The 230,686-nt window shown below is 66.1% G+C and carries 194 protein-coding genes, 2 tRNA genes and 1 pseudogene (1 of these 197 cut by a window edge); 103 read left to right on the forward strand and 94 right to left on the reverse strand.

Annotation, left to right across the window (positions count from 1 at the left end):
• Positions 1 to 375 precede the first annotated feature (375 nt).
• The 3 genes from istA to RW112_RS15600 all read left to right on the forward strand — a co-directional run bounded on the left by istA (position 376) and on the right by RW112_RS15600 (position 3,983).
• Positions 376 to 1,905, forward strand: a complete 1,530-nt coding sequence (istA, locus tag RW112_RS15590) for an IS21 family transposase (protein ID WP_317782658.1) — start codon at positions 376 to 378, stop codon at positions 1,903 to 1,905.
• Positions 1,902 to 2,690: an IS21-like element helper ATPase IstB gene (gene istB / locus RW112_RS15595; RefSeq protein WP_317782659.1), complete on the forward strand. Its 789-nt coding sequence runs from the start codon at positions 1,902 to 1,904 to the stop codon at positions 2,688 to 2,690. The genes istA and istB overlap by 4 nt, the downstream gene beginning before the upstream one ends.
• A gap of 381 nt (positions 2,691 to 3,071) precedes the next feature.
• Positions 3,072 to 3,983: an SDR family NAD(P)-dependent oxidoreductase gene (locus tag RW112_RS15600; RefSeq protein WP_317782660.1), complete on the forward strand. Its 912-nt coding sequence runs from the start codon at positions 3,072 to 3,074 to the stop codon at positions 3,981 to 3,983.
• Here the strand turns inward: RW112_RS15600 and RW112_RS15605 are convergent.
• From RW112_RS15605 to RW112_RS15635, 7 genes are all read right to left on the reverse strand, one after another.
• On the reverse strand, positions 3,881 to 6,025 hold the full coding sequence (locus RW112_RS15605) for a putative bifunctional diguanylate cyclase/phosphodiesterase (protein WP_317782661.1): 2,145 nt from the start codon (positions 6,023 to 6,025) through the stop codon (positions 3,881 to 3,883). The genes RW112_RS15600 and RW112_RS15605 overlap by 103 nt on opposite strands.
• Before the next feature lie 92 nt (positions 6,026 to 6,117).
• The gene (locus RW112_RS15610; protein WP_317782662.1) at positions 6,118 to 6,696 is read right to left on the reverse strand and encodes an isochorismatase family cysteine hydrolase; all 579 of its coding nucleotides are present in this window, start codon (positions 6,694 to 6,696) and stop codon (positions 6,118 to 6,120) included.
• 72 nt (positions 6,697 to 6,768) lie between these two features.
• Positions 6,769 to 7,038, reverse strand: coding sequence for a hypothetical protein (locus RW112_RS15615; protein ID WP_317782663.1), 270 nt, complete (start codon positions 7,036 to 7,038; stop codon positions 6,769 to 6,771).
• 205 nt (positions 7,039 to 7,243) lie between these two features.
• The gene (locus RW112_RS15620) at positions 7,244 to 8,614 is read right to left on the reverse strand and encodes a UDP-glucose/GDP-mannose dehydrogenase family protein (protein WP_317782664.1); all 1,371 of its coding nucleotides are present in this window, start codon (positions 8,612 to 8,614) and stop codon (positions 7,244 to 7,246) included.
• Positions 8,611 to 9,768, reverse strand: coding sequence for a glycosyltransferase family 1 protein (locus RW112_RS15625; protein ID WP_317782665.1), 1,158 nt, complete (start codon positions 9,766 to 9,768; stop codon positions 8,611 to 8,613). Before RW112_RS15625 ends, RW112_RS15620 begins: the two co-directional genes overlap by 4 nt.
• Before the next feature lie 236 nt (positions 9,769 to 10,004).
• Positions 10,005 to 10,160, reverse strand: coding sequence for a hypothetical protein (locus RW112_RS15630; RefSeq protein WP_317782666.1), 156 nt, complete (start codon positions 10,158 to 10,160; stop codon positions 10,005 to 10,007).
• A gap of 86 nt (positions 10,161 to 10,246) precedes the next feature.
• Positions 10,247 to 11,281: a hypothetical protein gene (locus tag RW112_RS15635; RefSeq protein WP_317782667.1), complete on the reverse strand. Its 1,035-nt coding sequence runs from the start codon at positions 11,279 to 11,281 to the stop codon at positions 10,247 to 10,249.
• 188 nt (positions 11,282 to 11,469) lie between these two features.
• Here RW112_RS15635 and RW112_RS15640 point away from each other — a divergent pair, with 188 nt between their 5' ends.
• Both RW112_RS15640 and RW112_RS15645 read left to right on the forward strand, forming a co-directional pair.
• A complete protein-coding gene (locus RW112_RS15640) occupies positions 11,470 to 11,649 on the forward strand; it encodes a hypothetical protein (RefSeq protein ID WP_317782668.1) in 180 nt (59 codons plus the stop codon).
• Between the two features lie 76 nt (positions 11,650 to 11,725).
• A complete protein-coding gene (locus RW112_RS15645; protein ID WP_317782669.1) occupies positions 11,726 to 12,517 on the forward strand; it encodes a zinc permease in 792 nt (263 codons plus the stop codon).
• Positions 12,518 to 12,536: 19 nt separating this feature from the next.
• On the opposite strand, the gene RW112_RS15650 is transcribed toward RW112_RS15645, so the two are convergent.
• Complete coding sequence (locus tag RW112_RS15650; RefSeq protein WP_317782670.1) at positions 12,537 to 12,785, reverse strand: hypothetical protein; 249 nt, start codon at positions 12,783 to 12,785, stop codon at positions 12,537 to 12,539.
• Between the two features lie 8 nt (positions 12,786 to 12,793).
• Positions 12,794 to 14,227 (reverse strand): flotillin family protein, encoded by a 1,434-nt coding sequence (locus tag RW112_RS15655; RefSeq protein WP_317782671.1) that lies wholly within the window; start codon positions 14,225 to 14,227, stop codon positions 12,794 to 12,796.
• A gap of 240 nt (positions 14,228 to 14,467) precedes the next feature.
• Between RW112_RS15655 and RW112_RS15660 the strand changes: the two genes are divergently transcribed.
• Complete coding sequence (locus RW112_RS15660) at positions 14,468 to 15,853, forward strand: phenylacetate--CoA ligase family protein (protein ID WP_317782672.1); 1,386 nt, start codon at positions 14,468 to 14,470, stop codon at positions 15,851 to 15,853.
• 139 nt (positions 15,854 to 15,992) lie between these two features.
• Here RW112_RS15660 and fdxA read toward each other — a convergent pair whose 3' ends face one another.
• The 10 genes from fdxA to RW112_RS15710 form a co-directional block, all read right to left on the reverse strand.
• Positions 15,993 to 16,319: a ferredoxin gene (gene fdxA, locus RW112_RS15665; protein WP_317782673.1), complete on the reverse strand. Its 327-nt coding sequence runs from the start codon at positions 16,317 to 16,319 to the stop codon at positions 15,993 to 15,995.
• Between the two features lie 6 nt (positions 16,320 to 16,325).
• Positions 16,326 to 17,816: an aldehyde dehydrogenase family protein gene (locus tag RW112_RS15670; RefSeq protein ID WP_317782674.1), complete on the reverse strand. Its 1,491-nt coding sequence runs from the start codon at positions 17,814 to 17,816 to the stop codon at positions 16,326 to 16,328.
• Positions 17,817 to 17,845: 29 nt separating this feature from the next.
• Positions 17,846 to 18,634: an SDR family oxidoreductase gene (locus RW112_RS15675; RefSeq protein ID WP_317782675.1), complete on the reverse strand. Its 789-nt coding sequence runs from the start codon at positions 18,632 to 18,634 to the stop codon at positions 17,846 to 17,848.
• The gene (locus tag RW112_RS15680) at positions 18,634 to 19,593 is read right to left on the reverse strand and encodes a dihydrodipicolinate synthase family protein (protein ID WP_317782934.1); all 960 of its coding nucleotides are present in this window, start codon (positions 19,591 to 19,593) and stop codon (positions 18,634 to 18,636) included. The genes RW112_RS15675 and RW112_RS15680 overlap by 1 nt, the downstream gene beginning before the upstream one ends.
• A 32-nt stretch (positions 19,594 to 19,625) precedes the next feature.
• Positions 19,626 to 20,456 carry an enoyl-CoA hydratase-related protein gene (locus tag RW112_RS15685; protein ID WP_317782676.1) on the reverse strand — a complete coding sequence of 277 codons (831 nt, stop codon included), beginning with the start codon at positions 20,454 to 20,456 and terminating at the stop codon, positions 19,626 to 19,628.
• Complete coding sequence (locus tag RW112_RS15690; RefSeq protein ID WP_317782677.1) at positions 20,453 to 21,718, reverse strand: CaiB/BaiF CoA-transferase family protein; 1,266 nt, start codon at positions 21,716 to 21,718, stop codon at positions 20,453 to 20,455. Before RW112_RS15690 ends, RW112_RS15685 begins: the two co-directional genes overlap by 4 nt.
• Positions 21,715 to 23,127 (reverse strand): FAD-dependent oxidoreductase, encoded by a 1,413-nt coding sequence (locus tag RW112_RS15695; RefSeq protein WP_317782678.1) that lies wholly within the window; start codon positions 23,125 to 23,127, stop codon positions 21,715 to 21,717. Before RW112_RS15695 ends, RW112_RS15690 begins: the two co-directional genes overlap by 4 nt.
• A 12-nt stretch (positions 23,128 to 23,139) precedes the next feature.
• On the reverse strand, positions 23,140 to 24,495 hold the full coding sequence (locus RW112_RS15700; protein ID WP_317782679.1) for an MFS transporter: 1,356 nt from the start codon (positions 24,493 to 24,495) through the stop codon (positions 23,140 to 23,142).
• A gap of 163 nt (positions 24,496 to 24,658) precedes the next feature.
• On the reverse strand, positions 24,659 to 25,264 hold the full coding sequence (locus RW112_RS15705; protein ID WP_317782680.1) for an XRE family transcriptional regulator: 606 nt from the start codon (positions 25,262 to 25,264) through the stop codon (positions 24,659 to 24,661).
• A 252-nt stretch (positions 25,265 to 25,516) separates the two neighbouring features.
• Positions 25,517 to 25,978 (reverse strand): DUF4383 domain-containing protein, encoded by a 462-nt coding sequence (locus tag RW112_RS15710; RefSeq protein WP_317782681.1) that lies wholly within the window; start codon positions 25,976 to 25,978, stop codon positions 25,517 to 25,519.
• 121 nt (positions 25,979 to 26,099) lie between these two features.
• Between RW112_RS15710 and RW112_RS15715 the strand changes: the two genes are divergently transcribed.
• Positions 26,100 to 27,416 carry a DUF6350 family protein gene (locus RW112_RS15715; RefSeq protein ID WP_317782682.1) on the forward strand — a complete coding sequence of 439 codons (1,317 nt, stop codon included), beginning with the start codon at positions 26,100 to 26,102 and terminating at the stop codon, positions 27,414 to 27,416.
• Between the two features lie 77 nt (positions 27,417 to 27,493).
• Here RW112_RS15715 and RW112_RS15720 read toward each other — a convergent pair whose 3' ends face one another.
• A complete protein-coding gene (locus tag RW112_RS15720) occupies positions 27,494 to 27,925 on the reverse strand; it encodes a hypothetical protein (protein WP_305940100.1) in 432 nt (143 codons plus the stop codon).
• Positions 27,926 to 27,964: 39 nt separating this feature from the next.
• Between RW112_RS15720 and purN the strand changes: the two genes are divergently transcribed.
• Positions 27,965 to 28,528, forward strand: a complete 564-nt coding sequence (gene purN, locus RW112_RS15725) for a phosphoribosylglycinamide formyltransferase (RefSeq protein WP_317782683.1) — start codon at positions 27,965 to 27,967, stop codon at positions 28,526 to 28,528.
• A gap of 515 nt (positions 28,529 to 29,043) precedes the next feature.
• The gene (locus RW112_RS15730; protein WP_317782684.1) at positions 29,044 to 29,598 is read left to right on the forward strand and encodes a hypothetical protein; all 555 of its coding nucleotides are present in this window, start codon (positions 29,044 to 29,046) and stop codon (positions 29,596 to 29,598) included.
• A 76-nt stretch (positions 29,599 to 29,674) separates the two neighbouring features.
• Here the strand turns inward: RW112_RS15730 and RW112_RS15735 are convergent, their stop codons facing one another.
• Positions 29,675 to 31,027, reverse strand: coding sequence for an MFS transporter (locus RW112_RS15735; protein WP_317782685.1), 1,353 nt, complete (start codon positions 31,025 to 31,027; stop codon positions 29,675 to 29,677).
• Between the two features lie 163 nt (positions 31,028 to 31,190).
• Here RW112_RS15735 and purH point away from each other — a divergent pair, with 163 nt between their 5' ends.
• The gene (gene purH, locus RW112_RS15740; protein ID WP_305940104.1) at positions 31,191 to 32,861 is read left to right on the forward strand and encodes a bifunctional phosphoribosylaminoimidazolecarboxamide formyltransferase/IMP cyclohydrolase; all 1,671 of its coding nucleotides are present in this window, start codon (positions 31,191 to 31,193) and stop codon (positions 32,859 to 32,861) included.
• Between the two features lie 85 nt (positions 32,862 to 32,946).
• Here purH and RW112_RS15745 read toward each other — a convergent pair whose 3' ends face one another.
• Positions 32,947 to 33,192: a hypothetical protein gene (locus tag RW112_RS15745; protein WP_317782686.1), complete on the reverse strand. Its 246-nt coding sequence runs from the start codon at positions 33,190 to 33,192 to the stop codon at positions 32,947 to 32,949.
• A pseudogene (locus RW112_RS15750) lies at positions 33,173 to 34,147 on the reverse strand (trypsin-like serine peptidase). The gene RW112_RS15745 and the pseudogene RW112_RS15750 overlap by 20 nt, the downstream one beginning before the upstream one ends.
• Positions 34,148 to 34,437: 290 nt before the next feature.
• Here RW112_RS15750 and RW112_RS15755 point away from each other — a divergent pair.
• On the forward strand, positions 34,438 to 36,660 hold the full coding sequence (locus RW112_RS15755) for an NADP-dependent isocitrate dehydrogenase (protein ID WP_317782687.1): 2,223 nt from the start codon (positions 34,438 to 34,440) through the stop codon (positions 36,658 to 36,660).
• An 80-nt stretch (positions 36,661 to 36,740) separates the two neighbouring features.
• On the opposite strand, the gene RW112_RS15760 is transcribed toward RW112_RS15755, so the two are convergent.
• The gene (locus RW112_RS15760; RefSeq protein WP_317782688.1) at positions 36,741 to 37,319 is read right to left on the reverse strand and encodes an SRPBCC family protein; all 579 of its coding nucleotides are present in this window, start codon (positions 37,317 to 37,319) and stop codon (positions 36,741 to 36,743) included.
• Positions 37,320 to 37,578: 259 nt separating this feature from the next.
• On the opposite strand from RW112_RS15760, the gene RW112_RS15765 reads away from it, so the two are divergent.
• Positions 37,579 to 39,795 (forward strand): catalase, encoded by a 2,217-nt coding sequence (locus RW112_RS15765; RefSeq protein WP_317782689.1) that lies wholly within the window; start codon positions 37,579 to 37,581, stop codon positions 39,793 to 39,795.
• Between the two features lie 49 nt (positions 39,796 to 39,844).
• Here RW112_RS15765 and RW112_RS15770 read toward each other — a convergent pair whose 3' ends face one another.
• From RW112_RS15770 to RW112_RS15820, 11 genes are all read right to left on the reverse strand, one after another.
• Positions 39,845 to 40,357, reverse strand: a complete 513-nt coding sequence (locus tag RW112_RS15770; RefSeq protein ID WP_317782690.1) for a mucin-associated surface protein — start codon at positions 40,355 to 40,357, stop codon at positions 39,845 to 39,847.
• Positions 40,354 to 41,571, reverse strand: a complete 1,218-nt coding sequence (locus RW112_RS15775; RefSeq protein ID WP_411709930.1) for a serine/threonine-protein kinase — start codon at positions 41,569 to 41,571, stop codon at positions 40,354 to 40,356. The genes RW112_RS15770 and RW112_RS15775 overlap by 4 nt, the downstream gene beginning before the upstream one ends.
• A gap of 178 nt (positions 41,572 to 41,749) precedes the next feature.
• Positions 41,750 to 43,279, reverse strand: coding sequence for a hypothetical protein (locus tag RW112_RS15780; protein WP_317782692.1), 1,530 nt, complete (start codon positions 43,277 to 43,279; stop codon positions 41,750 to 41,752).
• Positions 43,280 to 43,365: 86 nt separating this feature from the next.
• Complete coding sequence (locus tag RW112_RS15785; RefSeq protein ID WP_317782693.1) at positions 43,366 to 44,181, reverse strand: hypothetical protein; 816 nt, start codon at positions 44,179 to 44,181, stop codon at positions 43,366 to 43,368.
• 261 nt (positions 44,182 to 44,442) lie between these two features.
• Positions 44,443 to 45,513, reverse strand: a complete 1,071-nt coding sequence (locus RW112_RS15790) for a Gfo/Idh/MocA family oxidoreductase (protein ID WP_317782694.1) — start codon at positions 45,511 to 45,513, stop codon at positions 44,443 to 44,445.
• A 232-nt stretch (positions 45,514 to 45,745) separates the two neighbouring features.
• A complete protein-coding gene (locus RW112_RS15795; protein WP_317782695.1) occupies positions 45,746 to 46,453 on the reverse strand; it encodes an ABC transporter ATP-binding protein in 708 nt (235 codons plus the stop codon).
• Between the two features lie 2 nt (positions 46,454 to 46,455).
• Positions 46,456 to 47,907, reverse strand: coding sequence for an ABC transporter permease (locus RW112_RS15800; RefSeq protein ID WP_317782696.1), 1,452 nt, complete (start codon positions 47,905 to 47,907; stop codon positions 46,456 to 46,458).
• A 209-nt stretch (positions 47,908 to 48,116) separates the two neighbouring features.
• Positions 48,117 to 49,217, reverse strand: coding sequence for a sugar-binding protein (locus tag RW112_RS15805; protein ID WP_317782697.1), 1,101 nt, complete (start codon positions 49,215 to 49,217; stop codon positions 48,117 to 48,119).
• Between the two features lie 50 nt (positions 49,218 to 49,267).
• A complete protein-coding gene (gene mmsB / locus RW112_RS15810; protein WP_317782698.1) occupies positions 49,268 to 50,539 on the reverse strand; it encodes a multiple monosaccharide ABC transporter permease in 1,272 nt (423 codons plus the stop codon).
• A 45-nt stretch (positions 50,540 to 50,584) separates the two neighbouring features.
• A complete protein-coding gene (gene mmsA / locus RW112_RS15815) occupies positions 50,585 to 52,144 on the reverse strand; it encodes a multiple monosaccharide ABC transporter ATP-binding protein (protein WP_317782699.1) in 1,560 nt (519 codons plus the stop codon).
• Positions 52,145 to 52,275: 131 nt separating this feature from the next.
• On the reverse strand, positions 52,276 to 53,466 hold the full coding sequence (locus RW112_RS15820; RefSeq protein ID WP_317782700.1) for an ROK family transcriptional regulator: 1,191 nt from the start codon (positions 53,464 to 53,466) through the stop codon (positions 52,276 to 52,278).
• Between the two features lie 225 nt (positions 53,467 to 53,691).
• Here RW112_RS15820 and RW112_RS15825 point away from each other — a divergent pair, with 225 nt between their 5' ends.
• Positions 53,692 to 54,498: a nitrilase-related carbon-nitrogen hydrolase gene (locus tag RW112_RS15825; protein WP_317782701.1), complete on the forward strand. Its 807-nt coding sequence runs from the start codon at positions 53,692 to 53,694 to the stop codon at positions 54,496 to 54,498.
• Here RW112_RS15825 and RW112_RS15830 read toward each other — a convergent pair.
• The gene (locus RW112_RS15830) at positions 54,468 to 56,072 is read right to left on the reverse strand and encodes a PucR family transcriptional regulator (RefSeq protein WP_317782935.1); all 1,605 of its coding nucleotides are present in this window, start codon (positions 56,070 to 56,072) and stop codon (positions 54,468 to 54,470) included. The two genes, RW112_RS15825 and RW112_RS15830, sit on opposite strands and share 31 nt — an antisense overlap.
• Positions 56,062 to 57,270 carry an alanine racemase gene (alr, locus tag RW112_RS15835; RefSeq protein WP_317782702.1) on the reverse strand — a complete coding sequence of 403 codons (1,209 nt, stop codon included), beginning with the start codon at positions 57,268 to 57,270 and terminating at the stop codon, positions 56,062 to 56,064. The genes RW112_RS15830 and alr overlap by 11 nt, the downstream gene beginning before the upstream one ends.
• A gap of 102 nt (positions 57,271 to 57,372) precedes the next feature.
• Here alr and RW112_RS15840 point away from each other — a divergent pair, with 102 nt between their 5' ends.
• Entirely contained in the window at positions 57,373 to 58,908 is a 1,536-nt protein-coding gene (locus RW112_RS15840; protein ID WP_317782703.1) for an amino acid permease, read from the forward strand.
• Positions 58,905 to 60,635 (forward strand): flavin monoamine oxidase family protein, encoded by a 1,731-nt coding sequence (locus RW112_RS15845; protein ID WP_317782704.1) that lies wholly within the window; start codon positions 58,905 to 58,907, stop codon positions 60,633 to 60,635. Before RW112_RS15840 ends, RW112_RS15845 begins: the two co-directional genes overlap by 4 nt.
• 8 nt (positions 60,636 to 60,643) lie before the next feature.
• Here the strand turns inward: RW112_RS15845 and RW112_RS15850 are convergent, their stop codons facing one another.
• A complete protein-coding gene (locus RW112_RS15850) occupies positions 60,644 to 61,165 on the reverse strand; it encodes a gamma carbonic anhydrase family protein (protein ID WP_317782705.1) in 522 nt (173 codons plus the stop codon).
• Positions 61,166 to 61,287: 122 nt separating this feature from the next.
• Here RW112_RS15850 and RW112_RS15855 point away from each other — a divergent pair, with 122 nt between their 5' ends.
• Positions 61,288 to 61,674: a DUF2231 domain-containing protein gene (locus RW112_RS15855; protein WP_411709931.1), complete on the forward strand. Its 387-nt coding sequence runs from the start codon at positions 61,288 to 61,290 to the stop codon at positions 61,672 to 61,674.
• A gap of 37 nt (positions 61,675 to 61,711) precedes the next feature.
• Here RW112_RS15855 and RW112_RS15860 read toward each other — a convergent pair whose 3' ends face one another.
• Entirely contained in the window at positions 61,712 to 62,377 is a 666-nt protein-coding gene (locus RW112_RS15860) for a class I SAM-dependent methyltransferase (RefSeq protein WP_317782707.1), read from the reverse strand.
• Positions 62,378 to 62,386: 9 nt separating this feature from the next.
• Complete coding sequence (gene purU, locus RW112_RS15865) at positions 62,387 to 63,247, reverse strand: formyltetrahydrofolate deformylase (protein WP_305940125.1); 861 nt, start codon at positions 63,245 to 63,247, stop codon at positions 62,387 to 62,389.
• A gap of 316 nt (positions 63,248 to 63,563) precedes the next feature.
• Between purU and glyA the strand changes: the two genes are divergently transcribed.
• The 10 genes from glyA (at position 63,564) to RW112_RS15915 (ending at position 73,024) form a co-directional block, all read left to right on the forward strand.
• Positions 63,564 to 64,871: a serine hydroxymethyltransferase gene (gene glyA, locus RW112_RS15870; protein ID WP_317782708.1), complete on the forward strand. Its 1,308-nt coding sequence runs from the start codon at positions 63,564 to 63,566 to the stop codon at positions 64,869 to 64,871.
• Between the two features lie 8 nt (positions 64,872 to 64,879).
• Positions 64,880 to 65,785 (forward strand): bifunctional methylenetetrahydrofolate dehydrogenase/methenyltetrahydrofolate cyclohydrolase, encoded by a 906-nt coding sequence (locus RW112_RS15875; protein ID WP_317782709.1) that lies wholly within the window; start codon positions 64,880 to 64,882, stop codon positions 65,783 to 65,785.
• A gap of 255 nt (positions 65,786 to 66,040) precedes the next feature.
• Complete coding sequence (locus tag RW112_RS15880) at positions 66,041 to 66,964, forward strand: ABC transporter ATP-binding protein (protein ID WP_305943561.1); 924 nt, start codon at positions 66,041 to 66,043, stop codon at positions 66,962 to 66,964.
• Positions 66,957 to 67,841 carry an ABC transporter permease gene (locus RW112_RS15885; protein WP_317782710.1) on the forward strand — a complete coding sequence of 295 codons (885 nt, stop codon included), beginning with the start codon at positions 66,957 to 66,959 and terminating at the stop codon, positions 67,839 to 67,841. The genes RW112_RS15880 and RW112_RS15885 overlap by 8 nt, the downstream gene beginning before the upstream one ends.
• A complete protein-coding gene (locus RW112_RS15890; RefSeq protein ID WP_317782711.1) occupies positions 67,838 to 68,671 on the forward strand; it encodes an ABC transporter permease in 834 nt (277 codons plus the stop codon). The genes RW112_RS15885 and RW112_RS15890 overlap by 4 nt, the downstream gene beginning before the upstream one ends.
• 58 nt (positions 68,672 to 68,729) lie before the next feature.
• Complete coding sequence (locus RW112_RS15895; RefSeq protein ID WP_317782712.1) at positions 68,730 to 69,293, forward strand: hypothetical protein; 564 nt, start codon at positions 68,730 to 68,732, stop codon at positions 69,291 to 69,293.
• A 10-nt stretch (positions 69,294 to 69,303) separates the two neighbouring features.
• Complete coding sequence (locus RW112_RS15900; RefSeq protein ID WP_317782713.1) at positions 69,304 to 70,137, forward strand: exodeoxyribonuclease III; 834 nt, start codon at positions 69,304 to 69,306, stop codon at positions 70,135 to 70,137.
• Positions 70,138 to 70,157: 20 nt separating this feature from the next.
• A complete protein-coding gene (gene trpS / locus RW112_RS15905) occupies positions 70,158 to 71,201 on the forward strand; it encodes a tryptophan--tRNA ligase (protein ID WP_317782714.1) in 1,044 nt (347 codons plus the stop codon).
• A 142-nt stretch (positions 71,202 to 71,343) separates the two neighbouring features.
• Complete coding sequence (locus RW112_RS15910) at positions 71,344 to 71,877, forward strand: 2'-5' RNA ligase family protein (protein WP_305943562.1); 534 nt, start codon at positions 71,344 to 71,346, stop codon at positions 71,875 to 71,877.
• The gene (locus RW112_RS15915) at positions 71,837 to 73,024 is read left to right on the forward strand and encodes a YihY/virulence factor BrkB family protein (RefSeq protein WP_317782715.1); all 1,188 of its coding nucleotides are present in this window, start codon (positions 71,837 to 71,839) and stop codon (positions 73,022 to 73,024) included. Before RW112_RS15910 ends, RW112_RS15915 begins: the two co-directional genes overlap by 41 nt.
• Here RW112_RS15915 and RW112_RS15920 read toward each other — a convergent pair.
• From RW112_RS15920 to sdhC, 5 genes are all read right to left on the reverse strand, one after another.
• On the reverse strand, positions 72,981 to 73,751 hold the full coding sequence (locus RW112_RS15920) for an alpha/beta hydrolase family protein (RefSeq protein ID WP_317782716.1): 771 nt from the start codon (positions 73,749 to 73,751) through the stop codon (positions 72,981 to 72,983). The genes RW112_RS15915 and RW112_RS15920 overlap by 44 nt on opposite strands.
• A gap of 101 nt (positions 73,752 to 73,852) precedes the next feature.
• The gene (locus RW112_RS15925; RefSeq protein WP_028270493.1) at positions 73,853 to 74,635 is read right to left on the reverse strand and encodes a succinate dehydrogenase iron-sulfur subunit; all 783 of its coding nucleotides are present in this window, start codon (positions 74,633 to 74,635) and stop codon (positions 73,853 to 73,855) included.
• A gap of 1 nt (position 74,636) precedes the next feature.
• A complete protein-coding gene (sdhA, locus tag RW112_RS15930) occupies positions 74,637 to 76,436 on the reverse strand; it encodes a succinate dehydrogenase flavoprotein subunit (RefSeq protein WP_305940135.1) in 1,800 nt (599 codons plus the stop codon).
• A 122-nt stretch (positions 76,437 to 76,558) separates the two neighbouring features.
• Positions 76,559 to 77,053, reverse strand: a complete 495-nt coding sequence (locus tag RW112_RS15935) for a succinate dehydrogenase hydrophobic membrane anchor subunit (RefSeq protein WP_209746651.1) — start codon at positions 77,051 to 77,053, stop codon at positions 76,559 to 76,561.
• Between the two features lie 3 nt (positions 77,054 to 77,056).
• Entirely contained in the window at positions 77,057 to 77,437 is a 381-nt protein-coding gene (gene sdhC, locus RW112_RS15940) for a succinate dehydrogenase, cytochrome b556 subunit (RefSeq protein ID WP_317782717.1), read from the reverse strand.
• 293 nt (positions 77,438 to 77,730) lie between these two features.
• Between sdhC and RW112_RS15945 the strand changes: the two genes are divergently transcribed.
• The 24 genes from RW112_RS15945 to RW112_RS16060 all read left to right on the forward strand — a co-directional run bounded on the left by RW112_RS15945 (position 77,731) and on the right by RW112_RS16060 (position 103,181).
• The gene (locus RW112_RS15945) at positions 77,731 to 78,864 is read left to right on the forward strand and encodes a mannose-1-phosphate guanylyltransferase (protein WP_317782718.1); all 1,134 of its coding nucleotides are present in this window, start codon (positions 77,731 to 77,733) and stop codon (positions 78,862 to 78,864) included.
• Positions 78,865 to 79,026: 162 nt separating this feature from the next.
• Positions 79,027 to 80,226: an amidohydrolase gene (locus RW112_RS15950; protein WP_317782719.1), complete on the forward strand. Its 1,200-nt coding sequence runs from the start codon at positions 79,027 to 79,029 to the stop codon at positions 80,224 to 80,226.
• A gap of 186 nt (positions 80,227 to 80,412) precedes the next feature.
• A complete protein-coding gene (locus RW112_RS15955; protein ID WP_317782720.1) occupies positions 80,413 to 80,847 on the forward strand; it encodes a MarR family transcriptional regulator in 435 nt (144 codons plus the stop codon).
• Between the two features lie 33 nt (positions 80,848 to 80,880).
• Positions 80,881 to 81,312: an organic hydroperoxide resistance protein gene (locus RW112_RS15960; protein ID WP_317782721.1), complete on the forward strand. Its 432-nt coding sequence runs from the start codon at positions 80,881 to 80,883 to the stop codon at positions 81,310 to 81,312.
• On the forward strand, positions 81,309 to 82,334 hold the full coding sequence (locus tag RW112_RS15965) for an NADP-dependent oxidoreductase (protein WP_317782722.1): 1,026 nt from the start codon (positions 81,309 to 81,311) through the stop codon (positions 82,332 to 82,334). The genes RW112_RS15960 and RW112_RS15965 overlap by 4 nt, the downstream gene beginning before the upstream one ends.
• Before the next feature lie 240 nt (positions 82,335 to 82,574).
• Positions 82,575 to 83,684, forward strand: a complete 1,110-nt coding sequence (locus RW112_RS15970; protein ID WP_411709922.1) for a BMP family lipoprotein — start codon at positions 82,575 to 82,577, stop codon at positions 83,682 to 83,684.
• Between the two features lie 185 nt (positions 83,685 to 83,869).
• Entirely contained in the window at positions 83,870 to 85,492 is a 1,623-nt protein-coding gene (locus RW112_RS15975) for an ABC transporter ATP-binding protein (RefSeq protein ID WP_317782723.1), read from the forward strand.
• Positions 85,485 to 86,897: an ABC transporter permease gene (locus RW112_RS15980; protein ID WP_317782724.1), complete on the forward strand. Its 1,413-nt coding sequence runs from the start codon at positions 85,485 to 85,487 to the stop codon at positions 86,895 to 86,897. Before RW112_RS15975 ends, RW112_RS15980 begins: the two co-directional genes overlap by 8 nt.
• Positions 86,894 to 88,234 (forward strand): ABC transporter permease, encoded by a 1,341-nt coding sequence (locus RW112_RS15985; RefSeq protein WP_317782725.1) that lies wholly within the window; start codon positions 86,894 to 86,896, stop codon positions 88,232 to 88,234. The genes RW112_RS15980 and RW112_RS15985 overlap by 4 nt, the downstream gene beginning before the upstream one ends.
• A 17-nt stretch (positions 88,235 to 88,251) precedes the next feature.
• Complete coding sequence (locus RW112_RS15990) at positions 88,252 to 88,689, forward strand: cytidine deaminase (protein ID WP_317782937.1); 438 nt, start codon at positions 88,252 to 88,254, stop codon at positions 88,687 to 88,689.
• Entirely contained in the window at positions 88,686 to 90,008 is a 1,323-nt protein-coding gene (locus tag RW112_RS15995) for a thymidine phosphorylase (protein WP_317782726.1), read from the forward strand. Before RW112_RS15990 ends, RW112_RS15995 begins: the two co-directional genes overlap by 4 nt.
• A gap of 97 nt (positions 90,009 to 90,105) precedes the next feature.
• Positions 90,106 to 90,732, forward strand: coding sequence for a DedA family protein (locus RW112_RS16000; RefSeq protein WP_317782727.1), 627 nt, complete (start codon positions 90,106 to 90,108; stop codon positions 90,730 to 90,732).
• Positions 90,733 to 90,832: 100 nt separating this feature from the next.
• A complete protein-coding gene (locus tag RW112_RS16005) occupies positions 90,833 to 91,603 on the forward strand; it encodes a DedA family protein (RefSeq protein ID WP_317782728.1) in 771 nt (256 codons plus the stop codon).
• A gap of 57 nt (positions 91,604 to 91,660) precedes the next feature.
• Positions 91,661 to 92,821, forward strand: a complete 1,161-nt coding sequence (locus RW112_RS16010; protein WP_317782729.1) for an adenosine deaminase — start codon at positions 91,661 to 91,663, stop codon at positions 92,819 to 92,821.
• A 67-nt stretch (positions 92,822 to 92,888) separates the two neighbouring features.
• Positions 92,889 to 93,506, forward strand: coding sequence for a MazG nucleotide pyrophosphohydrolase domain-containing protein (locus RW112_RS16015; RefSeq protein WP_317782938.1), 618 nt, complete (start codon positions 92,889 to 92,891; stop codon positions 93,504 to 93,506).
• A 122-nt stretch (positions 93,507 to 93,628) separates the two neighbouring features.
• Positions 93,629 to 94,909, forward strand: a complete 1,281-nt coding sequence (eno, locus tag RW112_RS16020; RefSeq protein WP_305940148.1) for a phosphopyruvate hydratase — start codon at positions 93,629 to 93,631, stop codon at positions 94,907 to 94,909.
• 85 nt (positions 94,910 to 94,994) lie between these two features.
• The gene (locus RW112_RS16025) at positions 94,995 to 95,726 is read left to right on the forward strand and encodes a septum formation initiator family protein (RefSeq protein WP_317782730.1); all 732 of its coding nucleotides are present in this window, start codon (positions 94,995 to 94,997) and stop codon (positions 95,724 to 95,726) included.
• A 109-nt stretch (positions 95,727 to 95,835) separates the two neighbouring features.
• A complete protein-coding gene (locus RW112_RS16030; protein WP_317782939.1) occupies positions 95,836 to 96,558 on the forward strand; it encodes a DUF501 domain-containing protein in 723 nt (240 codons plus the stop codon).
• The gene (locus tag RW112_RS16035) at positions 96,555 to 97,502 is read left to right on the forward strand and encodes a Ppx/GppA phosphatase family protein (RefSeq protein WP_317782731.1); all 948 of its coding nucleotides are present in this window, start codon (positions 96,555 to 96,557) and stop codon (positions 97,500 to 97,502) included. The genes RW112_RS16030 and RW112_RS16035 overlap by 4 nt, the downstream gene beginning before the upstream one ends.
• A gap of 49 nt (positions 97,503 to 97,551) precedes the next feature.
• Positions 97,552 to 98,931 (forward strand): S8 family serine peptidase, encoded by a 1,380-nt coding sequence (locus RW112_RS16040; RefSeq protein WP_317782732.1) that lies wholly within the window; start codon positions 97,552 to 97,554, stop codon positions 98,929 to 98,931.
• Positions 98,932 to 98,983: 52 nt separating this feature from the next.
• Entirely contained in the window at positions 98,984 to 100,453 is a 1,470-nt protein-coding gene (locus RW112_RS16045; protein ID WP_317782733.1) for an NAD(P)/FAD-dependent oxidoreductase, read from the forward strand.
• 83 nt (positions 100,454 to 100,536) lie between these two features.
• The gene (locus RW112_RS16050) at positions 100,537 to 101,481 is read left to right on the forward strand and encodes an N-acetyltransferase (protein ID WP_317782734.1); all 945 of its coding nucleotides are present in this window, start codon (positions 100,537 to 100,539) and stop codon (positions 101,479 to 101,481) included.
• A gap of 20 nt (positions 101,482 to 101,501) precedes the next feature.
• Positions 101,502 to 101,575 (forward strand) — tRNA-Leu (locus RW112_RS16055).
• Positions 101,576 to 101,831: 256 nt separating this feature from the next.
• Entirely contained in the window at positions 101,832 to 103,181 is a 1,350-nt protein-coding gene (locus RW112_RS16060) for an ABC transporter substrate-binding protein (RefSeq protein WP_317782735.1), read from the forward strand.
• A 221-nt stretch (positions 103,182 to 103,402) separates the two neighbouring features.
• Here RW112_RS16060 and RW112_RS16065 read toward each other — a convergent pair whose 3' ends face one another.
• The 4 genes from RW112_RS16065 to RW112_RS16080 form a co-directional block, all read right to left on the reverse strand.
• Positions 103,403 to 104,173, reverse strand: coding sequence for an ABC transporter ATP-binding protein (locus RW112_RS16065; RefSeq protein WP_317782736.1), 771 nt, complete (start codon positions 104,171 to 104,173; stop codon positions 103,403 to 103,405).
• Positions 104,170 to 105,156, reverse strand: a complete 987-nt coding sequence (locus RW112_RS16070; RefSeq protein ID WP_305940156.1) for an ABC transporter ATP-binding protein — start codon at positions 105,154 to 105,156, stop codon at positions 104,170 to 104,172. Before RW112_RS16070 ends, RW112_RS16065 begins: the two co-directional genes overlap by 4 nt.
• Positions 105,157 to 105,224: 68 nt before the next feature.
• The gene (locus RW112_RS16075) at positions 105,225 to 106,193 is read right to left on the reverse strand and encodes a branched-chain amino acid ABC transporter permease (protein WP_028270465.1); all 969 of its coding nucleotides are present in this window, start codon (positions 106,191 to 106,193) and stop codon (positions 105,225 to 105,227) included.
• Between the two features lie 9 nt (positions 106,194 to 106,202).
• The gene (locus tag RW112_RS16080; RefSeq protein WP_305940158.1) at positions 106,203 to 107,486 is read right to left on the reverse strand and encodes a branched-chain amino acid ABC transporter permease; all 1,284 of its coding nucleotides are present in this window, start codon (positions 107,484 to 107,486) and stop codon (positions 106,203 to 106,205) included.
• Between the two features lie 508 nt (positions 107,487 to 107,994).
• Here RW112_RS16080 and RW112_RS16085 point away from each other — a divergent pair.
• Entirely contained in the window at positions 107,995 to 108,936 is a 942-nt protein-coding gene (locus tag RW112_RS16085; protein WP_317782737.1) for a Bax inhibitor-1/YccA family membrane protein, read from the forward strand.
• 94 nt (positions 108,937 to 109,030) lie between these two features.
• Here the strand turns inward: RW112_RS16085 and RW112_RS16090 are convergent, their stop codons facing one another.
• From RW112_RS16090 to galT, 3 genes are read right to left on the reverse strand one after another with little or no spacing between them, the layout of a single operon-like run.
• On the reverse strand, positions 109,031 to 110,269 hold the full coding sequence (locus RW112_RS16090; RefSeq protein WP_317782738.1) for an acetyl-CoA C-acetyltransferase: 1,239 nt from the start codon (positions 110,267 to 110,269) through the stop codon (positions 109,031 to 109,033).
• 20 nt (positions 110,270 to 110,289) lie between these two features.
• A complete protein-coding gene (gene galK, locus RW112_RS16095) occupies positions 110,290 to 111,465 on the reverse strand; it encodes a galactokinase (RefSeq protein WP_317782739.1) in 1,176 nt (391 codons plus the stop codon).
• Positions 111,462 to 112,652, reverse strand: coding sequence for a galactose-1-phosphate uridylyltransferase (galT, locus tag RW112_RS16100; RefSeq protein WP_317782740.1), 1,191 nt, complete (start codon positions 112,650 to 112,652; stop codon positions 111,462 to 111,464). The genes galK and galT overlap by 4 nt, the downstream gene beginning before the upstream one ends.
• 180 nt (positions 112,653 to 112,832) lie before the next feature.
• Here galT and RW112_RS16105 point away from each other — a divergent pair, with 180 nt between their 5' ends.
• Genes RW112_RS16105 through RW112_RS16120 form a run of 4 tightly spaced genes read left to right on the forward strand, consistent with a single transcriptional unit; the run spans position 112,833 to position 117,074 of the window.
• Positions 112,833 to 113,810 (forward strand): aldose 1-epimerase family protein, encoded by a 978-nt coding sequence (locus tag RW112_RS16105; RefSeq protein WP_317782741.1) that lies wholly within the window; start codon positions 112,833 to 112,835, stop codon positions 113,808 to 113,810.
• A gap of 46 nt (positions 113,811 to 113,856) precedes the next feature.
• The gene (locus tag RW112_RS16110) at positions 113,857 to 115,218 is read left to right on the forward strand and encodes an AI-2E family transporter (protein ID WP_317782742.1); all 1,362 of its coding nucleotides are present in this window, start codon (positions 113,857 to 113,859) and stop codon (positions 115,216 to 115,218) included.
• A gap of 3 nt (positions 115,219 to 115,221) precedes the next feature.
• Positions 115,222 to 116,460 carry a threonine ammonia-lyase gene (ilvA, locus tag RW112_RS16115; RefSeq protein WP_317782743.1) on the forward strand — a complete coding sequence of 413 codons (1,239 nt, stop codon included), beginning with the start codon at positions 115,222 to 115,224 and terminating at the stop codon, positions 116,458 to 116,460.
• A 5-nt stretch (positions 116,461 to 116,465) separates the two neighbouring features.
• Entirely contained in the window at positions 116,466 to 117,074 is a 609-nt protein-coding gene (locus tag RW112_RS16120) for a rhomboid family intramembrane serine protease (protein WP_317782744.1), read from the forward strand.
• Positions 117,075 to 117,172: 98 nt separating this feature from the next.
• Here RW112_RS16120 and greA read toward each other — a convergent pair whose 3' ends face one another.
• Together greA and RW112_RS16130 are read right to left on the reverse strand one after the other, a co-directional pair.
• On the reverse strand, positions 117,173 to 117,667 hold the full coding sequence (gene greA, locus RW112_RS16125; RefSeq protein ID WP_305940167.1) for a transcription elongation factor GreA: 495 nt from the start codon (positions 117,665 to 117,667) through the stop codon (positions 117,173 to 117,175).
• Positions 117,668 to 117,869: 202 nt separating this feature from the next.
• A complete protein-coding gene (locus tag RW112_RS16130; RefSeq protein WP_305940168.1) occupies positions 117,870 to 118,328 on the reverse strand; it encodes a DUF4307 domain-containing protein in 459 nt (152 codons plus the stop codon).
• 94 nt (positions 118,329 to 118,422) lie between these two features.
• Between RW112_RS16130 and mca the strand changes: the two genes are divergently transcribed.
• The 4 genes from mca (at position 118,423) to RW112_RS16150 (ending at position 122,742) form a co-directional block, all read left to right on the forward strand.
• Entirely contained in the window at positions 118,423 to 119,328 is a 906-nt protein-coding gene (gene mca, locus RW112_RS16135; protein WP_317782745.1) for a mycothiol conjugate amidase Mca, read from the forward strand.
• Between the two features lie 66 nt (positions 119,329 to 119,394).
• The gene (locus RW112_RS16140; RefSeq protein WP_317782746.1) at positions 119,395 to 119,811 is read left to right on the forward strand and encodes a hypothetical protein; all 417 of its coding nucleotides are present in this window, start codon (positions 119,395 to 119,397) and stop codon (positions 119,809 to 119,811) included.
• Positions 119,789 to 122,053, forward strand: a complete 2,265-nt coding sequence (locus tag RW112_RS16145) for a thioredoxin domain-containing protein (RefSeq protein ID WP_317782940.1) — start codon at positions 119,789 to 119,791, stop codon at positions 122,051 to 122,053. The genes RW112_RS16140 and RW112_RS16145 overlap by 23 nt, the downstream gene beginning before the upstream one ends.
• Positions 122,053 to 122,742, forward strand: coding sequence for an HAD family hydrolase (locus tag RW112_RS16150; RefSeq protein WP_317782747.1), 690 nt, complete (start codon positions 122,053 to 122,055; stop codon positions 122,740 to 122,742). Before RW112_RS16145 ends, RW112_RS16150 begins: the two co-directional genes overlap by 1 nt.
• Here the strand turns inward: RW112_RS16150 and trhA are convergent.
• The gene (gene trhA / locus RW112_RS16155) at positions 122,739 to 123,410 is read right to left on the reverse strand and encodes a PAQR family membrane homeostasis protein TrhA (RefSeq protein WP_317782941.1); all 672 of its coding nucleotides are present in this window, start codon (positions 123,408 to 123,410) and stop codon (positions 122,739 to 122,741) included. The two genes, RW112_RS16150 and trhA, sit on opposite strands and share 4 nt — an antisense overlap.
• 212 nt (positions 123,411 to 123,622) lie before the next feature.
• On the opposite strand from trhA, the gene RW112_RS16160 reads away from it, so the two are divergent.
• A complete protein-coding gene (locus RW112_RS16160) occupies positions 123,623 to 124,384 on the forward strand; it encodes an isoprenyl transferase (RefSeq protein WP_317782942.1) in 762 nt (253 codons plus the stop codon).
• Positions 124,385 to 124,621: 237 nt separating this feature from the next.
• Entirely contained in the window at positions 124,622 to 126,064 is a 1,443-nt protein-coding gene (locus RW112_RS16165) for a PhoH family protein (RefSeq protein ID WP_317782748.1), read from the forward strand.
• Positions 126,065 to 126,126: 62 nt separating this feature from the next.
• Here the strand turns inward: RW112_RS16165 and RW112_RS16170 are convergent, their stop codons facing one another.
• Both RW112_RS16170 and RW112_RS16175 read right to left on the reverse strand, forming a co-directional pair.
• Positions 126,127 to 126,771: a GNAT family protein gene (locus RW112_RS16170; protein ID WP_317782749.1), complete on the reverse strand. Its 645-nt coding sequence runs from the start codon at positions 126,769 to 126,771 to the stop codon at positions 126,127 to 126,129.
• 36 nt (positions 126,772 to 126,807) lie between these two features.
• Positions 126,808 to 127,611 carry a hypothetical protein gene (locus RW112_RS16175; RefSeq protein WP_317782750.1) on the reverse strand — a complete coding sequence of 268 codons (804 nt, stop codon included), beginning with the start codon at positions 127,609 to 127,611 and terminating at the stop codon, positions 126,808 to 126,810.
• Between the two features lie 59 nt (positions 127,612 to 127,670).
• Between RW112_RS16175 and RW112_RS16180 the strand changes: the two genes are divergently transcribed.
• Positions 127,671 to 128,231, forward strand: coding sequence for an A24 family peptidase (locus tag RW112_RS16180; RefSeq protein WP_317782751.1), 561 nt, complete (start codon positions 127,671 to 127,673; stop codon positions 128,229 to 128,231).
• A gap of 62 nt (positions 128,232 to 128,293) precedes the next feature.
• On the forward strand, positions 128,294 to 128,764 hold the full coding sequence (locus tag RW112_RS16185; RefSeq protein WP_317782752.1) for an NUDIX domain-containing protein: 471 nt from the start codon (positions 128,294 to 128,296) through the stop codon (positions 128,762 to 128,764).
• 37 nt (positions 128,765 to 128,801) lie between these two features.
• Here the strand turns inward: RW112_RS16185 and RW112_RS16190 are convergent, their stop codons facing one another.
• The 5 genes from RW112_RS16190 to RW112_RS16210 all read right to left on the reverse strand — a co-directional run bounded on the left by RW112_RS16190 (position 128,802) and on the right by RW112_RS16210 (position 134,129).
• Positions 128,802 to 130,415: an MDR family MFS transporter gene (locus RW112_RS16190; protein WP_317782753.1), complete on the reverse strand. Its 1,614-nt coding sequence runs from the start codon at positions 130,413 to 130,415 to the stop codon at positions 128,802 to 128,804.
• The gene (locus tag RW112_RS16195) at positions 130,412 to 131,083 is read right to left on the reverse strand and encodes a TetR/AcrR family transcriptional regulator (protein ID WP_317782754.1); all 672 of its coding nucleotides are present in this window, start codon (positions 131,081 to 131,083) and stop codon (positions 130,412 to 130,414) included. The genes RW112_RS16190 and RW112_RS16195 overlap by 4 nt, the downstream gene beginning before the upstream one ends.
• 206 nt (positions 131,084 to 131,289) lie before the next feature.
• Positions 131,290 to 132,711 (reverse strand): class II fumarate hydratase, encoded by a 1,422-nt coding sequence (locus RW112_RS16200; RefSeq protein WP_305940178.1) that lies wholly within the window; start codon positions 132,709 to 132,711, stop codon positions 131,290 to 131,292.
• A gap of 86 nt (positions 132,712 to 132,797) precedes the next feature.
• Positions 132,798 to 133,412 carry a carbonic anhydrase gene (locus RW112_RS16205; protein WP_305940179.1) on the reverse strand — a complete coding sequence of 205 codons (615 nt, stop codon included), beginning with the start codon at positions 133,410 to 133,412 and terminating at the stop codon, positions 132,798 to 132,800.
• Positions 133,413 to 133,421: 9 nt separating this feature from the next.
• Positions 133,422 to 134,129 (reverse strand): DUF4245 domain-containing protein, encoded by a 708-nt coding sequence (locus RW112_RS16210; protein ID WP_317782755.1) that lies wholly within the window; start codon positions 134,127 to 134,129, stop codon positions 133,422 to 133,424.
• Positions 134,130 to 134,323: 194 nt separating this feature from the next.
• Here RW112_RS16210 and glpX point away from each other — a divergent pair, with 194 nt between their 5' ends.
• Positions 134,324 to 135,346, forward strand: coding sequence for a class II fructose-bisphosphatase (gene glpX, locus RW112_RS16215; protein ID WP_175417425.1), 1,023 nt, complete (start codon positions 134,324 to 134,326; stop codon positions 135,344 to 135,346).
• Between the two features lie 50 nt (positions 135,347 to 135,396).
• On the opposite strand, the gene RW112_RS16220 is transcribed toward glpX, so the two are convergent.
• The 6 genes from RW112_RS16220 to RW112_RS16245 form a co-directional block, all read right to left on the reverse strand.
• Positions 135,397 to 136,095, reverse strand: coding sequence for a hypothetical protein (locus tag RW112_RS16220; protein ID WP_317782756.1), 699 nt, complete (start codon positions 136,093 to 136,095; stop codon positions 135,397 to 135,399).
• Positions 136,096 to 136,521: 426 nt separating this feature from the next.
• Positions 136,522 to 137,469, reverse strand: coding sequence for a lipid II:glycine glycyltransferase FemX (locus RW112_RS16225; RefSeq protein ID WP_317782757.1), 948 nt, complete (start codon positions 137,467 to 137,469; stop codon positions 136,522 to 136,524).
• A gap of 4 nt (positions 137,470 to 137,473) precedes the next feature.
• Positions 137,474 to 138,724 carry a mannose-6-phosphate isomerase, class I gene (gene manA, locus RW112_RS16230; RefSeq protein WP_317782758.1) on the reverse strand — a complete coding sequence of 417 codons (1,251 nt, stop codon included), beginning with the start codon at positions 138,722 to 138,724 and terminating at the stop codon, positions 137,474 to 137,476.
• A 96-nt stretch (positions 138,725 to 138,820) separates the two neighbouring features.
• Positions 138,821 to 140,470 (reverse strand): LCP family protein, encoded by a 1,650-nt coding sequence (locus tag RW112_RS16235; RefSeq protein ID WP_317782759.1) that lies wholly within the window; start codon positions 140,468 to 140,470, stop codon positions 138,821 to 138,823.
• Between the two features lie 10 nt (positions 140,471 to 140,480).
• Complete coding sequence (purE, locus tag RW112_RS16240; RefSeq protein ID WP_317782760.1) at positions 140,481 to 141,074, reverse strand: 5-(carboxyamino)imidazole ribonucleotide mutase; 594 nt, start codon at positions 141,072 to 141,074, stop codon at positions 140,481 to 140,483.
• On the reverse strand, positions 141,071 to 142,219 hold the full coding sequence (locus tag RW112_RS16245) for a 5-(carboxyamino)imidazole ribonucleotide synthase (protein ID WP_317782943.1): 1,149 nt from the start codon (positions 142,217 to 142,219) through the stop codon (positions 141,071 to 141,073). The genes purE and RW112_RS16245 overlap by 4 nt, the downstream gene beginning before the upstream one ends.
• A gap of 230 nt (positions 142,220 to 142,449) precedes the next feature.
• Here RW112_RS16245 and RW112_RS16250 point away from each other — a divergent pair, with 230 nt between their 5' ends.
• Positions 142,450 to 143,046 (forward strand): GtrA family protein, encoded by a 597-nt coding sequence (locus RW112_RS16250; RefSeq protein WP_317782761.1) that lies wholly within the window; start codon positions 142,450 to 142,452, stop codon positions 143,044 to 143,046.
• Positions 143,047 to 143,061: 15 nt separating this feature from the next.
• Here RW112_RS16250 and RW112_RS16255 read toward each other — a convergent pair whose 3' ends face one another.
• A complete protein-coding gene (locus RW112_RS16255; RefSeq protein WP_317782762.1) occupies positions 143,062 to 143,766 on the reverse strand; it encodes a TIGR03089 family protein in 705 nt (234 codons plus the stop codon).
• A 418-nt stretch (positions 143,767 to 144,184) separates the two neighbouring features.
• Here RW112_RS16255 and RW112_RS16260 point away from each other — a divergent pair, with 418 nt between their 5' ends.
• The 3 genes from RW112_RS16260 to RW112_RS16270 are packed head-to-tail and all read left to right on the forward strand — an operon-like array spanning position 144,185 to position 149,833.
• Positions 144,185 to 144,730 carry a WhiB family transcriptional regulator gene (locus RW112_RS16260; protein WP_317782763.1) on the forward strand — a complete coding sequence of 182 codons (546 nt, stop codon included), beginning with the start codon at positions 144,185 to 144,187 and terminating at the stop codon, positions 144,728 to 144,730.
• 29 nt (positions 144,731 to 144,759) lie between these two features.
• Positions 144,760 to 148,104: a glycosyltransferase gene (locus tag RW112_RS16265; RefSeq protein ID WP_411709923.1), complete on the forward strand. Its 3,345-nt coding sequence runs from the start codon at positions 144,760 to 144,762 to the stop codon at positions 148,102 to 148,104.
• On the forward strand, positions 148,097 to 149,833 hold the full coding sequence (locus RW112_RS16270; protein WP_317782764.1) for a DUF5719 family protein: 1,737 nt from the start codon (positions 148,097 to 148,099) through the stop codon (positions 149,831 to 149,833). The genes RW112_RS16265 and RW112_RS16270 overlap by 8 nt, the downstream gene beginning before the upstream one ends.
• A gap of 7 nt (positions 149,834 to 149,840) precedes the next feature.
• Here the strand turns inward: RW112_RS16270 and RW112_RS16275 are convergent, their stop codons facing one another.
• A complete protein-coding gene (locus RW112_RS16275) occupies positions 149,841 to 150,368 on the reverse strand; it encodes a metallopeptidase family protein (RefSeq protein WP_317782765.1) in 528 nt (175 codons plus the stop codon).
• A 154-nt stretch (positions 150,369 to 150,522) separates the two neighbouring features.
• Here RW112_RS16275 and RW112_RS16280 point away from each other — a divergent pair, with 154 nt between their 5' ends.
• The 4 genes from RW112_RS16280 (at position 150,523) to RW112_RS16295 (ending at position 154,178) form a co-directional block, all read left to right on the forward strand.
• Positions 150,523 to 150,912: a DUF3499 domain-containing protein gene (locus tag RW112_RS16280; protein ID WP_317782766.1), complete on the forward strand. Its 390-nt coding sequence runs from the start codon at positions 150,523 to 150,525 to the stop codon at positions 150,910 to 150,912.
• A gap of 91 nt (positions 150,913 to 151,003) precedes the next feature.
• Positions 151,004 to 151,255: a Trm112 family protein gene (locus tag RW112_RS16285; RefSeq protein WP_305940193.1), complete on the forward strand. Its 252-nt coding sequence runs from the start codon at positions 151,004 to 151,006 to the stop codon at positions 151,253 to 151,255.
• A gap of 112 nt (positions 151,256 to 151,367) precedes the next feature.
• The gene (gene ahcY, locus RW112_RS16290; protein ID WP_317782767.1) at positions 151,368 to 152,846 is read left to right on the forward strand and encodes an adenosylhomocysteinase; all 1,479 of its coding nucleotides are present in this window, start codon (positions 151,368 to 151,370) and stop codon (positions 152,844 to 152,846) included.
• A gap of 99 nt (positions 152,847 to 152,945) precedes the next feature.
• Positions 152,946 to 154,178, forward strand: coding sequence for an Ig-like domain-containing protein (locus tag RW112_RS16295; RefSeq protein ID WP_317782768.1), 1,233 nt, complete (start codon positions 152,946 to 152,948; stop codon positions 154,176 to 154,178).
• A 10-nt stretch (positions 154,179 to 154,188) separates the two neighbouring features.
• Here RW112_RS16295 and RW112_RS16300 read toward each other — a convergent pair whose 3' ends face one another.
• Complete coding sequence (locus tag RW112_RS16300) at positions 154,189 to 154,998, reverse strand: RDD family protein (RefSeq protein ID WP_317782769.1); 810 nt, start codon at positions 154,996 to 154,998, stop codon at positions 154,189 to 154,191.
• Between the two features lie 71 nt (positions 154,999 to 155,069).
• Between RW112_RS16300 and RW112_RS16305 the strand changes: the two genes are divergently transcribed.
• Positions 155,070 to 156,062 (forward strand): stage II sporulation protein M, encoded by a 993-nt coding sequence (locus tag RW112_RS16305; RefSeq protein ID WP_317782770.1) that lies wholly within the window; start codon positions 155,070 to 155,072, stop codon positions 156,060 to 156,062.
• A 121-nt stretch (positions 156,063 to 156,183) separates the two neighbouring features.
• Positions 156,184 to 157,440: a TIGR01906 family membrane protein gene (locus RW112_RS16310; RefSeq protein ID WP_317782771.1), complete on the forward strand. Its 1,257-nt coding sequence runs from the start codon at positions 156,184 to 156,186 to the stop codon at positions 157,438 to 157,440.
• Here RW112_RS16310 and RW112_RS16315 read toward each other — a convergent pair.
• Positions 157,437 to 159,266 (reverse strand): AMP-dependent synthetase/ligase, encoded by a 1,830-nt coding sequence (locus RW112_RS16315; protein ID WP_317782772.1) that lies wholly within the window; start codon positions 159,264 to 159,266, stop codon positions 157,437 to 157,439. The two genes, RW112_RS16310 and RW112_RS16315, sit on opposite strands and share 4 nt — an antisense overlap.
• Positions 159,267 to 159,357: 91 nt before the next feature.
• Complete coding sequence (locus tag RW112_RS16320; RefSeq protein ID WP_317782773.1) at positions 159,358 to 161,064, reverse strand: dolichyl-phosphate-mannose--protein mannosyltransferase; 1,707 nt, start codon at positions 161,062 to 161,064, stop codon at positions 159,358 to 159,360.
• A 189-nt stretch (positions 161,065 to 161,253) separates the two neighbouring features.
• Here RW112_RS16320 and rsmI point away from each other — a divergent pair, with 189 nt between their 5' ends.
• The gene (gene rsmI, locus RW112_RS16325; protein WP_317782945.1) at positions 161,254 to 162,096 is read left to right on the forward strand and encodes a 16S rRNA (cytidine(1402)-2'-O)-methyltransferase; all 843 of its coding nucleotides are present in this window, start codon (positions 161,254 to 161,256) and stop codon (positions 162,094 to 162,096) included.
• A 155-nt stretch (positions 162,097 to 162,251) separates the two neighbouring features.
• Positions 162,252 to 163,751, forward strand: a complete 1,500-nt coding sequence (locus RW112_RS16330) for an NAD-dependent succinate-semialdehyde dehydrogenase (protein WP_317782774.1) — start codon at positions 162,252 to 162,254, stop codon at positions 163,749 to 163,751.
• On the opposite strand, the gene RW112_RS16335 is transcribed toward RW112_RS16330, so the two are convergent.
• Genes RW112_RS16335 through RW112_RS16345 form a run of 3 tightly spaced genes read right to left on the reverse strand, consistent with a single transcriptional unit; the run spans position 163,748 to position 168,788 of the window.
• Positions 163,748 to 166,258 (reverse strand): transglutaminaseTgpA domain-containing protein, encoded by a 2,511-nt coding sequence (locus RW112_RS16335; RefSeq protein ID WP_317782775.1) that lies wholly within the window; start codon positions 166,256 to 166,258, stop codon positions 163,748 to 163,750. The two genes, RW112_RS16330 and RW112_RS16335, sit on opposite strands and share 4 nt — an antisense overlap.
• Positions 166,255 to 167,655: a DUF58 domain-containing protein gene (locus RW112_RS16340; protein ID WP_317782776.1), complete on the reverse strand. Its 1,401-nt coding sequence runs from the start codon at positions 167,653 to 167,655 to the stop codon at positions 166,255 to 166,257. The genes RW112_RS16335 and RW112_RS16340 overlap by 4 nt, the downstream gene beginning before the upstream one ends.
• A gap of 14 nt (positions 167,656 to 167,669) precedes the next feature.
• On the reverse strand, positions 167,670 to 168,788 hold the full coding sequence (locus RW112_RS16345; protein ID WP_317782777.1) for a MoxR family ATPase: 1,119 nt from the start codon (positions 168,786 to 168,788) through the stop codon (positions 167,670 to 167,672).
• 188 nt (positions 168,789 to 168,976) lie between these two features.
• On the opposite strand from RW112_RS16345, the gene RW112_RS16350 reads away from it, so the two are divergent.
• The 5 genes from RW112_RS16350 to RW112_RS16370 all read left to right on the forward strand — a co-directional run bounded on the left by RW112_RS16350 (position 168,977) and on the right by RW112_RS16370 (position 175,332).
• Positions 168,977 to 169,864, forward strand: coding sequence for a TatD family hydrolase (locus tag RW112_RS16350; RefSeq protein WP_317782778.1), 888 nt, complete (start codon positions 168,977 to 168,979; stop codon positions 169,862 to 169,864).
• A gap of 294 nt (positions 169,865 to 170,158) precedes the next feature.
• Positions 170,159 to 171,313: a ubiquitin-like domain-containing protein gene (locus RW112_RS16355; protein ID WP_317782779.1), complete on the forward strand. Its 1,155-nt coding sequence runs from the start codon at positions 170,159 to 170,161 to the stop codon at positions 171,311 to 171,313.
• A 197-nt stretch (positions 171,314 to 171,510) separates the two neighbouring features.
• Positions 171,511 to 172,398 carry a 16S rRNA (adenine(1518)-N(6)/adenine(1519)-N(6))-dimethyltransferase RsmA gene (gene rsmA / locus RW112_RS16360; RefSeq protein WP_317782780.1) on the forward strand — a complete coding sequence of 296 codons (888 nt, stop codon included), beginning with the start codon at positions 171,511 to 171,513 and terminating at the stop codon, positions 172,396 to 172,398.
• Positions 172,399 to 172,480: 82 nt separating this feature from the next.
• Entirely contained in the window at positions 172,481 to 173,443 is a 963-nt protein-coding gene (locus RW112_RS16365; protein ID WP_305940208.1) for a 4-(cytidine 5'-diphospho)-2-C-methyl-D-erythritol kinase, read from the forward strand.
• Between the two features lie 62 nt (positions 173,444 to 173,505).
• On the forward strand, positions 173,506 to 175,332 hold the full coding sequence (locus RW112_RS16370; protein WP_317782781.1) for an ABC-F family ATP-binding cassette domain-containing protein: 1,827 nt from the start codon (positions 173,506 to 173,508) through the stop codon (positions 175,330 to 175,332).
• Positions 175,333 to 175,487: 155 nt separating this feature from the next.
• On the opposite strand, the gene RW112_RS16375 is transcribed toward RW112_RS16370, so the two are convergent.
• The gene (locus tag RW112_RS16375; protein WP_305943572.1) at positions 175,488 to 176,087 is read right to left on the reverse strand and encodes a TetR/AcrR family transcriptional regulator; all 600 of its coding nucleotides are present in this window, start codon (positions 176,085 to 176,087) and stop codon (positions 175,488 to 175,490) included.
• Positions 176,088 to 176,287: 200 nt separating this feature from the next.
• Here RW112_RS16375 and RW112_RS16380 point away from each other — a divergent pair.
• The 13 genes from RW112_RS16380 (at position 176,288) to RW112_RS16440 (ending at position 197,876) form a co-directional block, all read left to right on the forward strand.
• Positions 176,288 to 176,359 (forward strand) — tRNA-Gln (locus RW112_RS16380).
• Between the two features lie 92 nt (positions 176,360 to 176,451).
• Positions 176,452 to 177,978, forward strand: a complete 1,527-nt coding sequence (glmU, locus tag RW112_RS16385) for a bifunctional UDP-N-acetylglucosamine diphosphorylase/glucosamine-1-phosphate N-acetyltransferase GlmU (RefSeq protein ID WP_317782782.1) — start codon at positions 176,452 to 176,454, stop codon at positions 177,976 to 177,978.
• Positions 177,975 to 178,955: a ribose-phosphate diphosphokinase gene (locus RW112_RS16390; RefSeq protein WP_305940211.1), complete on the forward strand. Its 981-nt coding sequence runs from the start codon at positions 177,975 to 177,977 to the stop codon at positions 178,953 to 178,955. Before glmU ends, RW112_RS16390 begins: the two co-directional genes overlap by 4 nt.
• A gap of 222 nt (positions 178,956 to 179,177) precedes the next feature.
• Positions 179,178 to 179,777, forward strand: a complete 600-nt coding sequence (locus RW112_RS16395) for a 50S ribosomal protein L25/general stress protein Ctc (RefSeq protein ID WP_317782783.1) — start codon at positions 179,178 to 179,180, stop codon at positions 179,775 to 179,777.
• A gap of 92 nt (positions 179,778 to 179,869) precedes the next feature.
• The gene (gene pth, locus RW112_RS16400) at positions 179,870 to 180,454 is read left to right on the forward strand and encodes an aminoacyl-tRNA hydrolase (protein WP_317782784.1); all 585 of its coding nucleotides are present in this window, start codon (positions 179,870 to 179,872) and stop codon (positions 180,452 to 180,454) included.
• Between the two features lie 292 nt (positions 180,455 to 180,746).
• Entirely contained in the window at positions 180,747 to 183,422 is a 2,676-nt protein-coding gene (locus RW112_RS16405) for a helix-turn-helix transcriptional regulator (protein ID WP_317782785.1), read from the forward strand.
• Complete coding sequence (locus RW112_RS16410) at positions 183,400 to 186,180, forward strand: helix-turn-helix transcriptional regulator (protein WP_317782786.1); 2,781 nt, start codon at positions 183,400 to 183,402, stop codon at positions 186,178 to 186,180. Before RW112_RS16405 ends, RW112_RS16410 begins: the two co-directional genes overlap by 23 nt.
• Before the next feature lie 277 nt (positions 186,181 to 186,457).
• Positions 186,458 to 189,181 (forward strand): helix-turn-helix transcriptional regulator, encoded by a 2,724-nt coding sequence (locus RW112_RS16415; RefSeq protein ID WP_317782787.1) that lies wholly within the window; start codon positions 186,458 to 186,460, stop codon positions 189,179 to 189,181.
• A 2-nt stretch (positions 189,182 to 189,183) separates the two neighbouring features.
• Positions 189,184 to 191,883, forward strand: a complete 2,700-nt coding sequence (locus RW112_RS16420) for a helix-turn-helix transcriptional regulator (RefSeq protein ID WP_317782788.1) — start codon at positions 189,184 to 189,186, stop codon at positions 191,881 to 191,883.
• A gap of 534 nt (positions 191,884 to 192,417) precedes the next feature.
• The gene (locus RW112_RS16425; RefSeq protein WP_317782789.1) at positions 192,418 to 193,848 is read left to right on the forward strand and encodes a nucleotide sugar dehydrogenase; all 1,431 of its coding nucleotides are present in this window, start codon (positions 192,418 to 192,420) and stop codon (positions 193,846 to 193,848) included.
• A 65-nt stretch (positions 193,849 to 193,913) separates the two neighbouring features.
• A complete protein-coding gene (locus RW112_RS16430; RefSeq protein WP_317782790.1) occupies positions 193,914 to 194,921 on the forward strand; it encodes a dTDP-glucose 4,6-dehydratase in 1,008 nt (335 codons plus the stop codon).
• Positions 194,922 to 195,001: 80 nt separating this feature from the next.
• Positions 195,002 to 196,978 carry an S-layer homology domain-containing protein gene (locus RW112_RS16435; RefSeq protein ID WP_317782791.1) on the forward strand — a complete coding sequence of 659 codons (1,977 nt, stop codon included), beginning with the start codon at positions 195,002 to 195,004 and terminating at the stop codon, positions 196,976 to 196,978.
• Positions 196,979 to 197,111: 133 nt separating this feature from the next.
• Positions 197,112 to 197,876 carry a hypothetical protein gene (locus RW112_RS16440; protein ID WP_317782792.1) on the forward strand — a complete coding sequence of 255 codons (765 nt, stop codon included), beginning with the start codon at positions 197,112 to 197,114 and terminating at the stop codon, positions 197,874 to 197,876.
• 10 nt (positions 197,877 to 197,886) lie between these two features.
• Here RW112_RS16440 and RW112_RS16445 read toward each other — a convergent pair whose 3' ends face one another.
• Positions 197,887 to 198,930: a chitinase gene (locus RW112_RS16445; RefSeq protein ID WP_317782793.1), complete on the reverse strand. Its 1,044-nt coding sequence runs from the start codon at positions 198,928 to 198,930 to the stop codon at positions 197,887 to 197,889.
• A 784-nt stretch (positions 198,931 to 199,714) separates the two neighbouring features.
• Between RW112_RS16445 and RW112_RS16450 the strand changes: the two genes are divergently transcribed.
• The 3 genes from RW112_RS16450 (at position 199,715) to RW112_RS16460 (ending at position 204,569) form a co-directional block, all read left to right on the forward strand.
• Positions 199,715 to 201,163, forward strand: a complete 1,449-nt coding sequence (locus RW112_RS16450; protein WP_317782794.1) for a polysaccharide deacetylase family protein — start codon at positions 199,715 to 199,717, stop codon at positions 201,161 to 201,163.
• Between the two features lie 158 nt (positions 201,164 to 201,321).
• A complete protein-coding gene (locus RW112_RS16455) occupies positions 201,322 to 203,127 on the forward strand; it encodes a polysaccharide deacetylase family protein (RefSeq protein WP_317782795.1) in 1,806 nt (601 codons plus the stop codon).
• Positions 203,124 to 204,569 (forward strand): glycosyltransferase family 2 protein, encoded by a 1,446-nt coding sequence (locus RW112_RS16460; protein WP_317782796.1) that lies wholly within the window; start codon positions 203,124 to 203,126, stop codon positions 204,567 to 204,569. The genes RW112_RS16455 and RW112_RS16460 overlap by 4 nt, the downstream gene beginning before the upstream one ends.
• Before the next feature lie 77 nt (positions 204,570 to 204,646).
• On the opposite strand, the gene RW112_RS16465 is transcribed toward RW112_RS16460, so the two are convergent.
• The gene (locus RW112_RS16465; protein WP_317782797.1) at positions 204,647 to 205,696 is read right to left on the reverse strand and encodes a hypothetical protein; all 1,050 of its coding nucleotides are present in this window, start codon (positions 205,694 to 205,696) and stop codon (positions 204,647 to 204,649) included.
• A gap of 444 nt (positions 205,697 to 206,140) precedes the next feature.
• On the opposite strand from RW112_RS16465, the gene RW112_RS16470 reads away from it, so the two are divergent.
• The 3 genes from RW112_RS16470 (at position 206,141) to sufU (ending at position 210,640) form a co-directional block, all read left to right on the forward strand.
• On the forward strand, positions 206,141 to 208,732 hold the full coding sequence (locus RW112_RS16470) for a helix-turn-helix transcriptional regulator (protein WP_317782798.1): 2,592 nt from the start codon (positions 206,141 to 206,143) through the stop codon (positions 208,730 to 208,732).
• A gap of 94 nt (positions 208,733 to 208,826) precedes the next feature.
• Positions 208,827 to 210,158, forward strand: coding sequence for a SufS family cysteine desulfurase (locus tag RW112_RS16475; RefSeq protein ID WP_317782799.1), 1,332 nt, complete (start codon positions 208,827 to 208,829; stop codon positions 210,156 to 210,158).
• A 14-nt stretch (positions 210,159 to 210,172) separates the two neighbouring features.
• Positions 210,173 to 210,640 (forward strand): Fe-S cluster assembly sulfur transfer protein SufU, encoded by a 468-nt coding sequence (gene sufU / locus RW112_RS16480; protein WP_305943573.1) that lies wholly within the window; start codon positions 210,173 to 210,175, stop codon positions 210,638 to 210,640.
• Here sufU and RW112_RS16485 read toward each other — a convergent pair.
• Positions 210,637 to 210,861 (reverse strand): helix-turn-helix domain-containing protein, encoded by a 225-nt coding sequence (locus RW112_RS16485; protein ID WP_305940228.1) that lies wholly within the window; start codon positions 210,859 to 210,861, stop codon positions 210,637 to 210,639. The genes sufU and RW112_RS16485 overlap by 4 nt on opposite strands.
• Before the next feature lie 197 nt (positions 210,862 to 211,058).
• Between RW112_RS16485 and RW112_RS16490 the strand changes: the two genes are divergently transcribed.
• A complete protein-coding gene (locus RW112_RS16490; protein WP_305940229.1) occupies positions 211,059 to 211,196 on the forward strand; it encodes a hypothetical protein in 138 nt (45 codons plus the stop codon).
• 354 nt (positions 211,197 to 211,550) lie between these two features.
• Here RW112_RS16490 and RW112_RS16495 read toward each other — a convergent pair whose 3' ends face one another.
• The 3 genes from RW112_RS16495 to RW112_RS16505 are packed head-to-tail and all read right to left on the reverse strand — an operon-like array spanning position 211,551 to position 213,824.
• On the reverse strand, positions 211,551 to 211,772 hold the full coding sequence (locus tag RW112_RS16495) for an SCO4848 family membrane protein (protein WP_317782800.1): 222 nt from the start codon (positions 211,770 to 211,772) through the stop codon (positions 211,551 to 211,553).
• Between the two features lie 3 nt (positions 211,773 to 211,775).
• The gene (locus RW112_RS16500) at positions 211,776 to 212,273 is read right to left on the reverse strand and encodes a DUF2505 domain-containing protein (protein WP_317782801.1); all 498 of its coding nucleotides are present in this window, start codon (positions 212,271 to 212,273) and stop codon (positions 211,776 to 211,778) included.
• A 54-nt stretch (positions 212,274 to 212,327) separates the two neighbouring features.
• The gene (locus RW112_RS16505) at positions 212,328 to 213,824 is read right to left on the reverse strand and encodes an SDR family oxidoreductase (RefSeq protein ID WP_317782802.1); all 1,497 of its coding nucleotides are present in this window, start codon (positions 213,822 to 213,824) and stop codon (positions 212,328 to 212,330) included.
• Between the two features lie 220 nt (positions 213,825 to 214,044).
• Between RW112_RS16505 and mfd the strand changes: the two genes are divergently transcribed.
• On the forward strand, positions 214,045 to 217,704 hold the full coding sequence (gene mfd, locus RW112_RS16510; RefSeq protein WP_317782803.1) for a transcription-repair coupling factor: 3,660 nt from the start codon (positions 214,045 to 214,047) through the stop codon (positions 217,702 to 217,704).
• A gap of 6 nt (positions 217,705 to 217,710) precedes the next feature.
• Positions 217,711 to 218,544: a metal-dependent hydrolase gene (locus RW112_RS16515; RefSeq protein ID WP_317782804.1), complete on the forward strand. Its 834-nt coding sequence runs from the start codon at positions 217,711 to 217,713 to the stop codon at positions 218,542 to 218,544.
• Positions 218,545 to 218,619: 75 nt separating this feature from the next.
• Here RW112_RS16515 and RW112_RS16520 read toward each other — a convergent pair whose 3' ends face one another.
• The 11 genes from RW112_RS16520 to RW112_RS16570 form a co-directional block, all read right to left on the reverse strand.
• Entirely contained in the window at positions 218,620 to 218,850 is a 231-nt protein-coding gene (locus RW112_RS16520; RefSeq protein WP_305940235.1) for a hypothetical protein, read from the reverse strand.
• 72 nt (positions 218,851 to 218,922) lie between these two features.
• Complete coding sequence (gene deoC / locus RW112_RS16525) at positions 218,923 to 219,642, reverse strand: deoxyribose-phosphate aldolase (RefSeq protein ID WP_317782805.1); 720 nt, start codon at positions 219,640 to 219,642, stop codon at positions 218,923 to 218,925.
• A gap of 92 nt (positions 219,643 to 219,734) precedes the next feature.
• Positions 219,735 to 220,613, reverse strand: a complete 879-nt coding sequence (locus RW112_RS16530) for an FAD-dependent oxidoreductase (RefSeq protein ID WP_317782806.1) — start codon at positions 220,611 to 220,613, stop codon at positions 219,735 to 219,737.
• Positions 220,614 to 220,796: 183 nt separating this feature from the next.
• Entirely contained in the window at positions 220,797 to 222,173 is a 1,377-nt protein-coding gene (locus tag RW112_RS16535) for a patatin-like phospholipase family protein (protein WP_317782807.1), read from the reverse strand.
• The gene (locus RW112_RS16540; RefSeq protein WP_317782808.1) at positions 222,170 to 222,658 is read right to left on the reverse strand and encodes a hypothetical protein; all 489 of its coding nucleotides are present in this window, start codon (positions 222,656 to 222,658) and stop codon (positions 222,170 to 222,172) included. Before RW112_RS16540 ends, RW112_RS16535 begins: the two co-directional genes overlap by 4 nt.
• Positions 222,655 to 223,137 (reverse strand): hypothetical protein, encoded by a 483-nt coding sequence (locus RW112_RS16545; protein ID WP_317782809.1) that lies wholly within the window; start codon positions 223,135 to 223,137, stop codon positions 222,655 to 222,657. The genes RW112_RS16540 and RW112_RS16545 overlap by 4 nt, the downstream gene beginning before the upstream one ends.
• Positions 223,134 to 224,120, reverse strand: a complete 987-nt coding sequence (locus RW112_RS16550) for an acetoacetate decarboxylase family protein (RefSeq protein ID WP_317782810.1) — start codon at positions 224,118 to 224,120, stop codon at positions 223,134 to 223,136. The genes RW112_RS16545 and RW112_RS16550 overlap by 4 nt, the downstream gene beginning before the upstream one ends.
• On the reverse strand, positions 224,117 to 225,181 hold the full coding sequence (locus RW112_RS16555) for an alpha/beta fold hydrolase (RefSeq protein ID WP_317782811.1): 1,065 nt from the start codon (positions 225,179 to 225,181) through the stop codon (positions 224,117 to 224,119). Before RW112_RS16555 ends, RW112_RS16550 begins: the two co-directional genes overlap by 4 nt.
• The gene (locus tag RW112_RS16560; protein WP_317782812.1) at positions 225,178 to 227,142 is read right to left on the reverse strand and encodes a hypothetical protein; all 1,965 of its coding nucleotides are present in this window, start codon (positions 227,140 to 227,142) and stop codon (positions 225,178 to 225,180) included. The genes RW112_RS16555 and RW112_RS16560 overlap by 4 nt, the downstream gene beginning before the upstream one ends.
• A 28-nt stretch (positions 227,143 to 227,170) precedes the next feature.
• A complete protein-coding gene (locus RW112_RS16565) occupies positions 227,171 to 229,864 on the reverse strand; it encodes a GMC family oxidoreductase (protein ID WP_317782813.1) in 2,694 nt (897 codons plus the stop codon).
• Between the two features lie 178 nt (positions 229,865 to 230,042).
• Positions 230,043 to 230,686, reverse strand: the 3' portion of a protein-coding gene (locus tag RW112_RS16570; RefSeq protein ID WP_411709932.1) for a uroporphyrinogen-III synthase. The gene runs 505 nt beyond the window's last position; only the last 644 of its 1,149 coding nucleotides appear in the window; its start codon lies beyond the right edge, outside the window; it ends in the stop codon at positions 230,043 to 230,045.

Here is a 230,686-nt window from a genome sequence, read left to right on the forward strand (position 1 = left end):
AGCCATTTAACACCCGCTCCCGGGACCCTCTCTCACATCCTGCAACGAATCCCGGGACCCTCTCTCACATCCTGCAACGAATCCCGGGACCCTCTCCCAGTACCCGCACCACTCCAGGGACCCTCTCGCAGTACCCGCACCACTCCAGGGACCCTCTCCCACCCGGACCGGAACACGGCTGTTAGCGGCCATGAAAAACTGCCCGTAGGCGGCCACGAGAGTGCCCGCTGGCGGCCAGCAGAACTGCCCGCCGGTGGCCATGAGATCTGCCCACTTCCTTACTGAACCGACCGCGTCTTAAGCGGTGGGGGCCTCTCCCTGGGGTTTGATGACGGTGTCTAAGCGCACCAAAAGCGAACCAGGAAGAGGCCCTGTATGAAGTCTGACGGAGAAATCATGGAAATTCTTGCTGCCTACGATCTGACCGGGTCGTTGCGCGCCACCGCGGAGCTCACGGGCTGCTCGCACCACACCGTTGCCAAACACGTTCAGGCCAGGGACGCGGGCCGGCCGATCGGGGAACCGGCGGCCCGGGGCCGGGTCACGGACGCGTTCCTGCCCAAGATTGAGGAATGGATCGAGACCTCCAAGGGCCGGATCCGGGCGGATAGGGCTCACGAGAAGCTCCTCGCCCTGGGCTACGAGGGTTCGGAACGGTCCACTCGACGGGCGATCGCGCAGGTGAAGGCAGCGTGGCGGCTGGGCCATACCCGTGTTCACCGGCCCTGGATCACCGAGCCGGGCATGTGGCTGCAGTACGACTTCGGCGACGGGCCCAGGATCGGCGGGGTGAAGACGATCCTGTTCGTGGCCTGGCTGGCGTTCTCCCGCTTCCGGATCGTGATCCCGCTCAGGGACCGGACCGCGCCGAGTGTCTTCGCGGCCCTGGACCGGTGCTTCCGGATTCTGGGCGGGGCCCCGACGTATGTGCTGACCGATAACGAAAAGACGGTGACCACGGCCCATGTTGCCGGGGTCCCGGTCCGGAATCAGCAGACCCTGGACTTCGGCCGGCACTACGGGATCACGGTGCTGACCTGCCAGCCGGCAGACCCGGCCACCAAGGGCGGGGTTGAAGCGTCGGTGAAACTCGCCAAGGCCGACATCGTGCCCAAGGACACCAACCTCCGCGGCGAGTACGCCTCCTTCGCGGAACTCGAGGCCGCCTGCGCGGCGTTCATGGAGGACGTAAATAGCCGTGAGCACCGGGTGACGCGGCGCAAACCCGCGGCGATGCTCGCCGAGGAAGCCCCGCGGTTGCACCGGATCCCGGATGCCGCCCACACGGTTGCGTTCGGGCTGGCCCGCACGGTCCCGGAAAACACCCCGATGGTCACGTTCGAAAACGCCCAGTACTCGGTCCCCGCGCATTTGCTGGGGTCCCGGGTGTTCGTGCGCACCCACGGCACCGGATCGGACGAGCAGGTCATCATCGTCCACCATGGCGCCGCCGGGCCCGTCGAGGTCGCCCGCCACGGTCGGGCGCGGCCCGGCAGCCCCGCCATCAACGATGACCACTTTCCGGGAGCCAGGGCAAAGGTCCCGGGCGATTATGAGGTCAGGGCCCGCAGCGCGGACGAGGCTGCGTTCCTGGCCATCGGCGAAGGTGCCCGGACCTGGCTGCTGGAAGCTGCCGCGGCCGGGACGGCGCGGATGAACGTGAAAATGGCCGAAGCCGTCACGCTGGCCAAAATCGCCGGCACCGACCAAGTCGACCGCGCGCTGGGCGACGCCGCCCTGCATGGCCGTTTCGCGCACCCGGACCTCGCCTCGATCCTAAACGCCAACATCCGCCGCACCACCACGCACGCCGCCAACGAGTTGACTTCGCTGACCCAGGGAACTGGCGCCTGGGCCGCGATCGGTAACCCGGCCCTGAACACCACGCCGGAGGACGCCCGATGAGTCCCGTCACCACGACCAACACCGCGGCCCCGCCGCTGCCGGCGGACCTCGAGGCCCTGATGCGGTCCCTGAAAATGCCCCACGCGCGGGCGCTGGCACCGGACCTGATCGCGACCGCCCGCGCGCAACGCTGGGAACCGGTCGAGATCATCAAAGCCCTCTTCACCGAAGAGGCCGCCGGACGGGCCCGGTCCATGCTCGCCTCCCGCCGCAAGGCCGCTGGCTTCCCGACCGGGAAAACCTTCGACGCCTGGGACCCGGCAGCGTCCTCTATCCCGGCACCGACACAGCAGGCGCTTCGGACCCTGGAATGGATCACCCGCAGGGAGAACCTGGTCCTCTGCGGGCCCTCCGGCACTGGGAAGACCTTCTTCCTCGAAGCCCTTGGACAGCAGGCCGTCGAAGCCGGGATGCGCGTGGCCTGGTTTCGGCTCGAAGACCTCGGCGTCCTGATCCGGGCGCACCGCACCGATGACAGCGTCACCCGCGCCGTGACCCGGATCCTCCGCGCGGAGCTCGTGGTCATCGATGACATCGGCCTCTTACCGGTGGCCACCGACGCCGCCGAAGGGCTCTACCGGGTCGTCGACGCAGCCTATGAAAAGCGGTCCGTCGCGATCAGCTCCAACCTTCACCCGGCCGGGTTCGATGAGCTCATGCCCAAAACTCTCGCGACAGCGACCGTTGACCGGCTGCTGCACCATGCTCACGTCTGCCAGACCAGCGGCGATTCCGTCCGCCTCACCCAGGCCCTCGCCGGAAAAGGAGTCACCCAACTGAACTAACCACCCCAAGAATGGCCAACCCCGCCGAACCAATCAGTGGGCAGATCTGTTGGCCATCACCGGGCAGTTTTACTGGCCACCAGCGGGCACATCAACTGACCGCCCGTGGGCAGAACGTAATGGCCATTGACACACGGCACAACCCACCCGGCCCGCCCGCCGTCGAACACCGGCAGGAACTGAGAGAACGTCCGGGGAAACCCGGCAGGAACTGAGAGAACGTCCGGGGATACCCGGCAGGAAGTGAGAGAGCGTCCGGCGGATACCCGACAGGAAGTGAGATAGCGTCGCAGGAGAGGGAACGCTGGACGTCCCGGCATCGTTGGAGTTCCGTAGGCCCGTCACGAGGCCCGCTCATCGCACCCGCGCAAAGGACTCTTCATGGCTGAACGAACCATTGTCATCACCGGAGCAAGTGACGGCATCGGAGCTTCCGCCGCGCGGACGCTGGCCAGGGCAGGGGAGCGGGTGGCCGTCGTCGGGCGTTCAGGCGAGAAAACACGGGCGGTGGCGGAGGAGATCGGTGCTGACTACTTTGTCAGCGACTTCGCGGACCTGACGCAGGTGCGGACGCTCGCCGCGCAGCTGAAGGCGAGGTACCCGCGGATCGACGTCCTGGTGAACAACGCCGGCGGGATCATGGGCAAACGCGAGCTGACGGTGGACGGCCACGAAAAGACCTTCCAGGTGAACCACCTGGCGCCGTTCCTGCTGACCAACGAGCTGCTGGACGTTCTCACGGCCAGCAAGGCGACGGTTATCAACACGTCGAGCGCGGCGAACGCATTCGGACACGTTGATATCGATGACCTCGATGCTGCCGGCAAGTACTCCACCAACCGGGCCTATGGCACTGCCAAGCTGGAGAACATCCTGTTCACCACCGAGCTGCACCACCGCTTCAACGCCGACGGGATTTCCACGGCCGCGTTTCACCCGGGCGGGGTGGCCACCAACTTCGCGGCAGAGTCGACCAGCTGGTTCCGGTTCGCCTACAAGACGTTCATCAAACGGTTCATGCTCACCCCGGAGCAAGGATCAGACACCCTTGTGTGGCTCGCGACCACAGAACCGGGGCAGGACTGGGTCTCCGGCGCGTACTATGCCAAACGGGCACTGGCCAAAGCCAACAAGCAGGCCTACGACGCCGGGCTGGCGCAGCAACTGTGGGACCGCAGCGAAGCACTGGGTCAGCCCTCGAGGCGAACGCCGTGGATCTCGTCAATCGCATCCGCTGAGCGCAACAGTGCGATCTCCAGCCCGGATTCAGGTTCCGGGTGGGAGAACAGATAACCCTGCAGGGAGTCGCAGTTAAGGTTGGTCAGGTAGGTTGCCTGGGCCGCGGTCTCGATTCCCTCTGCCGTCACCGTCAGGCCCAGATTGTGTGCCATGTTGATCATGGAGTTCAGGATGGGCAGCTTCTCTGCTCCGGTACGCACCATGGAGACGAAGGAACGGTCGATCTTCACCGCGTCCACGGGTAGTTCCTGCAGCCGCCCCAGTGAGGAGTATCCGGTGCCGAAATCGTCGAGCGCTACACGCACACCGGCGTCGCGGAGCAGGTCGAGTTGCCGGATCACGTGCGCATCAGGATCAAAGAAGACGCTCTCCGTCACTTCGAGCACCAGCTGGCGCGGATCAGTGGCGCAGGAGGCGGCGAGCCGCAAAACACTCTCGGCGAATGTGCAGTCCTTGAGCTGCACTCCCGAAACGTTGACGGCAACTGACCGCGTTGCGTCGGCGGCGAGCCACGGGCGCAGCTCGGTGAAACTGTGCCGCATGACCTGCAGCCCGATGGCAGAGATCAGGCCGCTGCGCTCCGCCGTCGGAATGAACTGCCCGGGCGGCACCATTTCCCCGTCCCGCTTCCATCGGGCCAGGGCCTCGAACTGAACCACTTCGCCAAGCTTTGGGGAAATCACCGGCTGGTAGTGGACCATGATTTGCCCGGCGTCGACAGCGTGCCTGAGGCCGGCCTCCATGTCCGTCCGCTGCACCAGGGCTGTCATCATGTTCGGCTCGAACCGCATATACCGGTTCTTTCCCGCAGCCTTGGCGGCATACATGGCGACGTCCGCCTGGCGCAGCAGTTCGGAGCCCGCCACCGGATCCTCGCCCGCGGAAGCCAGGCCCAGGCTGAGGCTGGGACGGAGCATGGTGCCGTCGATCCACATCGGCACATTCAGCGATGACACGATGCATTCGGCCACTGCATCGGGTTGAGGGGAAGCCGTCAGCAGCACCGCGAACTCATCGCCGCCCAGACGGGCCACCGTGTCGTCGGGACGGACGCAGGACCGCAGCCTGCGCGCTACTTCCGTGAGCATCTCGTCCCCGGCATGATGGCCCAGGATGTCGTTGACTTCCTTGAAATCATCCAGGTCAAGAAGCAGGACGTCGACGCTGGAGTCGAAGTCGACGCGCAGCGACTCCGCCAACTGGTCATGGAACAGCTTCCGGTTCGCCAGCCCGGTCAGGGGGTCCTGGAACGCCAGGGCCTTCAGCTGTGCCGCCTGCTCGGCAAGATCGGCCATGGCCCGTTTCGCCTGGTCCTGGGCTGCCAGGCGCGGGGTGACGTCACGGAAGCTCCAGACCCGGCCCACCACCTTGTCCGCCACCTTCTGGGGGCGCGAGTATCGTTCGAAGGTCCGGCCGTCGAGGAATTCCAGAATGTCATTGCTCTCCGCCAGCGGGTTGGCGTAGAGCTCGTGGACCTTGGCCAGGAAGTTTCCGGGATCCTTCAGGAGCCCGAGCACGAAGTCAATCACCGCTTCATCGTCGTGCGTGGTCAGCAGCCCGCGCGGGATGCCCCACATGGACACGAACTGCTCGTTGACACCGGCGATCTGGCCGTCCGTACCCACCACCAGGATGCCGTCCGCCGTCGACTCGAGCGTGGCGCTCAGCAGGGATAAGGCTTCGCGGAGTCCGTCCTCGGCCTCCTCCCGCGGGCGGGTGGCGCGCACCGTCACCGTCATGGCCACGTCGGCTCCCGAACGGAGCAAGGCGCACGCCACCTCGCCGTGGATTTCGGAGCCGTCGCGCCGGAGGCCGTAGGCTTCAAACGGAGGGCTGTCTGCTGTGTCCCCGTGGCGGCGCAGACCGTTGAACAGCCGCTGGAACCCCTCGCGGAAGCCCTCGGCGAGGATTGTCCGGTGATCCCGGCCCACAAGTTCGGTCCGGGGATAGCCGAACATCCGCTCCGCTGCGGTATTCATGAAAGTGATCGTGCCGGATTCCCCGACGACGAACAGGGCATCAGGCAGCGAATCGATGATGGCCTGGTAATCGGGCACCGCAAGCGCACCCGGTTCCTGGCTTCCCGGCAGCGCCATCACAGCACCCTAGAGACAAAATGAGACCGTACCTGCTTCATGTAATGTCCTCCCCTCCGCACATCATAAAGGCCGCCGGGAAGAAGCGCTTGTCACATGGCAACCTCGGATTGCTTCAGCCGCCTGTCGAGGAGGTCTTCTATTTGGGCCAGACTGAGTTTCTCCTGCCGGTACTCGCGGGAAAGGATGGAAAGGAGCGCGTCCGCGGACGCCTGATCCTCCGAGGCGATGGCCTCCGCCGCATACACCACCCGAAAGTTGTGCCCGAACGCATCCGCCGCGGTCTGGGCCACGCAGTTGTGCGTGGACACGCCGGCAAGCACGATGGTGCTGGCCTCCCAGTTGCGCAGGCGCCACAAGAGGTCGGTACCCAGAAAGGCGCTGTCGCGGGTCTTCACCAGTTGCGGCAGGTCGGACGTGATGAGCCCCGGGACGAAGGCCGCCTGCTCCGAGCCGCGGAAAATGAAGCCCTGGTTGTCGTCAAGCATGTTCAGGGTCCAGGTGGATTTGTCCCTTTCGTGTTCCGTCTTCACCAAGAGGACACGGGCGTTCCTGCGGCGGGCGGCACTCATGAGCGCGTTGCAGGCCCTGACAAGTTCGTCGCGGTGACGTCCGAGGGCAGGATCCTCAAAGTAGGCGTTCTGCATGTCGATAACCAGGACTGCGATCACGCTCGCTCCTCTCGATGTGAGTTATGCACGCTGTCAGTCGGCCCGGCGGTGCCACGGTATCAAGCCATGGTCTCAATGCGAGTGGAGGCGGCGGCCGCCATGGCGCGTGCGAGGCCCGTCCCTTGATTTTCTGACTGCATGGACCAAGCTGCGGATCAGCCCGGCGCTGTAACAGTAGGTACCTGTGGCCACTGCCTGTATTCCCAACGCCAGGAGCTGCAACACCCCGGCCGCCACCAGCAGCAGGAGGATCGGAATCAGCACGGGCAGCAGGATCAAGAAAGCCACGATGAGCGCCGCAATGTAGCCGACGGCGTAACTGACGACTGCCGCCTGTTCCACCTGTCCTCGCCCCCAAACCTGCCCGCCGTGCCGGCGCCGGCTAGTGAACCCCCCGCGTGCCCGCAGGCAGCCTCGTCGCTGCCTGCGGACCCGCGAGTCTCCTAGGCAACATGATAAGCATACTTACGAGTAGGGTCCAGAGTCAGCGTGAAAATACGTGCCGGCCTCGCCCGCGATTCCGGTAGCTCCTACCCGAAAAGAACAGCTACAGCCCGACGGCGGGGACAGCCACAGTGCCTGCCCCTGTTCCCAGCCCGCGAACCGTCCAGCCGTCAGCCTGCCACGTGGCGGCGTCCAACACGTTGCGTGCGTCCAGCACCGTCCGCCGTCGTACGAGCGCGCCCGCACCCGCCGGAGACAGCGAGCGGTACTCGTCCCATTCGGTCAGCAGCATCACCAGTTCGGCGCCCTCGAGCGCCCGGTCCGTGCGCGCCTCGAAGCGCAGCTGCGGGTACCGCATCCAGGCGTTGTTGATCGCCTTCGGATCCGTCACGGTCACGTGTGCCCCTGCCGCTGCCAGCTGCAAGGCGACATCCAGTGCGGGGGAGTCGCGGATGTCATCCGTGTCCGGCTTGAAGGCCGCGCCCAGCACCGTCACCGTCCGGCCGGCAAGATTGCCGCCGCAGAGTTCGCGGGCGATCTCCACTGTCCGGGACCGCTGGCCGAGGTTGATGCCGTCCACCAGGCCCATCCAGGCATCTACCGATCCCACATCGAGAGCCGCCGCCTGCGTCCGGAAGCTGCGGATGTCCTTGGGCAGGCAGCCGCCGCCGAAGCCCAGCCCGGCATGCAGGTACCGGCTGCCGATCCGCGGATCCAGCCCCATCGCCTCGCCCAGTTCGGTGACGTCCGCGCCGGACGCATCGCACAGCTCGGCCATCGCATTGATGAAGCTGACCTTCGTGGCCAGGTACGCGTTCGACGCCGACTTGATCAGTTCCGCCGTGGCGAAGTTGCACGCCAGCCGCGGAATCCCGGCGCTCAGCAGCGGCTCGTAGACGGCGTCCAAGGCCGCGGTCACGCCGCGGCCGGCACCAGTATCAGGATCGAGTGCGGCTGCCTTGCCGCCCGGTACGCCGTAAACCAAACGGTCCGGCACCAGCGAATCCTTGACGGCCGTGCCCTGCCGCAGGAACTCCGGATTCCAGCCAAGCAGCACATCCGGGCGCCCCGACAGGACGCCCTCAAGCATCTCAACGGTCCCCACGGGGACCGTTGATTTACCCACGACGGCGGAGTGCCGGTCCAAGTGCGGAAGGAGGCTTTCGGTGGCGGTGAGCAGGTAGCTGAGGTCGGCGCCGTCGGACGTCTTGGACTGCGGGGTACCCACGCAGAGGAAGTGCACCCGGGCGCCGGCCGCGGCCGCGAAATCCGTGGAGAACGAGAGGCGTCCGGTGGCCCGGCCGTCCTGCAGGAGCTCGTCCAGGCCGGGTTCAAAGAAGGGCGCCAACCCGCGGCCAAGCTGTTCCACTTTGGCGGCGTCGACGTCGATGCCCACCACGGTGTGGCCCATGGACGCAAGGGTGGCTGCATGCACGGCACCAAGGTACCCGCAGCCGATCACGGAAATCTTCACAGTGTTGCTCCTCTTGTGGTTTCGACGGGATCAACCACCGCATGGCCGGCGATCACCGCCCGGTAATGGCGCACGAGCTCCGCGCTGAGCGCCGGCCACGTCCGCCCCTGCACCGACGCGTGGGCCGCCGCGGCGAACGCGCGGCGCTTGGCGTCGTCGCCCATCAGGTCCATGACGTGGGCGCGCAGCCCGGAAAGGTCGCCCGGCTTGTACAGCCAGCCCGTGCGCGAATTCTCCACCAGGTCCAATGGGCCACCGCGGCCTGTGGCCACCACGGGCACGCCTGATGCCATGGCCTCCTGGATGGTCTGGCAGAAGGTCTCAAACTCGCCCGGATGCACGAACAGGTCGAAGGACGCCACCGCCTTGGCCAGTTCCTCACCGCCCAGGAACCCCGCAAACACCGCGTTCGGCAGGGCTTCCTGCAGCGCCTCGCGCTGCGGGCCGTCGCCGACGATCACCAGGCGCGTGCCCGGCACATCGGCCAGTACGGCGAGGTCCTCCACCTGCTTTTCAACGGCCAGCCGGCCCACATAGCCGATGATCCGCTCGCCGCTGGGCGCCACGGATGCCCGCCACCCGTCGTCGCGCTTTCCCGGTGCAAACCGCGCGGTATCCACACCGCGCCGCCACATGTCCACCCGCAGAACGCCGCGGCCGCGCAACTGGTTCAGCGCGAAAGTGGACGGCACCAGCGTCCGGGAAGCCAGGAGGTGGATGTTCTCCACCCGGTTCCAGGCCCAGTTCTCCATGAACGGGACGCCGTAGCGCGCCGCGTAGCTGGGGACCTCGGTCTGGTAGATGGCCACCGTGGGAATGCCCAGCTGGTGTGCCGCCTGCACCGCCCGCCAGCCGAGCACGAACGGGGACGCGAGGTGGACAACGTCCGGTGCGTAATCGGCAAGGATTCTCTTGACCCGGTTCACACCGCCCAACGCCACCCGCACGTTCGTGTACCCGGCCAGCGGCACCGACGGAAGCCGGTGCACGAAGGCGCCATGCACCACGTCCAGGACCTCTGTGTCCTGGGTGGACGGGGCGATCACCATGACGTCATCGCCCCTCTCCTGCAGATGCTCAAGCACCCGAAGGATGGAGTGCGTAACCCCGTTCATCAGTGGCAGGAATGATTCAGCAACAATTGCGATCCTCACCCCTCCACGGTGCGGGCGGCGCGTTGCGCCGAGGGGGAGCGGGCATGACGGGCAAGGGAAGGTTGGGTTAACAGCGGGGCTGCCGTGAAGCACGACGACGGCGGCGTCCGCCACCGGGGGCCAACGCCGCGTGTGGCGCGTGTCGCCCGTGTGGTGCGTGTCGGATCAAAGGGCCCGGACGCCGCCCCTTGCCACCCCCAGGGAGGCAAGGGACAGCATCCGGACCGGCCTTGGGGTCAGCGGCCGGCTGCAGAACCCGCGCGGCCCGTGACGTCGGGCCACCAGCCGATGCGGGCCTGCATGGGGTCGGGCCAGTTGCCGATGCGGGCTTTCATGGGGTCGGGCCAGTTGCCGATTGCGGTGGCGCTGGAGAGCTGGGTGTTGACGGACATGACTTTCTCCTGACTGAGTTTGATTCCGTACGCCGACGGCGTCGGTGGGGCCGTGCTCTGCCTGAAAAAGCGCAGAGATGACCTGCTCAGTCGGGGGAAGACCCCGGATCAAAGGCCGGGCCGGCAGTCAGGACCAGCGCTGCGTCCGGCACCAGGAAGCGCCCGGCGTCGTGCAACTGGTTCCAGAAGCTGTCGACGTCCCCCGCTTCGGCTCCGGCGCTGCCTGCTCCTGCCGACGACGGTCCCGTCTGGTTCTGCAAGCCCGGGAAAGTGAGCGCCGCTCCGGGTTCGCTTTGCGGTGCGGGGGCTGCGGACACAACGTAGCCGATGGTTGCAGCCAGCGCCCGGACGGCCTGGGTATTGGCCAGGAACTCCAGCGGCGAAACCGGGCGGCTGGCCTGCTGCGGAGCGGCGGTGACCTCGGCGGGCCGGGCGGTGTCAGCGAAGAATGGCGCCTCCACGCCCAGGGCAGCTGACACCGGTTGGGTGTGAACGCCCGACGACGGCGCTACCGTCGCCGATGGACGCGCGGGGAGTGCCTTCTCCGGCGCTTTCACCGGAACCTCCGGCCGCGGAATCTCCGGCTGCGGAATTGAAGGTACGGGAACGGTCGGAACACTGATTACCGGCAGCACCGGTGCCAATGAATCCACGACGGACACGACACCGTCGACCGCGCCCGTCACCGCATCCGTCACGGTTTCAAGGAGCGGCGTGTCCGTGACCGTGTCGGTGATCGTGTCCGTGAGCAGCGGGGCGGCGCCGTCCACCGTGCCGGTGACAGCTCCGGCTGTCCCGCCGAGCACGGGCGCGGTGGTCACGCCATCGACGACATCAGCGACGGTTGCCGCCGTGCCGGCAAGCGGCGGCACAGCGGCGACCGGAACGGGAGCGTCCTGGACTGCCGGGTCAGCGATGCTGCCAACTTGCGGGACAGTTTCGTTGACAGTCTTTTGAAGCAGCGAATCAGCTGCCTGCGCGACAGTGCCCAGCGGGTTCGGTTTGTCAGCCGCGGCGCTCGCGGGCCCGGCGGCCAGCACAAGCCAGGTAACGGCCACAAGGGCAGCGAGCAGGAACGCGCGCACGGCAGTCCGGCAACGACCGCACAGTGTTGCGCCCATCCAGATCACCCCCCAGTGGCAATGGAAAATCAGGATACGCCCGCGCTGGCGGACCGTCCAGACCTTCGTGCTTGCCGGGGCGGAACGCGGATGAACAGGCGCCATCACGTCCAGGCGGGGACAGCGGGTCCTGGACCTCGGCAGCCGGACCAGGGCGCCGTAAAATGGGTATCAGAGGTGCTCCAGAAATGTCCGGGCCAATCGTCGTCGTCCTGATTTTCCTTGCCGTTGTAACCCTGCTGGGGGTGATCGGAACGGTAGTGGTGGTGGTGCGCGACGGGCGCGGAGCCCTTCCCCGTGAGGCGTCGGACCGGCCGTGGATGGCCGGGAACCTGCCCAGTGTTCCCTACTCCGTCTGGCGGTTCTGATCCGGTAGCGCCCGGCCGTCCGCGCGCGGGGCCGCAGCTCTGTTGCAGGCCGCTGCCCCGCTCCTATACTGACGGTGTGTCGGCGTCGCTCATATTTGGGGTTGTGGCGTCCAGCGCGCTGGTGCTGGGTGCGTTTATCGGTGCCCGCTTCGAACTGCCCAAACGCCTTCTGGCCATCTTCCTGTCCTTCGCCGCAGGGGCGCTCATTACAGCCTTGACTTTCGAGCTTTTCGAGGATGCCTACGAGCGCGGCGGGATCATCCTGGCCGCCGTCGGCCTCATGGTGGGTGCCATCGTGTTCACCGCGTTGAGCGCGCTCCTCGACCGCTGGGCGCAGCCCGGTTCGCAGGCGACGCCGGCCGATGAGTTCAGGGGCAGCGCCAAGCTGGACACGGACGCAGCCGCCGCCGACCGCCCTTCCAGCCCGGTATCCACCCGGGGTGCAGCCGGGATGGCGCTGCTCGCCGCGGTCACGCTGGACGGCATTCCCGAGAACATAGCCCTCGGCGTTTCGCTGGGTGAAGGCACGGGAGGGCTGGCCCTGCTCGCCGCAATCTTCGTCTCGAACCTCCCTGAAGCGCTGGTGGGAGCCTCGTCGATGCGCAGCCAGGGCAAGTCCGCGGGCGCCATCATGGGACTGTGGTCGGTGTGTGCCGTCCTGCTGGTGGTTGCCGTGGTGATTGGCGCCGGGCCGTTGTCCGGCAGCGACCCGAAAACCATCTCGCTGCCCTTGGCGTTCGCCGCCGGTGCCGTCATTGCCTCGCTGGCCGACACCCTGATGCCCGAGGCGTTCGAGCACGGCGGTCCGGCCGTAGCGCTCAGCACCGCCGCCGGTTTTGTCCTGTCCTTCGTTCTCTCGCTCGCGTAAGCATGCCTGAAAACGCGGCCTACCGCCCGCCGTCGTGCCTTAGGACGTCCGGGAGTTCATCCACATAGACCGTTTGCGGCGGATCAAAATAGATCACCAGCACTTCCTCGCCCACCGCAAACACGCTGGCCTTGTCGAAAGGATGGGCGTGGAACGCCATGGTGCCGCCGAGGTACGGCAGCATGACCTCGCCGATGGTGCCAGGCCCGATGCGCCCGGTCACCCGTCCGATCTTGCCGGTGAGGCTGCGGTCAACGTCTTTACGCATCGGGGTCCTCAGGCATCGGGGGCTTTGGCCGGGCGCTTGCCTTCCCGGCTGTTTCTCAGCGCCGAGGAGAGGGCGGGCAGGTAGTCGCCCACCTGGGCGAGGATGCCGCCGAGCATCTTGTTGACCCCTTCGCCGCCGTTGAGCACCGTCATCTGTCCCACATGCGAGAACGGCTCCGCTGCTGCCGCGATGATCGCCGGCATGTTCTCGGCCAGTTGCTGCGAAATGACCGCGTCCTGGTTGGTCCCGAGGGCTTCCGCACGGGCCTTGATGCCATCCGCCTCAGCCAGTGCCTTCGCCTTGATGGCCGAGGCGGCAGCCTCGCCGCGTGCCCTGGTGGCTGCAGCCTCCGCCTCGCCGGTGACCTTCGTGGCGCCGGCCGCGGCTGCGGCTGCCGTGGCATTTGCCTGGGCCTGGAGTTCGGTCCGGCGGGCGTTCACCTGGGCTTCGAGTTCGGTGCGGCGGGCCAGGGCTTCGGCCGCGCTGATGTCGGCCGCCTTCTGGCCTTCGGCGTCCGTGCGCTTGGCATAGGCCTTGGCGTCGGCGGGCTTGCGGATGGTGGTCTGGAGCTTCTGCTCCTCGCGGTCCGCCTCAAGCTTGGCCACTTCGGTTTCCTGGACCACCACCTGTTGGCGGGCCGTCGCGTCAGCCAGCGGACCGGCCTGGGCGGCGTTCGCCTTGGCCCGTTCGGCGTTTGCCTGCGCCACCGACTGCCTGATCGCGGAGACGCTCTGGGCGTCGGCGATGAGTGCCGCGGCCTCCGCTTCCTTTTCTGCCGCCTCGCGGTTCCTCGTCGCCTCGGCAATGCGGGCTTCCATCTTCACCTGGGCAATGTGCGGTTTGGCGATGTTCTGGATGTACCCGGTGGGATCCTGCAGGTCCTTGATCTGGAGAGAATCCACCACCAGGCCCAGCTTCTCCATTTCCACGCCGCTGGCGCTGCGGACCTGGGACCCGAGCTTGTCCCGTTCGCGGATGATTTCCTCCACCGTCATACTGCCGATAATGGACCTCAGGTGTCCTTCAAAGACGTTGTACACCTGGCTTTCCATTTTGGGCTGCTGACCCAGGAAGCGCCGGGCCGCATTTGCAATGAAGGGCGGGGCATCGCCGATTTTGTAAATCACCACACCTTCCACAATGACCTGGATGCCCTGCGAGGTAACACAGGAAACTTTGAGCTCGGTTTCATTCAGGGTGAGGGACAACGTCCGCACGGTCTGCAGCCCGGGAAATACCAGCGCCCCCTTGCCGGTGACGATCTTGAAGTCCATTCCGGCCCGTGTTTCCAAGGTTCCGCGGGTCAGGCCGGAGATGATGAGGGCCTCGTTTGGCTCAGCAACCTTCCACATCAGTTTTATTGCCACCCAGATAAAGCCAATGACCACAATCGCCCCGATGAGGGCGGCAATGAGCGGGAAGAATGCTGACAAGTCCGGCATGACCCACGTCCTTTCACGGTTATGGAACGGGTATCGCGGTAAAGCCCCGATAAATGCCAGCTGCCGGTTAAATGCACGTAATTCCGGCCTGCCGGGCCAGCTGTTGTAGACAGTCTGGTTGGACCCCGGCGGGAAGTCCAGCAATTCGGAGGCAGGGGGAAGAAAGCCCCTGTTGCGGTCCCCGCCGCGGTGGAATGGTTGGGCATGTGGCAGCGGTTTGATCCGGAGGGGAGATGCGCGATGCTTGGCCTGGCCGGACGGACATTCGGAGCCGCGTGGCGAACCTGGCGGGCTGAGCGCGGAGGCCCGGAGGCGATCCGCTGCCTGCAGCAGGCACGCCTTGCGGAGCTCGTGGAGTTTGCCCGCTCCGCCTCGCCCTACTACCGGCGCCTGTACAGGGACGTGCCGGAGAAGGTTACGGATCCGCGGCAGCTTCCCCCTGTGGGCAAACGGGACCTGATGGCGAACTTCGACGACTGGGTGACGGACCCGCACATCACGCTGGCCAAGCTGAAGTCGGAGATGCTCTCCGACCTGTCGCAGCTGGGGACCCTCTTCCGCGGTCGGTACCTGGTGGTGACCACGTCCGGCAGCACGGGGGAACCGGCCGTGCTGATCCACGACCGCTACTCGTGGGTGGTGGTGAACGTGTTGGTGAGGGTCCGGGAGCGCCGGACCCTGGTCAAAGCTTCGGAAGTACGGGACTTTCTGTGCCGCGGCCTGCGGGCGGCAGCCCTTGTGGCGGGTGGCGGGCACTTCGCGGGCGTTGTCTTAACCGAAAACGCCCGACGGCGTGCCCCGGCCATTGCCCGCCGCCTCCGCGTGTTTTCGGTGCTAAGGCCGCTCCCGGAGCTGGTGGCTGAACTCAACACCTTCAAGCCAACGTTGCTTTTCGGGTATCCGAGCGCCATGATCCAGCTGGCGGCGGAGCAGGACGCCGCGCGTTTACGGATCCGGCCCGTCTTGGCGATCAGCTCCGGTGAGAACCTGTCCGCGGCCGGACGTGCCTTCATCGAAGCGGCGTTCAGCTGCCGGGTCACCGAACGCTATCTGTCATCGGAAGTCCCCGCGCTGACCAGCCAGTGCCGGCTTGGGGCGTTCCACGTCAACACGGACTGGTACATCCTTGAACCGGTGGACGCGGACTACCGTCCGGTTCCGGCCGGCACCACCTCCCATACCGCGCTCGTGACCAACCTGGCCAACCGGGTGCAGCCGCTGATCCGGTACGACCTCGGAGACCGGGTAACGCTCGCAGCAGAACCCTGCCCGTGCGGCAGTCCGTTTCCTGCCGTGACGATCGACGGCCGCAAGGGGGACCTGCTTTCCTTTGCGGCGCCTGACGGCGGCATCGTCACCGTCCTGCCGCTGGCACTTGGCACCGTGATCGAGGAGACCCCCGGCGTGCGCAGGTTTCAGGCCGTCCGGACGGGGCCCGGCAACCTGACAGTGCGGCTCGAGGCCTGGCCGGATGCCGCCGTGGCCGAGGTGCGCCAGGCGGTGACGGAACGGCTGGAGGGCTATTTCGCCGCGCTTGGCGCCGGGCCGGTCGCGATCGAGCACACGGATGAGCTGCCCCGGCCCGACCGCAGCGGCAAATTCCGGCAGGTCTGGTCCGCGGGGTGAGGTGACTGCGGCTTATGCGCGAACGGACAGTTGAGGCCCCAAACGGCGGGGCCTTAACTGTCCGTTCGCGCTGGGGCTGTGGGCCTCAACTGTCCGTTCGCGCTGGGGCTGTGGGCCTTAACTGTCCGTTCGCGCTGACTTAGCGGGCGGGCTCGGTCACCGGCTGGGCCGCCACCACGGGGTGGTCGCGGCCCAGGTTGCCCAGCGCGGAGGCCCCCTGCGGCGACCCCAGCTCCTCGAAGAACTCCACATTGGCCCGGATGTAGTCGGCCCACTCGTCGGGAACATCGTCCAAGTAGTAGATCGCCTCCACCGGGCACACCGGATCGCACGCGCCGCAGTCCACGCATTCTGACGGGTGGATGTACAGCGAGCGTTCGCCCTCGTAGATGCAGTCCACCGGGCATTCCTCGATGCAGGCCTTGTCCTTCACGTCCACGCACGGCTGCGCGATCACGTATGTCACGGCGCGCTACACACCCGTGTAGACGGTCTTGCCCCAGGTGAAGAAGTCCAGCGCGGACTTCCCCTGCTCGCGGAAGGTGTTCGTGGAGGAGTCCTTCACGCCGCCGAACGGCACGTTCAGGTCCAGTCCCGCCGTCGGCCTGTTGACCTTGACCACGCCGGCCTGGGCCCGTGCGGCGAAGTCCGTGGCGCGTGCCAGCGAATCCGTGCAAATGCCGGCAGTGAGGCCGTAGCGGGAATCGTTGATCGCGGCGAGCCCGGCCTCATAGTCGGGGACCTCGAGCACAGCCACCACCGGCCCGAAGATCTCTTCCGTCACGGCGGCGTCGTCGAACGGCAGGTCCGTGAGCACGGCCGCGGGGAAGAACAGCGGACGGTCCGCGTCGCCGTCGTACGTTTCGTCCAGGATTCCGGTGCCGGAGAGCAGCGTGGCGCCCCGTTCGACGGCGGAACGCACCGCCGCGGTGTTCTGCCCGAACTGCTGGCTGCTCACCACAGCTCCCATCGGTGAGTCCATGCCGTCACCGGGTGTGTAGGCCGCAGCTTCCTCAGTCAGCGCCCTGAGGAATGCGGAGCGGATGCCCGGAGTGACGTAGACGCGGGACGTGGCGGTGCAGGCCTGGCCGGTAAGCCCGAACGCGCCGGCGGCCACCACCCGGGCGGCTTTGCGGGCATCGGCGTCGTCCAGGACCAGGACGCCGTTCTTGCCGCCCATCTCCAGCTGCACGCGGGCGCGCCGTGCGTTCAGGATCTCCTGCAGGCCCAGCCCCACGTTGGTGGACCCCGTGAAGGACAGACCGGCGATGCGCGGATCGCGGGCCAAGGCGTCACCCACCACGCGGCCCTTGCCGTGTACCACGTTGAACACGCCCGCGGGGAGCCCGGCATCCTGCAGCGCGCGGGCCAGGTGGGTGGCGGAGAGCGGGGTGAGCTCGGCCGGCTTGATGACTACGGCGTTGCCGCTGATCAGCGCCGGGGCGGCCTTCCACGCCGGAATGGCGATGGGGAAGTTCCACGGGGTGATGAGCCCGACGACGCCGAGCGGCTCACGGCGGGTGGTGATGGTGGTGTCCGGCAGGCCGCTGGGCAACACCTCGCCGGTGGCCGCCCAGCCGAGGGAGCCGAAGAAGCGCAGCACGTCGGAGGCGCGCTTGACCTCGCCCTTGGCCTCGGCGAGGGTCTTGCCTTCTTCCCGGACCAGGTCCTCGGCGATGACTGTCTGGCGCTCGATCAGCAGGTTGCCGGCGGTGATGAGGATGGCGCCGCGGGACGGTGCGGGCAGGGCTGCCCAGCCGGGCTGCGCTGCTGCGGCGGCGGTGATGGCGGCGTCGACGTCCGCGGCGGTGCCACTGGGGGAGAGGGCCGCGACTTCGCCGGGGCGGGCGGGATTCGTTCGTTCGGTGTCGGCCTCGCCGAGCCATTCGCCGTTGATGAGGTGCCGGGCGGTGATGAGCTCGAGATCCGTTGTGGTGGAGGCATGGGTGGCGGTGGAAGTCATGGGGTTTCCTTCGGGAAGTGGGAGGGGAGCTAGAGGCTGCGGATCAGGCCGCCGTCGCAGCGGAGCGCGACGCCGGTGACGTACGACGCCGGCGCGCTGCAGAGGAAGGCGGCTGCGGCGCCGAACTCCTCCGGTTCGCCGTAGCGGCGGGCGGGAATGGTCTTGCGGGACTCCAGCTGGATTTCCTCGACGGTGGTGCCGCGTCGTTTGGCGGCGGCCTGGTCCAGTTCGGCCACGCGGTCCGTGGCGATGCGGCCGGGCAGCAGCATGTTGACGGTCACCGAATCCAGGGCAACTTCGGCCGCGAGGGTCTTGAGGTAGCCTGCCAGTGCGGCCCGCCCGGTGTTGGAGACGGCCAGGTTGGGCAGCGGTGCCGCCACCCCGCTGGAGCCGACTGCGAGGATGCGGCCCCAGCGCCGTTTCCGCATGCCCGGCAGCACCTGGGAGATGAGGGCGTGGTGCGGCTTGACGAGAAGTTCGAAGGCCGCGGCGATGTCCTCGGAGCTGAGCGTTGCCGCGGCGCCGGGTTTGGGGCCGGGACCGTTCAGCACCAGGATGTCGACGGGGCCGAGGTCCGCCACGGTCTGCTCGACGGCGGACTCGATGCCTTCCGGTGTGGTCAGGTCCGCCTCGATGGCGATGGCGCCTGTTCCGTATGCGGTGTGCAGGTCCGCGGCGATCTCCTTCGCCCGGTCGCGGCGGCGGCCGGTGACGGCCACGCGCACGCCCTCAGCGGACAAGGCACGGGCCACTGCCAGGCCGAGGCCGCCGGTGGAGGCGGCCACGAGTGCGGTTTTGCCGGCGATTCCTAGGTCCATCAGAAACTCCCTACAGAGGTGTGGTGGTGTGTTGCGTGGGCTTGGGCAGCAATGGAATCCTTGGCCGATTCCAGCGCCGCAGCAGCCTCGCGCAGGTGCGTGAGCATGCTGTAGCGCAGGTTCTCGGGAAACGCCGCGGCGGGGGACCGGACGCCGGATTCCTTGATGAGCCCGCGCTTCCGGAGGCATTCCTTGCGGACCGCGAGCGCGATTCGGGCCTGTTGCTCGAAGTTGACCAAGGGCAGGTACGGCAGGAGCTGGTCGCGTGCTGCCTCGTAGCCGTCGCGCTGCCAGGCCCGGACACAGGCGATCAGGGCCTCCGGGTAGGAGAACCCGGTCATGGCGCCCGCTGCGCCGGCCATGAGTTCGTCCAGCAGCCCCTGCCCGCCGAGGCCGCCGAAGACGGAAATGTCGACGGCGGCCGTCAGCTCCGCAATGGCCGCGCTCGTGGGCGGCGCCTCGGCCTTCACTGCCACCACGAAGCTGCACCACGTCACCACGGAAATGAGCGCCGCAGTGGTGATGTTCACGCCGCTGGCCATTGGATAGTCCTGCAGGACCACGTTGGCGCCGGTGGCACGGTGGATGGCGTCCAGGTGCGCGATGACCACCTCCGGCCGGGCCGAGTTGGCCTGCACCATCACGGCCGCCAAACGCTGGCCGGCAACTGCCTGCGCTGCCGTGATTTCGTCGATGGCGGGCCGGGTGGCCAGTGCCGTGATGCCCACCACCAGGGGGAGGTCCGTGCATTCGACGGCGATTTCGAGGACCTGGCGGCGTTCCTCGGCGGTCAGGGCCGCGGCCTCGCCGAACACGCCGAGTACGGTCAGGCCTGTGGCGCCGATGGCTTCGTAGTGCTCCACAAGTTCGGACAGGCTGTCCAGGTCGACGTCCAGGGTGCTGCCCTGGAACGGTGTTGCCACCACGCCCCAGACGCCGGGTGTCAGTGACTCCCGCATCGGATTCTCCTTCACTGGTTGTTCCTGCATCATCAGCGGCCCGGCCACACCGGCGGCCGCTTTTCCTGGAAGGCGCGGACGCCTTCTGCCGAGTCCTCGCTGTCCAGCGCGGCCATCAGGGCCGGCAGCCGCAGGCCGCGGGCTTCCTGGGCCGTCAGGTGGCCGGTCTGCGTGACCATCTGCTTCACGGCGCGGACCGAGGTGGGTGCGCAGGCCAGGATCTGGTCCACCCAGCGCTGCACGGCGGCGTCGAGCTCTTCTGCCGGGACCACCTCGTTGACCAGGCCCATGGACTGCATCTCCGCGGCGTCCGCCTTCCGTCCGGTGAGCAGCATGCCCATCGCCTGGGTGTGGGGGATGCGGCGCACCAGCTGGTGGATGCCGCCGTCGAGCGCCAGACGTCCCACCCGAGGTTCCGTCAGCCCGAACTTGGCGCTCTCCACTGCGACCACAATGTCCGCGCCGAGCACTATCTCCATGCCGCCGCCAAGCGCATAGCCGTTGACCCGGGCGATCACCGGGATGTCCAGCGTCGTGCGCAGGCTCAGGCCGCCGAAGCCATTCGGGTCCAGGCCGGCCCAGTACTCGAGGCCCGTCTTGTCCACCGCAGAGGAGGACATGTCCGCCCCGACGCAGAACGCCCGGGTGCCGGCGCCGGTGATGACCACCGCGCGCACGGAGGGGTCCTGCTCCAGCTGCTCCCAGATCTCGTTGAGCCGGGCCTGGGCGGTGCCGTCGACGGCGTTGAGGACGTGCTGCCGGTCGATGACCACAGTGGCCACGTGGTTTTCGATCGTCAGGGTGACCTGATCCACTGTGTTCGAGGCTGCGAGGGTCGCGGGGGCCTCCGAAACAGCCGTCACCGGAGCACCCCCAGCTGCTGCAGGCGTTCGATGGTTTCCTCGTCGAAGCCGTTCTCCAGCAGGACCTCCACGTTGTGCTCGCCCAGCCGCGGCGCCACGCGCCGGACGGTGGGCGGGGTGGCGGAGAGCCGGATGGGCGCGTTGAGCATGCGCACGGTGCCCACGCCGGGGTGTTCGGCTTCCACGATCATGCCGTTGGCCTCTGTCTGGGCGTCGGCCAAGGCCTGCTCCAGCGTGTGAACCGGGGCGTTGAGCAGCCCCTGGTCCTCGAGCCGGCCGGTCCAGTACTCGGTGGTGTTGGTGGCCATGCGCTCGCGGAAGATGGCCTGCAGCGCCGGCTTGTGCTTGAACTGCTGCTCCAGGTTGGCGAACTCGGGCCGCAGCGTGAGGTCCTCGTCCAGGCCAAGTGCTTCCGAGATGCGGGCCAGCGGATCCGGGGTGAAGCCGCCCACCATGCAGACGGCGCCGTCGGTTGTTTCAAACACGCCGCTCAGCGGCATGGCGCCCCAGTTGACCTCGTAGCCGCGGTTGAGCTGCATGCAGGCCTCCTGCATCTGCAGGTGCAGCATGGAGTCGTACATGGTCACCTCCACCTTCTGGCCGACGCCGGAGGTTTCGCGGGTGCGCAGGGCCAGGAGGATGCCCTGCATGAGGTGCATGCCGGTGATGTAGTCGCACAGCGTGGTGGGGTAGATGGACGGCTTCTGGTCGCCCGATTCCCGCCGCCACATCACGCCGGAGTAGGCCTGGGCGATCGCGTCCTGGCCGCCCTTGTGCGAGTACGGTCCCGCGGGACCGAAGCCGGTGCCGGAGGCCCAGATGATGCCGGGGTTCTCCGCCTTGAGTTCCTCGTAGCCGAAGCCCATCCGTTCCATCACGCCGGAGCGGAAGTTGCTGACCACCACGTCCGCGTCCGCCATGATGGCGTGCAGGACGTTCCGGCCTTCCTCGGTGCGCGTATCGATGGAGACACTGCGCTTGTTCCGGTTGATGGACAGGAAGATCGGGTTGTCCTGGCCGTCTTTGTCCGGGAACGAATTCCGCGAGATGTCCCCGGCGCCCGGGCGCTCCACCTTGATGATGTCCGCGCCATAGTCGCCCAGCAACTGGGTGCAGGACGGCCCCATGAAAACCTGGGTGAAGTCCACGATCTTGATGCCGGCCAGGGGCAGCGGGGTGGCCGCTTCCCCGGCGGCGGGCCGGGCGTCGGCGGCGGGCGCCGCCGTCGTGCGTTCTACGAGTTCGTCAACAGCGGTGCTCATGCCGGCACCGCCGCATCGGCGTCGACGGTGGCGTTCGACGACGGGACGTCGCCAGGGTCGGCGCCGTGCCGGCGCATCCCCTGCTGGATGTCCAGCGCGGAGACGTCGCGGACCAGGAGGCCGTTCTCGACGGCGAGGGCTGCTGCGACGCCCACGGCCTGGCCCATGGCCATGCAGGGCGGGATCTCGCGCGACATCTTCTGCGCTTCCGGGGTGGCGGAGTAGTGGCGGCCGGCCACCAGCAGCTGGTCCACTTCCTTGGGCAGCAGGGAGCGGTACGGGTAGTAGTAGTCGCGGCCGCGGGCCACGGTATCGGCGAAGTGCCGGCGCTGCGTGACGTCGTCCTTGGTCATGACGTACTCGCCCTGCAGCAGGCGGGTCTGGCGAACGCCCATCTGCGAGGCAACGTCCAGCATGTAGCAGTTTTCGAAGCCGGGGAGGTTGGCGCGGACGTAGTCCACGGCCTCGGAGATCCGGTCGCGGGCGGCGAACTCGGCGGCAGTCATGTCCGCCGGGTCCGTGCCGTCGAAACCGGACATGTGCGGGGCGTTGCACCAGACCACGCCGTCGATGGGGGTCTTGAGCCACCACAGTTCCCAGGCGCCGCCGAGGAGGCGCTTGATCCTGCGGTTGATGGCGCGGGCCTCCTTGGGGCTGGCCTGCTCGAAGGCTTCGGCGGCGTTGGTGTCCACATTGCCCAGCCGGAAGACGAGGGTGGTGATGTAGTTGTCCTTGGCGTAGCTGGCGCCGGCCCGGGAGGCGACGTCGATGTCGCCGGTGGTGTCGATGACCACGTCCGCCATAAACGCCTGCGGGCCCTGTTTGGTCTCGCAGATCACGCCCTTGATCACGCCGTTGTCCACGATGGGGCGGGAGAACCAGGAGTGCAGGCGCAGGTCCACGCCGGCCTCGCGGACCAGGTCGTTGGAGACGCGCTTCCAGCCGTCCGGGTCGAACGCGGCGGCGTAGCAGATGGGCTTGGGCGTGGTGTGGGAGTGGAAGTCGAAGGTGCCATAGCGGCCCCACTTGTTCCAGAGTTCCTCGGAGGTCTTGCGGTCATCGGCCGGCGGGACGATCGCCAGGCCCAGCTTCTGCAGCCGTTCGACGTATTCGGAGACGATGCCGGTGACGGTGATTTCCTGGCCGTTGATCATGTCGTCCAGCACCAGGACCATACCGCCGGAGGCGAGTCCGCCCAGGGATGAGTAGCGTTCCAGCAGTGTGACCTTGGCGCCGGACCGGGCGGCGGTGACGGCGGCGGTCACACCCGCGGGGCCGCCGCCCACTACCAGGACGTTGGAACGGGAGATGACCGGGGCGGTGAGCTCCGCCGTCGTGCTGGCGAGCTCCAGGGAGCCGGAGAAGGTGTTTTCGGGCGCGGCAAAGCCGGCCGGGTGAAGTGTGTTCATGGGGGAGGTTCCTTAGTTTCCGACGAAGAGGCCGTTGGTGCGGCGGGCGGCGAGGTAGAAGACGATGCTGAGGATGGACAGGACAGCCACGTATACGGGGAAGACCCAGCTGAGGTTCACGGACTGGAGCCAGACGAGCAGGTAGGAGGCGGTGCCGCCGAACAGGGCGACGCCGATTCCGTAGCCAAGCGCCACGCCCGTGCCGCGGCAGTTCTTGGGCATCAGGGATGTGCTGACCACGTTGTACAGGGTCATGTTCAGGACCAGGACCAGGGAACCGCCGAGGAGGACTGCCGCGAAGCCGCCGATTCCGGGCTGGACGTACATCAGCATGAGGAAAACGGAGGGGATGGCCAGGATGCGGGTAATGAGGAACCAGCGGGACATGGACCTGCCGTCGGCGAGTTTGCCGATGATCCAGCTGCCCGCCACCAGGATGACGCCGAGGACGGTGGTGAGGGCGAACACGGCGGTGGGATCTTCCTTGAACCCGCTGCGCGCTGCACTGGGAAGGCCAACGTTCCAGGCGTAGTTGTAGGCCTGGGCGGCGCCCACCACGAAGATGATGGCCAGCACGGACAGCCAGTGCTTTCGGACTCCGGTCCACACGGCCTTCGGGGTGTTGGTGACCATTTCCTCGGGCTTCATGGTTTCCGGCAGGGCGCGGCGGAGGTACAGGACCACGAAGCCGAACAGTGCGCCGATGATGAAGGGCACGCGCCAGCCCCATTCGCCCATGACGGCTGCGCCCAGGGTGAGGCTGCAGAGGAAGCTGACCAGTGAGGCCAGCAGGATGCCGATGTTCACGTAGAAGGACATGATGCCGGCCACGTAGCCTTCGCGGCCCGCCGGCACCAGTTCAACGGCATGGGAGGTGGACAGCGGGGCCTCGATGCCGGTGGAGATGCCCTGCAGGATGCGGCACACGAGCAGGATGATGCCGGCCCAGGCGCCGATCTGCTGGTAGCTCGGCGTGACGGCGATGATCAGCGTGGTGCCGGCCATGAGCATGATGGAGAGGAGCATGATGCGGCGGCGGCCGACGCGGTCTGCGAGCGTGCCCAGGAGGACGCCGCCCAGCGGACGGAAGGCAAAGCCGACGGCGAACACGGCCAGGGCGTTCAGCGTGGCGGAGAGCGGATCGGTGTTGGGGAAGAAGTTGGGGCCGATGAAGGCTGAGAGGAGGCCGAAGACCATCCAGTCGTACCATTCGAGGGCGTTGCCGAGGCCCAGGCCCAGCAGTCCCTTGCGGACCTCGGGGGTGAACTTCTCGGATGAGCGGGAGCGGGCGGGGGATGAGTGCTTGGTGCCTGGGGACGTGACAGCGTTGTCCGTCCCCTGGGGGTCCGTCGTTTGTGTATCGAGCATGGAAGTGTCCTTACGCTGACGCCGGCAAGGGCGTGGGAGGGTATGACGCATCAACGTCCCGGGAGCAGGACGGAAGATGCGAAGGATGCAAGGACTGTCGGCGGGCACGGTTATGGCCCGGACAGTGGGGAAAAACGGTAAAGGCCGGTTGGGGTCGGCGGATTTACCACGCGTGCGGTGCGTTAACCCAGATCGCTACGCATACCTCTTCGTAGCTGTTCTTGTACCAGTGCGGGATTTCCGAGGAATAGGTAATCGAATCGCCCTCGCCCAGGCTGTGGCAGACGCCGTCAAGGTAGACGTCCTTCCGGCCCGAGACGATGTAGCAGAACTCCTCGCCGCTGTGGCTGAAGGGATTGGAGCTGGTGTCATGGCCGGGCGGTGTCATGATCCACTGGGCTTCGATGCCGCCGTTGAGGCCCGGCGTAAGCAGTTCATGCACTGCCTCGCCGACGGACTCGCGGGTGACGCCCTTGAGATTGCGCCGCTCGGATTTGCGGACCACGGGGGATTTCGAGGCTTCCTGGCCGATGAAGAATTTCCCCACCGGGATATCAAGGCCGTGGGCCAGTTGCGCCAGGGTGGTGAAGGAAGGGTTGGCCATGCCGCGCTCGATCTGGCTGACAATGGCCTGGCTGAGGCCGGTGATCTCCGAGAGGGCCGCGAGGGTCATGCCTTTTTCCTTGCGCATGGCGCGGACCTTGTTACCGACAGTAGCCAGCAGCGCGCTTGTGGCGGGCGGGGCACCATTCGTCGTCTCGGTGGTCATTGGGTTTCCTTCATTGAGTGACCTGACTCACACAACTATAGTGAAGATTTTTAGCGAGTCAACGGGTTGGGCCTCATTAAATTGAAAATCTTCACAGGAGTGCGGATTTCGCGGAGGCCCCTCCAGACAAAAAGCTGGTGCAGCCGCCTGCGACTACGCAGGGCAACTGCACCAACCGGTGGTTAAAACATTCAGATTGCTATGAAGCGTTCCTCATTAGCGGCTCCTTATGTCCCGGCTACGCGATCCGGGTTACCTGCGGTCCTCGGCCAGATGCCTAGAAAGGATCCAGCCGGCGCCAATCATCAGCACGCCCAGCACCATGTGGGTCCAGTTATCCAGCGTGTTCAGCGACAGGAAATTGGCCGCCGAATCCACTCCGACACTGAGCCCGAAGATGCTGAGGACGATGTACAGCGCACCAAAGCCCATGAGGAAGTTCCGGGCGCCCATTCCACTGCGGGACATTGCCCAGCCTGTTGCACCGATGACCAGCTGCACAATGTTCAGCAGCATGGAGACCTGGAACAGGCCAAGGAACATGGCGTGCGAATCAGGCCCAAGGAACCTCAGTTCGCTGTACTGCTGGGTAATGCCCGGGATGAACCCCAGGACACCCACCAACATCAGGACAATACCTACACCCATGCCGACGTTCTGGACATCCGTACGTCCAAAGTGAACGCCGTGTGCATGTGGGGATGCGGTAGTCATTTTTCTGCCTCCAACCACTGATTGCGGACAATCCAATTTTACGGCTGAGTAACGAAAAAAGCGCTGGCGGGCGGGCACTTCTGCGGCCCCCGGGGTCCCTCCCGTGACACCATGGAACACGATGAAACTGCGCGCTGATCAGACCGGAGACCGTGGCATTCCCATGCCCTTGTGGCTGCAGGGAGCGCTCGAGTCGGCGCAGGCGGCGGTCATTTCCGCGCTGGTGGTGCTGGCGCCCATTGTCGCCGTCTGGGCCACTGCGGGGTTCCAGAACAACAACTTCGACGCCCTCGCCCGGCTCGGCGGCCAAGCGTGGCTGCTGATCCACGGTGTGCCGCTGCACCTGACAACGGTGGCCGGGGAGGCTGCGGCGCAACCCGAGTCCGGCACGCTGTCGCTGATTCCGCTGGGCCTCACGCTCATCCCGTTCCTGCTAGCGTGGCGGGCGGGCCGGCGCTTGGCCCGGGCCTCGTACACGGACCAGCTCTGGCAGGCGCTCCTCGGTTCCTGGCTGGTGTATGCCGGGTTCGGCATGGCTACGGGATTCGTGTGCCGGACGGACGACGTCGCCATTTTCCTGTGGTTTGCCGGGCTGATGCCGCTGGTGCCGTTCGGCCTGGGGATGGTGGTGGGTGCCCGCCGCGAAGCCGGATCGTGGAGCCGGCTCATCGGCGTCGACGCCGTGGACTGGATTGCCCGGACCAGCCAGCATTCCCGCTGGGCCGGCTCCTACCTGGGCTCCGCCATCAAAGCCGGCTTCGTGGCCCTGATGGCAGCCTTCTCCATGTCCGCGGCGCTGCTCGCGGTGGACCTCCTGATTCACTGGGACCTGGTGATCGCCGTGTATGAAGGGCTCGACGCCGGCGCCATGGGCGGTGCCGTCCTCACTATCGCGCAGCTCGGCTTCCTGCCCAACCTGGCTGTTTTTGCGCTCGCCTGGACGTCCGGCTCCGGCTTCGCCCTGGGCGTGGGCTCGCAGGCCGGTCCGCTGGGAACCGCTGTTGGCCCGCTGCCGTCCATTCCGGTGTTCGCCGCCCTGCCCGCCGGCCCGCTGGACTACGCCTTCGTAGCGCTGGTGGTTCCGGTCCTGGCCGGTGCGCTGGCTGGCTGGTGGTTCCTTCGCGAGGGCGAAAACCACTTTGACGAATGGCTGTCCATCAAGGTCCGTGCCCGCTGGTTTACGGCGTCGGCCTCAACACTCGTCCTCGGCGCCATCATCGGTGTGGCGGCCGGCCTGATGGCCGGAGGGCTGGCCTGGATGGCGCGGGGATCGGCCGGGATCGGCCGCCTCACGGACATCGGACCGGATCCGTTGAGCACCTCGCTGTGGGTAGCCGCGGAAGTGGCAATCGGCGTCGTCATTGGTTACGCGGCCGGCCCGTGGCTGGAACGCCAGCAGAAGCTGCGCGAAGCGGACCTGGACGCGGCCAAGCCGTAGGAGGTCCCGCCGTCGGGCGTTATTTCTGTTGACCAGACGGCTTTTGACCAGACAGCGGGTCGGCGGAGCTGTCCGGACTAGCGGAGCTGGGCGGGGAGGGACTTTTCCAGCTGAGTCTGGCACTGGGTCATGGCCTGCTGGGTGAGCGCCGTGCGGGAGCACTGCTGGAAATCCCGGACCTGATTGAAGAACACCGCGGCGACCAGGATCAGAAGCACCATCACCGCTGAGACCACCAATCCCGAAATCGTCCCGAAGAGCACCAGCTTGGATTCCTTCAGCTTGACGGCCCTGACAAGCACCATGATGCCGAGCACGATGCTCACGGCCGTCAGGATGGAGCTCAGCCACAGATGGGTGATGTCCAGCTGGTAGACGAAGAACGCCCCCAGGACGGCAACGATAAAGGCGCGGAACAGGTTGTGCGTCTTCAGCAGTGACGTCTTCGCGGCCTCGCTGAGGGGTTGCTTGGCCGGCTGGGGACGTGCGGAGTCCTTCGGGGGGTTCATGTTTTCCAGCCTACGCGAGCAGCCCCATAAGCTAGAGCCATGCGCATCGTTGTCCTCGTGTCCGGTACCGGTTCCAACCTCCAGGCTGTCATCGACGCCGTCAAGGCGGGCGAGCTGGACGTGGAAATCGCCGCCGTCGGTGCCGACCGGCCGGGGACCTACGGAGTGGAACGTTCGGCGGCTGCCGGAATCCCGACGTTCGTGGTGGACTTCAAGGCCTACGCCGACCGTGCCGACTGGAACGCTGCACTGACCGAAGCTGTGGCCGCATACCAGCCGGATGTGGTGGTGTCCTCAGGCTTTATGCGCATTGTGAGCCCGGAGTTCATCGACGCGTTCGACGGAAAATACCTCAACACGCACCCCGCCCTGCTGCCGGCCTTCCCCGGTGCCCACGGCGTCCGCGATGCCATGGCCTACGGCGTGAAGGTCACCGGCTGCACCGTTCACTGGGCCGACGCCGGCGTGGATACCGGCCCCATTATCGCCCAGGAAGTCGTGGCCATCGAGGAGTCCGACACCGAGGAGTCCCTGCACGAACGCATCAAGGTGGTGGAGCGCAGGCTCCTGGTCTCGACCCTGGCGCAGCTCGCCGCCGCCTGATTCCTACCCAACTAGGTAGCAGTTAACGTCGCGAAACGCGGTTTTGAGGACGTTAACTGCGAGTCAGTTGGGTGAACGCATGCAGATCTGTGGATAACTTCCGGGCGCCCGCCCGGGATTTGAAATCATGAGGAATGCGAGATCCGAGCCCTCTGCCCGCAGCGCTGGGCGGAGCACCCTTCACTGTCCGTGAAGCGGCCGACGCCGGGGTGAGTCCCGGGCGTCTTAGGTTCCGCGGGCTGCACGTGCCCAGCCGCGGCGTCCGTATCCCGAGCACCGACGCGCCGCTGGACCGACTCAACGTGGTCAGGCCGTACACGATAGTCACCCCGTTCTCGGCAGCTTCGCACGCCACCGCTTTTGCGCTGTGGAACTTTCCGGGGTTTCTTCCAAACCAGGATGATGAACATATACACATCTCGCGGCCTGACGTCATGGCTATCCCGCGTCGCCGAGGCGTAGTGGGACATGTCGGGCAGTTTTTTTCGGACGAGGTGGTCAGCCACGGTGGGCTGTTGATCACTAGCCGTGCACGGACCTGGCTGGACTGCTCGCGGAAGATGAGTATCAACGAGCTCACGGTCGTGGCAGACCACCTGCTGAGGCTTCCGCGGCCCGAACTCGAGGGCAGGACGGAGCCGCACGCCACGCTGGAGGAACTGGCGGACATGTTGGACCGGCACAAAGGAACCCCCGGCATTCGAAAAGCCCGGCTGGCCCTGGAGCAGGCGCGCGTCGGTGCAGACTCCGCACCGGAAACGCGGCTGCGGCTGGCACTGGAGAACGCCGGCCTGCCCGAACCGCAACTGAACGTACCCACGGAGCTGAGCCCCGGCGTCGTGCGTCAACCGGACCTGGCCTATCCGGAGCACCGCGTGGCGGTGGAGTACGAAGGCGAGGGCCATTCCGAGGCGGCGCAGATCATCCGGGACATCGCCCGCGAGGAGGATTTCAGCCGCGCAGGGTGGGAGCTGGTCCGGATCTCCAAGCGGCACATGGTGAATGATGCCCGGCTGGCGGTGGCGAAGGTCCGCGCGGCACTCGTCAGCCGCGGCTGGTTGCCCAAGTGACTGGCAGTTAACGTCGTGAAAAGCTCGTTTCGCGACGTTAAATGCGAGTCAGTTGGGGGAGGGGAGGGGAGGGGGCCTACGTCAGGGTGCGCTGCTTCGTCTCGGGCGAGAAGAACGCCATCCACAGCACGGACAGCAGCACCAGCCCGCCGGCCAGTGCGAAAGACGTCGCCAGGCCCAGCTGCGGCCACAGGACCGAGGCGAAAACCAGGGGGCCGAAGCCTGCACCGAGCCGCGAGAACGTGGACGCCCAGCCGAAGCCGGTGCCGCGCAGGTCCGTGGGGTACAGCTCGGAGACGTACGTGTAGAGCACCGGGATGGCCACCTGGACGATGAAGCCGAACACCAGCAGCCAGAACACCGCGGCCGACGGGATGTCCACCACAAACGCCACGATCACCAGGGTCAGTGCGGACAGCGGGCCGGTGATCGCCAGGATCCACTTGCGGCCCACCCGCTCCACCAGCACAGCGGCCACCACCACGCCGAGAAGCCCGACGGCGGCCATGGACGCCGTCGTGAGGAAGGCCTTGTAGTCCTGGAAGCCCGCGCCGATCAGGATCCGCGGCATCCACGTCAGCGACAGGTAGTACACCAGCAGGATGCTGAAGAACAGGGACCAGGCAGCCGCCGTGATCTTCCAGTTGAAGCGCCAGACGCGGACCAGCTGGACCCAGGCACTGCCGGCGGAGAGCCGGGGGGCATCCTGCGCATCCGGGAGGCTGTACGCGCGCGGCTCGGCGCCGGTGGCCTTGACCAGGTCGTCGATCACTTTGGCGGCCTCGTCGCGGCGGCCCTTGCGGATCAGGAACAGCGGCGATTCCGGCACGCTGCGCCGCACCCAGAACACCAGCAGGGCCGGAAGCACCATCACCAGCATCGTCAGCCGCCAGTCGCCGAAAGCGGCCACCAGCCCTGCCGAGACGAACCCGGCAAGGGCAGCACCCACCGGCCACCAGCCGTCCATGGCGGTGAGGACCTTGCCGCGTTGCTTCCGCGGAGTGAACTCGCCCACCAGGGCATAGTCCACCGGGATGCACCCGCCCAGGCCGAAGCCCGCCATGAACCGGAACACGCAGAACCAGAGGAAATCGGGGGAGAACGCACCCAGCACCGTGAAGAGGGAGAAGATCAGCAACGTGGCCGTGAAAGCTTTCTTGCGGCCGATGGTGTCCGCGATGGTGCCCCACACAAAGGCTCCGAGCGCCATGCCGATCAGGTTGGACGTGCCCACCCACGCAACCTCGCCGGGCGACAGCGCCCAGTGCGTGGACAGCAACGGAATCAGGATCCCGTTGAGCGTCACATCCCAGGCATCGAACATAAACCCCAGGCCGCCGATCAGGAAGATCCGGCCCTGAACCTTCCAGCGCCACGGCAGTTCCTGGACCACCTGTTCGCCGCTGGGCACAGTGGTGTAAGTATTCATCTCGGCCTCCTGGGAAAACTCTACGTTGCATGCGGGGTCGGCGCGGAGCCCACAGGCGGACTTCACACTCCGGCTCGCAGGGAGGGCATCCCGGCGGACGCGATAAACTTGCCACATCCCCACCAACCGCGGCTTTGATCCGCGAGATAAGACGGAGACCTTTGTGAGCTTTACGCAGCTAGACCGTGTTCCCATCCGCCGAGCCCTGATCTCGGTCTACGACAAGACCGGTCTGGAGGAGCTCGCGAAGGGCCTGCACGAAGCAGGCGTCAAGATCGTCTCCACCGGGTCCACCGCGAAGAAGATCGCAGCCGCTGGCATCCCGGTCCAGGAAGTTGAGGAAGTCACCGGTTCCCCGGAGATGCTGGACGGCCGAGTCAAGACGCTGCACCCCCGCGTCCACGGCGGCATCCTGGCGGACCGCCGTGTGCCCGCCCACATGGAAACGCTGGCCAGCATGGAGATCGAGGCGTTCGACCTCGTGGTGGTGAACCTTTACCCGTTCGTGGAGACCGTCAAGTCCGGCGCCGCGCAGGACGACGTCGTGGAGCAGATCGACATCGGAGGCCCGGCCATGGTGCGCTCCGCCGCGAAGAACCACGCCGCCGTCACGATCGTCACGGACCCCGGCTTCTACGGCGATGTTGTCCGCGCCGCCGCTGAAGGCGGCTTCGACCTGAAGACCCGCCAGCGCCTGGCCGCCAAGGCCTTCGCCCACACGGCCACGTACGACAACGCTGTGGCCACCTGGACCGCCAGCCAGTTCCTCGACGAGGACGGCGACGGCGTGATCGACTGGCCCGCCTACGCCGGCCTGGCGCTGGAGCGCTCCGAGGTCCTCCGCTACGGCGAAAACCCGCACCAGCAGGCCGCCCTTTACGTGGACAAGGCCGCTCCCGCCGGCATCGCCCAGGCGGACCAGATCCACGGCAAGGCCATGAGCTACAACAACTTCGTGGACGCCGACGCCGCCCTCCGTGCCGCGTTCGACTTCGCCGAGCCCGCCGTGGCCATCATCAAGCACGCCAACCCGTGCGGCGTGGCCGTGGGTTCCGCGGATGCAGCGGACCCCATCGCCGACGCCCATGCCAAGGCCCACGCCTGCGACCCCGTCTCCGCATTCGGCGGCGTCATCGCGGCCAACCGCACCGTCACTGCCGGCATGGCGCAGACCGTGGCCGGCATCTTCACCGAAGTGGTCATCGCGCCCGGGTTCGAGCCGGAAGCCGTGGAGATCCTGTCCAAGAAGAAGAACATCCGCCTCCTGTCCCTGCCTGAGGGCTACGGCCGGTATCCGGCCGAAATCCGCCAGGTCTCCGGCGGCGTGCTCGTCCAGATCTCGGACAAGGTGGACGCCGAAGGCGACAACCCCGCCAACTGGACCCTCGCAGCGGGGGAAGCCGCGGACGACGCAACGCTGGCAGACCTCGCGTTCGCCTGGACCGCCTGCCGCGCCGCCAAGTCCAACGCCATCCTGCTCGCCGACCACGGTGCCGCCGTCGGCATCGGCATGGGCCAGGTCAACCGGCTCGATTCCTGCAAGCTGGCCGTGGAACGCGCCAACACGCTCGGCGTGACCGTGGAGTCCGCGGTTGAGGGTGCCGGCGGTGCTTCGAATGCCGACTCCAGCGGTGCCCCGCAGCGTGCCCGCGGTGCCGTGGCTGCGTCCGACGCGTTCTTCCCGTTCGCCGACGGCCTGCAGATCCTGATCGACGCCGGCGTCCGCGCCGTGGTCCAGCCCGGCGGCTCCGTCCGGGACGACGAAGTCATCGCCGCGGCCAACGCCGCCGGCATCACCATGTACTTCACGGGCGCGCGCCACTTCTTCCACTAGGACCTGGGGTCCACCAGGACCTGCCCGCCACGTACGACGGCGACCGCCCCCGCGAAGGGGACGGTCGCCGTCGTCGTTAATTCAGTTAGTCCTCGCCAGTTCCAGCATCAGCTTCGGCGTCAGTGCGCCCCGCAGGTTCCGGAAGCCGGACCTCCCGCGGTGTCGCTTCGGCCATCCGCTCCGGAGTCCAGTACGCGATGATATCTTCCGGGGCCTGGCTGATGTCGCTGCGGCTCACGGCGCCGTAACCGGACGGACGGTCCTCGGCGGCGCCGTCGTCCGAGGGGCCGTCGTCCGAGGGGCCCGCGTTGTCAGTTCGCGGAGGAAGCACTCGAGTACGCCTGCTGGATGACGGAACCCCAGTACGGTCCGTACATGATCTCGGACCGGCTGCCGTAGCCGTAGCTGTTAACGGAGTTCTGGTAACCGCTCGAGCTGGTGCCGATGAACCACGGACCGCCCGAGGACCCGCCGGTCATGTCGCAGGGGATGCCCTGGGACTGGAACTGCGGGTTGTAGGGATCGTTGCCGGCGGGGCCGGTGCAGCTGACAAGTGAGGAGCCGTCGAACGGGGCCGCGGCGGGGTAGCCGAAGGCCTTGTAGGTCAGGCCGCGGGCGGCGTTGAACTGGACGCCGGATGCGCCCACAACATCGGCCAGGTTCTGGCCGTTGAGCTGCGAGACGACGGCGAAGCCTGTGTCGTACTGCATGTCGCCGGCCGAGCTCCACTGGGTGGGGGCGTACAGGGCCTTGGCTGCCCATTTGCCGTACGGCGCGGCACCGTCCAGGTAGGCGGGGACGAAGATGAAATTGGTGGCGAAGGCGCCGGGGCCCTCATTGAGGCAGTGGCCGGCTGTGGAAACGGTGCTCTTGTTGTTGGACGCCACGGAGTTACCGGAGCAGACATAGTTGCTGCCGCCCAGGGTGAAGAATACTTTGCCAATGTGGGACACCGGGTTCTCGTCGGTGTGAAGGGGTGCGGGCTTGCCGTTGCCTGCCTTGCCGGCGATCTTGGTGCTTGAACCCTTTTCCACCGCCGCGGCAGGGGAGGTGTTGCCGCGCTGGAGAGCCTTGCTTGCCAGCACATCGCCGGGCACCGCCGCACGCATGCGCTAGGCCGTCCAATAGCTGGCGGCGTTCGTGGCATCCACTGCCTGGCTGGCAACCTGCCCGCCGTCCTGCGGCGAGGCGGGCGCGGCACTGGCGCCGCCGGCTGCACACACAGCCAGCAGTGCTGCGGCGGACAGGCTCAGCAGGCTGGTGGCCAGAGTCTTCGATTTTGTCATGGTTGTCCTAACCAGTCGTGATGCGCCGGCCTCAGATGGTGGCCGCCGCTGGTGGAGATCAACCTACCCACTGTGACAATTGTTGTAAATAGATACACGAGTCTCGTATTGTGCGTGATGTGACCAAGGCCTGGTCTCTCCGCGACTCGGACAGTTACGGCGGCCGGGGGCATGCTACGCGTCGCTGGACGCCCCGATGGGCGCCGACGCGCCCTGCTCGGGTAAGTTAAGAATGTTGAAATAACGCCAGAGTTCCAGATGTATGTATACCTTCAGGAGACGCCCAACCAATGGCCAAGATTATTTACACCCACACTGACGAAGCGCCCATGCTGGCCACCTACTCGTTCTTGCCGATTATCGAGGCCTACGCGTCGACTGCCGGTGTGGAAGTGGAGACCCGCGACATCTCCCTCTCTGGCCGCATCATCTCCGTGTTCGGTGACTACCTCACCGAAGAGCAGCGGATCAGCGATGCCCTGGCCGAACTGGGTGACCTGGCAAAGAAGCCGGAAGCCAACATCATCAAGCTGCCCAATATCAGCGCCTCGATTCCCCAGCTGAAGGCGGCCATCGCCGAGCTCCAGTCCCAGGGGTACGACCTCCCGGACTACCCGGACAACCCGTCCTCCGACACCGAGACGGACATCCGCTCGCGTTACGACAAGATCAAGGGTTCGGCCGTTAACCCGGTCCTCCGCGAAGGCAACTCGGACCGCCGCGCGCCCCTGTCGGTGAAGAACTATGCCCGCCAGAACCCGCACTCCATGGGGGCATGGACTTCGGAGTCGAAGACCAACGTTGCCACCATGGATGCCGAAGACTTCCGCTCCAACGAGAAGTCCGTGGTCATCGAAGCCGATGACACCCTCAAGATCCAGCTGGTCAAGGAAGACGGCACGGTCAAGGTCCTGAAGCGCGGGTTCCCCGTTCTGGCCGGTGAAGTGCTGGACGGCACCGTGATGCGTGCCGCCGCCCTGGATGAATTCCTGGCTGCCCAGGTGGCCCGCGCCAAGGAAGAGGGCGTGCTGTTCTCCGCCCACCTGAAGGCCACCATGATGAAGGTCTCGGACCCCATCATCTTCGGCCACGTGGTCAAGGCCTACTTCGCCGAACTGTTCGACACGTACGGCGAACAGCTCGCCGCCGCCGGACTGAGCCCCAACAACGGACTCGCATCCATCCTGGGCGGACTCGAGGAACTTCCGGAAGATGTCCGCGAAGGTGTCCAGGCCGCCATCAAGAAGGGCCTCGAAGAAGGCCCCGCACTGGCGATGGTGGATTCGGACAAGGGCATCACCAACCTGCACGTTCCTTCCGACGTCATCGTGGACGCCTCCATGCCCGCCATGATCCGCTCCTCCGGCCACATGTGGGGCCCGGACGGCAAGGAAGCCGACACGCTCGCCGTCCTCCCGGACAGCAGCTACGCCGGCATCTACCAGGTTGTCATCGACGACTGCCGCGCCAACGGCGCCTTCGATCCCACCACCATGGGCACTGTGCCGAACGTTGGACTCATGGCCCAGGCCGCCGAAGAATACGGCAGCCATGACAAGACCTTCGAGATCCAGTCCGCCGGCACGGTCCAGCTCGTGGACAGCAAGGGCGCCGTCCTGATTGAACACCAGGTGGCACCGGGCGACATCTGGCGCGCCTGCCAGGCCAAGGACGTGCCGATCCGCGACTGGGTCAAGCTGGCCGTCACCCGCGCCCGCGCCTCCGAGACCCCCGCCGTGTTCTGGCTGGACGAAGAGCGCGCCCACGACGCCAACCTGATCGCCAAGGTCAAGGAATACCTCAAGGAACACGACACCGAGGGCCTCCAGATCGAAATCATGTCCCCGGTCAAGGCCACCGCCTTCACGCTCGAGCGCATCCGCAAGGGCGAGGACACCATCTCGGTGACCGGCAACGTGCTCCGCGACTACCTCACGGACCTCTTCCCGATCCTGGAACTGGGCACCAGCGCCAAGATGCTCTCCGTGGTTCCGCTGATCAACGGTGGCGGCCTCTTCGAGACCGGCGCCGGCGGGTCCGCCCCGAAGCACGTCCAGCAGCTGCTGAAGGAAAACCACCTCCGCTGGGACAGCCTGGGTGAATTCCTGGCCCTCGCCGTCAGCTTTGAGCACCTCGCGACCACCACGGGCAACAAGCGCGCCCAGGTTCTCGCGGACACCCTGGACCGGGCCACCGGCACGTTCCTGCTCGAGAACAAGTCCCCGCGCCGCAGCGTCGGGGAACTCGACAACCGCGGAAGCCACTTCTACCTCGCCAAGTTCTGGGCGCAGGAGCTCGCCAAGCAGACCGACGACGCCGAGCTGGCCGCCGACTTCGCCGCTGTTTCCGAGGCGCTGACCGCCAACGAGGACACCATCGTTGCCGAGCTGCTCGCAGTGCAGGGCTCCCCGGTAGACATCGGCGGTTACTACCACCCCGACGTCGCCAAGGTCGCCTCCGTGATGCGTCCCTCCGCGAAGTTCACCGAAGTACTGTCCGGTCTGGCCAAGTAGCCGGACCCGCGCACGCAAAACGCCCCGCCTCCCATCACGGGAGGCGGGGCGTTTTTGTCTGCGGCTGTTGCCTGCTGGCCTTAGCGCTGGACGTGCTTGCCGAACGGAGGCTCCGTGGCCATGTCCGGATCCGTGTTCACGGGCCGCTCCGTGGGAACGGCGTCGTACCCCACTTCTTCTTCGAGGGGGACGGCGGTGGTGGCAGCGCCCTCGCTCACGCGCTCGCGCCAGGCACCGGTCTCCACTTCGCGCTCCTCGATGAATTTCTTGAAGCGTTTGAGGTCCGAAGCCACCTGGCGGGAATCGAGCCCGACTGCGGCTCCCACCTTCTCGACGGCGGAGTCAGGCTCCCAGGCGAGTTCCACACTGACCTTGGTTTCGGTCGGATTGAGTGCTTCGAACCACACTGTTCCGGCGTTGCGCGGTTCGTCGAGGCTTTCCCAGGTGACGCGCTGGTCCGGCTGCTGGACGGTGATCCGGGCGTCGTATTCCCGCTTGACACCGGCGATGCTGGTTTGGAAGTGCACTGTGGTGTCATCGAGCTGCCGGACGGAGTCGACGCCACTCATGAAGTGCGGAAAGTCCTCGAACTGGGTCCACTGGTTGTAGGCCTGGCTCAGCGGGACGCTTACGTTGATGGATTCCTGGACAGTTGCCATGCGTACATCACTCCTTCAGCTGGCGGGCCGCTGGCCCGCGGTTCTGATCTCGTTGCGGGCTTCGTGGGCGCGCTTAAACCAACTTAGCGAGATTCCCGGCAAATAGTAAGTTTGCTGATGAAAGTTCGGCAGGTCCATTGTGATCAACCGCCAATTTCCCTAGAGTACTAAGCAGACTTAGTTTCTGGCCGGATGGCCGCCTGCGGCCAAGGACCGGACACCAGCGGCTAAGGACCGCACATCAGAGGGGAACAAAACCATGTCAGCAGACAGCAACGTCCACATTCCCGGCGCCACATCGAGCGAGCCACCCAGTGTTGCCGAGCCGACGCAACCGCGGGAACCTCTGCCGCCCAAAGCGGACCAGCAAGGACCCGAAGCGGTGTCACCCACCGGAACGCCCACAGGTGCCCCGGCCCATTCGCGGGCCCAGTCAGGGGCCTACCTCACCACGGCCCAGGGGCTCAGGCTCCAGGACACCGACCATTCGTTGAAGGCAGGACGGCGCGGTCCGGTGCTGCTCCAGGACCACCACCTGCGCGAAAAGATCACCCACTTCGACCACGAACGCATCCCGGAACGTGTAGTGCATGCCCGCGGCGCGGGGGCCCACGGCACCTTCCGGGCCTACGGCTCCGCGGCGAATATCAGCCGCGCGGGCTTCCTGGCCAAAGATGTTGAAACCCCCGTCTTTGTCCGGTTCTCCACGGTCCTGGGATCCCGAGGCTCCGCCGACACCGTCCGTGACACCCGTGGTTTCGCGACCAAGTTCTACACCGACGAGGGCACTTTCGACCTCGTCGGCAACAACATCCCTGTCTTTTTCATCCAGGACGGCATCAAGTTCCCGGACATCATCCACGCCGGCAAGCCGCACCCGGACCGCGAAATCCCGCAGGCCCAGAGCGCGCACGACACCTTCTGGGATTTTGTGTCGCTGCACACCGAGGCGCAGGCACACACCATGTGGAACATGTCCGACCGTGCCCTGCCGCGCTCCTACCGAACCATGGAGGGAATCGGTGTCCACACCTTCCGCCTGGTGAACGCCGCGGGGGACACTGTGCTGGTCAAATTCCACTGGAAGCCCAAGCAGGGTGTGCACTCGCTTGTCTGGGAGGAAGCCCAGCTCATCAACGGCATGGACCCGGACTTCCACCGGCGTGACCTTGCCGACGCCATCGAGGCAGGGGCTTACCCGGAATGGGAGCTGGGAGTGCAGGTGTTCCCGGACACCGAAGAGGAATTCTTCGAGGGAATCGACCTGCTGGACCCCACGAAGTTCGTCCCCGAAGAACTCGCGCCGGTGCAACCCATCGGACTGATGACGCTCAATGCCAACCCGGTGAACTACTTCGCCGAAACCGAGCAGGTTGCTTTCCACCCCGGGCACCTGGTGCCGGGCATCGACGTCACTAACGATCCGCTGCTGCAGGTTCGGCTCTTCTCCTACATCGACACCCAGATCTCCAGGCTGGGTGGCCCCAACTTCGGGCAGATCCCCATCAACCGGCCGCAGGCGCCCGTCAACGACATGCTCCGCGACGGCATGCACCAGCAGGCGGTGCACGGGGGAGCGGCACCGTACCACCCGAATTCGCTCGACGGCGGCTGCCCCTTCCTCGCAGGGGCCGATCTCAGTGCGTTCGTGGACGTTCCCGAGCAGTTGGCGGCGGCGGTCAAGGAACGGAAGTCCCCGGCGTCGTTCGATGACCACTTCAGCCAGGTCCGGCTCTTCTTCCGCAGCCTGAGCCCGGTGGAGCAGGACCACGTGATCCAGGCTTACACTTTTGAGCTCGGCAAATGCCGCGAGGAAGCCATCCGGGAACGCCAGCTTCAGAACTTGGCCAATGTCGATAGCAGGCTGTGTGCGGCCGTTGCCAACGGCCTCGGCATGCCGGCGCCGGCAGCTACGGTGGACGTGGCAGATACGGACCCTAGCCCAGCGCTGTCCCAGATCGGCGGTACCTGGCCGGTGAAGGGCCGCGTGGTGGGGATCGTGGCCGACGCGGGCAGCGACCTGGATGCGGTGCGTGCCGCGCGCACCGCGTTGGACGCCGCGGGAATCGTGCCGCTGGTCATCGCGCCGTCCGGAGGCTACTTGGGGGCGGAGGCCGACGGCGGGATCCCGGTTCAGAGGACATACCTCACCGCGCGATCCACAGAGTTCGACGCCGTGCTGGTTGCCGGTTCGGCCGACCCGGCCCCCGACGCCGAGCAGGGCTTGGACGCCAAGGCCGGCGAGCCCGGGGCATCCCTGGATCCGAGGGTGATTCTGCTGCTTTCCGAGAGTTTCCGCCACGCAAAGGCGATCGGGGGCTGGGGCGGAGGTGCCGCCGTCGTGGATGCTGCAAGCATTCCGCAGGATGCTCCCGGAGTAGCCGTGAGCGAAGGTGCGGACGGAGCGGTGTCGCGCATCCAGGAGCTGCTGGCAGCGCACCGGTCCTGGGAGCGTTTCCCGGCCTCAACCTCCTGACGGAAGGCTGAGGCCGGGGCGGACTGGATCCGGGGGCGATGACCCGGATTCAGTCGTCGCTCTTGCCTTTGCCTTTGTTTCCCGATCCTGAGTTGTCCTGGGCCGGGGGAAGCACGGGAGCGGGGGCCTGCTTCGCGGCTTCCTCGGCGGCCGCTTTGGCAGCAGCGGCATCCGCTTCCGCCTTCGCTGCTGCCGCCGCCTCCTTTGCAGCCGCTGCGTCCGCTTCCGCTTGGACCATGGCGGCGGTCAGGTCCGCCCGCACTGCCTCGATGGCCTTCGTAATGCTCTGGTGGCGCTTGAACGAGACGCTGCCCTCGGCGGCAGAGGCGTCCAGTTCCGCCACCAGCTCGTCGAGGGATTTGAGGGCGCCGGCATGATCGTTGCCGGCGGCTGATTGTGAAACAGTCAGCACCTTGGCTTGGAGTTTCTGAGCGGCATCCGTATCGAGGTCCGGGGCGGTGGAGCTGCAGCCGGCGAGGGCAGCGGCCAACAATGCGGCCGCGACCACCGCCCGCCACCGCTGCGGTGACCAGCGTCCGCGATTGACTGGCAATGACGTCATGGTTCCACGCTCTTCTGCAGTTGTTCCAGGTGTTCTCCCAGGGTGCCGGTGACCGCAGGGTACTGGACAGGCTCCGGGGTTGTGGGAGTGTTGGCGGACAGGAAGATTGTGGCGCTTACCGCGAGCACCGCGAATGCAGCCGCGACAGCTGCCAGCTTGCCGCGGTTGGCAGAGCGGAGGCGTTGGGCGACGCCGGTGCGCGGCGGACCGTTTTCGCCGCTTTCGCCGGGCCGCAGCTCAGCTGTGGTGCGGCCACCGGACCTCGCTTCGGTTGTCCGCATGCTTTCCGGGACAACCAGGGGAGGACGCGACGGCGGCGCAGGAAGAATGCGCGTGGGCTCGTCGGCCACGCTTCCGGGCACTGACTCGGGTGAGACCAGGGCCTGCCGAAGGGCGGTCTCAAGATCTGCCGCCGTCGGTCGGTCCATGGGGTCCAGTGCAGTCATGGAGCGGATGAGGTTTGCCCACTCCGCTGGAACGTCAGCGGGGATTTCCGGGGCGCGGTGCAGGCGCGCCACCGCCGATTCAATGGCGCTTCCCGGATATTCCACTGCTCCCTTGATGCATTCGAGCAGCACAAGGCCCAGGGAATAGATGTCGCTGGCGGGACCCAGATCGGCTCCCCGTGCCTGTTCGGGGCTCAGGTATGCGGCGGTCCCCACCATGGTCCCGGTGGCCGTCAGCCGTGTGCCGTCGACAATCCGGGCAATTCCGAAGTCTGTCAGTTTGGGGCGCAACGGTTCGCCGGGGCGGACCTGAACCAGCAGGATGTTGGCCGGCTTGATGTCACGGTGGATGATGCCCAGGTTGTGGACGTAGGCCAGGGCGTCGGCGACTCCGGCTCCGATCACCGCCACTTCATCCAGCGGGACTGTGCTGTGCCGGATCCTGCTCCGGAGGTCCTGCCCCTCAATCAGTTCCATGGTGAGGAACGGCCGGGGCTCTTCGGGGACACGCGAGTCGATCCCGGCGTCGAACAAGGTCACCAGGCTGGGGTGGTTCAGGGTGGCGAGCAGTTGAATCTCAGCTTCCTGGCGCTTCAATTCGTCCGCGTCTGCCGACTGCGGAGCAAAGAGCTTCAATGCCACGTCGCGGCCCAGGTTCTCGTCCCTGGCCGTGTAGACCGATGCCATGCCGCCGCGTCCGATGACCTCGCCAAGACGGTATCGGCCGTCCAGGACCTCAGCCGTTTCACTGGGCGAACTCTCCACGATGTCCCCATCCTTTTTAGCGTTCCCTCAGAACGCACTCTAAGAATAATACGGGGACGGGTATGCATTTTCATAAGGATGCTTGGTAGTTGAGCCTCCGGGATCGGATCTGGCGGTGGATGGAGGTGGGGCCGGGGAAGCCCTGAGCGGCTTCCCCGGCCGGCCTATTCCGCCAGCGGGCCTAAGCCTTCTTACGCCGTGCCAGCACCAGCATGATGATCATGCCACCGGCGAGGAGGAGAAGGGCTGCAATCACCACCTCAAGGTTGGCCCCCGTGGCGGCGAGCCCCGGTGACTTGCTGGCTGCCGCGGCACTGGCACTCGTGGCAACCTGCGATGCGGCCGACGGGTTCAAGCCGTATCCGGCAGCGGCACCGCCCGGGCTGGTGACAACGGGGACGCTGACGCCCGGCATGGTGCCGGTGGCGGGACCACCCGGGGTAATGACTCCGGTTGCGGGTCCGCCGGTTGACGGGACTTCAGTCGACGGTCCGCCGGTTGACGGGACGCCGGTCGTAGGGCCCCCGGTTGCGGGGCCGCCAATACCCAGATCCACGCCGAGGTCAATTCCCGTGTCGGTTCCGGTGTTGGTGCCGGTGTCGCTCGAACCGCCGACGCCGAGGTCGATTGCGGTGTCGGTTCCGGCATTCGTGCCGGCGTCAGCCGTACCCAGGTTGAGGTCGACGGCGGCGGCGAGGTCGGCGGTGGTGGTGTCCGTTCCTGCCGTGCCCGTGTCAGCGGCACCCAGGTTGAGGTCGACGGCGGCGGCGAGGTCGGCGGTGGTGGTGTCCGATCCTGCCGTCCCCGTGTCAGCGGCACCCAGGTTGAGGTCGACGGCGGCGGCGAGGTCGGCGGTGGTGGTGTCCGTTCCTGCCGTGCCCGTGTCAGCGGCACCCAGGTTGAGGTCGACGGCGGCGGCGAGGTCGGCGGTGGTGGTGTCCGTTCCTGCCGTCCCCGTGTCTGCCGTACCCAGGTTGACGTCGACGGCGGCGGCGAGGTCGCCGGTTGTGGTGTCCGTTCCTGCCGTCCCCGTGTCAGCGGCACCCAGGTTGACGTCGACGAGAGCGGCGAGGTCGGCGGTGGTGGTGTCCGATCCTGCCGTCCCCGTGTCTGCTGCACCCAGGTTGACGTCGACGAGAGCGGCGAGGTCGCCGGTGGTGGTGTCGGACCCTGCCGTGCCCGTGTCTGCTGCACCCAGGTTGATGTCGACGAGAGCGGCGAGGTCGGTGGTGCCCGTGTCTGCCGTACCCAGGTTGACGTCGACAAGGGCGGCGAGGTCGGCGGTGGTGGTGTCCGATCCTGCCGTCCCCGTGTCAGCGGCACCCAGGTTGACGTCGACAAGGGCGGCGAGGTCGCCGGTGGTGGTGTCCGATCCTGCCGTCCCCGTGTCAGCGGCACCCAGGTTGACGTCGACAAGGGCGCCGAGGTCGGCGGTGGTGGTGTCCGATCCTGCCGTCCCCGTGTCTGCCGTACCCAGGTTGAGGTCGACGGCGGCGTTGAGGTCAGTCGTGCTGTTTTCCGGCGTTGAGTCACCCAGTAGGCCCAACGACGAGTTCGCGGCTACAGCCGCTGAGACCGTGGCGGTAGTGCCGGATGTGAGACCATCCGACCCGCTTGTTGTGTCCGCGGCGCTTGCAGCGGTGCTGCCGAGGGCTATGAGTCCTCCGGCAAAGAGGGTGCTGAGCAGCCCCCTGCGCATATTTGTATGCATGGTGAAATCTCCTGAAAGTTGTGGTGGGGCGCCTTAAGGCAGCCCGGATGGCCGTTTTCCCGCGCAGAAGCGCAGGCAAGGCCTATCTAGTCAGGAGATGAACCGGGGTCGAAAGACACCGGCGCAGGGGCGTTCTGCAAGGGGCCGCTGACGGGGAATACGCCGGTCAGCGGAACGTCAAGATGGAAAGTCGAAAGCCAGGCTGTGCCGCCTGCGCCGCCGCTTGAAGACTGGCTGCTACCCGAACCGGAGCCCGGAACAGCAGGTAATTCGGATGGACCCGGGCTTCCCCCATGGGGGCCGGGTGACTCGAGGCTTCCGGCCTGAGCCGGAGCAGGCCTCAGCGTGCCTGAGACAGCGGCCGAGAATGGCGCCACTGCCTTTGCCGTGACGTCGGCGGCCGCAGGTCTGCCAGCTCGCTCAGTGTCCGCAAGAAGGGGCAATGCCACAGCCGGTGTGTTGCTTGCTGCACCCGCGGCGTCCGGCACAGTGAGGACCGGCGCTGCGATGTTGTCCGGAAGCGAATCAACGCCATCCAGCAGATTGCTGACCGGTTCCACGACGGGCTCAAGAACGGGCAGGGTATCGCCTGCCGCTGGCAGGACTTCCTGGGCGATCCCGGCGACAATGCCGTCGGCTGCGTCGATCACCGGTGCCGTGACGGCACCTACACTGCCGGTTGGGACGATCTGGTTCACCACCGGGACAGCTGCAATCACATGGTCCACGGCGCCGGTGAGGGGCTGGACAAGTCCGGCAGGTTCAGTGGAGCTTGGCTCGGCGGGCAGTACCGTGACGTCGGCCGGGGCTGCGACCGGAGTAGGGGATGAAGCCGCGCCGGCCAGGATGTCCCCAACGGGGCTGGTAGCGGCCTCCCTGACCGAAGAAACTGAAGAGCTCACGCCGCTCAACAGTGATCCAGGGTCGGATGCTCCATCGGCGCTGGCTCCAGGGGCTGACAGTGTCAGCCAAGCTGTGGCTGCTGCGCCCGCAAGCAGCAACGGCCGGAGCGCGCGCCATGACAAAAGTTCCATGCGCAGCACCCCCCGGCTCCTCGAAATTTCGACGATTGCCTACAGCCTAAACACGACCGAGAGCAGGAGTCCAGACTTTTTTGCCAATAGTCCGGCGAATTGATTATTTTCCGACGCCGGCCGACCGGCTTAGTGTGCGTCGTTCGGGTAGGTCACGCCGAGCTGCGCACGCGCGCCGTCGAACAGCCTCATGACGTTCAGCGAATCCTCAAGCGGCATCACCGGGCTCTCTGTCAGACCCTGCTGGATGCATCGCGTGACCTCGCGGAGCTCGTAGGTGTAGCCGCGGCCCACTACGTCGAAGTGCTCAACCCGCGGTTCATCCATGCCGATTCTTACCCGCAGTTCCTTGGGGTTATTGATGGAACCTACCGACTGCAAATACCCCAGGTTCCCGGCGACGGTGGCTGTTCGCGGGCCGTAGGCCATGAGCGACGACGTCAGTTGGGCCTGCGCACCGTGGTGGTATCCGAGCGTCAACGCGTTCTGGGAATCCACGCCGTCGTCGTTGACAGTGCCCGTGGCACTGACGGACTGGGGCAAGCCCAACGTTCCCAGCGCCCACAACAGAGGGTAAACGGTCAGGTCAAGGAGTGCGCCGCCGCCGTCCTTGAGGGCCCAGATGCGGGCGGAGGGGGAGTAGGGCGCCGGGAAACCGAGATCGGCGGTCACCCACTGGATGGTGCCGAGTTCGCCGGACGCCGCGATGTCGAAGGCGCGCTGCATGCTGGGCAGGAACCTGCTCCACATGGCTTCCATCAGGAAAAGCTTCCGGGAACGTGCGAGGGCCACGAGCTCGGCGGCCTCCCGCGCGTTGATGGTCAGGGCCTTTTCGCAGAGCACGTGCTTGCCGGCACTAAGTGCCGCCAGCGCGACTTCATAGTGATGGGCGTGCGGAGTAGCCACGTAGATAACATCCACCGCGGGGTCCGCCAGCAGCCGCTGGTAGCCGATCCCGCTGTCACCTTCACCGTATGCCTTGGCAAAACCGTACTTGGCCGCGAACGCATCCGCCGTCGCCTGGTTCCGGGAGCTGACCGCGTAGAGTTCCGCATCGGCGAGGTGGACGAGGTCCTGCACCACGGACTGGGCAATGCCGCCGGTGGCCACCACTCCCCACCGCAGCGTACGTCCTGTAGCGGATCGGGGATCCTGGTCGGTCTGGCTGAACAGCCACGGCTTCGCAATGGGGGCACTCATTGTGCCATCCTCTCACCCGGCTGAGAGAGCGTTCGGGAAATCCGCGCAACGGCTGAGAGAGCATCCGAATGTTTCACGCGAAAAGTGCGAGAGGATCGGCGTAAGAGCGGCAGGAACTGAGAGAGCGTCGCCTTAAAGGCCGCAGGGGCTGGGAGAGCGTCGCCTTAAAGGCCGCAGGGGCTGAGAGAGCGTTGCACGTCCCCTCAGCCCCTGCGCCTGGTCGGCCGGCCAGCTACGCGGTGGCTGCCGCTGCCACCCGCGTGCGGGCGGGCTCCTCGGTGAGGCGCCCCTGCTGGAGCCGGAAGCGGCGGTCCGTCTTGTTGGCGAGCTGGCGGTCGTGCGTGACCACCAGGACGGTGGTGTTGTGGTCGCGGCTCAGCGAGCTGAGGAGCTCGAAGATGTGTTCACCGGTCTGCTCGTCAAGGTTGCCCGTGGGCTCGTCGGCGAGGATCAGCTTGGGCTCATTGGCCAGGGCGCGGGCAATCGCAACACGCTGCTGCTCGCCGCCGGACAGCCGGTTGATGCGGCGCACGTGCTTCTCCGGATCCAACTGCACCTGCTCCAGCAGTTCCTTGGCGCGGGCAAGCCGTACGGCTTTGCGGACCCCGGCGAATTCCATCGGCAGCATCACGTTGTCCACGGCGGACAGGTTGGGAATCAGGTTGAACTGCTGGAAGACGAAGCCGATGTCGCGGCGCCGGTACTCCGTCAGCTTGCCGTCCGGCATGCTCGCCAGGCTGACGCCGTTGACGACGACGTCTCCGCTGGTGGGCTTGTCCAGAGCCCCCAGCAGGGACAACAGGGTGCTCTTGCCGCTGCCGCTCTTGCCCACGATGGAGGCGAGCGTTCCCTGTTCCAGTTCAAAGCTGACGTCGTTGACGGGTTTGATGGTGCGGTCGCCGGACTTGAAGGTGCGGACGAGGTTCTTGACTTCGATCATGGCTACTCTCCTCGGAGGACTTCGATGGGACGGATGCGGGCTGTCAGGAGTGCCGGGACCAGCGCGCCGATGATGGCCACGCCGAACACTGCGGCGATGCCGGCGGCGATCACGCCGGGGGAGGCGCTCGCAGTGACGCTCGTCAGGAGCTGGGACGCTCCGCCGAACGGCCCGTTCTGGCCGACGGGGAGACCAGCGCCGCCGCCCGGGAAGCCGGCCGCCCCGCCGGGCATGCCGCGCCCCGTGGTTGCCGCCGTCGTCGTACTGGTGTTGGAGCTGATCAGTGCGGAGGCGATGCCTCCGCTGGCGAAGGAGGCGACGGCGGCACCCACCACGCTGCCGAGCGCCACCAGGACCAGCGCCTCCAGGACGAACTGGAGCCCGATGGTGCTGTTGGGGGCGCCGATCGCCTTGAGCACTCCGATTTCACGACGGCGCTCGCGGACCAGCATCACCATGATCAGCAGGATGATCAGGCCGGCCGTTCCCAGTGCCGCGACGAACGCGATGAACGAGATGTTCTTGACGCTGTCCAGCGAGCTGACGGCGGTTTCGAGGTTCTGGCCCTGGGTGACGTCGGCCTTGTCGGTGCCGAGTGCGTCCTGGAGGGCGGTCTTCGTCGCATCGACGTTTTCCAGGGTGTCCACCGTGACGATCATCGTGGACAGTTCGCCGGGAAGTTCCGCCAGTGTCTGGGCGGAAGGAAGCGTCACGTACAAGGCGTTGTTGCCGAACGTGGTGCCCGCGTCGAACAGGCCGGCAACGGTGTAGGTCTGGTCATTGATGGTGAACGTGGAGCCCACCGACAGGCCGTTCTTTTCGGCGAGCGTGGCGCCCAGGAGGGCATTGCTGGATTCCGCGGTGTAGTCGCCCAGGCCGGTGCCGTCGGTGATGTCAAGGGCCTTGCCCGTGCTGTCCACCTCGGCGCCGATTCCGGTGGCGGTGATCGGGAGACTGCGGACCGGCTGGGTGGCACCGGTGCTGCCGGTGGTCCCATCTGCCGCCTGGTTGCGGCCGCCGAGCGTTCCGGCGTCGACGGCGGCCGTGAGGCTGGTGGTCAGCGTGGTGGTGGCCTGCCCGCCGGGTCCGCCCTGGCCCCCGCCGGGACCTGCCGCCTGGGTTCCGGAGGCCTGTGCAGCCGCTTCAGTTGCGTTCCGAAGCCGGAGCGCTTTGGTGCCGACGACGCCGGTCACGTTGGGTACAGCGGCCGCGGTTGCGGCCTGCTCTGCGGTGAGCGGCTCGCCACCGCCTTCGAAGCCCTGGCCGCCCGCCGGATTGACAGTCAGGACGGTGCCCACGGATGCGTTCAGTTCAGTGACTTTGGCGGCAACCGCCTGGTTGGCCACCAGCATGGACAGGGCCAGGCCGATCGCCACGGCCAAAACCGCCACCACGGCCCCGGTTCGGACCTTGTTTCTGAAGGCATTGCCTACACTTCGGGCGAGGACGCTCACGGTACTCCTAGGATCTCTGGCCGGACGGACTGACCGGCTGCTGATCCAACAGTGGTGCGCGCGGCTGTGCGGAGGACGGGCCGAAGCTATGTTTGCGCTGTGAAGGCGGGTGTCCCTGCGGGAACGCAAGAGCCCCGGCCCACCCTCTCGGGTAGGCCGGGGCTCTTACTGCAGTCGGAGGCGCCGCAGCGCCGACTACCGGAGATCGGCTACTTGGTGATCGGGCCGAGTACCGGATCGTCCACGTAGGCGGTCTTGACGTTCTCCTTGGTCACGATGACCGGATCCAGCAGGTAGGCCGGGACGGTCTTGACCGTGTTGTTGTAGGACTTGTCATCGTTGATCTCAGGCGTCTTGCCGGCCTGGATGTCCTTGACCATGGTGATCGCGTGCTCAACGAGCTTGCGGGTGTCCTTGTTGATGGTGGAGTACTGCTCGCCGGCCATGATGGACTTGACGGACTCAACCTCGGAGTCCTGGCCGGTGATGACAGGAAGCGGCTTGCCGGCCGCCTTGACGGAGGTCAGCACCGCACGTGCCAGGGTGTCGTTCGGGGACAGGACGCCGTCCAGGGAAGCGGTGTTGTAGCTGCCGGTCAGCAGGGTGTCTGCCCGGCGCTGGGCGTTCTCAGCCTTCCAGCCCTGGGTCACAGCCTGTTCGAACGAGGTCTGGCCGGAGACAACCTTGAGCGTGCCGTCGTCGATCTTCGGCTTGAGGACGCTCATGGCGCCGTCGAAGAAGACCTTGGCGTTGGCGTCGTCCGGGGAACCGGCGAACAGTTCGATGTTGTACGGGCCGGAGGGCTTCTTGGCCTTCATGCCGTCCAGCAGGGCCTGGCCCTGGAGCTCACCGACCTTGAAGTTGTCGTAGGCCACGTAGTAGTCCACGTTGTCGGTGTTCAGGAGCAGGCGGTCGTAGGCGATGATGGTGGCGCCGGAGTCCTTGGCCTGCTTGAGCTGGGTGCCCAGCTGGGCGCCGTCGATGGCACCCACGATGATGACCTTTGCACCCTTGGTGACCATCGCGCTGATCTGGTTCTGCTGCTCGGAGACGCCGCCGTTGGCGAACTGCACGTCAGCCTTGAAACCGGCTCCGTTCAGCCCGTCGTTGAACAGCTTCTCGGCCAGCACCCAGTTTTCACTGGTCTTCTGGGGGAGCGCGACGCCGATCGAGGAGTTCTTGGGGAATGCCTCGCCGCCGCCCGTGCCACCGCCTGTGGTGCCGGTTTCAGAGCGGCCGCAGGCTGTCAGCGCCAGTGCCGCAATAGCAGCGATTGCTGCTGCCTTTCCTGCTTTACCAATCATTTGCATTGCTTGGTTCACTTTCTATAGATGGTGTGCGGAGATTCGTGGGGAAGCGCTCAGGCTTCCTTGCGGATGACGTCCTTGGTGGCTGTCGTCTCGTCCGGCTGGAGTTCGGTGCTCTTGCCGCCGAAGTTTTTCATCATCATGCCGATGATGGATTTCTTGCCCTGGGTCTTGTTGTAGACGTCGAAGGCGACGGCGATCAGGAGGACGAGGCCCTTGATGATCTGCGTGAGGTCCGCGCCGACGCCCAGGAGCTGCAGGCCGTTGTTCAGGACGGCCATGACCAGGCCTCCGACGATCGAGCCGATCACGGTGCCCACGCCGCCGGTCACTGCGGCGCCGCCGATGAACACGGCGGCGATGGCGTCCAGTTCCCAGCCGACGCCGTCGAACGGGCCGGAGGCGGTGGAGCGGCCCACGAAGATCATGCCGGCCAGGCCGGCGAGGATGGACATGTTCATCATGACCAGGAAGTTGACCTTCTTGGACTGCACCCCGGAGAGCTCAGCGGCGTGGCGGTTGCCGCCGACGGCGTAGATGTGGCGGCCCACGATGGTCTTGGAGGAGATGAAGCCGTAGATGATCACGAGGGCTGCCAGGATCAGGCCGGGAATCGGGAAGGACGTGCCCGGGCGGCCGGTGGCGAACAGGTACGTGGCGTAGAGGATGGCGCCGCAGATCAGGACCAGCTTGAGGATCATCACCCAGGCTTCGGGGACTTCAGCACCGAGGGCAATGGCCCGGCGGCGTGAACGCACTTCGCTGAAGATCACGAATGCGACAGCCAGGATGCCGAGGATCAGGGTCCAGTTGTTGTACCCCGTGTTCGGCCCGAATTCAGGAAGGTAGCCGGAACCGATCGTCTGGAAGTCCGCAGGCACGGGGATGGTGTTGGACTTGCCGACGTACTGGTTGAAGCCGCGGAAGAGCAGCATGCCGGCGAGGGTCACGATGAAGGCGGGTATGCCCACATAGGCCGTCCAGAACCCTTGCCACGCCCCGATCAGCGCCCCGAGGGCCAGGCCGAGGAGGACGCCGGCGTACCAGGGGATGCCCCAGTCACGGATCGCCAGGGCCACGGTGACGCCGACGAATGCTGCCACGGAACCCACGGAGAGGTCGATGTGGCCGGCGATGATGACCAGCACCATGCCGATGGCCAGGATCAGGATGTAGGAGTTGCCGTTGAAGAGGTTGATGACGTTGCCCGGGGTGAGCGTGCGGCCCTCGGTGAAAATCTGGAAAAAGACGATCAGTGCAACCAGGGCGAAGATCATGCCGAATTGGCGGGTGTTGCCGCCAAATAGCTTCTTGAGCGCGTTCATTGTTTCGGTCCTTGTGTCTGGAAGGTTCTGGAGTTATCCAGAAGGTCAGGCGGCGGTCTTGCGGGCGGATGTCATGAGCTTCATCAGGCTTTCCTGGCTGGCTTCATCCTTGTTCAGGACACCGGTGATGGCGCCTTCGAAGATGGTGTAGATGCGGTCGGAGAGGCCCAGCAGTTCCGGCAACTCGGAGGAGATCACGATCACTCCCTTGCCCTGGTTGGCCAGCTGCTGGATGATGCCGTAGATCTCGTACTTGGCGCCCACATCGATGCCGCGGGTGGGCTCATCCAGGATCAGCAGGTCCGGATCGGTGAACATCCATTTGGCGAGCACCACCTTCTGCTGGTTCCCGCCCGAGAGCTTGGCGACGCCTTCTTCCACTGAAGGTGTCTTGGTGCGCAGCGACTTCCGGTACTGCTCCGCGACCGTGAATTCCTTGTTGGGATCCACGACGTTGTGCCTGCTGATCTTCTTCAGGTTCGCCGCAACGGTGGTGGTCTTGATGTCATCCAGGAGGTTCAGTCCCAGCGACTTGCGGTCCTCGGTGACGTAGCCCAGGCCCGCATCGATCGCCTGGCGGACGGTGCGGAGCGTGAGCTCCTTGCCGTCCTTATAGATGTGCCCGGAAATGAACCGGCCGTAAGAGCGGCCGAACACGGAACGGGCCAGCTCGGTACGGCCGGCGCCCATGAGCCCGGCGAAACCGACAATCTCGCCGCGGCGGACGAAGAAGCTGGAATTCTTGCAGACCAGGCGGTCCTGGATCTGCGGGTGGCCCACGTTCCAGTCCTTGACCTCGAAGAACACCTCGCCGATCTTCGGCTCGTGGTCCGGGAAACGTGATTCGAGTGTGCGGCCCACCATGCCCTTGATGATGCGGTCCTCGTCCACTCCGTCGGCCTTCACGTCGAGGGTTTCGATGGACTTGCCGTCACGGATGATGGTGATGGAATCCGCGATCTGCTCGATCTCGTTGAGCTTGTGGGAAATGATGATGGACGTGATGCCGCGGCCCTTGAGCCCCAGCATGAGGTCCAGCAGGTGCTGGGAGTCGGACTCGTTCAGCGCCGCCGTGGGCTCGTCCAGGATCAGGAGCTTCACCGATTTGCTCAGCGCCTTGGCGATCTCCACGAGCTGCTGCTTGCCGACGCCGATTTCCTTGATGGCGGTATCCGGATCCTCGCGCAGGCCCACCCGGGCCAGCAGTTCGGTGGACCGCGTCCGGGCTTCGGCCCAGTCGATGATGCCGCGCTTGGTGGGTTCGTTGCCCAGGAAGATGTTCTCCATGATGGAGAGTTCCGGGATGAGCGCGAGTTCCTGGTGGATGATCACGATGCCGGCCTGCTCGCTGGCCCGGATGTCCCGGAACTGCTGGACCTCGTTCTGGTAAACGATGTCGCCGCTGTAGGTGCCATACGGGTACACGCCGGACAGGACCTTCATGAGGGTGGACTTGCCGGCGCCGTTCTCACCGCAGATGGCGTGGATCTCGCCGGCCTTCACCCGCAGGCTTACCTCGGACAAAGCTTTAACGCCGGGAAATTCCTTGGTGATGGACCGCATCTCAAGAAGGATCGGATCGCTGTTCGTGGTCTGGGACGTCATTTGCCCTTACGCCTCCAATGCATGACTTCGTTGTCCGCCCCGCAAACCGCAGGGCCGTCTGATGAAAAAGTAAACTGGATCACAGCCCTTGTCGTCAAGTCTTTAACGCAACAGCCGGATAACGAAAAGATTCAGGAGCGGCGGATTCCCGCATGCTGGAACACCAGGGCGGCCGCCCCGAGCGCCTCCGCCCGGTCCCCGAGGGAGGACATGGTGAGCGTTGTGGTTTCCCCGATGACGGGCACGGCGTGGCGCACAAGGCCCCGCCTGATGGGATCCAGGAGGAGGTCTCCGAGCCCGGCCAGCGGACCGCCCACCACAATTACTTCGGGGTTGATGAGGTTGGCCACATTGCCCAGTGCCCGGCCCACGGCCAGGCCGGCGTCGTCGATGACACGCAGGGTGGCGGAGTCCCGCTCCAGCGCTTTGCGGACGATGTCCTCCGCGCTGAGCGGCTTCTCCTCGCCCCGGCCGAGGAGCTCGATCATGGTGGTGGTGGAGGCGATGGTCTCCAGGCACCCGCGGTTCCCGCAGCGGCAGATCAGGCCGTGTTCGTGGATGGTGGCGTGGCCTATTTCGCCGGTGATCCCCACGTTGCCGTAGTACGGGGCGCCGTTGAGGATCAGTCCGGCGCCGATGCCCGAACCGATCTTCATGAACATCAGGTTGCTGATGCCGCTGTGGGGACCCCACGTCACCTCGGCCAAGGCGCCAAGATTGGCGTCGTTGTCAATAAAGACGGGGAAATTCAGGGTCTCTTCGAGGTACTGCAGGATGTTGATTCCCACCCACTCGGGCAGGATCGCCCCCTGCGCCACGGTGCCTGTCCGGCGGTCGATGGGGCCCGGGATTCCGACGCCGGCGCCGACGATCGCGCTGCGTTCCACGCCGCTTTCGGCCAGCAGTTTGGCCAGGAGTTCGACGGCGGCGCTAATGCCTTCGTCCGCGTGGTGGCCGAGCGGCAGCAGTACTGATTCCTCAGCGATGATGTGGTAGCTCAGCGTCGCGAGGACCACACGGAGGTGGCGGCGGCCGAAGTCGATCCCCACGGCCACGGCCCCGTTGCTGTTGAGCCGGACGTTCAGTGCCCGGCGGCCGGAACTGGTGGTCGGTTCCGTGGACGCCAGCCCGGCGTCCTGCATGATTTTGACGATGTTGGAGACCGTGGCCGTGGAAAGGCCGGTCTGCCGGGCGAGTTCAGCCTGGGTTGACGGGCCGTTCAGCAGGCACTCGATGATCCGTTGCTGGTTCAGGTGCCTCAAAGCGGACTGTGAACCAGGATTTTTGGTTCGGCTCCTCGTTGAGCGCGGTGATGAGGGCATGCAATGAAGCGTGCACCATCTGCACCGTTGTAGTCAAGAAGTTAACGCAAGGCACAAGTACAATGCCCGCGCCGCGCACGCGGACGTTCCGCACTGCAGGGCCCGTTTTCCGGGTGGAAATGCACCTACGGCCCAGTCTGCACCTTGGCTACGCTGGGAGGAAGAGGCTGCAACAAGAGGCGTTCCGTGCTTCCCGCGGCCGTCCCGGAGACTATAGAGGTGGTAATGGTGCTGCTGGCACTCCTGCAAGCGAACGCCGCGGTCCTTGATGTGGAAGCAAACTGCGGGACGGTCGACGACGCTGCGCGGACCGCCGCCGCGGCCGGAGCCCGGGTCCTGCTCACCCCGGAATTGTTCCCGGTGGGATATGCGCCGCGCCGGGTCCGGGCCGAACTGGATCCCGGCACGCTCCCGTCCATCCGCTCGACGCTGGCCGGCATCGCCCGGAGGAACGGGATTGCCCTGGTCTACAGCCTGCCCGCCGTTCGCCCGGACGGGCGGTGGCAGATCACCTCCACCCTGGTGGACCATGAGGGCGCGGAGCTGTTGAACTACGCCAAAGTGCACCTGTTCGGGGCGGAGGAACGTGGGGCGTTCAGCCCGGCGGCCGAACCTCCCGCCGTCGTCGACTTCCTGGGGATCAGGACGTCCATGGTGATCTGTTACGACGTCGAGTTCCCCGAAGCGGTGCGGGCCGCCGCCGTCCGCGGCGCCGAACTCCTGCTGGTTCCCACCGCCCTGTCCCGGGGGTTCGATTCCGTACCCCAGGTCCTGCTGCGCGCCCGGGCGCTGGAAAGCCAGCTGACCGTGGCCTATGCCAACCATGCGGGGGAGGAGGACGGCCTGGAGTTCCTGGGCGGCAGCGTCATTGCGGGTCCCGACGGCGCCCTGCTGGCCGCGGCCGGTCCGGCGCCGGAGCTGCTGTTCGCGGATGTGTCCGCAGCAAGCGCCCGCGACGCGCGAGAGGTGGTGCCGTACCTTCGGGAGCGCCGGCCGGACCTCTATGGCGCTTGGGAGTCGTCCACGTACTGAAGGGCAAACCAGAGTTCCGCGCGTACCTGGGCCAGGTTGAGATCCGTGTCCAGCAGCTCAGCAAGGGCGTTGACCTGGCGGCGGACACTGTTGCGGTGCAGGCCCAAAGCCTTGGCCGTGGCGTCCCAGCTCCCGTTCTCACCCAGCCAGGTCCGCAGCACCGCCAGCTGGGCGTCCCGCCGCTCGGGATCCTCCTGGCTGAGCACCGGTTCCAGCAGCCGGGCCGCCAGCATGGTTCCGGCCTCGCGGCCGAGAAGTCCCGCCACGGACCAGGTCACCTCGTCCACCCGGGCGCTCCGGCCGGTTGCCTCTACCCGCGCCCGCAGTGACGTCACCCGCCGGTAGGCGGACGCCAGTTCCTGGAACTCCGTGGCATCCCCGACCACCAGCCGCCAGCCAAGCGCTTCCGTCTCGGCGAGCAGGGCATCGTCCACCTTCAGGCGGGTAATGGCTGTGAAGCCGTAGTCGGTGATCTCCACCAGTTTGGTGTCGAACATCCGGCGCCACTGCAGCAGTTCCCGCACGGGACTGTCGCCGGGCCCGCCGGGCTCCGCCTTCACGCCCTGGACCACCCGCAGCGGGGCCGAGCGCGTGGAGGAAATGCTCTGTGCCAGGAGGTCCCGGAGCCCGTTGACGTGCTTCGTGCCGCCCGAGGTGGCGGTGTCCGGGTGCAGCAGGAGCGCCGTCGCCAGTTGGCTCGGCGCCAGCGAGCCGCTGGTCCGCTGCCGCACCAGCAGTTCCAGGAGCCCCACCACGGAGGACACCACACTGTTCTGCGCCGGCGTGAGGGGCCCGCCGGATCCCAGGACCAGCCCGCCGAGGTTGGCATCCCGGGTGCTGCGGAGGGGATGGCCGAACACCAGGGACGAACCCGGTTCCTCGAGGGACTCCATTTCCACCCTGGGGCCGCTGCCGGCCAGTAGTCGCTTCAGCAGCGGCTGCAGGGCCGAAAGTTCGACGGCGCCGGGCGGGCTGGCGCTTCCGGCGGCCGAAGACCGGGCGCGGACCCGGCCGTCGGCTCCGACGAGCAGTGCCCAGACCGGAACCCGTTGCGCCAGTGCCGCAAGGAGTTCGTGTTCCGGCCTGGCTGAAAGGACCGCCCGCATCAGCTGCCGGTTGGTGTCCGCCAATTGCCGGAACACCCGGGCGTTGTCCGATTCCAGCAGCTGCGAAAAAGCCAGTCCGATCGCCGCAAACGGGACAGTCCTGGGGAACTCCACCAGCGTCAGGTTGTGGCGCCGGCAGGCTGCGATTAGCGCCTCGGGAACAGCATCGAAGTACGGTTCCAGCCCGAACCCCAGGGCCCCCACGCCGGCGCCGACAAGCCGCTGCACGTACGCATCCACCTTCACCGGGCTGCCGCCGTCGCCGAGGAACGGCAGCCCGGCAGTGAGGATGAACTCGCCGTCTAGCAGGTAGGGCGTGGGGTCCTCCAGTTCGCTCGGCTCCACCCAGCGCAGCATGCCGGCACCGTTGCCGCCATCGTGCAGTATTTTCAGCTCCGGCGGCAGCGTCTGCAGGAACTGCTCCAGCGTGACGAAGCCGAGCCGTTCGGCAGCGGCCTCAGGCGCCAACGGGACCACCGGCCTCCTGGTAATCCGGGCACTCGTAGGCCCGCGGCAGGCGCGGGGCGATCCGATTGATGATCTCGTCGCCGTGACTGCCGATTGCCGCGCCCCAGTCATCGGCGCTCGCCGCCCCGGTGCTCGGGTCACCAAATAGCACAGCTGTGTCACCAACGGCCACGCCGCTGGAATCCGGGCCCAGGTCCACCATGAACTGGTCCATGCAGACCTTGCCGATCACCGGAACCCGGCGGCCCCCGAGGAGGATCAGGCTGCGGCCCGAGATGCCTTTGGGGATGCCGTCCGCGTAGCCCAGCGGGATCAGCCCCAGGTACCTCGGCTCGTGGGTGATGGCCTGGTGCTCGTAGCTGACGCCGGTTCCTGCCGGGACTTTCTTGACCAGCACCACGGGCGCAGTAACGGTGAGCGCGGGGCGCAGGCCGAAGTCGGCCGGGGCAAGGTGGTCCGCGGGGGCCAGTCCGTAGAAAGCCAGGCCGGCCCGCACCATGTCGAACGCGAACTCGGGCCGGTCCAGGATGTTGGCGGAACTCGAAACGTGCCGGAGGGCGGGGTCGAGGCCGGCAGCCCGGGCCGCGCGGACGGCCTTTTCGAAAGCATCCACAGCCGCCACATTGGCAGGGTGCGCGGGAACATCGGCCCAGGCCAGATGCGTCCAGACGCCCCGGACCAGGAGCGTGCCGTCGCGCTCCGCCGCCCGGGCAGCGGTGACAAGCTCCGCCCAGTCCTCCGTCCGCGCGCCGCCGCGGCTCAGTCCCGTGTCCAGTTCGAGGTGGACGACGGCGGGGCGGCCCAGCAGGCGGGCGATACCGGCCACGACGTCGAGCTGCGCGACGCTGCCCAGCGACACATCGACGTCGTACTCCAGCGCTTCCCTGATGGTCCCGCTGGAGGCGGCCGCGAGGTAAAGCCACGACAGCACCGGGGCGGTGATTCCTGCCCGGCGCAGCGCGATCGCCTCGTGAAGCTGCGCCGTCCCCAGCCAGTCCGCGCCCGCGGACAGGGCGGTACGGGCGACGTCCACGAGTCCGTGGCCGTAGGCGTTGCCCTTCACCACGGCCATGAAGTGGGGCGCCGCTGAGCGCTCGCGGAGCGTGCGGATGTTGTCTGAAATGGCCGAGAGGTCAACGCTGACCTGCCCGGTGAGCGCCGTATTCCGCGGGCTCTTACTGTGTGCATTAAGTCTCATGCCAGATCACTATAGGTCATTTTGCACAACCGTGAGAGGTGGCTCACAAACCTAAGCTGGACCAGGGGAAAGCCGATAACTACTCACGAACGGACGTCAATGATGACTGTGCCTACACTCACCGGCCGGCCGCCGGCTGCTGCCCGCCGTCCGGGCCTGGCTGCACAACTGCTGCGCCGCAAGCCGATCGGCCAGATGGTCAGCGAGGCCGAAACCGGCCATGGCGGCACCAGGCTGGTCCGCAGTTTCGGAGTCCTGCAGCTGACCATGATCAGCGTGGGCGCCACGCTGGGAACCGGCATCCTGGTGATCCTCGGCGAGTCCGTGCCGCTGGCCGGTCCCGCCATCTGGATTTCGTTCGCCATCGCCGGCCTGGCCGCCCTGCTCTCCGCCGTCTCCTACGCCGAAATGGCCGGACTGGTCCCGGTGGCAGGCTCCAGCTACTCCTACACCTACGCCACCATGGGCGAGGGCATGGCGTGGATCTGCGGCTGGTGCCTGGTGCTCGAGTATGCCGTGTCGGTGGCCGCCGTGGCCGTTGGTGCGGGCCAGTACGTCAACGAGACCCTGGCGGTCTTCGGGCAGGTCCTTCCGGACTCCGTGTCCCAGCCGCCCGGCGACGGCGGCATCATGAACATCCCGGCCATGGTCATTGTTGTCCTCGCCACGATCCTGCTGGTCCGCGGTGCCAGGGAAAGCGCCTGGATCAACACTGCGATCGTGGTGGTCAAAGTGGGCATTCTCATCTTCTTCTGCGCCGTGGCCTTCACAGCCTTCAATGCCGGCAACTTCGAACCGCTGCTGCCGATGGGCGCCGCCGGGGTCTCCGCCGCCGCCTCCACGGTGTTCTTTTCCTACATCGGGTTCGACGCCGCATCCACCGCCGGCGAGGAAGCCCGCAATCCCAAGCGGGACCTGCCGCGCGCCATCATGCTTTCCATGCTGATCGTCACCACCATCTACGTCCTGGTGGCTGTGGCCGCCATCGGCGCCCGCCCCTGGGGCTGGTTCGACGGCACCGAGGCCGCGCTCGTCAAAATCCTCGAAGAAACCACCGGCCAGCCGTGGATTGCACTGGTCTTCGCCGTCGGCGCCGTGCTTGCCATCGCCAGCATCGTGCTGACCGTCCTCTACGGGCAGACCCGCATCCTGCTGTCCATGGCCCGCGACGGCCTCATCCCGCGGATCTTTGGCCGCGTCTCCTCCCGCACAGGCACCCCGGTTGCCGGGACCGTGATCGTGGGCGTCCTCGTGGCCCTCACCGCCGGCCTGGTACCGCTAGGGGACCTTGCGGATGCCACCAGCATCGGCACCCTGTTCGCCTTTGCCCTGGTCAACGTGGCCGTCATCTACCTGCGCCGCAACCGGCCCGAACTCAAGCGCACCTTCCGGGTGCCGCTCTTCCCGCTCACCCCGATCCTCGGCGCGCTGATGTGTGCCTTCCTCATGGCCAACCTCGGCGCGGACACGTGGGCGGTCTTCGGCATCTGGATGCTGGTGGGACTCGCCGCCTACTTCGGCTACGGCCGCAAGCACTCCAGGGTGGCGGCACTGGGCCACGAGGAATACCGTGAACTGACCGGGCGCGAAACTTCAGCACTGTCCACCACCGAACCGACGAAGGCAGACCTTTCATGACCATCGCCACCGAACTGCCGGCCAACGACCCCGCTGCGGCCCCCGGCCTCCAGCCCGCCCCAGCTCGGGGCGCGGCAGCCGATGCCCCCATCACCATGCTGAACCCGGACTTCCCGTTCAGCTATGACCATTACCTGGCCCACCCGGACGGGCTCGGCTCCGTCCCGCCCGAGCTGTACGGGACCGAGGTGGCAGTTGTCGGCGCGGGCCTGTCCGGACTGGTCACGGCCTACGAACTGATGAAGCTGGGCCTCCGCCCCGTGGTGTATGAAGCCGACCAGATCGGCGGCCGGCTGCGGACCGCCAGCTTCCCGTCGGCCCCGGGCGTGGTGGCGGACCTCGGCGGCATGCGGTTCCCCGTGTCCGGCAAGGCGTTCTACCACTACGTGGACCTGCTGGGCCTGCAGACCCAGGAATTCCCCAACCCGCTGGCACCGGCCACCTCCAGCACCGTGATTGAGCTGGCCGGCCAGAAGCACTACGCCAGCACGCCGGCGGACCTGCCGCCGTTCTTCCGCGAGGTTGCGGATGCGTGGAAGGCCGCCGTGAACGACGGCGCCAAATTCAGTGAGATGCAGGATGCCATCCGGGCGCGGGACACGGCCCGGATCAAGGAGATCTGGAACGAACTCCTGCCGCTGATGGACGAACAGACGTTCTACGGCTTCATCGCGGCCAGCGAGTCCTTCAAGAAGGCGGGCTTTGCGCACCGTGAAGCATTCGGGCAGGTGGGCTTCGGCACGGGCGGCTGGGATACCGACTTCCCCAACTCCATCCTTGAAATCCTGCGCGTCGTCTACACCGATGCCGACGACCAGCACCGCCTCATTGCCGGGGGAGCGCAGCGGCTCCCCGAGGCGCTGTGGCAGCACACGCCGTCGGGCATGGCCCACTGGCCGGAAGGGACGTCGCTGGCGTCGCTGCATTCCGGCTCCCCTCGCGGCGCAGTGGACCGCATCAGCCGGGACACCAACGGCGATCTCCGCCTCCGCGAACGCTGGGGCCGGGAGGCGAGCTATCCCGCCGTCGTCACCACGTGCCAGTCCTGGCTGCTGTCCACCCGGATCCACACCGAGGAGGCGTTGTTCCCGGCGGAGCTGTGGACGGCGATCGAGCGCTCGCACTACATGCAGTCCTCCAAGACCTTCGTCATGGTGGACCGCCCGTTCTGGAAGGACACTGATCCGGCAACGGGCCGCGATGTCCTGTCCATGACGCTGACCGACCGGCTGAACCGTGCCACCTACCTGCTGGACGACGGGCCGGACAAGCCCGCGGTGATCCTTCTCTCCTACACGTGGAACGACGACGCCCTGAAATGGCTGGCGCTCGATGCGGACCAGCGCGTGGAGCTCATGCTGCACTCCCTCGAGCAGATCTACCCGGGAGTCGACATCGCCAGCCACATCATCGGCCAGCCCATCACCGTCAGCTGGGAGGCGGACCCCAACTTCATGGGTGCCTTCAAGGCGAACCTGCCCGGCCACTACCGTTACCAGCAGCGGCTGTTCACGCATTTCAAGCAGGACAAACTGCCCGAATCCCAGCGCGGCATCTTCCTGGCCGGCGACGACGTTTCGTTCACTGCCGGCTGGGCCGAAGGTGCGGTCACCACCGGCCTCAACGCGGTGTGGGGCGTGGTGAACCATCTCGGTGGCCGGTCAGCGGCAGGGAACCCGGGGCCGGGCGAACTGCTGGACGCGCTGGGGCCGATCAGCCTGGACTGACGTTCGGTTTAGCCGGCGTGCATTTCCCGGTGCGCCTGGGCGAGTTCGCGGTAGTGCGCGGCGTTGCGCTGCACGCCGTCGAACTCTTCATCGGTGAGTTCGCGGCGGACTTTGGCCGGGACACCGGCCACCAGGGACCGCGGCGGGACCACCGTGCCTTCGAGGACGACGGCGCCGGCCGCCACCAGCGAGCCGGCGCCGATCACCGCGCCGTTCAGGATGGTGGCGCTCATGCCGATGAGGCAGTCGTCCTCAACCGTGCAGCCGTGCACGACGGCGCTGTGCCCCACACTGACACGCGCGCCGACGCTGCAGGGGAAGCCCGGGTCCGCGTGCAGCACCACGTTGTCCTGCAGGTTGCTGCCAGCTCCCACGGTGATGGCGGCGGTGTCGGCCCGCACCGAGACGCCGTAAAAGGCGCTGGCGTCCTCGGCGAGGGTGGCGTTGCCGATCACGGACGCGCTGGGTGCCACGAAGACTGAAGGGTGGACGTCCGGGCTGGTGCCGGCAAAAGGATAAAGAGGAGCCATGAGCCCAGCCTAGGAGTTTTTGTCCAGATAACGGGACCAAAGAGGTCGTTTGGGGCGATTATCTGGACAAAAACTCCCGGCCAACCTAGTGACGCCGCTGACGCGGCTCAGTCCATGCGGTCCTGACCGACGTGCCCTTCGGAGCGTGGTTTATGGCCCCGTACCTCGACTTTTTTCCGGATCCCGGGACCCAGCGGGCGGCCACGCGGCTGGTGGGGCTCGGCGTCCTGGCGGCGGCGTCCACTGCGCTGGCCGGATGGGCCGAATGGGCGCTGGCAGGCAGGACGAAGCAGCGGGTCGGAGTCGTGCATGCCGGGCTGAACGCCGTGGCCGTGCTGATCATGCTCGGGTCATGGACGGCGCGAAGGCGGGGAAACCACCGGCTCGGAGTCCGGCTGGCACGGGCCGCGGCACGCTTTTTGATCGCGGGCGGTTTCCTGGGCGGCTACAAAGGAAGCGCCCGGCGGGAGCCTAGACCCTCCCCGCTTCCCCAACTGACTCGCATTTAACGTCGTCATTCGCCGATTTCGCGACGTTAAGTGCCAGTCAGTTGGGTTCGGGCGGGGGAGTGCGGAGGACCAGGAACTGGTAATGCTGCGTCCAGTGGCCCGCACCCGGTCCGGACTCCGCGCCCGTTCCTTCCGGCCACGTCATCAGTTCCTCTACATCGCCATGTCTGCCGAAGATCCGCCGGAGCGCCGCATCGCTGCGCCGGCTGAAGAAGCGGGGCGGCTGGATCACGTCTTCGGGGTTGAGTACTTCCACGTCGTCCCCGGACCAGAGCCCGACGGCGATCGGCGCGCCGGGCGCGGCCACGCGCACGAGCTCACGGACGACGTCGTCGATGTCGCTGTTGGGGATGTGCAGCAGTGTGCTCATGGTCCACACCGCCGGGAAGACGCCGTCGGCGAACGGCAGGTTCCGCGCACTGGCAACTGAGACGTTCAGCCCCTTGGCCGTGGCCAGGCGCACGTGCTCTTCGGAGAGGTCCACACCGGTGTAGTGGATGCCGGCCTGGACGAACTTCAGCCCGTCAAGCCCCGGCCCCGAGCCGATCTCCAGCACCGCGTGCCTGCCTTCGGCCTTCAGCCGGGCAATGAAACGCTCCCGTTGCTGCTCACGCTGCGGGGTGAGCGGATGGACGGGGTGGACGACGGCGCGCTGGTTGTAGAACGCGGCCAGCCGGTCCTCGCCGCCGTGCGCGCCGCCCATCTCGCCGGCCTAGTTGAAGACGACTGTGCGGTTGCCGTCGAGTAGCACGCGGTGCTCGGCGTGCCACTGGACGGCCTGGGCCAGGGTGCGGCCCTCCACGTCGCGGCCCATCTGCACGAACTGCTCGGCCGTGCGGCGGTGGTCCACGCGGATGACTTCCTGCTCGATGATGGGCCCCTCGTCCAGGGCAGCGGTGACGTAGTGTGCGGTGGCGCCGATCAGCTTCACGCCCCTGGCATGCGCCTGGTGGTACGGCTTCGCACCCTTAAAGGACGGCAGGAACGAGTGGTGGATGTTGATGGCCTTGCCGGTGAGTTCGGTGCACAGTTCGTTGGAAAGAATCTGCATGTAACGGGCCAGGACAGTCAGTTCAATGTCTTCCTCGGCGATGATCTTGCGCAGTTCGTCCTCCGCCTGGACCTTGGTGTCCGGGGTGACCGGGATGTAATGGAACGGGATGCCGTAGAACTCCGCAAGTCCGGCCAGGTCCTCGTGGTTGGACACGATGGCGGGGATCTCGATGGGCAGCGTGCCGGAGCGCTGCAGGAACAGGAGATCGTTGAGGCAGTGGGCGGACTTGCTTGCCATCAGCAGGGTGCGGATCCTACGGCCCACGGGGTCCAGGCTCCACTGCATGCCGAAAGCCTCCGCCACGGGCTCCAGCGCAGCGTGGACGTCTGCCTGCGGAATGGTGGTGGTGGCCTCAACGCGCATGAAGAACGTGCCGGTGTCCTGGCTTCCGTACTGCTGCGAGTCCGTAATGTTGCAGCCGGCCACGAGCAGTGCTCCCGCCACGGCATGGACGATGCCGGGCCGGTCCGGGCAGGAGAGGGTCAGTACGTAGGCGGAGGTCAGCTGGTCTTCAGTCACGAAGAACAGCCTACCCGCGCCGGGAGGCTGTGCTTTCGACGGGATGCGGAAAGGTTTTGATAGTCTTAACCGGTCGCAACTGGCGTTGGATGGCTAACCATCAGGGAGCGGCATTAACGAAGACCACGGATCGTACGCCTGGGCCGAGGGTCATGTTTTGCCGGCCGGCAGTCTAACCGCTGCCGATTCCTGCTGTCTTGCCCCCCGCAACGCGGACTTGCCCGTGACCATGGGCTTTCCCGTAACCAAGGGGCAGGGCAACGTCACAGCCGGTAGCCTGACCTTAGCAGCGCCCATCCCTAGCCAGGAGTTCTTCGTGACCACTTCACCGACTTCCGTCAGCACTTCCTCCGCCGTCAGTAACCTGCCGCTGGCTGAGATCGACCCCGAGATCGCCGCCGTACTGGACCAGGAGCTCGGCCGCCAGCGCGGCACCCTGGAAATGATCGCCTCCGAAAACTTTGCCCCGCGCGCCGTGATGGAAGCGCAGGGTTCCGTCCTGACCAACAAGTACGCCGAGGGCTACCCGGGCCGCCGCTACTACGGCGGCTGCGAGTACGTGGACATCGCCGAGCAGCTGGCGATCGACCGCGTCAAGGACCTGTTCGGCGCTGAATACGCCAACGTCCAGCCGCACTCCGGTGCGCAGGCCAACGCCGCAGCACTCTCCGCCATGATCACCCCCGGCGACAAGATCCTCGGCCTCTCGCTGGCCCACGGCGGCCACCTCACGCACGGCATGAAGCTCAACTTCTCCGGCAAGCTGTACCAGGTTGCCGCTTACCAGGTGGAGCAGGACAACTTCCGCATCGACATGGACAAGCTCCGTGAGCAGGCCATCGCCGAGAAGCCGCAGGTGATCATCGCCGGCTGGTCCGCCTACCCGCGCCACCTGGACTTCGCGGCCTTCCGCTCCATCGCCGATGAAGTTGGTGCGCTCCTCTGGACCGACATGGCGCACTTCGCCGGCCTCGTGGCAGCCGGACTGCACCCGAGCCCGGTGCCGCACTCCGACGTCGTCACCTCGACGGTGCACAAAACCCTCGCCGGCCCCCGCTCCGGTGTCATCCTGGCCAAACAGGAATGGGCCAAGAAGCTCAACTCCAACGTCTTCCCGGGCCAGCAGGGCGGACCGCTCATGCACGTTATCGCAGCCAAGGCCGTTGCCTTCAAGATCGCCGGCACCGCTGAGTTCAAGGAGCGCCAGGAGCGCGTACTCGAAGGCGCCAGGATCATTGCCGACCGCCTCAACCAGGCCGACGTCGCTGAGGCCGGTGTCTCCGTGCTCACCGGCGGCACCGATGTGCACCTGGTCCTGGTGGACCTGCGCAACTCGCAGCTAGACGGCCAGCAGGCGGAAGACCTCCTGCACTCGGTGGGAATCACCGTGAACCGCAACGCCGTTCCGTTCGACCCCCGCCCGCCGATGGTCACTTCCGGCCTGCGCATCGGTACCCCGGCGCTGGCCACCCGCGGCTTCGGCGCCGAGGAGTTCACCGAGGTAGCGGAGATCATCGCCACCGCGCTGAAGGCCGGTTCCGCCACCGACGTGGACGCCCTGCAGGCCCGCGTGGACAAGCTCGCCGCCGACTTCCCGCTCTACCCGCAGCACGAGCAGTGGTGACCCCGTCCATGGCGCAGACCGCCAAGGTCCTTGACGGAAAGGCAGCCGCTGCCGCCATCAAGTCCGAGCTGTCCGAGCGTGTCGCCACCCTGAAGGCCCGCGGAGTCACTCCGGGCATTGCAACTGTGCTCGTGGGCGCGGACCCTGCCTCACAGCTGTACGTGTCCATGAAACACAAGCAGTCTGTGGAGATCGGGATGAACTCGATCCAGCGTGAGCTTCCGGCGGATGCCACCCAGGCCCAGGTTGAGGACCTCATTGACGAACTCAATGCGGACCCGGCCTGCCACGGTTACATTGTGCAGCTGCCGCTGCCCAAGCACCTGGATACCGACGCCATCCTTGAGCGGATTGACCCCGCCAAGGACGCCGACGGCCTGCACCCGACCAACCTCGGCCGGCTGGTGCTCAACGTCAATGGTGAGATCACCTCGCCGCTGCCGTGCACGCCCCGTGGCGTCATCGAGCTCCTGGAACGCAACGGCTACAGCCTCTCGGGCAAGCACGTCGTCGTGGTCGGCCGCGGTGTCACGATCGGCCGCACGATCGGCCTGCTGCTGACCCGGCGGGCAGTGAACGCCACCGTCACGCTGACGCACACCGGCACAAAGAACCTCTCGGAGCTGCTGAAGCTGGCGGACGTCATTGTGGGCGCGGCGGGTGCCAAGCACATCGTCAAGGCTGCGGACGTCAAGCCGGGTGCGGCCCTGCTCGACGTCGGTGTCACCCGTGAAACCGATCCCGAAACGGGCAAGAGCAAGGTCCACGGCGACATCGACCCCGCCGCTGCCGAGGTAGCCGGCTGGATTTCGCCGAACCCCGGCGGTGTCGGTCCCATGACCGTGGCGCTGCTTATGACCAACGTGGTCGAAGCCGCGGAACGCCAATTAGCAGCGGAAAGCCACGCAGGCTGAACGCCCGCTGACTGAAAATGCTGTAGGACTCAAATGCTGCAGGGCGCCTCCTCCCGATGGGAAGAGGCGCCCTGCTGCGCTTAACCGGTGACCTGAACCTGGGCCCTGCCCGGGGAATTCACATCGAATGGATTTTTTGAGCTCCAACTCTTTCTTTGTTCGAACGTGAGTACTAACGTTGTGTGGGTGCCTGAACTTGTGTCCAACGAAGAACTGTCAAGCAAACCATCCCGCAGCCAGAGCCGGGGCGACCAGATGCAGTACGTCATCACCGCCGAAAACCTCACCAAGACGTACGGCGACGTCACCGCCGTCGACGGCATTTCCTTCAGCGTTCCGGCCGGTGAGGCCTTCGGCCTGCTTGGCCCCAACGGGGCCGGCAAGTCCACCACCATGAAGATGATCGGCGGGGTCTCCCAGCGCACTTCCGGAAGCCTGTCCATCATGGGGCTGGATCCTGAAAGCCACGGCCCCGAAGTCCGTGCGCACCTGGGCGTCGTGCCGCAGCAGGACAACCTCGACGAGGAACTCAGGGTCCGCGACAACCTGCTGGTCTACGGGCGGTACTTCGGGCTGCCCATGAGCTACCTGCGGCCCAAGGCCGATGAGCTGCTGGAGTTCGCCCAGCTGACGGACAAGGCGAAATCCAAGGTGGACGCGCTCTCCGGCGGCATGAAGCGGCGGCTGACCATCGCGCGTTCGCTGATCAACGAACCCCGGATCCTGCTGCTGGACGAGCCCACAACAGGCCTGGACCCGCAGGCCCGGCACATCCTCTGGGACAGGCTTTTCCGGCTCAAGGAGCAGGGTGTCACGCTCATCCTGACCACGCACTACATGGATGAGGCGGAACAGCTGTGCGACCGCCTCATTGTGGTGGACAAGGGCCGGATCATGGCCGAAGGCTCACCGTCCAGCCTGATCCGTGAGTACTCCACCAGGGAAGTCCTGGAACTGCGTTTCGGTTCGGAACGCAACGCCACCATCGGCGTTGAGCTTGAGGGCATCGGCGAGCGGCTGGAGACGCTCCCGGACCGCGTGCTGATTTACGCGCACGACGGCGAGGCGGCACTTGAGCAGGTGTCCGCCCGCGGACTGCGTCCGCTCACGTCGCTGGTGCGCCGGTCGTCCCTGGAGGATGTCTTCCTCCGCCTCACCGGCAGGAGCCTCGTTGACTGAGCAATCCGCGCCCCCTGTAACGGACGACGGCGGCCGCGGACCGGCTGTGCCGGCTGCACTGCGTGCCCACTCACCGGCCGTTTCAGCGGCCCGGGCCCGCCGCTGGGGATCCTTCTACTACGCGGAGCAGGTCCTCCGCGTGATGAAGAGCTACGGCTGGACCATCGTGATGTACGGCGTGGGCCAGCCTGTGGCCTACCTGTTCGCCATGGGGGTGGGCCTGGCCACGCTCGTGGACACGGGTGGCGGGGGAGTGTTCGGCGGTGTCAGCTACCTCGCGTTCATCGCCCCTGCCCTGCTGATCTCGGCCGCCGTCATGACCGCGGCCAACGAATTCACGTTCCCGGTCATGGACGGTTTCAAGTGGCGTCGGGTCTACTACGGACCGCACGCGTCCCCGCTCACGCCTGAACAGATCGCCGCAGGCCACATCATGGCCGTGACCCTGCGGTTCCTGCTGCAATCCGCCATCTACTTCGCGGTGGTGGCGCTCTTCGGTGCGTCACCCAGCGGCTGGGGCTGGGTCTCCGTCCTGGTGGCCACGCTGGCGGGACTCTCCTTCGGCCTGCCGCTGATGGCCTATGCCGCCTCCATCAAGGAGGACAAGGGCCAGTTCGCCATGGTGATGAGGTTCATTGTGACTCCGTTGTTCCTCTTCTCCGGAACCTTCTTCCCCCTCGATTCCCTGCCGCTGGTGGTCCGGTGGATCGGCTGGATTTCGCCGATCTGGCACGGCACCGAACTGGGCCGTGTCTTCAGCTACGGTTACGACGAGCCGCCGCTGCTGACCATCCTGCACATCGTGTTCCTGGTGGGCCTCGCCGTGGCGGGCTGGATACTCACCAAGCGCCAGTTCGTCAGGAGGCTGGGGCAATGAGCACACTCACTGAAGGCCACAGCGTCACCGAGGCGGCACGGAACCGCCACTTCGGCCCGATGTACTCACGGAACGTCAAAGCGGTGATTGCCCGCGGACTCATGGCCACCAAGAGCAGCAACTGGATGGTAATGCTTTCCGGCTTCTTCGAGCCCGTGCTGTACCTGATCTCCATGGGCGTCGGCCTGGGTGCAATCGTGGGCGCAGTGCAGGGTCCCGGGGGCCAGGAAATCAGCTATGCCGCTTACATCGCCCCGGCACTCCTGGCCGTGTCCGCGATGAACGGGGCCGTCTACGATTCCACGTGGAACGTGTTTTTCAAGATGAACTTCGCCAAGCTGTACCAGGGCATGCTGTACACCTCCCTGGGACCGCTGGACGTGGCCATGGGGGAGATCTTCCTGGCCTTGCTGCGGGGCCTGCTGTACGCCACAGGATTCACCGCAGTGATGGGCGTCATGGGGCTGATCACCACCCCGTGGGCCATCCTCATGATTCCCGCCGCCGTTCTGATCGCCTTCGGCTTTGCGAGTTTCGGCATGGGGATCACCAGTTTCATGAAGACCTTCCAGCAGATGGACTGGATCAACTTCGTGATGCTGCCGATGTTCCTCTTCAGCGCCACGTTCTACCCGCTGAGCGTTTACCCGCAGTACATCCAGTGGCTCATCCAGGCCATGCCGCTGTGGCACGGGGTGGAGCTGCTCCGGCAGATCAGTGTGGGAATCTTCACCCCCGCCACAGCCGTCCACGTCGGGTACTACCTCGTGATGATCGTCCTGGGGGTCATGCTCACGGCAGGGCGCCTGCGCAAGCTCTTCCTGAAGTAGCGTTCGCCCGGGGTGGAAGCGAGCATTTTCCCGTCCCGGCGTTTGAGACAATGGACCCATGCGAACTTTGGGTAACCCTCACTCTGCGTCCAACCCGACCAAGGGCGGGTTCTCCATGCTGCGAATCAGCGGCCCGGGAATGATGCTGTTTGTCATCGCCTTTGTGGTGGCCGTCATCTTCGCCGCCAACCAGAACGACGTCGTCGGCTGGGTGGTGGCAGTCATCGCCGGCTTCTGGCTCGCGCTGGCAGCGTTCGTGGTGTTCAGCATCCAGAAGGCGGCCAAGAAGGCCACCGCCAAACTGAACGAGGCGCAGAACGCCTTCAACGCCGCGACCGGCCGCGCGCCGTCGCCGGGGAGCGCAGACCACGGCGGTACCCGCCTGGTCCGGTCGCGCAACGAAGCCGACGAAGTCCGGGACCTGAAGCTGGACCACTCCTTCAAGATCGTGCAGGTGCAGGTGCGCGTCGTTGAACAGGAACGGGCCAAGGGCGCTGCCTCGGATCAGGACACCATCCGCCGAGCACTGGAAACCATCGAGATCACGGCCACCAACGCCCGGGACATGATCAAGTCCTCCGGCGGCGCTGACGAACCTGTCAGCGGAACCATCATCGACTAGAGTGGAGCGGGTGAGCTCGGCATTGGAGAAGGACCACCTTCGCATCGCATCAGTCAACGTCAACGGTCTCCGCGCTGCCTACCGGAACGGCATGGCAGAGTGGCTGGAGCCCCGCGGGGTTGACATTCTGTGCCTGCAGGAGGTCAGGGCGCCGGACAAGATCGTCCGTGAACTCCTGGGCGAGGGCTGGTTCATCCTGCACGAGGAAGCGGAGGCCAAGGGCCGCGCCGGCGTCGCCATTGCCTCCCGCAGCGAACCGCTGGCAACTCGGTCACACATCGGCGATGACTACTTTGCCACCGCCGGGCGCTGGGTCGAAGCGGACTTCCGCGTCCGGGATGCCGCCGGTGCAGCAACCCAGCTGACGGTGGTGAGCGCCTACGTTCACTCCGGCGAAGCCGGGACCCCCAAGCAGGACGACAAGTTCCGCTTCCTGGACGTCATGACGCGCCGCCTCCCCGAGCTGGCCAAGCACAGCGACCATGCCCTCGTGGTGGGCGACCTCAACGTTGGCCATACGGAGCTGGACATCAAGAACTGGAAGGGCAACGTGAAGCGCGCCGGCTTCCTTCCTGAGGAACGCGCGTACTTTGACCGCTTCTTTGGCGAGGAGATCGGATGGAGGGATGTCCACAGGGGCCTGGCGGGAAACGTCGACGGCCCCTACACCTGGTGGTCCCAGCGCGGCAAGGCCTTTGACACGGACACAGGCTGGCGCATCGATTACCACATGGCCACCCCCGCCCTCGCTGCCGCGGCTTTTTCGGCAGTGGTGGACCGGGCACCGTCATGGGACACCCGCTTCTCCGACCACGCACCGCTGGTAGTGGACTACCAGCTCTAAGCCCGAAGGTTTTTCTCACAATGACTAGCTCGACTTCTCCGGTGACCAAGAAACGCATCCTCTCAGGCGCCAAGCCCACAGCGGACTCGCTCCACCTGGGCAACTACATCGGCGCCGTCCGCAACTGGGTTGACATGCAGGCGGAATACGACGCCGTGTTCTTCATCCCGGACCTCCATGCCATCACCGTGGACTTCGAACCCGCAGAGCTGGCCAAGCGGACCCGTGTGGTTGCCGCCCAGTACATCGCGGCGGGCATCGACCCGGACAAGAGCATCTTCTTTGTCCAGTCACATGTCCCTGAACATGCCCAGCTCGCGTGGGCGCTGAACTGCATCACCGGGTTCGGCGAGGCGTCCCGCATGACGCAGTTCAAGGACAAGACGCAGAAGTCGGGGGCGGACGCCGCAACGCTTGGCCTGTTCGCGTACCCCACCCTGATGGCAGCGGACATCCTCCTCTACCAGACGGACCTTGTCCCGGTGGGCGAGGACCAGCGTCAGCACCTGGAACTGACCCGGAACCTTGCCCAGCGCTTCAACACCCGCTTTGGCCACACCTTCACAGTGCCCGAGGCCACAATCCTCAAGGCCACGGCCAAGATCTACGACCTCCAGAGCCCGACGGCCAAGATGTCGAAGACAGGCGGATCGCCCCACGGTTCCATCCAACTCCTGGAAGACCCCAAGCTCGCGGCGAAGCGGATCAAGTCCGCAGTAACTGACGCCGGAACTGAGATCCGGTTCGACACCGAAGCCAAGCCGGGGGTTTCCAACCTGCTCACCATTTACTCAACGCTCACCGGCAAGACCGTGGCCGAGCTTGAGGCGGAATACCAGGGCAAAATGTACGGCCACCTCAAGACGGACCTCGCGGACGTGATGGTGGACTTCATTACGCCCCTCCGGAACCGGACCAACGAACTGATGGAGGACCCGGCGGAACTGGACAGGCTCCTTGCCCGCGGTGCCGAACGGGCCCGGGAAATCGCCTCCGTGACCCTCGGTCAGGTCTATGAGCGCATGGGCTTCCTGCCGTCCCTCAGCCTCGCAGGAGTCCGCTAGCCCCATGTCATCCGCCAGCAAAGTCACTGCCAACGAAAAGTCCCCTGCGTACCGCGGAGAGGGAAAATTCGTAGACGCCGATGATGAGGCTGCCACGGGCCGGGGCACGGTCCCGCGTAAGCGCAGGGACCGGACCGAGGAGATGAGCGTCGGCGTTATCCTGGGCTTCCCCCCGGATATCGCCGAGGAGCTCCAGCGCTGGCGGGCGTCCTTCGGCGACCCCATGGCCGGCGTCATTCCGGCACACATCACGCTGGTAACCACCACTCCCACCAAGGACTGGGAAGCCACCCGGAACCACGTCCGCGAAATAGCGCGTCGGCAGGAGCCGTTTACGGTGACCATCGCGGGGACCGGCTCGTTCCGGCCCGTGTCCCCGGTGGTCTTCCTGAACGTCGAAGACGGTTTCGGCCACTGCGTGAACCTGCACGAACAGCTGCAGACCGGGCCGCTGGAACGGGAACTGCCGTTTGCCTACCACCCGCATGTGACCATCGCCCACGATGTGGCGCCGGAGAGCCTGGATGAGGCCGAAACGGTGCTGAAGGATTACCGGGCCACGTTCCCTGTGGTTAGCATGGGGCTGTACGAGCACGACATCAACGGCATCTGGCAGCTACGGGAAGAGCTCGACTTTGGCATCGAAACTGACCACCTCCGAGGCACGTCCGGCTGAGTCAGCGCAGGCAGCGCAGGCGGCGGCTGAACCTCCGCTGCCGACGGAGCGCGCCCGGCTGAAGCTGGAAGTGAGCCGCAAGAAGGTTGAGTGGAGCAAGGCCCGCAGGTCAGGCGGCGGCGCCATGCCAGGGCTGCTGGCCATGCTCCAGTGGCTGCTGGCGCGACTGAACGCCTTTCGCCCCATGCGTGCGTTCCAGCACTACAACCTGCAGCACGGGCCGCTGATGGCCGCCGGCATCGGTTTCAACATGTTCTTCTCCATCACGGGCCTTCTGGCCACCGGCTTTTCCGTTGCCGGACTGCTGCTGAGCGGCCAGCCTGCACTGCTGGACCGGATTGTCAGCAGTGTCGCCGCCAGCGCGCCGGGCCTTGTGAAGGTCGACGGAGGCGACGGCCTGGTGGATCCGCAGGACCTCCTGAATCCTTCCGGCCTGGGCTGGACCGCGGTCATCGCTGCCGTCGTGACCATCGTGACCTCCCTGGGCTGGATCGCAGGCGTCCGGGAAGGGTTGCGGGGCGTGATGCGGCTCCGCCCGCTGAAGATGAACCCGGTGGTACAGAAGCTCCGGGACGCCGGCACGCTGCTGCTGCTGGGCGTTGCGCTGGTGCTCAGCGCTGGCGCCTCCCTCATTTTCGGTACCGCGGCCGGGTGGGTCACCGAGCAGCTGCAGCTGGACCCGGTGATGGCCTGGCCCCTGACCACGTCCATCAAGGTGGGCGTGCCGCTGGCGCTGGGCTGGGTGACGGCAGTGATCATGTTCCGGCTGGCGGCCGGGTTGAAACTTACGCGGCGGGCTTTGCTGGAAGGCACCATCCTGTCGGCCGTGGGAACCACAATCCTCCAGATCTTCAGCACGGAGCTGCTTGCCAACGCCGGCCGCAACCCGATTCTGGCTCCGTTCGCCATCATCATTGGGCTGCTCATCTGGTTCAACCTGGTCAGCCAGGTCTACCTGGTCTCAGCGGCGTGGTCCGCCGTCCGTGAAGAGGACCTGAAGAATGCGCCGGCCGCGAAGGCGACCGGCTGGGGTTCGCGCCAGGTCCAGCCGGGAAAAACGCCGGTGGAGCGTGAGCGGCTGTCAGTGCGGGAACGGACGCCCGCTACCGCCCGGCGTCGAGGTACTGATCGGCCCACGCGGAAATAATCTTCGCCGCCCGGGCGGCCTGGCCTTTACCGGTCAGCAGGTGGTCGCTGCCTTCCAGGGAGACGAAACTGCGCGGGTGGCGCGCCGTCTGGAAGATCGTGCTGGCGTTCTCGATCCCAACGGTGTTGTCCGTGGGGGAGTGCAGCACCATCAGGGGCTTGTGCAGCTGCTTGATGCAGTCAGTCAGGTCCGCGTTCTCCAGGTCCTCGACGAAGTGCCGGCGGATCTCCACGCGCTTGCCGCCCAGGTCAACCTCGGCGCTGCCCTCACTCAGGATCCGGTCCAAGGCTGCGTCAAAGACATGTGCCACGTGCTTGGGCGAGAACGGCGCTCCCACGGTGGCGACGGCGTCGAGCTCCGGGATCTCTTTTGCAGCCGCCAGGACCGCCGCACCGCCGAAGGAATGCCCCACCAGCAGGGAGATCGCCTTGCCTTCGGCCCGCATGAATTCCGCAGCCCTGACGGTGTCCGCCACCTTATGGCTGAAGGAGCCTTCAGACCAGTAACCGGCTGATTCGCCCAGTCCCAGGTTGTCGAAGCGCAGCATTCCCACGCCGTTGTCCGCCAACGCCTTGCACATCCGGGACGCGGAAGGGCTGTCCTTGCCCAGGGTGAAACCGTGCGAGAACACACCCCAGCCCTTGACCGGGCCTTCCGGAACGTCGATGATGCCGGAGAGCAGTTCGCCCGTGGATCCTTCGAAGCTGACTTTTTCGGAGCGGGACATGGGAGCCCTTTCGTTTCGGTACGTTCCGGAGAACGACGACGGCGCCCCCACCGGAGAGGTGGGAGGCGCCGTCGGCTGTTACATCCGTTGGGAAAACGGTACTAGATCTTACGGGACAGGATTGCCTGCTTGACCTCGGCAATGGCCTGCGTGACCTGGATGCCGCGGGGGCATGCTTCGGTGCAGTTGAAGGTGGTGCGGCAGCGCCACACGCCTTCCTTGTCGTTCAGGATCTCCAGGCGCATGTCGCCGGCGTCATCACGGGAATCGAAAATGAAGCGGTGCGCGTTCACGATTGCTGCCGGGCCGAAGTACTGGCCGTCGGTCCAGAAGACCGGGCAGGAAGACGTGCAGGCGGCGCAAAGGATGCACTTGGTGGTGTCGTCGAAGCGTTCACGGTCCTCGGCGGACTGCAGGCGTTCCTTCGTGGGCTCGTGGCCCTTGTTGATCAGGAACGGCATGACTTCGCGGAAGGACTGGAAGAACGGCTCCATGTCCACGATCAGGTCCTTCTCCACCGGCAGGCCCTTGATGGGTTCCACGGTGATGGGCTTGGTCGTGTCCAGGTCCTTCAGCAGGGTCTTGCATGCGAGTCGGTTGCGGCCGTTGATGCGCATGGCATCTGAACCGCAGACGCCGTGGGCGCAGGACCGGCGGAAGGAGACGCTGCCGTCGATTTCCCATTTGACCTTGTGCAGGGCATCCAGCACGCGGTCGGTGCCGTACATGGTGACCTTGAAGTCGTCCCAGGTGGCGTCCTCGGACACCTCGGGGTTGTAGCGGCGCACGCGCAGGGTGACGTCGAACGTCGGGATCTCCCCGCCGCCTCCGATGTGTGCGGGCAGTTCGATCTTGGAGGCTGGCTCAGCAAGTTCGGCGGACATCTTAGTACTTCCTCACCATCGGCTCGTAGCGGGTAAAGACAACCGGTTTGGTGGCCAGTCGGATGCCGGCTATTGCCTCTGCAGAGCCGTCAGCCGGGGCGTGGTCGTCCTTGTACGCCATGGAGTGCTTCATGAATTTTTCGTCGTCGCGGTCCGGGAAGTCCTCGCGGAAGTGGCCGCCGCGGGATTCCTCACGGTGCAGGGCTGCAACCGTCATGACCTTGGCCAGTTCCAGCAGGAAGCCGAGCTCCACGGCCTCGAGGAGGTCCAGGTTGAAGCGCTTGCCCTTGTCCTGGACGCTGATGTTCTTGTACCGGGCCTCGAAGGACTCGATGTCCTTCAGGACCTGGTTCAACGTGTCGGCCGTGCGGAACACCTGCATATTGGCGTCCATGGTGTCCTGGAGTTCCTTGCGGATCACGGCCACCTTCTCGTCGCCGGTGCCGTTGCGGGCGATGTCAAGCAGTTCGATGGTGTAGGCCTCCGGGTCCGCCGGAAGGTCCACGAAGTCAGCCGTCTTGGCGTACTCAGCGGCGGCGATGCCGGCGCGCTTGCCGAAGACGTTGATGTCCAGCAGCGAGTTGGTGCCTAGGCGGTTGGAGCCGTGGACCGAAACGCAGGCCACTTCACCGGCCGCGTAGAGGCCCGGCACCACGGTGTCGTTGTCCTGCAGGACCTCGGTGGTGATGTTGGTGGGAATGCCGCCCATGGCGTAGTGCGCCGTCGGGAACACCGGAACCGGTTCCGTGTACGGCTCAACACCAAGGTAGGTGCGGGCGAACTCGGTGATGTCCGGAAGCTTCGCATCGATGTGCGCCGGCTCGAGGTGGGTCAGGTCAAGGAGCACGTAGTCCTTGTTCGGGCCACAGCCACGGCCTTCGCGGACTTCGTTGGCCATGGAGCGGGCCACGATGTCGCGGGGTGCGAGGTCCTTGATGGTGGGGGCGTAGCGCTCCATGAAGCGCTCACCCTCGGAGTTGCGCAGGATGGCGCCCTCGCCGCGGGCGGCTTCCGAAAGCAGGATGCCCAGGCCGGCAAGGCCGGTCGGGTGGAACTGGAAGAACTCCATGTCTTCCAGGGGGATGCCGCGGCGGAAGGCGATGCCCATGCCGTCACCGGTGAGGGTGTGGGCGTTGGACGTGGTCTTGAACACCTTGCCGGCGCCGCCGGAGGCGAACACCACGGACTTGGCCTGGAACACGTGCAGTTCACCGGAGGCGAGGTCGTAGGACACGACGCCGGCAACGCGCTTCTGCTTGTACGGCGTGCCGTCTTCGCGGACTGCGTCTTCTTCCACCGTCAGGAGGTCCAGGACGTAGTACTCGTTGTAGAACTCAACGTTGTGCTTGACGCAGTTTTGGTACAACGTCTGCAGGATCATGTGGCCCGTGCGGTCAGCCGCGTAGCAGGCCCGGCGTACGGGAGCCTTGCCATGGTCACGGGTGTGGCCGCCGAAACGGCGCTGGTCGATCCGTCCTTCCGGCGTACGGTTGAACGGCAGACCCATCTTTTCCAGGTCCAGCACGGCGTCGATGGCTTCCTTCGCCATGACCTCGGCTGCGTCCTGGTCCACCAGGTAGTCGCCGCCCTTAATGGTGTCGAACGTGTGCCACTCCCAGTTGTCTTCCTCGACATTGGCCAGTGCCGCACACATGCCACCCTGCGCCGCACCGGTGTGCGAGCGGGTGGGGTAGAGCTTGGTCAGTACTGCTGTGCGCGCGCGCTGACCGGATTCGATCGCGGCGCGCATGCCAGCGCCACCGGCACCGACGATGACGACGTCGTACTTATGGACCTGCATACCAAGACGCTCTTTCTCTCAAAATTCGCTATAAAACCACGGGCGGGCGGAGCCCGCACCGTAAAACCGTTGACCCGCTCAGTGCGGGCACAGCTGATCCCCCTGGGGAGGAGAGGTGCCGCTTAGGCGGCGGGGCAGAAGCCGCCGGGCAGCGGTACACCGTTGACGTCGAGCGGGCACGGGTTGAAGGTGAAGATCACCAGGGTGCCCAGGATGATGATGACGGCTGTTGCGGCGTAGAGGACGATCTTCAGCCAGAAGCGTGTGGAATCCTTCTCGGCGTAGTCGTTGATGATGGTGCGGACGCCGTTGGTGCCGTGCAGCATGGCCAGCCAGAGCATGGCCAGGTCCCAGAACTGCCAGAACGGGTCGGCCCACTTGCCGGCCACGAAGCCGAAGTCGATGGCATGGATGCCTTCGCCGACGAGGAGGTTAACGAAGAGGTGCCCGAAAATCAGGACAACCAGGACAACGCCCGAAAGCCGCATGAACAGCCACGCAGCCATTTCGAAGTTGCCCTTCGACGCGCCGCTGCGGCGGTACTTGGGGGCAATAAGTCCTGCGCCCGGCTTCCCGCCGTCTTTTCCACTGCGGGGGCTCTGAATCGTTGCAGTCATGGCTTAGTGACCTCCGAAGGCGAGGGAAAGGTGGCGGATGGAGAAGCCAACCATGACGATGACCCAGAGAACCAGGACCGACCACAGCATCTGGCGCTGGTACTTTGCGCCCTTCTTCCAGAAGTCGACGGCGATGATCCGCAGGCCGTTGAAGGCGTGGAACACGATCGCTGCGACAAGGCCCGTTTCACCCAGGGCCATGAGGGGGTTCTTGTAGGCGCCGATCACGGCGGTGTATGCCTCGGGGGACACGCGCACCAATGAGGTGTCCAGCACATGGACCAACAAGAAGAAGAAAATCACTACACCGGTAATGCGGTGTCCAACCCAGGACCACATGCCTTCACGGCCGCGGTACAAGGTGCCAGCTGGTTTTGTCGGCACTGAATAAACCTCCCTGCAACACAGCGGCGCTGGCATGGGATCCACGCGGGGGGAACGCCTGCTGCGAGAGCACTCGTAAGCTCAAGCCTAAATCTAGGCTTCGCTCACAGCTTATTCAATTCAGGAACTCCTTGGTGACGCCGTCCCGCGCGGTTTTTGCGCTTTTTTGAGACGAACGCCACATCGTGTCCGCAATGGCGGTGTTTTCGCGACGGCGTTGCGTGCCGGCGTTCCGGTGCCTTCCCGGGGGCATCTGCCGGTATCAGCGCGGCAGTCAGCTAAAGTAGGCCCTGATGACTACAGACCTAGTGACAAGCCGGGATTCACCGCTGGACCGTTTTATTGCGGTAATTCCTGCAGGCGGAGTGGGGACCCGCCTCTGGCCCCTGTCACGCGCAGCAGCCCCAAAATTCCTTCACGATCTCACCGGTTCCGGCAGTACGCTGCTGCGGGCCACTTATGACCGTCTGGAGCCGCTCGCCGGAAAGGGCGTGCTCGTCGTGACCGGCGTTGCCCACCGGAACGCGGTGTGCAGCCAGCTTCCGGAGATCCAGGAGGCCGACCTTGTGCTCGAAAGCGAGCCCAAGGACTCGGGTGCGGCCATCGGCCTTGCCGCCGCCATCCTGTACCAGCGGGATCCGGAGATCATCATGGGTTCGTTCGCCGCGGACCAGGTGATCAGCCCCGACGACCTCTTCCAGGACGCCGTGCGTGAGGCCATCTACACGGCCGCGGCCGGCAAGATCGTCACCATCGGCATCAAGCCGACGCACCCGTCCACCGGGTTCGGCTATATCCGCTCGGGCCAGAATCTTGGCGTCACGAACGCCCCGAGCGCCCAGGCCGTGGTGGAGTTCGTTGAAAAGCCCAGCGAGGACGTAGCCCAGCAGTACGTGGACAGCGGAGAATACGTCTGGAATGCAGGCATGTTCGTCGCACCCGTGTCGTTGATGCTCAAGCACCTTGAGGCGAATCAGCCGGAACTCTTCAAGGGGCTCACGGAGATCGCCCAGGCCTGGGACACCCCGGAACGCGATGAGGTCACCGCCCGCGTCTGGCCCACCCTGCCGAAGATCGCGATCGACTACGCGGTGGCGGAGCCTGCCGCTGCCGCCGGGGACGTCGCCGTCGTGCCCGGTGCTTTCCGTTGGGACGACGTCGGGGACTTTGCCTCCGTTGGCCGGCTCAACAGCGCCAGGGAAGTGGACGATGTCACGGTCCTCGGCGAAGGCGCCCGGGTGTTCACCGAAAACGCCAGCGGCGTGGTGGTCACCGACACCAAGCGCGTCATTGCGCTGATCGGCATCAAGGACGTGGTCATTGTCGACACGCCGGATGCCCTGCTGGTCACCACCATGGCCCACTCCCAGCGCGTCAAGGCTGCCGTGGACGCCCTCAAGGCCAGCGGCGATACCGACGTCCTGTAGGCCGGACCGCTCCAGCCGCCGATAGAAACCGGACCCGCCCGGGGTTCCCCGCACTGGGGGATCCCCGGGCGGGGCCGTTTAACGCGCCGGGAGCGGGCTCCCGGATACGTAACCCTCCGACGCTGATGCAGGTATTCGGGGCAGCCTCGCTAGAGTTGTTTCGTGCGCAACTACACTACTGAAGCCGAGCCCACCGCCCTCGTGGGGCCGTGGCTGGAGCCCCTGCTGCCGGAACTGATCGATTTCCGCCGTGACCTCCATGCGCACCCTGAACTGTCCTTCAAGGAGTTCCGGACCACCAAGAAGCTGGCGGAACGGCTCGAGGCCGCCGGCCTGAAGCCCCGCCGGCTCGAAGGCACCGGCCTCACCGTCGACGTCGGTGAAGGACCCATTGCCACGGCACTCCGCGGCGACATCGACGCCCTTCCCATCATTGAAGAGACAGGGCTGCCGTTCGCGTCCAAGAACCACGGCGTTACCCACGCCTGCGGCCACGACGTCCACACCACCACCATGCTGGGTATCGCCCTGGTACTGCACCGCATGCACCAGGAGTCCCCGCTGGGCGGCACGGTCCGGATCATTTTCCAGCCGGCAGAAGAGACCATGCCCGGGGGGGCACACTCCTGCATCGAGCAGGGCGTGCTCGAGGGCGTGCCGCGCATCCTTGCCCTGCACTGCGACCCGCGCATCGACGTGGGCAAGATCGGCACCCGGATCGGTGCCATCACGTCAGCCTCGGACACCATCCGGATTGAACTTTCCGGACGCGGCGGCCACACGTCCCGCCCCCATCTCACCGAGGACCTCGTTTTCGCGCTGGCACAGATCGCCGTCAACGTCCCGGCCGTCCTGTCCCGCCGCGTGGATGTTAGAAGCGGCGTGTCTGTCGTGTGGGGGCACATCTCCGCCGGCTCGGCCCCCAACGCCATTCCGGGCACCGGCTACATGGCAGGAACCATGCGGTGCCTGGACCGCGACGCCTGGCACAGCGCCGGCGAGCTCCTGGACGAAGTGGTCCACCAGGTTGCTGCGCCCTACAACGTGGACGTCCGGCTGGAGCACACCCGCGGCGTACCTCCCGTAGTCAACTCCGAGCATGAGACGGCCCTGATCGAGGCGGCCGCACGCGCGGAAATCGCCGAAAGCGCCGTGGTCCTCACGCCCCAGTCCATGGGCGGAGAAGACTTCGCCTGGTTCCTGGCAGAGCTGCCCGGTGCCATGATGCGGCTGGGTACCAAGACGCCCGGCGGTGAGGAATACGACCTGCACCGGGGCGACTACATCCTCGACGAGCGTGCCCTGGGCTACGGCATCCAGGTTCTGACGGCGGCAGCCCTCCGCACGATCCGCGACCTCTAAGCTCCACCCTCCAGGCGCGAACGGACACTTAAGCCCCGCCCCGAAGCGCGAACGGACAGTTGAGTCCCCCTGACCCGGGGCCTCAACTGTCCGTTCGCGCTTCTGCTGGGGCCGGAAGTGTCCGTTCGCGCTTCTTCCAACGCAGATAAGTTGTGCACAATCTAATTGTGCGATATCGTTTTTCCCATGACCGATGCCCCCCGCCTGAACCGCCAAGTGTGCTTCGCGCTGTATTCCGCGTCCAAGGCGGCCACCGCCGTCTACCGGCCCATGCTGGACGAGCTTGGCCTGACCTATCCCCAGTACCTCGTCATGCTGGTGCTCTGGGAGGACCAGCCCCGCAGTGTCCGCGAGCTCGGGGAGGAGCTGGGCCTGGACTCGGGCACCCTGTCTCCGCTCCTGAAGCGGCTCGAATCCCTGGGCCTCGTAGAGCGGAGGCGTTCGGGCGAGGATGAGCGCCGTGTGGAGGTCTTCCTGACGGACACGGGCACTGCCCTCAGCGCCCGGGCCGGTGCCATTCCCCAGCAACTCGCCGACGCCGCAGGCCTGTCCGCGGCCGAGCTCGACCAGCTCCGCGAAACCCTGGGCAGGCTCACTGCCGCCCTCCATTCATCCCGCTAACGCCGGATTTTCCATCCAACAGAACGGAACCACGTGAAGACTCTCTACACAGCTGAAGCACTCGCCTCGGGCGAAGGTCGCGACGGGAACGCCCGCACCAAGGACGGCCGGCTTGACGTCGCGCTGGCCAGCCCGGTGGAACTTGGCGGTAACGGCCAGGGCACCAACCCGGAACAACTGTTCGCCGCCGGATACGCCGCATGCTTCCACTCCGCGCTGCGGCTGGTGGGCCGCAAGGAAAAGGCCGACCTCACGGACTCCGCCGTAGCAGCAAAGATCCACTTCGGCGCGCTGGAAGACGGCGCCGGCTATGGCCTGGCCGCTGAACTCGAAATTGCCCTGCCCGCCGTGGACCTGGCAACGGCGGAGGCCCTCGTGGCCAAGGCGCACCAGATCTGCCCCTATTCCAATGCCACCCGCGGCAACATCAATGTCGACATCAAGATCCTGGAGGTGGCCGCATGAGCGCCGGCACCGAAACCCTTCCCCGCACCACCCGCGAGATCCAGCTGGCATCCCGTCCGCACGGCCGCCCGGTCCCGGAAAATTTCCGTTTGGCCGAGTCTGAACTTCCGGAACTGCAGGACGGCCAGGTCCTGATCCGCAACCAGTTCATCTCCGTGGACCCCTATATGCGCGGCCGCATGAACAACGTCAAGTCGTACTCGGCGCCGTTTGCGCTGGATGCAGCGCTCGACGGCGGCGCTGTCGGTGAGGTGATCGCGTCCCGTTCGGATGAACGCAAGGTGGGGGACGTCGTCGTGCATTCCCTCGGCTGGCGCGAATACGCGGTTCTTGACGCGGCGGCCACGTCCGTGGCCCGCACGGACCTGGCCCCGGCGTCAGCGTTCCTCGGCGCCCTGGGCATGACCGGCCTGACCGCGTACGCGGGACTGCTGAAGGTGGCCGGGTTCAAGCCCGGAGAAGTTGTCTTCGTTTCCGGAGCCGCGGGTGCCGTCGGTTCGCTCGTGGGACAGATTGCCAAGGCGATGGGTGCTTCCAAGGTGATTGGCAGCGCCGGATCCCCGGAGAAGGTGGCGCGCCTGCTGGAACTCGGTTTCGACGCAGCGTTCAACTACAACGACGGCCCGGTGGCGGGGCAGCTCGCCGAAGCAGCAGGGGAGCGCGGGATCGACGTGTACTTCGACAACGTCGGCGGTGAACACCTTGAAGCGGCGCTTTCTGCCCTCACGGTGGGCGGGCGCGTTGCGATGTGCGGCGCCATTGCGCAGTACAACTCGACCGAGCCCACACCGGCTCCCCGGAACCTCATGCTGGCCATCGGCAAGCAACTGACGCTCAAGGGATTCCTGGTGGGCGGGTACTGGCAGCACATGGCGGAGTTCGTCGGAACCGTGTCCGCCTGGTTGGCCGACGGCACCGTGCGTTACGACGAAACAGTCGTGGACGGCCTGGAGAACGCCCCGCAGGCCTTCATGGATCTCCTCGACGGAGCCAACACCGGGAAGATGCTGGTCCGGATCTAGGAAATGGACATGACTTGCGGTGGCGGCTACCGGTAGGTAACAAGTTCTCAACAATCTCCCCGCCGGGGCGGCGGCGTGGTGTCCGGACGTGTTCCAGGCCACTACAGTAGCTGTCATCAGTGCGCCTCGGCGCAGTGCTGCGAAACCATCAGTGAAAACAGAATTTCAGTGTGGAGCATTCGAAACGGACACTCATTGAACTCCCGTCGTAGCGCCTATCTCTTTGTTCCTGGAGGAAAATTGAAGAACTCACTGCGTGCAACCCTCAAGCGCGGTTCAATGACCGGGGTTGCCACCGCCGGTGCAGCGGCACTGCTGCTGACCAGCTGTGGCGCCGCTCCGGAAGCCGGCAGCACCGCCAGCGCCACTGCCAGCGACTACACGGGCTGCATCGTGTCCGACTCCGGCGGATTCGATGACCAGTCGTTCAACCAGTCCTCCTATGAAGGCCTGAAGAAGGCTGAGAAGGACCTCGGGATCAAGGTCAACCAGGTCGAGTCCAAAACCAACAACGACTTCGAGCCGAACCTCCGCGCCATGGTCACCGCAGGCTGCGACCTGACCGTCACGGTGGGTTTCCTCCTCGGTGACGCCACGAAGGCGCAGGCCACGGCAAACCCGGACAGCCACTTCGCGATCATCGACTTCGGCTACGAAACCCCCATCAGCAACGTCAAGCCGATCATCTACGACACCGCCCAGGCTGCCTTCCTGGCCGGCTACCTCGCGGCAGGCTCCACCAAGACCGGAACGGTGGCAACCTTCGGCGGCATCAAGATCCCCACGGTCACCATCTTCATGGACGGCTATGCGGACGGTGTGAAGTACTACAACGAGCAGAAGGGCAAGGACGTCAAGGTCCTTGGCTGGGACAAGGAGAAGCAGGACGGCAGCTTCACCGGCGACTTCGAAAAGCAGGACAAGGGCAAGCAGCTGACCCAGAACTTCCTGGACCAGGGCGCGGACATCGTGATGCCCGTTGCCGGCCCGGTAGGTAAGGGTGCGGGAGCCGCACTCAAGGAAGCCAAAGCCGCAGGCAAGGACGTCAAGCTCATCTGGGTTGACTCCGATGGCTTCCTCACCGCTCCCGACTACAAGGACATCATGCTGTCCTCCGTCATGAAGCAGATGGGCGAAGCAGTTGAGACCGTTGTGAAGGAAGACAAGGACGGCAAGTTCAGCAACACGCCGTACGTCGGAACCCTCGCGAACGACGGCGTGCAGTTGGCTCCGTTCCACGAGCTTGAGTCCCAGGTTCCCGCGGAACTGAAGACCGAACTGGACCAGATCAAGAAGGACATCGTTGACGGCAAGCTGAAGGTCGAGTCGGCAGCGAGCCCGAAGGCTTAAGTCCCTCCGCAAAGCGCCACCACCCGGTTGGTCATTGACTTCCGGGCGGTGGCGCTTTTCGTTGGGCGTCAGCTTTTCCGAGGAGCGCTGCCCGCTCCGCAAAGGGCTGCAGGCACTAGGCTGGTGCTGCAGCCACATATCCCGTCCGGGCACATTTTCCGGACGCTTCGAGATTGGTCAGAGTTTTGAAACTTGAACTCAGAGGGATCACCAAACGCTTCGGCTCCCTTGTTGCCAACGATCACATCGATGTGGTTGTTGAACCCGGGCAAATTCATTGCCTGCTTGGCGAAAACGGCGCTGGCAAGTCCACGCTGATGAATGTCCTGTACGGACTCTACGAACCCAGCGATGGCGAAATCGTGGTGGACGGCAAGCCCGTCACGTTCCGCGGCCCGGGCGATGCGATGGCCGCAGGGATCGGCATGGTGCACCAGCACTTCATGCTGGTCCCGGTTTTTACTGTTGCCGAGAATGTGGCGCTTGGCGCCGAATCCACCAAGGCGGGAGGCTTCCTCAACCTGGAAGACACGCGCCGGAAGATCAAGGAGATCTCCGACAAGTACGGTTTCGACGTCGACCCCGACGCCCTGATCGAGGACCTCCCCGTGGGCGTCCAGCAGCGTGTGGAAATCATCAAGGCACTGGTCCGCGATGCGAAGGTGCTCATCCTCGACGAGCCCACCGCCGTGCTGACGCCCCAGGACACCGACGAACTCCTGGACATTATGCGGCAGCTGAAAAGCAACGGCACGTCGATCGTGTTCATTTCCCACAAACTCCGCGAAGTCAAGGCTGTGTCCGACACGATCACGGTCATCAGGCGCGGCAAAGTGGTGGGCACGGCGGATCCCGGCGCGTCCACCACGGAGCTTGCATCGATGATGGTGGGCCGCGCAGTGAACCTGACACTGGACAAGGCCCCGGCCAGGCCCCAGGAAACCACGTTCCAGGTGAAGGACCTCACCGTGATTGCCCCGACCGGCCAGCACGTTGTGGACGGCATCAGCTTCGACATTGCCCGCGGCGAAATCCTGGCTGTGGCGGGTGTGCAGGGCAACGGGCAGACGGAACTCACGGAAGCCATCCTCGGCCTGCAGGAACGCTGCCACGGATCGATCCTGCTGGACGGCGAGGAACTCCTGGGCCGCAGCGTCAAGGAAGTACTCCGTGCCGGCGTCGGCTTCGTGCCCGAAGACCGCTCGGTTGACGGCCTGATCGGAACGTTCTCGATCGCCGAAAACCTCATTCTGGACCGCTACGACCAGGCTCCCTTCGCCAAGGGCATCAGCATGAGCCCGGCCAAGGTCCTGGAGAACGCGCAGACCCGGATCGACGAATTCGACGTCCGCACGCCGTCGGGGTCGCTGGCCGCCGGAACGCTCTCCGGCGGAAACCAGCAGAAGGTTGTCATGGCCAGGGAGCTGTCCCGGCCGCTGCGCCTCTTCATCGCCTCCCAGCCCACCCGCGGCGTGGACGTGGGATCCATCGAGTTCCTGCACAAGCGCATCGTGGCTGAACGGGACCAGGGCACGCCGGTGATGATTGTGTCCACCGAACTCGATGAAGTGATCGAACTCGCGGATCGGATCGCCGTGCTCTACAAGGGCAAGCTGGTGGGTATCGTCCCGGCGGGCACCGGACGCGACGTCCTGGGCCTGATGATGGCGGGGCTTCCCCCGGAGACCGCCCACCAGGAGACCGCTCACGCCGACGCCCACACCGGAACCGCCCACACCGCCGGGGCCGGAGGGCAGGCGCCCGTACAGACTTCCACCTCCGGTGCCGAAGGAGGCGACCATGACTGAACAGGACAAGCCCAAGCACGTGGCTAACGAACAAGCTGACGAAAACGCGGCCAGAAGCCCCGAACCCCAGGCGCCCGAACCCGCCCCCGAACCCCAGGCCCCCGCCCAGGACGCGGCAGCCGTGACCGCGCTGGACACGGCGGGCGGCGCGATGCAGCCCTCGGCCGTTCCCGTCTCGGCCCAGAGCGGCACCGTTCCGGGCGGACCGGAAACGCTGGTCCGGCGGATCTTCACGGGCAGCGGCATGGTGTCGGTGCTGGCGGTCCTGCTGGCCCTGATCCTTGGCGGACTCCTCATCGCCAGTACGGACAAGCAGGTGGGAGCCACGGCGAGCTACCTCTTTGCCCGGCCGTCGGATTTCTTCTCGGCTGTCTGGACCGCTGCGACGCGTTCCTACGTGGCCCTTTTCCAGGGCTCGGTCTTCAACCCCCGCGGTTCCACGGTTGCGGTGCAGTTTGCTCCGCTGATGGAAACCCTCACCATCGCCACCCCGCTGATCACCGCGGGCCTGGGCGTTGCCCTGGCATTCCGGGCAGGCCTGTTCAACATCGGCGCCCAGGGCCAGATCATCATGGCCGGCATCCTCGCCGCCTGGGTCGGCTTCGCACTGCACCTGCCGCTGGGCCTGCACCTGCTGCTCGTCCTGGTAGCCGGGATCGTGGGCGGCGCCATCTGGGGCGGGCTCGTGGGTCTGCTGAAGGCCCGCACCGGGGCCCATGAGGTCATCCTGACCATCATGTTCAATTACATTGCGCTGTACTTCCTGCGCTATCTGCTGAATACACCGGCGTTCCAGCGGCCGGGGGAGTCCAACCCCATCTCGCCGATCCTGGATCCCACCGCGGTGTACCCGCAGATCTTCGGGACGCAGTACAGGCTCCACCTGGGCTTTGTCCTGGCTATCGCCGCCACTGTCTTTGTCTGGTGGCTGCTGAACCGCTCCACCGTGGGCTTTGAATTCCGCGCGGTCGGGGCCAACCCCAAGGCGGCACTGACCGCCGGCATCAACGTGCCCCGGGCCACTGTCCTGGTCATGGCGATCGCCGGTGCCCTGGCGGGCATGTCCGGCGTGGCGCAGGTGGCGGGAACCGAAAAGGTCCTGACCGACGGCGTCGCGGCCACCTACGGTTTCGACGCCATCACCGTCGCACTTCTGGGACGCTCGACGCCGTGGGGCACCTTCGCCGCCGGCCTGCTGTTCGGCGCCTTCCGCGCGGGAGCGGTGCAGATGCAGATCCAGACCGGAACACCGATCGACATCGTGCTCGTGGTCCAGTCGCTGATCGTCCTGTTCATCGCGGCACCGCCGCTGGTGCGGGCCCTTTTCGGGCTCAATCCGCGTAAGAAGAAGGCCGCAGCGGCCGGTAAGTCCCAGAAGGCAGCCACCACCGGAGGTGCAGCATGAGCACAACAGCAACATCGCCCGTTCCGGGACAGCCGCAGCAGGGAAAACCGCAGCCGGGAACGCCGCAGTCGGCGGAGAAAGCCCCCGCGGTATCAGCAAAGCCCGTCACCTGGAAGGTGCCGGTCCTCCTGGCCGTCCTCGGCGTCGTCGCGTTCATCTTCTTTGGCGTGATGGGACCCAACCAGACGGCCAGGTTCGGCATCTCCTCGAGCGGTGACTTCTTCCAGCTTCCGGCCATCGAGGTGCCCGCCTTCCTGGGCGGAATCGTCCTGTCAGTCCTGATGCTCGGCCTCGCCGCCTATGCGGTGTACCTCAAAACCCGGAATGAAGCCTCGCCCGGCTGGCTGCCCATCGTTTTCATGGTGCTCTTCGTAGCGGCCTTCCTGATTTGGGTGGTGGGCGGCGCCCGTACGCCCAGCATCTCCCTGGCCGGGCTCATCGCAGGTTCCGTGACACTCGCCGTGCCGCTCGTGTTCGGGTCACTGTCCGGTGTGCTCTGCGAACGCGTCGGCGTGGTCAACATCGCCATTGAGGGCCAGTTGCTCGGCGGTGCGTTCACCGCAGCGATGGTGGCCACCCTGACCAAGAGCCCCTTCGTCGGGCTGCTGGCAGCGGCAGTGGCCGGCGCCGTCGTCTCCATGGTGCTGGCTGTCTTCAGCATTAAGTACCTGGTCAACCAGATCATCGTGGGCGTGGTCCTCAACGTCCTGGTCTCCGGCCTGACCGGCTTCCTGTTCAGCACAGTGATGCAGGCCAACAAGGCCCAGTTCAACTCGCCGGGCCGGCTGCCCATCATCGACATCCCAGTACTGTCCAGCATCCCGGTGATCGGCCCGATCCTGTTCAAGCAGTCCGTGGTGGGTTACCTGATGTACATTGCGGTCATCGTGGTGTGGATCGGCCTCTTCAAGACCAAATGGGGCCTCCGCGTCCGGGCCGTCGGGGAACACCCGCAGGCCGCGGACACGATGGGTATCAAGGTCAACGCCACCCGCTTCTGGAACGTCACGCTCGGCGGTGCCGTTGCGGGCATCGGCGGTTCCTTCTTCACGCTGGTGGCCATCGACAGTTTCACCAAGGAGATCTCGGGCGGTCGAGGCTTCATCGCCCTGGCCGCGCTGATCTTCGGCCGGTGGAACCCGATCGGTGCCTTCTTCGCGGCGCTGCTGTTCGGCTTCGCGGACAACCTGCAGAGCATCGTGACCATCATCGGCACCCCGGTACCCAGCCAGTTCATGGCGATGCTGCCCTACCTGGTGACGGTGCTTGCCGTGGCCGGACTGGTGGGCCGTTCCCGGCCGCCGGCAGCCAGCGGCATACCCTACGTCAAGGGTTGACGGCCGTGGACGAGGAAATGCCGCGCGGACGCGTAAGTGCAGGCACCGGCCCGGAAGGCAGCGACATCGATTGGTCGGCCCTTGAAGCGGCAGCCGTCTCAGCCATGAAGTACGCGTATGCGCCGTATTCGAAGTTCGCGGTGGGGGCGGCCGCCCTCACCGCGGACGGCCGGATTGTCAGCGGCTGCAACGTCGAAAACGCCAGTTACGGCCTGACGCTCTGCGCCGAATGCGCCCTGGTGGGCAACCTGCAGATGACCGGCGGCGGGCTGCTGCGCGCCTTCTACTGCGTTGACGCCGGCGGCAACATCCTGATGCCGTGCGGGCGCTGCCGCCAGTTGCTGTACGAGTTCCGGGCACCCGACATGGAACTCATGACCACACAGGGAATCAAGACAATGGACCAGGTGCTACCCGATGCCTTTGGTCCCCAACACCTGGAGGAACCCCGGTGACACACACCGCAAGCAACACTGAAGCGTTCGACGCCGTCGACATCATCCGGATCAAGCGGGACAGGGGTGTCCTGAGCCCTGAACAGATCGACTGGACCATCGACGCCTACACGCGCGGCGCCATCGCCGATGAGCAGATGGCCGCTTTGAACATGGCCATCCTGCTTAACGGCATGGACCGCGCGGAAATCTCGCGCTGGACCGCGGCGATGATCGCCTCCGGCGAACGGATGGACTTCTCCGGCCTGAGGCGTGCCGACGGCGGCGTGAAACCGACGTCGGACAAGCACTCCACCGGGGGAGTGGGGGACAAGATCACGCTCCCGCTGGCACCCCTCGTGGCCGTTTTCAGGGTGGCCGTCCCGCAGCTCTCCGGCCGCGGACTCGGGCACACCGGCGGCACCCTGGACAAACTGGAGTCCATCCCCGGCTGGCGGGCAACGCTGAGCAACGACGAAATGATGGCCCAGCTGCAGGACGTCGGGGCCGTGATCTGTGCTGCCGGCGCCGGGCTGGCGCCCGCGGACAAGAAGCTCTACGCCCTCCGGGACGTCACTGGAACCGTGGAAGCCATCCCGCTCATTGCGTCCTCCATCATGAGCAAGAAAATTGCTGAAGGCACCGGTTCGCTGGTCCTGGACGTCAAGGTGGGAAGCGGCGCCTTCATGAAGGACGAGGCCCGGGCCCGGGAACTGGCAGAGACCATGGTCGCGCTGGGCAAGGACGCCGGCGTCAACACGGTGGCCCTGCTGACCAACATGAACACGCCGCTGGGCCTGACCGCGGGCAACGCGATCGAAGTGGAGGAATCCGTGGAGGTCCTGGCCGGCGGCGGTCCGGAAGACGTCGTCGAACTGACCGTGCGGCTGGCCGAGGAAATGCTGGCCTGCGCCGGAGTTCATGACGCCGACCCCCGCGCCGCACTCAAGGACGGCCGGGCCATGGACGTGTGGAACCGGATGATCGAGGCGCAGGGCGGGGATCCGCGGGCAAAGCTCCCCGTCGCCAGGGAATCCGAGGTTGTCTACGCTCCGGCTGACGGGGTCCTCGTGGAACTTGATGCCCTGTCAGTGGGCGTGGCTGCGTGGCGGCTGGGTGCCGGGCGGGCCCGCAAGGAGGACCAGGTCCAGGCCGGAGCCGGCGTCAGGCTCCACGCCAAACCCGGTGCAATGGTCCGTGCCGGCGAGCCGCTGATGACGCTGTTGACAGACACCCCGGAGAAATTCGGCCGCGCCAAGGAAGCCCTCGAAGGGGCCGTTGTTGTTGCGCCGGAAGGCTCCCGGCCGGCACAGCAGCTCATCATCGACCGCATCGCCTGATCCCGTGACCCTCTTCGGCCGGTTCCCGCGGCAGGCGCCCCTGGCGTCCCGCGCAACGGCCGGGGAGAAAACGGGCGGCCCCGGCCGTTAGGAAACTGTGCAGGCTATCAACGACTTCATTCTCGCGGCGGCAGGGCAGCCCTGGGTACTTCTCCTGGTGCTGGCCTGCTGCGTGATCGACGGGTTCTTCCCGCCGATCCCCAGCGAGTCCGTGGTGGTTGGGCTGGCGGCTGTGGCAGCGACCGCGGATGTCCCCAATCCCTGGCTGCTGATGCTCATGGCCGCGCTGGGGGCGTTCGGTGGCGACAACATCGCCTACCTGATCGGACGTCGGGTGGGCACCCGGCGGTGGCGGTGGATGCGGGGGCGGCGAATGCAGACCGCCTTCCAGTGGGCCGGAAACGAACTCCGGAAACGGCCGGCGTCGCTGGTGCTCGTGGCACGGTTTGTGCCGATTGGCCGGGTGGCCGTAAACCTCACCGCCGGCGCCACCCGCTTCCCGCATTTGCGTTTCGTGGGGCTGACCGTATTGTCCGCAGCGCTGTGGTCCTCATATTCGGTAGCCATCGGGCTGTTTTTCGGGCAGTGGTTCGAAGACAACCACCTGCTCGGCGCCACCATTGCCATTATCTGCGCCATCCTTCTCGGGATCATTGTGGACATCCTGATCAGCCGCTTCCGCGGCCGGATACCGGAGGAACCCGCGGCACCCGGGAGCACCTGACAGGCAGGCGATTTTCAGCAGGCCGTAGCGTAGCGGATCATGCCGCTGCCATGGGACACTAAATAGCGATTTCCGTCACTTCATAGGAGCAGGGCCTAGCGTGGAATTTATCAATGAGGCAGTGCTCCATGCCGCAGGCCAATGGTGGATTTATCCCATCCTGCTGGTGTTCTTTTTTGTTGACGGCTTTGCGATGGTTGTACCGAGCGAAACCCTCATCGTGGCCCTTGCGGCGTTCTCACGCCAGAGCGGTGAACCCAACCTGTGGATCCTTGGCGCCACAGCGCTGGTCGGCGCCATCGCCGGCGACAACATGGCGTACCTGCTGGGCCGGAAGATCGGGCTGGAACGCTGGCGCTGGATGCGCAAACCCAAGGTGCAGCGGGTCTTCGCCTGGGCCCACTACGAGCTGGAGAAGCGCGGCGCCGTCCTGATCTTCACGGCCCGTTACATCCCCTGGGGCCGCGTGGCGGTCAACTACGTGGCCGGCACCACCGCTTTCCCGCACCGCAGGTTCTTCATCCTGGATGCCTTTGCCTGCGTCACCTGGGTGGGTTACTCGATCGGGATAGGCCTGCTGGCGAGCTCCTTCCCCTTGCTGCACCACAATCCGCTGCTCGGCGCCGGCATTGCCGTGGTGTTCGCCATCATCCTCGGAATCATCATCGACCACCTGCTGCGGTGGTGGCACAAGCGGCTGGGACGCCACGACGAAGCGCCTGCCGGCGGGGAAGCAGGCAGCGAAGAAACCGCCAGTGAAGCCAGGGGCGAAACTGCGCCGGAACACGGCGGGCGGACCGGACGGGACGACGTCGTGGATGTCCCGGCCCTGGCTGTTCCCGGCGTCGCCGAAGCCGAAACCCGCGGCTGAACCAAGGCCGCCCGCATCCGGGTGGCGCCGGAGGGCCGCCGACCCTAAGGTTGGAACGTGACTGAGCCTATTCTTGACGCTGCCCCTGCCATCGACTTCGACCTCAAGAGCCTCCCCAAGGTTTCCCTGCACGACCACCTGGACGGCGGCCTGCGCCCGGCCACCATCATCGAACTCGCGGAGGCAGTCGGGCATACCCTGCCTTCCACCGATCCCGTGGCGCTGGGGGAGTGGTTCCGTGAATCCGCGGACTCCGGTTCCCTGGTCCGCTACCTCGAGACTTTCGACCACACCATCGCCGTGATGCAGACCAAAGAGGGCCTCTTCCGGGTTGCCAAGGAGTTCGTTGAAGACCTTGCCGATGACGGTGTGGTGTACGGCGAAGTCCGCTGGGCACCCGAGCAGCACCTGCAGAAGGGCCTGACGCTGGACGAAGTGGTCGAGGCCATCCAGGAAGGACTCGACGCCGGCGTCGACGCGGTCGCCGAAACCGGCCGGGAAATCCAGGTCGGGCAGCTCATCACTGCCATGCGCCACGCGGACCGCGGCCAGGAGATCGCCGAACTGGCAGTCCGCCACCGCAACAACGGAGCCGTGGGCTTCGACATTGCCGGGGCCGAAGACGGATTCCTGCCGGCCCGCTTCCGCGATGCGTTCACCTACCTCGCCCAGCACAACTTCCCCGCCACGGTCCACGCCGGCGAAGCCGCAGGCCTGGAAAGCATCCAGTCCGCCCTCGTTGACGGCCGCGCCCTGCGCCTGGGCCACGGCGTGCGCATCGCCGAGGACATCACCGTGGAATTCGACGACGAGGACACCCCGGAAGCGGACGAGGCCGGCGAAGCTGATGAAAACATCGGCATGGTCACCCTCGGCGAGCTCTCCAGCTGGATCCGCGACCGCGGCATCGCCCTGGAAATCTGCCCGTCCTCCAACCTGCAGACCGGTGCCATTGCCGGCTTCGGCGAGGGCATCGAAAGCCACCCGCTGGACATGCTTTACCAGCTCGGCTTCAACGTCACGATCAATACCGACAACCGGCTGATGAGCGGCGTGACCCTCACCGACGAGTTCGAACTGCTGGTGGAGACCTTCGACTACGACCTCGATGACATCCTCGAGCTGACCCTGAACGCCGCAGAGGCGGCTTTCCTGCCGCTGGAGGAGAAGGAAGCCCTCGTTGAGTACATCAACGACGCCTACGCCAACCTCGCCTAAGGACGGCACCTTTCCGGTCACCTCACTGGTGGGGGCCATCGCCGCCCTCCGGGAACACTGCCCCTGGATGGGGGCTCTGACCCACGAGTCGCTGGTGGAGTACCTCCTGGAGGAAGCCTTTGAGGTGGCCGAAACAATCGAAACCGGCGCCGACGAGGCGGAGCTCCGCGGAGAGCTGGGCGACGTCCTGCTTCAGGTGGTGCTGCACGCCCGGCTCGCGGAGGAACGCGGAAGTTTCGATTTCGACGACGTCGTCCGTGGCCTGACGGCGAAAATGATCCGCCGGAATCCGCACGTGTTCCGGCCGGACGGTTCGCTTCAGGACGCTTTCCCCGCCAGCGTGGCGGACATCGTCCGGAAGTGGGACTCCATCAAGCGGACCGAGAAGCCCGAACGCGGTGACCCCTTCGAGGGAATTCCGCAGAACCTCCCGGCCCTTGCCCGCGCCCGGAAGACCCTGGACCGGGCCGGGCGGGCAGGGCTGCCGGATCAACCGGCCGGCCCGGGGTCAGAGCTCATCGACGCCATTGACTCCGAGCAGCAGCTGGGCGAGCTCCTTCTCGCCGTCGTCGCCGCTGCCGGAAGCAAGGGCTTCGACGCCGAACGCGCCCTCCGCGGGGCAGTCAGGCGGTATCAGGACAGCCACCGCCCCGGTCACCCGGACGGGTTCCGGACGGGATCATGACGTCCGGGTGCTGGATAGGTTTCCGTAACGTGCACCACTCTCGACTACGCTAGTCCCTGACGAGGACGTCGAGTTTTTCCGCTAGTTTCCCAGTAAATCGCTTCACCATAAGGAGCATATTCATGGCGCTTATCGATGCCATTCACGCCCGCGAGATCCTCGATTCCCGTGGCAACCCGACCGTAGAAGTTGAAGTACTGCTTTCCGATGGCCAGATTGGCCGCGCAGCAGTTCCCTCCGGCGCCTCCACCGGCGAACACGAGGCCGTTGAGCTCCGTGACGGAGACAAGGGCCGCTACCTTGGCAAGGGCGTCCAGAAGGCCGTTGACGCCGTCATCGACCAGATCGCTCCGGCACTGACCGGTTTCGACGCCACGGACCAGCGCAGCATCGACCAGGCCATGATTGACCTGGACGGCACCGCCAACAAGGGCAAGCTCGGCGCCAACGCCATCCTCGGTGTTTCGCTGGCCGTCGCCAACGCCGCCGCCGCGTCCGCCGACCTGCCGCTGTACAAGTACCTGGGCGGCCCGAACGCCCACGTCCTGCCCGTGCCGCTGATGAACATCCTCAACGGCGGCTCGCACGCCGACTCCGACGTGGACATCCAGGAATTCATGATCGTCCCGATCGGCGCCGAGACCTTCTCCGAGGGCCTGCGCTGGGGTGTCGAGGTTTACCACAACCTCAAGTCCGTCCTGCAGGCCAAGGGCCTCTCCACCGGCCTGGGCGACGAGGGCGGCTTCGCGCCGAACCTGCCGTCCAACCGCGCTGCACTGGACCTGATCCAGGAAGCCATCAAGAACGCCGGCTACACCCCGGGCAAGGACATCGCCTTGGCACTGGATGTCGCCTCCTCCGAGTTCTTCAAGGACGGTGCCTACCAGTTCGAAGGCAAGGCCCTTTCCGCCACCGAGATGAGCGCATACTACGCCGAGCTCGTCGCCGACTACCCGCTGGTTTCCATCGAGGACCCGCTGGACGAGAACGACTGGGAAGGCTGGAAGACCCTCACCGACAGCATCGGTGACAAGGTCCAGCTCGTGGGCGATGACCTCTTTGTCACCAACCCGTCAATCCTGCAGCGCGGCATCGATACCAAGACCGCGAACTCGCTGCTCGTCAAGGTCAACCAGATCGGTTCGCTGACCGAAACCCTGGACGCCGTGTCCCTGGCCCAGCGTGCCGGTTACACCACCATCACCTCGCACCGCTCCGGCGAAACCGAGGACACCACCATTGCTGACATCTCCGTTGCCACCAACGCGGGACAGATCAAGACCGGTGCCCCGGCCCGCTCCGAGCGTGTTGCCAAGTACAACCAGCTGCTGCGCATCGAAGAGGAACTCGACGACGCCGCACGCTACGCCGGACGCAGCGCCTTCCCGCGTTTCAAGGGCTAGCATCCAAAAAAACAGCTGACCGGTGGCTATGGTTGAAAGACCATGGCCACCGGTTCTGTTTTTGGTTCGTTTGTGAAGGAGTGACATGGCCACCCGCCGTCCCAAGGTTCCCCGGGCCACGCCCGCGGCGCGCCAGTCCAAGGACGCCGACGACGGCGCTGAGGTCATCCGCGCGGATTTCGGTGCCACGCGGCACCTGCCCGCTGAAGGCGAAGCCACAACGTCCCCTTCGCAACGGCCCGCAGCCCAACGGCCAGCAGCCCAGGGGAAGACCTCCACGGCAGGACGCCTCGGGGCATCGGTCAAAGCCGGGGTTGCTGCCGGCAAACAGGCTGCCCGCGGGCCGGCAGGCAGCCAGGTGTCTGGCAGTTCTGCTGGTAGTGCCCCTGCCAGTGCCGGCAAGGACGGAGCGGACAGCCAGGATCCCGTGCCCGCCAAAGCCTTCTCCGGCCGGATGCTGGCCCTGGCTGTCGTCATGATTGCCATCACCATCATGCTGGCCCCCACCGTCAAGATCTTCATCGACAAAAGAGCCGAGATCGCCGCGCTGGAGGCGGACATCGCAGCCCGGCAGGCGGAGCAGGAGGGCCTGAAGCTCCAGGTCTCACGCTGGCAGGACCCCAACTACGTGAAACAGCAGGCCCGCGACCGCATTAACATGGTTATGCCGGGAGAAACCGGCTACTGGGTGTTTGGCAGCGATCTGCCGGCCGGGACCGCCAGTGGCCAGGCCGGTTCAGGATCAGCTGAGGACCCGGCCAACCTGCCATGGGTGGACTCGCTTTGGGAGTCCATCAGGCGCTCGGCAACAGACTAGAGGCGGTGCCCTCCGCCGGCTTTCCCACGGGACAGCCACCAAGGGCAGGAAGGCGGCCGCGCCAGTGGACCAGAATGCAGCAGGCTTCAACGCCCAGGGCGGACACACCGTGTCAGAAAGTGCCCCGACAGCGCCCGTGTCCAGCCACCCCTCCGCCAGGGACCTGGACGTCCTGAGCCGCCAGCTGGGGCGGCCCGTGCGCGACGTCGTTGAAATCCCGGCCCGCTGCGTCTGCGGCAACCCCCTCGTGGCGGCGACATCACCGCGGCTCAGCAACGGCACGCCGTTTCCCACCACGTTCTACCTCACCCACCCTGTCATCACGTCCGCAGTGTCGCGGCTCGAGGCCGCCGGCCTGATGAACCGGATGAACGAACGCCTGGTCGAGGACTCCGAGCTCGCAGCCAGGTACCGGGCTGCCCACGAGGCCTATCTCGTGTCCCGGGCACAGATCGGCGAGCGGTCCGGCATTGGCGCTGTGCCGGAGATCGACGGCATCTCCGCCGGCGGGATGCCCACCCGCGTGAAGTGCCTCCACGTCCTGGTGGGTCACTCCCTTGCTGCCGGCTCCGGAGTCAACCCCCTGGGGGACGAGGCCATCACCGCCATCAGTGAATGGTGGAAAGCGGACCGCTGCTATTGCGACGGCGCCTGGGACAGCGGCGGGGAAGCACCCTCAAAGGACCTCAGCCGCCACGGACCGCAGGGCCTCCCTGGCATCGTGGGCCGTCCGGCCCCCGTCCGCAAGACCCAGCAGCACGCGGATGGCAACAACGCCGATGGCAACCACGCCGAACAGAACACCGACAACTCCCCGGAGGCCGCCCAGTGACCCGAGTTGCCGCCATCGACTGCGGAACCAATTCCATCCGTCTCCTGATCGCCGACGTCGACGGAAACGGGAGCGGCGCCAAGCTGACCGACGTCGTGCGTGAGATGCGGGTGGTCCGGCTTGGCCAGGGCGTGGACGCAACCGGCGAACTGGCGCAGGAGGCTCTTGACCGGACCTTCGCGGCCACCTCGGACTACGCCGCGCTGATCCGTGAACACGGGGCCGGGAAGGTGCGCTTCGTCGCCACGTCTGCCACCCGGGACGCCGGCAACCGGAAGGTATTCGTGGACGGCATCCGCGAGATCCTCGGAGTGGAGCCCGAAGTGATCACCGGTGACGAAGAGGCGGCGCTTTCCTTTGCCGGTGCGAGCAGCGTCCTGCCGTCCCGCGGCTCCGACCCCGTGCTGGTGGTGGACCTCGGCGGCGGAAGCACCGAATTCGTACTCAGCGACGCCGGCGGCGTCATCGCCGCCAGGTCCGTGGACGTCGGCTGTGTCCGGATGACGGAACGCCACCTGCGCAGCGACCCGCCTTCGCCGGAGCAGATCGCTGCGGCGGAGGCCGACGTCGACGCCGCCATCAGCGAGGCGGGACTGGCCGTTCCGCTTGACCGCACCACCGCCGTCGTCGGCGTCGCAGGGTCCGTCACCACCATTACGGCCCATGCGCTCCGGCTTCCGGAGTACTCGCCTGCGGCGATCCACGGCAAGGAACTTCCCCTCGGCACCGTCAGCGCGGCCTGCACCGACCTGCTGGAGATGACCAAAGCCGACCGCGCGGAACTTCCCTACATGCACCCGGGCCGGGTCGACGTCATCGGTGCCGGCGGACTGGTCTGGCGCCGCGTGCTGGAGCGCCTGGCGGAGGTCACGGACGGACGGATCACTTCGGCCGTCGCCAGCGAACACGATATTCTCGACGGAATTGCCCTGAGCATCAGCTGAGGATGTGGCATCAGCTCATGACCTCGCCTGTAAAGCCGATTGGACCCGAATGACCAGAGCATCAACCCGCTGGGGCCGCACGGCCTCCGCCGTGACTGCAATGGCCCTTGCCGCCGGCAGCTTGGCAACGTCGCTGATCGCGGCACCGGAAGCCCGGGCCGATTCGTGGCGGGACAAGCAGTACTGGCTGGCCGAGTCCGGCATCACCAAGGCGTGGGAAGTTTCCAAGGGCGCCAATGTGAAAGTGGCCGTCATCGACAGCGGCGTGGATGCCAAGCACCCCGACCTGAAAGGCGCTGTCGTTGGCGGAAGCGACGCCTCCGGAGCGGGCAGCGCGGACGGGCAGAAGAGCATCGGCTCGAAGCCTGAACACGGGACCCTGGTGGCAACCATGCTGGCCGGCCGTGGCCACCAGCCGCCGAAAGCCACCGCGAGTCCCACGCCCGGCGCCACTCCGGCGCCCGGCCCCGACGGAATAGTGGGCGTCGCCCCCGAAGCGCAGATCCTGTCGGTGTCCACCTGGCTTGGGTCCCAGAACCCCGGCGGCAAGACGGACCAGGAACAGATCCCCGCGGCCGTCCGCTGGGCGGTGGACAACGGCGCACGCGTGATCAATATTTCGCTGGGCAGTACGTCGCCGGAATGGCCGCAGAGCTGGGACGCGGCTTTCCTTTATGCCGAACAAAAGGACGTGGTCATCGTTGCCGCGGCCGGCAACCGGGTGGGCGGTAACGTGCAGGTGGGAGCTCCCGCCACCATACCGGGTGTCCTGACGGTGGCAGGCCTGGACCGCGAAGGGGCAGCCAGCATCGATTCCTCATCCCAGGGGATCAGCATCGGCGTGGCAGCACCGGCCGAAAACCTGATCGGCGGCCTGCCCGGAGACGGCTATGCGGAATGGGCCGGCACGTCCGGTGCCACCCCGATCGTGTCCGGGGTCGCGGCCCTGATCCGTTCCAAATGGCCGGAAATGACAGCCAGCCAGGTCATTAACCGGATTGTCACCACGGCCAAGGATGCCGGAGCGCCGGGCAAGGACCCCATTTACGGGTTTGGCGTCCTCAATGCTGAAGCCGCCTTGAAGGACGACGTTCCCGAAACGAAAATCAACCCGCTGGGCACAGTGGCTGACTGGATCCGGATCCACCGCCGGGGCGAGGCTGCCGCAACCACTCCCGCCGCCGAGCCCGGCAACACCCCCACGAGCGCCCCGCCCACCCTGCCAGCGGCCACGATTCCGGTGGCCGAGGCGCCGTCCCAGCTGGACAGTGCCGTGCCTGCCATGGTGGTGGTCGGTTTCGGAACGCTCTTCCTGGCCATTATCGGCGGCGCCCTCTTTCAGTTGCGAAGGGCGTCCAGGAACCCCCGGAACCTGCGCGAGGGGCCGGAGACCGGAGTGCTGGACAAAGTGGACTCGACCGGAACGTAACGGGGACGATTTAGTTAGTGAAGATTTTCACAAACTACTGTATTCTTGAGTCATGGCAACAACCCCACAGCTCCAGGACCGTCCCAGGGTACTCGTCGTCGGCGGCGGGTACGTCGGCCTGTACGTAGCCCTCAAACTGCAGAACAAGATCGCGAATGCCGGTGGCATCGTCACCGTCGTTGATCCCCTGCCCTACATGACTTACCAGCCCTTCCTGCCGGAAGTTGCCGGCGGAAACATCGAGGCGCGCCACGCTGTCGTCTCCCACCGCCAGCACCTGAAGCAGACGGAACTCATCCAGGGCCGGGTCACCTCGATCGACCACGCGAACCGGACAGCCGTGGTTGCCCCGTCCGACGGCGGGCCGAACTTTGAGGTGCCGTACTTCGACGTCGTAATGGCCGCAGGTGCCATTACCCGCACCTTCCCCATCAAGGGCCTGGCGGACAAGGGCATCGGCCTGAAGACCATCGAGGAAGCCGTTGCGCTGCGCAACAAGGTCCTCGAGCGGATTGAAGCCGGTTCCACCATCACCGATCCCGCCGAGCGCGCCCGCGCCCTCACCTTCGTGGTGGTTGGCGGCGGCTTCGCCGGCATCGAGTGCATTACCGAGATGGAAGACCTTGCCCGCGCGGCTGTCAAGAACAACCCCCGCGTCAAGCAGGAGGAAGTCCGCTTCGTCCTGGTTGAAGCCATGGGCCGCATCATGCCCGAGGTCACGGCCAAGCAGGCCGACTGGGTTGTGGAACACCTGCGCAGCCGCGGCATCGAGGTGCTGCTGAACACCTCCCTGGACAACGCCGAGGGCTCCCTGAAGCTCATCAATCTTCCGGACAAGACCGCCGCCCAGGAATTCGAAGCGGACACCCTTGTCTGGACTGCCGGTGTACAGGCCAACCCGATGGTCCGCTCCACCGACTTCCCGCTGGAGCCGCGGGGCCGCGTCCGCGTTCTCCCGGACCTCCGCGTCGCAGGCGACGAAGGCATCATCGAAAACGCCTGGGCTGCCGGCGACGTCGCCGCCGTGCCGGACCTCACGGGCAGCGGCCTGCCGGACGGAACATGCGTTCCGAACGCCCAGCACGCCCTTCGGCAGGCCAAGCGCCTCGCGAAGAACCTGTGGGCTTCCCGCTGGGACAAGGAGCTCAAGGACTACAAGCACAAGAACCTGGGCGCCGTTGCCGGCTTCGGCGAATGGAAGGGTGTTGCCAACATCAACCTCCTGGGCCGGATCGGGCTCAAGGGCCCCCTGGCCTGGCTGGCGCACCGTGGCTACCACGGAATGGCCATGCCCACGTTCGAGCGCAAGTTCCGCGTTATCTTCAACTGGATCCTGAGCTTCTTCATGGGCCGCGACACCACTCAGCTGGTGGACCTGGAAAACCCGCGCGGAGCATTCGTCGCCGCGGCAGCCCCTGCCCCGAAGCCGGCAGCTGCCCCTGCCGCGCCGGTGGCTGACAAGCCTGCCGGGTCCGGCAGCAGCAGCCAGGCGAAGCAGCCTGTGTCGGCCGACACGAAGTAGCTTCCGTCCCGGCCTAGCCTGAAATTGCCGGCAACGGCGGCCGTTCCCCTTGGGAACAGCCGCCGTTGCTGTTTAATGGCTCAATGACTGGTGAAAAGGACATCCGGACCCTCCTGGCATCGATCCACCCCGTGCTCCGCGAGGGGGAGTATGTGTACGTTTTGTGGCCCTACGGCAGGCCGCTCGCTCCCGGCATTGAGGCCGCTGTCCGGGAAGCGGAGGGGCTCACCGTGGTGCTGCCCCGGGCCGAGGCGGACAGGCTTGAGCTTCGCTACGACTTTGTTGCCGCCTGGATCACGCTGCAGGTGCATTCCTCGCTCGAGGCGCTGGGACTGACGGCCGCCGTCAGTGCAGCGCTCACGGAAGCCCACATCAGCTGCAACGTACTCGCCGGATTCCATCACGACCATCTCCTGGTTCCGGTGGCCGACGCGGACCGCGCCCTGGAGATTCTGCACGAGCTCGCGGCGTCAAGCTCCGACCAGCCGGCGCCCCGGCTCGTACTGCGCACCGAGCAGCCGGAGGACAGGCCGGCGATCCTGGAGCTCACCGCGGCCGCCTTCTCGGTGTCGCCGGAGACCGGGCTGCCCGTGGACGGCGAACCCGTGGAAGTGGGTTTGTTGAAGCAGCTCTTCGACTGTGACGAGTACCTGCCGGAGTTCAGCATCGTCGCCGAACAGAACGGCGAGGTGGTGGGCCACGTCATCAGCACGCGGGGTTGGGTGGGGGAGCTGGGGCTGCTGGGCCTTGGCCCCATCAGCGTTGTGCCGCGGCTGCAGCGGCACGGCATCGGCTCGGCGCTGATGCAGGAAACCGTCGTGCGGGCGAACGCCGCGGGGGAGCGGGGCATCGCCCTGCTGGGCGGCCCGGAGTACTACTCCCGTTTCGGCTTTGTGCCCTCGGTTTCACTGGGCATCGAGCCCCCGCAGGCCGAGTGGGGGGACTTCTTCCAGCTGCTCCCGCTCGCCGTCTGGCCGGGAGGCATCCACGGCACGTTCCGGTATGCCGGGCCCTTCGAGGGGCTCTGACGGGATACCATTGACCGGGCGCCCCAGTAGCCCAATTGGCAGAGGCAGCGGACTTAAAATCCGCGTGTTGTGGGTTCGAGTCCCACCTGGGGTACTTTTCGCGCAGTCGACCTCCCAAAATGCCGCGCCTTGAACCGCCGCGCAGGCCTTCAGTCTGCCCTCTTCCGGCCGGCTTCTTCCCGCGTGTCCCCGCCTTTTCCCCGTGGTTTCCCATATGCAACGACTGTTATAAGGATGTGACCATAGTCACTTATGTTCGCCGGGAAATTGCACTAGCTTGAATCTAAATCAGGAACACCTGGTAATTCGCATCAAAGGCCGTTCGCACCTTTCGATCGAGGAGACTCTCAATGATTTCACTCCCCCAGGCGGCGCCGCGAGTCGCTAAGCTCACAGCGCTTAGCATCGGCGTCGCCCTACTGGCTACGGCTTGTGGCGGCTCGTCCACCCCGAGTTCGACAGGCTCAACCACCCCTGCAGCATCCGGAATTGCCTGCCCCGCGCCGAGCGCCACCGGCAGTGCCACCACCGGAGCAGGCGCCGGCGGTTCGGTTCCGGCCTCGACCACCACCACCGACACCCCGCTCAAGATTGGATCGCTCCTGCCGACAACGGGGTCGCTGGCGTTCCTCGGCCCGCCCGAAATTGCCGGTGTCAACCTTGGCATCAAGGAAGTCAATGACGCCGGCGGCGTACTCGGCAAGCCTGTCGAGGTGATCCACCGCGACTCCGGTGACACCAAGACCGACATCGCAACGCAGTCCACCACCGCGCTTCTGGGCAGCGGCGTCAGCGCCATCATCGGCGCTGCTTCCTCGGGTGTTTCCAAGACCGTCATCAACCAGATCACCGGCGCCGGCGTCGTCCAGTTCTCGCCGGCGAACACGTCTCCCGACTTCACCACCTGGGATGACAAGGGCCTCTACTGGCGCACGGCTCCTTCGGATGTGCTGCAGGGCAAGGTCCTCGGAAACTACATGGCTACCTGCGGTGCCCAGACCGTCGGCATGATCGTCCTGAACGACGCCTACGGCACGGGCCTGGCAAAGAACGTCAAGTCGGCGTTCGAAGCGGCTGGAGGCAAAGTGGTTGCCGAGGAGCTCTTCAACGAAGGCGACTCGCAGTTCAGCAGCCAGGTTGACAAGGTCATCGCAGCCAAGCCTGACGCCATTGCCCTGATCACCTTCGACCAGGCCAAGAGCATCGTCCCACTGATGACCGGCAAGGGCATCAAGGCAACCCAGATGTTCCTGGTGGACGGCAACACGTCTGACTACAGCAAGGACTTCCAGGCGGGCACGCTGAAGGGCGCCCAGGGCACCATCCCGGGCACGTTCGCCAAGGAGGACTTCAAGAAGAAGATGCTGGCCATTGACCCGGCCCTGAAGGACTTCAGTTACGCAGGCGAGTCCTACGATGCCGTGAACCTGATCGCACTGGCAGCCGAGGCCGCCAAGAGCACGAAGGGTACCGACATCGCCAAGCAGCTGAAGGCAGTCTCCGAGGCCGGCGACAAGTGCACCGACTTCCCGTCCTGCGTCACCCTGCTGCGCAACGGCAAGGACATCGACTACGACGGCCAGTCCGGTCCGGTGACCTTCTCGGATGCAGGCGACCCGACGGAAGCCTTCATCGGCATCTACGAGTACCAGGATGACAACACCTACAAGCCGTCCAAGGAAGAGTTCGGCAAGCTGTAAAGCCGCCTCACCCTAGACAGCACGAAAGCCCCCGTCCGGCCGGACGGGGGCTTTCTGTTGCCTGGGCGGTGGCTCCAGAGCTAAGGGCGCCTCCTCACCCTGCCTCGACCCCAGGCGCCGGGCAGGTGGCTGCGGAGGCGAACGCACCCATCCCGTGGCCCGGGCATGCAGAAGGGCCGCCACCGGACGGTGACGGCCCTTCTGCGGCTCCTGGTGGTGGTTTAGACGTCGTCCGCCAGCGTGCCGAGGTACAGCTGGATCACCTTGGGGTCCTTCATGAGCTCACGGCCGGTGCCGGTGTACGCGTCCTTGCCCTGGTCCAGCACGTAGGCGCGGTCGCAGATCTGCAGGCAGCGGCGGGCGTTCTGCTCCACCATGATCACCGAGACGCCGGCCCGGTTGATCTCGTGGACCCGCAGGAAGGTCTCATCCTGTTTGACGGGGGAGAGGCCTGCCGAGGGCTCATCGAGCAGCAGGACGGCCGGCTCCATCATCAGGGCACGTCCCATCGCCACCATCTGGCGTTCCCCGCCGGACAGTGAGCCGGCCCGCTGGGCGCGGCGCTTGCCGAGCTCAGGGAAGAGGCTCGTGACGAAATCGAACCGCTCGGCGAAGTCCTTGGGCCGCTGGAACATGCCCATCTGCATGTTCTCCTCAATGGTCAGTGTGGAGAACACGTTGTTGTTCTGCGGGACGAAGCCCACACCCTTGGAAACCAGCTTGTTGGCCTTGAGCCCGGTGATGTCCTGGCCGCGGACCACAACGGAACCCGAGTGCACCTTCACCAGGCCGAACATCGCCTTCAACAGCGTCGACTTGCCGGCGCCGTTGGGGCCGATGATGCCGATCAGTTCGCCCTTGCGGGCTTCGATGCTGCAGCCGTTAAGGATGTTGACGCCGGGGATGTAGCCCGCCACCAGGTCGGTGACCTTGACCACCGACTGGTCCGCAGCGGCTGGCGTGGCGGCCGCGGCCGCGCTGGTGGCGCTCATTCTGTGTCCTTCTTCCTGGTTTCGGGCGTCACCGTGGCAGAGTCCGTTTCGGGGGCAATGACGTCGACGGCGATGATGCCGGCGTTCTCGGTGCCCACGATTGACTCCTCGTCGGCCACGAGCTCGGCGGCCAGTTCCTTGATGCCTTCAGCGTCGCCCAGATCCACGTCGTGGTGGGCGCCCAGGTAGGCGTCAATCACGGCGGGGTTCTTCATGACTTCAACCGGCGGGCCTTCGGCGACGATCTTGCCTTCGGCCATCACCACAACCCAGTCGGCGATGTGGCGCACCATATTCATGTCGTGCTCCACGAAGAGCACGGTCATGCCCTCCGCCTTGAGGTTCTTGATGTGGTCCAGGAGGGACTGGGTCAGTGCCGGGTTGACGCCGGCCATGGGCTCATCCAGCATCACGAGCTTGGGCCTGACCATCAGCGACCGCGCCATTTCAAGAAGCTTTCGCTGACCGCCGGACAACGACGCCGCGTAGTCGTCCTTCTTCGCATCCAGTTTGAACTTCTCCAGCAGGACGTTTGCCTGGGCCGTGATCTCCTTTTCACGCCCGCCCCACATGCCCTTGAACAGTGCCTTGGAGAGCCGCTCGCCGGGCTGCTCCGAGCCGCCCAGCCGCATGTTTTCCATGACGGTAAGCTTGCCCATCACCTTCGTCAGCTGGAACGTGCGGACCATGCCCATCCGTGCGACCTTGTAGGGGGAGACGCCGGCGAGGCTGTTGCCTTCGAACTGCCACTTGCCGGAGTTCGGCGTGTCAAAGCCGGTCAGCAGGTTGAATAAGGTGGTCTTGCCGGCCCCGTTGGGTCCGATCAGCGCCGTGATCTTGTGCCGGGGGATTTCCAGGTATTCGACGTCGACGGCGTTGATGCCGCCGAAGCTCCGCGTAACGTTTTCGGCGACGACGATCGGGTCCCGCTTCTTGCAGCCGGGCGCTGTTTCGCCGGCCGCGATCGGACGCGTGTCCGTCATGTAGTCGATATTCTCGGTGTTACCGCTGTTCCTAGTGCCACTTGATGTTGGCACATTGCGTTGTTCACTCATGCGAACGCCAACTCCTTCTTGTTGCCGAAGACGCCCTGGGGCCGGAAGATCATCAGCAGCATCAGGGCAACACCCACGAGGATGTAGCGCAGCTGCCCGGCCTGGACCGTGTTCAGCCATGTCACCGCACCGGACTCAATGAGGCCGTAGAGAATGCCCTGGGTGAGCGAAAGCACCACCCAGAAGATCATGGCGCCCACCACCGGACCGAGGACCGTCCCGAGGCCGCCCAGGAGCAGGCAGGTGTACAGGAAGAACGTCAGCTCGGTGCCGTAGTTGGCGGGCTGGACCGCGCCGCGGGGAAGAGTGAAGATCATGCCGGCCAGGGCGCCCAGGACGCCGCCGATGACCAGTGCCTGCATCTTGTAGGCGTAGACGTTCTTGCCCAGCGAGCGGACAGCGTTCTCGTCCTCGCGGATGCCCTTGAGGACGCGTCCCCACGGGCTGCGCATCAGGAGCCACACCAGGGTGCAGCAGATAATGACGAGTCCCCAGCCCACAACACGGATGAAGAAGTCCCTGTTGTTCATGCCGAAGTACGAGCCCTCCGGGAACGGGTTCATGGCGTAGAAGCCGCCCTCGAAGGCTGCCAGTCCGTTGGCGGAACCCGTGACGGACGTCAGCTGGTTGGTGGTGACGATGTAGCGGACGATTTCCGCCGCCGCAATCGTCACGATGGCCAGGTAGTCGGCGCGCAGGCGCAGGGTTGGAATACCCAGCAGCAGCGCGAAGATCGCCGAGCAGATGACGGCGATGAGCAGGCCGACGAAGAACGGCACGCCGAAGGTCAGCGTGGAGATGGCGAAGCCGTAGGCGCCTACCGCCATGAAGCCCGCCTGCCCGAAGTTCAGCAGGCCGGAGTAGCCGAAGTGAACGGCGAGGCCGAGCGCGGCCAGCGCGTACGCCGCCGTCGTCGGGCTGAACAGTTCACCGGCAGCGCTGGAGAAAATGAATCCCAAGTCCATGGCTGTCTCCTAACCCACGCGCTCGCGACGGCCCAGGATGCCCTGCGGCCGGAACAAGAGGACAACAATCATGATGAACAGTGCTCCCACATATTTGAGGTCGGCTGCGAGGCCGAACACGGTGGTCAGCTCCACGAAGATGCCGACAATGATGGATCCGATCAGTGCACCGAATACCGTGCCAAGGCCGCCCAGGGTCACACCTGCGAAGATGAGCAGCAGGATCTGGGAACCCATGTCGAACGTGACGCCGGGCCGGTAGTAGGCCCAGAGGATGCCGCCGAGGGAGGCCAGCATGCCGCCCGCCACCCAGACAATCCGGATGACATTGTCGACGTCGATGCCCGAGGCTGCCGCGAGGGCCGGATTGTCGGCGACTGCGCGGGTTGCCTTGCCCAGTCGGGTCTTGAGGAGGACGAAGCCGATCAGTGCGATGACGACGGCGCTGATGACGAGCGACCACAGGTTGTTGGGCGAGATCGACACCGGCCCGATCTGGATTTCGGAGCTCTGGGCGTAGGGCAGTTGCTGGGTGGATCCGCCGAAGTAGAACTGAATGACGTAGCGGACAGCCAGTGCGAGGCCGATGCTGACGATCATCATGGGGACCAGGCCCGTGCCGCGGCGGCGCAAAGGCTTCCAGAGGCCGGCGTCCTGGACGTAGCCGAAGAGGCCGCCGCCCAGCAGGGCAAGGACCACCGCCAGCCAGAACGGCAGGCTCATGGCATTGAAGGCGAAGACCAGCACGGCGCCGAACGTGACCATTTCGCCGTGGGCAAAGTTGGTGAGGCCGGTGGTGCCGAAGATCAGCGAAAGACCCACCGAGGCCAGCGCCAGCAGGAGGCCGAAGCTCAGACCGGCCACGAGCCTGTTGAGCAGGTTCTGGCCGAAGTCCTGTTGCTGGACCACAATGCCTTTGCCGAAGGCGAAGATGACGGAGAGATTGGACGTCTGGCTGAACGTGACGGTGCGTGGATTTTCCTGTCCGTCGGCGAGCTTGATGCCTTCGGGGAGGGTGGACTCGTCAAGTTCCACTTCATAAGTGCCCTGGACCGGGACTCCGATGGTCCATGAGCCGTTGGCGCCTGATTTTGCGGTCCCGGTGAAATCGCCGCTTTTGGCGGTGATCGTAACGTCAGCGATTGGTGCACGTGCATCGTCACGAAGGAAGCCGCTGATGCTGTTCTGGAACTGCTGGTTCGACGGGGATGGTGTCGGTGAGGGGGTAGTGGCCTGCGACGCCGGGGCGACGACGAGGAGAATTGCCACGACGGCGGCAAAAACAGCCCCCACCGCCTTAAGCAATCTGCCGCGTCGTCTGTGCGACAGGCCTCTCAGTGTGCTTCTCAAAATGAAAACCTCCACATGGGGGTGGACTGGGTTGCGCCTTTACAACCACTGCGAACGGTGCGAGGGGACGTTGTCGTGGCGCCAGATAGACGGCAAATAAGCCGAATACTTTGTGATGTCAGTCACCCTGCTTGGGCTTATGTTACAGCTAGCAGGGACCAAAGAAGCCTCGTGTAGGCACGCCTAAGATAGCGATCGGATAACGACCGTGAAGCCCGGCCTAAGGATTAGTGCAGTTCTTCTAAAGAAAACTTTTGTTGATTCTGCGTATTCCTAAACAATCCCGGCAGCCTTGCCGCTGTGGCATCCGTCACGCCCGGGGGCCGGCCATGTCACGGTTGGGTTTCGGCAGCCCCTTCCGGGGAACTATCCCTGCCGCCCGTGCGTGGAAATTGGTACCTTGAACTATAAGGATCACCACCCAACCCCCTTTATATGGAGGACACCCGCAATGGCACTTGGCGGAAACCCGATCTTCAACGGAAAGAATTTCCGTGGAGCCACCCAGGCACCGCCTGTTCCGCAGGCTCAGTACGGCCAGAACCCCTACGGCCAGCCGCAGTACGGGCAGAACCCGTACGGCCAGGCACCGGGACGCACCCCCGGCCAGGTCATGGACGCTCAGGGCGGCTGGATGGCCCAGCAGCAGAACATGACCCATGACCAGCTGCAGCAGATGTACAACCAGCCGGCAGCCGGCCCGGCCGAAACCGGGCGGATGACCTTTGACGACGTCATCATCAAGACCGCAGCCTGCCTCGGCGTGCTGATGGCCGGTGCTGCCGTCACGCTCTTCGTCAGCATGCCGCTGGCGTCCCTGCTGATGATCTTCGGCGCGCTGGGCGGCTTCGTGCTGGCCCTCGTCAACACCTTTAAGAAGCAGCCGTCACCCGCACTGATCCTTGCTTACGCGGGGCTGGAAGGACTCTTCCTGGGCGGCCTGACCCGCGTCCTTGACGGCCTCTACCCGGGCGTCGGCCTGCAGGCAGTGATCGGCACCTTGTCCGTGTTCGGCGTCACGCTCCTGCTGTTCAAGAGCGGCAAGGTCCGTGCCACCCCCAAGGCCATGCGCTTCTTCATGATCGCGATTATCGGCTACGCGGTCTTCTCGCTGGTCAACATGGTGATGATGCTGACGGGTCTGCAAAACGAGATGTTCGGCCTGCGCAGCGTGGAGATCTTCGGCATCCCGCTCGGCGTCTTCATCGGCCTGCTGGCCATCGGCCTCGCTGCCTTCTCCCTGATCATGGATTTCACCAGCATCGAGGAAGGCGTCCGTAACGGAGCGCCGGAGCGGTTCTCCTGGACCGCCGCGTTCGGCCTCACCGTCACCCTCGTCTGGCTGTACGTGGAGATCATCCGCCTCCTGGCGATCCTTCGCGGCGACGATTAGCACCCACGCCGGCAAGCGCCGTCTTACGTAGTCGAACTTAGAAGAACGGGCCCCGCCACACGGCGGGGCCCATTCTTTTAAGCCGGGCGGCTCGTTAGCTGAGGCGCTCGTACACCACCGCCATGCCCTGGCCGCCGCCGACGCACAGGGTCGCCAGTCCGAGGGACCCGTCGCGTTCCCGAAGTCCGTTCAGCAGCGTGGTGGTCATCCGCGCGCCGGTCATGCCGAACGGATGCCCCAGGGCGATAGCGCCGCCATGGACGTTGAGCCGTGCGGGGTCGATGCCGAGTTCGCGGGCGCTGGCAACCACCTGCACAGCGAATGCCTCGTTGAGCTCCACAAGGTCGATGTCGCCAATACTTAGCCCGGCCCGGGCCAGTGCCCGGCGGGTCGCCTCGACGGGGCCCATGCCCATCAGCTCGGGGGACAGGGCACTGACGCCGGTGGACACAATCCGCGCCAGCGGCTCCAGCCCGAGTTCACGGGCACGGTGGTCACTCATCACCACCACCGCGGCAGCGCCGTCGTTCAGCGGGCAGGCGTTGCCGGCGGTCACCGTCCCCTCGCTGCGGAACACGGGCTGGAGCGCGGCCACTCCTTCCAGGGTGACCCCGGCACGCGGAGAGTCGTCCCGGTCCACCACGGTGCCGTCCCGGCGCGTGTACGGCGTGATGTCCCGGCCGAAGAATCCCGAGGCCAGGGCTGCTTCAGCCCGGTTCTGGCTGAGGACGGCCCACTCGTCCTGCTCGGCACGGCTGATGCCGTAGGTGGTGGCCACGTTTTCCGCGGTCTGGCCCATGGCGATGTAGATGTCCGGCATCCGTCCGCCCAGCCGGGGGTCCGTCCAGGGTGTGTTGGACGCGGCCCGTGCCTCGGTCCGCCGCCGGGCCGCTTCGAAAAGCGGATTGTGGGTGCCGGCGTCGGTTTCCCCGGCGCCCGTCCAGTCGGGATACCGGGACACGGACTCGACACCGGCAGCCACGAATGCGTCCCCTTCGCCCGCCCTAATGGCATGGAACGCCATCCGGATGGTCTGCAGGCTGGAGGCGCAGAACCTGTTGATGGTGGCGCCGGGAACGGTATCCAGCCCGGCCAGGATGGTGACCACCCTGGCCATGTTGGAACCGGCTTCACCACTCGGTTCCGCGCACCCCAGGTAGAGGTCGTCGAGGCCCGGGCCGTGCTCTCCCCGGGGATCGAACGAGGGGATCTTGTCCAGCGCGGCCGTAACCATCGCCGTGGCAAGGTCGTCCGGCCGTTCGTCCTTCAAAGACCCTTTGAAGGCACGTCCGATCGGGCTTCTGGCTGTGGAAACAATGACTGCTTCTGACATGCGCCCAGCCTACGCCGGAGCTATGCGAGCCGCATTGCTCCGGCCGCCGGGGTAACGGTGAAGATGTCCGGCTTCCGGTAGCCGCCGCGGGCGAAGGCCTGCTCGACGGCGGTGCGCACCTGCTGCTCGGCGGCCACCGGCGTCAGGGCGATCGCTGCCCCGCCGAAGCCGCCCCCTGTCATGCGGGCTCCGATGGCTCCGCTGGACCGGGAGGTGTCGACAGCCAGATCCAGTTCGGGGCATGAAATCTCGAAGTCGTCACGCATGGAACGGTGGCTGGCATCGAGGAGGGGTCCGATGGCGCCCGGCCCGGCGGAGCCGAGGAGTTCCACGGTCTGCAGGACACGGTCGTTCTCGGTGACCACGTGGCGGACCCGGCGGAACGTGACCTCATCCAGGAGGCCGCTGGCTTCCGCCAGGTCCTCCACGCCTACGTCGCGAAGCGCCTTGACGCCGAGTACTTCGGCACCGAGCTCGCATGATGCCCGGCGCGACGCATAGCCGCCGTCGGCATGTGAGTGGGAAACTTTCGTGTCGATCACCAGCAGGACCAGGCCCGCCGGCTCCGTTTCGAACGGAACGAGGCGGACGCTCTGGTCCCGGCAGTCGAGGAAGACCGCGTGGCCTTTGGCTCCGCGCAGGGAGGCCGACTGGTCCATGATGCCGGTGGGAGCCCCCACGAAGTCGTTCTCGGCGCGCTGGGTTGCCAGGACCATTTCCTCCGCTTCCAGCCCCGCGCCGGTCAGCTCATTGAGGGCTGAGATGACGGCGCACTCGATGGCGTGGGACGAGGAGAGTCCTGCGCCGAGGGGCACGTTGGAATCCAGCAGCAGGTCAAGGCCGGGTACCGCGATGCCCCGCTCCTGCAGCGCCCAGATGACGCCGAGCGGGTACTTGGTCCAGCCCTTGGCCTTCGGGCCGGTCAGCGAGGAGGTGTCCGCCGTCGTCATTCCCTGGTCGCCATACGTGGACAGCAGCCGGAGGGTCGAGTCCTGACGGACCCGGACAGCCACCCGGGCCGTCCTGTCGATGGCGAACGGGAGCACGAAGCCGTCGTTGTAGTCAGTGTGCTCACCGATCAGGTTCACGCGGCCGGGGGCCTGCCAGACGCCGTCCGGAGCGGAACCGAAGGCGTCCCGGAATCGTGCCTCAAGGTCACTGCTGCTCAGGTTGCCGTTGCTGAGTGGGGCGGTCATGCGCGTGCGCCTTCCGGGATGGGAGTGAGGGCTGGGGCGGGAACCGTGACGCTGCGCAGCCGCTCCGCCACGAGTTCCGGGGTGGTGTCGTTAATGAAAGCACCCATGGCCGCTTCGGAACCGGCCAGGTACTTGAGCTTATCCTCCGCCCTGCGGGGGGAGGTGAGCTGGAGGTGGAGGTAACCCGCAGGCCGCAGCAGCTCATCGAGCGGGGCCTGGTGCCATGCCGAGATGTAAGGGGTGGGCGTCGGGTAGAGGGCGTCGAGCCGCTTGAGCAGGTCAAGGTAGACGTGTGCCAGCTCGTCCTTCTCCTCGCCGGTGAGCGCCGCCAGGTCCGGCACCTGGCGGTGCGGGACCAGGTGCACTTCCAGGGGCCAGCGGGCCGCGAAAGGAACGTAGGCGCTGAAGTTCTCGCCTTCAAGGACCATGCGGCTGCCGTCTTCGCGTTCCGAGCGCAGCAGGGAGCCGGTCAGCGTTTGCCGGCCGTCGCCGTCGTCGTAGTACTTCCGGGCGGCGGCCCCCATCACTGCTGCGCGGGGCGTCACGTAGGGGTACGCGTAAATCTGCCCGTGCGGGTGGTGGAGGGTGACGCCGATGTCCGCGCCGCGGTTCTCGAACGGAAAGACCTGCCGGATGCCGGGAAGCGCGTTCAGGGCGCCCGTACGGTGCGCCCAGGCTTCAACAACCGTGCGGGCCCGGACCTCGCTCAGCCCGCTGAATGAACCGGTGTGCTCGGGCGTGAAGGACACTACTTCGCACCGGCCATAGGCGGTACCGGTTGTTCCCCAGCCGGCATTGTCGGGAACCGGTCCAAGCGCGGGTCCGAGCGACGGGAAACGGTTCTCGAACACCACGACGTCGTAGTCAGGTGCCGGGATTTCGGACGGGTTGGCCGGGGTCGTCGGGCAGATGGGGCACTGGTCCGCCGGAGGCAGGTGGGTGCGGCTCTGGCGGTGCGCAGCCACAGCCACCCATTCGCCGGTGAGGGCGTCGAACCTGACTTCGCCCGGTTCACTCCTTGCCGGCAGTTCGCGGAGGTCGGGGGTGTCCTCGGGCCGGCGTGTTGTTTCCGCCGCCCGGACCCCGTCTGCCGTGCCTCCACCTGTCCGGGCGCCGCCTGCCGGGGCGTCATCGAAATAGAGCAGCTCCCGGCCATCGGCGAGATTGGTGCTGGTGATGTGTGTCATGCGTCTAGTCCTTTACGAGCGGCGGCCATCGGAGCCCGCCTTCGAGGGGCGCGGCAGCAGGCTTTTCAATTCTCCCACAAAACGATCAAAAAGAAATAGTTTCGAACAAAAAATAACATGATGATGTGGCGCGGCTGCGCCGGGATGAGGTGGCGGGCCTGAACAGGTACGGTTGAGCCCATGACTCCGAGCACCCTCGATTCCGGCCACAATGGCGCTGGCGCCGCCGGCTCAGGCGAAACCGCAAGCGCGCCCCGCCGCTACGCATCCGGCCGGCAGTACGAACTCCGCCGCGGTGATGCCCTGGCCGTGGTCACGGAGCTGGCCGCGGGCCTTCGGCTGTATTCCCGGGGCGGGGTCCAGCTGACGGAAACATACGGAGACGGTGACATCCCCCCGGGAGCAACCGGAATCACGCTGGCGCCCTGGGCCAACCGGGTTGAAGACGGCGTCTGGTACTTGGACGGCAAGAAGCAGCAGCTGGACATCACCGAAGTTTCGCGAAACAACGCCAGCCACGGACTGCTGCGGAACGCGTCCTACGAGCTGGTGGACGAATCCGAGTTTTCGGTGACCCTGGAGGCGCCGATCTTCCCGCAGCACGGGTACCCCTTCCTCCTGCGGCACCGCGTCCAGTACGTTCTGGCCGAGGACCTCGGGCTCGTGGTCCGCCAGACACTCCTCAACGATTCCCAGGGGTCCGCCCCCTTCGTCCTGGGAGCGCATCCCTACCTCAGGCTCGGCGACGTGCCGGCCGCGGACCTGGTGCTCACCGTTGGCGCCGCCCGCCGGCTTGTTGCCGATGACAGGCTCATACCCCGCAGTTCAGAGCCGGTTAGCGGCGGGACGGACCTGCGGAACGGTCGGACCGTGGCCGAACTCGATATCGACGTCGCCTATACGGACCTGGTGTTCGACGGCGGCGTCGCCCGCCAAACGCTGCAGGCGTCCGACGGCCGCAGCGTAAGCCTCTGGCAGGACGACAGCTGCGCCTACGTCCACGTCTTCGTCACTGACCAGTACCCCGGCAGGGCAAAAGCCGTTGCCATTGAACCCATGACCGGCCCGGCCAATGCCTTCAACAGCGGTGACGGCCTGCGCTGGCTGCCGGCAGGGGAGTCATTCACCATCACGTGGGGTATCAGCGCGTCGCTGTAGTCCGCGACGGTTTCCCATCGGGGCGCCGCTGGGGAAGTATTAGGCTATGACGCCAGCTGAGGACGCCGCACCAAACCAGAGCCAGGATGCCCGCGACGCCGCGGCCCTGCCCGCTTCCCTGGGCGGGACAGCTGAACCTGCGGCCCCGTTGCGGGTGGTGACTGACCGCGAACTGGACCAGGACATTCCCTACGGCGTGCGGATTGCTGCCTCGTGGGCCTGGCGGCTCGGGCTGATCCTCCTCGTCGTTGCTGCGCTTGTCTGGCTGCTGAGCAAGATCAGCTTCCTGATCATCCCCGTCATGGTCGCAGCCCTGCTGGCCGGTCTCCTGAGCCCCGTTACCCGCTGGCTCAGGGCGCAGCGCGTGCCCAACGGCGGCGCGGTGGCCATCACAGTGCTGGGCTTCATCGGCCTGATCGCCGGCTCCCTGGCGCTCGTGGGGCGGCAGTTGGTCGCCGGGTTCAGCGAATTGTGGAGTGAGGCGTTGACCGGAATCCAGCAGATCCAGGGCTGGCTGGCGGAAGGCCCGCTCCACCTCACAGCGGCACAGATCGACCAGTACCTGAAGGAGGCGACGGATGCGCTGCAGAACAACAGCAGCAGCATCCTGAGCGGCGCCCTTTCCTTCGGGAGCACCGCGGGTCACTTCGCTGCGGGCCTCATCCTCGCGTTGTTTGTGCTGATTTTCTTCCTCCTCGAGGGCGACCGGATCTGGGCGTTCCTGGTGCGGCTGCTGCCCAGGAAAGCACGCGCTGCCACTTTCGGTGCCGGCCGCAAGGGCTGGGCATCCATGGTCAGCTACGCCCGCATCCAGATGTTCGTGGCTTTTGTGGACGCGGTGGGAATCGGCGCCGGTGCCGCCATCATCGGCGTTCCGCTGGCTCTGCCCCTGGGCGTGCTGGTGTTCATCGGCTCCTTCATCCCCATCGTCGGCGCGCTGGTCACCGGGGCCGTGGCCGTGCTCCTGGCCCTCGTGGCCAACGGCTGGGTCAACGCGCTGATCATGCTGGGGATCGTGCTGCTGGTCCAGCAGCTGGAAAGCCACATCCTGCAGCCGCTCGTCATGGGCAAGGCGGTGGCCCTGCACCCGGTGGCCGTTATTTTGTCCGTGGCGGCCGGTTCCTATCTCGCCGGCATCCCCGGCGCACTCTTCTCGGTGCCCATCCTTGCCGTAGCAAACTCGGCGATTCGATATATTGCTGCCAGAACGTGGGAACATGAAGGAGTGCTGGCGGCGGCAACCCCGGGTGTAACCGGGGACACCGGACCCGGCCAAGACAACACCTTCAAGGATGTCTATCTTCCCGGTGCGACTCCGGGCCGCGGCAAGGGCGCCGCACAGTCAACGGGAACTCCCGCCGGACATGCCGGCCCGGACGCCCCAGCCGAATTCCCCAAAGGAGACTAGTTCGTGAAAACCCTCAATAGCCTGCCCGTCACGTTGGACAATGTCCTGGAGGCGCAGAAGCTGCTTGAAGGGATTATTACGCGGACCCCGGTGGAATCCTCCCGGGCCTTGGGCAGCATGGTGGGCGGCGACGTCTACTTCAAGTGCGAGAACCTCCAGCGGGCCGGATCGTTCAAAGTACGCGGCGCCTACGTCCGCATGGCCAAGCTCTCCGCCCAAGAGAAAAAGCGCGGAGTGGTGGCGGCCTCGGCCGGGAACCACGCGCAGGGCGTTGCCGTCGCAGCCAAAAGCCTGGGCATCAAGGCGCGCATCTACATGCCGCTGGGCGTGGCCCTGCCCAAGCTGGCCGCCACGCGAAGCCACGGCGCCGAAGTGGTCCTGCACGGGCACAATGTGGACGAAGCCCTCGCGGAAGCCCAGCGCTACGCCGATGAGACCGGCGCCGTCTTTGTCCACCCTTTCGACAACGTCGACGTTGTGGCGGGACAGGGAACGGTGGGGCTGGAAATCCTGGAACAGATTCCCAATGTTGACACCATCCTGATGGGAGTCGGCGGCGGGGGCCTGCTGGCGGGCGTCGCGGTGGCTGTGAAGGCGAGGGCCCGGGAGCTGGGCCGCGACATCCGGATCATCGGCGTCCAGGCCGAAAACGCCGCCGCCTACCCGCCGTCGCTCGCTGCGGACGCCCTGGTGCCGCTGAAGAAGGTCTCCACCATGGCCGACGGCATCGCCGTGGGCCGCCCCGGGCAGCTGCCGTTCAGCATCATCCGCGAACTGGTGGACGACGTCGTGACGGTCAGCGAGGACTCGCTCGCGCGGGCGCTGATCTTCCTGCTGGAGCGCGCCAAGATGGTGGTGGAGCCGGCGGGTGCCGTGGGTGTTGCCGCCCTGATGGACGGCAAGATTGAAAACCCCGGCACCACCGCGGTGATCCTCTCCGGCGGCAACATCGACCCGATGCTGATGCTCAAGGTGATCCAGCGCGGTCTTTCTGCGGCGGGCCGCTACATGACGGTCCGCATGATGCTGGACGACCGGCCCGGTTCGCTGGCCACTATTGCCCGGATCATCGCAGAGAACGACGCCAACGTCACAGGCCTGGACCACACCCGGGTGGGCGGCTCCATCAGCATGGGGGACGTCTCCATCACCGTCAACCTGGAGACCAAGGGCCATGAGCACTGCGAGCAGGTCCTGGGCGCGCTCCGTGCCGAGGGTTTCCAGCCGATCGTGGTGCACTAGGGGCCATGGTGCTGGATGCTCAGGGGGGCCGGCCGCAGACGAGGCACACGCCTGCCGCCCGCGCGCAGGGCGGGCTCCTGGTTACGGGGCTGTTCGTCGTCCTCCTGTTTGCGATCGAGTTCGTCAACGCGGCCACGTTCCATGCGTTGAACAGGACGTTCGGCCTCCGCCCGCGCACCGCCGACGGACTGCTGGACATCCTCTCGTTCCCGCTGTTCCATGCCAACCTCGGCCATGTGGTTTCCAACGCGCTGCCGCTGGTCATCTTTGGCTTCCTCGTCTTTATGTCCGGGCTCAGGGTCTTCGTCACCGCTGTGGCGTTCAGCTGGCTCGGCTCGGGCCTGCTGGTGTGGCTGATCGGCGGCTGGGGGATCACGGTGGGCGCTTCCGGCCTGGTCTTTGGACTCTTTGCCTTCCTCCTGGTCCGCGGGTTCTTCAACCGCAACTGGTGGCAGATAGCGCTGTCGGTGGTCCTTTTCCTCAGCTACGGCGGCATCCTGTTCGGTATCCTGCCGGGCGTGGCGGGATTCGTTTCCTGGCAGGCGCACCTGGGCGGTGCACTGGGCGGCGTCGCCGCTGCAGTGCTGCTCAGGCCGCGGCTACCGCAAGGCTGAACTACCTTTCAGCACAACGCACGACGCCGGCCATCCCCTGGGAGGGGAGGGCCGGCGTCGTGCGTTAAAGCTTTGCCGTGGCCGGGGGAGCTGCGCTCCTAGCCCGCGTACGGCTTGGCAGAGATGATCTCCACCGTGATGTCCTTGCCGTTCGGGGCGGTGTAGCTGAGCTTGTCGCCCTCCTTGTGGCCCACAATGGCGGACCCGAGCGGGGACTTCTCGCTGAAGACGTCGATGTCGGAATCGCCTGCGATCTCGCGGGACCCGAGCAGGAAGGTCTCCTCGTCGCCGGCGATCCGGGCGACGACGATCATTCCGGGCTCGACGATTCCGTCATCCGCCGGGGACTCACCCACGTGGGCATCCCGGAGCAGAACGGTGAGCTGGCGGATGCGGGCTTCAATCTTGCCCTGCTCCTCCTTGGCGGCGTGGTATCCGCCGTTTTCCTTGAGGTCGCCCTCCTGGCGTGCTGCTTCGATCTTCTGGACGATTTCCGCCCGGCCGGCACCGGAGAGGTGGTCCAGCTCTGCCTTCAGGCGATCAAAAGCTTCCTGGGTAAGCCAAGCTGCAGTTGCGCTGTTGGTGGTAGACACGGACTTCTCCTTTTTCGTGGTCAAACAAGTTTGTGGTCAAACAAGTAAAGACCCCGCCACGGTGGCCACTTGTGGAACTCAGTAACCAGCTCAGCGGGGTAGAAGGTATTGATCCATTGTAGTCAATGCGCTGGACAAACCAAAGAAGGCCTGCGGTGTGGGTCACATGCCGGCAGCGGAAAGCAGCCGGAACAGCTGCCCGCTACTTGTCCTCGTCCGGGATCCAGCAGCTGTCCACGACCCCGGAAACCGAGAGCGATTCCGTGCGCACCACTGCGCGGTGGGCGGTGGTGCGGCCGCCGTCGGCCGTGGCATCAGCCGGGTTCGGACCGATATCAAGCACTTTCCAGCCGACCACCGCGAACTTCTCGTCCAGCGCCTTGACCGCGCATTTAACGCTGGTTCCGGGCTCCTTGGTGACCTGGAAATCGATCTCTGCCTGGGTGGCGTCCGTGGTGCTGTAGCCGATGTCCTTGAAAGACACGGTCTCGGTGTTCAGCGAGGTGGAGATCCATGCCATGAACCCGATTCCGGCAGCGAGTGCGGCGATTCCGATGTTGCGCTTGGCCTTGCGCGAGAGGGCGCGCTTTTGGCCCCCGTAACGATTAGCTAGGGTGGTAGTTGGCGGCGCCGAAGTGGCCGGCTGATCCTCGGAAGTCACCGTTCCAGTTTAGTGTGGATCCGAACGGGATATTTCCGCGTCCGCGTAGCCCTGAACCGCACGCCCAACATTCCAAGAAAGTGAGCCGTTTCAGATGACAGCGTCCGCAAGCCAGTCACAACCGCTCCGCCTGCTGGCCGTCCACGCTCACCCTGACGACGAATCGAGCAAGGGCGCAGCCACCATGGCCATGTACGCCGCGGCAGGGGTTGACGTCATGGTGGCCACCTGCACGGATGGATCCCGGGGCGACATCCAGAACCCCGCCATGGAAAGCGATCCGCACCCCAAGCGGGACATGGCCGGTGCACGCCGCCTCGAAATGAACAACGCCGCCCGCGTGCTGGGAATCCGCCAGCGCTGGCTCGGATTCGTGGACTCCGGCCTGCCCGAAGGCGACCCCCTTCCGCCGCTGCCGCCGGGTTCCTTCGCCCTCCAGCCGCTGGAGGTTGCTGCGGCCCCGCTGGTGAGGCTGGTGCGTGATTTCAAGCCGCAGGTCATCCTGAGCTACGACGAAAACGGCGGTTATCCGCACCCCGACCACATCATGGCCCACCGCGTGGCAGTGGAGGCCTTTGAGGCCGCGGGCGATCCGGAACGGTACCAGGGCATCGGCGAGCCGTGGGAACCCAGCAAGCTGTACTACGACCGCGCCTTCAGCCCTGAGCGGTTCCGCGCACTGCACTTTGCGCTCGAAGAGGCCGGCCTGCAGTCGCCCTACGCCGAGCGCCTTGCAGCCTGGCTCGAGGCTGACGCCGAAGGCCACACGCCGCCGCCTCCGACGCACCCCACCACCACCCAGGTTGACTGCGGGGACTATTTCGAAGCCCGCGACGACGCACTCCGCGCCCACCGGACCCAGGTGGACCCGCTGGGATTCTTCTTCGCCGTGTCTCCGGACATGCAGCGCCGGGCCTGGCCCTGGGAGGACTACTCCCTGATCCAGTCGCGGGTGCCCGCGGAACTGCCGGAAAAGGATCTTTTCGCGGGGCTAAGATAGAACCACGCCATGTTCTATGCCCTGTAGAAATCAGGGCCCTCAAGACGCTCCACAGAAGGTCTAACCGTGCATCACTTGCTCCTCGCCCTCGCGACAACCCCGGCGCCCAGCCCCACGCCGTCACTGCGCCCGGGCCTCTCCGAAGACCAGGTGACTCCGGGCATGTGGGGCTTCATCATGACTGCGTTCTTCGTGCTGGCCACCACGCTGCTGATCGTTGACATGGTGCGCCGAATCCGCCGGGTCCGCTACCGCGCCCAGGTGGAAGAGGAGCGCCTGGCCGCGATGGCTGCCGGGGCACAGGACATGCAGATGCCCGGCGACGGCGCGTCGGGCTCGCAAGATGGCGCGCAGGCTCCGGGCACGAGCCAGCCGGGCACGAGCCAGCCGGGCACGAGCCAGCCGGACACCCTCGGCGGCCCGCAGGGCGGCGCTGACCTCCGCACGGATCGCAACGGTGATGAAGGCCGCGGACAGCGGTAACGGCGCCGCCGGCAACGGCGGGGGAGCCTGGCCCGGTGCAGCGAATGCCCTGGCCGGGGAACCGTCGGCCTACCTGAGGCAGCATGCGGACAATCCGGTCCATTGGCGGCCCTTCGGGGATGAGGCCTTTGACTTCGCGGCGCAGCGGGACGTCCCCGTCTTCCTGTCCATTGGCTACGCCGCATGCCACTGGTGCCACGTGATGGCCCATGAATCCTTCGAAGACCAGGCCACGGCGGACTTCCTCAACGCCAACTTCGTGGCCATCAAGGTGGACAGGGAAGAGCGACCCGACGTGGACGCCGTCTACATGGCCGCAACCCAGGCGATCAGCGGTGAAGGCGGCTGGCCGATGTCCGTCTTCCTGACCCCTGACGGACGCGCCTTCCATGCCGGAACCTACTTCCCGCCCCGGCCCATGCCCGGCCGGCCTTCTTTCCGCCAGGTTCTCGAAGCTGTCCGCGAAGCCTGGCTGGAACGGCGCGACGGCGTGGAACACAACGCCGACACCCTTGCACGCGGGATGGCTGAAACGCAGCTTGCCGCTGCCGTCCGGCTGACCGGCCCGCCTGACCCCGTGGATGCCGGGCTGCTTGCCGAGGCTGTCCGGGTCCTGGCCCGCTCCGAAGACGCGCACGACGGCGGCTTCGGCGCCGCGCCGAAATTCCCGCCGTCGCCTGTGCTGGAATTCCTGGTCCGGCACGCTGCCGTGGCGTCGGACACCGCCGCCGCGGCCAGGGACATGGCCGGCCGGACGCTGGCAGCGATGTCCCGGTCCGCGCTGTTCGACCAGTTGGACGGCGGATTCGCCCGGTACTCCGTGACGCGCGACTGGTCCGTGCCGCACTTTGAAAAGATGCTCTACGACAATGCCCAGCTGCTGCGCGCCTACGTCCACTGGGTACGGCTCGGCGGCGACGCCGTATTCACGGCCGGGGAGGCCGCAGACGTCGCATCACTCACTGCGGACTGGATGATCGCCTCACTGGGCCTGCCCGGTGCAGGGGAGGCGGCAGGACAGGCGGAGGCGTTCGCGTCGTCCTTGGACGCGGACACGGTGGTGGACGGCAAGCACCTCGAGGGCGCCAGCTACCTCTGGACGCCCGACGAACTGCTGGACATCCTGGGACCGGAGGATGGCCCTCCGGTGGCGCAGCTGATGAATGTCCGTACCGCGGGCACCGTGACGCAGGCAGCGTCGCCGCTGCATCCGGGCCGGCCGTTCGACGACGCCGGGCGGCGCCTGTGGGACCGGGTGCGGCCGCGTCTGCTGGCTGCGCGCTCACGCCGTCCGCAGCCCGCCAGGGACGACAAGGTGGTGGCGGGCTGGAACGGGCTGGCGATCGCCGCCCTGGCTGAAGCAGGTGCCGTCCTGGACCGGCCCGAGCTCGTGGCCGCGGCAGTGAATGTGGCCGCTTACCTTGAACGGGTCCATTGGCGGGCCGCAGGCACCGGGGACCAGGAGGCCGGTGAGCGGCGCCCGGAACACGGCACCCTGGTGCGCGTATCGCATGCGGGCCGGGCGCGGGGGATCGGCGGGCTGCTCGAAGACTACGCTTTCTGCGTTGACGGACTGCTGGCACTGTACGGAGTGACGGGTGACGGGCGGTGGTACCGGCTCGCCGAGGACATCCTGCGGTCCGCCTGCCTGCGGTTCGCAGCGGACGGAACCCTGGTGGACACCGCCGGGGAATCATCCCAGGTGTTCAACGCCCAGGGCCAGCGGGCCGGCCTGGAGCCTTTCGACAACGCCACGCCCAGCGGTGCGGCCGCGTTCGCCGGGGCCCTGCTGGGTTATGCCGCGCTGTCCGGTTCGGCCGACCACAGGATCATGGCCGGCAATATTCTCTCGCTGCTGCCACCGCTGGCCACACGGGCACCCCGGGCGGCAGGGTGGCTCCTGGCCACGGCGCAGGCTGCCCTTGCGGGGCCCGTGGAGGCCGCCGTCGTCGGGCCTGACGGTCCGGCACGGTCCGAACTCCACCACGCCCTGCTGTTGTCCGCCAGCCCGGGACTGGTGGTTGCGGTGGCGTCCGACGCCGGGATGCCCACGGGTGATGGTGCGGGTGCCGGCGATGGTGCCGGCGCCGGGGATGGTGCCGCGGCGGCCGTGCCGCTGCTGGAAGGCAGGACTGCGGCGGCTGACGGCTCGCCACAGGTGTACTTGTGCCGCGGGATGGTGTGCGAGCGTCCGGTGGGCTCCGTGGCTGAACTGCTGGAGCGACTGGCTACGATGGCCTGATGACTTCTGTGCTGCACCCGGCGTCCGGGGCTCCGCGGGACCCCTTTGGGCTGGTCATTTTTGACTGTGACGGCGTCCTGGTCGATTCCGAGTCCATTGCCATCAGGGTTGACCAGAGGGTCCTCGCAGATCTTGGCTGGGATCTTGGCCTTGAGGAGATCGTGGAACGCTTCGTGGGCAAGTCCGATGCGCACTTCGTTGCCGAAACGGAACGGCACCTGGGCATCAGGCTGGATGCGGACTGGGAAGACAAGTACCAGCAGTGGTACCGCACCGCCTTCGAGCGGGACCTGGTGGCGGTTGACGGCATCGTCGAGGCCCTGGCCCGGCTGCAGCTCCCGCACTGTGTGGCCTCGAGCGGCACCCACGCCAAGATGGAGCGGACCCTCGGGCAGACGGGCCTGCTCCCGCGGTTTCAGGGACGGATCTTCAGTGCCACGGAGGTTGCCCGCGGCAAGCCGGCCCCGGATCTGTTCCTCCACGCGGCGGGGAGCCTGGGAGCGGAACCTGCCAACTGCGCGGTGGTGGAGGACAGTGTCTTCGGAGTCCAGGCGGCCCGGGCAGCCGGCATGCACGTCTTCGCCTATGGCGGGGGAGTGACTCCGGCGCACAGGCTGGCTGGCCCGCGAACCACGGTTTTCCGGCACATGAACGAACTCCCGGACCTCATCGCTGCGGGCCGGCCTTAAGCACTCCGGCTGAGGACTGCCAAGGCGATGGCGATGAAGTGCGCGGCGAAGGCGAACACGGTGAAGGCGTGGAAGAGTTCGTGGAAGCCGAAGTGCTTGTAGCTGAAGTTCGGCTTCTTGAGCGCATAAAAGACGGCACCGGCAATGTAGAGGGCGCCGCCCACGCAGATCAGGACGGCTGAGGCGATGCTGGCCGCGAAAAAGTCCGGCAGGTAGAACAGCGCGCCGCAGCCGAGGGCGATATAGATAGGCACATAAAGCCAGCGCGGCGCGTCGGTCCAAAGCAGCCGGAACAGTACGCCCAGGATCGCGCCGGACCAGATGACCCACAGCAGCACCACTGCCTTGGGCCGTTCCAGCAGCGCCCACGCGAGCGGCGTGTAGCTGCCCGCGATCACCAGCATGATGTTGGTGTGGTCCAGGCGCTTCAGGACGATCTTGACACCGGGCGACCAGTTCCCGCGGTGGTACACGGCACTGATGCCGAACAGGAGTACTCCGGTCACAGCGTAGACGGCCGAAGCGATTTTCAGGTCGGTCGTGGGCGCCAGCAGGATCAGGACCAGCCCGGCGGCGAAAGCCAGCGGCGCGGTGAAGGTGTGGATCCAACCGCGCCACTTGGGCTTGATCATGAGCAACTCCGCGATGCGGACTGCCGCTTCATCCATCGGGCCCGATTTCCGGCCGCGGCCTGCTCCCGGGTCCGCCGGGGGAGTGTTGCGTTCCATGGGTCAAGAATAAACTACGTTCCAGTAAGTTACTTATGGGTAACAAGCTTGTGCCCTGCAATCCGAAGCCGTGTGCACCGTGCCGCCGCCGCGGGCGGGTAGCCTAGGAATGCACTGCCGTCATACATCAAGGAAGTCAGGTGAGTCTCCGGATGGAGTTGCCCGGGATCCTCTATGGCTTCTATGAACGCAGGCTCCTGCGCTCGCTGGACACGGACCGCATCCCCAGGCACATCGGTGTGATGGTGGACGGCAACCGCCGCTGGGCCAAGCAGTTCAACGCTCCCACCAGCCAGGGCCACCAGGCCGGTGCCGACAAGATCCACGAGTTCCTCGGCTGGTGCCAGGAGCTCGGCGTCAAAGTCGTCACGCTCTACATGCTCTCCACCGACAACATGAACCGCTCCGGCGAAGAGCTGGACCTGCTGATGGGCATCATCGCCAACACCCTTGACCGGCTGGACGAGGACGAGGACATCTCGGTCCACGCCATGGGGGCGCCGGAGTTGCTTCCCGATTACCTGGCAGACCGGCTCAACAAGCTCACGGCGCGGACGCCGGCCCACGAAAAACTCCACGTCAACGTCGCCGTGGGCTACGGAGGGCGCCGTGAAATCGTGGATGCCGTCCGGGAGCTCCTCCACGACGCCGTGGCCCGGGGCAAGGACATCAGCAAGCTCGCAGATGATCTCACCGTGGACGACATCTCAAGGTTCCTGTACACCCGGGGGCAGCCGGACCCGGACCTGGTGATCCGCACTTCCGGTGAGCAGCGGCTGTCCGGCTTCCTGATGTGGCAGAGCGCCTACAGCGAGTTCTACTTCTGCGAGGCGCTCTGGCCAGCCTTCCGCAAAGTGGACTTCCTGCGGGCCCTGCGCGACTACGCGGGCCGGCAGCGGCGCTTCGGCTCCTGACGCCCGGTTCACGCGGAGTTCACGTGATCGCAACACGAATCGCCGGGAAATAGTTTGGGAAACAAAGCCGCGAGGAATTACGTTGAGCTTATTAGCAGGCACACTGCCGGCTAATCGGGGAGGCCAGTACATGGAGCGGATTTTCGCACCGGATGTATGGGAGGCCGGAACCGGCCTCGTGGCCGATCCGCCTCACCTATAAAATATCCGGGCGTGCGCCCCGGGGCTGGAGTCGATGTGGCTATTTCTGAACAACTGCCCGACGTCATTTCCGACCAGGGAGAGAAAGCTACCTCTCGCGCCAAGCGAGCAACCTCACAGACCGGTGCAGCGAATTATGACGCTGCGGCCGGTCTTGCTGTATCCGGCCAAAATGCCGGGACGGACGACACCCTGTGGACCTTCGTCATCGACACCTCGGTTTTGCTCTCGGACCCCCGCGCGCTGCTGCGGTTCGCGGAGCACGAAGTCATTGTGCCGATTGTGGTCATCACGGAGCTGGAGGGCAAACGGCACGACCCCGAGCTGGGATACTTCGCCCGCAAGGCACTGCGGCTCCTGGATGACCTCCGGGTCCAGCACGGCGGACTCGACCGTCCCATTCCTCTGGGCGACGACGGCGGCATCCTCATGGTGGAGATGAACCACATTTCCGCTGAGGTGCTCCCGGCAGGATTCCGCGGCGGAGACAACGACAGCCGCATTCTCGCCGTCGCGAAGAACCTCGCCAACGAGGGCCGGAACGTCACGGTGGTCTCCAAGGACCTGCCGATGCGTGTTAAGGCCTCCGCGATGGGGCTCCTCGCCGACGAGTACCGCAACGAACTGGTGAAGGACTCCGGCTGGACCGGGATGGCCGAGGTCGAAGCTACCGAGGAGGACGTCTCCACCCTCTACGGCCACGAGCCCGTCTTCATTCCTGCGGCGGCAGAGATGCCGGTCAACACCGGACTGGTGCTGCTCTCGAACCGGGGCTCCGCCCTGGGCAGGGTGGGCGCTGACAAGCAGGTCCGGCTGGTCAAGGGGGACCGCGACGTCTTCGGGCTCCATGGACGTTCCGCGGAGCAGCGGCTGGCCATCGACATGCTCATGGATCCGTCCGTGGGTATCGTCTCGATCGGCGGCCGCGCCGGCACCGGAAAGTCGGCGCTGGCGCTGTGTGCCGGGCTGGAGGCCGTGCTGGAACGCCGCGAACACCGCAAGGTGATCGTCTTCCGGCCGCTCTATGCGGTGGGCGGACAGGAGCTCGGCTACCTGCCCGGTTCCGAGTCCGAGAAGATGAACCCCTGGGCACAGGCCGTCTTCGACACCCTTGGAGCCCTGGTCAGCCAGGAAGTCGTTGAGGAAGTCATGGACCGCGGCATGCTGGAAGTCATGCCGCTGACCCACATCCGCGGCCGCTCGCTCCATGACGCGTTCGTGATAGTCGATGAGGCGCAGTCCCTCGAAAAGAACGTCCTCCTGACCGTGATGAGCCGGATCGGCCAGAACTCGAAGATCGTCCTGACCCATGACGTCGCCCAGCGCGACAACCTGCGGGTCGGCCGGCACGACGGCGTTGCCGCCGTCGTCGAAACCCTCAAGGGGCACCCGCTGTTCGGGCACATCACCCTCACCCGGTCCGAGCGCTCGCCGATCGCGGCACTCGTCACGGACCTGCTGGAAGGGGCGGAAATCTAGGCCTCCAGGTTGTGTGTGGGCCGTGGCCGGGTTCGCCCGGCCACGGCCCTTCGCCGTCGCCGCTAAAGTCCCAGGAACTGCGCCATGGGTTCGTGGCCTTCCACCTTCAGCGTCCAATCCGGGCGTTTGAAGGTGGCCGGGGTGACGCGGACTTTCTGGACTTCCTGCATTTTGCCGCCCCAGGATGCCCGGGTTGTGCCGTTCAGTTCGTAGCCCAGGGAGCGTGAGACGCCCAGGGATTTTTCGTTCCAGGCGGCTGCCTCTGACTCGGCAACTTCCGCTTTGAGGTAGTCGAAGGCGTAACTGACGACGGCGGCCCGCATCTCCTTGCCGAAACCTTGGCCTTGCGCGGACTTCGTGAGCCACGAGCCGCTGGACACCGTCCTGAGCGTTACGAAGTCCTTGCCCTCGAGGTCCTGGCAGCCGATAAAGCCGCCGTCTTGCCAGATGCCGAGCAGGAGCGTCCACTCCCCGGGCGACATGTTCCCGCGGCAGCGCCAGTACCACTGCGCCATGTTCGGCCCGAGCTCCCCGGCGGGCGACTCGGCCCAGGGCCGGCTGAATGGGCTCCGGCCGGGCTCATGGACGCCGCCAAGGGCAGCTTCAACCGCGGCCGGAATGTCCTCGTCCCGGATGGGGCGGAGGACCAAGCGGGGAGTGGTCAGAGTCAGGGCGAACGGGGGCCAGTAGGAGGCGGGCGCAGTCATCAGCGAAGCCTAGCCCCCGCTCCGGTGCGCATCCAGTCACATGCCGCGGGAGATGTCCCAGCTGATGTGGCGGCGGACGTCGGTGAGGTTCATGGATTCGGCGAGGAACAGGTCATCGAGCATGTATTCGTCCACGGCCAGGATCCGGAGCCAGTGGCCAAGGTCCTTCCATTCGGCCTCCAGCGAGCGGCTTGAGACGCAGACTCCGGTGCCGACGTCGATCCTTACCAGGTTCCGTCCGGGCCGGCAGAGCGGTGCCCCGGGGTCCGAAGGCCGGTAGGCGGCATTGGGGATCACGATGGTTTCCAATGCGGGGCGGCCCTGATGGTCCACGGCTGTGACGGGGCCGAGTTCCACGGCATTGAGGTTCGGGAACTCGATGGGGACGGGTGCGTTGCCCGCCAGCTCCACCGGATCCAGCGCCGCTGCAAAGCGGCCGTTCCCGAAGCAGGGTTCGCCGTAGGCGGCCTCCGGGCGGCGCCGGACCAGCCCGCCGTCGTCATAGACGGGAGTGACCAAGTGCGGCGGCAGGAGCCACGACTTCCGGGTGGAGCTGACGTAGAAGCCGTCCTTGGAGTCATTGATGCCCGTGGTGCTGTGCAGCACCACGCCGTCGGCGGACTCCAGCCGCAGGGCGCCGGGCCGGCGCAGCCACGCACGCACCGTGTTGCCGGGGTCGGGGTTGCCGGCGTCGGGCGCCGGCAGGTCGACGTATTCGAAACGGAGGCTTTGCCACTTCCAGGGCGAGGACCGGCAGAGGTTTCGGAACCGTGCGGCCGCATCTGCCGGCTGGTTCCGCGGACCGGCTTCCCCCTGGCGCCTCGCGTCCCATGTCGACATATCCACAGTTTACGCGCGGGGCTCAGCGGCGGTGGGGGAAAATCCAGTAGCATCCGAGGGTGATCCAACGACTGGGCGAACTTTGGGAATCCACCCCGCTGGCCTTCTGGCTGGTGCTGGCGGCCTGCGCCTACTTCGGGGTGATGGCCGTACGCCTGACGGTCATCGACGTCAGGCACCACCTGCTGCCCAACAGCATTGTGTTCCCGTCCTACGCTGTAGGCGGCATCCTCCTGCTGACAGCTGTTGCCGCCGTCCTGATGGCCGGTGCGGACGCGGAGGCAGTGCCCGACGGCGCTGCCCGGCTTTTCGGGCTCCCGGGAGTCCGCGTCCTGGCCGGGGGAGCAGCCCTGTGGCTCTTTTACTTCGTCCTGCGCCTGATCTATCCGCCGGGGATGGGATTCGGCGACGTGAAGCTCGCCGGTGTGCTGGGCATGTACCTCGGCTATCTCGGGTGGGGGCACGTGTTCGCCGGGACCTTCGCCGCGTTTCTCCTGGGCGGGCTCTGGAGCCTGGGCCTGCTGGCTGCCCGCCGTGGGACCCTCAAGTCCGACATCCCTTTCGGCCCGTTCATGCTGGCAGGCACGGCCGCTGCCATGCTGCTCCTGCCCGCGGGCTGATGGCGTGCGCTTGACCGTGTGAACGGCCCTTCGGCCCGCGTTGCTGCGTTTAGGCTGGAGGCATGGCAGCACCAGAATTCATCCTCAAGCTTCGCGAAAAAATAGGCCATGATCCGTTGTGGATTCCCGCCGTGCGCGGGGTGGTCTTCAACGACGACGGCCACGTCCTGCTGGGCCAACGCTCTGACAACGGCCGGTGGGCGCTGATCTCGGGAATGCTGGAGCCGGGTGAACATCCCGCGCCGGGGCTGGTGAGGGAAATCTTCGAGGAAACGGCAATCGTGGCGGAAACGGAACGGATGGTTTCCGTGGGCGTGGTGGGGCCTGTCACCTTCCCGAACGGCGACGTGTGCGACTTCCTGGACATTGTGTTCCGCTGCCGGCATGTTTCCGGTGAAGCCCGCGTGAACGACGACGAATCCCTGGCCGTGGGCTGGTTTCCACTCGAGGGGCTGCCGGACATCAGGCCCGGTGACCGGGAGTGCATCCGCCGGGCGCTGCTGCCCGAGGACGCCGTCCACTACGAACTCTGAGGGTCTCCCGGATGCGGGAGTCCCTCAGAGCGGCCTCCTAGACTGAGGCGGACTGGCGTTCGGCTTCCAAGCGCTCGGCTTCTTCGCCGCCCACAGCCTCGCCCCGGGCCACCATTCCGGCGGTATCGGAGAGCGGGATCTGCTTCAGCGTCAGCGCGAGGATCAGCGCAATGCCCAGGAACGGCAGCAGGTACCAGAACACCGGTGCCAGCGAGTCTGCATAGGCATTCACTATGGCGTCCCGCAGTTGATCCGGGAGCTGGCTCAGGGCCTGCGGGTCCAGGGTCTGGGTTGACTGCGCGGCCTGTTCGACGGACGCGCCGGCTCCCGTGAACGCACTGTTCAGGGCTTCGGCCAGCCGCGACGTGAAGATGGATCCGAACACTGCCACGCCCAGGGAGGCACCCACTTCGCGGAAGTAGTTGTTGGTGCTGGTGGCCGTGCCGATCTGTTCCGCGGGCACGGAGTTCTGCACCACCAGGACAATAACCTGCATGATGGAGCCCAGGCCGGCGCCGAACACGAAGAGCTGGACGCAGATGACCCAGATGGGCGTGTCGGCCGTCAGGGTGGTCAGCCACAGCATGGCGCCCATCGTGAGGGCAGCACCCATGATGGGAAACATCTTGTACTTGCCGGTCTTGGAGATCCGGATGCCCGAGTAGATGGCCATGCCCATCAGGCCTGCCATCATGGGCAGCATGAGCAGCCCGGATTCGGCGGCCGAGGTCCCGGAGGACATCTGCAGGAACGTGGGGACAAACGCGATGGCAGCGAACATGCCCAGGCCCAGGGTGAAACCGATGGCGGTGGAGTTCACGAAGATCCGGTTCTTGAACAGGCCCAGCGGGATGATGGGGTCCTCGGCCCGGCGTTCCACCATGACAAACGCGGCAGCGGCCACAACGAGCCCCGCGCCGAAGGCCCAGGTCAACGCTGAATCCCAGCCTTCATCCTTCTTGCTGCCGAAGTCGGTGAAGAAGATCAGGCAGGCGGTGGCCACGGAGAGCAGCAGGACGCCGAGGATGTCGATCGGCTTCTCGGCTTTCTTGTTCGGCAGGGTCAGGGTGAACCATGCAATGGCGAACGCGGCGATGCCGATGGGGATGTTGATGTAGAAGGCCCATTCCCAGGTCAGGTGGTCAACGAAGTAGCCGCCCAGGAGGGGACCGGCGACGGCGGAGAGACCGAAGATGGCACCCAGCGGACCCATGTACTTGCCGCGGTCCTTGGCCGGAACAATGTCGGCGATGATGGCCTGCGAGAGGATCATCAGGCCGCCGCCGCCGAGGCCCTGGATGGCACGGAAGACCACGAAGCCCCAGAAGTCGGTGGCGAACGCGCAGCCCACCGACGCGAGGGTGAACAGCGCGATGGCTACGAGGAACAGGTTGCGGCGGCCCAGGACATCACCGAACTTGCCGTAAATGGGCATGACGATGGTGGTGGCCAGCAGGTAGGCGGTGGTGATCCAGGCCTGGTGTTCCACGCCGCCGAGCTTTCCCACGATGGTGGGCATGGCGGTGGAGACGATGGTCTGGTCCAGGCTGGAAAGCAGCATGCCGGCGATGAGGGCGGAGAAAATGATCCAGATGCGTTTCTGGGTCAGCAGCAGCGGCTCGGCTGCCTTGGGACTGACGGCGGTGCTCATGGGCGTCCTTTAGGGTCTGCAGGTCCTGGTTGATCAAAAGGCTGGGAGAAGAGCTGGCTGGCTGCGGAAATGTTCTCCAGCAGGAGCTCCTGGTAGGGGCGGGTGTTGCCGTCGGAGAAGTAGGCCATGCTGCTTTTCCGGGCGATGGTCCCCAGCAGCACAACCGCCATCTGGACTACGGGGTGCTCCGGCGGAACGCCTTCGCGGAGGGCAACGTCCCGGGCAAACTGCGCTTCGCGTTTCTCGGTCACGCCGATAATCCGGAGGATCAGCTGCGGTTCCTTCTTGACGACGCCTATCAACTGGCGGGTCTCCTCTTCGGAGGCCGCCATGTGTTCGGAGAGTTTCAAGGAGAGCCGGACGAGGTCCCGGAACAGGGTGGGCGAGATTTCCCCCGGCGGCGATGACCTGCCGCCGGCGACGAATTCTTCCAGTACTTCCGCGGGGATTTCGTCGTCCACGTGGCCAAGGATGGCGTCTTCCTTGGTCGGGAAGTAGTTGAAGAAGGTCCGCCGCGAGATGTCCGTACGCTCGCAGACTTCTTCGACGGTATAGCCGTGGAGCCCGCGCTCGGCGGTCAGCTGTCGGGCGACGACGGTGATCGCCGCCCGCGTCGCGGCCCGCTTGCGCTCACGGAGCCCGCCATCAGTACTTGCACTATTTTCCACAAAGTGAAGTTTTGCACTAACTAGAAACTAGTGCAACTTTTGAACTGCCCTTGGAGTTTTTGTCCACGTAACGGGACTTCCGGCGCACTCAAGTCCCTTTATCTGGACAAAAACTCACGGAAGGCAGAAAAGAACGACGGCGGCCGCCCGCCTTCGCTGGGAAGGTGGGCGGCCGCCGTCGTACTAGTTGAACTTGCGGTGGGGACCTATGCCTTGTGCGGGGGGCGCGTCATGGACATGACGTCCAGGGCAGTGTCCAGCTGCTCTTCCGTCACCTCGCCGCGCTCCACGAAGCCCATGGCGACGACGGTCTCGCGGATGGTGAGCCCTTCGGCGACGGCCTTCTTGGCGATCTTGGCCGCGTTTTCGTAGCCGATGTACTTGTTCAGCGGCGTGACGATGGACGGGGAGGCCTCCGCGAGGAAGCGGGCGCGCTCGACGTTGGCGGTGATGCCGTCGATCATCTTGTCGGCCATGACGCGGCTGGTGTTGGCCAGCAGGCGCACGGATTCGAGCAGGTTGGCGGCCATGACGGGGATGCCGACGTTCAGTTCGAAGGCGCCGTTGGTGCCGGACCAGGCAATGGCAGTGTCGTTGCCGATGACCTGGGCGCAGACCATGATGGACGCCTCGCAGATGACGGGGTTGACCTTGCCCGGCATGATCGAGGAACCCGGCTGGAGGTCCGGGATGGCGATTTCACCGAGGCCGGTGTTGGGGCCGGAGCCCATCCAGCGGAGGTCGTTGTTGATCTTCATGAAGGAGATCGCAATGTTGCGCAGCTGGCTGGAGGCTTCGATGAGGCCGTCGCGGTTTGCCTGGGCCTCGAAGTGGTCGCGTGCCTCGGTCAGCGGCAGGCCCGTGTCGGTGGCGAGCAGTTCGATGACGCGCTCCGGGAAGCCGGCAGGGGTGTTGATGCCGGTGCCCACGGCCGTGCCGCCGAGGGGAACCTCGGCCACGCGGGGGAGCGAGGCGTTGATGCGCTCGATGCCGTAGCGGACCTGTGCGGCGTAGCCGCCGAACTCCTGGCCCAGGGTCACCGGGGTGGCATCCATGAGGTGCGTGCGGCCGGACTTCACGACATCCTTGAACTCAACGGCCTTGCGGTCCAGCGAATCGGCGAGATAGCCGAGGGCCGGGATGAGGTCGTTGATCAGCGCCGACGTTGCAGCCACGTGGACGGAGGTGGGGAAGACATCGTTGGAGGACTGGGAAGCGTTGACGTGGTCGTTCGGGTGGACCACCTTGTCACTGCCGGCAGCCTTGAGGGCGCGGGAGGCGAGCTCCGCAATGACCTCGTTGGTGTTCATGTTGGAGGACGTGCCGGAGCCGGTCTGGAAGACGTCGATGGGGAAGTCGCCGTCGTACTTCCCGGCAGCAACCTCATCGGCGGCGTCCGCGATCGCCTTGGCCAGCTCGCCGTCGAGCACTCCAAGTTCTGCGTTGGCCTGGGCGGCAGCCTTCTTGACCCGGGCGAGGGCCTCGATGTGCGCGCGTTCCAGGGTTTTGCCGGAAATGGGGAAGTTTTCAACTGCACGCTGCGTCTGTGCACGGTACAGGGCGTTCACGGGGACGCGGACTTCGCCCATCGTGTCATGTTCAATGCGGAATTCTTCAGTGGAAGTCATGGGGCTAGCTTAGGGCGATTGGCGGCCGGGGCTAAAACCGTGAAGCGCTTGAGTCAGCCCCGGCCGGGCGTGCGGAGGGCGGGGATTTAGAGTTCGCCGATTCCCGAAACGAGGTCGGCGCGGCCCTCTTTGAGGCTGTACGACAGGCCGATCACGGCCGCGCGTCCGGTTTCAATTGCGTCTGAAATCACACGGGAGCTGTCCACGAGCCGCTGCGAGGTCTGCTTCACGTGCTCCACCACCATGTCGTTGACTTCGGTTTCGTTGTTGCGCAGCGAGGTCAGCACCGACGGCGTGATCCGCTCAACAAGGTCGCGGATGAAGCCGGTGGGCATCTGGCCTGTCTCCACAGCGTCCTTCGTGGCGCTGACCGCGCCGCAGCTGTCGTGGCCCAGGATCACGATCAGCGGCACGCCCAAAACGCCGATGCTGTATTCGAGTGAGCCCAGGACGGCGTCGTCGATGACCTGGCCGGCGGTGCGGACCACGAAGGCGTCGCCCAGGCCGAGGTCAAAAATGATTTCTGCGGCGAGCCGGGAATCGGAGCAGCCGAAGATCACCGCGAACGGATGCTGGTTCTCCACCAGTGAGGACCGGCGCGAGGCGTCCTGGTTGGGATGGGAGGATTCGCCGGCGACGAAGCGTTCGTTTCCTTCGCGCAGTCGCCGCCAAGCCAGGGCAGGAGTCAGGTAAGTAGCCACGGGGCCACTTTACGGCGAAGGAGCGGCCGAGGGGGAAACTGTGGCGGCAGGGTTACTTTCCAAGGACTTCACGACGGCGTCTGCCAGGACGGCGAACTCGTCGAGTTGGGCCGTGCCGGTCAGGATGACGGTGGTGCCTTTGTGGTTAAGGACCATGCTTTTCTCGCCCTTGCCGGTGTCCCGGAGCTCCCAGTCCAGGCCGCCGGCGTTGCGGCTCCCGGTGACCGGGGCGCTCTTGGTCTGCTGGAGCAACCACGTCGGATTCGCCTGGGCGGTCTGGACGAGGCCGATGAACGATTCCTTCGGCGTGAGGTATCCGACCTCCCACGTGGCCACCCCGCTGCCGGTCCCGGACTCCCAGCGGGCGTAATTAGGGCTGAATGTGTCGCCGGTCGCGGGTGCAACGGGTGTGAATCCCGCCACATCGGCGGCGTTCCGGGCCACGGCGCTGACGTCAACGTTCGGCCGGTATCCGTCGGTCTTCGGCGACGGGTTCATCAAGACGATGGGGAGGAACGCGGCGACGCTCACCAGCAGCGCGATGATCATGCCGATGACCGAGGCGTTGGCCCTTTTTGCCGCAGCGGCGCGGATAACAGGCTTAACCACGGGTGCGTCCGGGGTGCCTGCCGCGGCTGCGGGGGTGCCCGTGCTGGCCGGCTGGGTTTCGGGGGTGGACTTGTCCTGCGTTTCGCTCACGCTTCTATAGTCGCCCATGTGGAAGCCGTTCTCACATTCCTGCCGGTCCGCCGGTGAGGAAACGCCGTGTTTCACGGACCGGTCATCCCATGACCTTCGGATGCTGCCGCGACTATGATCAGTAACAGAGGAATCACCGTGACGGACTGATACCGGCCGCACGGGTTCAATGATCGCCACTCGAAGAAGAGGTTCACGTGTCACCAGCGCCTATGACCCAGCAGTATTCCACGATTTCGCCGTCGCTTGCCGTAGGCATTGACGAACCGGACCGCAACCTTGCCCTGGAACTTGTCCGCGTCACCGAAGCCGCGGCCATTGCCGGCGGCCACTGGGTTGGCTTTGGCGACAAGAACAAGGCCGACGGCGCAGCTGTCGACGCCATGCGCTCCTTCCTCCAGACCGTCCACTTCAACGGTGTTGTCGTCATCGGTGAAGGCGAGAAGGACGAAGCTCCCATGCTTTTCAACGGCGAGCACGTAGGTGACGGAACCGGCCCTGAGTGCGATGTCGCCGTCGACCCCATCGACGGAACCCGCCTGACCGCCCTGGGCATCAACAACGCCCTTGCCGTCCTGGCTGTTGCCGAGCGCGGCTCCATGTTCGATCCCTCCGCCGTGTTCTACATGGAGAAGCTCGTCACGGGCCCGGAAGCTGCCGACATGGTCGACCTGCGCCTGCCCGTGAAGCAGAACCTGCACTTAATTGCCAAGGCGAAGGGCGTGAAGGTCAACCAGTTGAACGTCATGATCCTGGACCGGGACCGCCACCGTCCGCTCGTGGAGGAAATCCGCGAAGCCGGTGCCCGCACCAAGTTCATCATGGACGGCGACGTCGCCGGCGCCATCGCTGCGGCCCGTTCCGGCACCGGCGTTGACGCGCTCATGGGTATCGGCGGAACGCCGGAAGGCATCGTGGCAGCCTGTGCCATCAAATCCCTCGGCGGCGTCATCCAGGGCCGTCTCTGGCCCACCAGCGACGACGAGAAGCAGAAGGCCATCGACGCCGGCCACGACCTCGAACGGGTGCTGTCCACCAACGACCTCGTCTCCAGCGACAACTGCTACTTCGCGGCCACGGGCATCACGGACGGCGACCTCCTGAAGGGCGTGCGCTACTCCAAGGACAAGGTCCTGACCCAGTCCATCGTGATGCGGTCCAAGTCCGGCACCATCCGCTTTGTGGACGGCGAGCACCAGGCCAGCAAGTGGGAAGGCTACGCCCGCAAGAGCTAGTCCACCGTCATATAGCGCGAACGTACACTTGAGGCCCCGGTGTTGGGGCCTCAAGTGTACGTTCGCGCTTTTGTTTGCCGTTCGATGCCGCTTACCATGGCCGCTCTCACCTTCTCGAGCACGAACGGCTTGTCTCCCTCGAGATCCTCCTTGTAGACCCTGACTTCACGCCAGCCCATCCGATCTGTCAGGGACTGGCGGCGAAAATCGATGCTGACTTGGAGCGGATCGGCGTGGTGGCCGCCGTCGTACTGCAGAGCGATCCGTTGCTCCGGATAGGCCGCATCTGGCCACACGGACGGCTGTCCCCAGGTGTTCCTGATGACGTAGTTGAGGACGGGTTCGCCAGGGCCGGAGCGGGCGAGGATCAGCCGCATCCGGGTCTCCTGAGGGGAGTCGGCGCCCACACGGATTTCAGAGAGCGCCAGCCTTGCTGTCTTCATCCCCCGCATTCCAGGATGGGCACCGACCATCCGGCGGAGGTCGGGCAGCGTACAGAGGCCCTCCTTCGGCCTGGGAAAGTCAGAGCCATGGGCACAGACCAGCGAATCGCCGGCCGCGATGAGCTCATCAACGTTCATCAGCGAGGCGAGGTCAAGCCACGTCCTCGCCGGCGAGGTGACCCGGACGCCGTCGTGCATCACAACTTCGCCGACCTTGAACGTTAGCCGGTGACCGACGACGTTGCGCCGCCGCGGTTTGCTGCCGTTCCGTTCCCTGGCCACATGGATGCGCCAGTCCTCTTGCATCCATGCAGGCAATCCGCACTCCCAGATTCGGCCGCCGGAATGGTGGGTCAGAACTGAAGTGCTGTCCATTTCCGTATAGGCCCGGAGGCTTGCAGCGGGACCGCTCGCTCCGTCCAGAGGGACGCGGATGCCACGTGACGGTATGACGACGTCGGGTTGCCTCTGCCGCTTCCGGGTGACACCAAGGTCTCTGGCAGCAAGGTCAGTGAAGGAACCGGCAAGCAGTTCCTGGGGCAGGCGGGTTCGGGGCATGCTTCAGTCTGCACCTGCCAATTGCGCCGTAAGACGTTATCCACAGGTCGGATTCCCGGGCTATTCGCGAACGGACACTTGGCGCCCCAAATGACCGCGAGGGTCGAGGGGCCGCAAGTGTCCGTTCGCGCTCAGTTCGCGCTTGGCTTGCGCTGCGAGGGTGAGCGCTCCGGCTCAGCTGCGGAGGGCGCGGAGCTTTTCGCGGGCGCTCCGGGCAAGCTGGTATGCGCCGTACCGGACTTTCTTCACGGGCAGGTCCCAGGTGCCGGGGTAGGCGATTTCGCGGCCGCCGAATGACTTCTTGAACGCCGTGAACCCCGCCCACTTGTGGTTCGGCTGGTCCTCCGGGGCCACACCCCACAAATCCACGTGCTTCAGGCCCTTCTCCTTGGCATCCGCGATGAGCGTCACCAGCAAAGGTATGCCGGCGCTGAGCTTGCGGTGCGCGTCGTCCAGTGCGGCGTGTGCGTACGTGCGGGTGTCGGCGGAGTCGTAGGCCAGGGCCGCGGCGATGGGACCGCCGTGGCGTTCGGCGATGAACAGCGTAGCCGCACCGGATGGCATGAGGGAACGGGCCACCTGCGTAAGGTACTCATCGCTTTGGGGCTTGAATCCGCTCCGTTTGGCCGTCATGTGCAGGAAGTTCAGCAGCACACGGATGTCTTCGGGATCCTGCGACGCCCGGAAGGTCACGTCCTTCTTGTGGATGTTCCGGTAGAGGTTCCGGTTTACGGGCTTCATGTCGGCCAGGACGTCCTTGAAATCCCGGTCCAGGTCCACGATCCAGCTCAGTTCCGGCTGCTGGTTGACCGGAGCCGGCCGCAGGCCGCGGCCCCGCAGCACCGCGGGCGCCTCAGCCGCCAAGAATCCGGCGCTGACCGGCTCGATCCGGACAAACGCCGCACCGCACGTGCGGGCCAGCGCCGCGAGGGCGGCCAGGGCGGCGTCGAACGCTTCGAGGGAATCGGCTACCGGACCGTACGGGGCGTACAGGACCTTGCCCGCGGGGTTCTTCTCCTCCACGGCGAGGAAGCTCCAGCCCGGGCCCGACTCCTGGTGCACCGTGCGGCCAAGGGAACGCTGGAAATCGGCCCACTGCAGCGTTTGTAGGAAATACTCCACCGGATCAGGCCTCCACTGCGGTGGTCACGGCAAAGGCGACGGCGGTCCCTGCGGAGCCGGCCGCCGGGTGCACGTTCACCGGAGCCTCCGCGGCCGGGAGGAAGGCGCTCGCGCCGCGGTCCAGGTGGAGGTCGCCCTTGGGGGAGTCCAGCAAGACTGAACCGGAGACCACGATGATCACTGCCGCGCCGGACTGCGCCAGCGGAACGGGCGTGCCGTCAGGTTCCAGTTCGATCCGCTGCAGCTGGAATTCACGGAACGGCGGCCGGTAGAGTTCCTGGCCCAGCTCTGATGTCTCGGCCGCCAGCATGGGAACTCCCACCGACTCGAACTCGACGGTGGCCAGCAGTTCGGGCACGTCCACGAACTTTGGGGTCAGTCCGCCGCGAAGCACGTTGTCCGAGGACGCCATGACCTCGATGCCGAGGCCATGCAGGTAGGCGTGGACATTGCCGGCCGGCAGGTAGACAGCCTCGCCGGGAACCAGCGAGATCCTGTTCAGCAGCAGCGAGATGAGCACACCGGGGTCGCCGGGATAGTGGCCGTGCAGGCTCACCACGGTGGACAGTTCGGTCTGGTAGGGCGTCATCGGCAGCCCGGCCTTGAGGGCCGCCACGAGTTCGCGGACCGCGTGCGAGACGGCGTGGCCCCCGCCGATGAGCCTGGTGAAGGCGGCTTTCAGGGCATCGTGCTCCACCGGCGCGGCCAGGTCCTGCACAACGTCCCGGAACACGTGCGGAACGTCAAGGGACATTGCCTGCATGTACGCCGTCAGGTGCTCGAAGAGGGCGCGCGTGGACGCGGCCGGACGGAAGCCGCAGAGTGCCTCGAACGGCGTCAGGGCAAAGATCATCTCCGGCTTGTGGTTGTCATCCTTGTAATTCCGCTCCGCCGCGGAGCGGTCGACGCCGGCGGCCTCCTCGCGGGCAAAGCCCGCCCGCGCCTGGTCCAGCGTCGGGTGTACCTGAAGGGACAGGGGACTCTCGGCAGCCAGGACCTTGAGGAGGAACGGAAGGCGCGGGCCAAACTCCGCCACGCTGGCACTGCCCAGATGGTGGCCGGGATCGGAACTGATCAGTGCATCCAAAGGCAAAGGCCCGCCGTCGGCCGCTGTTGCCACCGACGGCGAGTCCGGGTGCGCGCCGACCCACAGCTCAGCCTCCGGCCCGCCGGAGGCCTGACGGCCCAGCAGCCCGGCAATGGCCGTGGTGGAGCCCCAGGCGTAGGGCCGGAGGACATTCTCGATTTCGTACAAGCCTGGTGTCCTTTACCTCAAGGCAGCCGTGCGGCTGCCGCAGTTTCATCGATGAGTGCCGACGCCGGAGGCGGCGGAAGGCGGTGGGGCCGGTGCTCAGAGCGGACGGCATTGGCCGTTGGTGGCCACAAGGTCCCGGATCGCCTGCTCGTTGCCCTCACGCTTGAACTGGTTGAGCATCGCTTCCGTGATGGGCTCGCCGTCGGGGGTGGTGGTCACCGGTGTGAAGTCCGACGACGACGGCGACGGCGACGGCGACGGCTGCGTCAGGGGCGCCGCCGGTGCGGCGGCCATCAGCGGGCCCGCGGCCGACCCTGCCTGCAGGATGGCGTCCTCCGCGGCGGGATCCCCGGCTGCACCCGCTGAACCGCCGGACTGCGCGGCAAGCAGCTGATCAACCTTGCTGTGGATCTGGTCGAAATCCGGAACCGTCGAGAACGAGGCGTCGAAGTCCGGCGGCCCGATGGTCAGCCGGCGGACTTCCGTGCCCTTGGCCTTCATGGCCAGGTCCACGAAGCTGCCGAGCTGGCTCGCTGAGATGTTGGAGTCCACCACCTTGGTGCCGGCGTTGGCGATGTCCTCGAACTTGGAGAGCAGGGTTGCCGGGTCGAGCTGCTTCAGCATCGCCTGCTGGACGCACTGCTGGCGCTGGATGCGGGCGTAGTCGTCCACGAATTCGCGGGAGCGTCCGTACCAGAGGGCGTGGTAGCCGTCCAGGTGCTGGTCTCCCGCGGGGATCCAGCCTGTGGGCATACCGTGGATGCCGTTGGCTTCGTCCACCATGTCGCCGCTCAGGGGCACCCAGCCGCCGGCCTTGATCTTGATGCCGCCCATGGCGTCAATGAGCTTGGCGAAGCCCTCCATGTCAACCAGGACGTAAGCCTGGACCGTGATGCCCAGGGAACCTGACACGGCCTCGAGCGTTGCCTGGGCGCCGGGATCGGCGACTCCGGGGTAGAGGTCGGTGTGCTCGTTGGTCACTTCGGTGTTGATCGCGTTGATCAGGCATTCGTTGCCGCAGTCGTAACCGTCCGGGTAGACCTGCCGCATGGGGGAGCCTTCACTGAACTGGGCATTCTGCAGGTTGCGCGGGACCGAGATGATGGCGGTCTGCCCGGTCTTGGCGTCGACACTCAGGACCGACAGGCTGTCCGGGCGGCGTCCCGTGCGGTCGTCACCGGCGTCCCCGCCCATCATCAGGAAGTTGTAGCGGCCGTCCACTGGATCGATTGCCGGGCCGGCGGAGAAGATGCTGCCGATCGCGTTCCGGCTTACATTCAGCAAGTACGCCGCATACCCCAGGGTGCCGCTGCTGAGCACCATGGCCAGGACCAGTGCGACGCCGACGATGGGCCTCATTCCCGGAGCGAGCAGTACCGGCCGGATGAGCCTGAGGGTGTTGATGAACAGCGCCGCCCAGCCCAGGGCAAGAGCTATCAGGATGACGATGAGGAGGAGGGAGGCCACCGGATTCGTGACGATCCCGATCAGCAGCGTGCGGTTGGCCAGCAACAGCGCCAGAGCCACGATCAGCAGCCCCCAGACGGCAAGCGTCACCCGGAGGGCAATCCTTCCCAGTTTGCGGTCACCGGCCACGATCTGTGCGCTGCCCGGGACGAGCAGGGTCAGCAGCAGGAGGACAAACGCGCGCTTCGTCCGGACGGGCGCCGGAGCATTCGCCGGGTTGCGGACTGGGTCCGTCAGAGCCTGCTTCGGCGCCTGGGGGCGGTAGTGGCTGGTGGTCATCTGCTGATTCCTAACGGCTGCCCCGGAGAACGACGTTGCCGTCGGAGAACACTTCGCTGACTTTGTGCCGCAGGTTCGCGCCCTTGCGGGTGGCGACGTCGTTGAGTTCCTGCGCGAACTCGATCAGGTCCCCGCGCAGGCGGACGGCGAGGTCGTCGGTTCCGGATGCCAGCATCCGGACGGCCAGCAGGCCGGCGTTCCGCGCGCCTGCGATCGAAACCGTGGCCACCGGAACACCGGCGGGCATCTGGACGATGGACAGCAGCGAGTCCATGCCGTCGAGCGTCTTCAGCGGGACCGGGACACCGATCACCGGCAGCGGCGTCACCGACGCCAGCATGCCGGGCAGGTGTGCCGCGCCGCCGGCGCCTGCAATGATGACGCGCAGTCCACGCTCATGGGCCGTCTGGCCGTAGCGGATCATTTCGGTGGGCATCCGGTGGGCCGAGACCACGTCGGCTTCGAACGGGATGCCGAATTCGGCCAGGGCTTCCGCCGCGGCTTCCATGACCGGCCAGTCCGAGTCGGAGCCCATGACAAGGCCCACGATGGGCGCGGCGGCGTCGGTTTCGGCCGGGCGGATTGACGCTGCAGGCGTGCTCATACTGTTCCCTCGGAGTTTCCTGGTGCTGTTCGGGCCGGGGCACGGCCGTCCCGGATGATGTTCGCTACGGTGGTGGCGCGTTGCCGGACGGAGTCGACGTCGGCCGCTGCTGCCCCCACAAGGTTGACGTGGCCGATCTTCCGGCCGGGCCGGACAGCTTTGCCGTAGCAGTGGATTTTGGCAGCCGGCTCACTGGCCATGGCCAGCGGATACGCCGAGAACAGTTCCTGGTTGTCGCCGCCAAGGAAATTCTTCATCACAACAATCGGCCCCAGCGCATCGGTGGCGCCAAGCGGGAGGTTCAATACCGCGCGCAGGTGCTGCTCGAACTGGCTCGTCACTGATCCGTCCTGGGTCCAGTGGCCGGTGTTGTGCGGACGCATGGCGAGTTCGTTGATCAGGAAACCGGACCCGACGCCGGGAGTTTCAAACAACTCCACTGCCATGACGCCCGTGACTCCCAGTTCGTTGGCGATGCGGATAGCGGCGTCTTCGGCTGCCGCTGCCACTTCCAGGGGAATGTCCTGGGCGGGGGCGATCACTTCGTCGCAGACGCCGTCCACCTGGATGGTGTGGACGACCGGCCAGGCGCGGGATTCACCGTCGGGGGTCCTGGCCACAAGCGCGGACAGTTCACGGCTGAACTCCACCTTGGCCTCGGCCAGAAGCGGGGTCATGGCCTCGAACCAGTCGGCCGTGGCAGCGGCCTCCTCTGCGGACCCGACCATGCGGACGCCTTTGCCGTCGTATCCGCCGCGGGGCGTTTTCAGCACCACCGGCCAGCCGGTCTTCTCGCCGAAGGCAACCAGGGCATCGACGTCGGCAACAGAGGCCCAGGCCGGGTTCGGAAGCTCCAGCCTGTCGATTGCCGCGCGCATCACCAGTTTGTCCTGCGCGTGGACCAGGGCGTCCGGGCCGGGCTGCACGTTCACGCCCGCCTCCTGCAGTGCCCGCAGGTGGTCGTTGGGGACGTGTTCATGATCAAACGTCATGACGTCCAGGCCCTGGGCAAACTCCAGGAGGGCGTCGAGGTCCTTGTAGTCGCCCACCGGCGACGTCGGTACGGCGGAGACCGCCGAAACGTCTTCGCCTTCGGCCAGGACACGGAGTTCAAAGCCCAAGGCCGTTGCGGCGGGGGCCATCATGCGGGCAAGCTGGCCGCCGCCAACTACACCTATTACTGGAAAAGTCACAAGAGCCAGCCTACAGAAGAGCAGGGGAGTTACGGGCTTCACCACCGTTTCGGCCGGGAATTTGCGTCATTTGGAGGGCTGCCGGCGGCTGCGCCGCGGACCCGTCGGGACTGCTTCCCGCTTACGGGCTAAAATGGGTACTTGGCCCTGTGGCCTGAAATCTCAGACGGCCATGGAGGGTCATGTTTTACACACTTGCAGAACGTTTGCGCGGACTCGCCTCGCTTTTCTGGCGCGAGGTGGCCAAGTTCGGCGCCGTCGGCGGTGTCGCCTTCGTTATAGATAACGGCCTGACCTATTACCTGATGCACGGCCCCATGACGGACAGCGAAGCGAAAGCACGGTTCGTCGGCGCCACTGTCGCCACGATCTTCTCCTGGATCGCCAACCGGTTCTGGACCTTCCGCCACCGCCGCCAGGACAACGTGATCCGCGAGTTCTTCATGTTCGTCCTGATCAACGGCATTGGCATCGGGATCTCTACGGGATTCACCGCCCTGGCCAAGTACTCATTCGGCATCACGGACAAGAACATGCTGTTCCTGGCGGGCGTGGCCGGCATCCTGGTGGCCACCGTGGTGCGCTTCTTCGCCTACCGGTTCCTGGTCTTCAACAAGGAACTCGACGAAGAGCCGGCATTCTCGCACGACCACGAAATCATCGAGCTGCACCACCACGACAAGCACCCGGTCCCTGTTCCGGGCAGCGACGTTTCCGGCAATGCGCCGGCGGCAAGGCTGCAGGATCCGGACCTCCCCGGGCCGACCCGCAACAGCTAGGCCGCCACCAAGTACTCAGTCTCCCTGCACGCGCTCGTCGCCGAGGAGTTTGTCGGTCACCGTGACGTCAGGGTGGACCAGGACGACTGAACCGTCGTTGCGCCAGGCTCCGAGGGACTGGATCAGGGCTGCCTCAAGCCCGTCGCCGGCCCGGACCAGCAGCCGTACACCGGCGTCGTGGGAGGCGGCGAAGCCGTCGAGCAGGTCTGAATGCGGGTGCGGGGTGCCGGCTGACGACACAATCGCCCGCAGGGACGCATCCGGATCCTCATGGGCCATGAAAACGTCGCCATGCGACCGCACTTCGGCGGCAAAATCAACGACGCCGGGCGGCAGCTCACCGGGCCAGCGCATGGCGAGTGCCGGAAGCGGCACTGCGATGACGGCGTCGAACCCGGTGCCTTCGGAGCCAGCCTCCGGCGACAGCGTGGCGAGGAGTTCGGCGTCCCCGGAGTCAAGGACCACTTCCATTCCGAGCTGCCAGGCGGCCAGTGCCAGGATCATGGATTTCCAATGCGCCGGCAGGTCCAGCCGCAGCCGCATCCCGGGTTCAGCGTCGAGTTCGTCCTGCAGCAAGTTACTTGTCTTTGCCACCCAGTTGTCCAGCACGCGGCCGGACAGTTCCACCCTCTCAGCGTCCGGCCCGTACCAGGTCAGTCGCGGTGAGGTGGAATGGCCGGACCGCAGTGCAGTCAACAGGTCGATCGCCGGGATGCTCATGCCAACATCTTGCCATGGTGCCCGCCGGGCCGGGAGGGGTGTCGCGGCGGCCGGGACGCAAGCGAAGTGCCGCACCCGCATCCTCCGGCCATGTGATCTTCGCCACTAGCGCGTTTGGTCACTTTGATGGCGTAAATGGCGCCCGTGGTGCGAGCGGCGCGGGATTCCCGGGAAATTCCCAGAAACTAGTCAGTATGCTGTCAAATTTCGCGGGATGGCGCGGGGCGGGGCGAAAAACCCCGGGCGTGGCGTGGCGGCGGTTTGTGCTCGCGGTTGATTATTATCCCGGCTGCCGCTTGACTCCCAACGACTTACACACGTGTAATTAGTTATCGAACGCCATTGCGCAAATACGGGCCACACAACCGAGTGTCCAGGTATTAAGTCAGGGGCAGCAATTTCAGAAGGGACGCCATAAATGGGGCAAGTTGAGCGTATCCAGGAAGATGCCGTCGTCGCCGGTCAGGCGTCGGCAAAATACCGTTCGCGGGGGGTGCCAAGTGATTGGTATGTAGATCCGGCCGATCCGGATGCTGCCGAACGGTATAACCGAAGCACTAAAGATTCACTGCAGGACCAGGCCACGGCCTTCCTGGCAGCACATGAAGCACTCCTGGCGGGCAACCCGGACCAGGACAACGATCTCGACGATCCTCCGATGGAGCTGCAGACCCTCCACTCGGAAACCACCGCCCAGCCGGTGTGGATCGGTCTCCCCTTCGAGCAGAACTTCGACGACGAAGGTGAACTCGGATGGCAGACGGACGCCTTGTGCGCGCAGACTGATCCCGAGGCATTCTTTCCCGAAAAGGGCGGCTCCACCCGCGACGCCAAAAAAGTCTGCGGCGCCTGCAACGTCCGCTCCCAGTGCCTGGAATACGCGCTGTCGAACGACGAACGCTTCGGCATTTGGGGAGGCCTCTCCGAGCGCGAGCGCCGTCGGCTGAGGAAGCGAGCGGTCTAATTCTTCAGGAAGTACATGTCACCGCCGTTGTGGTCGCCCACGACGGCGGTGACTATCTCCCCAGCACCCTGGCGGCTTTGTCTCAGCAGACCCGTCCGGTGGACGCATTCATTGGCGTTGACACCGGCTCACGCGACGATTCCCTTGTTCTGCTGAGCCAGGCTTTCGGTGAGGCCAACGTCACCACCTTCCAACAGGGGAGGAGCGGGATGGGGGATGCGGTCAAGGCCGGCCTGGCCGCGGTTGCCCCCCGGAATGCCGACCCGCGGAATCCTGACGCGCAGGGGGCAGGCACCGAATGGATCTGGCTGCTGCACGACGATGCCGCTCCTGCGCCGGAAGCCCTTGCCGAACTGCTTTATGCCGTGGAGCGGGCGCCTTCGGTGACGGTGGCAGGCTGCAAGCAACTGGACTGGGACGCCAGGCGCCGGCTGATCGACGTCGGACTGTCCACCAGCCGCTGGGCCGAACGACTGACGCTCATCGAAGCGGACGAACTCGACCAGGGGCAGTACGACGGCCGCAGTGATACTTTCGCGGTTAACTCCGCCGGCATGCTGGTGCGGCGTGACGTCTGGGAGGAATTGGGCGGCTTTGACCATGCCCTGCCCGGCACCGGGGACGATGTCGACTTCTGCTGGCGCAACCGCCTGGCCGGACACCGCGTTGTCGTGGTGCCCACCGCACGGATGTTCCACGTCTCGCACCGTCCGCATGCGCTGGGAAGTGCCGGCGCGGCCCGCAAAGCCCAGGTTTACCTGCGCCTGAAGCACTCCGTGGCGTGGAAACTGCCGCTGCACGCTGCCGGGGCATTGCTGGGGAGCCTCTTCAAGCTCGTGCTGAGCATTGCCGTCAAGGACCCTGGCTACGGATTCTCCCAGCTGGTGGCGACGTTCGTGGCGCTGGGCCGCCCCGGGGCAGTGATCTGCGGACGCCGCGACGCTGCACGGACGCGGCGGATCCGCCGTTCCGTCATCAAAGGACTCCAGACCCCGCGGCGCGAGGTCTGGGCACACCGGCGTTCCCTGATCGAGGCCCTGGGCTCCGATGATTCCGATCCTGACCCGGCAAGGACGGATCCGCTGGCCGAACAGCCCACCGGTGACTCCACGGACGACTTCGCTGCGCTTAGTACGTCGGAACGCGGCTGGGTGGGCAACGGTGCCCTGCTTGCCGTGATCCTGACTGCCGCCGCCTCGCTGATAGGACTATCCGGCTTTTTCCGCGCCGAGGCCGTCACGGGCGGTGCCCTGATCCCGGTGTCGTCGAAAGTGGCGGACATCTGGCATCACGCCACGAGCTGGTGGATCGGCCTCGGAGCGGGGCTGCCCGGTCACGGCGACCCCTTCGCCTTCCTGCTGTGGGTGCTTGGCCTGGTCGGCGGAGGGGACGCAAACGGCGCCCTCGCCTGGCTGCTGCTCCTGGCCATGCCGCTCGCAGCCTTGTTTGCCTGGTTCGCGGCCGGCGGCCTGACCACGCGGCGGCGGTTCCGCCTGGTGGCAGCACTTGTGTGGGGCGGGGCGCCCGCCCTGCAGGTTGCGCTGAACCAAGGACGACTGGGCGCGCTCGTCGCGCACGTCATGGTGCCGTTGCTGGTCCTTGCGCTGCTGCGCGCCACCGGTACCGCCCGCGGCCAGGGCCGCTTCGCTGTTCCCGAACCCGGAGACCCGCGCTTCCTGGACAACCCGCCCGCGAAGCCGGGCGTCAACGGCACGCCTTCCTGGACGGCAGCAGCGGCTGCCGGCCTGGCCCTCGCTGTTGTGGCAGCAGGGGCACCGTCGTTGCTGCTTCCGTCCGCCGTCGTGGTTGTCCTGGCCGGGGTCCTGCTGGGCAGGCGCGGCCGCACTGTGTGGTGGGCCTTGCTGCCGAGTGCCGCGCTCTTCGTTCCGTTCGGGATCTCCGTGCTCGAACGCCCGCGCGCCCTGCTGGCCGATCCCGGCGTTCCACTTGGATTTGAAGGCGCACCGTTGTGGCAGCAGATCCTGGGGCAGCCGCTCTATTTCGATGCCGACGGCGGTGTGGCCGGCCTTCCGGTCTTCGACGGATCCGCCGTCCCGTGGGCGCTGCTCCTGGCCCTCCTGATCGGGTTCCCGGTCCTGGCCCTCGCAACGGCGGGGCTTTTCGTACCGGGCAAGCGCACCCGCGTGGCACGCGCCCTGTGGGTAGCGGCCCTGATCATCCTTGCGGGCGGCTGGCTCGCGGGACACGTTGCCACCGGTGCCGGTGCAGACGCCCTCGTCACGCCCTTCACAGGACCGGCGGTGTCAGCGGCCGGATTCCTGCTGCTGGGGGCCGCCCTGATCGGGGCCGACGGCCTGCTCTGCTTCGCCGAGAAGACGGCAGCTGTCCCGGCGGCCCGCCGGATCGCCCTGCAGTCCCTGTCCGTCCTGGCAATCGTGCTGCTCCTGGCCGGACCCGTGGCCGGCATGACCGCCTGGGCCGCCGGGAACCTCCTGCAGTCGGCATCCGGGGCGGCACCCGCAGCGGAGGCGGCATTCCCCCTGGGAACCCCGCGGCAGATCGTGCCCACAGCCTCCCGCACCCTGCCGGCAACGGCCATCGACCGTGGCCAGGGTCCTGAGCAGTCCCGGACACTCGTCATCGACACGGTGGAGGACGGCAGTTTTGACGCGTCCATCGTGCGGGGCGCCGGAACCACCCTGGACGGCCTGTCCACCATTGCGGCCGCCCGGAACATCATGGGGGACCCCGGCGAGGAGACCGTCAGGGACGACGACGCCGCCACGGCAGCCCTTCGCAGTGTCGTCGCCACAGTGGTGGCGGGCCAAGGCGTTGACCCGCGACCGGAGCTGGAACGCCTGGGGGCGGGATTCGTTGTCCTGCGGGCCTCGGATACCGCTGCGCAGCTGACGGCAAGCCGGATGGATGCCGTGCCCGGGCTGGTGGCAGTGGGGCAAACCAACGTCGGCTGGCTCTGGCGGATCAGCCCGCTCAACCAGCCGGTCATCGATGCCGCCGACGTTGCCCACCGCGTGCGCATCGTGGACGGCACCGGCGCAGCGATCGGCCTGCTGCCCTCGCACCTGGAAACGGTTGATGCCGCTGTGCCGGAGGGGCCGGAAGGCCGCCTTGTGGTTCTGGCTGAGCGGGCCGACCCGGGCTGGTCCGCGTGGATGGACGGCAGGCGGCTGACGTCCACGACGTCCGGCTGGTCCCAGGCCTTCACCCTCCCGGCCCAGGGGGGCCAGCTCACCATCCGCTACGAAAACCCGTGGGCACTGTGGACCGCCATCGGGCAGGCGACGATCATTGGCCTGACCGTCCTGCTGGCCATCCCCATGCCCGCCCGCCGGCCGAACACCGGCCTGTCCCGCGACGAAGGCTCCCTGCGTAAGGAACATCAGCATGCATAAGGACGGGAACGACGACGGCGCGCCGCAGGCCGGCCAGGACGACGCCACCGCCGCGGAGCACGGGTCCGATCCCGCGGCGGCCGGGTCCGCGCCCGGGGCGCACGGGTCCGGGCGCCTGAAGGGACTTGCCGCACGCGGATGGACTGCAGGCGGGGGCTCCGGCCGTGGAACGGTTGCCGGGATCGCTTCCGCGGTGGTGATCGTGGCCACCGCGGGGAGCATGATCGCGGCAGCATCGATGGGCCCCCGGGATACCGGCGGCCGCCCGCTTGAAGCACCGCTGACCGCAGTGCCCGCCGGTAGCAGCGTAGGGATCTGCCCCGGCCCCGCACGCCTGCTGGAGGGGACCCCGGTAGGTACAGACCCGCAGTTCAGCCCGGAATCGGCCACCGCCAAAACCCTGGTCAACGCGGCCGTTCTGAGCACCAATGCAGGTATGCTGCCCGGAAGCCGTCTCGCCGAAATAAACGGCAATCCCCTCGCCGAAATCGCCAAGGATCCCGGCAGTTCCGCCCCCACCGCTGCCGCCGCCCCGCCCGCGTTGCTGGCAGGCGTCGTGTCCGAGCGGGCGGTTGATGCCGTCAGCGTCCTGAGCGCGGACGCCGTAGGAAACCAGCAGGCAACGGCCGGAGCGGTCACCAGCTATACCGCCACCGATGGTGACCTCCAGGGCGCAGCCGCAGCCGGCTGCCAGGAGCCGTCCAACGACCTGTGGCTGGTGGGAGCGAACACGTCGCTGGGGCGGACTGCCGTCCTGCACCTCAGTAACGCCTCCAGCACCCCGGCCACCGTCAGCCTTGACCTGTATGGCGCGAAGGGCCAGATCCAGGCGCCCGGCAGCAGGGGACTCCTGGTTGCACCCGGGACCACCCGTTCCATCGTGCTGGCAGGCATAGCTCCTGACCAGGCAAGCCTCAGCATCCGCGCACGCAGCGCCGGAGGGCCGGTCACCGCGATCGTCCAGCAGAGCGTTCTCCGGGGCCTCACCCCCGGCGGCGTGGACTTCATTGTGCCCGGGGCGGCCCCGGCCACTCGGCAGGTCATGTCCGGAGTGGACATCCAGGATCCGGCTTCGGCCAAGGCACTCACCGCCAAACCGGGATACGCTGACGCGGCCGCAGCGCTCCAGATCGCCGTGCCCGGACCCGCGGACGCAGTGGTGGAAATCAAGCTCTATGGACGCGACGGCCAAAAGGCCCTCCCGGGCGGCGGCGTGGTGACGGCCAAGGGCGGGTCTGTGACCGAGCTTTCGCTGGCCGGTGTACCAGCCGGGCAGTACACCGTGGCCGCCAGCTCCGACGTGTCGTTCACCGCTGCCGCGCGGGTCACCCGCGGGCTCACATCCAACAGCGCCACGGACTTCGCCTGGTCGCCGTCGTCAGCCAGGCTCGGCAGCCAGCACGTGGTCACGGTGCCGCGCGCCGGTGATCGGTACCTGGTCCTGGGCGTCCCTGAAGGGCGGGCCAAGATCACGTATACGCCCATCACTGCCGACGGCAAGGTCCGCGCTGCCGCCACTGCCGACATCGCCGGTGGCACCACGGCCCTCATCAAGGTTCCTAGCGAAGCGGACGACGCCGCCGTGTTGGGCTACATTGTTTCCGCGTCCGGCGATGCCGCCTACGGCACAGTGCTGCTGGAGGAGGACGGGCGTGCGGACATCGCGGCCGTGGCGGTGGCGCCGGGCGCAGCTGGCCAGGAGCAGGTTGCGGTGAAGCTGGGCTACTAGCGCCAGGCTAATAGCGGCGCCGGTAGACGGGGTCCAGCGTTTCCGGTGCGACCCCCAGCATTTCGGCGGTGCGCTCCACCACGACGTCGTGGACCAGGTCCTGGAGTTCCTCCCGGCTGGAACAGGCGTTCTCGATGACCCGCCGGTAGAGCGTGATCACCGGGCCTTCGTCCGCCGTGGCAGGTTCGTACAGTCCCATGGGCGCGGGGGACCGGTCCGCGACCAGCTGCTCCAGGCCCTGCGGGATCTCGTCAACAGCGAACCTGACTCCGTCCAGGGGCTTTCCCCAAATGTCGTGCAGGCGCTGGGCGGAGTCCATGACCATCTCGTCGAAGCGGTCTGATCGGGTGCGGTATCCGGGCAGGGTGGGCAGCATCAGTTCGCCGCGCAGGCCCCTGCCGTGGCGGTTCCGGCGGCGCTCCCGGAAACCCTTCCCGCGGACCGCTCCCGAGGTCGTGGCGTTGTCCGCCGTCTGGCCGGCTCCCGGGTCAGCCAACCGGACCGTAAATCCCGGAACGTGGTGCGATTGCTGCATACATTGACTCTAAACCCGCCACCTGATTTACGCGACATAACCCGAAACGCCACACTGGCCCGCTCTGCATTGCAGGACGCCATGCGCGACACCGGAGGACGCTGGGGACCGGAATGCACGGCACCGCTGCAAACGGGGAGTAGTCTGTGATGTCGTGGGTGCTATTCGTCAATGTTCAAGGTCAGCCTGCCGCAACTCTGCGGTGGCAACTCTGACGTACGTGTATGCGGATTCCACAGCCGTCCTTGGTCCGTTGGCAACGTATGCCGAGCCGCATTGTTACGATTTGTGCGAACAGCATGCGGGGTCCCTCACGGTGCCCAGGGGCTGGGAAGTGCTGCGCCTGGCCATGCCGGCGACGCCCCCGCAGCCGGGACCCGATGACCTTTTGGCCCTCGCCAACGCTGTCCGGGAAGCTGCATTGCGGCCGTCCGCTGCGGACCCCGTGCCGGGCCAGCGTTCCGCGCACGCCGCGCTCGAGGCCCCGCCGGCTGCCGAGGGCACCCGGAGGGGACACCTGCGCATCCTCCGCGAACCGTCCTGAGCCGCGGTTGCGGCGGGAAGCTTGTACGCTGGAAGCTGCAAATCCATCGGCCACCGGCGCCTGCTGCGGCGCCCATCAGGGAGCATCCACCATGCCAAAGATCAGTCCTGACCTCCTGTCTGTCCTGCGTTGCCCCGTGACCGGCTCACCGCTGGTGCAGGAAGGCGATGAACTCGTCTCGACCGCCGCCGGCGAGGCCGGGGAAAAGCTGCGCTACGCCATCGAGGACGGCATTCCGCTGCTGCTGCCGCCGGAACTTGTCTCCGCTGCGAACGCCGCGTCGTCGGACCAGCACGACGGCGGCCCGTCGGCGCCGAATAGCTTCCAGTCCGGCGCTGAATAACTCCCCGCCCGGCCCATCGCACGTCCACTTGGCGCCGAACTTCCCATAGTTCGCCGAACGGACACACCATTCCTCCGTTCCAGTATTTTCCGGATCCAACACAAGGACTCACATGACTTTCGATTACAAGGTTGCCGACATCTCCCTGGCTGAGGCCGGCCGCCACCAGATCCGCCTCGCAGAGCACGAGATGCCGGGACTGATGTCCCTGCGCGAAGAGTTCGGCGCCAGCCAGCCGCTCAAGGGTGCCCGGATTGCCGGTTCCCTCCACATGACGGTCCAGACCGCCGTACTGATCGAGACGCTCACTGCCCTGGGTGCCGAGGTCCGCTGGGCTTCCTGCAACATTTTCTCCACCCAGGACGAAGCGGCTGCCGCCGTCGTGGTAGGCAACGGCACGGTTGAGGACCCGCAGGGCGTCCCCGTTTTTGCCTGGAAGGGCGAGACCCTCGAGGAATACTGGTGGACTGCCGAGCAGATCCTCACCTGGCCCGGCGCGGACAGCAACCCGGACCTTGGCCCGAACATGATTCTCGACGACGGCGGCGACGCCACCATGCTGGTGCACAAGGGCGTGGAGTTCGAGGCACTCGGGTCCGTCCCGGCCGCGGCAGAGGACGAGTCCGATGAAGGGCGGGTCTTCCTCGATGTGCTGCGTGCCTCACTCGCAGCAGACGCGCAGAAATGGACCCGCATCGGCTCCCGCCTGCTCGGTGTCACGGAAGAGACCACCACCGGCGTGCACCGCCTCTACCAGCTGGCGGAGCAGGGCAAGCTGCTCTTCCCGGCCATCAACGTCAACGACTCGGTGACCAAGAGCAAGTTCGACAACAAGTACGGCATCCGCCACTCGCTGCCTGACGGCATCAACCGCGCCACGGACGTCCTGATGGGCGGCAAAATCGCCGTCGTCTGCGGCTATGGCGACGTCGGCAAGGGCGCCGCAGAGGCGTTCCGCGGCCAGGGTTCCCGGGTGATCGTCACCGAAATCGACCCGATCTGTGCACTGCAGGCAGCCATGGACGGCTACCAGGTGGCGAAGCTGGAGAGCGTCCTGGGTGAAGGCCACATCTTCATCACCACCACCGGCAACAAGGACGTCATCATGGCCGAGCACATGGCCGGCATGCGTGACAAAGCCATCGTCGGAAACATCGGCCACTTCGACAACGAAATCGACATGGCCGGCCTGGCCCGGATTCCCGGCATCAAGAAGGTCGAAATCAAGCCGCAGGTGCACGAGTGGGTATTCGACGAGGGAACCGACAGCGAGCGTTCCATCATCGTCCTCTCCGAAGGCCGACTGCTGAACCTGGGCAACGCCACCGGCCACCCCTCCTTCGTGATGAGCAACTCGTTCGCGAACCAGACCATCGCGCAGATCGAACTCTTCACCAAGCGGGACCAGCCTGAGGGCGAGCGGGAATACGGGAACCAGGTCTACGTGCTGCCGAAGATCCTCGATGAGAAGGTTGCCCGGCTCCACCTGGACGCCTTGGGTGTGGAGCTGACGGAGCTGTCCAAGGAGCAGGCCGAATACCTGGACCTGGACGTTGCGGGTCCGTACAAGCCGGACCACTACCGCTACTAAGGACCCGTGGCCCGCCCGGGCGGGCCACGGCGCCCGCCCGGCGTGCGGTAAAATCGTTGGGGGCTGATCAAGGGCCTGTCGGGGGACATGGAGAAGGTCATGACTGAAGTCCACAAGCGGAAAACCATGAAAATACTGGGCGTTGCGGCCATTTGCGCCGCCGTCGCTGCCGGCGGCATCGGTGTTGCCACGGCACCCAGCTGGGCCGAGCCCGCTTTCCAGTCGGAGTCGTCCGCGCCGGTCCGCAACGAACCGGGACTGGCTTCTCCGGTGGTCAAAGCCGTCGAACTCGGGGTGACTCCCACGGACGGCGCCGCGGGCGTCAACCCCGCCGTCGCGCCGTCCGTCAAAGCCATCAACGGAACAGTGAAGGACGTTGTCCTGGCAACGGCCGACGGCGGCGAGCCGGTCAAGGGCACGCTGAGCGCCGACGGTTCCACCTGGACTGCCCTGGACCCGTTGGAGTTCAACGCGGAGTACGAGTACGCCTTCACGATCGTGGACCAGGCGGGCCGCGAAACGAAGAAGAACCAGACGTTCACCACAGTGGCCACGGCCAACGAGGCCGACGCCGCCGTCTACCCGCAGAACGGTTCCACCGTGGGGTCGGGCCAGCCGATTGAAATCGTCTTCTCCGAACCCGTCCTGAACAAGGAAGCCATGGAGAAGGCCGTCACGGTTACCTCGTCGTCGGGCCAGGCCGTCGCCTGGCGCTGGTATTCGGACCAGCGCGTGCGCATAAGGCCCGAGACGTTCTGGGCCTCCGGAAGCGAGGTCACTGTCGACCTCAAGCTGTTCGGCGTGGATTTCGGGAACAAGATGGTCGGCAACATGGACACCAAGGTCAGTTTCAAGGTGGGTCCGCAGCGCGTCGCCGTGGTGGACGACGTCACCAAGACCATGAACGTCTACTTCGACGGCCAGCTGGTCAAGACAGCTCCCGTGACCCTGGGCGACGCCGAATGGCTTTCGCCTACCGGATACGCCGTGATCATGGAACAGGAACGCCACTCCAAGTTCAATGCGGGAAGCATCGGCCTGAAGCCGGGTGACAAAGGCTACTACCCGCCGCTGACTGTCGAATACGCCAACAGGCTCACCTCGTCCGGCGTCTACGTCCACCAGGCCCTTGAGTCAGCGTGGAGCTCGGTGGGCAAGGTCAACGTTTCGCACGGCTGCGTCGGGTTGCTGCCGGCGGACGCAGCCTGGTTCTTCAACAACATGAAGACCGGCGACGTCGTGCAGACCCTCAACACCGGCGCTCCGCCGGTGGAACCGCTGGAGGGCTACGGCGACTGGAACATCTCCTGGGCGCAGTACGCCAAGCGGTAGGACCCGCCGCCTACCGCTTGTCCCGGACGTAGGGTAGCCGGTTCAGCCGTTCCCCCACGCCGGTGCTCCGTGCCCGTGCCCGCGTCAACCGGCCCAGTTCCCGTTCGCGGCGTTCCACCAGCACTGCTGCGAGGTACTCTTCCGGGCCGGTGCCGCCCGGCGGCGGCGGTGCGACGAACGCCGAGACCTCCGTGGCCAGCGACACCGCCATGGAGGCGCGCGACGCCGGCGACATCCGGCCCGCCTGGCGGATGAACTGCGCCGAACGGCGGGCTACGGCGTCCGGTATCCTGCCGATGTCAGCCAGCGCGGCCCAGGATCTCAGGTGCGGCGGCACGAACGGGACAAACGGCGGTTCTGCCGGCACCCGGCGCCGCAGGGAATAGGTTCCCGCCACGACGTCGCCGAGCCGCTTGGACTTGTCGTTGAAGAGCGCGACGGCGATGGCCAGGCCACCGAAGGTCAGGTAAATCTCCAGGAAACCGATCAGGCCGCGGATCAGGGCGTGACGGAAACGGATGGCGCCGCCGTCGTCCCGGACGATCCGCAGTCCGGCCGCCAGCTTGCCCAGCGAGAGGCCGCGGGTGAGGGTTTCCACCGCCACCGGGAGGATCACGAAGCAGAAAACCACGCTGACCAGTACCAGGGCGCGCGCTGCGGCCCCGTCCAGATCATTGAAGGCGGAGGAAATCACCGCCATCATCACCAGGAGGAGCACCACGTTCGCTGCCACGTCCAGGATCAGGCCCAGCGCCCGTGCGGCGAATGACGCCGGGCGGAGCTCCAGTACAACTGCTTCGCCAGTGATGATCGAGCTCAAGCCGGGTCCCCGTTCCGTACACGCCGCCTATGGACGCTCACAGTCTAATCGGGGCGCGCTAGGGTGGTGCCGTGGACATCGATGCGTTCTCCGCGGTCAACGGGGACAAGTGGGCGCGGCTCTACGCGCTGGCGTACAAGCGGCGGCTGAACGGAAGCGAAGCCGATGAACTGCTGCGGCTCTACCAGGCGACGTCGGCGCATCTTTCCCTGCTCCGTTCCGTTGCCCCCGAAAGCGGGCTCTCCGCATCCCTGTCCGCGACGCTGGCCCAGGCCCGTACCCGCTTCACCGGGGCACGGTCCAACTTCATGGACGACCTCGCCCGGTTCTTCATCATCGCGCTGCCGGCTGCCTTATACCGGATCCGCTGGCTGACCGTCTGGTGCGGGCTGGCGTTCTGCCTGGTGGCCGGCGCGTACGCTCTGTGGATCTCGACATCCCCTGATGCGCTCCGGGCCCTGGGCTCGGACGCGACCATCAAGCAGTACGTCGAAGAGGATTTCATCGACTACTACTCGGAAAATCCCGCCGCGTCGTTCGCCGGTGCCGTCTGGACCAACAACGCGTGGATCTCCGCACAGGCGGTTGCCCTGGGAATCACCGGGTTCTGGGTTCCCATGATCCTCTTTGGCAACGCCCAGGCCCTGGGCGTGGCGGCGGGTGTCTTTGCTGCTGTCGGCAAATCCGATGTCTTCTTCAGTTTCATCCTGCCCCACGGTTTGATGGAGCTCACCGCAGTGTTCGTCGCCTGCGCGGCGGGCCTGAAAATCTTCTGGGCGCTGGTGTCACCCGGACCCCGGACCCGGGCGCAGGCGGTGGCGGCGGAAGGCCGCTCGCTGATCACCGTGGCCCTGGGGCTCGTCCTGGTGCTGTTCGTGTCCGGCCTCGTGGAAGGCTTCGTCACGCCAAGCAGTCTTCCGGTGTGGGCCAAGATCAGCATCGGCGCGGCGGTTCTGGCTGCCTTCTGGGTTTACGTACTGGTGTGGGGCAGGCGTGCGTACAGTTCCGGGGCCAGCGGCGATCTGCAAAGCGCCGACGCGGGATACACGGCTTCGGCCGCCTGAAGACATTCCGGAACGGGGTGGCACCTGCCGCCACGGAGTGCCTGACGGTAGGCTCGTCTGGAGATATGTAGCGTTGCCGGATGTGCCCGGCAACGCGGACGCCTACGGAAGTGAAACTGCAGTGACTGAGAAGACGCCCAACCCGTCGAACCGGCAGGATCCCCACCTGGATCCCGCCGACGACACCGACGAACCCGCGTTTGACTGGATGAGGCCCGCCGCTGCCGGAACAGCTACTGCGGGAACAGACACAGCCGCGACGGCAGAGCCGGCACGGGGGTCAGTTCCGGACGGCAAGACGTTCTCTGACGTAACCCCCGGGGCGCGCAAGGACCAGCCGGCAGCGTCCGCCGGCACCGCGCCAGGGCCCCGGACAGGCGTCCCTGCGCCCCAGGCCGGGAGCCGGGCCGACCGCAAGGCCGCGGAGGCCGCCGTCGAACCTGCCGCCGAACCGCAGGGGAGGGGGACGCATTTCCGGGAACCCCTGCCCACCTCCGCCCTCCAGGTGCGTCCGCCGCAGGACGAAGTGGAGCGCCGGAACGCCGAACGGGAGCTGGCGAACAATACCAAGCCCGTCCTGCCCCGCGTGATGCAGGTCCTTCTTGCCGTCTTTTACCCCCTGATCCTCCTGGTCCTCGCCGTCCGGGCCGTCACCAGTCCGTTGTTCCTCTGGGTGGAATACAACCGTCCGGGCTTTCCCGGCGACGGCTACGGCTTTAGCACGGATGACCGCATGACGTACGGCTCCTACGCGGTGGACTACCTCAGCAACTGGTCCGGCCCCCGGTATCTGGGCGAACTGGTGAACCGCAGCGGGGATGCCTTGTTCCAGGAGGGCGAAGTCAGCCATATGGCCGACGTCAAACTGGTCATACTGTCCGCTTTCGCCGGCGGCGCGCTGCTGATCCTGCTGAGCATTGTCGCCATCATCTACCTGCGCCGCCGCAGCCCCGGCGGAGTGCGCCGCGGCCTGTTCGCCGGTGCGATCGTCACCCTGGCGATCATTCTGGGGCTGGGTACGCTGGCCGCCCTGAGCTGGCAGCAGTTCTTCACCGAGTTCCACCGGATCTTCTTCGCCAGCGGGACCTGGACCTTCGCTCTGGATGACACCCTCATCCGGCTCTTCCCGGGACAGTTCTGGGTTGACGCCGGAATCGTCATCGGGGTCCTGGTGCTGGTTGCGTCCGTTGTGACCCTGATCCTCACATGGCCCACCAGGAAGCGCCGCGGGGCTGCCGGGAGCGCAGCCGCCAAAGGCGAGGTCAACAACGTTGACAAGAGCGGGGATAAGTCCGCTGACACGCACGATGACAAGACCGCAACCAGGAACGCGGAGGCCCGGGACCGCCGCGCCGGGACCGCGGAAGTACCTGCTTAGCGGTACAGGCCGTTGATGTGTGTCTCGTAGTCACGGACGACGGCGGCCCGCTTGAGTTTCAGTGACGGCGTCAAGTGACCTGACTCGACGGTGAAATCGGCATCCAGCAGGACGAAGCTGCGGATCGATTCGGCTTTCGAAACCAGCAGGTTGGCCTGGTCGACCGCGCCCTGGACGGCCTCCCGGACCCGGGCATCGGATGTTGCTTCTGCAACGCCCATCACCGGAATCCGCTGGGCCGAGCACCAGTTCTCCAGGCCCTCCGGATCGAGGTTGACCAGCGCGGAGATGAAGGGCCGGCCGTCGCCCACCACCACTGCCTGGGCCACGAGCTGATGCTCCCGGATCTTTTCCTCGAGCGGGCCGGGGGCCACGTTCTTGCCGCCGGCGGTGACGAGGAGGTCCTTCTTCCGGCCGGTGATGGTCAGGAAGCCGTCTTCGTCCAGGGACCCGAGGTCTCCGGTGCGGAAGAATCCGTCCACGAACGCTTCGGCGTTGGCGACCTCGTTGGCGTGGTAGCCCTTAAAGACACCGATGCCCCGGACCAGGATCTCGCCGTCGTCAGCCACCCGGATGGTGGTACCGGGCACGGGAATTCCCACAGTTCCCACTCTGGTCCGCGACGGCGTGTTGGCCGTGCACGGTGCAGTGGTCTCCGTGAGGCCGTAGCCTTCCAGGACAGGGGTACCGGCGCCGCGGAAGAAGTGCGCGTCGTTGGAGCTCAGCGGGCTGGCGCCGGAGACCGTGTACTTGACTTGTCCGCCGAAGGCCTGCCGGAGTTTGGGATAGAGCAGCCGGTCGAAGACGGCGTGCTTGGCCCGGAGCACGATGCCGGGTCCGTTGCCTTGTCCGCGGGCCTCAGCGTCAAGCGCCCTGGAGTAATTGACGGCCACAACGGAAGCGGCAGCGAACAGCCGTTCCTTTCCGGCCAGGGCGGCCTTGTGGCCGGCACCCGCATAGACCTTCTCGAAGATCCTGGGCACCACCAGCAGGAAGGTGGGCTTGAACGTCGCCAGGTCCTCCAGCAGCTGGGCGGCGCTGGACGTGTGGCCCAGGGTTGCCCCGGCGCTGAGGCACACCACCTGGACGGCTCGGGCCAGCACGTGGGCCAGGGGCAGGAACATCAGGGTCCGGGCGTTCTCCTGCCGCAGGATCTCGGGAAGGAACCCCACGATGTTGGTGGCAACGAGGGCAAAGTTGCCGTGGGTTATCTCGCAGCCCTTGGGCTTGCCCGTGGTCCCGGAGGTGTACACCAGCGATGCGACGTCGGCAAGGCCCGCCGCGCTGCGGTGCCGCTCCAGCTCCGCGTCGGTGACTCCGGCGCCGGCGGCGGCGAGGCTTGCCAGGTTGGGTGCCCCGCCGTCGTCGTCCATCCGCACAACGGTGACCACGGCATCGCCGAGCAGTTCGGAGTGGGCCAGGACGCCTGCCACAAGCTCAGCCTTCGCATGGTCCTCCACGAACACCCTGCGGGCGCCGGAGTCATGCAGGATCCATTCGACCTGGCTTGCCGAAGAGGTTTCATAGACCGGGACGGTCACGCCGCCGGCGAACCAGATGGCGAAGTCCACCAGCGTCCACTCGTACCGGGTACCGGACATCACAGCCACGGTGTCGCCCGGAGCCAGGCCCCCGGCGATCAGCCCTTTGGCCAGTGCCACGACCTTGTCCATGAACTGCTGGACGGAGACATCAACCCACCCGTTGGGTCCCTTGCGCGCATAGATGGCATGGGACGGGTCCTTGGCGTGCTGCGCGAGCAGCAGGTCGGTCACGTTGCTGTCCTGATCCAGCTCCACGAGCAGTTCAGTGCTTGCTTCTCTCACAGCCAGTCTCCGTTCCAGATCCGTGATTTGCTTTCCCGGCGCCCGTCCATCGCGCGCGTTCCATGGCCCGAGGCTCCCTTGCCATCCTGCCCTAGATCCAGGACGGCATCCACATCCGGAACCGCCAGTCCTGGTAGGGAATGATCTCCGCCGTCCAGATGGGATAGAAGAATGCCGAGAGCAGCACCGCTCCGGCCACAAACAGTGCCACGAGGTAGAGCCCGGATCGCCGGCGCCACACCGGATCCTGCCGCCGCCCGAGTACCAGGCCTAGACAATACGTCAGGGCGAGTACCAGGAACGGTTCAAAGGAGACGGCGTAAAAAGTGAACATGGTGCGTTCCGGATACAGGAACCAGGGGAGGTAGCCGGCGCCGACCCCGGCCAGGATGGCTCCGGCCCGCCAGTCGCGGCGCCCGGCCCACCAGAACAGCAGGATCACCAGCGAAACCGCGGCACTCCACCAGATCAGGGGATTGCCCACCGAGAGGATGGCCGACGTGCAGTTGGCAACGTCGCAGCCCGGGCTTCCCTGCTTGGGGGACTCGTAGAAGAACGACGTGGGCCGGCCCATCACCAGCCAGCTCCAGGCACTTGCCTCGTAGGGGTGGTCGGAGCTGAGTCCCTGATGGAACTTGTACGCTTCCAGGTGGTAGTGGGCCAGGGACCTCAGGGGCGCCGGGAGCCAGCCCCACTGGTCCGACGGGTTGGTGTCGGCCCAATGGCGGAAGTACGCGTCCTTCGACTGGAACCAGCCGGACCATGTGGCCACGTACACGAGGCCGGCCACCGGAACGATGCTCAGGAAAGCGGGAATTCCGTCCTTGATGATGCCGCCGCTGATCCACCCCCGGATGCCGGCGATCCGGCGCGCACTCAGGTCCCAGAACACGGTCAGGAGTCCGAAGCCGGCCATGAAAAACAGCGCCGACCACTTGGTGCCGACGGCGAGGCCCAGGCAGACGCCCGCGGCGATGCGCCACCAGCGTATGCCAAGCCAGGGCCCGGAAACCAGCTGGACCACGGATGGCCTGCCCTCCCGAGCGGCCGCGGCCAGCCGCCCCAACCTGGCGGCCAGCCGTCGTCGGCCGTCGTCGCGGTCCATCAGGAGGGCACCGAAAGCGGCGAGCAGCCAGAACATCAGGAAGATGTCCAGCAGGGAGGTCCTGGACATCACCAGGTGGTGGCCGTCCACTGCCAGCAGGAGTCCTGCCACGGCCCCCAGTGTCAGCGAGTGGAAGAGCTTCTGCGCGATCAGGGCGATCAGGAGGATGGACAGCGTCCCGGTGGCGGCGGCGCCGAACCGCCAGCCGAGCGGGTTGTCCGGGCCGAAAAGCCACATTCCTGCTGCGATCATCCACTTGCCGACCGGCGGGTGCACAACATACTCGGGGGAGGAGAGGATAACGCCGGGGTTCCCGGCAACGAAGGATTCGTTGGCCTTGTCCGGCCAGTTGCGTTCGTACCCGCTGACCAGCAGCGAATACCCGTCCTTGACGTAGTAGGTTTCGTCGAACACCAGACTCCGCGGAGTGTCGAGGCGGACGAAACGAAGGATGCCGCCGATAGCGGCGGTGATGGCCGGTATGAGCCAGAACCACAGCCGCAGCGACGGCGGATAGTCGCGCCAGGAGCGTATTCCGCCCAGCAGCCGTTCCTGGAGGGCGCTTTCCGTAAACGCTTCCTGCGGCCGGCGGATCCACCGGTGCCCCTCAAGGTTGCGTCCCGGGGTCCCCGACGCCGGCTGGTCCGGGTGGGACGGGTTGGCCTCGACAGGAGGTACGGAGGTCTGCGTCACGTGCCCATGCTACCTTTTGGCGCTGGAAGAGCCTGCCAGCAGTAGGCTGGTCGTGTGGACCAACAACTCAGCACTTCCCGCGCGGCCGGCTCCGATGATGACGGCTCTCCTTCAGAGGGAGGCCCGGCTTCGGCAACTGGTGCCACGGACGAGGCGTGGGCTCCGGCTACGGAGCCGGGGGCCGGCCCCGTGGACGGAAGGCCGGGCAGGATCGTGCTCGCAGCAACGCCCATCGGCAATGTCGGCGACGCCTCCCCGCGGCTTGTCGAACTCCTCACAACGGCTGACATCGTTGCCGCCGAAGACACCCGGCGCCTGCACCGGCTGGTGCAGAACCTCGGCATAACCGTGGCCGGAAGGATCATCAGCTACCACGAACACAACGAGGCTGCGAAGACCGCCGAACTCCTGGATCAGGTGCGGGCCGGCAAGACCCTCGTGATGGTGACCGACGCCGGAATGCCGTCCGTCTCGGATCCGGGCTTCCGGCTTGTGGAGGGTGCGGTGGCGGCCGGCCTGACGGTCACCGCCGTGCCGGGGCCGTCCGCGGTCCTGACGGCACTCGCGCTGTCCGGACTCCCCACGGACCGATTTTGTTTTGAGGGATTCCTTCCCCGCAAGGCAGGCGAACGTGCCTCCCGGCTGTCCGAACTCGACGCCGAACGCCGGACCATGGTCTTCTTCGAGGCGCCCCACCGGCTGGAACCGATGCTCCGGGCGCTCCGCGAGCGGTTCGGCGGCGACCGCCCGGCGGCAGTCTGCCGTGAGCTGACCAAGACATATGAAGAAGTCATCCGCGGCACGCTGGGGGACCTGCTCCAATGGGCGGAAAGCAACGAGGTGCGCGGCGAGATTGCCGTGGTGGTTGGCGGTGCCCCGGAGCGTGAACCGGGCAAGCCGGAGGACCATGTGGCCGCCGTCAACGGCCTGATTGCCCAGGGCATCAGGCTGAAGGAAGCCGTGGCAGCCGTTGCGGACGACGCCAAAGTCAGTAAGCGGGAACTCTATTCCGCGGTCCTGGCGGCCCGCTAAAAACCGGGCTCCGGGCTTGTGCAGCTGCACAGCAAAGTCCGGAGGGCGTAGTGCGCGCATGCATAGACGCTCCCAAGCGCCCGGCAGTACCGTGGCTGTAAAGCAGCCAAGTGCTGAACCCATCCCCAACCCGAATTGCTGACGAGGGAGTCATCGTGACTGCAACTGCACAGCCCACTGTTACTGCGGAGCGCGAGAGCGAGCTGCTGGCCTCTGTTCCCACCGGACTGCTGATCAACGGCGAATGGCGCCCGGCGGCGTCCGGAAAGACGTTCGACGTCGAGGACCCCGCCACGGGCAAGGTCCTGCTCAGCATCGCTGACGCCGGCGCAGAGGACGGCAAGGCTGCCCTCGACGCCGCCGCTGCCGCCCAGGACTCCTGGGCCAAGGTCCCTTCGCGTGAGCGCGGGGAGATCCTGCGCCGCGCCTTCGAGATGGTCACCGCCCGGGCCGAGGACTTCGCACTGCTGATGACCCTGGAAATGGGCAAGCCGCTGGCCGAGGCACGCGGCGAGGTGACCTACGGTGCCGAGTTCCTGCGCTGGTTCTCCGAGGAGGCCGTCCGCGCGTTCGGCCGCTACTCGGTCTCCCCGGACGGGAAGTCCCGGCTGCTCGTGACGAAGAAGCCCGTGGGCCCGTGCCTGCTGATCACCCCGTGGAACTTCCCGCTGGCGATGGCCACCCGCAAGATTGCCCCGGCCGTCGCTGCCGGCTGCACCATGGTGCTCAAGTCGGCCAACCTGACTCCGCTGACCTCCCAGCTGTTCGCGGCCGTGATGCAGGAAGCCGGACTGCCCGCCGGTGTGCTGAACGTCATCCCGACCTCAACGGCCGGCGCCACCACGGGCCCGCTGATCAAGGACTCCCGGCTCCGGAAGCTGTCCTTCACCGGTTCCACCGAAGTGGGCCGCCGCCTGCTCTCCGACGCCTCCGAGACGGTGCTGCGGACCTCGATGGAACTCGGCGGCAACGCCCCGTTCGTGGTCTTCGAGGACGCCGACATCGATGCGGCCGTGGCCGGGGCCATGCTGGCGAAGCTGCGGAACATGGGTGAGGCCTGCACGGCCGCGAACCGGTTCATCGTGCACGAATCCGTCGCGGACGAGTTCGCGGAGAAGTTCGCCGCGAAAATGGGAGAGATGACCACCGCCCGCGGCACCGAGCCGGAGTCCAAAGTGGGTCCGCTGATCGATGCGAAGAGCCGGGACAAGGTCCATGAGCTGGTCACCGACGCCGTGAACTCCGGCGCAACCGCGGTGGCCGGCGGCGGCCCTGTGGCCGGGCCGGGCTATTTCTACCAGCCCACCATCCTCAAGGGCGTCACCGAGGGCACCCGCATCCTGTCCGAAGAGATTTTCGGACCCGTTGCACCGATCATCACCTTCGGCAGCGAGGATGAGGCGGTCCGCCTGGCCAACAACACCGAGTACGGCCTTGTGGCCTACGTCTTCACGCGCGACCTGAACCGCGGCATCCGGATGGGCGAACGCCTCGAGACCGGCATGCTGGGCCTGAACGCCGGTGTCGTGTCCAACGCTGCCGCCCCGTTCGGCGGCGTCAAGCAGTCCGGGCTGGGCCGCGAGGGCGGCCTTGAGGGCATTGAGGAATACCTCTACACCCAGTACATCGGCATCGCCGATCCGTACGCAGGCTAGCCCTGCCGCAGCCTCCGCAGGCCGTCGCGCACCGTCCGCCAGGACCGCGCGGCGGCCTGCGCCGTGATGGCGGCGCCCCGCGCGATGGCGCGGAACGGTGCGGAGGCGCTGCGCCCCCAGCGGTTCAGGACCGACGGCGGCAGCCACTCCGCCCGTAACCGCCGGGCGGGCCGCGCGTGCCTCCGGAGGGATGCCTGGATCGCGGCGATCCTGTCCGCAGCGGACGGCCCCGAGGCGTCGGGACGCACGCCGGACCCGGCGGCCGGCCGGCCATACTGTCGGCGTTCAAAATCCGCGGTGAGTGACGCCACCGCGCGGGCGCCGGCGTCGTCCGGCCGGTCCGGTTCGCCAAGCGCACCCGAACCGCGAAGCCTGCTGGAGAAGTGCCGGGGAGTTTCACTGAGGCCGGGTGACAGGCCGTAGTCGGTGGCGAGGTCCCGCAGTTCGGCCCAGGCTGAGTCCGCCGTAGTGCCGCCGGCGTAAGGTGCACCCCTGAGCCGCCGGGTCCGCAGGTCCGCGCGCAGCAGCCGTGGCGACGCAGCGATCAGGGCGAGGACCAGGATGCCTGCGCCCGCGTACAGCGGAATCGTCAGCGGATGCCCTGCTTCTCCCGCCGAATCCAGTCCGGGCAGCGGAGCTTGTGTGGCGCCCGGCGTCGCCGGCGGCGTGGCAGCGCTGGAGGGGATGAGGTCATCGTTGTTCTCGTTGGTGCTCGCACCGCCCGGAGTGAAAGCCTGCGACGCGTAGTCCGGCACCACACCACGGGAGGGGGTGGGTTCAAAGGCAACCCAGCCGAGGCCCTGGAAGTAGAGCTCCGGCCACGCGTGGGCATCCCTGGAATCAACTTCGTATTCGGTCAGCGCGCCCTGACCGGGGACCGAAACCGTGGCACCCGTGGCCCGCCCCGGGGCGTACCCGACGGCAATGCGGCTGGGGATCCCTTCCAGCCGGGCCATGACCGCCATTGCCGACGCGAAATGGATGCAGTAGCCGCTCTTTTGGGTCAGGAAGTCCGCGAGGACGGAGAGCCCGTTGCCGTCGTAGCCGCCCTGGACCGGGGACTGCAGGGAGTACGTGAATTCGACCGAGCGCAGGTAGTTCTGGATGGCCATCGCCTTGGCATACGCGGTCCCGCTTCCCTCCGTCACGGTATCGGCCGTGCTTCGCACAATGTCCGGAACGTTGTTCGGCGGCCGGATGAACTCCTCCGGGATCCCGCGTACGGGCGCCGAGGACCGGGACAGGAGCTCCGGCGTGAGCCGGGGGGAGGTGGACTGCACCAGGTACTGCTGGTTCCGCGAGTTGGTGTCCACGCCCTTGATGCTCAGCGTGGCCGGATCCCAGCTCCAGCGTCCATCCAGGCCGTTGACCGCATCCGGAGCGTACGGCACCGGCAGGTACGGGCTGGTGAAACGGCCGGTGTTGACCGCCGTCACCTGACGGACCTGCTCGTCGGCCAGGATCTCGTTTCCGGTGTCCATCCTCCCGACCCCCACCCGGCGGGAAGCGTCGCGGTCGTCCGGCGACCACGAGTCGCCGTCGAACCGGTCCACCGTGACGGACCGCAGGTACGGGGGCCTGCTGCCGCTGGTGGCATAGGTGATGCGCCCGTCACCGGTGGGACTCCGCAAGCTGTTGCCGAGGCTGATCATGGGGTTCAGCCCCGTGGACGAACCCCACGGATTCAGCCGTGAACCTTGCGGGAAGGTGCCCTGGTCGAAGCCCGGAACGGCAAGGGGGAGGAGCAGCGTGATCACCAGAGCCATGCCGCCGGTGATGGCAGCGCGGTGGAACTGTCCCGGATTGCGGGCGGTGTCGGCAGTGGTGCGGTTATCCGGGGCGAACCACTGGCTGCAGGCGAGGATCATCAGGTAGCCGGCCGCGGCAGCGGCGAATCCCCAGAGGCCCACGCTTTGTGGTTTGACCATGGCCGGCACCACCAGGATGGCCACGAGGCCCAGCCCGCTTGTTGCCGGCAGGGCCAATGGCACAGCGAGGGCATCGACCAGGATGACCACCAGGCCCAGGACCGCGCAGGTGACCAGGACTATGCCGGCGTTGGGCGCAACCGGAGAGCTTTCGGCCAGGACGGTCTCGCTGGCCCGCCGCAGGTACCTGCCGAGCTGCTCCATGGTGTCCCCGGACGGAATGAACCCGGCAATGCTGTACCTGCGGAAGAACGTGAAGGTCAGGATGAAAACGAGGGACGCGAAGCCGCCCAGCGCCACGAGGAACGGTTGCGCGCGCAGCCACCTCAGTGCCGCCATGGCCAGGGCGACAACGCAGACCGTGGTCAGCACCGGAGGGTACCAGGCCCATCCCCTCAGCACGCCGTTCAGGGAGAGGGCCGCGCCGGCGACGGCAACGGCGACCGCGGCAGCCATGACCCACGGCTGCGCCCCGGCCCGACGCGACCGTGCGGCCGGAGTCTGTGACGGTGCAAGGACTTCAGGTCGGCGGCCGGCCTCTTGGCCGGGACCGGAATGCCGCTGCGGGGTCATGGTCATCGGGTGACTCCCGTTCCGCGGCGGACGTCTGCGGCGGCCGTGGCAGCGGCCGCATCGCGCTGGTCGAAAAAGGACCACGCCGCCGGCACTGATGTGCCGGGGGAAACGGCCACGGCCCGCCAGCCTCCCGACCTCAGCGATTCAACGGCATCCTGGCACTCGCCCGGATGGTCGGTGACGATCATCGCGAACGCGTTGGCCCCGAACCCGGCGGCGGCGGCCAGCGAGCGTGCCTCTGCCGCCGGCAGATGCCCCAGGATTGCTATGACGGGGCCGCGCTGGCGGTGTGCTGAGAGTTTGTCCATCAGCCGGTCATCGAAGGGGTGCGGCGCTGATTCGGGAGCCGCATGGTGCGTGGCATGGTGTGCGCCGGAAAGTTGAATCGCCGCCAGGCTCTCGGCAATGGACTGCAGGCCGGCGGACCCGGTGTATTCCTCGGCCTCAGGTTCGGGGGCCGAAGGCGAATGCAGGAACGCAGGCTCTCCCGCCGGATCGAGGACGCGCAGGGCATAGTTCCGTTCCGCCAGGTGGGCGCTGACAGACATGGCGGCCGTTACCGCCCATTCGAAGGTCTCACTGGTGACCAGGTCGTGGCCGTCCTCGCCGGAGGTGGCAGAATATGCGGCGCCCGGTCCGCGCGCAAACGCCGTCCACCGCTGGTCCAGGATGATGGTGGCCTCCGGCGTGGTCACGGATTCTTCCTGCCGCACCATCAGGGCGCCGTGCCTGGCCGTCGCGGCCCAGTGCACCCGCCGCATGGGGTCGCCATGGCGGTACTCGCGCGTCATGACGTCATCGTCGCTGGGATTTGCCCGGATCCGCGTGGCCGTGACGCCGTCATTGCCGCGGGCGCCGGCAAGTCCCGTTGCGGGGAGTTCGACGGCGGCGGGCGTCACCGTGAGAGTGTCGCCGTCGTCGATCGCGTGGCGGTGCAGCGAGAGGCCGAAGGGGTCGGTGAACTCTGCGGTCACCGGTCCGATAACGAACTGCCCCCGTTTGCCGGAACGGAGGTGGTACTCGTAGCGGCTGGTCCCGCCGACGGCCGAGCGGGACGGGAACCTGAACGCGGGCGATTCGCCGAAGCGGGAAGGAAGGCGTTCCTCCATCACCACCTGTCCGGCGGCAACACCGGTCCGGGCCACCGCAAGCCGAACGGTGGTTGTCGATGAAGTTTCCACGCTGGCGGGGTTGAACTCCCGGTACACCTTGAACCGGGGCTTCAGGATACGGATTCCTGCGAGGGAGACCAGCGGCAGGACTATCAGCAGGATGCCCAGCGTGAGCAGGTCCCGGCGGCCCATGACCTGCGCGGCCAGCAGGGAGACCACCCCGGCAGCCAGCATCCCCCAGCCGCGTGTGCTGAAAAGATGTCCGGGGAGCCTGTCCGTGAGGGCCATAGTGGGGCCTTTGGCTAGCGGGCGGGCCGCAGGTCCGGTCCGCCGCGCCTGCCCGGCGTCCGGGAGGGTGCGGCGGACATCTCCTGCGGTACCGGAAGCTTCCCGAGGATACTGCGGATGACGCTGTGCGGAGTCTCACCCGTGCTGGCCGCCTTGCGGTCAAGAATGATCCGGTGGGCAAGCACGGATTCGGCAACGCTGACGACGTCGTCGGGGAGCACGAAGTCCCGGCCCTCCAGCGCGGCGGTTGCCTTCGCCGCCCGCAGCAGCTGCAGCATGGACCGGGGACTGGCGCCGAGCCGGAGCATGGCACTTTCGCGGGTGGCGCGCCCGATGGACACGGTGTATTCCTTGACTGCCTGCGACACGTAGACCCGCTGGACGGTGGCGATCATGGCCGCCACATCCGCGGACGTGACGACGGCGGTGACCCTGGTCAGCGGCGATGTCGCCTGATGCGTCTCCAGCATCTCGATCTCGGAGTCCTGGTCCGGATAACCCATGGAGATCCGTGCCATGAACCGGTCCCGCTGCGCTTCCGGCAGGGGGTAGGTTCCTTCCATCTCAATGGGGTTCTGGGTAGCCACCACCATGAAGGGCTCATCCAGCTTGTAAGAGTCCCCGTCCACGGTGACCTGGTGTTCCTCCATGCACTCCAGCAGCGCGGACTGCGTCTTGGCCGAGGCGCGGTTGATCTCGTCCCCGATGACAATATTGGCGAACACGGCGCCCGGCCTGAATTCGAACAGCCGCGAGGCCTGGTTGTAGATGGAAACGCCGGTGACATCGGAGGGAAGGAGGTCAGGAGTGAACTGGATCCTGCTGACCGAACAGTCGATGGTGCGGGCGAGCGTTTTCGCGAGCAGCGTTTTGCCCACGCCGGGAACGTCCTCGAGGAGCAGGTGGCCCTGGGCCAGGAGCACCGTCAACGCCAGTTTGGCGGCTTCCGCCTTGCCGTCGATCACCGTGTTGATGGCCGACAGGATGCGCTCGCTGGCGGCATGGAAGGCCTGCGCGTCCATGGCCGGCGGCCGGGTTCCGTTCAGCTGGTTTCCCACCACTCCCGCACGTTCGGGGAAGCCCTGCTGTTCCGGGAGGGCTTCATCTACTGTGGTGCGTCTGTGGGAGTCCATCGGCAGCCTTTCAGACCTGGGGGAAGCCTGGCACGGGTTGGCAGGAAGTGCCGGCGCCCGCCGTCGGGCGTTCGCCCGTATGCCTACCAGACTACTAACACAACTGCCGGAGCTGACAGAGAGTTCCGGTATTTCCCGGCGGGATCCGGAGCGCCCGCGGGGCCCGGGCAGGAAGCTAGGGTAGGAGGATGAACACCCCGTTGACGCCAGCCCCGTTTCGCGCGCCCGGAAGCGACGGCTCCGGCAGGCATGGATATCCGCCCGCACCGGAACCGCTGCCCGTCCCGGTGATGGACAACCACACGCACCTGGACTTTCCGAACGGAGACGTGGCGGTGGACGTGTCCGCCGCCCTGGACGTTGCTGCCTCGGTGGGCGTGCAGGGAGCGGTGCAGGTTGGCTGCGACCTTGAGTCGTCAAGATTCACGGTGCAGGCCGTTGACCTGGACCAGCGGCTGCTTGGCGCGGTGGCTATCCACCCCAACGACGCGCCGGATTACGCCGCCCGGGGGGAGCTGGAGGATGCGCTGGCTGAGATCGAAGCTCTGGCGGCGCACCCCAGGATCCGCGCCATTGGTGAGACGGGCCTGGATTTCTTCCGTACCGAGGGGGAGGGGCTGAAACACCAGCGGTACTCGTTCCGGCGCCACATCGACATTGCCAGGCGCCTCGGCCTGACGCTGCAGATTCACGACCGTGACGCCCACGACGACGTCGTGCAGGTTTTGCGTGAAGAAGGCGCACCGGAACGGGTGGTGTTCCACTGCTTCTCCGGCGACGAAAAACTCGCCCGCACGTGCAATACCGAAGGCTGGTATATGTCCTTCGCAGGCACGGTGACGTTCAAGAACGCGGCTAACCTGCGCGCTGCGCTTCTGATTGCCGACCCCGCCCGCGTCCTCGTGGAGACGGATGCGCCATTCCTGACCCCGCATCCGTTCCGCGGCCGGCCGAATGCCAGTTACCTGATCCCGCATACGGTCCGGGCCATGGCCGAGTTGACAAGCACCGATTTGTCCGACATTTGTGCTCAAATAGCCCAAAATTCCCTGCAGGCGTACGGATCCTGGGACTGACGGCCCACCCGCTCAGGCGACCGTCAGGAATACCAGGTATGCACAAAATCTTGGCTGCTTTATAACGCTTCGATTACAGTGGATAACTATTAGCCGGGGTCGGGGAAGGCCTTCGGATAATTTCGCTCAGTTCCAGGTCCGTCTCGCGGCGGGTCCATTGAGTCCTGAGTGTGGCGGCGCACACGTCTGCTGCAAACAGCCGGACCGTGTCCGGAGTTGCCCTGAGGGTGTTTGCGTCGGTGGGTGATGTGCGTTTTTCCCCGTGCCCGGATGGTCCTAGAGTTACGGGCAATCGTGGTCAAGTTCTTCACTTCGGACGGCAAATTCAGTTTCGTCAAGGTCGGAGCCCAGTTGGTGGTGCTTTCTGCACTCGTGCTGGGCCTGGTGGCCTTCGTAGGCAACAACAAGACAGTCACCCTGAATGTGGACGGGAAAGTCAGCTCCGTGCAGACGTTCGGCGGGACCGTGGGCCAAGTGGTCAAGAGTGCCAAGGTGGAGCTGCAGCCCGCAGACCGGGTATCCCCGGCGGCGGACGCCCGCGTGGAGGATGGCTCTGTCATCAACGTCAACCTGGCCAAAGCCGTGAAGATCAGCCTCGACGGGGCCGAAAAAACGATCAACACCACGTCATCGAACGTCGAAGGCCTGGTCACCGAGCTCGGCGTCGCCAGTGCCTCGGAAGTCTCCGTACCCAAGGACGCCCAGCTGGCCGTCTCCGGTTCCTTCGTGGCCATCTCCACGCCCAAGACCGTGAGTATCCTGGCGGACGGCAAGGCCTCCAAGACAACCACGACGGCGGCCACCGTGGCCGAAGTCCTCAAGGACGCCGGGGTGACTGTCGGGGCCGGCGACCGCCTGTCCCAGCCCCGCAACGCGCACGTCGTCAACGACATGGCCATCAAGGTGTCCCGGGTGGATTCCTCGAAGACTGCCACCACCTCCGAAGACGTTCCCTTCGAGACCCTGAGCTCCGAAAGCGCCGAACTGTTTGTGGGCGAAAAAGAGGTCACCCAGGCGGGCGTCGCCGGCAAGGTGGACAAGAACTTCAAGCTGGTTCTGGTTGACGGCCGCGAAGCCTCACGGACCCTCGTGTCCGAGACCGTTTCCCTCCAGCCTGTGACCGAAAAGGTCCTGGTGGGGACCAAGGAAAAGCCCAAGGCCGAAGCTGCCGGTGCGAACACCGGTGCAGCGGCCCCCGCCATGATGAACGAAGCCATGTGGGACAAGATCGCGCAGTGCGAATCCACCGGTAACTGGTCCATCAACTCCGGCAACGGCTACTACGGCGGCCTGCAGTTCGACATCCAGACCTGGCTCGGCGCCGGCGGCGGGGCCTATGCACCCAACGCCAGCCTCGCAACAAAGGCACAGCAGATCGACATCGCCAACCGCGTCTACGCGCAGCGCGGCCTCCAGCCCTGGGGCTGCGGCTGGGCAGCCACCAGCTAGCAGGCACTCCAGCTGGCAGGTACTGCGACTGACTGCCGCGGCAGCTGACCACCGCCGCGGAAGTTTGAAGGCAAGGTTTGAAGGCCGGGTCCGGGATTACATCCGGACCCGGCCTTTCGCGTCTCCGGCCGAGTGCTGCACAGACCGCCGCAGCGCGGGCCAGCGGAAGCTCGAAGGCAACGGGATAGGATACCTAGGTGACTGAACCGACCCCCGCCGCCTCCGGCACCGCGCCCGCGCCACTGTTCGGCGCCTCCGATGTCCGCCGGCTCGCCGAGGAAATCGGAGTCCGCCCCACGAAGACGCTGGGCCAGAATTTCGTGATCGACGGCAATACCATCCGCCGGATCGTGGCTGCTGCGGACATTCACGCCGATGAGACCGTCCTGGAGGTCGGACCCGGACTCGGTTCCCTCACGCTCGGACTGCTCGACGCCGCCAAAACCGTTGTCGCCGTCGAAATCGATCCCGTCCTTGCAGCCAAACTACCGGGCACGGTGCAGCAGTGGCGCCCCCAAGCCGCCAAAGACTTCCACCTGGTGCTGGCAGACGCCATGAAAGTGACCGAACTGCCGGCGGAGCCCACAGCCCTGGTGGCGAACCTCCCGTACAACGTGGCGGTCCCGGTGGTACTCCACCTGCTGCAGCACTTCCCGAGCCTGCGGCACGGGCTGGTTATGGTGCAGGACGAGGTGGCGGACCGCCTGGCGGCCGGCCCCGGGTCCAAGACGTATGGCGTGCCGTCAGTGAAGGCAGCCTGGTACAGCAGCATGCGCAAGGCCGGTGTGATCGGGATGAACGTCTTCTGGCCGGCACCCAAGATCCACTCGGGGCTCGTAGCCTTCACCCGCCGTGAGCCTCCGGTGACCTCGGCAACCCGCGAACAGGTGTTCGCCGTGATTGATGCCGCCTTCGCCCAGCGCCGGAAGACCCTGCGGGCCGCCCTGGCCGGGTGGGCCGGAAGCGCGGCGGAAGCCGAACGCTGCCTGCTCGCGGCGGGCGTCGAGCCCACCGCCCGCGGCGAAGTGATCGACATCGCAGCCTTCGCACGCATTGCCGAAGCCCGCCAGGCCGCGCAGGGTTGAGGTCCGGGGCCACCGCCGCCTTCGGCGTCTCCCGGGAGTCGCATGCTTGGAGCCTGATGCCGCCATGCCATAGCTTGGACTCATGAACGCAGTGAGAGGGCGCTTTGCCGCGAGGACGGTCCGGGTCAAGGCTCCCGGCAAAATCAACGTCTCGCTGGATGTGGGCCCGCTGCGTGAGGACGGCTACCATTCCGTTGCCAGTGTCTACCTGGCGGTTTCGCTCTATGAGGAAGTGGCCGCAACCAGCACCGGCACTGAAGGCATCACGGTCAGCATCAGTCCGGCCAGCACGCTGGACCTGGCAGACGTTGACATCCCGCTCGACGAACGGAACCTCGCGTACAAGGCGGCCGCCATCATGGCCGACGTGTCCGAACACTCCACCGGCGTCCACTTGGAAATCACCAAGCGGGTCCCGGTTGCCGGCGGCATGGGCGGGGGCTCAGCCGACGCGGCAGCGACGCTGCTGGCCTGCGACGCCCTCTGGAACAGCGGGCTGTCCCGGGATGAGCTCGCCCACCTGGCGGCAGAACTCGGCGCCGATGTCCCGTTCTCCCTGCTTGGCGGCACGGCAGTCGGGCTGGGTGTGGGCGACGAGCTGTCGCCCGCGCTGGCCAAAGCGCAAATGGACTGGGTCCTGGTCACCGCTGACTACGGGCTGTCAACACCGGAGGTGTTCCGGACCCTGGACCGGCTCCGGCTTGCAGAAGGCGTCGCCGTGGAGGAACCCACCGCCGTGGATCCGAAGATCCTGCAGGCGCTGCGCAGCGGCGATGCGGATGCGCTCAGCCGGGTCCTGGTCAACGACCTCCAAAGGGCCTCCATTGAGCTGGCGCCGGGCCTCCGGGATACCCTTGGACTTGGCGAATCGTGCGGAGCCATCGCCGGTCTTGTGTCAGGCTCCGGCCCCACGGTGGCCCTGCTGACGCACAATCCCGCGGCGGCTGCCGGCCTCGCCGAGGAACTCAGCCATCATGGCCTGAATGCCCTCGCCGTCCACGGGCCGGTGCCCGGGGCGCGCATCATCTCCGATACGCTCCTTTAGTACTTCCGACTCCGGTCGCCCCCTTATGTTCAACGAATTTTCACCGAAGAAAGCAGTTCCCAGTGGCTCACCTGCTCGGCGGCGAGAACCTCACGGTCTCGTATGCAACCCGCACCGTCCTCGACGGCGTTACCCTCGGCCTTGAAGAGGGTGACCGGATCGGCATGGTGGGCCGCAACGGCGACGGCAAGTCCACCCTCATGCGCCTTCTGGCGATGCGCTCCACGCCGGATTCGGGACGGGTGACCAAGCGCAGCGAGGTCAACATCGGCTACCTGGACCAGAGCGATGTGCTCGACGGCGACCTGACGGTCGGCGCCGCCATCGTCGGGGACCAGGCTGACTACGAGTGGGCCCGCAACCCGCAGATCCGCGAGGTCATGGGCGGACTGGTGTCCGACGTCGACTGGCACGCCAACGTGCACGCGCTCTCCGGCGGCCAGAAACGGCGCGTGGCCCTGGCGAAGCTGCTGATCGAAGACCATGACGTGATCATGCTCGATGAGCCCACCAACCACCTCGACGTCGAAGGCGTCGCCTGGCTGTCACGCCACCTGAAGACCCGCTGGCGGGCCAACCAGGGCGCGTTCCTGGTGGTCACCCACGACCGCTGGTTCCTCGATGAAGTCTGCAATAAGACCTGGGAAATCCACGACGGGATCATGGACCCGTTCGAGGGCGGCTACGCGGCCTACGTCCTGGCCCGCGCCGAACGTGACCGCTCGGCCTCGGTCATGGAAAGCAAGCGCCAGCAGCTCGTCAAAAAGGAGCTCGCCTGGCTGCGCCGCGGCGCCCCGGCCCGGACGGCCAAGCCGAAGTTCCGCATCGAGGCAGCCAACGCGCTGATTGCCGATGTCCCGGAGCCCCGCGACTCGATGGCGCTCAGCAAGATGGCGACGGCGCGCCTTGGCAAGGACGTGCTGGACCTGGAGCACGTTTCACTGGACTTCCGCGGCGGCGAGCCCGGGCAGAAGCTCTTCGACAACATCACCCTCCGCCTTGCGCCGGGGGAGCGGCTGGGACTGGTCGGTGTCAACGGCGCCGGCAAGACCACCCTTCTCAAACTGCTCAACGGTGAAATCGAGCCCACCTCCGGCAAGGTCAAGCGCGGCAAGACGGTTGTCACCGCCGTGCTGACCCAGGAGGTCAAGGAACTCGACGACGTCAAGGACCTGCGCGTCATCGAAGTGATTGAGCGCGAAAAGCGTTCCTTCAACGTCGGCGGCAAGGAATTCAGTGCGGGCCAGCTCGTGGAACAGCTGGGCTTCACGAACGAGAAGCAGTGGACCCCGGTCAAGGACCTCTCCGGTGGCGAACGCCGCCGGCTTCAGCTTCTGCGCCTCCTTGTCGGTGAGCCGAACGTGCTGATGCTCGACGAGCCCACCAACGACCTCGACACGGACACCCTCGCCGCCGTCGAAGATGTCCTGGATGGCTGGCCGGGCACGCTCGTTGTGGTGAGCCACGACCGCTACCTGCTGGAGCGCGTCACGGACCACCAGATGGCGCTGTTGGGCGACGGCAAGATCCGCGCCCTGCCCCGCGGCGTGGACCAGTACTTGGAACTGCGCGAAGGCGCGCTGGCCGGCTCCACGATCACCGGCGGCGGCAACCCCGTGATCGGCGCCAGCGGCAGCGCGGCCCCCGCGGCCGCGGGCCCCTCGGAGGCCGAAAAGCGGGACGCCCGCAAGGCAAAGAACCGCATCGACCGCCAGCTGGGCAAGCTGACCCAGCAGGAAGAAAAGATCCACGCCCAGATGGTCAAGAGCACGGCCGACAACGACTTCGACGCCATGGCCGAGCTCAACAAAAAGCTCAAGGTTCTGGCCGAAGAACGCGAAGCCCTGGAACTCGAATGGCTCGAAGCCCTGGAAGTCCTCGGCGAGTAGGCATCCCGGAAGTATCGGCAATAGCGGAGCGGGGGACCTTCGCGTAGTCGCGCATCGCAGCGCATCGTGGCGTGAAGGTCGCCCAGCGACCGAAGCGTCACCTATGCGTCGTGTCTAAGCGACGGCGAAGGGCGCCTGCGCCGCGAAGGTGCGCACTAAGCCTCGCTGCGGAGTTCCGGTTCCTTCTGCAGGCCGGTGAGGCCGTTCCAGGCGAGGTTCACCAGGTGCGCGGCCACGGCACGCTTGTCCGGGGTGCGGCTGTCCTGCCACCACTGCCCGGTCATCGCCACCATTCCCACCAGCATCTGGGCGTACATTGCGCCGTCGGCGGCGCTGAAGCCGCGGCGGGCGAATTCGTCCGACAGGATGTGCTCCACCCGGGCGGTGACGTGCGAGAGCAGGGTGGAGAAAGCGCCTTCGGGCTGGGACGGCGGGGCGTCGCGCATGAGGATCCGGAAGCCGTCGGTGCGGTCCTCGATGTAGGTCAGCAGCGCCAGCGCGGCCCGCTCCACCTGGACCCGTGGCTTGGCTTCGTCCGTGAGGGCGTCGTTGATTGCTGCCAGCAGGATCCGGAACTCATGCTCCACCACCTGGGTGTACAGGCCTTCCTTGGATCCGAAGTGCTCGTAGATCACAGGCTTCGACACTCCGGCAGCAGCGGCGATCTCTTCGATCGTGGTGCCGTCCAGGCCCCGGATCGCGAATAGCCCGCGTCCGATTTCGATCAGCTGTGAGCGCCGCTGCGCCCCGGTCATGCGGAGCCGGGGCACGTATCCGGGGGCCCTGACGGGCCTGCCTGGATGGTTTCCGGCACCCTCGGGCGCACCGTTGATCTTGCTCACCGTCCCATCATGCCTTAAGGGGAATGCGTTGGCCGGTGGGCACCGAGTCGCACGCGTGCCGACCTTCGTGGCAGAATTGGTTCTCGTGCCGCCGGGCCATGGCCCGGGCACGGTCCGCTCTGGTGTAATGGCAGCACCCCGGCCTTTGGAGCCGTGGAGTATAGGTTCGAATCCTATGGGCGGAACTGCCGCTGGTGACGGGTGACGTACCCGGAACAGGCCGGCAAGGTGTGAAAGTGCGCGCAACTGAGATCCACCAAGCAAGGAGAGCCTGTACGTGAGCCCCGAGACAACCGGCCCCGCCGCCGTCATCGTCCTAGCTGCAGGGGCCGGTACCCGGATGAAATCGCGTACCCCCAAGATCCTCCACGAAATCGGCGGACTGTCGCTGGTGGGCCATGCCCTGCGTGCCGCCCGCACCATCGATCCCCGGCAGCTTGCCATTGTGGTCCGGCACGAGCGCGACCTCGTGGCAGCGCACTTGTCCTCGCTCGATCCTGCAGCCCTGATCGTTGACCAGGATGACGTGCCCGGCACCGGCCGCGCGGTGCAGGCTGCGGTGGAAGCCCTCGACGCCGGCGGCCCGCTCAGCGGCACCGTGGTGGTGACGTACGGCGACGTTCCCCTTCTCTCGGCGGAACTGCTTGCCGAACTGGTCCTGATCCACGAACACGAACGCAACGCCGTCACAGTCCTGACCGCCGTCCTGGACGATGCCGCCGGCTATGGGCGCATCCTCCGCGCCGCCGACGGCACCGTCACCGGCATCCGCGAACACAAGGATGCTTCGGACGAGGAACGCGAAATCCGCGAAATCAATTCGGGGATTTACGCGTTTGACGCCGACGTCCTTCGCGACGCCTTGGCTCATGTCACCACGGACAACGCGCAGGGCGAGATGTACCTGACCGACGTCCTGGGGCTTGCCCGTTCCGCCGGAGGGCGCGTGGCCGCCGTGGTCACCACCGACCGCTGGCAGGTGGAAGGCGCCAACGACCGCGTCCAGCTCTCCGCGCTGGGAGCCGAACACAACCGCCGCACCGTCGAAGCCTGGATGCGTGCGGGCGTCACGGTCGTGGACCCTTCCACCACCTGGATCGACTCCACGGTGACGCTGGCAGAGGACGTCCGGATCCTGCCCAATACCCAGCTGCACGGCGCAACAACCGTGGCGCGGGACGCCGTCGTCGGCCCCGACACCACGCTGACCGACGTCGCTGTGGGCGAAGGCGCCAAGGTGACCCGGACGCACGGATCCGGCGCCACGATCGGGGCCAACGCCAGCGTCGGGCCGTTTACCTACCTCCGCCCGGGAACGGTGCTGGGCGAGACCGGGAAGATCGGCGCCTTCTACGAGACGAAAAACGTGACGATCGGCCGCGGTTCGAAGTTGTCGCACCTGGGCTACGCCGGCGACGCGGAGATCGGCGAGGACACCAACATCGGCTGTGGCAACATCACAGCCAATTACGACGGCGAGAACAAGCACCGCACGGTGATCGGATCGGGCGTGCGCACGGGTTCCAACACCGTTTTCGTTGCTCCGGTCCAGGTGGGCGACGGCGCCTACAGCGGCGCCGGGGCAGTGATCCGACAGGACGTGCCCGCCGGCGCCCTGGCCATTTCGGTGGCCAAGCAGCGGAACTCGGAGGGCTGGGTCGTCTCGCACCGGCCGGGCTCCATCTCAGCAGTACTGGCCGAAGCCGCGGGGGCAACGGCGCCGGTCAGCGAAACGGCAGCGGCTCAGCCGTCCCAGGTTTCTCCAAGTACCCCGGCATCTACAGAAGAAGGCAAGCAATCATGACCGAAATTACGGCACGCGGCGAGAAGAAACTGGTTCTCGCCGCTGGGCGGGCACACCCCGAGCTTGCACGGGAGATCGCCAAGGAGCTGGGTACGGAACTGCTGCCGGTGGATGCCTACGATTTTGCCAACGGGGAAATCTACGTGCGCGCCGGGGAAAGCGTCCGCGGCACCGACGCCTTCGTGATCCAGGCGCACCCGGCGCCGCTGAACAACCACCTGATGGAACAGCTGATCATGATTGATTCGCTGAAGCGGGCATCCGCCAAGCGCATCACCGTGGTTTCGCCGTTCTACCCGTATTCCCGCCAGGACAAGAAGGGCCGCGGCCGCGAGCCGATTTCGGCCCGTCTGGTGGCCGACCTGTACAAGACCGCCGGTGCGGACCGCATCATGAGCGTTGACCTGCACACGTCACAGATCCAGGGATTCTTCGACGGCCCCGTGGACCACCTCATGGCCATCCCGCTGCTGGCTGACTACATCCGCACCCGGGTGGCAGCGGACAACATCACCGTGGTCTCGCCGGACACGGGCCGCGTCCGTGTGGCCGAGCAGTGGGCAGAGCGCCTCGGCGGTGCCCCGTTGGCCTTCGTCCACAAGAGCCGTGACCTCACGGTTCCCAACCAGGCTGTCTCCAAGACCGTCGTGGGCCAGATCGAGGGCCGCACCTGCGTCCTGATCGACGACATGATCGACACCGGCGGAACCATCTCCGGCGCCGTCCAGGTGCTGAAGAACGCCGGCGCCAAGGACGTCATCATCGCGGCGACCCACGCTGTCTTCTCCGACCCGGCTGCCCGGCGGCTGGCCGAGTCCGGTGCCCGCGAAGTGGTGGTCACCGACACCCTGCCCATTTCGGCTGACAAGCGCTTCCCGCAGCTGACGGTGCTGTCCATCGCACCGTTGATTGCACGCGCCATCCGCGAAGTGTTCGACGACGGCTCCGTCACCAGCCTTTTCGACGGCAACGCCTGAGCGCACTGACCCTCAGCCTGCCGGCGTCGGGCCCCGTTTTCAGGAACGGGGCCCGACGCTGGTAAGCTGGTCCACGATACCTTGGCGAGGGAGAGCAGTCTCCGTTATCGACTGGGTCTGAATCTCCCTTCTTGAAGGGCCGGCCACGGGCCGCCCCGGCGTTGAAGGTCGCAAACAGACCTCCGCCCTTGCTGAACACCGTTTAGATTCAAGGAGATATTCATGTCTGAGCAGAAGCTCGCAGCAGAAGTACGCACCGAATTCGGCAAGGGTTTCGCCCGCCGCGCCCGCATGGCCAACCTCATTCCGGCTGTCATCTACGGCCACGGCGCAGACCCGATCCACATCACCCTTCCGGCCAAGGCCACCACGCTGGCCGTCCGCGTGCCCAACGCCCTGCTCTCCCTCGACATCAACGGCGAAGGCCACCTGGCCATCGTCAAGGACGTCCAGCGCGACCCGATCAAGCAGATCGTTGAGCACATCGACCTCCTCACCGTCCGCAAGGGCGAGAAGGTCACCGTGGACGTCCCCGTGCACGTGACCGGTGAGCTTGCTCCGGGCAACGTCTATAACCAGGAAATGACCGTCGTTTCGCTCGAGGCCGAGGCGACGCACCTGCCCACCGCCGTCGAGGTCAGCATCGAAGGCCGCGCGGCCGGCGAGCACATCCACGCCTCCGACCTGGTCCTGCCGAAGGGCTCCGTCCTGCTGGCTGACCCGGAATCCCTGGTCGTCAACATCTCCGAGGCCACCGAGGTCACCGAGGAAGAGGCTTCCGAGGAAGCAACCGCCGTGGCAACCGAGGCCGCAGCCGAGTAATTCGGCAACCGGTTCAGCAGTGGCCGGGTCCCCGTCGGGGCCCGGCCACTGCCGTGTTAAAAGCCCGATTGTATTAACCCTAGGATTGACGCATGACTGACACCTGGCTGATCGTAGGCCTTGGCAACCCCGGCACCGAATACAGCAACAACCGGCACAACGTCGGCCAGAAGGTGCTTGATGAACTGGCCCGCCGGGTGGGCGGCAGTTTCAAAGTGCACAGGGCACGCGCCCATGTGCTTGAGGGCCGCCTCGGCATCGGGGGGCCCCGCGTCGTCCTGGCCAAGCCGATGAGCTACATGAACGTCTCCGGGGGACCGGTATCCGCGCTGGCGAAGTTCTACGACATCGATCCCGAGCACGTCGTCGCGGTCCATGACGAAATCGACATTCCCTTTAACACCGTCAAACTAAAGATCGGCGGCGGCGAGGGAGGACACAACGGCCTGCGGGACATTTCGAAGGCCCTGGCCACCAAGGAATACCTGAGGGTCCGCGTCGGGGTGGGCCGTCCGCCGGGACGGATGGACACCGCCGACTTCGTATTGAAGGACTTCTCCACCGTCGAAAAGAAGGAGCTGCCTTTCCTCCTGGACGACGCCGCCGATGCAGTGGAGGCAGTGGTCAAGGACGGGCTCGCGGCCGCACAGCAGAAATATCACACGGCACTTCAGTAACGTTGTCCCAAAACCGCTTTGAGAGGGTAACCTGCGGGTGGGGGACTGGTCACGGTTGGTGCAGTGCAATTGGTTAACCAATTGCATAAATGCGGCCTAATTGTTTAGCCATACCTGCTATGGTAATTTTCACATTCAAGGCCTTGTTGCCTCGTTTGGCGGCATCGGAAAACTGAACACCCGACGGCTCAGCCAAGTCGCATCAGCTCGAGCCACGAAGGTAGCGTGATCGATCGTGCTTGCATCACCAGGCTCTGAACATGGGGGGCTGCTGGAGACGGAACGCCGGGGCATGGGAGCCTCAGAGCGTCGTAAGTGGTCGTCTCTGGTCAGGCAGGACCTTCAGGCGTCCGTTGTATCGATCCTTGGCGATAACGATCTTCACGGCGTCGTTGTAGTAGGTGCGCAGGGCGTCGGCAAGTCCACGTTTGCACGTGCGGTGGAGTCCCAGCTGGTGGGGAAGATGCACGTCATCCACCTGCACGGAACAACCACGGATCCCGCCATTCCCTTTGGCCAACTCGCGTTTCTCGTGGCAAGGCTTCCCGGCCATGTGCTGGAATCGCCCGGCGAAATTGTCCACGGCATTTCCCGGCTCATCCGCGAGGACGCCGCCGGACGTCCGGTTCTGGTGGTACTCGAGGACCTGCCGGCCATCGACAGCATGAGCACCGCTGTCCTGATGCACCTCATCCTGAGCGGCGCTGCGAAGCTCATGGTGACCGTCCGGAACGTCACGGACATGCCGGAAGACCTGATCCGGCTCCTTCGCAACAATTCACTCGAGGAAGTCCGGCTGGAGGTCTTCACCCGGCCGGAAGTGAGCAAATTGCTTGCCGGAGTCCTCGGGCGCCCTGTGACTGCCACCGCGGCCAGTTCCCTCTACGCCGCGAGTGGCGGAAACCCGCTGGTTCTGCAGGCGATTGTCATTGAGCAACTTCGTTCGGGCAACCTCCACCTTGCCGGAAAAGTCTGGGCGCTTCGCGGCGGCATCAACCTCGCGGAAGCCGATGCCCTGGTGGACCTGGTCCGGTCCAGGCTGTCACGTGAGACACCCAAGGTCAAAGAGGGACTGGAGTGGCTGGCCCTGATCCGCCGGGTCCCCCTGTTCGTCCTGCTCGATGTCCTGGACCCCGCAGTCGTTGCCGACCTAGAAAAGGCAGGTTACCTGCAGGTGGGCGAGACGGGCCGTCGCTGGGTGAGCCTGAAAGATGAGTACGTGGGCGAAGTGATACGGGGCTGGATGGACCTGCCGCGTCGCAAGGAGCTCCACCAGCTCGTCGCGAGGGTTGTGGGTGCAACCCCTGCAGAGATGGATGTCGAAGAGCTCCTCGGTTATGTGGCCTGGACACTTGACTGCGGTGAACCCGTGGAGCCGGCGTTTGCACTGGCCGCGGCTGCTGCGGCGAACCGGCTGTTCGATCCGGTGTTCGCACTGGAGGCCCTGTCGCAGATCCACGTCGGAGACCCGCATTGGGCTGAGGCAGCCCGGCAGCGTGCGGCCGCCTACATGACCCTGGCCGAACACGAACCGGCAGTGGCAGTCCTGGAGGAAGTCACGCCCGAGCAGTTGTCTGAGCTTCCCGCGACCGCGTACGCGGGGTACGTGCAGGACTTCTGCAGTGCGCTGCTCTGGGTCCACGGCGGATACACCCGGATCGCGGGCATCCTTTCGGCGGCCCGGCAGGAGCTGGCACGGCGGGAGAGGGCATCCATCGGCAATGAAACGCCGGCCGACTTTGCCCGCGCGCATGAGCTGGTCAGGCTCGCCGAATTCGAGCAGATGATCCACCAGGGCGACTATGAAGCCGTTGCCGAGGACCTGGAGCGGGCCTACAAGGAAGACGGCGATCCGCTGTATGTCCTCAACTGCGCCTGCCTGCTGACCATGGCCTGGGCAATCTTGGGCAGGGAAGCGGACGCCATTGCCCTGGCGGCCGAGATTGAGCACCGCATGGAGCAGTCACACGTGGCGCCCGGGATGCTGGGCTGGAAGGCTGAAGGCCTGTTTGCTGCCCTGCTCTGCAGCGGCCAGTGGGAGGACTGCGTCCGGATACTCACGGAAGCCCTGGACCAGAAACCCAAAATCATGCAGTATCTCGGCGGGGCGGCCGAACTCGCGCTGGGCGTGGCCTACACCTACGCCGGCCGGGCCGACCTCGCCATCGACACGCTGCTGGGTGCCCAGGCCCAGCTGGAAATCAGGCGGAGCTATTACGGACCGTCACTGGCCTGCTCCGCGCTGGCCTTCGCCTATGCCCAGGGCGGTGATATCCAGGAATCCCGCAACTTCCTGGACCTGGCTGCCCAGGAGGAGCAGCACGTCGCCTGGTTCACCTCCTGGATGGCTGACTTCTGCGTGCGGATGGCCAAGCGGTGGCTCAAGGACCCTGGCGCCAAACAGAAGCTGATCGAGTCCGCCCACGAGGATATTTCCAAGGGGCGGACAACCACTGCCTCCATCAGCCTGTTCGGTGCTACCGTGCATGGAACGGAGGAAGAACTGGTCCTGCTGACCGAGGTTTCCTCCCGCCGGCAAGGGAAAATGGCCAGCGTCAACCGGCTGGTCGGGGAGGGGAGCAGGAAGAAGGACTCCAAGGTCCTGCTTGAGGCGGCGTCACTGGCCCACGAACTCCACCTCGACGCGGTGGAATCCAGGTGCGTGGTGCTGGCGCTGGACATCGCGAGGGAAAAGGGGGACTCCCAATCCGCACGGGCAGCCCAGCATCGTCTGGACCGCCTCGTGGAGACGCTCCCTGTGCTGCCGCTGATGCCGCACACAGTGGGACCGGAACTGACGGAACGGGAACGGCAGGTTGCCAGGATGGCCAGCCAGGGATTGAGCAACAAGGAAGTCGCCAACCGGCTGCAGCTTTCCATACGTACTGTGGAAGGCCATCTCTACCAGATCTTCACGAAAATGGGGATTTCATCGAGGAGTGAGCTTGAAGGATCCGCTCAAGTCTGACGGGAAGGCTTCGGGGCGGTCGCGCGCCGGGACCCGGCGCCAGAATGCTGATGAACCCTGGATCGACCGGGGGGATATGTTGTCGGCAGTCAAGGATGCCCTTGCGTCTGATGACTGCTGGGCCGTGTTCGTGGTGGGCGACGCCGGGCTGGGAGCGTCGTCGTTGCTGGCGCAGTTGAACAACTCCGGAAACGGCCGGCAGGCCGTCATGACTGTCCACGGAAGCCCCTCACTTTCGCCGGTTCCGTACGGGGCGTTGTCCCCCTACCTGGCTGACCTCTCCGTTGAGGACGTCACATCCAAGGTGGCCGTCCTGCGGGCGTTGTGGACGCACCTCGAAAATGTCAGGAAGAGCCCGGGACCCGCCCTGTTGCTGGTCGACGACGCCCATGACCTCGACACCGCCACGGCCGAGATGATTGCTGAACTTGTCCAGGCCGGCTGGGCCAAACTCGTGGCCACCTGCATTCCGCGGCCCGGCATACCGCAGCCGCTGCTCCGGCTCTGGCACGACGGTACGGCCGAACGTTTCGATATTGCCCCGCTGACCATGGAACAGGGGCATCGTCTCTGCGAAGCGTTGCTCCAGGGCAAAGTCCTCAACAGCACTTCGCGTGAATACTGGCAGGAGGCGGGAGGGAACACCCTGCTTCTCAAGACGCTGGTCCGCGAGGCCCAGCGTTCCGGCGACCTGATCCAGCGCAACGGGGTGTGGCTCAATGCGGGCTCGTCCCATGTCCGCACGCTGGAGCTCACCGCCGTCGTCAAGGTCCAGCTCATGCGTATTTCGGCCGACGGCCGGGAAGCACTGAACCTCATCGCGCTGGCGGAACCCGTGGACAGAACGCTCGTAGGGGAGATCGCGGGCGAGCCTGCCGTCAAGGAATTGCTGGACCAGCGGCTCGTCGTCCAATCGGTGGACAGCGAACCAACGCTCCGGCTGGTCAGCCCGGTCTACGGGGAGGTCCTGCGCCGGATCGTTCCCGCCGCCCGAAGCCTGCAGTTGCACAAGGAACTCGTGTCCCGGATGGAGATCTCCGTCGACAAGCCGGAGTCGCTGCTTCGGATAGTTTCCTGGTCCCTGGACTGCGGGGCAGAAGTGCCGGGCCGCCTGCTGATCCGGGCGGCTGTTCTGGCCTGCAAGCTCTTCCAGAGTGAAACGGCCCTGCGCATCGCCTGGGCCGTGCGGGACCCCGAACTGCAACAGACTGCACGGGCCGTGATGGCCCGCTCGCACTATAACCTCGGACACTACGACGAAGCAGCCGCCCTTCTGAACGTGAACGTGGACACCGGAAACGGTCTGGTGCATATGGCCGTAAACAGCCTCCTGAGGTCCGCCACCCGGACCGCACTCGGGCACCCCGCCGCGGATATCGCAGAGGATGCCCGCCGCCTCCGGCAGTGGGGCCAGGAAGAGGCTGCGGCCAAGCCTGCGGACTCGGCAGCCATCCTCAAGGTCACGGCGCGCAGGGCGTCCCTGGTGGAACTCATGGCGTATTCGCTCTCCGGCGATTACAGCCAGATGGGCCCCCGGCTGGATGAGCTACTCGAAGCCGGCGGGTGGGCTGGGGAACCCGACGGAGCCCTCACCAGGTCCATGGCGCTGGCACTGCAGGCCGAGCGGCTGTGCGCGCTGGGATATCCCCTTCAGGGGCGCCAACTTGCCATGGAGGCCTACGGCCAGGCCCAGCCTCCCGACAACGACATCTTCTTCCTCCCCGAGTTCATCGTTGTCCGACTTGTCGCCTGCGATCTGGCCGCCGGTGAGTGGGCCGAGGCGCAACAGCTCCTGGACGGGTACGCGGAGACGTCCTTCGGATCCGCCATGGTTTCATTCAGCGGCGCCGCCTACGTAGTGATGGGCTACATTGCCGTGCGGCAGGGAAAGCTCGCCGACGCCCTGGAGCTGCTGACCACAGGGCTCGAGGCCCTCCGCGACAGTGACCCCCAGCAGATGTTCCGGTTCTGCGCATCCATGGCCTTCTATGTGGCGGCCGCCCAGGGCCTCAAAACGGAGGCAGGCAGGCTGAAGTCTGACTACGAGGCATGGGGCGAGCGCGGCATGCATCTGGTCACAGCTTTTGCCCGGGATTTTCTGGCCGCCGGTGAGGAACACCTGGCGGGGGATGGAGCCGGCCTCGCGGCCCTGCACCGGAGTGCTGAGGAAGCCGCGGAACAGAATGCCGTCTTCCTGGAGCTGAACGCCCTCGCCATGGCCCTCGGCCTTGGCGACACCACCAGGCTCGAGCGGCTGCGGGAGCTTGCCGGCTCAGTGGAAGGAACCTGGGCGGCGGCGCTGGCGGAGTACTGTGCGGCCCTCTCGAGTGGCAGCGCTGAAATCTACCTCCGTGCAGGGGACGCCCTCTTCACTGCCTCGGCGTTCCAGTTGGCCTCTGATGCGTATGCGGCCGCGCTGGCCTCATTGGACCGGAGCCGCAACCGGGAGCTGGCTGCCTTGGCACGCGCCGGCGTCGCGCGGTGTAACGAAGAGCTGGGCCACGCCGGCACCGAAGCCCAGCCGGACACGGTGGCTCCGATCCTGACAAAGCGTGAGCGGAACATTGTTGGACTGGCGGCAACGGGACTCAGCGACCGGATGATCGCGGACAAGCTGCAAATCTCGGTCCGTACGGTGGAAGGCCACCTTTACCGTTGCTACCTGAAGCTTGGGATTGCAGGACGTGATGAACTGGCCGCGGCGGCAGGACTCGCAGAGGATCCGGGAGTGCAAGTTAAGAAAGCACCCGGGACATGAGTACCTGGTCGACCGGGTACTACCCGAAGACCCGGCTGCATCCGTTGGCCGCCGCGACTTGTTAACTATCTTGCTGCGTCCGTAGCAGCTGCCGGAACCGTTTTCGGCCCCGGATCCGCGGACCCGCGTGGCCTGACAGGGCGTCCAGGGGTACTTGCTTTCCGAGTACAGGTATGGGTGACAGGCAAATTCGAGTACTCACTACTGGTGCCCGCGGGCGTGCGAGCTGGTTAATTTGGGGTACCAGGAATCGCTCGTAATTACAGAGGTCTCACTCATGTTGACAGCCGATAATGTGGCCAGCTCGCACGCCAACAGATCCGCCGGAATGACGCGGGGTGCCGCCTGGCCATTGATCGGTCGAAAGCAGGCGGTCAGTGACATCACCCGGGCCCTGGCGGAGTCCACCGGCGGAGTCCTGGTGACCGGAACGTCGGGAACCGGGAAGACGTTCCTGACCACCCACGCGCTGAAACAATTCCGAGACGATTCCCTGGTTGTGACGCTTCGGTGCAGTGCCGCCCTTTCCCGTTCACCCTACGGCGCACTCAACATGCTGTTGAGCGACCTGGAGCCGGGGTATTTGAACCATCCGGTGCTTGTACTGTCCGGCCTCATGCGGCTCCTGCGCGAACGGGCCCACGGGAAGACCGTTTACCTCTTTGTCGACAACGCAGGCGAAGCTGATGAACTGACGGCCGTGACCATCGCGCAGTTGGCCCGCAACCGTGCAGTCCGCCTGGTTTTGACGTGTTCCGATCCGCTGCGGTTGTCGGCGGAAATCTCGGGACTGTGCGACGGCGGGTTCCTCACGCGCGTGAACCTCGAGCCGCTGTCCTTCCGCGAGGCCGTCAGCTGGCTCGAAGAAGGCCTCAGCGCCAAGGTTTCGCACTCGGCCGTCCAATCGCTCTGGGCCGCCAGCGACGGCAACCCGCACTACCTCAAGATGCTGGCCATGGAACTTGCCGACTCCGGTTCCCTGGTTGTCCGGGACGGGGTGTGGGTCCTGACGGCGGACCACCATGTCCACGGACGGGCCATCACCGACCTCATCGCCACGCGGCTCGGGCGGATGGGCGAGGCTGACCGGAGGATCCTGGAAATCCTGTCGCTGGCAGAAACGCTGCCTTTGGATACGTTGCTCACGCTGGTGGACGCCGATGACGTGGACGCACTGGAAGAACGCGGGGTCCTGGCGGTGGAGGACTCCCTGCCCCGCCGCGTCAGGATCCAGAGCCAGTTGGTGGCCGACGTGGTGCGGGAAAACGTGCCGCCGGGCCGGAGCAACGAACTCCGCGAAATGGTGCTCCTCGCAGCGGCCCCTTCACTCCGGACGCCTGCCACGGAACTGCCATTCGCGGTCTGGGCCCTTGACTGCGGTGCCTCGCTGTCACAGGAAGAATCCCTGTCAGCCGCACGCCTTGCCAACAGGCGGCTGGATGCGGCCCTCGCACTGCGTTTCGCCCGCTCCATCCCGGGCCACGAAGCACTTGCCTCGGCAGTCACCGAGGAAGTGCTGGCGCTGATGACGCTCGGCGAGGTGGATGAGGCACTGGACGTGGTCCGCCGGCATCGTCAGGCGGCGCCGGAGAACGCCGCGCTAGCCGAATGGATCGGTCTGTTGCTGGCCGAAAGTTCGGTGTTCCTGGCCACCCCGGACGCCTGGCAGGAAGCCGCGGGTTCCTTGGCCAAGGCGCGGAAAGTACTTTATGAGGACACCTCCGGTCCGGCGGCCGGAATGCCTGCACCGGAACTCCGGCGCATCCGGGAACAACTGACACTTGCCGAGGCCGAAGCCGCCAGCTACGCCGGAAGCTACCGTGAGATGGCTGCCACCCTCGCAGAGGCGTTGGACAATGTTGAGTTCCACAGCGCGGAGTTCCGTCTCCAGGCAGGCAGCTGGCTGTGTGAAGCGTGGGCAGTGACGGGACGCCAGACGGAAGCCGCCGAGCTCGCCGAGCAGTTGAAGTTGCAGTGCTTGCGGCCTGAGATCCCGGTGGCGATCGCGCAGTCGGTGATCTCCCGGCTGCGCTTCGCCTACCTCGTGGCCGGCAGATGGGATGAGGCGGCAGAGGCCCTGCCGACTGAGGACTGGCTCCCGTCATCTGTCATCTACCGGCGGTTTAGCGCGACGGAGGTTCCGGAAGCGATCTGCGCCTGCATGCAGGGGCGTGGACGGGACGGGCTTGACCTGCTTGTTCCCGGGATCAGCCAGTTGCGGATCCAGGACACCGACGGCATCCTGCCCCTCGCCTGCGCTGCGGCTGCCTACGCATCGGCACTGCAAGGCGAGCGCGAACGGGCACTTGGGTACCTTGCAGAGACGGAGTCCGGTTCCAGGCGGAAAACGTGGAAGGTCTCCCGCGCGGAAGGCTACTTCACGGCACTTGCACGGGCGGAACTGGAGGGCTCCCGGACGGGAATTGAACAATTGCTGCGCATGGCGGAGGACGACCGTGGTTCCGGAAACGTCGGACATGAGCTGCTGTGCCTCAGCTCGGCTGTCCGGCTGGGGGAGGCAGGTGCGGCGCCGCGGCTTCTGGCCAGTGCAGGTGACAGCCAGGGCCCCTTCGCGGAACTGTGCGGGCAATACGCCAAGGGCGTTATTTCAGGTGAAGCCGACGAACTCATGGCGGCCGCAAACCTTGCAGCCAGGATGCACAACGACAGGTTTGCCCTGGACATCGCCGAGTCGGTGCTGAACCTCGACCAGGCGCGGATCGAACGGAGCCTGGTCCGGCAGGCCAAGCACTTGGCGGAGACCTGCCGAAGGAGGTTGCGGACCCCGCAGGACGGAAACCACGACCGGCTCACGCTGACGGCCCGCGAACTCCAGATAGCGCAACTCGCCGCCGCCGGAGCGAGCAACAAGAGCATTGCGGCCCAGCTGCACGTTTCGGTGCGGACCGTGGAGGGCCACCTCTACCAGATTTACGGCAAGCTAAAAATCGAAGAGCGCTTGGAGCTTCCGGTGGCCCTTGGAAGTACAGGAGATGACTAGCCATGAGTGAAACCACTATCACGGCAGAGCGGCTGATCGGGAGATTCGGCATGGTCGCGTCGGTTGTCGACTGCCTCCTGGACACCAATGGTCCCGGGGCGCTGATTCTGGGCGACGCCGGCATTGGCAAGACTGCGCTCACCAACGAAGTCATTTTTGAGCTTGGCAGCCGGATCCGGACGTTTTACGTCTACGCGGGTCCGTCGCTGTCGGAGGTTCCGTACGCAGCCCTGGCGCCCCTGCTGACCGCATTGACCCCCGGACAGACCGACCAGCCGCGTGCCGTGCTCAAGGCGTTGGTCACTGAACTGAATCCGGAGGGTCTGAGGGACCAGTCCCAAGCGGTGCTGGTGGTGGAAGACGCCCAGCATCTTGATGACAGCAGTGCAGCAGTCATCGCGCAGTTGGCGGCCGCGGAGGCCGCCCGGGTGGTGTTGCTGTGCAGGCCGCACCCGTCGCCGCCGCCGGAGGTGCTGCAGATGTGGTCCGAGGGCCTGGTGGACCGTTTCGAATTGCAGCCGCTGAGCAGCGAGGAAGCCGACGAGCTGTGCACGCGGGTGCTCGGCTCGCCGCTGGTGCCCAGCGCAAGCGCGGTCCTGTTCAGGTCATCCGGCGGCAACCCGATGTTCCTGCTGGAACTGATAGCCCACGCCAAGGCGCGCGGCCACCTGCTGCAGCGAAACGACACGTGGGTCCTTTTGGGCGAACCGGGAGCAGCCACAGTCCGGCTGATGGACCTGGTCAGGAACCAGATCATGCAGCTGAACCCCCAACAGCGCCAGGCCCTGGAATCAGTGGCGCTGGCCGAGGCCATCCCGCTCAGCGTCCTGCAGCGTGCCAGCGACAGCCACGCCGTCGATGAGCTCAAGGAGCTTCAGTTCATCGCAATCTCGGCCGACGCCGCCAGGCATGTCCGCCTGGCGCAGCCACTGATCGGGGAAGTGATCAGGCAGCTTGTCCCGACCGCCCGCAGCGTCACCATCCGGCGGCGGATCGTCGACCTTCTGGATTCGAGGCCTGAGACCCTGGACGGCAGGCTCCGGCATGTCACGTGGGCCCTGGAGTCCGGGGCTACGGTCCCTGACGCCGACATCCTTGAGGCCGCCCAGTTGGCGAACCGCCTCTTCATCCCTGACTACGTGGAACGCGTAGTGGGTGCCATCAGGGAGCCTTCCCTCAAGCTTGCGGCCCAAGTGGAGCTGGCCCGCGCCAAGCTGTATGGCCGCGATCCCATCGGAGCCGGCCTGTGCCTCGAGGGCGTGGTGGAACAAGCCACCGACCTGCGCACGGTCCGGCAGGCGTCGATGCTGGCAGCCCAGCTTGCAGCAGGCAAGCGCAACGGACCGGAGTCCGTGCTGCGTGCGGCCGATGCATGGGCAGAAGCCGTCTCCAGGCTGGAAGCGGCCAAGTCCGGCTTCGATGCGAAGGAACTGGAGACAGCACGGCTGGGCAGCAGGCTCCTGGCTCTGGAGGGTTATCAGGCGGCAGGCCGCCATGTGGAAGCGGAGCCGGAACTACAGCAGATCTGGGAGACGACGGACGACGACGAGTCCCGGCTTCTGGCCGGAACGTTGCTGGCAGAGTCGCTGGCACTTACGGGACGCGCCGTGTCCGCATTGCAGATAGTGATGGTGGTTGAGGACATCCTTGCCGACAGCGGCGACCGGCGTCTCGAATATGCCGAATTCGTGATGCGGCGCTATCTGCTGGCGTTGCTTCATGCCGGTGAACTCGACGTCCTTGACAAGTACCTGCAGAACCACATCGCGCAGGCGTCGAATTCCCTGATTTACTTCGGCGGGATGCTGCACCTCGCGGCGGGCGCGGCTGACCTTCGCCGGGGGACTATCGCGGCCGCGCTGCCAAAATTGAGCCAGGCTGCCGAGGTGCTGCGTCTCTCCGACGCCGGCGGCGACCTGCCCGACGCCCTGGCGGCCACCGCATACGCGGCCTCCATCCTCAACCGGACAGAAACCGCCAAGGCGCATGCCGAGGCCTATGACGCACTGCTGCCGGACCATCGCCATGCATCACTGCTGGGGCAGGCATACACTGTTGCGGCGCTGGCTGAACGCGTCGGTGTTCCGGCCGCCGTATCCAAGCTAACGGCTCTGGCCGACGCGGCGGCATCCTCCGGATTCCTCAGTTACGAAATGGAGATTCTGTCCCTTGTGCTCCGGCTGGGCGACCTTTCCGTCGTCCCGCGCCTGGCTGCGACCGCGGAGGCCTGTGAGGGACGCAGCGCGGAATTCCTGGCCGCTTACTGCCGTGCCCTCGCTTCCAAGGACGTCAACCGGCTCGTGGAAATGAGCGACGCCGCAGCACGGGACGGTTTGGACCTTTCGGCAGCGGAATGCGCTGCCCATGCCCTGCGGATACTGGAGACGCGCGGAGACAAACCCCGTCAGTTCGAGGCCCAGAAACTCGTCAAACAGCGCAACGCGGCGCTCAACAAAACCGGGGGTTCGGCGGCCGAGATCCCACCGGATCTGCACAAGCTGACGCGGCGCGAACAGGAAATTGCCGCCCTTGTCCAGGCCGGGGCCAGCAACCGGGAAATAGCCCTTCAGCTGGGGCTTTCGCTCCGGACGGTGGAAGGCCATCTGTACCGGATGTTTGCGAAACTGGGCATCAGCCATCGGGAGGACCTGGCTTTGGTCGCCTACGGCGCCCGCCACGCCGGGCTGCACGGGACGGCCTGACCCGGCGCCGCTCAACCCGGTGCCACTTACATGGCGCCACCTAACATAGCCGCCCTCCGCCAGCAACGGCCGCCAAGCCTCCGGTGGCCTGGCGCGATCTTGTCGCGCCCGCACGCCGGACCGCCCCCTGCATTCTCCGGCTGCGTTCATGCGAGTACCGATGCGAGTGGTAGGGGCGGAACGGGCGGGTACCACCCCGTTCCCCTCAGTGATGCACCCGTAAAGACGGGTAGAGCCCACTCGCGCCCCCGCAGGTCGTTGGTTAATACGCTGTAGCTTGTTGGGCCGCAGGCATCTATTGGGGAAAGTAGTGGGTCTTTAAATGCATCAACCAGCTGACACTTGGCTTCCGGAATTTCATGTGGTTATCCACCTGGAACCCTCCTCCAGGGCGACCAGCATACCGCCAATCGCGGGCACCCCATTCGAGCCGGCGACGATCCGGGCAGCGTCTTCTGAGACCAGGATCTGCCAGACTTCGTCGCCGGCTTTCTTACAAACGGGACAAATCGAACACCGGGAGGTCGGTTTAGCATGACACCGAACACCAAACTGAAGACCCATAAGGCCGCGCTGACCAGGGCCGAGCTTCCACCGCTGCTGGAGGATTCCAGGGAGTGGCCGGAAAATGGCTCGACGGCGCCTGAGCTGGCCGGGACCGTTGAATCTGAGTCTGTGGCGAACGACGCAGACGGCCAGGACCACACGTTCACGTTCGACGTCGCAATCGTCGGACTGGGCTACGTGGGCCTGCCCACCGCGCTGGCCATCAACGCCTCCGGACGGCGGGTCCTGGGACTGGACGTGTCCGAGAACAGGCTGGCGATCATCCGGTCCCGGCAGGCAGACCTGCTGGACTCGGACAAGGTCCGGCTGGGTGAGGCGCTGGAAGATCCGTCGTTCATGATCAGCACGGACCTCTCATTGCTGGCACGGGCAGCAGCAGTGGTGGTTTGCGTCCCCACCCCTGTGGATCCTTACCTGGTGCCCGACCTCGGGATCCTTCGGGCGGCGTGCGCCTCCGTAGTCGAATTCGCAGTACCGGGCCAGCTGCTGATGCTGACGTCCACCACCTACGTGGGCTCCACCCGGGACCTGCTGGCAGTGCCGCTGGCCGCCAAGGGCCTGATCCCCGGACGGGATGTGTTCGTGGCGTTCTCGCCGGAACGCATCAACCCCGGAGTAGATGCTTTCTCGCATGAGGACGTTCCCCGGGTCGTGGGCGGCGTAACGCCGGCTTGCGGTGAAGCCGCAGAGGCGCTGCTCCAGGCCAGCACCAAGCTGGTGCACGTCGTGCCTTCCGCCGATGTGGCCGAGATGACCAAACTCGTCGAAAACACCTTCCGGGCGGTGAACATCGCCCTGGCCAACGAGTTTGCGGACATCTGCCACGAGCTGGGCATGGAGGTCATGGACGTCATCGATGCTGCCTCGACGAAGCCTTACGGCTTCATGCCCTTCACTCCGGGTCCCGGCGTCGGAGGCCACTGCATTCCCTGCGACCCGCACTACCTGCTGTGGCAGCTGAGGAAAGCCAGGGTTACAGCGCCAGTTATCGAGCACGCCATGGCAGGCATCGCCGGAAGGCCCCACCAGGTGGTGGAAAAGGCCCGCCGCATCCTGTCGGACCGGAACCACGGAATCAAGGGCGCCCGTGTCTTGCTCCTCGGCGTCGCTTACAAACCCGACGTGGAGGACCTCCGCGAGTCGCCGGCCCTGGAAATCATTGCCGCAATGGTGGCCGACGGCGCAGTCGTCGCTTACCACGATCCGTGGTGCCCCACCGCTCCCGACGGCCAGGGAAGCGCCTTGGAGTCGCTGGAGGATCCCTCGGACTGGGACGCCGATCTGGTCATCCTTCACACCAGGCACTCCGAGATGGACATCGACTGGCTGCGCGACGCGCCCGCCGTCCTTGACACCACGTACCGGCTTCCGGCCGGAAGCAACGTCACGCGGTTGTGAATCAGGGTCCTGGTTCCAGCCAGTGATTCCAGCGGCCCCGCTGAGCTCAAAAGAAAGCAGGAGAAGTGAAAACAGCAATCACCGGCGGAGCCGGCTTCATTGGGAGCCATCTCGTGGAGCACCTCCTTGCGGCCGGGGACACCGTCACCGTACTGGATGACCTCTCAACCGGGCGCCTGGAAAACCTGAGGGCTGTCATCGGCCACCGGGATTTTCATTTCGTGGAAGGCAGCATCCTGGACCGCGAGGCGGTGGACAAGGTGGTGGCCGGCGCAGACAGGGTCTTCCACCTGGCGGCCGCCGTCGGCGTAAACCTCATCGTGGAGCACCCCCTGGAGAGCCTGCGCACCAACATCCATGGCACGGAAGTGGTGCTGGACGCTGTCCTGGAATCCGGCGCCACGCTGCTCCTGGCGTCCACCAGTGAAATCTATGGGAAAAACACCTCGGACAGCCTCTCGGAGGAGTCCGACCGGATCCTCGGCTCAGCGCTCAAGTCCAGGTGGACCTACGCTGCGGCCAAGGGCATCGACGAGGCATTCGCGCACGCATACTGGCGGCAGTTCGGCCTCCCGGTTGCGATCGTGCGGCTGTTCAACACGGTGGGCCCACGGCAGACCGGCCGCTACGGAATGGTGGTGCCGCGCCTGGTCAAGCAGGCGCTCGCCGGAGAACCGTTGACCGTCTACGGCGACGGACACCAGACACGGTGCTTCTCGTACGTCGGCGACATCGTCCCGGCCATCACCAAAATCTCCGAAGAGAAATCAGCCTACGGCAATGCCTACAACCTGGGCGGCAGCTACGAGATCTCGATCCTGACGCTCGCGCAGCGGATCGTGGAGCTGCTCGGCAGCGAAAGCACGATCACGCTGGTGCCTTACGAGCAGGCGTACGCCGAGGGATATGAAGACATGCGCCGCCGTGTGCCAAACAACGGCAAGGCGAAGGATCTGGTGGGCTTCGACCCTAAAACAACACTGGACCAGATCATCTTGAACGTGGCGGCTGACCACCGCCCGGTGAAAGCACCCGATCCGCTCGGGTGGAAAGTCACGATGGCGGCCAACTAGCCGTCCGTGAGGTGCCGCGCCGTACGGGGGGCGGCAACCGTCAAAAGTTATGTGCACCTTCGACGAAAGAGTTGAGTTCCATGACGCTTCTGCAACGCTCCACTGCGGCCTCAGAGCCCCGGCACAGGGCTGAAAGGCCTCCCGGCCGGCGCAAGGCACGCTGGCTGGCAGCTTCCACAACGGTGGCCCTGGCCGCCTCCCTGCTGGGGCTCACCGCCCCGGCCGCCAACGCTGTTGGCGAAACTGTCGTGACACTGACGTTCGACGACGCCAATGCCGACCAGATTGCGGCCGCGGCCAAGATCAATGCGCTGGGCATGCCGGGCACGTTCTTCCTGCCGTCGGGCTACATGAACCGGCCGAGCTATATGACCGCCGCGCAGGCCAAGGCCCTGCAGGATGCAGGTAACGAGATCGGCGGCCACAGCGTGACCCACGCTGACCTGGCTGCGGTGGGACCCGATGAGCTGAAGCGGCAGGTCTGCTCCGACCGGGTGACGCTGGCAGGCTACGGACTGGACATCCAGAACTTCGCGTATCCGTTTGCATCGTCCAATGATGCCGCCAAGGCGGCCGTGGCAGCATGCGGCTACAACAGCGCACGCGGCCTGGGCGACATCCGGAGCAAGGTGGCGGGATCCGAGGCCTTTCCGTTTGCCGAGAGCCTGACCCCGGGCGATCTTTACTACACCGGCGCGCCCGACCAGCTCGATGAGACCTGGACGCTGGCAGACCTCCAAACCCTGGTCACCCAGGCCAAGGCCAATGGAGGCGGCTGGGTCCAGCTGACCTTCCACCACGTGGGCACCGGCATCGACCCCGTCTCGGGTGTGAAGGATCCCCTGACCGTCAGCACGGACCTCTTCAACCAGTTTGCCGACTGGCTGGCAGCTGAGGAAACCTCACCGGCAAACGCTGCCACTCCGGTGCAGGTCAAGACCGTCAAGGAAGTCATTGGCGGAACTACCAAGCCCCTGGTGGCGGGCCCGCCGGCTCCGGCACCCCGGACCACCGGCAACCTCATCAAGAATCCAAGCCTTGAGACCCCCGGACTCAACGGGTCGCTGCTTCCGCGTTGCTGGCAGGGTGGCGGTTACGGAACCAACACCCGCACGTTCTCCAACGTTTCACCCGGCCACGGCGGCACAGCCACGGCTGCACAGCAGCTGGTTGTCTCGGGGTACGCCACCGGAGACGGTAAACTGCTGCCTCAACTGGACACAGGGGAGTGCGCTCCCAGCGCGATTCCCGGACACACCTATGTGGCCAAGGCCTGGTACAAGGCAGTGGGCGGTGTGACGCAATTCGACGCCCACTACCGCACGTCTCAGGGTGCTTGGGTCTATTGGACGTCCAGTCCCTGGTTTGCCGCGTCCGACACGTGGGTCCAGGCCTCATGGGAGAGTCCGGCTGTTCCAGCGGATGCCACGGCCATCAGCATCGGCCTGAATCTCTTTGCCAACGGCACCCTGACCACCGATGACTATGAGCTGTACGACAAAGCAGGCGTCAAGACGTTCACGGACATTCCTTCGACGTTCCTCTTCTACAACGAGATCAGCTGGATGGCGAACAACCTGATCACCACGGGCTACGCCGATGGAACCTTCAAGCCGGGGCAGACCTTGGACCGCGGAATGATGGCGGCTTTCCTTTACCGCTTTGCGGGAAGCCCGGCCATACCGGCCGGTCCGCAAAGGTTCCCGGATGTTCCAACCACCCATGATTTCTACAACGAGATCCAGTGGCTTGCCTCGCAGAACATCACCAGGGGGTTTGCCGACGGCGGTTACCATCCCTACGAGCAAGTCAACCGTGACCAAATGGCGGCGTTCATGTACCGCATGAACGGCAGCCCGGCGGTTCCGGCAACGGCCCCTGTGTTCCCCGACGTCGGACCCGGTAACGGCTTCTACAACGAGGTGCGATGGCTGGCTGCCATGGGAATTACCTTCGGCTTCGCCGACGGAACCTTCAGGCCCGGCGCATCCATCAACCGCGACCAGGTGGCGGCCTTTATCTACCGCTACAACCTGAACTTCCCCAAGGGCATGTAAGACGCCCGGGTAAGTCCCAGCACGGCCGGGGCGGCCGCGCAGTCGGAGGAATCTCCTGCGCGCGGCCGCCCTCGCCGCTGTTCAGTCCGGTACAGTCCGCAACACTGAAAATTCATCGGTTCGGGGGATCATAGTGAGGGACCCAGGCTTCAAGCGCCGCCGCTTCAGCGGCCTGTTGGCGGCCGTCCTGCTGCTGGCAATGATCGCCACGGCCTGCACGCCCCAGGAACCGAAGCAAAGATCACAGGGGAAGTACCCCTGGCACACGGATATTGTGGCCACCACGTTCTGGGTTGGCGAAGTCTTTGACCCCACCGCCTCAGATGGCAGTCAGGTCTACTCCACCTATGACTCGAAGTGGATGGAGAGCTACGGCGGCTGTGACGGCCAGCTCACGTCGGACGGCTGTGAGACTGAACCTCGGTCAAGTTCCAACGGCTACGCTCCCGCCAGCATGAAGCCCAAGGAGAACCCGTTTTACCTGGACCTGCCGTACGACGACATTAATAATGCCGCTGCCTTCCGTGAACGCGCCACAGTCATTCCCTGGGCCAACGACGAAGGCTACAAAGGCCAGGCCACCAACCGTTCCTTCAGTTACATGAAGAACCGCTGGGTGAAGATCCGCAAGGACGGCAAGGAATGCTACGGCCAGATCCAGGATGCGGGCCCGGGGGAGTACCAGGACAAAGAGTACGTCTTTGGCTCAAACGATGCGCGGCCGGCCAACAAGAAATTCAACGGCGCAGGAATGGACGTTTCGCCTGCCCTCAACGGCTGCCTCGGGTTCAGCGCGCTGAACGGACAAGCGGACAAGGTCGATTGGCAATTCGTGGACCGGCAGGATGTTCCGCCGGGCCCCTGGCTGAACGTGGTCACCACCAGCCAGGTGAGGTAGCAGCCGGCGGTCAGCCCATCCTGCCCGGAAGTCCGGATCCCAGGAGATCGGAGAACCTCGTAGTTCCCTGGTCCACGCCGCTGCAGGTGAACGTGGCGCTTTCCCCCTGCTCACCGGACGCGCAGGAAGCGTCGCGGTTGAGCGACCACATCGAGAGGCGTTGGACCTCCAACTCCACCGCGTAGTCCTTCAGGGCACGGGCCGCGTCCAGTTCGAAGATCTCGCCCGGCAAATCGTTGCGGCCGATCATGGGCGTTAACCCGATTTTCTTCCAGGTCTGTTCGCGGCTGAGGTTGATGCCGGCGCGCTGGTACACGATGCCCAGCTGGTCATGCGTTGCGTCCGCCGCGGCCTTGGCGGCCTCCAGCATGCTTTGGGAACTCCCGCGGCTGGCGCCGTAGTTCATGGTCATGATGTTGACGCCGGCCAGCTGGACGCCCGCCTGGAGCATCTGCTCCACTGCCGCGATGCCGGCATCGGTCAGGCCGCGGGGAGAAGCCGGAAGCGTTAACCAGACAGCGAGCTCTTTTCCGGAGGAATTCCGGTCACCCTGCAAGGCGGCCACTGCTCGTGCCCTGCGTTCGCCGCCGGCCTGGTCTACGAGATCGGCGCCCTCAAGATCGAAATCGACGAATGCCGGCTCATAGCGTTCGACCACATCCCGGTACGCAGTACGGAGCTTCGCTTCATCCCGGCACGTGGTGGCCAGTTCACTGTTCCGGGCGCCGCCAAAGGACACGGCGGCGGATCCTCCCCGGGAACGGAGATCCGAGAGCCGCTTCTCCAGGCCCAGGGCGCCGTTCGCCTCCTCAAGGCCGTAGGCTGCGCCCCAGCTGGCCACGCAGACGTCCTCAGGGGATGCGACGAGGAATGCCAGCACCACATCCCTGGTGCCGTCCGTCGCAGCCTCTTCGAAGTCATAGGGCGGCGAGACAGTGACGTCAACGTAACCGGCAAACCAGGTGGGTTGCGGGGCCCCCGTGGCCAGTCCGGACCGCCAGGCCCAGAAAAAAATGACGACGGCCAGGATGACGGCCACGGCCAGCCCTGTCATCAGCGGCGACGAAGGCCAGCGCAGCTGTAACCCCGAACGTGTGAACCGCCGGGCCAACCGCTGGACGGCCGAGCGACGGACGGGGGACCTGCCGGCTAGCCCCGGTACGGGGGACCCCTCGGCTAGCCCCGGTGGGGCCGGGTCCGTTTCCGCCGCGGCGCCCGGATCCGAGCCGCGGTTAATGGCTGTCATCTGGATCCCACGCCCCCCTCTGGTTTACTTAGACACCATTTCACCACGGCAGCCCTGCCGGTGGCTTCTACGGGCCGGCCCCTGCGGGTGTATTCGAGTGGGCAACGAGTACCGAATCGCGTAGTGGGCGAGTGGCGCCAGGACCGCCCGTCAGCTATGGCTATGAAAGACGGGTAGGCACCACTCGTGCCGCCGGACCCCCCTCTTAATAGGCTTTGGATGTCGGATAGATTCAGAGTTCCGGGGGAGAAACGGGTCTCGAAATGGGAATGGACGCAACTTTGCGGGCGAAAGCACGCAGCCATGCCCCTGAACGGCGTTTCGTGACGGCCACGGCGGCAGGAACGCCGGGGGCAACGAAACCCGCTGTTGACTTCCCTCCCTATTCTGCCGATGCAGCTGCCTCAAGGCAGCCAGCCCTGGTGCACAAGCCCGGGGCCCATGAACGGGGGTCGGTGGCGAACAAGCCTTTGAGACCAAGGCTTCCCCCCAGTCGTCACCGACCCCTTCAAAGGGTCAATTCATGAAGTACTGCGGCCTGGGGGGATCCTCTTGCGGCCGGGCGATACGGATGTAAGAGGGGATATCTGTCATGAGCCAAAGGCATGAACTGCCGGGGGAGCAAGCCGTTCCGCCCGGAGCCGGGGTGACGAAGCAACGAAAACGGACCACGCTCCTGGCTGTCTCGTGGCTGGCCGGACTTGCACTCCTGACGGGATCCGCCGCCTTCGCCCCGAGGGGCGGGACGCCGGCGGCCGAAAACGTGCCGGGCCCACTGAAAAATTTTGCGGCCCCGGTGGACACCAGCCTGGCTCTGACCACAGTGACACTGACGTTCGACGGCGGACGTGCCAGCCAGATGGCAGCCGCCCAGACGCTTCGACGCCACGGTTTGCGCGGAACGTTCTTCGTCAATTCGGGATTCATGGGGGCAAAGGACCACCTGACTGTGGAGGACCTGCACACGCTGGCCGCCGACGGCAACGAGATCGGCGGCCACACGGCAACCCTTGCGGACCTGACGGCACTCGAGCCTGATGAAGCCACCCGGCAGGTGTGCAATGACCGGACCAACCTTAGTGACTGGGGCTTCAAGGTCACATCCTTTGCCTATCCGTTCGCCGCAACGTCGCCGGAAGCCAGGAACATGGTGGCCGGCTGCGGTTATAACAGCGCACGCGGCCAGGGCGAACTCCGCAGCCGGCTCGGTTGCGCTGATTGCGCTGTGTCCGAAACAGTACGGCCGGCCGACCCGTTCAGTACGAAGTCGACACCGGAGGTCGGCGCTGCGTGGACCCTGGCAGACCTGCAGCAGTCAGTGATGCAAGCTGAAACCACCGGGGGCTGGCTGCAGCTGAGCTTTTACGACATCGATGACAGCGGCACCCCGCGGTCCGTGGCACCGGCGCTTTTCAGCGACTTCGTCGCGTGGCTGGTGACGCGCACGGACGAGGGGACCACCGCGATCCGTACAGTGCACGATGTCATTGGTGGCGGAGCCAAGCCGGCAGTTCCGGGACCGTCTGCTCCGCCTGCGCCGCCAGGCACCAATGCGCTCCGTAACCCCGGGCTGGAAACGCCCGGCAAATACGGTCTTCCCGAATGCTGGCAGGTTTCCTCCTACGGCCAGAATTCGCACGTCCTCAGCACGCTGACTCCGGGCCGCACCGGCACCATCGCCCGGCGGCTGGACGTCACCGGTTACGCCTCCGGAGACGCGAAGCTGCTGCCTGTCCTGGATCTGGGGGCGTGCGCGCCGAGCGTTGTCCCCGGCCACAGCTACACGCTGCGGGCGTGGTACACGTCCACGGCATCCACGCAGTTCGAGTTGTACTACCGCAACAAGGTTGGCACCTGGACCTATTGGACAGCCAGCCCTTGGTTTCCCGCCAGCGTTGCCTACCGGCAGGCTGAGTGGACTGCACCACCGGTGCCGGCAGACGCCGTCGGCATCAGTTTTGGTTTGAATCTGTTCAGCGACGGGGAGCTGACAACAGATGACTACGAGATGTTCGATACGGGGGCGCCGCCGGCGCCGTAGGCCCCGCCCGTTGCCAGCGCAGACGCTCCACGGGCTCGAAAACCAGAATCGAGTCGATTCCCATGAGGGTAGAAACTTCCGGGCGATTAGCAAGTCAGTCTGACGCAGGCCCCGCCCTGCGGCGCTGGAGGAATTGGGCGCGCACGGCCGCGACGGCCATGGGCATTGTGGCCCTGGCCGTGTCCGGCCTGGCCGCAATGGCTTTTCCGGCCAACGCGGCGGCGCCCACCGTAGTGACTTTGACGTTCGACGACGGCAACGCGGACCAGATGACAGCCGCCCAGATCATGAACAACGTTGGGATCGACGGGACTTTTTACATCACGTCCGGGGTCATCAACAGCACTAACTACCTGACTGTTGCCAACCTCCAGGCCCTGGCGTCGAACGGCCACGAGATCGGCGGCCATACCGTCACCCATCCGGACCTGGTGACGCTGCCGTCGGACGAAGCCACCCGCCAGGTGTGCAATGACCGGGTCAACCTGACCAACTGGGGCTTCGCCGTGACGAGCTTCGCGTACCCCTTTGCATCGTCGAATACCGCGGCAGAGGGCATCGTGAGGAACTGCGGGTACAACAGCGCGCGCGGACTCGGTGACATCCAGACCCGGTTCAGCTGCGCCGGATGCCCGCTCGCCGAGTCCATTCCGCCGGCCAATGCCTACAACACAAGGGCGCCGGACCAGGTGGACAACACGTGGACGCTGGCCGATCTCCAGCGGTCCGTCACCCAGGCCGAGTCGGTGGGCGGCTGGATCCAGCTGACGTTCCACCACATCGCGGCCTCCAGCTCGGATCCCCTGAACGTCACCCCTACGGTATTTCAGCAGTTCGCTGCCTGGCTAAAGGCCCGGCCGGCCACCACCACAGTCAAGACGGTGAATCAGGTCATTGGCGGAACAGTGAAGCCCGCAGTCTCCGGCCCGGCCGTCCCGCCACAGCCAACGACCGGCAACCTGGTGAAGAACCCCGGCCTTGAAACCCTGGTGAACGGGGTTCCCCAATGCTGGCAGGCGGGCGGCTACGGCACAAACTCACGCACTTTCACCACGGTGAGCCCGGGCCGGACCGGCTCCAGGGCAGAACGGCTGGTGGTGACGGGCTACGTCGACGGCGATGCCAAATGGCTGCCGTCACTGGACCTCGGAGGATGTTCGCCAACCGCCACGCCGGGGCACATGTACACGCTGGGCGCCTGGTATAAATCCACCGCCAACACCCAGTTCGCGCTCTACTATCGGACCGGCATTGGGTCATGGGTCTACTGGACCTCGAGTCCGTGGTTTGGACCCGCCACAACGTACCAAAAGGCCAGCTGGACAACCCCCGCGCTGCCTGCAGGAGCAAGCGGCATCAGCTTCGGGCTCAACCTTTTCAGCAATGGAACGCTTACCACGGACGACTACGAAATGGTGGACACAGCGTCGTCCACGTCCACGCCACCGCCGCCACCCCCGCCGACCGGAACAAACCTTGTGCAGAATGCCAGCCTGGAGACGGCCGGCGCCGGCTCGGTTCCGCAGTGCTGGCAAACGGCCGGATACGGTTCCAACACCGCGGCGTTCAGCACCGTCTCGACCGCCAGGACAGGGACAAAGGCAGAACGCCTGATGGTGAGCAACTACGTCAACGGTGACGCCAAACTCCTGCAGACTCTGGACACGGGATCGTGCGCGCCGCCGGCCGTCGCCGGCCATACATATTCACTTCGCGCCTGGTATACGTCGACGACGGTAACCCAGTTCGCTGTCTATTACCGGAACTCTGCCGGTGCCTGGGTCTACTGGACGTCCAGCCCGTGGTTCGCCGCGGCCGGTTCCTACACGCAAGCCAGCTTCACCACTCCGGCGTTACCGTCCGGAGCCACCGCCATCAGCTTCGGGCTAAACCTTTTCAGGAATGGCACGCTCGTCACGGATGACTATGCCATGTACGACACGATTGGAGCGCCGTCGCTGTGATAGCCGTATACATCGTCCTTGTCCTCGGAGTCAGCACTATCTTCTGGTCGTTCGTTGGCTTGCTGCGCCTGGCCAATGAGCAGTACATCCGGCGGGTCACGCTGGGACCGCCGCTGAGCGGCCGGATGCTCCGGCTTCTCCAGCGCATGCCGCTGGCCGGCCGGGTGGGCTCAGGCGCCCATGGAGCCCACACGCTGCCGGCGCCACGGGCGCACCGGGGGAAGATCCAGCGGGAACACGGCCGTCACCGGGTAAGGGGCCCACGGATATTGCCGGCAAATGTTGCAGTGCTCATTGCTGCCCACAACGAAGCCCTGGTCATCAGGGAAACCCTCCGGGCCGCATCTGCGCTGGTGCCGCTCAGGAACATCCACGTGATCTCGGACATGTCCACGGACGACACGTCGGCCATCGCCCGCGCATGCGGGGTCAAAGTGCTCGATCTGGAAGCGAACAGGGGAAAAGCCGGAGCACTGGCCGCCGGGATTGCCCATTTCGAGCTGTGCCGGAAGTTCAAAGTGGTGCTTCTGCTGGACGCGGACACCCGGCCCACCCCGGACTACCTCGAGACCGGTTTGCCGCTCTTCCAGGATCCTTCCGTGGTTGCCGTGGCCGGCCGGGCAAAGTCCATCATGACGCCGCCTGCACCCACGGCGCTTGGCCGTTTCCTGGTGGCCTACCGTGAACGGCTGTACATCGTGGTGCAGCTGCTGCTCAAGTACGGCCAGGCGGCCAGGGGCGCAAACGTCGTGTCGATCGTGCCGGGCTTTGCCAGCATGTACCGGACAAGCGCCCTCGCGAAGATCAAGGTGCTGGCACCGGGACTGGTCATCGAGGACTTCAACATGACCTTTGAGATCCATGCCAAGAAACTGGGGCGGATAGCCTTCCACCCGTCCGCGGCTGTGGCGTATACACAGGACCCGGACAACCTGCAGGACTACACCCGGCAGGTCCGGCGGTGGCTCCTCGGCTTCTGGCAGACGGTCCGGCGGCATCGCCTGCAGGCCGGAAAGTTCTGGTTCGTGCTGGTCCTGTACATCATCGAACTCGTCCTGAGCTGCCTGTTCTTCGTGTTGTTGATTCCGGTCTTCCTCCTCTCGCTAGTGGCATCGATGCAACTCCAGGCCTTCGGGGCCAACGGCGAATCCTTCCTTTACCTGTCCGGGCTCCTGCGTCCGCAGGACGTCTTCCTGGGTGTCCTCATTCCCGACCTCGCGCTCACCGTTGTCGCGGCTATTGCCCTCCGCCGGCCGGGCATCCTGCTCATGGCGCCGTTCTTTCCGCTGATGCGGATCCTCGACTCCGTGATCTGCCTGATGGTGCTGCCCAGGGCGTTCTCCGCAGCCTCCTCGGGCGTGTGGGTCAGCCCGGTGCGGCGCATCCAAGGGGAGGCGCTCGAGTTGGAAGAAGCAACCGCGGGCGCCGGCATCACCCGGTAGGACAGAAAAACGCCCCTGGTGCACGGACACTGCGGTCCTGCACCAGGGGCGCCTCTGCGCTCAACGCGAGAGCGGTGCTACCAGTTCACGCCTGACGTGGTTTCCACCTTCAGCCACGGTCCGGCCGGAACGTCTGCGCGGTCAACAAACCTCCACGAGACATGATCGCCGCTGCCGTCCAGTTCGGCGAAGCCGAGGCAGCCGTTCAGTGCCGGGGAAACATCCATTCCCGCGCCCTGGGTGCCGTCGGCGGAGAAATCGGTGTTTGCCGGGCGGGCGTCGGCGGCGCCGAAGACGTAGTTCGCGTCATGGTATTCGGAACCACTGGAAGGACCGGCGTCCTCGATCTGGCCGTAGCAGACGTTGCCGTTCGGTCCGGTCATCTGCACCCAGCGGTTCTTCATGTATGAATAGCTGCTGTCCGCGCAGTGGTTGACACCGGTGGCGGCGTTGTCCGCCGCGGCCCACGGAATGACCTGGCAGCGCTGCTGGAACGCAACACTGTCATTCACGTCGTCGTAGGGAAGGTCAAGGTAGAACGGGTTTTCCAGCGGGGTGGGCTGGTTCTTAGGGAAGTACCCGTTGGAGGCATCGCGTGCTTCGGTGGCGCAAGTAAACGAGCTACCGGAACCGGAGCTCACGCCGTCGCACCCGCCGTAGATGCTGCCGGGGCAACCGGAAGCCGAGGCGGGCGTGGTTCCTGCATTGATACCCGTGTGCTGGAAAGCCCACTGGCCGTTGTACGTGGAGCAGACCTGGGATCCGTCAGCCAGGCTGGCGTTGAAAATTTCGCCCACCCAGAAAGTGGTGCTCACAACGTTGGTGTGCAGCGGGTATTTGCTGGCTGCCGGTGCGGCCACGGGCTCAGCTGCGGCCACGGCCACCGGCGCGGGGGCTGCGGCGGCAGGTTCGGGGGCGGAAGCCGCAGCGGGTGCAGGCTCCTCGACGGGGGCCGCGGCCGGCGTCGAACTAGGTGGCGGTGAAGCCTTCAGCGGTGCCTGCGACGCTTTGGCGCTCGCTGACGAAGGACTGGGGGAGGCCGACGGGCCGGGCGCCGATTCGGCGGCACAGCCGGCGGTCAATACTCCAATAAGGAGGATCAACACAGCCATGATGGGTGTGGTCATGTGTTTCATTTATGGGATACATATCTGTTGGGGACATTAACAGGGATGGCAGGAGCCCCATGAGGGCACGCCAAGTACGGGTCATGACCGCCGGAAGGGCGCAGCGATGGCCGCGCCCGGAATGGATGCTGATAGTGAAATCAGCTGAGCCGCTTACTCCCCAGAAGCAGCCAGCGGGACCGTCAGGAGACCCGAAGAGACCGTTAACACCCGCTCCACTTTACACGGATGCCTGTGAGTAGCCTGAACTGGCGTGAGAGCATCCGTCCGGCATATTCGAGTAGTCACTACTCACGCCAGCCGCGGCACCGGATAGGTAGCGTTGGAGTTGCTAAAGCCGGCAGATGGTTGGGGGCGGTCCGGAACTTCGCGCTCCGCGGCTAAGGAATCGACGCAACCATGGACGTTAGGGCAGGAAATTCACCTTTCCCCCCGGTAATTCGTGTGGCCGAACTTCGGAAAACAATCACTGCCCTGTCCGGTTCAGAGGGTAAAGGCGTCATTGTCACCGGTGCCGCGGGCTCGGGCCGGACCAGGCTCCTTGCCGCGGCGGCGGAGGCGCTCTCCGGGAAGCTCACCGTCATTGTCCACAGCATTCCGGAGTCCTGCCGCCGGATGAAGTTTGGCATCGGCAGTGTATTGGCGCCGGCCTTGCCCTCCGGGTCCAAAGTGTCGCCGCTGAACATCGTCCGGGCCTGCCGGGACGCACTCCGAAGCCAGGACCCGGAGGCAAACGGGATCCTGATGGTCCTGGACAATGTGGACTACCTGGACGGGACATCCCTGTGGGTCCTGAACCAACTCCTTGCCGAACCGGACATCAAGATGCTGGCAAGCCACCGCGCCGACCGGCAGCTGCAGATGGAGCTGATGGAATCCGTGGTGGCCCGGCAGCTGTCCGTCGTGACGCTTGAGGACCTGACGCTGGACCAGTTCCGGACTTTCCTCGAATACAAATTGCCTGCCAGGCCCGGCCGGACCCTGGTTCGCGACATTCACGCCGCCTCGGGGGCCAATGCGTTAACGGCAAGCTGGCTGGTCGAGGAAGCGTTGGCGTGCGGCAGCATTGTGGAGCGCAGCGGCCGGTGCGCGATGGTCCGGCCGCCGGACCCGGCGGAGGCACGCCAATTCGATCTTGCCCGCAGGCGGATTGAAGCCCTGCCCCCGGAGCAGCGCCAGATTGTCGATTTACTGGCGGCCGCCGATCCTGCTCCGCTGTCCGTCCTGGCCCGGGCCGTCCCTCCGGATGCCCTCTCTGCGTTGGAGCAGGGCCACGTCATCCGGCTCCAGATCAGGAGTGACGGCGGGGCCGACGTCATCCTGAACCATGAGGTGGAGGCCAGCGCGGCACGGAGTTTTCCGGGCGGTTCGGGCCCGCTGGACCTGCCCGGCGAAGCGGACCTGCGCGAAAGCGGGGCCGGTGCCCCCGGGCGGCCGGGCGATGAGCCGCTGTGGGATCTCCTTCGGCGGGTGGAAGCCAGCTTGGATTCCGGTGGGATTGTTGCGGACCTGGACCTCCTGGCCGTGGCCACCGCCGCAAACAACCTCTATGACAGTGACCGTGCCCTAAAGGCAGCCGAAGCGGTCAAGGCGCCGGAACTCCAGCTCCCGGCACAGACGGAGGCGGCCCGCGCGCTGTTCCATTCCCACGAGTACGGCCGAAGCGCCGAGGTGCTCCGGGGCCTCGTGGAAACCACCCCCGCAGTGCTGAGCATGGAATTCGCCAGGGCAGTGGCCCTGCTCCTGCAGGCCCTCATACCCACGAATCCGGGCCGCGACGCCCTCCAATCCGTGCTGGACAATGCAAGGCGGCGGCTGACCCTTGCGGCGGCCGCGTCCATCGGTGACGCGGCCGCGGACACATACCAGAACGCCGTCCAGGATGAGCTGGACGTCCTGCAGCTCTACCTGGAATCGAGGGAGGGAAACTGGCCGAGCCCGGGCGGGGAGCTCTTCCGCCGTCTCTGCCCGCCCGGCTTCTACGACGGCGCCCCCGGCGCGGAGGAGTCGACGGGTACCCACGCAGGCATCCTGCTTCTGGCGCTTGCCTCCCAAGGGGAGTCAGTGCAGGGAAAGCCCGCTGACGCCGTCGCCCTTTCCGCCCGCGCGCTTAACGCGGTGGAGCGCTTGCCGCGGTGCAGCGTTGATTTCCACACCACGGTGCTCACCATCCACGCCTCCAACCTGGCACGGCTGGGGCAGAGCCCTGAAGCCGGGACCCCGGACAAACGCGCCGGCCGCAACAAATGGATGAGCTACCCGGGCGGGCCGCTGCAAATCTTCCGTGCCATGATGTTCTGCCGGCACGCCGCCGCCGGCCGTGCGGGGGTGGGCGCATACGGCGCGGACGCCGGAACTGCCGGTGAACCGGATGATCCGCTGGCCCTCACTGTGGGCGCGCAGGCCACCGCGGAGTGGCTGACATGGGACCTGGCGCCGCTGCCCGGCTCTACACATTCCGCGGCGGTTGCCTTCGGGGACGACCGGACGGAACATCATCCGGCAGGGGAATATCCGGCAAGGGAACATCGGGCAGGTGCCGGCGGGGCATCCGACGGCGACGTAACGGCCCGTATGGTCGAAACGTACGCGTCGGTGGCACGTCCGGCCGTTACCGGGGCCTCCGGTCCGCCCCAGAGGTCGTCCGGAAGAACGGCCAAAGCGGCGGGCGGCGGGAGGGGCCGCCGGGCACGTGAGCTGCTGAACCTCGGCGCCGCAGCCAGGCCCGATGGTACGGCGCTTGAGCATGCCGCGGACGGGCCGCCGGACTGGCGGTGGTCGAGTGACGGGAACAGCGCGCCGTTGCCCGCCGCGTCGCCGGACCGGCCGGGCGCCGCAGATCCCGCCAGGCTCTCGCAACGGGAGCGCGAAGTGGTGACGCTTGTGGTCACCGGGATGGGAAGTGCCCGCGTGGCGGAAGAGCTCGGGATCGCCGTGAACACCGTGAATGCGCACCTGCAGAGGATCTACGGCAAGTTGGGCGTTTCCCGGCGCCAGGAGCTGGCTGAACTCTGGAACAGCCTGGACGGGCAATAGTGGGACAATTGTGGAGTAGCACCGCGGACGCAAGCGGTGTGCCTGCCCGTGGCGGCGAGCCGTCGGCAGGTCTTGCCTATCTAGGAGCTCCAGTTTGGTCATGGTATCCACTCCCGCTACCGCAGTCAGCCAGGTCGCGCTCAGTGATGTCGAGGTCCTGCGGATTCGCAACGACTTCCCCGTCCTGGACCAGGAAGTCAACGGCAGGCCCCTCGTATACCTGGATTCCGGCGCCACCTCACAGAACCCCCGAAGCGTGCTGGAAGCCGAGCAGGAGTTCTACGAGCTGAGGAATGCCGCAGTGCACCGCGGCGCCCACCACCTTGCCGTCCAGGCCACCGACGCATTCGAGGACGCCCGTGCCACCGTGGCCGCCTTTATCGGCTCGGGGGAGGACGAACTGGTCTGGACTGCCAATGCCACCGCGGGCCTGAACCTCCTGGCCTACTCTTTCTCCAACGCCAGTGTCGGCACCGTCCGGGGCGACGCCGGCCGCTTCGCCCTGGGTCCGGGGGACGAGGTAGTGGTGACGGAGATGGAACACCACGCCAACCTGATCCCGTGGCAGGAGCTTTGCCGGCGCACCGGTGCAACGCTGAAGTTCATCCCCATTGACGACGACGGCGCGCTGCGGCTTGAGGAAGCGGCGCGGCTGATCACGGGGCGCAGCAAGGTCGTTGCGTTCACCCACGCGTCAAACGTGCTCGGAACCATCAACCCAGTGTCCGAGCTTGTGCAGCTGGCACGCGAAGCGGGCGCGCTCGTGGTGCTGGATGCCTGCCAGTCTGCTCCGCACCTGCCACTCGACGTCAAGGCCCTGGACGTCGATTTTGCCGTCTTCTCCGGCCACAAGATGCTGGCGCCCACCGGGATTGGCGGCGTCTACGGGCGGCGGGAGCTGCTGAACGCCATGCCTCCGTTCCTGACCGGAGGCTCCATGATCACTACCGTGACGATGGAAAAAGCGGAATACCTTCCGGCACCCCAACGGTTCGAGGCCGGAACCCAGCCCATTTCCCAGGCGGTGGCGCTCGCCGCCGCAGCCAACTACCTGCAAGAGACCGGCATGGAACGCATCGCCGGCTGGGAAGCTGACCTGGGCCAGCGGCTGGTCACCGGGCTGGGCGCCATTGACGGAATCCGCGTTGTGGGGCCGGGGGCAGGTGTGGAACGGCTCGGTCTGGCAGCCTTCGACGTCGCCGGCGTGCACGCGCACGACGTCGGCCAGTATCTGGACAGCCTTGGTATCGCCGTCCGCGTGGGCCACCACTGTGCGCAGCCGCTCCACCGGCGGCTGGGCCTGACTGCCACCACGCGCGCGAGCACGTATTTGTACAACACCACCGAAGAAGTGGACCTCCTGCTTGAGGCTGTGGCCCAGGTCCGCCCCTACTTTGGTGTAGCGGGCACGGGGGCATCGAAGTGAGCGCACTGGATGCGATGTACCAGCAACTGATCCTGGAGCATGCAAAGACCCGCAGCGGATCCGACCTGACGGATGAAGATGCCGCGGCAATGCCTGACCAGGCGGGAGTGGGCCAGTGCCACCAGCTCAACCCGGTGTGCGGCGACGAAATTACGCTGCGCCTGGAGCTGGCGGAAGCGGGAAACCAGTCAACGGTGAAAGGCATCCACTGGAACGGTGACGGCTGCGCCATCTCAATGGCCTCGGCCTCAATACTGAGCGAACTGTCCGACGGTGCATCGCCGGATGAGCTGGCGGAAATGATCGATCACTTCAGGGAGCTCATGCGCTCACGGGGCCGGCTGGAGCCGGACGAAGAGATTCTGGGTGATGCGGCGGCCTTGGCCGGAGTCGCAAAATACCCGGCCAGGGTTAAGTGCGCCATGCTGGCGTGGGTGGCCGCAGAGGATGCGCTGCGGCAGGCCGTAGCCACCAGCCGCTAGGTCTTGCCGGCCTCCGGGTGCTCATCGTCCGAGAGGGTGGAATGGTGCTGGACGTAGTCCTCGATGGCGTGCTCGGGAACCCTGTAGGACCGGCCGAAGCGGACGGCCGGCAGGTCGTGCGCCTTGACGAGCCGGTACACGGTCATCCGGGACAGCCGCATGACTTCGGCGACTTCGGAAACTGTGAGGAAACGGGTATTGGAAAATCCTTCAGCGGCCACTGTTCTCAGCTCTCCTGGGACGTAGTTCAATCCTGGGGACGTACTTCGATCCTGAGATAAACGTCGCTGAGCCGATCGCCGATCCTACGGCTACTTTATGGCATGGTGAGCTTGATGTGAAGAGCGCACCGCAATGGGGAAAAAGACAAGTAGTGGTTACTCTAGTCGCGTTCAGGGGAGGAACGTAGCCTCGTAATATGGTCGATAGCCAGGACGAGAGCGAATGGCGGCAAACGCAGCACAGGATTCACAGGGCTGAAATTGTCTGCGTTATAGCGCTGGTGGTGCTCACGGTGCTGACGATCATGGCCGGATTCTCCGATTTTGTCCGGTAATTCCGGTTGGGCTGGGCTCGGGGGACGCAATATCCGCCGGTGCGGAAAACAAAACTCCGGCAGGTGCGACCCGCCGGAGTTTTGGTTATGGTTTGGAAATTCGGAAGATTAGTGGGGAAATACAACAATTACCCACGCGATAAGCCCCAATAGGGTCAGTGCGAAATACAGCGACCAGTTCCTGCGGTCGACTTTACGGTGGCTGCCATGCCAAACCCGTTCCATATCGTTCGCGTCCATAGCAGAAATTTACGGCTTATCACGTTCCGATAACAGCGTGTTGCACACCTCACTTATGCCCCCTCATACTCCATTCGCAGCTCCGGGTACTCGAGTGGCCGGCCGGGCCGTCCGCTAGCCGACCAGCGCGGCGACGCCGATGGCCGCCGTGGCGGCGCCAAGCACCAGCGAGACGGAGACCAGGACCACGTGGACCGTGAGGAAACGGGTGGCCTTGCCGGCCGTGTCACGTGCCCGCGGATCCTTCATCACGCGCTTAAGGAACTGCGGCCAGACCACCAGGGACCAGACGCCGGCGACGATCAGGACCCAGGCCAGGGCAACAGGAAGCTGCACCGGTCAGTGGCTTTCCAGCCAGGCCTGCGCCTGCTGGGACTGGATGTTCAGTGCCTTGCCCACCATGGGCTCAGCAGCATCGGCAATCTTGCCGCCCAGGAACGGAACCGAGGACGTCACGTTGCCCTCGAGTTCTACACGGGTGCTGCCGCCGTCGGCGACCAGCCGCTGCACGGCGCTGACGTCCAGCGGGGCACCGGCGATCTTCAGGCTGATGTTGCTCCGCCGTGAGCCGTCAGCACCAGGGGCTTCCCACGTCTCGAGCTGGGTGACAGTCAGGCGTTCGCCCACGAACTTGCGGGCAATCTCCGGCAGGCGGGTGGTGGGCAGGGTGCGCACCGAGGTGGTGCTGAAAGCGCCGGCAACATCGCCGTCGACCTTGAACGATTCAAGGGTTCCGCCCACCAGTTCACTGGTGTGGCGCTGGAAGTCTTCGTTGGCGAACACAGCGGTGACGCGATCGACGCTGTGCGGCAGGGTGGTGGAAGCACTCAGTGCCATTGTTCCTCCATGGGGTTGGGGGGTCTGGGGCATCGGTTTTTTGCCTCCCACATCCTACGTGCTGAAAGTGGCGGACTCCGATTCGGCCTCTGCCAGTTTTTGCGCAGCAGCTGAAATGTTGTGTGACATGGCAGGAAAAATGACGCTGTGGAACGGCAGCACGGCGAGCCAGTACAGTTTGCCGCTGAGACCCTTCGGGAAGAAGATGGCACGCTGCCGGTAGAGGCTGCCGGTGCCTTCCGGCTCCACTGAAAGCTCCAGCCATGCGCGGCCCGGGGCACGCATTTCCGCCCGAAGCCGCAGCAGGCGGCCCCGTTCGATCCGTTCGGCGCGCCACCAGTCCACCACTTCACCCTCGGCAAGCAGGTGCGGGTGCCGCCGGCCGCGGAGGAGCCCGGCCCCTCCGGTCAGCTTGTCCAGCCAGCCGCGGACCCGCCATGCCAGCGGAAGGGAGTACCAGCCGTTGCGGCCGCCGATTCCTTCGATGATGGTCCAGACATACTTCGGATCCACCGGGCTGGAGTAGCTTCGCTCGTCCACGTAGACCCTGTGTCCTGCCCAGTCCGGGTCACTCGGCAGAGGGTCGGCGTCCGCGCCGGCGCTGGCCCAGGTTGTTTCGACCTGGGCATCGCGTTCCTTGCCCAACGCGAGGGCCACAGCCCGCCGGTACGGCGTCAGCCCGCCCTCGGGCTGAGGTATGAAGTCGTCAATGTCGTGCTCCCGCGCAACTGCGTCGTGCTGGAGCGATTCAACGAGCGGCAGCGACATGGACAGCGGGATGGGCGTAGTCAGGGCAACCCACATGCCCGCGAGCTTCGGCGCTGGAATGGGCAGGGCGAGCACCACACGGTAGGGCAGGCCAGCCTCGGCTGCGTACTCCTTCATCATTCCCGCGTAGGTAAGAACCTGCCTGCACCCGATGTCAAAGGTGCGGTTGATGTGCCCTTCCAGGGACGCCGCGGAGACGAGGTAGTACAGCACGTCCCTGACGGCGATTGCCTCGATCCGGTTCCGCACCCAACTCGGAGCCGGCATGAGGGGGAGCGTCTCTGAAAGGTGCCGGATCATTTCGAACGATGCCGAGCCGGATCCGATCACGACGCCCGCCTGGAACACCACCGCGTCCACCGGACTCGCAAGGAAGACCTTGCCCACGGCCTCCCGGGAGCGCATGTGCGTTGAGAGTTCGGCTCCCTCCGGGTGCAGGCCGCCGAGGTAGACAATTCTTTGCACGCCGGCACCGGCCGCCGCTTTGGCTGCGGTCTCCGCCATGGCTTTCTCTTTGGCCTCGAAACCGGCACCGGCGGCCATTGAGTGGACCAGGTAGTAAAGCACGTCGACGCCGTCCAGCGCCGCCCGGAGCATATCGCCGTCGTCGAGGCTGCCCTGGATGACCTCGACCTGGTCCAGCCAGGGCACGCCGGCAATCTTGGCCGGAGTCCGGACCACGACCTTCACCGTGTGCCCGGCCTCGAGGAGCCGGGGGACCAGCCGCCCGCCGATATAACCGGTGGCGCCGGTGACAAGCACGGTTTTCGGGATGCCATTCATGTGGATCTCCTTGGAACGTCGCGGAATGCGTCGATGCACAGCCAGCTTATCAATCCAAGTTTTTCCAAAGGCGCCTGACTGAAGCTGGGGCAAGTGAACCGGGCATCCACCACGCGCACGGCGCTCCGCCGTCGCGGTAGGCTGGGAAGACCCGGGATTCTCGCGAATTTCGGGTTTTCGTGTTGCCTGCCTTCCCGTGATCATTTCAGGAGCTTCTGCCATGAGCCTCACCGGCCCGTCACTTACAGGCCTTCGCCGCGCGCTCGCCGGAGATACTACGTTTGCCCGCGTGCAGGCTGAAGCGTCCCGGAGTTTCGGAACCCGCAGCGAGGATTACCAGATCAGTGCGCCGGCAGGCCTCCGCGCTGCGCTGCTGGCGGAGATGTCCGACGGCCTTGCGGCCCTGCCCGCCGCCGCCGGCACTTCGCCCGGGACGCCCCTGGTGCTGGCCGTCACCGCCACCGGCCGCGAAGCAGAGGACCTCACCGCAGCCCTGCGCGCCTTCCTGCCCGCCGATACGGTGGCTGAATTTCCCAGCTGGGAGACCCTTCCGCACGAGCGGCTGTCCCCGCGTTCGGACACCGTGGGACGAAGGCTGTCGGTGCTTCGCCGCCTGGCGCACCCCGCTACGGCTGCCGGCGGCCCGCTCCGCGTAGTGGTGGCTCCCGTGCGCGCAGTGGTGCAGCCGATCGTGGCCGGCCTCGGCGAGCTCAAGCCCGTCACGCTGAAGGTGGGACAGGAGGTGTCCTTCACCGACGTGGTGCGCAGCCTTTCCGACGCCGCCTACGCCCGGGTGGACATGGTGACGCACCGCGGCGAATTCGCAGTCCGCGGCGGCATCCTGGACGTGTTCCCGCCCACCGAGGATCACCCGGTCCGGGTGGAGTTCTTTGGCGACGAGGTGGACCAGATGCGCTGGTTTGCCGTGGCCGACCAGCGGTCCCTCTCCTCGCCCGGGCTGCACCACCCCACCGAACTGCACGCCCCGCCGTGCCGTGAAATCCTGATCACCCCGTCCGTGATGTCCCGGGCCGCCACGCTCAAGTCGCAGCTGCCCGCCGCTGCGGACATGCTGGAAAAGATCGCCGGCGGCATCGCGGTGGAGGGCATGGAGTCCCTCGCACCGGTGCTGGTGGATGCCATGGTGCCCTTCGTGGAGCAACTCCCCGGCGGGTCCATCTCAGTGGTCATCGAACCCGAGAAGGTCCGCACGCGCGCCCATGACCTCGCCGCCACGAACGAGGAATTCCTCGAAGCGGCGTGGTCGACGGCATCAGACGGGGGCACTGCGCCGCTCGACCTCAGCTCGGCGGCGTCGGCTGCCCTGCATTCGGCCAGCTTCCGCTCCCTGACGGAGACCCGCACCTCGGCCCTGGGGCACGAGGTCTCGTGGTGGTCCATCACGTCGCTGGCCACCGACGAAGAGCTGACCCCGGACATCAACGTCCTCAACCTGCACGCCCGGGAGCCGCGCGGCTACCAGGGCGACGTGGCGGAGATGATGGAGTTCATCGGCTCGCACGTCCGCGACCAGTGGCGCATCGTGGTGGTTACCGAGGGCCCCGGCCCGGCCCAGCGCCTCGCCGAACTGTTCCACGACGCCGACATCCCGTGCGCCCGGGTGGACTCGCTGGATGACGAGCCGCAGGCGGGCATCATCGAAGTGACCACCGCCGCCGTCGGACGCGGTTTTGTCCTGGACGGGCTGAAACTCGGCCTGCTGACGGAAGCGGACCTGCTGGGACGCACTTCCGCGGGGTCCACGAAGGATATGCGCCGCATGCCGTCCAAGCGGCGGAACGCCGTGGACCCGCTGCAGCTGGTGGCCGGCGATTCCGTGGTGCACGAACAGCACGGCATCGGACGGTTCGTTGAACTGATCCAGCGCAAGGTGGCAGGTGGCGGGGACGGCGTCCGCGAATACCTCGTCCTGGAGTATGCACCGTCCAAGCGCGGCGCCCCGGGCGACAGGCTCTTTGTGCCCACCGACCAGCTGGACCAGGTGACCCGCTATGTCGGCGGGGACACCCCTGCCCTGAGCAAGATGGGCGGGGCGGACTGGGCCAGCACCAAGTCCAAGGCGCGCAAAGCGGTCAAGGAGATCGCCGGCGAACTCATCAGGCTTTACTCCGCCCGGATGGCCTCCAAGGGCTTTGCGTTCGGGCCGGACACGCCGTGGCAGCGCGAGCTCGAGGAAGCGTTCCCGTATGTGGAGACTCCTGACCAGCTGACCACCATCAACGAAGTCAAAGCGGACATGGAACGGGAAATTCCCATGGACCGGCTGGTATCCGGCGACGTGGGCTACGGCAAGACCGAAATTGCCGTGCGCGCCGCCTTCAAGGCCGTCCAGGACGGCAAGCAGGTGGCGGTCCTGGTGCCCACCACGCTGCTGGCCCAGCAGCACTACGAAACCTTCACGGAACGTTTCTCCGGCTTCCCGCTGCGGGTGAAGCCGCTGTCCCGCTTCCAGGCCTCGAAGGAAGCCAAGGAAACCGCCGAAGGCGTGAAGAACGGATCCGTGGACGTGGTGATCGGCACGCACCGGCTCCTGTCCAAGGACTTCGCGTTCAAGGACCTGGGCCTGGTGATCGTGGACGAGGAACAGCGCTTCGGCGTCGAACACAAGGAAGCGCTCAAGAAGATGCGCACCAACGTGGACGTCCTGGCAATGAGCGCCACCCCGATTCCGCGCACCCTGGAAATGTCGCTGACCGGCATCCGCGAAACGTCCACCCTGGCCACCCCGCCCGAGGAACGCCATCCGGTGCTGACCTACGTGGGCCCGTACACGGAGAAGCAGACCTCCGCCGCCATCCGGCGCGAGCTCATGCGTGAGGGCCAGGTGTTCTTCGTCCACAACCGCGTGTCCACCATCGAACGTACGGCCGCCAAGATCCGCGAGCTGGTCCCGGAAGCCCGGGTGGAAGTGGCCCATGGCCAGATGTCCGAGAGCCGGCTCGAGCAGATCATCGTGGATTTCTGGGAGAAGCGCTTCGACGTGCTGGTGTGCACCACCATCATCGAAACCGGCCTGGACATCTCCAACGCCAACACGCTGATCGTGGACGGGGCCGACAAATACGGGCTCTCCCAGCTCCACCAGCTGCGCGGGCGCGTGGGCCGGGGCCGCGAACGCGCCTACGCGTACTTCCTGTACCCCTCCGAGAAACCGCTGGGCGAAGTGGCGCTGGAACGGCTCAAGGCCGTGGCCACGCACAACGAACTCGGCGCCGGCATGCAGCTGGCGATGAAGGACCTCGAAATCCGCGGCGCCGGCAACCTTTTGGGCGGCGAACAGTCCGGCCACATCCAGGGCGTGGGCTTCGACCTCTACATCCGGCTGGTGGGCGAGGCCGTTGCGGACTTCCGCGGCGAGGCCGAAGAGAAGGCCGCCGAAATGAAGATCGAGCTGCCCGTCAACGCCCATCTGCCGCACGATTACGTGCCAGGGGAACGGCTGCGCCTCGAGGCCTACCGCAAACTCGCGTCCGCGCTCACGAACGAAGCCATCGACGAAGTCCTGGCCGAACTTGTGGACCGTTACGGCGAACCGCCGCTGCCTGCGCAGAACCTGATCGCCGTCGCCCGCTTCCGGGTGGGCGCCCGGGAAGCCGGGCTGTCCGACGTCGCCCTGCAGGGAAACTTCATCAAGTTCTCGCCGGCTCAGCTGCCCGAATCAAAGACCATGCGGCTCAACCGCATGTACCCCGGCTCGCAGTCGAAGCCTGCCCTGGACGCAGTGCTCATCCCGAAACCCAAGACCGCCCGGATCGGCGGCCGCGACCTGCAGGATGCTGAAATCCTGGAGTGGGCCAACGGCGTCATCCGCAACATCTTCTCCGACGCGGACGTTCCGCTCGAAAAAACAAGGGGCTAGCCCTTGATGGGAGGACACCACGCCGCGTCGGGAGCCGCGGCGTGGGTAGCCATTGCCTCAACGGGGCCGTACACGCTGGGCTGGTATCCGCTGGACGCCACCGGAATCCTGATCGGCGGGATGGCGACGGCGGGCACCGCGCTGGTGTGCGACTGGGACCACCGCCACAGCACCGTTGCCAACTCACTGCCGCCGTTGTCCAACGTCATTGCCGTCGGGATCGAAAATGCCAGCGGCGGGCACCGGCAGGGCACCCACTCGGTGTTGGGGGCGGCCTTCTTCGTGCTGCTGGCCACCCTTGCCGGGCAGATCCAGCTGGAGACGGACTGGGGTCTGCTGTCTGTGGGGGCAGGCCTGCTGTGCATGTTCATGATCAACATCGCCGCCAAGGCGCTCAAACTGTTTCCGAAGGCCGGATTCATCAGCAACTGGCTCTTCGCGCTGACCATGGCGGGCCTGGTGACCTGGTTCGCGCCGGACCAGTGGACGTGGCTGCCCGTTTCAATGCTGACCGGCGTGGTGGTGCATATTGTGGGAGACATGATCACCACCGGGGGAGTGCCGCTGCTGTGGCCGATCGTGATCAAGCCGCCCCGGTTCCTGCGAAAACTGCCGGTGCTCAACGACGTCTGGAGGGCCAACGGGGCGTTTTCCCTGCCGTTGCTGGGGCGGGCCGGCTCCAAGCGGGAGTGGCTCGTGCTGATCCCCGTGAGCGCCTATGCCATGGTGGGGATGTGCGTGGCCGCCTGGGGGCTGGCCAAAGTGCATTTCCCGGCCGCCCTCGCGCTCGGAAGCACCCTGGTCAACAGCCTGTTCGGCCGGCTGTTCGGCAATACCTAGCTGATCTGCTCACAGCCGCTTAAGCAGCTGAAGCCCCCGGAAGATCCGGGGGCTTCAGCTGTTTGGCTTGGAGGCTTAGTGCTCGCCGGCCGAGTCTGAACGGCCCAGGAGCGTCTGCGGGATCCAGAACGCAGCAGCGAAGAGGCCCAGGCATACGGCCATCGGCCAGGGGTTGCCCAGCGTGAGGAACGACAGGGAGTAGATGGAGCCGAGGAACAGGACCATCATGACTGCAAAAATAGCGATGCTGCCTGCAAGGCTGTTCTCGTTCTGAGGGGTCTTGGGGCTATCAACGGTCTTGGACATTCATTCCTCCTCGGCCCCGCAGGGCTCAAAACGCCCCGAAGGGCTGAAAAACTGTGGCGCTTCCGAAACAGGTCAGTACGCGGACGAACCCTGTTCGCCTTTGACGATCGCAATCCCGGAGCTGGCGCCAATACGTGTTGCACCTGCAGCAATCATAGCCTGCGCGTCGGCCAGCGAACGCACGCCGCCGGAGGCCTTGACGCCGACCTCCGGGCCTACTGTGCGGCGCATCAGCGCCACGTCGTCAACGGTGGCGCCGCCCCCGTTGAAGCCGGTGGACGTCTTGACGAAGTCCGCTCCGGCTTCCACGGCGGCCTCGCAGGCCAGGACTTTCTGGGAATCACTGAGCAGTGCGGTCTCGATGATCACTTTCAGGATGGCGTCGCCGGCGTGCACGGCCTCGGCCACTGCCCGGATGTCATCAACCAGCGCACCCTTGTCATCGGCACGTGCGGCCGCAATGTTGATGACCATGTCCACCTCGTCAGCGCCGTCCAGCACTGCACCGCGCGCTTCAAAGGCCTTGACGTCGGTGGGGGTGGCACCCAGCGGGAAGCCGACGACCGAGCAGGTCAGGACGCCTGAACCCTTCAGGGCGGTGGTCACGGTCTTGACCCACACCGGGTTCACGCAGACGGACTTGAAGTGGTACTCGGCGGCCTCGGAACAGACTTTGAGGATCTCCGCTTCGCTGGCTTCCGGCTTCAGCAGCGTGTGGTCGATGAAGGAAGCTATGTCTGCGGGTGCTGTGGCCGCGGCGGCGTCAGGCATGCCGGTGGCTTCGTTGCTCATGGTGGTCCTTCCTGGTGGCCCTGCCGGGCCTCGTGGGCAGCAGGCGCCGTGTTCTACGTGGCTTCTCAGGTGACCATCTTGCCACAACGATGCTAGGCGGCAGCCGGGACAGCTTCCTGCAGCGTTGCCTGCATCAGCCGGGCCGCGCAGGCCCCCGCCGCGGAGCCGGAAGCCACCAGCAGGCCAAGGCGGACGCCGTCGAACGAGGCGGCGTCGCCGATGGCCCAGATGCCCGGGACGGACGTCCGGAAATCCTGTCCGATGACGATCCCGCCGTTTGCCGCCGTCTCAAGGCCGGCGCTGGCCGCCAGGCCGTCCCGGGCCACCCGCTCCTCGGCGAGGACCACCAGGTCGCCGTTCATGCTGCTGCCGTCGTCGAAGACAATCCCGGCCGCGGGGAGCACCGAACCGGCCAGCGTCGGAACTACGGCGGCCGGCCGGAGCGTGGTGCGGATAGGCCGCACACCACGGGCCCGCAGCACGGCTTCCGCCTGGCCCGCTTCGGGGCCGGTCCCCACCAGGATTCCCAGCGGCCGCCGGCCCAGGACGCGGGTCACTTCCTTGACGGCGTCACCGATCCGGGCGGCGTCGTCGATGGTGGCGTAGCTCAGGCAGCGGCCCGCGCCGTCCACCGGCGCCAGTGCCGGCGCGGAACCGGTGGCAATCACCAGCTGGTCGTAGCTGAATTCCATGCCGTCCGCGGTGGTCACCATGCGGTTGGCGGCATCGATGAAGCTGGCCGGCTGGCCGAAGCGGAACGAAACTTGGGGGAGCGCCGCCAGTTCCAGGAGCTCGGACGGGGCGTCGTCGCGGTTGCTCAGCACGGTGATGCTGCCGGCAAAGCGGGACCGGTCCAGCTGGCCCACCAGGGCCCGGGCAGCCGGTCCGGCACCGGCGATGACCACGCGCGGCAGCGTGGCCGACGCCTGGAACGTGGTGGAGGAGGAGATGGACGCTGCCGGAGCGGACATGTGAAGGCCCTTTCGCTGGTGAGGCCCGTGTGAGGCCCGGGGTTGCTGTTGGAAACCAGCCTAGGCGGAGGGTTTTTCGCGGGTGTTTCCCGGTTGTTGCCGGAATGTCCCTGCCCGTTCGCTGATGTTTACCAACCGGCAACAAACGTGTTCTTCGGCTGTGGCGCACCTCACAAGTGCCGCTCAGCCGTACCGGCGAAACGCCTCCCTCAGGCCCTCTGCCACTACTTGCGCGACGACGCCGGCCCTGTCGCCGGGGCCGTGGACGCCCGCCGGCTCCACCGAGGCGATCAGGGCCGCCGCGTCCGCCAGCCCCATGGTGACCGGAACGTCCAGCAGCGAACCGACTGAGAGGCGGGCCCGCCGGGTATCGTCCCAGGCGTCCGGCCCGGGGTCGTCGTGGAAGATCCGTGCCAGCGACAAGCGATGCCAGGCCCCGCCTGCATGGACGGATGCCCGGTAGGTCACCGCGTCGCCCCGGACGTCAACCCGTCCGCCGGCCAGGAAAACCCTCGGGCCGAAGGGCGCGAAGTCCAGGAAACCGGTGAGCCGCGCGGGCGCGGCCGAACCGTCGAGCGGGAGGTGCACCGTGACGGTGAGACGGACGTCCGGGCCGCCGGACCCGCTGCCGGCCACGCCGTTTCCCTGGCCGGCAAACCGCTCAGTGAAACGGATCCCGGCGGCCGGTTCAACCATCGCCGTGCAGGAAGCGTCCTTGGGCAGGCCTTCGGCGGTCATGTCCTTGAGGTAGCGGCGGGCGTCCCGGTATCCCATGCCGATCAGGGTGTCCGCGTCGATGCGGTTCAGGTAGAACTCCGGATCCAGCGGCAGGGGATTTTCCGGCCTGACAACGTGGAGGATGAAATCCCTGCCGGCAGCCTTCGCGGCCTCGAAGTCGGCCAGGAGGGCACCCATGGCGCTCATTTCGATCATATGGACGTACTGTTCCAGCGGGCCGTCGCCCCAGTAGCCGGTGTTGCCGATGCACCAGACCAGCCACACCTCGTCCGCCCCGCGACGGAGGGCTTCAGCCACGTTGGCGTCCCGGACCCAGACCGCGTCAGTCCAGATCTTCCCGTCACGCCGCAGCGGAGTGAGGAAGATGGGCAGCGACATTCCCGCCGCCATCAGTCCGGCATCCACGTCACGGGCATCGATGGCGTGGCAGAGCTTCCCCGTGAACTCCACCACGTTGAAAGTGCCTTCGACGGCGCCCGGCAGGGCGGCACGGCGCCGGATCTCGCCGTCGTCGATCCCGAGGGCAGGAAAAACCTTGCCGAGCAGGCCATCGGCGTCCCCGAGGGCGGGCAGTGACCACGGGCCCTTTGCATAGTCTCCCGGCGGCAGCGCCGAGCCGAAGTCCTTGACGCTGACGCCGGACCAGTTCCGGCACATGTCCTCGGGCGACACCCCGGACAGCAGCATTCCCGCGGTCAGGATGCCGCCGGACGTCCCGTCCACGTGGTCGAAGTGCAGCCCCTCTTCCGCCAGTGCGCGCACCACGCCTGCCTGCCATGCCACGCGCATGCCGCCGCCGGCCAGGACCAGCGAGCGCTTCATTGCGTTGTCCCCGGTCCGGTCACCCCGCCGGCGTTCCCGGGGGTCTCCTGGCGCGTATGGAGCTGGCGGCGCAGATAGATGAGGCAGAGTGCCGCCGTCGCCAGGTCAAACGCGGCCACCGCGAGCGCCACGGGTGCGAAGACCCCGTTGAGGACCCCGACCGCGACAGCGGCGCAGGCTCCCGCTTTCTGCACGCCGGACCACAACAGCACTTCCGCCGCCGGCTGCGGGCGCAGCAGCGTGTGGAGCAGGAGTCCGCCCACCACCACCATGAACATCCCCACAGTGGCGAACAGCTGGCGCGCCGCCGTCGTCGGGTCCGCCCCCAGCAGCTCAAGGACGGGGCCTCCGAACGGTATCTGCACCGCTCCGGAAAAGCCGGTGACGACGGCGATGGCGGCCAGGACGGCGCGCAGCGGATCGGCCGCGATCCAGGCGCTGACGCCGGGAACAGCCGCCCCGGACGGGCGGACCGCCCCGCTCATGTCCACGCCTCCCACAGCCGGCCCCGGTCCACCAGCAGCCAGACGATGGCCAGCCAGGTGAGCGTGGAGACGTAGAAACGGATGTCGTTGAGCAGCATCCACCGCCGCAGCAGGGACCGCAGTTCGGCGTCGTCGGCGAAGTCGCCGCCCCGGATCCGGACGTTGACCGGGATGATCATGGCCTGGCCCACCACGGTCAGGACGATGATTCCGAGGAGGCAAAGCACCGCGGGAAGGAGCCGGAAGGTGCCCCATTCAGTCCACACCAGGACGATGCCGGAGATGAACATGGGTGGCACCACCACGGTAAAGAACTTGGTGGCCTGGCGGGTGGGGATGCCGAAATGCATGTCCACGTTGCCGCGGTCCAGGGACTCCCACGTGGGGTAGAGAAAGAATTTCAGGACCCACATGGTGCCCACGTACATCGTGGCGCCGAACAGGAAATACAGCGCGTTCAGCAGTAGGAGCCAGTTCACGGCGTGTCTCCGGTGCCGGTGCCCCCGGCGCCTCCTGTGCCCGTGCCGGCTCGGGCCGTGGTGCTGCGGTCCGGCGCCGGCAGCCATTCCTGGCCCTGGCCCAGCCCCGCCACTGATTCGAGCGGGTCGCCGCCGGGGATCCGCGCGGCCTCCTCGGCGGTCGGGGCTGTCAGGAACCAGGCCTCGTAGTGGTCGTCCAGCACGCCGTGGGCTTCGGGCAGGTAGGCAGTGAACACCGGTTTGGCCGCCGGCTGGAGGGTTTTGAGGGCGGCTACCCCGGGTGCGTCGCCCAGCACCAGCCGGGCCTTGGCGTCGCCTCCCAGGGCAATGTCTCCGGTGGCCTCGAAGTAGATGTCGGACTTCCACAGCATCCCGCGGAAGGCGCAGTAGTTGGAGGCGGCCAGCTTGAGCGGGATCCCCATCGGCGCGGGCCGCTCAATCTCGATGAAGCATCCCAGCCTGCCCCCGTCGTCGTACTGCGCGGAGACGGTGGAGCCGGTGACCACGAAGTCCAGGCTGGCCTGGTGCTTGGGCATGCCCCAGATGCCTTTGCCGCCCTTGACCGAGACCTCGGTGCTCACGGGCAGGTCCACGACGTACTGCCCCAGCCCGAACGTTTTCTGGAAGAGCAGCGGCAGGAGGGGCGGCGCGGGCCGGGAGCCGTGCGTGACGGCGATCGCCAGCGAGTATTCAATGTATTTGCCGATATCCGTAGACTTGTAGTTCACCACCGTGACCACCAGCAGCCCCTTGCCGCCGAGGCTGAAGGGCCGGAGCTCCGTGCCGGGCAGGATCGCGGCCGCCGCCCGCTTGTTGATGGGGAAGGCCGCCATCAGCACGGGTGAATCGTCGGAATTGACGGGCATGGAGTATTTGATGCCGTCCACTGTGGCGTGGTGTCCACGCAGTCGCTCCTGGCGGTGCGGCACGGGCGAGGGCACCAGCCGCAGCAGGGACGCGGCCAGCCCGATGAGTTTGTTCATCTGTTCAGCTCCTTGAGGATGATGGGATAGGTGTCCGCCCAGGCGCGGGCCCCAAAGAAGACGTCCAGGTGCCCGTATCCGGGCAGCAGATGCAGGGAATCCTTGCCGGGGCGGTGGCCCTGGAAGAAGGCAAAGGTCCGCTCCTGGCTTTCGGGCAGGAAGCAGCGGTTGTTGCGCCCGGCCAGGAAGGAGAAGCGGGCGTCGGTCTGCGGGGCCCCGGCCAGGAAGTTCGCGGGCAGTTCCGGGTGGTTTCCCGCGGCTATGATGCGCCGGGCCAGCACACTATGGCCCATCTCGGACAGGAACGTGAAGGGGACCTCGGCAAACTCCCCGCTGATCCAGTTGTGGGTGGCCTCATCGAGGTTCTCGTGCGACCAGAGGGCCGGCCGGCCGCTGCCGTAGGTGAAGCTGACCAGCCGGCACACCAGGTTGTCGCATTCATGGTGGGTGGCCTTGACCATGGACCTCAGGATCCGGGAGAGGTACCCGTTGGATTTGTAGCCCCATGCCGGGGACAGGTAGGGAGTGAACGGCTTGAGAATTTCGGCCAGGTAGGTGATCTTGATGACCGACCACAGCGGGATCACCGGATGCAGCGACACGGCGTTGGAGACCACGGTGTCCACCCGGGGAAGCAGCCCGGCAACGGCCGCCATGGTGAAGGACACCGACCCCTGGCAGTGGATCACGGCCTTCAGGGTTTCGGCGCCGGTCGCCTTGAGGACGTAGTCGACGGCGGCGGGGTGGTCGTACACGGCGGCGTCACCCAGCGTCCAGGACAGGGGTTCAAAGTCGATGGAGGCCCGCCAGTTCAGGAGCCACACGTCCCAGCCGTCCTCCAGCAGGGCATCCACCAGGGTCCGCGGCAGGGGCGGCCGGAAGAGTTCGGCCCGGACCCCGGCCCCGTGGACCAGCAGCACCGGCCCCTTCTTCGGTGTTCCGGCACCGGACGTCCCGGCCGTGGTGACGTGCAGCAGGGTCAGCGGCGTTCCGTCCCCGGCGGCAAAAGGGATCACCTCCGTGACGTGGTCCGCCCGGGTGATGGTGCGGGGGCTGCTCATGGCGGAAATCCCTCCCTGGCGACGGTGACGGGTGGTTCGAAGAGCCGGAGCGGCGGCAGTCCGTCGGCCGGCACCGGGCGGAGGCCGCCGTCGCCGTTGTCCTGCAGGTTCCAGTCCCGGCAGATGCGGTCCACTGCCACCGGATACACCGTCAGGTCGCCCTCCGGGGTGATCCGGATCCGGAGGAAACCCTTGTGGTCCTCAACGGCCTGGCCGGACATGGCCCAGGAGGCCACTTCTCCGCTCGAAGTCCTCAGGATGAAGAACGCAAACGCTTCGCTTCCGGCCGCGTACCCGGTGGCGAAGATGACGGCGAGCACCAGTGCAAGGGTGAGGAAAGGCGGCCAGGCCGCCGGCCACGGGAGGAGGAGGACGACGGCGATCCCCGCCCCGAGCGCTGAGAGCTGCCAGAGCGCGCCGCGGGCAACGGTAAACCCGGCGCCGTTTTCCCGCGGCTCCCGGGCGAGGCCGAGTGCGGTGCCGAGCGTGACCAGCAGCAACAGCAGGAGCAGGGGGACCACGAAGATTGTCAGCGCGAGCAACCCGGTATTGCCTGCCTTCAGGCTAAGCAGGCTGTCCACGAAGGAGAGGCCGCGGAAAGCGCTGAAAACCGTCCAGAGCGTCAGGGCGGCCGCCATGTGCGCCACGCCGAGCGCCGAGCCGAAGCCCGGGTTCCGCAACGGGAGCCAGAACGGCGTCAGCGGATTGGCCAGGCGTCCGCGGAACTGCCGGGACTCTGCCACGCCCGGGAACGTTCCCGGCGCCAGGGCGAAGCGGCGGCCGGCCCGGGGACTGCTCCCCGGGAGTGTCACGCCGGCAGGCAGCCACCGGGCTTCTGCCAGGAACGCGCCACCCAGGCCGCAGGTGATGAGCTGGGTCCGGCGCGGGTCGGCTCCGGCGGCGGTCGGGAGACTTTCTTCAGCCGGTCCGCCCCGCTCCGTTTCCTCGTAGCGCGAGTAGTGGTGCAGGTCCCCGGTGAGCCACAGCCGTACCGAGGCGCCCGTTTCCTCGAACGTGCCCGCTTGGTGGTTGAAGCGCCGCCGAAGGTAATCCTGCTCGAAGAAATGCACCTGCCGGAACGCGTTCTCGTCTTCCGTTTCGCGGACCCAGTAGGGGGCTGCAACGCACAGGATGACGGCGTCGCCCGGAAGCAGCCGGGTGGTCACCGTGTTGTAGAAATAATCCAGCTGCGGTTCGTCGATGTACTGCCCCAGCTGGCTGTCCAGCCCCACCAGCCACCATCCCGGGGAGTCGTCGCCCCCCGTCAGCCGGAGGGCGAAGTAGCTCCGTGTCTGGATGGTCCGCCAGCCGCCAATGTTCCGCTGCCGCGTGAACAGCCGGATGAAGGACGTCAGGCCGTCATACCAGTCGTGATTGCCGGGAAGGGCCAGCAGCACGGCGGCGCCGCCGGGGGAGCGGCCGCCGGGAAGCGCCGTCCGGTACGGACCCACCATGCGGTCCTCGTACGCGGCGGGTGCGGCCACCGGGTACACCTCGTCGCCGCCCAGCACCAGGACCTTGCCGCGGCGGAGATCATGTCCGTCAACCCGCAGCGACTCTTCGGCCAGTAACGACGCCACCGTGTAGGTGGCATCAAATCCGTCGCCCAGGTCGGCCGTGAAATCCAGCCACAGGTCGTCGGCCACGGAAGCCGTTTCAGTCCCCGCTGCCTCAGCCCCGGCTGTGTCACCCCCGGCGGCGCGAGCCCCCGCACCGGGCAGGCCGAGGTCACGGACCACCGGCTGCGCGGGCTGGCCCGCTACGGGCAGCCGCTCCAGATCGAGTTCGTAGCCGGGAAAGCCGCCCTCCAGCTCGCGTTTGTCGCCGAAGTCGGCGAAGACGGACGCAAGGACTACCCGCACGGCGGTCCTGCCCAGCTGGGCCGGGGCGAGCCAGCGCACAGCATCCCGCGGAGTGAAGCCAAGTCCGTTGCTGTGCCGCGCCAGCTCAGCCCGCTTCATCCCCGTCGCCTTCCATGGCCGTCGCTTTTCATCGCCGGGCGGGCCGGGCGTGGAGCCGGCGCCCGTACACCTGCCACAGTTCGCCCAGGAACACCCCGCCGAATGCCGCCAGGGCGCTCGCAGGGGCCGGTCCGATTGCGCGGAACGTGGTCAACTGCCGGGCGAAGTCCCACGGCCGGATGTACAGGATCCCGGCCCCCGCCACCGCTTCGGAGTTTTTGTCCACATCAAGGGGGTTCCGGGGCGCGGAAGTCCCCGTATCTGGACGAAAACTCGCTGCCGTGGCGGTGGGAGTGGCAGCGGCCGTACCCGGGGGCGGGACATGCCCGCGCAGGACGGTGACGTACAGCGTGGTGGTGTCACCCCAGACGTCGAAGCCCGCGTCATTCCGGACGTCCTTGTGGCCCACGAAAGTCAGCGGGGTGCCGCCGGGATCCCGCAGCCAGAGCCGGTAGAGCATTTTCCGCCCGGCACCGTCAGGCGCTTCCCTGACAAAGAGATTGAACCACCCCCGCTCCACCGGCAGGCGGCCGCCGAACTGGTCGGCCAGGACGTAGCCTTCCGCTGTCGCCGGATGGAGCGGATCCCGGACGAACGCGTCAATGTCAGGCGCGGTGATGGTCAGTTCGAACATCATCCGGCGGCTGCGGTCGCGGCCCAGGCTGCGCCCCTTCCCGGGGTCGTGCACGCCCGCGCTGAACCACCCGTGCATCTGCTCGGTGAAGCTGACGGAGGTGGGCCCCGTTTCGGCCAGTTCGGCCTCCTCCTCGATTTCTGCTTCCTGCAGGGCCTCGCTTTCGGGAAGTACGACGGCGGCCGGCAGCCCACGCGGGCGGCCGCCGGTCCGAACGGCGATGGTGCTCTCTTCCCGGGGTGCTTTTGCCCCTTTGGTGGCGTCCGGCACCAGGGCACGAAGCGGGCCCGGCTGGTAGCCGGGAATCCCGCCGTCGGGCGCCCCGCCGTCGAACTTTCCCGGCGGGACACCGGGGGTGCCCAGTCCGCCCCGCTGCCCGCGGAGCCGCCCGCCGTCGTCGGTTCCGGCCAGGATCCGGTGGCAGGCGCGTTCGGCAAATGCGGCAATGGTCAGGGCGGGGTTGGCTCCCACCGGCCCGGGCATCGCGGCACCGTCCACCACATGCAGGCCGGGGTAGCCAAACACCTCACCGTAGGAATCACACACTCCCTCGCTGCTGTTCCGCCCGGCCGGGGCGCCGCCCAGCGGATGCACGGTGATGACCCGCTTGCTCCACCAGAGCGGGTTCTGCTTGAAGCTGCCGCCCAGTTCCTTCGCTATCGCCTGCATTGTGTCCTGCATCCGGCCGAAGTACGCGGCGGACGTGGCGAGGGTCCAGTTGATGGCCAGCCGGCCGCCCTGGAGGGTCATCACCCCGTCCGGGATGTCCCGGCCCATGCCGAGCAGGGGAACTGACGACGCCGAGAGGCGGCCGTCCCCGAGGGCTGCGGCAAGATCCGCCGAGATGTTGGAGCGCTGGGCGTGGAAGAGCCTGTCCTTGAGGAGCTGCACCATCACTTTGCCGGCGCGCCTGGCCACTTGCCGGAACTGCCCGGTCTCCAGCAGCCAGTTCATGAACGAGGGGTAGCCGGCATCCTCGATGTAGTAGCCGCGGCCGTCGCCGCCGTCCGTGGAGTCGGGGGTACGGATGGCCGTGGTGATCACCGGACCGTTGCTGCCCGAGAGCGTGCGCGTCACGCCGTCGGGGTCCTTGGCGTCCAGGACGAAGCCCAGCAGGTCGCCGTTTCCGCTGAACCGGCTGCCCAGTGCCGGGCTCAGCGCGGGCAGCGACGCGCGGTTGCGCAGCAGCAGGAACGTGGTGCCGAAGGTCCCGGCGGCGAGGAGGAGCCGGCGGCAGTGGATCACCTGTTCGCGCAGGAGTCCGGGCGCGGCGTCGGCCGGATCGTGGACGACGTAGCGGACCTCATAGCCGCCGGCCGGAAGGGGACGGATGCCGCGGACGTCATGGTGGGTCCGGATGTCCGCCCCGGCAGCCTTGGCCGCGGACAGGTAGTTGTGGTCCAGGGTGTTCTTGGCACCGGTGTTGCAGCCGATGTCGCATTCCCCGGACAGGGTGCAGGTGGTGCGCACCGTCCCTTCGCCGTGGACGCTGCCGTAAGGCCCGGGTGGCAGCACCTGGTTCCGGGCGGGAGCTGCACCCGGCGAGGCTGAGAACGTGACGGCGATGGGCGGCCGTGTGATGCTGAGCCCGAGGGCCCGTGCGGCGGTTTCCATGGCCAGGGTCTTGGGCGTGTCCTGGTAGGGGTAGGGCACCGGACGGAGCATGGCCTCGGCGGCTTCGTAATACGGCTCGAGGTCCTGCCTGCTGAACGGCCAGCTTTCGTAGCCGCCTCCGGGAACGGGAGATTCCTGGACGAACCACTTCTCGTCCTTGCGCAGCAGCACGTTCGCGTAGATGAGGGATCCGCCGCCCAGTCCGCTGGAGACGATTCCTTCCAGGCCGCGGAAGGTCCAGGCATCAAAGAGGCCGTAGAGGCCTTTGTCCGGATCCCAGAAGTTCCGGCCCATCTCCGACGGTGTCCTGGCGAAACTTCCCGGCGGGTAGGCCCGTCCCCGTTCCATGAGGACCACGGACTGTCCGCCGGCCGCCAAACGGTAGGACGCTACCGATCCGCCGAAGCCGGAACCCACCACCACGGCGTCCACCGACTCCGCGGGTTCATCATCGCCTTGCACCACCGGTTCCACGCAATTCCCCTTGGAAGAGCAGACCCGTCCCACCATCCTGCGGCCGGCGCACCTCGGCGGTGCGAAGCGGCCACGGGGCGGTCAGACGCAAACCATAGCGACATGTTCCCACTGCGGACGGGGTCTGTCCACGGACCCGGGGGAGGAAAGCCCGGTGCAGGAACCCAAAAGGGGAGTGCTAGACCCGGATCCGGTAACCGCGCTTGACCACGGTTTCCACCATCCGGCCGTCCGGAAGGGACGAGCGCAGGCGGCTGACGGTCATATCCAGCGCATGCACGGAGCCGCGCAGTTCGAGCAGTTCGGACAGCGATTCCCGGGATAGGACCGCGCCCTCGGCACCCAGCAGGGCCCGGAGCAGGAGGAGCGGCGCGGGCGCCATTTCCACCGCTTCGCCGTCGATCCGGAGCGACCGTCCGCGGAGCTCCACGTTGCCGGACCGGGTGTCCAGGCGCCGCACATGGTTCAGGGCCAGGTGCTCGCAGACCAGCCGGATCAGGGCACCCATCCGGAAACGCTCCGGAATGAGCGGTGACAGGCCCGCGTCGAGCAGCGGCTGGGCCGTGATGGGACCCACCACGGCGGTGGTGACGGTAGTCTTCAGGGCGTCGACCAGCTGCTTGTAGAGGCCCATTTCGTGCGCTGTGCTCCACATGGCGTCGACGGCGGGCGCACTGGTGAACGTCAGGACGTCCAGGTTGCCGCTGCAGGCGGCCTCGATCAGCCGTGGCAGTTTGTCCTCGCCGTCGGGCTTGACCCAGCGGTACGGCGTCACAGTGAGTACGATGGCGCCTGACATCCTCAGCCGCTCAAGCTGGCGGA

The sequence above is a fragment of the Arthrobacter sp. B10-11 genome (genome assembly GCF_033142195.1).
GTDB lineage: Bacteria > Actinomycetota > Actinomycetes > Actinomycetales > Micrococcaceae > Arthrobacter > Arthrobacter oryzae_C.

Bases quoted from the DNA above. Each gene is read 5' to 3' on its own strand.
- RW112_RS16395 (WP_317782783.1), top strand. From the start codon at position 179,178: ATGTCTGAGCAGAAGCTCGCAGCAGAAGTACGCACCGAATTCGGCAAG.
- RW112_RS16190 (WP_317782753.1), bottom strand. From the start codon at position 130,415: ATGAGCACCGCCGTCAGTCCCAAGGCAGCCGAGCCGCTGCTGCTGACC.
- RW112_RS16415 (WP_317782787.1), top strand. From the start codon at position 186,458: ATGTTGACAGCCGATAATGTGGCCAGCTCGCACGCCAACAGATCCGCC.
- RW112_RS15790 (WP_317782694.1), bottom strand. From the start codon at position 45,513: ATGAGTGCCCCCATTGCGAAGCCGTGGCTGTTCAGCCAGACCGACCAG.
- RW112_RS15690 (WP_317782677.1), bottom strand. From the start codon at position 21,718: ATGAGCACCGCTGTTGACGAACTCGTAGAACGCACGACGGCGGCGCCC.
- RW112_RS16045 (WP_317782733.1), top strand. From the start codon at position 98,984: ATGGCAACAACCCCACAGCTCCAGGACCGTCCCAGGGTACTCGTCGTC.
- RW112_RS15670 (WP_317782674.1), bottom strand. From the start codon at position 17,816: ATGACTTCCACCGCCACCCATGCCTCCACCACAACGGATCTCGAGCTC.
- RW112_RS16105 (WP_317782741.1), top strand. From the start codon at position 112,833: ATGACTCCGAGCACCCTCGATTCCGGCCACAATGGCGCTGGCGCCGCC.
- RW112_RS15770 (WP_317782690.1), bottom strand. From the start codon at position 40,357: ATGACGTCATTGCCAGTCAATCGCGGACGCTGGTCACCGCAGCGGTGG.
- RW112_RS15895 (WP_317782712.1), top strand. From the start codon at position 68,730: ATGCGAACTTTGGGTAACCCTCACTCTGCGTCCAACCCGACCAAGGGC.
- RW112_RS16200 (WP_305940178.1), bottom strand. From the start codon at position 132,711: ATGACTTCCACTGAAGAATTCCGCATTGAACATGACACGATGGGCGAA.
- alr (WP_317782702.1), bottom strand. From the start codon at position 57,270: ATGAGACTTAATGCACACAGTAAGAGCCCGCGGAATACGGCGCTCACC.
- RW112_RS16295 (WP_317782768.1), top strand. From the start codon at position 152,946: ATGACTGAAGTCCACAAGCGGAAAACCATGAAAATACTGGGCGTTGCG.
- RW112_RS16175 (WP_317782750.1), bottom strand. From the start codon at position 127,611: ATGTCGACATGGGACGCGAGGCGCCAGGGGGAAGCCGGTCCGCGGAAC.
- RW112_RS16085 (WP_317782737.1), top strand. From the start codon at position 107,995: ATGGCACTTGGCGGAAACCCGATCTTCAACGGAAAGAATTTCCGTGGA.
- RW112_RS16550 (WP_317782810.1), bottom strand. From the start codon at position 224,120: ATGAACAAACTCATCGGGCTGGCCGCGTCCCTGCTGCGGCTGGTGCCC.
- RW112_RS16450 (WP_317782794.1), top strand. From the start codon at position 199,715: ATGAGCCAAAGGCATGAACTGCCGGGGGAGCAAGCCGTTCCGCCCGGA.
- deoC (WP_317782805.1), bottom strand. From the start codon at position 219,642: ATGAGCAACGAAGCCACCGGCATGCCTGACGCCGCCGCGGCCACAGCA.
- RW112_RS16530 (WP_317782806.1), bottom strand. From the start codon at position 220,613: ATGTCCGCTCCGGCAGCGTCCATCTCCTCCTCCACCACGTTCCAGGCG.
- RW112_RS16120 (WP_317782744.1), top strand. From the start codon at position 116,466: ATGGTGCTGGATGCTCAGGGGGGCCGGCCGCAGACGAGGCACACGCCT.
- RW112_RS16465 (WP_317782797.1), bottom strand. From the start codon at position 205,696: ATGACCACACCCATCATGGCTGTGTTGATCCTCCTTATTGGAGTATTG.
- RW112_RS16425 (WP_317782789.1), top strand. From the start codon at position 192,418: ATGACACCGAACACCAAACTGAAGACCCATAAGGCCGCGCTGACCAGG.
- RW112_RS16145 (WP_317782940.1), top strand. From the start codon at position 119,789: ATGAAGGCCGCGGACAGCGGTAACGGCGCCGCCGGCAACGGCGGGGGA.
- RW112_RS15630 (WP_317782666.1), bottom strand. From the start codon at position 10,160: ATGTCCGTCAACACCCAGCTCTCCAGCGCCACCGCAATCGGCAACTGG.
- RW112_RS16260 (WP_317782763.1), top strand. From the start codon at position 144,185: ATGGGGCAAGTTGAGCGTATCCAGGAAGATGCCGTCGTCGCCGGTCAG.
- RW112_RS15935 (WP_209746651.1), bottom strand. From the start codon at position 77,053: ATGACTGCAACGATTCAGAGCCCCCGCAGTGGAAAAGACGGCGGGAAG.
- RW112_RS16025 (WP_317782730.1), top strand. From the start codon at position 94,995: ATGGCCACCCGCCGTCCCAAGGTTCCCCGGGCCACGCCCGCGGCGCGC.
- RW112_RS16520 (WP_305940235.1), bottom strand. From the start codon at position 218,850: ATGTCCAAGACCGTTGATAGCCCCAAGACCCCTCAGAACGAGAACAGC.
- RW112_RS16210 (WP_317782755.1), bottom strand. From the start codon at position 134,129: ATGGGCGACTATAGAAGCGTGAGCGAAACGCAGGACAAGTCCACCCCC.
- RW112_RS16220 (WP_317782756.1), bottom strand. From the start codon at position 136,095: ATGCAAGAGGACTGGCGCATCCATGTGGCCAGGGAACGGAACGGCAGC.
- RW112_RS16350 (WP_317782778.1), top strand. From the start codon at position 168,977: ATGAACACCCCGTTGACGCCAGCCCCGTTTCGCGCGCCCGGAAGCGAC.
- mmsB (WP_317782698.1), bottom strand. From the start codon at position 50,539: ATGAACGCGCTCAAGAAGCTATTTGGCGGCAACACCCGCCAATTCGGC.
- RW112_RS15825 (WP_317782701.1), top strand. From the start codon at position 53,692: ATGGTGCTGCTGGCACTCCTGCAAGCGAACGCCGCGGTCCTTGATGTG.
- RW112_RS15650 (WP_317782670.1), bottom strand. From the start codon at position 12,785: ATGCGTAAAGACGTTGACCGCAGCCTCACCGGCAAGATCGGACGGGTG.
- RW112_RS15640 (WP_317782668.1), top strand. From the start codon at position 11,470: ATGTCCGGGCCAATCGTCGTCGTCCTGATTTTCCTTGCCGTTGTAACC.
- RW112_RS16245 (WP_317782943.1), bottom strand. From the start codon at position 142,219: ATGATGGCCCCCGCCGCAACGGCCTTGGGCTTTGAACTCCGTGTCCTG.
- RW112_RS15845 (WP_317782704.1), top strand. From the start codon at position 58,905: ATGACCATCGCCACCGAACTGCCGGCCAACGACCCCGCTGCGGCCCCC.
- RW112_RS16150 (WP_317782747.1), top strand. From the start codon at position 122,053: ATGACTTCTGTGCTGCACCCGGCGTCCGGGGCTCCGCGGGACCCCTTT.
- RW112_RS16345 (WP_317782777.1), bottom strand. From the start codon at position 168,788: ATGGACTCCCACAGACGCACCACAGTAGATGAAGCCCTCCCGGAACAG.
- RW112_RS15925 (WP_028270493.1), bottom strand. From the start codon at position 74,635: ATGTCCGCCGAACTTGCTGAGCCAGCCTCCAAGATCGAACTGCCCGCA.
- RW112_RS15660 (WP_317782672.1), top strand. From the start codon at position 14,468: ATGCTTGGCCTGGCCGGACGGACATTCGGAGCCGCGTGGCGAACCTGG.
- RW112_RS15720 (WP_305940100.1), bottom strand. From the start codon at position 27,925: ATGAACCCCCCGAAGGACTCCGCACGTCCCCAGCCGGCCAAGCAACCC.
- trhA (WP_317782941.1), bottom strand. From the start codon at position 123,410: ATGGATGAAGCGGCAGTCCGCATCGCGGAGTTGCTCATGATCAAGCCC.
- RW112_RS15965 (WP_317782722.1), top strand. From the start codon at position 81,309: ATGAGCGCCGGCACCGAAACCCTTCCCCGCACCACCCGCGAGATCCAG.
- sdhA (WP_305940135.1), bottom strand. From the start codon at position 76,436: ATGCAGGTCCATAAGTACGACGTCGTCATCGTCGGTGCCGGTGGCGCT.
- RW112_RS15805 (WP_317782697.1), bottom strand. From the start codon at position 49,217: ATGCAAATGATTGGTAAAGCAGGAAAGGCAGCAGCAATCGCTGCTATT.
- RW112_RS16250 (WP_317782761.1), top strand. From the start codon at position 142,450: ATGTTTTACACACTTGCAGAACGTTTGCGCGGACTCGCCTCGCTTTTC.
- RW112_RS15710 (WP_317782681.1), bottom strand. From the start codon at position 25,978: ATGACTACCGCATCCCCACATGCACACGGCGTTCACTTTGGACGTACG.
- eno (WP_305940148.1), top strand. From the start codon at position 93,629: ATGGCGCTTATCGATGCCATTCACGCCCGCGAGATCCTCGATTCCCGT.
- RW112_RS15860 (WP_317782707.1), bottom strand. From the start codon at position 62,377: ATGGGCGGCGCGCACGGCGGCGAGGACCGGCTGGCCGCGTTCTACAAC.
- RW112_RS16445 (WP_317782793.1), bottom strand. From the start codon at position 198,930: ATGACAGGGCTGGCCGTGGCCGTCATCCTGGCCGTCGTCATTTTTTTC.
- RW112_RS16235 (WP_317782759.1), bottom strand. From the start codon at position 140,470: ATGACCACCAGCCACTACCGCCCCCAGGCGCCGAAGCAGGCTCTGACG.
- RW112_RS15880 (WP_305943561.1), top strand. From the start codon at position 66,041: ATGCAGTACGTCATCACCGCCGAAAACCTCACCAAGACGTACGGCGAC.
- RW112_RS15655 (WP_317782671.1), bottom strand. From the start codon at position 14,227: ATGCCGGACTTGTCAGCATTCTTCCCGCTCATTGCCGCCCTCATCGGG.
- RW112_RS16050 (WP_317782734.1), top strand. From the start codon at position 100,537: ATGACTGGTGAAAAGGACATCCGGACCCTCCTGGCATCGATCCACCCC.
- RW112_RS15980 (WP_317782724.1), top strand. From the start codon at position 85,485: ATGACTGAACAGGACAAGCCCAAGCACGTGGCTAACGAACAAGCTGAC.
- RW112_RS15680 (WP_317782934.1), bottom strand. From the start codon at position 19,593: ATGCGGGAGTCACTGACACCCGGCGTCTGGGGCGTGGTGGCAACACCG.
- RW112_RS16555 (WP_317782811.1), bottom strand. From the start codon at position 225,181: ATGAGCAGCCCCCGCACCATCACCCGGGCGGACCACGTCACGGAGGTG.
- RW112_RS15715 (WP_317782682.1), top strand. From the start codon at position 26,100: ATGAAACTGCGCGCTGATCAGACCGGAGACCGTGGCATTCCCATGCCC.
- RW112_RS15990 (WP_317782937.1), top strand. From the start codon at position 88,252: ATGCCGCGCGGACGCGTAAGTGCAGGCACCGGCCCGGAAGGCAGCGAC.
- RW112_RS16060 (WP_317782735.1), top strand. From the start codon at position 101,832: ATGATTTCACTCCCCCAGGCGGCGCCGCGAGTCGCTAAGCTCACAGCG.
- galK (WP_317782739.1), bottom strand. From the start codon at position 111,465: ATGACCGCCCCACTCAGCAACGGCAACCTGAGCAGCAGTGACCTTGAG.
- RW112_RS16275 (WP_317782765.1), bottom strand. From the start codon at position 150,368: ATGCAGCAATCGCACCACGTTCCGGGATTTACGGTCCGGTTGGCTGAC.
- RW112_RS15850 (WP_317782705.1), bottom strand. From the start codon at position 61,165: ATGGCTCCTCTTTATCCTTTTGCCGGCACCAGCCCGGACGTCCACCCT.
- RW112_RS16375 (WP_305943572.1), bottom strand. From the start codon at position 176,087: ATGACCGGGGCGCAGCGGCGCTCACAGCTGATCGAAATCGGACGCGGG.
- RW112_RS15840 (WP_317782703.1), top strand. From the start codon at position 57,373: ATGACTGTGCCTACACTCACCGGCCGGCCGCCGGCTGCTGCCCGCCGT.
- mmsA (WP_317782699.1), bottom strand. From the start codon at position 52,144: ATGACGTCCCAGACCACGAACAGCGATCCGATCCTTCTTGAGATGCGG.
- RW112_RS15875 (WP_317782709.1), top strand. From the start codon at position 64,880: ATGGCGCAGACCGCCAAGGTCCTTGACGGAAAGGCAGCCGCTGCCGCC.
- RW112_RS16160 (WP_317782942.1), top strand. From the start codon at position 123,623: ATGGAGTTGCCCGGGATCCTCTATGGCTTCTATGAACGCAGGCTCCTG.
- RW112_RS15675 (WP_317782675.1), bottom strand. From the start codon at position 18,634: ATGGACCTAGGAATCGCCGGCAAAACCGCACTCGTGGCCGCCTCCACC.
- sufU (WP_305943573.1), top strand. From the start codon at position 210,173: ATGTACCAGCAACTGATCCTGGAGCATGCAAAGACCCGCAGCGGATCC.
- RW112_RS16515 (WP_317782804.1), top strand. From the start codon at position 217,711: ATGGGAGGACACCACGCCGCGTCGGGAGCCGCGGCGTGGGTAGCCATT.
- RW112_RS15955 (WP_317782720.1), top strand. From the start codon at position 80,413: ATGACCGATGCCCCCCGCCTGAACCGCCAAGTGTGCTTCGCGCTGTAT.
- mfd (WP_317782803.1), top strand. From the start codon at position 214,045: ATGAGCCTCACCGGCCCGTCACTTACAGGCCTTCGCCGCGCGCTCGCC.
- RW112_RS16560 (WP_317782812.1), bottom strand. From the start codon at position 227,142: ATGAAGCGGGCTGAGCTGGCGCGGCACAGCAACGGACTTGGCTTCACT.
- mca (WP_317782745.1), top strand. From the start codon at position 118,423: ATGACAGCGTCCGCAAGCCAGTCACAACCGCTCCGCCTGCTGGCCGTC.
- glpX (WP_175417425.1), top strand. From the start codon at position 134,324: ATGACCCAGCAGTATTCCACGATTTCGCCGTCGCTTGCCGTAGGCATT.
- RW112_RS15795 (WP_317782695.1), bottom strand. From the start codon at position 46,453: ATGATCGAAGTCAAGAACCTCGTCCGCACCTTCAAGTCCGGCGACCGC.
- RW112_RS15920 (WP_317782716.1), bottom strand. From the start codon at position 73,751: ATGTCCCGCTCCGAAAAAGTCAGCTTCGAAGGATCCACGGGCGAACTG.
- RW112_RS16340 (WP_317782776.1), bottom strand. From the start codon at position 167,655: ATGGCCCTCACGGACAGGCTCCCCGGACATCTTTTCAGCACACGCGGC.
- RW112_RS15910 (WP_305943562.1), top strand. From the start codon at position 71,344: ATGAGCGTCGGCGTTATCCTGGGCTTCCCCCCGGATATCGCCGAGGAG.
- RW112_RS16390 (WP_305940211.1), top strand. From the start codon at position 177,975: ATGACCGAAATTACGGCACGCGGCGAGAAGAAACTGGTTCTCGCCGCT.
- RW112_RS16455 (WP_317782795.1), top strand. From the start codon at position 201,322: ATGGGCATTGTGGCCCTGGCCGTGTCCGGCCTGGCCGCAATGGCTTTT.
- RW112_RS15780 (WP_317782692.1), bottom strand. From the start codon at position 43,279: ATGCATACAAATATGCGCAGGGGGCTGCTCAGCACCCTCTTTGCCGGA.
- ahcY (WP_317782767.1), top strand. From the start codon at position 151,368: ATGACTTTCGATTACAAGGTTGCCGACATCTCCCTGGCTGAGGCCGGC.
- RW112_RS16270 (WP_317782764.1), top strand. From the start codon at position 148,097: ATGCATAAGGACGGGAACGACGACGGCGCGCCGCAGGCCGGCCAGGAC.
- RW112_RS15605 (WP_317782661.1), bottom strand. From the start codon at position 6,025: ATGGCGCTGCCGGGAAGCCAGGAACCGGGTGCGCTTGCGGTGCCCGAT.
- RW112_RS16540 (WP_317782808.1), bottom strand. From the start codon at position 222,658: ATGAGCGGGGCGGTCCGCCCGTCCGGGGCGGCTGTTCCCGGCGTCAGC.
- RW112_RS16170 (WP_317782749.1), bottom strand. From the start codon at position 126,771: ATGACTGCGCCCGCCTCCTACTGGCCCCCGTTCGCCCTGACTCTGACC.
- RW112_RS15985 (WP_317782725.1), top strand. From the start codon at position 86,894: ATGAGCACAACAGCAACATCGCCCGTTCCGGGACAGCCGCAGCAGGGA.
- RW112_RS16435 (WP_317782791.1), top strand. From the start codon at position 195,002: ATGACGCTTCTGCAACGCTCCACTGCGGCCTCAGAGCCCCGGCACAGG.
- RW112_RS15700 (WP_317782679.1), bottom strand. From the start codon at position 24,495: ATGCTCGATACACAAACGACGGACCCCCAGGGGACGGACAACGCTGTC.
- RW112_RS15820 (WP_317782700.1), bottom strand. From the start codon at position 53,466: ATGCCCTCATCACCGCGCTCAACGAGGAGCCGAACCAAAAATCCTGGT.
- purN (WP_317782683.1), top strand. From the start codon at position 27,965: ATGCGCATCGTTGTCCTCGTGTCCGGTACCGGTTCCAACCTCCAGGCT.
- istB (WP_317782659.1), top strand. From the start codon at position 1,902: ATGAGTCCCGTCACCACGACCAACACCGCGGCCCCGCCGCTGCCGGCG.
- RW112_RS16015 (WP_317782938.1), top strand. From the start codon at position 92,889: ATGGGGGCTCTGACCCACGAGTCGCTGGTGGAGTACCTCCTGGAGGAA.
- istA (WP_317782658.1), top strand. From the start codon at position 376: ATGAAGTCTGACGGAGAAATCATGGAAATTCTTGCTGCCTACGATCTG.
- RW112_RS16490 (WP_305940229.1), top strand. From the start codon at position 211,059: ATGGTCGATAGCCAGGACGAGAGCGAATGGCGGCAAACGCAGCACAGG.
- RW112_RS15890 (WP_317782711.1), top strand. From the start codon at position 67,838: ATGAGCACACTCACTGAAGGCCACAGCGTCACCGAGGCGGCACGGAAC.
- purE (WP_317782760.1), bottom strand. From the start codon at position 141,074: ATGAGCACGCCTGCAGCGTCAATCCGCCCGGCCGAAACCGACGCCGCC.
- RW112_RS15635 (WP_317782667.1), bottom strand. From the start codon at position 11,281: ATGGGCGCAACACTGTGCGGTCGTTGCCGGACTGCCGTGCGCGCGTTC.
- trpS (WP_317782714.1), top strand. From the start codon at position 70,158: ATGACTAGCTCGACTTCTCCGGTGACCAAGAAACGCATCCTCTCAGGC.
- RW112_RS16040 (WP_317782732.1), top strand. From the start codon at position 97,552: ATGACCAGAGCATCAACCCGCTGGGGCCGCACGGCCTCCGCCGTGACT.
- RW112_RS15705 (WP_317782680.1), bottom strand. From the start codon at position 25,264: ATGACCACCGAGACGACGAATGGTGCCCCGCCCGCCACAAGCGCGCTG.
- RW112_RS16185 (WP_317782752.1), top strand. From the start codon at position 128,294: ATGGCAGCACCAGAATTCATCCTCAAGCTTCGCGAAAAAATAGGCCAT.
- RW112_RS16500 (WP_317782801.1), bottom strand. From the start codon at position 212,273: ATGGCACTGAGTGCTTCCACCACCCTGCCGCACAGCGTCGATCGCGTC.
- RW112_RS16285 (WP_305940193.1), top strand. From the start codon at position 151,004: ATGCCAAAGATCAGTCCTGACCTCCTGTCTGTCCTGCGTTGCCCCGTG.
- RW112_RS15760 (WP_317782688.1), bottom strand. From the start codon at position 37,319: ATGGCAACTGTCCAGGAATCCATCAACGTAAGCGTCCCGCTGAGCCAG.
- RW112_RS15945 (WP_317782718.1), top strand. From the start codon at position 77,731: ATGACTACAGACCTAGTGACAAGCCGGGATTCACCGCTGGACCGTTTT.
- RW112_RS16365 (WP_305940208.1), top strand. From the start codon at position 172,481: ATGAACGCAGTGAGAGGGCGCTTTGCCGCGAGGACGGTCCGGGTCAAG.
- RW112_RS16505 (WP_317782802.1), bottom strand. From the start codon at position 213,824: ATGAATGGCATCCCGAAAACCGTGCTTGTCACCGGCGCCACCGGTTAT.
- RW112_RS16090 (WP_317782738.1), bottom strand. From the start codon at position 110,269: ATGTCAGAAGCAGTCATTGTTTCCACAGCCAGAAGCCCGATCGGACGT.
- RW112_RS16065 (WP_317782736.1), bottom strand. From the start codon at position 104,173: ATGAGCGCCACCAGCGCGGCCGCGGCCGCCACGCCAGCCGCTGCGGAC.
- RW112_RS16335 (WP_317782775.1), bottom strand. From the start codon at position 166,258: ATGACCATGACCCCGCAGCGGCATTCCGGTCCCGGCCAAGAGGCCGGC.
- RW112_RS16535 (WP_317782807.1), bottom strand. From the start codon at position 222,173: ATGAAGCGCTCGCTGGTCCTGGCCGGCGGCGGCATGCGCGTGGCATGG.
- RW112_RS15600 (WP_317782660.1), top strand. From the start codon at position 3,072: ATGGCTGAACGAACCATTGTCATCACCGGAGCAAGTGACGGCATCGGA.
- RW112_RS16255 (WP_317782762.1), bottom strand. From the start codon at position 143,766: ATGAGCATCCCGGCGATCGACCTGTTGACTGCACTGCGGTCCGGCCAT.
- RW112_RS16110 (WP_317782742.1), top strand. From the start codon at position 113,857: ATGACGCCAGCTGAGGACGCCGCACCAAACCAGAGCCAGGATGCCCGC.
- RW112_RS16405 (WP_317782785.1), top strand. From the start codon at position 180,747: ATGGGAGCCTCAGAGCGTCGTAAGTGGTCGTCTCTGGTCAGGCAGGAC.
- galT (WP_317782740.1), bottom strand. From the start codon at position 112,652: ATGACACACATCACCAGCACCAATCTCGCCGATGGCCGGGAGCTGCTC.
- RW112_RS16070 (WP_305940156.1), bottom strand. From the start codon at position 105,156: ATGACGGACACGCGTCCGATCGCGGCCGGCGAAACAGCGCCCGGCTGC.
- pth (WP_317782784.1), top strand. From the start codon at position 179,870: ATGACTGACACCTGGCTGATCGTAGGCCTTGGCAACCCCGGCACCGAA.
- RW112_RS16075 (WP_028270465.1), bottom strand. From the start codon at position 106,193: ATGGACTTGGGATTCATTTTCTCCAGCGCTGCCGGTGAACTGTTCAGC.
- RW112_RS16420 (WP_317782788.1), top strand. From the start codon at position 189,184: ATGAGTGAAACCACTATCACGGCAGAGCGGCTGATCGGGAGATTCGGC.
- RW112_RS15735 (WP_317782685.1), bottom strand. From the start codon at position 31,027: ATGAATACTTACACCACTGTGCCCAGCGGCGAACAGGTGGTCCAGGAA.
- RW112_RS15695 (WP_317782678.1), bottom strand. From the start codon at position 23,127: ATGAACACACTTCACCCGGCCGGCTTTGCCGCGCCCGAAAACACCTTC.
- RW112_RS15765 (WP_317782689.1), top strand. From the start codon at position 37,579: ATGTCAGCAGACAGCAACGTCCACATTCCCGGCGCCACATCGAGCGAG.
- RW112_RS15755 (WP_317782687.1), top strand. From the start codon at position 34,438: ATGGCCAAGATTATTTACACCCACACTGACGAAGCGCCCATGCTGGCC.